Below are 230,686 nucleotides of genomic sequence, written 5' to 3'. Positions count from 1 at the left end.
CACTCGTCCTCTTCCAAAGCAACTTGGCGCAGGCTGACGAGGCAGGGCAACTTACCCCGCCCCAGATCAAAGCCGCGGATCCCGAAACCCCAATTGAAACCGATCCCCAAGCCGGCGCGTGGCTCGTCGAACTGGCCCGGCATCAGGGCCATCTCATCGGCAGGACCGATCCGCGCAGCGCATCGCTTCAGGTTCTCGCGCTCCTGAAGGCGGCCGCTCAAGTCGCGCCCGAATGTGCCGACGCCCAATATTGGCTGTTCGACGTCGAGAGCCGATTGGGGCGCGTGGACAACGCCCGTCGCGCACTCAAGGAATATGTGCGCCTCTCCCCCCAGGACGATGCCGCGAGAATCCGGCTATTTCAAATCGAGCTGGCCGAGCGCCAGACGGCCGAAGCGCGCGTCGCCTTTGTCGAGAGTGAGTTGACGCAGCCGGTACTTTCTCGTGCCTACGAAAGCGAGTTGCATCGCTGGCTCGCGCGGTACTACTTCGAACGGCGCGAAAACGGATCGGCCGCCCGGCAGATCGAACAGGCGCTGCGGCTGAACCCCACCAACATCAATGCCCGTCAGATCGCATTCGAGATGTTCGCCGAGACAGAGCCCTCGCTGCAGCGCGTCGAGATGGCGTTGCAGTTGATCTCGGCCAATCCAAGCCAGACAAATCTGATCTGGGACCTGGGCGAGAGCCTGGATCGGCTTGGCATGCACGATCGGGCTCAGGAATGGTACAATCGCGCGATTCAACTCCACAGGCAGTCCAATGCCGGCCCTGTTCCCGCTGACTACTGGCACAAGCTGGCCGTCTCATATCTAAATGGCGGAGATGCCCAACGATGCCTGAATGCCGCCGACGCGGCATTGAAGGTCGATCCCAATCTGCACATCGCCCGATTGCTGCGATCCACGGCGAAGTCCCGCCTCGGTGACGAAGCCGGCGCCGCCGCCGATGTCGAATTCGTCACGCGCGCCTACGAGGCTCGAATGCAGACCGTCCTTGAGCAGAAGGACTACGCAGCGGCCGCTGAAATCGCGTGGTTTTTCGCATTCCACAAACCCGACGCCGCTCGCGCTCTCAAGTTCGCCGAGTTTGCAATGAAAGAGCCGGAGCCCAGTTCCCTCGCTCGCCTGTCCTACGGCTACGCTCTCAAGATGTCTGGCCGCAAAGATGAGGCAATGGCCGCTCTCAAAGCGCTCGTGTCGATCGACCAGCTTGCCGCCCTCGAAATCGCGCGAATTCAGTTCGAGCAGGACAAAAAAGGCGCGGCCATCACGACCCTCCACAAGGCCGCCACGCTCCAGTACGACGGCATCGCCTTCGACATGATCGCCGACCTTCTTCGAAAACATGGCGAAACACCGCCGATCCCGCCGAAGTACCAGCGTATTGCTGACGCGCTGGATCGATTCAATCGCGATGTGTTCGACTACCTGCGCCGCCCGCAGGACTTTATCGATGCATCAATGACTTTCGCCGATGATCCGCTTCCCGCCGTCGGCCCGATCCGCGTCACATTTCGCATCGAAAACGTCGGCCCCTTCCCCATCACGTTCGGTGAAGGGTATATGGCACGGCCGCTCATCGCCCTGACCGCGAAAATCAATGGCCAGGGCCGTCCCTCATTTGAAAACTACCTGCAAGTCATGTTGAATTCGCGCCCCACGCTCCTGCCCGGCGACGCGATCGAAAAGACCATTGCGATCAACGTCGGGCCCCTCCAGCAGGCTTTGTTGCAGTACTCCGGCTCACCCGCGCAGTTGCGGCTTCTCGCCGTATTCGATCCGATCATTCTGGACGGCCGGCTCTCCGCGGGGCCCGGCTCGCTCGAACTTGCGGAGATCAATGCGACGAGACCCGCGATCGACGCATCCGCCGAAGGCATCAGCACATTGACGACGATGGCGGCCTCCGCGCAGATCGAAGATCGAATCAAGGCCGCTGACCGCATTGGCGCCCTGCTCTCTGCCATCGAGGCGTCCGAGGGCAGCGGCCCGCTCGCAAAAGTGCCGGTGAATACACTGCGGTCGGAGTTGGCGAAGCTCTTGAATGACGAAGCCTGGCAGGTCCGGGCTCATGCCCTGGTCGCGGCAGGCTGGTCCACGCTCGAGCAGCGGATCATCGCCGTGGCCGCGTCACTGCGATTGCGAAACGAAATGCCGATCGTCCGAATGCTTGCCGTCAAGCTCTTTGCCGAACAGCATGGCGAGAAATTTCGTGCCGTTCTCGATCAACTGGCTGAAAATGATCCCAGTGAGCTCGTTCGAATGGTCGCCGCGAGCTATCTTCGCCCCGGCGAATAGGACAACGCCAAGCGCCAAATCCTACGTCCGAAGAAACTCCTCCAGCGCGTCCTGCCACGGCCGCGGTGTGGAGCCGGTCTCGGTGATGAATCGGCTCATATCGAGAACCGAATATTTCGGTCGCCTCGCTGGCCGGCCAAGTTCCTCCGATGTCACGGCCTCGATATTGGCGATGATGCCAGCATGACGCAGCACCTCTCCGGCCAGGTCGTGCCATGTACATGACCCTCGGTTCGTGAAGTGGTAAGTCCCTTTTGCCCGGTACTGGGCAAGTTCCCAGATCGCGTCAGCGAGATCCTTCGCGTAGGTCGGCGAGCCGACCTGGTCATTGACGACGCGCAACGGCAGTCCTTCACGCGCGCGATTCAGAATGGCCTTCGGAAAGGAGGTCCCCTCCCGACCGAACAACCACGCCGTGCGGATCACGACGGCATCAGGATGCGCCTCGCGCACACACTGCTCACCCCGCAGCTTCGACCGCCCATATGCCGAGAGATGTTCAGGCAGTCCCGGCGGCGAGTCCTCTCGGATCGGCGCATTTGCATGGCCGTTGAAGACGTAATCGGTCGAGACATGAATCAGCTCGGCATTGCATGCGCGTGCCGCCCTCGCGACATACCCCGCGCCGTCGCCATTAACGCGATGGGCATAGGCCTCTCCGGTTTCGCAGTCATCAACGCGAGTGTACGCGGCGCAGTTCACGATCAGATCAGGACGAAAGCCGTCGATGAAATCGCGAACCTGCTCTTCATCCGTGATGTCGAGTTCGTGCCGACCGCGACCGATGATCTCGGAGCAGCCCCGCATACGAAACGCCTCGACTACCGCCGAGCCGAGCAGTCCGGTTGCCCCGGTAATGAGCACCTTCTCGCACCGCATGAGATCGACCCTTCATACTCCGATCCCGGATTCTATCAATTCCGTCGATCGACTGCCCGAATAAAATCCGGATCCGGGCGCACGCCCCAAAGGGGCAAACACGAACCGTCGGCGGCCGGGCGCCAAAGGGTGACTTTGACATAAAAGAGACGCCGCCCGATCAAGCAGGTCGCATCGCTGGTGGCCAGATGGTTCGCAGGGCGGTCAGAATCGTCCGCGTCGCTGAAGACTTGTTCAGCGTATAGAAGTGTATGCCCGGTGCGCCGCGCTGGAGCAGATCGAGGCACTGAGCGGCCGCATAAGCGACGCCCTGAGACAACACGGCGTCCGCATTGTCTTTGAAACGCTCCATTTCCTTAATCAACGTCTGCGGCAAACTCGAACCGCACATCTCGGTGAATCGCCGTATCTGCTCGACATTCGTGATCGGCATGATCCCCGGAATGATGGGCACACCGATGCCCGCCTTTCTCGCGCGAGCCACAAAATTGAAATAGGCGTCGTTATCAAAGAAAAGCTGGGAGATAAGAAAGTCGACGCCAGAATCCACCTTGCGGACCAGATTGGCCAGATCGAGTTCCAGGTCGCGATGGCCGTTCTGTCCGACGCACTCGACATGGCCCTCGGGATAGCAGGCCCCGGCCACGCCAAATACGCCCTTTGATCGAACAAAGCGGACCAGTTCATTCGCGTAAGCAAAACCGTCTGACTGAGCGACGAAATGCGACTCGCCCTTCGGTGGATCACCACGAAGCGCCAGGATGTTCTCAATCCCGCCTTCGTGCAACCGCGCGAGGACGGATTCGATCTCGACACGCGAAGCGCCCACGCAGGTCAGATGAGCCATCACGTCAATGCCGTAGTGTCGCTGAATTTCTGTCACCAATCCGATCGTGCGGTCGCGCGTGCTGCCGCCCGCGCCGTAGGTGACTGAGACGAAGGTTGGATTCAGATCGCGAAGCGCGCGCACCGACTCGCGAAGGCTTTCCAGACCGGCATCTGTCTTGGGTGGAAAGAACTCAAATGAAAAACATGGGCGGCCGGCGGACAACCGTTCACGGATTCGCATGTCGGATAGAGACCTCCTCAACGCCGGGGGACGCAACTCAATTCCGATTCAGATAATCGCAGTCATTGTACTCAGGAACAGCTTCGTCGAAAGGTCGAAGCCGAAGCTTCATCGGATTCCGCCGCGCGCAATTCGGACCTTCAACGCCGAAAGGGAAGCGTCCGCCGCTCAGCGACGGGTGGACTCCAGCTCCGGCACAACAGCGGGCACCGGGACCGCCTGGCCAATCGCGGAAGGTTCGCTCGATCGAGACACGGTCGCTCCGCCGAAGAGCACGCGGCTCAGTCGGACGCGCACGCCGATAAACAGAGATAGCATCGCCGGGATGACGAAGAGCGTAAAGACCGTCGAACAAAGCAATCCGCCGAGAACTACTGCCCCAACTCCGCGATACATCTCCGCACCCGAACCGGGACGGATCACGAGCAGCAGCTGTCCCACCAGCGTCGTCAGCACCGTCATGAAGATTGGGCGCATGCGCGTTCGCACGGACTCGGTAATGGCGTCCTTCGATTCCATGCCACCACGAATGAAATTCAATGACTGGTGTACGATCAGGATCCCGTTGTTTACAACGATGCCCAGTAGAATGACAAATCCCAGAATCGTCAGCACATCTAGCTTCTGCACGGCCATGACGGGATTCGAAAGCGTCCAGCTGTGAACCAGCCAGAGACCGAAGAATCCGCCGACGACCGCGAGCGGCACGGTCAAAATGATGACGAAGGGGTACGCAAATGACTCAAACAGCCCCGCCATGATCAGAAAACAGATCAACAGAGACAAGGCCAGCAGCCATTTCAGCGAGTCCCAGGTCTGTGCCAGCTTGTCGGCATTGCCCGCGAAATTGACCACAACGGACGGATCCATGCGCGCCTTCATCGGGCCCAGACCTTCGCCGCGCATCGGCGTGATGATTTCGTCCTGAATCGTGTCAATCACCTGCTGAAGCGACATGCCCTCCGGCGGATTGACTGTCAGCTTCACCGCCGGCTGCGTTTCGATGTGCCGTATCTCCTCCGGCGCAAGCGTGTTCACCACGCCGCACAATGATCCCAGCGGCACGATCCGGCCGGCTGGTGTGAAGATCGGCACGGACTGAATCATGTTCGTCGCGCTACGCCCGCCGGTCGGATCCTCCGTCCCACGCACTTTGATCGACAGATCCAGACTGCGGCCCTGTTCACGATATTGCCCGACAACCCGTCCATCGCCGCAAGCGCGGACGATCGCCCCCAGATCGGCCGTTGTCAAACCGAGGTCACCGGCCTTGACGCGATCCGGTACGAGGCGATCCTCGCGACGACCCTGAGCGAAGTTTCTCGGTCCCGGTTCGACGAATCCAAATCGTTGACGACAGGCGCCCATGACCGTGGTACCAGCCGCGACGACTTTCTCGAGATTCTCTCCGCGAATCTCGATGTCCACTGATTTACTGGAGTTGCCGGAGAAAATCCCGGGTTGAAAGAAAAATGCAAAGGAATCAACGATTCCAAACTGGCTTGACGAAAGCACATTGACCAACGGCTTCACATAATCCGACTGGGTGCTGGAACAGCCCATGAAACAGCCGCCGTTGAACGCGACATAGAAGAAATCCTGGATCAGCGGCGGCGGCAGTCGCCACTCCTCAATCTCTCGCTCCAATTCAGAAATCCGCTCCTTCGCACTGCGGCGCGCCGCCCGATCGGATTTCGGATCGGTGATCGTCGCTTTCAGCCCGGCGATCTGAGCTTCGCGCTGTTTGACGGCGGTGTTCTCAACGATTTGCGACCAGTCGCGAAGCAGCTTCTCGTGCTCGGGCGTTCCGGGTTTGGTTTCCCAGAATTTCCGAATGCCGATCAGTCCTCGCGAGGGATCACCGTCCTCAATGATCTTTCCGATGTTCGCGAACTCCGGCGTGTTGTAGCCCGGCGGCGTGAGGAGAAATCCGAATATCAGATTCTTGTTGCCGGAAGGAAGATAATCAGGCTCGGGAGCCATTGCCCGACTTAGAAAAAACGACAAAAACATCGCGACGCCGACAACGCCGACCTTCGCGACGACGCGATGGTTGATCCACCGAACGATCCCCGCAACGCGGTCCGCCAGAAAGCCGCTCTGCATTTCGCTTGCAATCCTGACGCGCCCAAGCAGTCGTGAACACATCACAGGAATGACCGTCACGGACACAAGCAGCGACAACCCCACCGCACCGCAAATGGCGATCGCGATATCGCGGAACAACTGGCCGGCCTCTTCCTTCACGAAGACGATCGGCAGGAAAACGATCATCGTCGTCAGCGTATTGGCCAGCACGGCGCCCCAGACTTCGCTCCCGCCGTCCGACGCCGCCTGAATCGCGGACTTCCCCATCTCCCGATGGCGATAGATGTTTTCGAGTACAACGATTGCGTTGTCGACAACCATGCCGACCGCGAAGGCCAGTCCCGCGAGCATCACCACATTGATCGAACGCTGCGTGACCGGAATGATCAGAAACGTCCCGATCACGCAGATCGGAATCGAGACGGCCACGATGAAAGTCGCGCTGATGTTCCTCAGGAAGAGCATCAATACGACGATGGCCAGCGCGCCGCCCCAGTAGATGTTCGAGCGAACAAGGTCGATCGAACTGTGGATATAGGTGGTCTCGTCATAAACCTGCGTCATTTCGAGGTTCAGACCGCGCGGCGCGAGAATCGTCTCGTTCGCCTCGGCGATGGCTTTCTTCAATCCATCCATCGCCTCGATGACGTTCGAGCCTGTGCGACGATAGGCCGGAATGGCCATGACATACCGGCCGTTGCTTCGGACGAAGCTGTATTGCTTCTTGAACGAATCGACGACATCCGCGACGTCCCCGACGCGGATCGGGCCGCCGGGTCCGACCTCGATGACGGTTTGTCGAACATCGTCGAGAGATTCGTATCGGCCCATCGTGCGAATGACGATGTCGCGTTTCCCCTGAGCGCTGTTGCCGGCGGCCACGTTCGTATTCTGCGTGACCAGCGCTCTTTCCAATGTCCCGAAAGTCACGCCGGCCTGCGCAAGCTTGTACGGATCGACGACGACCTGGATTTCACGCTCCTTGCCGCCGAGCACCGCGACGGAAGCGATGCCGTCCACGCGCTCCAGCATCGGCTTGACGTCCTCTTCGACCAGGATCTGGTAGTCCGGGACGTAGATATCCTCGTGTTCACTGGAAAGAATGATCCACGCAATGGCTTCTTCACCAAATTCGCGGCCGCTGACAACCGTGGGATTGTCGAACTCGTCCTGCGGGATCTGGTACTTCACGCGGCGCAATGCATCAGACACATCCTGTTTGGCGATGTCCTGATTGGTTCCGACGATGAACTCCAGTTCCACCGAACCCTGGCTCTGCCGAGCGGTTCCGGTCATCTTCCGCAGATTCTGAATGCTCTTGAGCATGTCCTCCTGCTTGTCGAGGATTTCGCGCTCCACCTCCTCGGGACTTGCCCCTTCCCAGATCGTGTTGACGGTGACAATCGGCTGGTCAATCGTCGGTGTCAGTTGCACCGGCGCGCGCAGCGGCGACGGGATGATTGACGGCGGGACGATCGCCAGCAGTCCGAACAGGACCAGCAGCAGAACGCAGACCCACACCTTGACGGGATTATGAATGAAATGATCGACAAGTCTCATTGCTCTGTCTTACCCCGCCCTGTTCGAATGGGTATCGCCCGCGGCAGACTCGCGAGTTGCACCGCCCTCATCGACAACGGGCTGCGTCGCGGGTGTGTCGCTCCGGGCAGGCTGGGAAGCGGTTCTGGACATGATCACCACCGGCCCGGGCGCGTACATCATTTCGTTGCCACGTGTCACGACAATGTCACCTGCCTGCAAGCCGGGGACATCGACGGCGACACGATCGATGACTTCGGAAATGATGGTCACGGGCCGCATGTCGGCAATCGCCCCATCAACCGATTGACGAATGACAAAGATGAAGTTCATGGGACCGCGGCTGACGATGGCGTCCTTGGGGACGACGAGCCGGTTCGCGATCGGCCCGCAAGGCATGTTCCCACGCGCGAACATGCCGGCTTTGATCGCAAAATCCGGGTTCCGGATGTCGACATCCACGGAAAAGGTCCGCGCCTGCGGGTCGGCATCCGGCACCACGCGCGACACCCGGCTCGCAAATTCCCGGCTTAGCGCATCGATCGAAACCGTCACCTCGACGCCGACTTCGTTGAAATCGATATATGCTTCGGGCACATTCAGCCGCACCCGAGCCGTGGAAAGGTCGATCAACTCCACGACCGGGCCGCCCTGCTGAACCCATTCGCCCAACTCGGCACGCCGCGTCACCACAAACCCATCGAACGGCGCTCGGACTTCGGTGCGGGCGAGCGAGTCGGACAGCCGCTGGCGGACGGCATCCGCTGCCGCCGACGACGCTTCGGCCTGGGCCACGCGCGCCTGGGCCGCGTCAAGATCGGCCTTCGCCACGACGCGCTCCTTCTCCGCCGTGTCCCTCAGGTTTCGAATTCGATTTTCCTCGAAGTTCGCCTTGTCCAGTTCGGCCCTGGCGACGGCGAGCACGGCCTGTGCGTCCGCGTACCGCGCTTCGGCCTCCAGATAGGCGAATCGATGCTGTGCATCGCGAAGACGGCAGATCACATCACCTTTTCGGACGTAGTCGCCGCGGCTGACCGGAAACTCAATGGCCCAGCCCGAAACCTCGGCAGCCACGGTGGCACGGCGTTGAGGAACGACCGTGCCGACCAGCCGGGTCGTCGGCGCAATCTTTTCCTCTTTCACGGCCGCGACCTCTACCCGGGTCGGTCCAAATTGGCCGAAAACCGGCTCTCCATTGAAGGCCAACGCGGCCAAAGTGACAGCAAGTAGCCAGTAAGCCTTCGCCGGCCGTCTGAATCTAAAAAGGGAATTGGGGTGAATACTCGATGGAAGGAGAATCATAGCGGTGTATGGTAGGTGTTATGGGTTCATTCCTCAACGCATCCGAAAAAAAACAAGTGATTGAATGTTCATACTCCTATTTATTGCTCAGCGCTTCCGATCGATCGCAGTCGCCGATTGCTTGATGATCCGCCCGGGGATGCCGAGGTATCGGCGCTGGCCGGGACTGGCGTTCGAAAGTTCGACTCACTCTGGACTTATGAAAGTTGGTTTGCCTAGAATAATCGGATGATCGATGGGCTTCTCGCGCCAGTCGATGGTTAAATCCGTCGAATAATCCGCGTGCTTGAGTGCTCATCACCGTCCACGACACCAGCGAAACATCGGTCGCGAAACGCACTTGAGTTAGGCATACCAGCCCGGACCGAACCGAGCGTCATCGACGTGCCACGGCCGGGGAGCGCATCTGATACTGGGAATGATGGGGGCTGGGCGTCTGGCGAAGCCCGGTTACGTTAGTCATGGCAGATATCTGGAACGATAATCCTCCACCCGATTCGTCGGAGTTCCCGAAACCTCCCGCGCCCCTGTCTTCCACCACACCGCAGGGCGCGGAGCGCGCGCTGGTTGCTCGAGGTATTCCTTTCGGCAGCGGGCTGGGCAAGTACAGAATTCTCGATCGAATCCGCAACAGCCATCACGCGATCATCTACAACGCGCGCGACGCGATGCTCGACCGCCTTGTCGTGATCAAACAGCTCAATCCCGGACTCCTCGATGATCCGCTGGCGTGCGGCGACTTCAAGCGCGAAGCGCAGCTTCTGGCGCGCGTGCCGAAGGATGCCCGAAACGTCGTCGGCATCCATGAACTGATCGCGGACGATCAGGGTTTGTTCATCGTTGAGGAGTTCGTCAGCGGCGACTGGCTCGAGTCCCTCATCTCCAAACGAAAGGTCGGCCCGGCCGATGCGCTGCGGCTGCTCAAGTACGGCTGTCTCGGACTGCGTTCGCTTCATTCGCGAAAAATCGTGCACCGGGATATTGTGCCTTCCAACCTGCTGATGTCTCCGAACGGGCAGGTTCGGATCGCGAATTTTTCGTGTGCCGTGCATGAAGGCGATCACACTCCGCCTCCGGTCATTCAATTCAAGTATGCCGCGCCCGAACTGCAAATGGGGATGCCCCACGATGACCGCGTGGACATCTACGGCCTTGGCGTATCGGTGTACGAGGTTTGCGTCGGCCGCCGGGCACTGCACGCACACTTCGCGCACATCACTCGCGATCCGCTGGGCGCAGCCGAACGCTGGAGACAATGGCACTGTGACATGAGTGCGGCACTTCCGAAGGCCAGCGCTCTGAATCGGGCCGTGCCGCCGGCACTTGCCGTGATACTCGCGAAGATGACGGCGAAGGACATCGACGAACGATATGCGACGGCCGAGGAGGTGCTTCAGGACATCATCCGGAAGTTCAACGCGCCTCGCGCGAACGCGTCACCGACGGTGGGCCGGACCGCGTTGTCGCATGTTGTCGAGTCGCGATCGGAATTGCCCGGCACAGCCAATCAGGCAAAAACCGGCGGCCCGCCCTCGTTGCTCCATCTTCTGCCGACGCAGGCCACGACGACAACCCATCGCATTAGTCTCGAATCGGCTCCGGAACCCGCAGCCAAGCAGGTCGCGCCGGTCATTCGTCACGCCAAGTCCGCGCCGGCCGCCGCGGCGAACCGCACTTCGACCGAATCGACCGCGCAAAGCCGCCGCGGCGTAGTGATCGACCGAACCGAGAAGTTGACGCAACGCCCAGCCGTCGGAGCTTCGACTTCAGCAAGTGCCGCGCCGGCGACACGCTCCACGCCCATCGCGACCGAGCGTGCATCGATCCGCTCGCACAAGACCGGGCCGGTCAAACGCCGTGTTTCGGAGCCGCAGCAGATTCCGATTCCGGCGCCGACCGAAGATCCGCCGAAGCGGAAACGTCCGATTCTGATTCCGGTCGCCGCGACGATCATGCTGCTGATCGCGGGGTATATGGGCAGCAGAGCGTGGTGGAACGAACTGGCCCACCGCCCGGCCCTGAGCAGTCTGCAATCGAGGATCGAAGATGGCCTTCGCTTGTACCATCAAGAGCAGTATGAACAGGCCGGCGCGGAATTTCTGGAGGTAATCGTCGCGGCGTCGAGTGACCCGGAACTGGCATCCGCAAAGGATCAGGCTGAGACCATGCAACTGCTGGTCGAGGGCGAAGTGGCATTTCGCAATGACCAACTCGATCGGGTTGAGCGAATGCTGGACGAAGCACGTCTGCGCGGGAGCGATCTGCCGGCGTTCGCGTCGTTGAGCAATAAGCTGAAAGCCAAGCGCCGCGCGATTCGCCTGGCGTCCGAGGGAATCAAGGCGGCGGAGTCCGGCGATTTCGAAGAAGCGGAGGACCGGCTGCCGGCATACGAAGCCAGCGCCAGCGTCGCGGGGCTGGATCCCGCTTCGCTTCGCGAAGCAGTCCAGCGAGAGCGGGAAGATCGCGATTACGGCGAAGCGCTCCAGCGAGCCCGAAAAGCGCTCGCGGAGAACGACTTCGATGCGGCGCAACTTGCCTGCCGTGAAGCAATCCTCATTCGGCAGACCGACGCGACTCGTCAGCTTGCGAAGGACATTGCAGACGGTCGAACTCGATATAGCTGGATGGTTCGCGGCGATAAGGCGATGCAGGAGCGAGACTATTCCGCAGCGGAGTCGGCATACCAGTCGGCGAATGCGATCGATCCGTCTGAACAGGTTGAGGCCAAGCTGAAAATGGCGTCGTCGATGCGACTGTATAACGAAGCTCGCGACGCGATCAAGTCCGGCGATTTGCTTGAGGCAAAGAAGAAGCTGGACAATGCCCTCTGGAAATATCCGAACAAACAGGCCCGCGCGAAGCTGATCGCGCTTTCCAAGGCCTTCGATGCGGCGGCACTCGTGGCCAACGCCGACCAGGAACTGAAAATGGGCAACATCGCCGAGGCGATTCGATTGTACGAGAAGGCGATTCCTGACCTGGTTGCTCCCGCGGACGACATTGCGAAATCAAAGCTGCAGGCCGCCAAACGGCAGGCATTGATTCAGGCAGACAAGAACTGAGTCGGGCAGGCCTGATCGCATGACGGCGAACGCCCGGCGAATCAGCCACTGGCGAGAAACGCGAACACGTCGTACATCGTGTGACATCCCACCGCCAACCCGAATCCGCGAAATGCGAAAATCGCCGCGAGATATGCTCCGGCGAGCGTTCGAAAAGCAAACTCGCCCGCCGTATAAGTCAAATCCGAGCCGATGGGCGGGTAGTGATGCAGCGCGAAAAGCAGCGATGAGACAATGATCGCCACCGCAACGCCGGCCACCTTCTTCATTCCGCAGATGTCAATCAAGAGCAGGTTCAGCAGTCCGATGATGATCAGGCGGAACACCAGTTCCTCGTAAATTCCCGCGCCGACGCTGAGCAGCAATTCAATGACGGCGCGCGGCGGCTCTCCAACCGCGTCGGGGGGCACGGTATGCGCGACGGCCTGAAGCCCTCCGGTAAGCTGATTGTTAAAGAGCAGGAGCGGCATCGCGAGCAAGACGCTTTCACCCGCCATTCCGGCAAGCGGCTGCAACGTGACCTTCCAGGGATTTCGCGTGGCGACATGCCATGCCAGCAGAACAACAACCAGCACCGCACCGGGAAGGTATGCGCCGGTGCCACCGAACAGACTGAAAAACCAGAGGATCAGTTCCTCGGCGGCGAGCGACGGACGCATGTTGACCGGGCGGTCGGCGTAGAACAGCGCCATTCCCACTTCGTAGGCGATTACCAATGGCAGGAGAAAGACAAGACACTGAAGCGGCCGATGCGTGACATCCAGATAAGCACTGGATAGCTCGGAGCGCGTACGCCGGGTTCGGCGTGCCTGAGTCTTCGGGGGTGTGCGCTTCGTCACTCGCTTTCGCATCTTGCTCCATCAAGAGTCGGCATGGGTGTTTGCCGAGGAAGTTCACTGCGTCAGGCATGCCCACGCAGTTCGGCCGAAACACGGTGGACCTGCATTTCAGATTCCGGACGGGGCGGGATTCGGCGAAGCGAATATCCCGGGCAGGTCCGGATTCTCAATTTCGCCCACGTTCGCATCGCACTTCCGTGTGCTCCCGGACAGCCGACGGTAGAATTCTGTGCCATTCAATGGCGCGACGCAACCTTCAATCATCGAGGCATGACAACACCCGCTCGAGGAGGAATGTTCGGACCACCGTCGAACGAATATTCGACGCGCTGTATGAGGCGTACGGACCGCAGCACTGGTGGCCCGGGGAGTCTCCCAATGAGATCGTAATCGGCGCGATCCTCACGCAGAACACAAGCTGGAAGAACGTCGAGAAGGCGATTGTCGCGATGCGCTCCGCCGGGCTGATCGACTGGCGCCGGTTGCACGATATTCCGACGGACGAACTGGCTCCGATCATCCGGTCGGCGGGGTATCACAACCTCAAGGCGCGACGGCTGAAGAATTTCGTGGAGTGGCTCTGGCTGCGTTACGGTGGGCGGCTTGAAGGCCTTCGCGACGTTCCATCGGCCGAGCTTCGTGCGGCTCTGCTCGAGATCAACGGGATCGGGCCGGAAACAGCGGACTCGATTCTGCTTTATGCGCTTGACCGGCCTTCATTCGTGGTTGACGCATATACAGGCCGAATCGCACGGCGTCATGGGCTCATCGGCGAATCGCACGACTACGCTGCGCTCCAGGCACTCTTTGAAAAGAACGTTCGCCCGGATGTGAAGCTTTTCAATGAATATCACGCGCTAATCGTTGCCGTGGGAAAACGGCATTGCGGCCCCACGGCGCGGTGTGACGGATGCCCACTCGCGCGGTTTGCCCATGATGAGACGAAGTAGCCAGCCTGATCGACGCGGTTCAACCGGCGAGGAATCCGCCGAGCAATCGGGACATGTCGAAATGAAACGGAGTAGCCCGCCGATCGAAGCGATCCGACGGAATCAAAGCCTCCACGGCCCCGACCTAAAAGCGAGATCGGGCTACGATCGAATGGTGAAAAAGACGGGATCGTCGCTCAGGACATGGTCTTGTTCTTGTAAATCTTGTAGCCCACCAGGACAACAATAATCCCAACGAGACCAACCCAGCTATACCACTCCATCACGAACATGCCCTGGGCCAACATCAGCGCATCGTTGATCATCGCATCACTCCTCGAATGCGGTCCAAGCTATCTATCTGAATCCACGCCGCGCATAGGCGCGACAGAAAACATCACCCTTGTCGGACGTCGCGGAAGCCGCCTCGGAGCGGCTCCCCAACGCGCCTTATACGTCCGGCGTCGGACGCCTGTCAAGCCGAGGCGACCGCCGACGGAAGCGAGCGATATTCCCTCCGTATGCTCCCCGGAAACGCGGCTTGCGACATGGGATCCACTCATCACCGTCTCCGAAACCGTGGTTCCGCCAAGCGCCGGCGCAAGCATTCGACCGTGCCCGGCCGCACGCCCGATGCTATACTGGCCAACCATGATTCCCAGGTCCGATGTCGCAGCACCGTCGCCCCGGCCGCTCACGATCGGTGACGCTCCGATCTCACTCGATGACCTCGATGCGTGCCTGGGCAGGCCCCTGGTCGTCACAATTTCGAACGCGGCCATGGGACGCCTGAACTCCGCGCGGGAGATTGCCGAACGGTTGATCTCCACGGGACGATCCATCTACGGAATCAATACGGGGTTCGGAAAGTTATGCAATGTCCGCATCAGTTCGGACGATCTCGCACGCCTGCAGCAAAACCTGATCGTTTCGCACGCGGTCGGTGTCGGTCCGCCGGCGCCGCCGGAGATCGTTCGGTGGATGCTGCTTCTGAAGGCGAACGCGCTGCTCGCCGGAGCCAGCGCGATCAGCCCGGATTGCGTGCGATGCCTGGTCGACCTATTGAACCATGACTTACTGCCCGTTGTTCCGACACGCGGCTCTCTCGGTGCAAGCGGCGATCTGGCGCCGCTTGCGCACCTTGTCCTGCCGCTCATCAACCGAGGCGAGGTGATCGAACACGGCGAGGTCGTATCAGCCCAGGCGGCCATGCAACGCAACCGCATCGCCCCGGCTTCACTCGGACCCAAGGACGGACTCGCGCTGATCAACGGCACACAGTTTATGCTGGCGTACGCGGCAGAGGTGATCGTTCGCGCGCGTCGCCTGGCCAGACATGCGGACCTCATCGCGACGCTTTCGCTGGAAGCCTATCAGGGCAGCCTGGCGCCGTTTCGAGCGGAGCTCGTCAGTTTGCGCCCACACCCCGGCATTCTTGAGACGGCGGAAAATGTTCGACGCCTGATGGCTGACAGCGAGATACTCAAATCGCACGCGAACTGCGACAAGGTGCAGGACCCTTATAGTCTTCGGTGCATCCCGCCCGTTCACGGCGCCTGCCGGGATGTGGTTCGACAGGCGGCCGCGACGGTTGAGATTGAGCTCAACAGCGTCACGGACAACCCGGTGCTGGTTGATGAGGAGTTCATCAGCGGCGGGCTGTTTCACGGCGAGCCACTGGCGTTGGCGCTCGATCATCTTGCGATGGCGCTTTCTGAGTGGGCAAACATTTCGGAACGGCGGACTTACATGCTGCTTCATGGGCCGGATGGCCTACCGCCGCTTCTGATGAAGGATACGGGACTTAACAGCGGCTTCATGATCCCGCAGTACACGGCGGCCGCGCTGGTCAACGAATGCAAGGTGCTCTGCACGCCGGCGAGCATTGACTCGATTCCGAGCAGCCTTGGGCAGGAAGATCATGTCAGCATGGGCGCGACGAGCGCGCTGAAGTGTCGGCAGGTTCTGGAAAATGCGGAAACGGTCCTCGCGATTGAGATGCTCTGCTCCGCCCAGGCGCTGGATTTTCGATTGCCGACTCAGCCGGGCATCGGACCGCGAATCGCGCTCGAGACCATTCGCAAGACAATTTCGCACGCGGAGGAGGACCGCGAATTCCGCAGTGACATCGCCGAATCGCTGGCGATCCTTCGCAGGCAGGACGCCCTTTCCGCGGTGGAAGCGGTTGTCGGCCCGCTCAAGTAAATCGGGCCGGGGCTCGACGATCGTAGCGGGTCGGGGAATCGGGGGTGCATCGAAGACCCGAGGAGGATATGCGATTCACAATCGGCGACCTGGCCGGTTATAATCGCCGGTCAAACCGACGACTGTAATCACGGAGACCATCACGATGAACAATGCAGAAGGCGGCATCTGTTTCCTGTTAAATCTCTTCCTGTCGACGCCTCAGCGCGTCTTCGACTTCTTTACCGGGTGGATTTTCGACCTGTTCAATATCGCAAGCCCGAACTTCCTGCGATTGATCGGCGATATCTTCACCTGCGGATTCTGATCGCATCTGAGAGTCCGTGCCGTATGCCGGCACGACCTGCGGGGATTTAGCAAGAACCGTGCGCGATCTCAGATTGACGACGTCAATCCGCCGATTCAGTCATTGACCGCGTGCCTTGGATTCGACCTCCGGGGAGCTTGAGCATGACAATCTTCTGCACGCTTGTGAGTCTTTTCTTCGGGCTGCCGCAGGCGGTGATCGACTTCGTTTACGATCTCATCGGGCTGAATTCGCCCGACCTGACATACGGGATTGGTTCCATTTTCGGCTGCAACCTTTAGCGGTTTCGCGGCCCAGTACATGACCAAGGAGAATTTTAATGAGCTTTCTCTGCACGCTGATCGACCTGTTTTTCCTTCTGCCGCAGTTTCTGGCCAACAACATCTACGGATTTTTCGGTGCGACCATTCCGGATGTGAGCGCTGCCTTCGATGCGATCTTCGGCTGCGCGGCCTGATCGGACGAACTGGTCAGAATGATCGTCTCATACTGAGAGATTGATCGAGGACTCGTCCGAGTCGACCTGATCTGCGACCAGCGCCGAATGCGCCACGGTGCGCATGGCGTTTCATTCTGCGCGGAGGCGCCACAACATGGCCGAACTTGTGCCCGCGCCATTTTCGGAACTTGTCCACCGAGTGGTGCTGGAACTGCGAAGTGACGATGCGGTATTCCTTCTGCCCCGACGCAAATGGTGGACGCCCGATCCAGACGGACCGAACCTGTCGGTGCGATTCCATGAGAACCCGGCAGGCACACCTGTCGGCCCGGCCGCCGGTCCGCACACGCAAATGGCACAGAACCTGGTGCTTAGCTGGCTTGCCGGCTCGCGTATCCTCGAACTGAAGACGGTGCAAATCAATGATCGGTTGAAGATCGGCCGACCGTGCATCGATGCGACCAACATCGGCTACAACATCGAATGGTCGCAGGAATTGAGAATTCAGGAAGCCCTCCGGGAGTATGTCGCCGGCTGGATGCTGATTCAGATGCTCGCTCGCGGCGGCCTCCTTTCGAATTCGCCGATTGCCTCGCACGCGACGGAAACCATATTCGACCTGAGCGTCGGCTACGATCTGGCGGGCATTCGATCCTCCCCGGTTACATCGTTCATTCAGTCAATGCGAGATGCTTCGGCGTGGATCGAGCAACTTCGACGCGAGATCCCGAGGGAGTATTCGGCGCTGCGTGACATGCACTTTCCCGCAAAGATCGCGACGAGCATCACGCTGTCCACGTTTCATGGTTGCCCGGCGGATGAGATCGAGCGGATCTGCGAATATCTTATCGCCGAAATGGACTGTGATGTGGTGATCAAGATGAATCCGCCGATGCTCGGGAAAGACCGGTTGGAGCATCTTCTACACGATGTCATGGGCTATGAGGAAATACGGGTACCCGATCACGCCTACGTTAACGGTCTGCAATTCGACGAATCGCTTCGGATCTGCGAGCGACTGACACGGCTCGCGGCCATGCGCGGCCGGCGGCTCGGCGCGAAGTTTTCCAATACGCTCGAAGTGGAGAATCATCGGACTTTTTTTTCGTCCGACAACAAGACGCAGTATCTGTCCGGCCAGCCGCTACATGTCATCACGTTGACACTTGCTGACGAATTCCGAAAGGCTGTCGGTCCGGAATTTCCGCTGACCTTCAGCGCCGGCGTGGACCGGCAGAATTTCACTTCGCTGGTCGCCGCGGGTTTTCGACCGATCACAACCTGCACCGATTTGCTGCGGCCGGGAGGCTACGGGCGATTGCCGCCCTACCTGTCGGAGCTTTCCGCGGCAATGAGACGTCTGAACGCGTCGTGCATCGAGGAGTTCATTGATTCGTCGGCAAATGCGTCGACCTCCGGCACTGAGCACTTGCACGGCGCGGCCGCCGCCGCAGCCAACCTGTCCGCGGCGGCGGCGGCAGCGCGCGCCGATGCTCGCTACCGAGCGGATGCCAACCGGAAGACACCGAAACGCATCGGCACGCATCTGACAACCTTCGACTGCGTGACGTGCGACAAGTGCATTCCCGTGTGTCCCAATGCCGCGAACTTTGTCTATTCGACGGATGCGGTCGTTGTTGAGTTCACTGACTATCGAATCGTGGGCAACGAGCTGAGGTCCGGCGATTCCAAACGCATCGTGGTCGAGAAGGCGGCGCAGATTGCGAACTTCGCGGATTTCTGCAATGACTGCGGAAACTGCGACACGTTCTGCCCGGAATACGACGGCCCGTTCATCAAGAAACCGAATTTCTTTGGAAGCCATGAGGCATGGCGACGCTTCGATCATCGCGACGGTTTTTTCATCGATCTCGCGAACCGGTGTACACCGCAGGTGTTCGGGCGAATCCAAGGCAACACCTACCTGCTCGCGCGTGAATCAGGCTGGGAAGGTATGCGGTTCGAAGACGGGATCGTCTGCCTCTTTGTTCACGGCCGGTCGCACGAGGTCGAACGGTGGTTTGCGTTTGGACCGGCTGACGCCAGCGGGCACATCGTGAACATGACGGCCTATCATACGATGCGCATCCTGATCGACGCACTCCTCAAAACCGACCGTGTCCATCAAATCAACGCCGGATATATCGCAGAACGGCGGGAAGGCGGTCCGAATGCCACTTAACAATCGCTATGGGCGAATCATTACGAACGGTTAAGATTCCCGCCATGTCAGACCGGACGCCGATCGAGCGCGTTTTTGACACGCTGCTATTCATTTCCGTGCCAACCGTGGTCTATGCGATGGCCGCCGTCAGATGGATCATCGATCCGTTTCACATTCGTAACCGAATTGTCGGACGCCTGCTTCCGGAACTGTCGAGATTCCCGTCAGCGACATCGCGTTTCATCGCTCTTCATTCACCCGGGCGGACCGGCATTCTGGTGCAGGTGATTCTGACCGGCGCGGCGGTCCTGATGTTGTCGGGCGGGATTTTTTCAGCGATCTGGTGGGCGCCGTCGGTCGCGCGGCATATCACGCCCATGACTCCGTCCGTCGTCGCTGTCCTCGCAATTATCACAGCCTGGGTCATGGGCTGGATGGAGATTGCGCGGGTGGCGCTTCTGAAAGAAGAGACGAGAAGATGCCTGCGGCGGCAACTTGTTGCGATCGGGCTTCGAACATGTGTGACCTGCGGCTACAACCTCAAAGGAATCACTTGCGGCCGATGTCCGGAATGTGGCGTCGAGTATGAAAAATAATCGATCGGGATGAAACCGAGCCGCCTCGAAGTTCGCGTCAAAAAAAAGAACGGCCCTGCGAGCAAGTGCAACACAGGGCCGTCGGAAGATTGGATACAGTTATCGGGGATGCGATCTCGGATAACCGGTCGTCATGCCTTCTTGGCGGCCTGATCTTCGTACTCTTTAAGCGCCTTCTTCAATCCTTCCAGCATCCGGGCATCCTTGCAAAGCTCGATGGCGCGCTTCTGTTCGGCGATCGCCTCTTCGACTTTTCCATCCATGAACAACGCGCGGGCGTAGGTGTCGATGACTGCCGGCTCGCTTCCATTGGTTGCGTCATACGCAAGCTTTGCGGCTTTCACGGCAGTCGCAATGTCCCGATGCTTCACATTTTCATCCGTCAGGATGGTCCAGGAGAACTCATTCATTAGCATGGGATTCTTGCCGCCGTCCTTCAGGATCGAAGTCGCCAGTTTCTTCATCTTCTTGGATTTCTTCGGCATCTTCGCCAGCTCGAAATACTCTTCGAGCTTCATCGCCACCGCCATCATTTTTCGCTGCGCGGCCATTTCCTCGTCTTGCTGCTTCTTGAATTCGGCAACATCCCAGTTCCCATCAATGACTTTCTGGATCGTTTCATCCAAGCCAAACATGGGGTGACCGACCCAGACGATCTGCCCCGACTTGTCGACGATGAAGGCCGTCGGGATGCCTTGCTGTCCGAACGCCTTCATGTACGCGTCGGTGGTTTTCCTGCCGTCGTCACAAGCGACGACATACGCCATCTTGTCTCCCATGTTCTCGACGAACGGCCTGACCTTTTCCGCAGGCTCATCGCTGACCCCGATGAAAACGACACCCTTGTCCTTGAATTTCGTCTGCATCTCGGTCAGGTGGGGAATGCTCGTCCGGCACGGCGGGCACCACGTGGCCCAGAACTCGACCACGTAGATTTTCTTTCCCTTGCCGTCGGCCAGATCCACCGGCTTGCCTTTGACCCAGGTCTTGATATTGAGCGGTGCAGCCTGGTCGCCGATTTCGCCAGCCTGAACCACTCCCCCAACCACGACGCCAGCCAGCAGCGCCAAAAATCCGATTCGCATTCGATTCATCTGATGCCCTTTCGTAGGTGAGAAGCCTGCCCACGCGGCCTGTCCCATGCCGCGACCGTCTGGAAGCGTGACCTCCGGGAATCCGAACTGACCTTCTGATGCGGCGGGACGGCCTGCCCGGCGAACCGGCCCGCGCTGACGGCATGATACCGTGCGACCGCCGGGCGCGCCCTGCCCAATTTTCGCCTCTTGGATATAATTCCCACCGAACAAGTTACATCTTCTTGAAACGATCTTCATGCCACGCATTCACGAAGGACTTCCATGACCGCCAAAGCATATCCCGATCCGTACTCGGCGAAAAAGACCCTCCGCACCCTCATGGGGGAAGTCGCCTTTTTCCATCTTGCAAGGTTGGCCGACGCCGGTGTCGGCGACATCTCCCGGCTTCCTTTTTCCATCAAGATTCTGATTGAGAATGCCCTTCGGCATTCGGGAGACGGCATCGTCCACCCGGACGATGTCCGGAAGCTGGCGAACTGGAACGCCGCCAGACCGGCCGAGGATGAAGTGCCCTTCACCCCGGCCCGCGTCGTGCTTCAGGATTTCACCGGCGTTCCGGCCGTCGTGGATCTCGCGGCCATGCGCTCGGCCATGATGCGGCTGGGCGGCGATCCGAATCGCATCAATCCGCTCGTGCCGGTTGACCTCGTCATCGACCATTCGGTGCAGGTGGATGTCTTCGGCAGTTCGCAGTCACTGGCGCTGAATGAAGACATCGAGTTCGCGCGGAACCGCGAACGGTACGAATTCCTTCGCTGGGGGCAGCGCGCGTTCAACGGCTTCCGTGTTGTTCCGCCCGCGACCGGCATTGTCCACCAGGTGAATCTCGAGTATCTCGCAAAGGCCGTCATGACGCGACAGGTCGACGGCACGCTCTACGCGCTGCCTGATACGCTGGTCGGCACCGACAGCCACACGACCATGATCAACGGCCTCGGCGTGCTCGGATGGGGCGTCGGCGGCATCGAGGCCGAGGCGTGCATGCTGGGCCAGCCGATCTACATGCTCGCTCCGGAAGTCATCGGCTTCAAGCTCTCCGGCCGATTGCCCGAAGGCGCCACGGCGACGGACCTGGTCCTCACGGTGACGGACATGCTTCGCCGCAAGGGCGTCGTCAACAAGTTCGTCGAATTTTTCGGAGACGGCCTTGCGGATCTGGGCCTCGCCGACCGGGCGACGATTGCCAACATGGCGCCCGAATATGGCGCGACGATGGGCTTTTTCCCGATCGACGACGAAACACTGTCCTACCTGCGCCGCACCGGCCGCTCGGAGGCGGAGGTCGATCTGGTCGAGCGATACTGCAAGGAGCAGGATCTCTTCCGGGTGAACGGCCGTCCGGATCCGATCTTCACTGACACGCTCCACCTCGAGCTCTCCACCATCGAGCCGAGCCTCGCGGGTCCGAAGCGCCCGCAGGACCGCGTGCGCCTGTCCGAGCTGAAGTCCGAATTTCGCAAGTCGCTCACCGCCCCGATCAAAAACCGGGGCTACGAACTGGCCGCGGAGGATGCCGCGCGTCGCGTGACCTTCAGGGACAACGGACATTCATGCGAGATCGGCCACGGCGCGGTTGTCATCGCCGCGATCACCAGTTGCACGAACACCAGCAATCCCAGCGTCATGCTTGCGGCCGGCCTGCTCGCCCGGAAGGCTGTCGAGAAGGGTCTGACGGTCAAGCCCTACGTCAAGACGAGCCTGGCGCCGGGCTCGCGCGTCGTGACCGATTATCTGGACAAGGCCGGGCTCTCGCCCTATCTGGACAAGCTCGGGTTCTACACGGTCGGCTACGGCTGCACGACCTGCATCGGCAACAGCGGACCGTTGCCGGAGGCGGTGGCCGAGGTGGTGACGAAGAACAATCTCGTCGCGTCGAGTGTGCTGAGCGGCAACCGCAATTTTGAAGGGCGCGTCAGCCCGCAGGTGAAGGCGAACTTCCTGGCGTCTCCGCCGCTGGTCGTGGCCTACGCCATCGCGGGGACGACCGACATCAACCTGACGACCGATCCACTCGGAACCGACAAGGCCGGCAAGCCGGTCTATCTCCGCGATATCTGGCCGACCAACGCCGAGGTGACCGAGACGGTTTCGCGGTGCGTGACGGCCGAGATGTTCAAGCATCGGTACAGCAACGTCTTCGACGGCAACGACAAGTGGAATCGCATCGCGGTCGCCGAGGGCGCGGTGTATGACTGGAATCCCGGCAGCACCTACATTCAGGAGCCGCCGTTCTTCGTCGATCTGAGCCGGGAGCCCGCGCCGATTCAGCCGATCGCGAATGCCCGCGTGCTCGTCATGGTGGGCGACAGCGTGACGACCGACCACATCTCCCCGGCGGGCAACATTGCGAAGGAAAGCCCGGCCGCGAAATTCCTCATGGAACACGGCGTGCAGCCGAAGGACTTCAACAGCTATGGCGCTCGCCGCGGCAATGACAGAGTCATGACACGCGGCACGTTCGCCAATGTGCGGCTGCGCAACCTGCTGGCGCCCGGCACCGAGGGCGGCGTAACGCGGCACCTGCCTTCCGGCGAGGTGATGAGCATTTACGACGCCTCGCTGAAGTACAAGGCGGCCGGCACGCCGCTGGTCGTTCTGGCCGGCGCGGAGTATGGCACCGGTTCGTCGCGGGACTGGGCGGCCAAGGGCCCGTTCCTGCTGGGCATCCGGGCGGTGATCGCGACGAGCTACGAGCGCATCCACCGCAGCAACCTGGTCTTCATGGGTGTGCTGCCGCTGCAGTACCTGGAGGGTCAGTCGCGTGAGTCGCTGGGCTTGTCGGGCGAGGAGGTCTTCTCGATCCAGGGTCTTGATGATTCGCTGCGGCCGCGGCGGAAGCTGACGGTGATCGCGAAATGCCCGAAGCAGTCGAAGCCGGACATTTCCTTCGAGGCCGTCGTGCGAATCGATACGCCGGTGGAGATCGAGTACTACCGCAACGGCGGCATTCTTCAGACGGTGCTGCGCAAGATGATGAAGGCGTGAGCCGGGGCGGTTCGGGTGTGGTGAATCGGCGGCGTTCCCGGGCGCGATGGCTGGGTTCCGGCGCGGGGTTCCGGCATTCCGGCGCGGGGTGCCGCCGGTCCGTCGCGGGGTGCCGCCGGTCCGTCGCGGGGTGCCGCCGGTCCGGCGCGGGGTTCCGGCATTCCGGCGCGCGGTTCCGGCATTCCGGCGCGCGGTTCCGGAAAGGCCGGATCGCTCCGGGCCCGGGCCTTCACCGATAAAATCCCGCGTGCCCATCGCGCGGCAGCCCATCGCGGCCGCGCCGCCCGTTTTTCAGCCCGTCCGGCTGTTTCTGCGCCGCCCGGCCGCAAGTCGCGGTCCGATCGGGCCGACACATCCCATCGAAAGGTGGGTGCCGCCGCGATGCCACACGATTTCATTCCCGACGCCGACGGCCTTTTCAACCGCTGGCAGATCAATTTTGTCACCTATGCCCTGGACCACCATCGCGCCCTGGGTCTGACCAGCGAGCAGATCGACGCCCTCGGCGAGGGGCAGCGTGAATGGATCAAGGCGTATGATGCCCTCGTCGCCGCGCGGGCGGCGTTTGAGAGCGCGGCCGCCGCGAAGGCGGACAGCCGCCGCGCGCTGGTCGGCACGATCCGGGAGATTGCCGGTCAGCTTCGGGTCCGGCCGGAGGTGGATGCGTCGGCCCGTGCGGCCCTGGGTCTGACACTGCCCGACGCCTATGCGGCGCCATCCGGCGATCCGCAGACCTTCCCGCTGCTGCGGATTGACGCGGGGGAGCGGCTGGAGCATGTCATTCATTTTGTCGATTCGGCGACGCCGCAGCGGCGGGCGCGTCCGCGCGGGATTGCCGGTCTGGAGCTGCGCGGGGCGGTGAGGCCGGCGGGCGACGGTCCCCCGGCGGATCCCGGCGACTATGCGTTCATCCGCCTGGCGACGCGGACGCCGTCGCCGGTGATTTTTTCGGGTTCGAGTGCCGGCCAGACGGCATGGTACGCGGCGCGGTGGCTGTCGACGCGCGGGCGTCCCGGCCCGTGGGGGCCGACTTCGTCCGCGACGATCGGGGGCTGAGGCGCGGCGATGTCTCGAGAGTGACAGTTTCTGTCACTGCGGCCATTTCACAGCTTGAAATCGCAGCGGGGCGCCGTCAAGATCCGGGACGGAGGGCCACCGATGATCAACCGCCACGACGAGCCGGACGCAACACGACACGAAGACCCGTCGAATCCCGCGGGCGTGTTCAACCTGCTGGATGAAGCCTGGATCCCGGTGCTGCGAGCGAATGGGCGGTTCGAGCGGCTGGGCATTCGCCGATGCAAGAGCAAAGTGCACCACCATTATGCTGCTGCCTGGCGCAGTCGCCCGAGCAACAGCACAATGATGGAACCTGTCGACGAGCGTTATGCTCCCCCACAGGAGTGGGGATCGAGGTTGCACCTCTGAATAGAACAGACCCGCCCTCGGTTCACCTCCACTGAGGTGGAGATACAATGCTGGGCAATCTCCATCGGGAAACAAACTAACAGTGTCTATCGAAAAATTCAAGCGAATTTAATTGAATAGGGCAGGTATCTTCTATTATTAATCCCGTCATTCGATCGCCGGAGCCGCACTAAATCGGGTACAGGGCAAATCAACTATGGAGGTTCAAAATGATGCTCGACCAAATCAAGATTTACGAAACCATTCAGGATCAAATTAACCGCCCAGGCCCGCAGCGCTGGCTACGCGCAGCGCGGCACGACCCGGACGATGCGGCCAACCAAATTTTTTGCGAGCTGTTCGATCGCCCTACCACGGCGCTGGCACGAATTGTTAATCCAGACGCCTACATTGGCACCGTCGTGCGTCACGCGGTGTCGAAAATGGCGAAGCGCGCTTTCGACGAATCAAAAAAAAATCGACCACTGAACCCGGAGAATTTTGATGCACGGCACGACGAGGATTTTTGACGGCACCATGACATTGGTTAGCGCCAGCGAGACTCCACTGGCAAACGCGATTCGGAATGAGCAAATAGATCGCATTTTGAAATTGCCATCAGAGGAGCGTGATGATTTATTTGCGTACATCGGAGAGCCGGTGGTTCTGGGCAAACCTGTCACATATCTGAAGTATGCGCATTTTCGTGGCGTCGCGCCCTCGACACTCCGGGACCGCACCAAAAAACGGTTAGACGCCTTTGTAGATGCGCTGAATCGGTAGAATATTGGCTCATGCGAAGAGGACCGCCACTCCACTCGGAGGAAAGGAAAAAATGCCTTCATTCAGTCTCGTCTCATCGCCGTGGATTAGCGTCACACTGATTGATGGACAGAGTCGAGTTTGTTCGCTCAAGGAACTTCTTGCCGATGCTCATGCAATCGCGCGAATCGGGGAATCGTCTCCGCTGATCAACGTCGCAATGCTGCGGTTTCTCATCGCGCTTGTTAGCGATGGACTTAGGGATCGCGTTGGCTGTGAAGAAGATTTGATCAGACTTACTGCCCGCACCGAAACAGGGCTTCAGAGCGACGCGGTCGCGGCGATCATCGCGCCGCTGGAGACTGCGACGGCTCGCGACGGTGGTTCTCAGGCATCGTACTTCGACGCAGAGGTAATTAAGAATATTCCCGGCTGGGATGCGCCCAACACGCCACAATCGGCATCCCAACTGCTCGCTGAGATTCCATCCGGCACCAATATCGTCCACTTCAACCACGCCTACGACGCCGATCCGCCGCTGTGTGTCGGTTGCATGCTCAAGGGCAGGCTGGCTGAATCCGCCTTCGCCCGCGGCGGCCTCGGTCCGGCGATTAGCCGCAATCTGCTCTCAACCATCGGCGGAAGCGAGCCGCGCTATGTCATTCCTTATGCCGACACACTGCTCAAAACGCTGCTCCTCAATCTTATTGTCGGCGATCGCGGCCGACCTTCGTGGGTCGCGATCCACGGTCGCGCGGATGGCGTGCCGGGGCCCGTCGCTCGGATGACCTGGCGGCCTCGCCTTGTGACGCCCGTATCGAACAGTCAAAGTGATGAGCCTTGCTGCCATTGCGGCGAAAGCCATTTCGATCGATTCACCAAGGTTGTTGTTGCTGACACTTACAACCATGCAAATAGCCCGTATGGCGCTAAGCAGGACGTCGAACAGTGGAAATCGTCGCCGGACGACCCCCACCTGATTCCCTCGAACAAGGACACGTTCAATCTCGGAGGCGATTTCGAATTCTGGCCCGTCCGTGCGATCACGCGTTGGCTCACGGAGCCCGGACGCGTGGGGTGGAATCGCATGATTAAACGAGCGCACCACTTGAAATCCGACATTTCGGTCGTCGTAACATCGAGCGCCGGCAACCAAGCCAAAATCGACGACGCCCCTATTGCCGAATACGCAATCCCATCCAAGTTGATGGCTCAGCCATCGGTGAAGCTTGACGCGACGGCCGAGGCGTTAGTGAAGTTCTTTGACAAAGAACATGCGGCGAAGCGTCGCCAACTGTCGCTCGCCCAAGTCCTCGATACGTGGGTTGCAATTGCGACTGATGATGATCCGAATGCCTATCTATCGCAATGGGCGAGTGAGACCAAACCGAATGAAGACGACAAATACGGCGTTCGATCAGTTGACACCGCCGAGGTGAATACAATTCTGTATGCCGCCGCGCGAGCACTGGTCAAGCAAATGGAGAGCCTACCTGACCTTCAGCGTCAGGCATGGTCGATGACGAATGTTACCGCCGGTGCGGCGACGATGGAGCGGCAGGCGGCCATGACATTTGTTTGGCAACAATCGCGGATCGAATCGGGGCATCGCCGTCACGCGCTCCGGGAGGCGGTCGCGGCGATCCTACCAATCTACTCCGCACACCATGTGCAGGCGTGGAAGCATGAACCCGTCCCCGGCGCGACGTTCCGCACGCTTGCTAATCAGCAAGTTGCCGAAGATCGTCAAGGCGGCGTTCGCGGCGGCGGCCGATTTCGCAGACTTCTCGCCGAAGTGGTTACTGCCCCGCATGCAGCCCGGCAAGGGGCATTGAGCCGCCTCTTTTCCGCCATCACTGAGACACCAACGACCCCACAGCCGCCTCGAATAGACTTCGCCGATCTGCTTGTAGAACTGTCGAAGTGGCATGATCCGATTGATCCGACTCCCGCGCGCTGGCGAACAATTCTGGCCTAGCGGCGCCAAGGGTTCACAGATTGACTTCCGTTGTTCCGATTTCATTTCGGAGAGAAAGGACCTTATATGTTGATTGAATTTCACGTCATTCAGGAATTCGGACCGTCCAACCTCAATCGCGACCAGGAGGGTCGGCCCAAGAAGGCATTCTACGCCGGATCGGAACGGCTCCGTATCAGCAGCCAGTGCCTCAAGCGGGTTATCCGACAACCGAGACGCCCAGATCAAGACGACCGAACTCTCGGAGTATTCGAACAAACTGTGGGCTCGGCAAACTTCGGAGTTCGAACGCGACTCTTGCCCGAGCGCGTCGCGGCCGCGTGGCAGGCCGAATTCGGAGCGGACGACAAGAACGTTGAAGGCATCAAAGCCGCCGTTTCCATCATTGCTCAGAAGGACAGTAAGCAGGACGAAGTCAGGCCGGACGGCAAGGTGCGAACACCACAGGCGATTTATCTCGATCTTGATCGCGAAGTGGAGCGCATCATCGCGATTCTGAAGGACCTGAAGGCCAAGGATAAGCTTGACGATCTCGCCGATCCTGCGCAGATATTCGCCGACAATCTCGGCGACGCGGCCAAGAAGTTGCAGTGGCCGAAATCGAGCCCGGAGAAAGACATCGCCTGGGCATCTGTTCGTGCGCACTGGCCCATGATTCAATCTGTTGTCGAGGCAATGGATGTCGCCGACCGACCCGACGGCTTCGAGCCGTCGACTGAAGCCGAAAAGCTCACACCGAGTTACGATCTCGCATACTGGCTGCTTCGGGTGATTCTCAAGCTCCGGGAAAACGAAGCGTATGAAGATGAAGCCGCGCTCTCCAAATCGTTAAAACCTGAGCGCGGGGCGAAGAAAGTCAGCGGCGCAAAGGTGACTCTGGCCGATTCGCTCAAATGCACCTCGGACCGCCCGATTTCGGCCGCCGACATCGCGCTTTTTGGACGGATGACCACTTCCGATGCCTTCCGCGACATCGAAGCCGCCTGCCAGGTCGCTGACGCCATCAGCACCCATCCGGCCTATCCCGAATATGATTATTTCACCGCTGTCGACGACTTGGCGACTGATGCCGGCGCTGCGCACTTGGGTGAATCGCAGTTTGCGTCCGCCGTCTTTTACAAATATCTCTCGGTCGATCACACGGCCCTGTGTCGCAACCTCGGCGCTGAAATCCCGGATGACAAGAAGGATGATGAGTTCTTTCATGCAGCGGCCGCCAAGGCGAACGATGTCGCGGCGAAATCAATTGAGGGGCTGCTTCGGGCGCTTATGCTCAATGTTCCGCGAGGCAAAATCAACAGCCACGCTCAAAACCAGCAACCGAGTCTCATCCTTGTCGAAGTGAAGCAGGCGCACGTTGCCACCAGCTACCTTACGGCCTTCCACGATCCCGCACGCGCCGGCGAACGAGAGAATGGGACCACGGAAACCCTTCTCACCGACAGCATCCGAAAACTGCTGGCGTTCGCGCAATATCGCAATCGAAAAATGGCGGTCGATGGCACCCAACGATTTCTCTTCATAAACGATCCTGATTGCGAGCAGGCAGTCGAACGGCTTCGCAACGACCTAAAGAAGGGGAATCAATCGCCTCTGACGGATGATGAGTTCTTCAGCGACTCCACGCTCAAGAGTTGCGACGCCTTCAATGACCTTGTGGCGGCAGTCAACGCGGCCGTCGCGGGAGGCAGGAAATGACGACGACACGCATCGAAAGTGGCGAGACTTCCTCGCTTTACTTGCGTCTGGAGGGCCCGATGCAAAGTTGGGGCAGTCGAGCAATCGGACGCGTCCGGCGCACCGAAGCGTTTCCAACAAAATCTGGCGTCATAGGCTTGCTTGGGGCAGCCTTGGGATTGACTCGCCGGAGCCTGAATTCTCGTTTGGTTGCGTTCAATGCCCTGACAATGGCGGTCCGCATTGATCGCGCGGGTCGCTGCGACGAGGATTACCAGACGGTGGGAGCAGGCATCGGCATCTTGTCGGCGGACGGTAAAATAAAACGTACGGGCAGTACTGGCGAAGTCGAGGCGATCATCTCGCCCCGCGAGTTTCTATTCGACGCCAGTTTTCTAGTAGTGTTGCAGGGCGAACCCCAGCTGATTCGCAATCTGGCGGAAGCCCTGCGCTCTCCGATCTGGCCGCTATATCTGGGTCGCAAGCGCTGCGTGCCCTCCGAACCAATTTACGCGGGAGTGCGTGACGACTTGGACCTGCCAACTGCGATCAAGCAGGACGGGCCCGAGGATAGGGCTTCACTTCCCCTGGATGTCGGTGAGGAAGTGCGCGTAGTCTGCGATCTTCTCGATGTGGACACCTTCAGTAAAATGTTTGGCGATCAAACAACCACATCGCCAAGCGACTTTGCGCGCGCAAAGGTGTACCTATCTGACCGTATCGAGCGAGTCGATCCGCCGGTTCACACGGGTCGAGTCGCCCTCGACTTCATGATTCCCAGACCCGATAGTAAATTGGAGCGGCCTGATCTGACTTGTCCCTACTACGGTGCGCCTCCCACCCCAATCGAAATGTCCGGCATGGTCAAGGCGAAGAAGGCTGCCCGCGACAAAGCGGGGCCCAAGGGGGTCGGACGCTGCATCTTCTGCCACTTCGTTCCAAATCACCCGAAAAATCTGCACGCCCACCACATCACCTATCGGCGACACGGCCGTGAGACCGTAACCGAGGATCACCGCAGCACAGAGAGGGATGATCTGGTCATGCTCTGCAATGAATGCCATGCTGCGGTCACAATGATCGAGTACCAGCGCGGATACGGCATTGATCGTGTCGATCCTCGCAATCCGATGTGGCAACATCGCATTTTCGCGGCCCGCGAACAACTGCGTCGAAACTCTCCGATCAGTGTGCAGCCAGTTGGGGCGCATACGACGGAATGTGAATTGATCGAGTCGACGATTCCATTGTTGGCTGGCGACGCCTATGATGCCGATTCCCCCGGAAACCGATGGATCGCCAATCGGCAACACGTTCATCAGCGGTTGTCGATGGCATTTCCTGAGGTGGGAAACGAGCTTGCCGCAAGGGGCTATGGTGTCGAGCGGGACAAGGGAAGTTTTTCATTCCGCATACAACGAGGAACGGTTGTCAGCTTGTTGGTTCGCAGCCACATTCGACCCGACTGGTTTCGCGCATTTAACAAGTCTGATTGGCTCGTCGCCAACCGCCTTCCACCGCCCCGTCCAATGACGCTCGCCCAATATGTGTCTGGTAGCGAGTGGAACTTTGAACTGGAAGCGAATCCCGTAAAGCGGCTCCGCACGGACGGTCCAGAAGGTCGCAAGGGGCAGCGCGTGGGCCTTCGCGGTACCGAGAATTTGGAAACATGGTTGAAGAATCGCGCTGTCGAATCGGGCTTTGCCCTCATCGACGGCACCCTAACCATCCTTCCAATAGGACGGATTATTGGCAAACCGAAGCGCGGCGGCGTCCGCCAGTGGGATGGCGTCGAATTTGCTGGTCGGTTGCGGGTGACGGAAGCGGAGAGGTTCGTCAGGACACTGGCTGCTGGCATCGGCCCTGCCAAGGCCTTCGGCTTCGGCCTTCTCTCCATCGCCCCCCTCTAGTGCCACGGTGGCGGCGGTGGCGCGTTAATCCTCAAGCCGCCCCGTCAGCAGCCCGATCTTTGGCAAGTGAATAGCCTTTCGCCGCCATGGGAGGCCGCCATGCGGACCAATCTTCACGACATCGGGCGCTTTGACGACCGCCTCTCGTTCCTCTACGTCGATCGCGCCGTCATCAGGCACAGCGAGAACGCCATCGCCATTCACGAGTTCGATGGTGTCACCGATGTACCGGTCTCTTCCCTCGCCCTGCTCATGCTCGGGCCCGGCACCAGCATCACCCATGAGGCGATTAAATCCCTCGCCGACAACAACTGCCTCACCGTCTGGGCCGGTGAGCTCGGTATCCGATACTACGCCGCCGGCTGCGGCGGCGCCCGTCACAGCCGCAACCTGCTGCGCCAGGCGCGGCTTGCGGCCGACGAGCGGACGCGCCTTCAGGTCGTCATTCGCATGTACTGTTCCCGGTTCGCCGACGACGCGATCGATCCCGATATCACCCTGCAACAGCTTCGCGGCAAGGAGGGAATTCGCGTGCGTCAGGCCTACGCCGAGGCCTCGAAGGCGACCGGCATCCCATGGGAAGGCCGCACATACAAGCGTGAGGACTGGTACGCGGGAAATACCGTCAACCGCGCCCTTTCGGCGGCCAACGCCTGCCTGTACGGCCTTGTCCATGCCGCGATCCTGTCAGCGGGATATTCCCCGGCGATCGGCTTCATCCACACCGGCAAGCAGCTTTCGTTCGTCTACGACGTGGCAGACCTGTACAAGGCGGAATTGACGATTCCCCTCGCGTTCGAACTGGCCGCGGCGCAACCGGAGGATCTCGAGCGCGCGGTGCGCGAGGAAGCGCGGCGGCGGTTCCACGGAGCGAAACTGCTTCAGCGGATCCTCCCCGACATTCGAAAATGCCTGAAAGTCGAGGACGACGAATCGGACGAATTCGTCGAGGATCCCGCCCGGCCGGCCGAGCTCTGGACCCCCTTGGCGGGTGGCGACGTGCCGATCAGGCTGATTCTCTCGTCCGGCGACGGGCCATCGGGCGCGGAAGGAGGCGATGCGGCATGATGGTTCTCATTCTGCACAAGGTGCGCCCGGGCTTTCGCGGGCGTTTGACGCGCTGGCTGGTCCAGCCGCGGACCAACGTGTATGTCGGTCATCCGTCGGCGCGAATCCGGGAGCGGCTCTGGAAAAAGGTCGAGGAGGAGATTGACCTGAAGGGCGGCTCGGCGATTCTGATCCACCCGGACGCCTGCGAACAGGGATATCGGATCGTGACGTATGGCAGGACGCCGCGAATCATGCGAGACTTTGACGGCCTGATTCTTCCCAAAACGCCGAAATCAGCGTAATATCCAGTGATGTCCCCACGCACGTGGGGGTGAACCGGCAGGTCGCACCGAATCCGATATCGCAGCAAAGATGTCCCCACGCACGTGGGGGTGAACCGAACGCGAAATGGAAGGGCCTGTCGTGGAAGAAGATGTCCCCACGCACGTGGGGGTGAACCGGCGAAAGCCGGCGCGGCGGGAATGAAGCTCCAGATGTCCCCACGCACGTGGGGGTGAACCGCGGAGGGCTGCGAATTGGAAATGGGAATAATCGATGTCCCCACGCACGTGGGGGTGAACCGGATGTTGGACGGTCTTAGCAACCAACTGGGAAGATGTCCCCACGCACGTGGGGGTGAACCGCGAACGGAGACACAAAATGAATCGCGAGTATGGATGTCCCCACGCACGTGGGGGTGAACCGAAGGTGAGCCTGCCGCCGGAGACGACGAAATTCGATGTCCCCACGCACGTGGGGGTGAACCGCGCTTAGCGTTTTGGACAGCGTATTAACCGAGGATGTCCCCACGCACGTGGGGGTGAACCGAAGAATGCGCCGATGCGATTATTCGCATCATGGATGTCCCCACGCACGTGGGGGTGAACCGTGTGCGAAAAACAAGGGAAGACGAAAAAGCACGATGTCCCCACGCACGTGGGGGTGAACCGTCGGCGGGATCGGCCAGGTCGGTTGAATCCGAGATGTCCCCACGCACGTGGGGGTGAACCGCATCCAGGATTCGAGTACAAACCGTATGCATGGATGTCCCCACGCACGTGGGGGTGAACCGCGAACGGAGACACCAAAATGAATCGCGAGTATGATGTCCCCACGCACGTGGGGGTGAACCGAACAACTTCGGGCAACAATGGCGGGCGCATTCGATGTCCCCACGCACGTGGGGGTGAACCGCGGACCGAAACGCGAGCGGTGCGAGGGCATGGGATGTCCCCACGCACGTGGGGGTGAACCGGCAATCCCGGCGCTCGCGACCGCCGTGCCATGTGATGTCCCCACGCACGTGGGGGTGAACCGGTTGCAATCGCTCGCCATTCGCCTCTGCAACGGATGTCCCCACGCACGTGGGGGTGAACCGGGCCTGGCGGCGTCCACCTTCGCGTCCCGGCTGATGTCCCCACGCACGTGGGGGTGAACCGGGACCGCGACTCATGAAGCCGGAATTCGACGCGATGTCCCCACGCACGTGGGGGTGAACCGGCGTGCATGACTTGGGCAGACGGCGGCATTGAGATGTCCCCACGCACGTGGGGGTGAACCGCCACGATTCCGCGCCATTCGGCTGGCGTCACGATGTCCCCACGCACGTGGGGGTGAACCAGGGCGCCGCGCCGGGCCGTGGGAAAGGTCAGCGATGTCCCCACGCACGTGGGGGTGAACCGCGCTGGCGATGCTCCGCGAAGCCGGCTGGATGGATGTCCCCACGCACGTGGGGGTGAACCGCTCGGCGAATTCGGAGTCATGTTTTTCCGACAGATGTCCCCACGCACGTGGGGGTGAACCGTGAACGATCCGTGACGGCGTCCAGCACCGCGGCGATGTCCCCACGCACGTGGGGGTGAACCGCTTCGAAGCGGCTAATCGACTGCGATGAAGACGATGTCCCCACGCACGTGGGGGTGAACCGTCGACGAGTCCGTTGGCGGCGGCGATGAGTCCGATGTCCCCACGCACGTGGGGGTGAACCGAACATGCGTCTGATCGTGCGTGCCCGTGCCGCGATGTCCCCACGCACGTGGGGGTGAACCGCGATTGTTCAGGGCGCGTTGACGTGTGGGGTGGATGTCCCCACGCACGTGGGGGTGAACCGAGCGGGGCGGCGCTGAAGCAGGCCGGCGGCTCGATGTCCCCACGCACGTGGGGGTGAACCGCACGCCGAATGGTTTTGCGACCAGCATGAGGGGATGTCCCCACGCACGTGGGGGTGAACCGATCACCGGGTCCGCGGATCCCGGTGGCGCGATGATGTCCCCACGCACGTGGGGGTGAACCGTACCGCGAAATGCAGAAGGCCGCGGCCGATGCGATGTCCCCACGCACGTGGGGGTGAACCGTGGAGCTGAACCTATGATGCCGCTCTCGGAACGATGTCCCCACGCACGTGGGGGTGAACCGTCTGTGGGCAGTGCGACCGACGTTGCGCCGGCGATGTCCCCACGCACGTGGGGGTGAACCGATCGGCACGAAGAAATGGATCGGTCCGGCGCTGATGTCCCCACGCACGTGGGGGGTGAACCGTGCAGCGATACCACTGCCACAGGTGTCACTACGATGTCCCCACACACGTGGGGGTGAACCGGATCCGTCCCCCCTCTCCCCCTTCCCCGCCCGCGAAAAATTATCCCGTTTTTCACTCAGGCACTTTCAAGATCAGGCCGATCGGAAATGCCAGAATGCCGTCCCACTGGCATCGGGCCGCGTGGGGGCGTTCATGGGCGACACGTGTCGTGACGATCGGGCCGCGAAACCCGCGCGCCGCCATCGCGGCACCGCCCCGTTTCAAGGATCGCCGGATCCGCCAGACGCGAAGGAGAATCACAGCATGGCCGACTACATCCCAGCCGCCGATGCCGAATTCCAGGCATGGCAGACCAATTTCGTCAACTATGCAAACGCCAATCTCGCGGCACTCGGCCTCACCGCCGCCGACATGGCGCCCATCGACACCGCCCAGACCGAATGGGAATCCGCCTACCCGGCACATGTCACCGCCGTGGCATCCGCCGAAAGCGCCCGAGCGGCCAAGGATGCCGCACGCGCCGGCTATGTCTCCCTCGTTCGCTCCCTCGTCCGCCGGCTCCAGGCCAGCCCACAGGTCAACGATGCCGAACGCGCCGCACTCGGCATCACCATTCCCGACAGCAACCCGTCCCCCATCGGCCCACCCGCCACCGCGCCGCTGGGAAGCATCGAATGCTCCGGCCGCCTCCGCCACAAAATCGACTTCGTCGATGAATCCACCCCCACCCGCAAGGCCAAGCCGCTCGGCGTCCTCGGCGCCGAAATCTGGGGCGCCATCTCCGACACCCCGCCGACCGACCCCTCCCAGTTCATCTTCCGCGGCCTCTCCACCCGGGCCCCGCTCGTCGTGACCTACCCCGGCAGCGACGGCGGCCGCATGGCCTGGTACTGGCTCCGGTGGGTCAACAGCCGCGGCGAAAAAGGACCGTGGAGCAACCCGGTCAACGCCACCATCAACGCCTGACGCGATCGACGCGCTGCACGGTCGCAGACATCCACGCATCCCGGAGGCAGCGCCCGGTACAATGAATGCCGGGCGCTGTCCTCTTCGATGCACCGCCCACCGGATGGCCCATGAAAAAGTACCGCCTCATCCGAAAAGACACCCTCACCCCCGAGCAGCTCGCCGCCGCCCGGGCCGTCGCCCCGCCGATCGAACTGGGCGACTGCGATCTCGACGCCCTGGCCGACTGGCTGCTGCCGGACGGCAGCCGAAAAGCCCGCAAGGCCCTGAAGGAAAAGCTGGAAGATGACATGGCCGCGGCGCTGGAAAGCGCGATGCGCGGCGCCCGGGCGAGCTTCATGGACATTTACGAGTATGTGCCCACCCGGCCCGACATCGGCGGCACCTTTCAGGTCCAGCGCATCCCCGGCCCGCTCCTGCGGGAGATTCAGACGAACTTCATCTACGTCGAAATCCCGCCGTGAGACCCGCCCCGCTCAGCCAACCGGTTCGAAACGTGCCTGGAAGAAGCGAAGATGCTTCGGCTCGTAGGTGATGCGCAGTCCCCTGATCCGCTCGCGAGTTTCATACACCGCGATGACCGACTCGGCGGTGACATCCATGTGCGCCTGCGTGTAGACCCGTCGCGGAATCGTCAGCCGCACCAGTTCCAGCTTCGGATAAATGTTCTTGCCGGTCGCCTTGTCGCGGCCGGCGGAGACCGCTCCGCGCTCCATGGCCCGCACGCCGGAATCGACATAGAGCGCCGCGGCCAGTGACTGCGCCGGAAACTGCTCGCGCGGAATGTGCGGAAGGAACCCGATGGCGTCCAGGAAAATGCCGTGGCCGCCGATCGGATGGACGATCGGCACGCCGGCATCAATCAGGCGGCGTCCCAGATACTCCACCTGCCCGATTCGGGCGTGCATGTGGTCGTATTCGACGGATTCGCGAATGCCGATTGCGATGGCCTCCATGTCTCGTCCGGCCAGGCCGCCATAGGTGTGAAGCCCCTCATAAACAACGCAGAGGTTCCGTGCGGCGTCGGCCAGTTCATCATCGTTCACGCAGAGGAACCCGCCGATATTGACGAGGGCGTCTTTCTTCGCGGACATGGTGCAGCCGTCGGTATGCGAGCAGATTTCCAACAGGATTTCGGCAAGCGTTCTGTCGGCGTATCCCGATTCACGCTGCTTGATGAAATAGCAATTCTCCACGGCGCGCGTGGCGTCATGAATCACCTTGATGCCGTGCTTGTGGCATAGCTCGCAGGTCTCGCGAAGGTTTTTCAGCGAGATGGGCTGGCCGCCGGCCATGTTGACATTGGTTCCCAGCGCGAAGTAGGGAATGCGCCCCGCGCCGTGCTCTTCAATCACGCGAAGAAGCTTGCCCAGGTCCACATTGCCCTTGAAGGGATGTTCATTCTCCGGCTGGTGGGCCTCGTCGATGACGACGTCAACGAAAGTGCCGCCCGCCAGTTCCTGGTGCAGCTTCGTGGTGGTGAAATACATATTGCCGGGAATCACGTCGCCCGGTTTGATCAGCAGCCGGCTGATCAGATTTTCGGCGCCGCGGCCCTGGTGCGTCGGGATGACGTGCTTGTAGCCATAGTAGCGCCGAACGGTTTCTTCCAGATGATAGAAGTTCTTCGATCCGGCGTAGGCTTCGTCGCCGCACATGAGGCCCGCCCATTGCCTGTCACTCATTGCGGACGTGCCGGAATCCGTGAGCAGATCGATGTACACATCGTCGCTCTTGAGCAGGAACGTATTGTAGCCCGCCTCCTGAATCGCTCGTTCGCGTTCTTCGCGCGTCGTGACACGAAGGTGCTCAACCATCTTGATCTTGTAAGGCTCCGCCCACGAACGACTTTGAGTTGCCATCCACGCCAGCTCCTTTGAAATCCCGAAGCGTGCGAGACGCCGCACCGTCTCCGGGGATCACTCCGCAGGATTGCAAGCACCGTTCCAGTCGCGGATCGGTTCCCGGGATGCGATGCGGCCATCTTCGAATCGGTGGAGCGAGCCCACCGGAGGCAATGGAGCGGAAGTTGTCGCAGTGAAAGCGAATTTTGCCGCTGACATCGCGATGACGTGGTGCAAATCAGCGCTATTCCCACTCAGCGTCTCCGCAACTCGTGAAAAACCGCAACTGCCGTTACAATCGGTTTCATGACCCTCACAGCAGCGATTCTTCTTGTTCTGGCCCTTGCGGCGAGCGCGCCGATCCTGCATCGCGTGCTCGGCCGCGCGACGCACTGGCTGCTCGCGGCGGCGGCGGGCTATGTCGCGGCGCGCCTGGGCATGCGATTCAGCGATGCGGCCGCAGGGGTCGAAATTATCGAATCATACACGTGGGTCGAATCGATGGGCCTGACGTTTTCGCTCCGCGCCGATGGGCTGGGTTTGATGCTCGCCGTCCTCGTGTCCGGCATCGGCTCACTGATCCTTATATACGCCGGCGACTACCTCCGAGGACGCGCAGAACTGGGGCTTTTCTACTCGTACTTGTTGCTGTTCATGGCGTCGATGCTTGGGGTGGCGCTGGCGGACAATGCCATCCTGCTGTTCATCTGCTGGGAACTGACGAGCCTGAGTTCCTATCTTCTAATAGGTTTCGATCACGAGCGACCGTCGGCAAGGAGCGCGGCGCTCCAGGCGCTGCTGGTGACGGGAATCGGGGGTCTTGCGCTACTGGTGGGACTGCTCTTTCTCGGGCACGTCTGCGGCAACTACGAGCTCTCCGCGATGGTTGAACGATCCGCAACCGTCCGGGCCCACGGGCTGTATGTGCCGATCCTGGTTCTCGTGGTGATCGGAGCGGCAACCAAGTCGGCCCAGTTTCCATTTCATTTCTGGCTGCCCAGCGCCATGGAAGCGCCGTCACCGGTCAGCGCCTATCTGCACTCCGCGACAATGGTGAAGGCAGGCGTCTTCCTCCTGGCACGCATGACGCCGATTCTCGGTGGCACGGCATCGTGGCAGACAACGCTGACGCTGATCGGCGGTGCGACGATGCTGATCGGTGCGGCATTCTCGCTGTCGAGCGCGGGGCTTAAGCGAATCCTCGCGTACTCCACGGTCAGCACGCTCGGAATTCTGACGATGCTCATTGGAATCGGCACGCCGGCCGCGATCATGGCCGCGGTTGTTTATCTCATCGCGCACGCGTTTTATAAGGGCGCGCTTTTCATGCTGGCCGGCGTGATTTCGCATGCAACCGGTGAATATGACGCGGATCGCCTCGGCGGCCTCGGAAGAGCCATGCCGATGAGTGCCGCAGTTGGGGCACTTGCCGGCCTTTCCATGGCGGGCATTCCGCCGATGTTCGGATTCGTCGGGAAAGAGTTGCTTTACGAAGCGGGCATGGACGCTTCGCCTTGGTGGATTGTCGTGACGGCGGCATTCCTGGCGACGCATATGGTGCTGTTCGTCGTGCCGCTGCGCGTCGGGCTGCGGCCTTTTTTCGGCAATGGTCGGTCTTTCGTGAATCGTCCGCATGAAGGGGCACTCGGGATGTGGCTGGGCCCGCTGATTCTAGCGGTTGGCGGCGCTGCCGGCGGCATCTTCGTGACGGTGATCGGCGAGCGGGTGGTTTACCCGACGGTGGGCGCGATCATCGGCATGGAACAGAGCCGCGCGCTGCCCGCACTCAAGCTGTGGCATGGCCTGACGCCGGCACTGGCACTGAGCGCCGCTACGCTGATCGGCGGCATGATCCTGTTCTCGAGGCGGACTGCAATCGTTCACGCGCTGTCCCGATTGAGCAGGTTCGAACAATTCGGGCCGAGCGCCGCATATGAACGGATGCTTACCGGAATCAACCACATCGCCACGATGCAGACCCGCGTGATTCAAAGCGGGCACCTGCGGCGCTATCTGCTCATCATCCTGACGACGGCAGTCGCACTGATCGGACTGAATCTCGATTCGAGCTTTGACATGTTACAGGCAGTTGACTTCTCCAATGTTCAGCCGCAGTTTGTCGTTGTCTGCGTTTTGATTCTGCTCGGCGCGCTGTCGGCCGTCCGGTCGAGGACGCGGCTGGGCGCGGTGGCATCGCTCGGAGCAGTCGGTTATGGCGTTGCCCTGATCTTTGCCTATTTTGGCGCGCCGGATCTGGCCATGACGCAGTTCCTCATTGAGACGCTGATCGTCATTCTCTTCGTGCTTGTGCTTTATCACCTGCCTGCGTTCTCAATTTACTCCAGTCGCGCCTCGCGCTCCTTTGATGCCACCATCGCGATTGCATTCGGCGGGCTGATGTCATGGCTCACTTTGTCGGCCGCGACGATCGAATCTCATTCGCGAATTTCGGACTACTTCGCCGAACACAGCGTGTCCGACGCACACGGACGGAACGTGGTGAACGTCATCCTTGTTGATTTCCGGGCGATTGACACGCTTGGTGAAATCACGGTGCTTGCCGTGGCGGCGGTCGGCGTGTACGCCCTGCTGCGCATCCGGCGAAGACGAGAGGAAGCCGGCGGATGAAATCAACGATTCTGATTACGGCATCACGAATTCTTCACCCGTTGTTGCTCATGTTTGCGGTGTTTCTGCTGCTTCGCGGGCACAACGAACCGGGGGGCGGATTTGCCGGAGGGCTGGTCGCGGCATCCGCCTACGTCCTGCACGCGATGGCGAATGGTGCGGCCTCGGCACGCCGGGCGCTTCGCGTGTCGCCGCATGTGCTGGTCGGAGCCGGACTGCTCGCGGCACTGGCGGCAGGGCTTTTCAGCCTGTTTGTTGGCGAGCCGTTTCTAACCGGAGCATGGGCGAATCTCCGGATGCCGGGATCGACCGAATGGAGCGTCGGAACGCCGCTGCTGTTCGATGCGGGCGTCTTTCTCGTCGTGGTCGGCATCACCATGCTGATCATTCTTAGCATGGCGGAGAACTGACATGAGTCTCATTCTGGCCATTGTGGTCGGCAGCCTTTATGCAACCGGACTGTATCTGATGGCTCGGCGAAGCATCGTGAAGCTCATCATCGGCTTGTCGCTGCTGGGCCATGCGAGCAACCTGTTGATCTTCACAGCCGGCGGTGTTTCGACCGACGGTCCGCCACTCGTTAAACGTGGCATGGAAACCCTCAATCCGCCCTACGCCGATCCGTTGCCGCAGGCGCTGATTCTGACTGCCATCGTCATCGGATTCGGCGTTCTGGCATTTGCCCTTGTCATGATTCACCGGACTCACGAAGCCGTCGGAACCGACGACCTGGATCTCATGAAATCGACCGACGTATGAATGCACTTCTCGTCATGCCGATTGTGATTCCAATGGCCGGCGCGGCCGTCTCACTCCTGCTGCGCGGCCGAAGAGCGCTGCAATGCCGGATCGGCATCATGACGATGACCATGCTCCTGATCACGTCGATCGCGCTGATTGATCGCGTGTGGCACGAGGGAATTCTCGTAACCCAGATCGGCAAGTGGCCGTCGCCTTTCGGCATCACGATCATCGCCGATATGTTCAGCGCGATCATGGTCGTCCTGGCGTCGATCATCGGCCTTGCGACGGCGATTTATGCCGCATCGTCGGTCGATTCACGACGGCAATCATTCGGATTCTATCCCTTGCTTAGCGTGCTGCTGATGGGAATCTGCGGCGCTTTCCTGACCGGCGATCTATTCAATCTGTATGTCTGGTTCGAGGTGATGCTGATCGCGTCGTTTGTGCTGCTGGTGCTTGGCGGCGAACGCGCGCAGATGGAAGGCTCCATCAAGTACGTCACGCTGAACCTCATGTCATCGGCCGTTTTTCTTGCGGCCGTCGGCATCGTCTACGGCCTGACCGGCACATTGAACATGGCCGATCTGGCGGAAAAGCTGAACTCGCCTCTGGTTGGCGGGGTTCACACCACGGTTGCAATGATGTTCCTGATCGCGTTCGGCATCAAGGCGGGGTTGTTCCCGCTGTTTTTCTGGCTGCCTGCATCGTATCACACGCCGCCGGCCGCGGTCTCGGCGGTCTTTGCAGGATTGCTCACAAAGGTTGGAGTGTACGCGCTGATTCGAGTGTTCACGCTTCTGTTTACTCACGACGTGTCGCACACGCACGGCATCATCACGGTTATCGCCGGATTGACCATGGTCACCGGCGTCCTCGGCGCCGCATCCCAGTATGACTTCCGCCGCATTCTGTCGTTTCACATCATCAGCCAGATCGGCTACATGATCATGGGACTGGGGCTCTACACCCACGCGGCAATTACCGGTTCGATCTTCTATATCATTCATCACATCATCGTGAAGACAAACCTCTTCTTCGTCAGCGGTGTGGCAAATCGGCTCGGAGGCTCTTACGAACTCAAACGTCTCGGCGGGCTCTATCGTCAGTATCCCTGGCTCGCCCTGCTGTTCATGGTCCCGGCCATGTCGCTGGCCGGAATGCCGCCCCTTTCGGGCTTCTTCGCCAAGCTGGCGCTGATCCGGGCCGGTCTCGAGATAGAGCAATACGCTATCGTCACGATTGCACTGGTCGTCGGCGTGTTGACGCTTTTTTCCATGACCAAGATCTGGTCGGAGGCATTCTGGAAACCCGCCCCTGTTCCTTCGCTGGACGCCGCCCGACCCCGGGTTGAGGGCATCGGAATTCTCCCACATGGCACGCAAATTGACGATTCCGCGCCGAACGAAAAGACCGCATCGCATGAGTGCCATAATTACGTCACACCGAAGCCGCTGATGAGCCGTGCGAACTGGAGCATGCTCCTTCCAATAGCTGTCCTTGCATTGGTGACCGTGTCCATCGGAATTGGCGCGGAACTGGTATTGAAGGTGGCTGCTCGCGCGGCGGATGAGCTGTTGAATCCCGCAGGCTATGTCGAAGCGGTATTGGGGGCCCGATCATGATCGCGTTCATCTGGATCATCATGCTTTCACTGATGTGGGCGGCGATGACCGAGGAATTCACGCTATCAAACCTGCTCATCGGCTTTGTCCTGGCGTATGTCATACTTCTGACATCGAGCGCTGTCGTCGGGAGCGGCGGATTCATTACGAAGTTTCCGCGGTTCATCAAATTGATGCTCTACTTCCTGAAGGACCTTGTCATTTCGAATCTTCGCGTCGCGTACGACATTCTCACGCCGACCTACCACATGAGACCCGGCATTATCGCCGTACCGCTCGATGCAAGCACAGATCTGGAGATCACCACCCTTTCCAACCTGATTACTCTCACGCCGGGCACCCTGAGCCTCGATATTTCCAGCGATCGGAAGGTGCTCTACATATACACCATGTTCGTCGAGGATCGCGACGCCATCGTGCGAGAAATCAAGAATGGCATGGAGCGGCGCGTCCTGGAGGTGCTCCGATGAGCGTCATCCTTGCGGCTGCCGATTCCATGCTGCCGATGGTGCTGAACGTCGCGGGCGGCATCCTGTGCGTTGCGCTGGTCCTGACGTTTACGCGGCTCGTGCTGGGGCCCACGCTGCCGGATCGCGTTGTCGCGCTCGACCAGTTCGCCGCACTCGTTGTCGGTCTGATCGTTGTGTCCTCCATCCAGACCGGTCGAGCAGAGATTCTGCGGGCAGCCATCGTGCTCGCATTGATCAGCTTTCTCGGGACTATCGCTTTTGCCCGATACGCCGAAAAGAGAGGACGTCCATGAGCGAGTACATCATGGCCGGATTGCTACTCGCAGGAAGCGCCGTGATGCTCATCGGCGGCGTCGGCATACTGAGAATGCCCGACCTGTTCTCTCGCATGCAGGCGACAACCAAGTCCATGACATTGGGCGTTGCATTCCTGTTGCTCGCGGCGGTCATCCACTTCAACGAAGTAGGCGTGGGAATTCGGGCCGTGCTCGTGATTTTCTTTTATTTTCTGACCTCGCCTGTCGCGGCGCACATGATCGGACGCGCCGCGTACTTCATCGGGGTTCCGCTTTGGAAAGGAACGGAAATTGACGAATTGAAGGGGCGGTATGATCGCGAATCGCATGAACTGGCCAGCAGCCCACGCGAGCCGGTATCCGGTCGATCAAGCCTTGAAAGCACGCTCCGGCATCCGGAAGACACGCCGGCGCCGCAATAGGCTCCGCGAATGCAATAACAGCGGCACAGTAATTGCCCCGGGGAGGATTGGTCGGTAAACTCAGGAAGGCGTCGCGTCTCGCGGACACCTGGCCATTCAGTCGATCGACTGCGGGACACGCTCGGAGGACTTCCAATGCAGAATTTCCGAAAAATCGGCGTGTTTCTGAATCAGGAGCCCGGCGACAACGAGGCGCTGACGATGGCCGGCAAATTGGCCGAATCCTTCGATTCCGAGTCGATTCTCTGCGTTCACGTTCGCGGCGTGGAATCCGACCCATCCGCATCGCCGACCGAATCGGTGGACGAAGTGACCCGCAACGTTCGCGAAAGACTCCCGGCCAAGGTCGCAGGTCGGACGCGCATTGAAATGCACACCAGCCACGGCATAGCGGACATCCTCAAGAGCGCTCGCGACGAATCGCTCGACCTCATCATTGTCGGGCGCAGACAGCCACACGATCAACTGGCGGTCGGCTCGGCCTTCGCTCGCCTGGCGCGCAAGGCGCCGTGCAATGTGCTGGTGGTACCCCACCAGACACATCCCCACCTGAGTCGAATCGCCGTGCCGGTTGACGGTTCACCACACTCGAAGATGGCCGTCCAGACCGCGATCGAAATTGCCCGTCTCTCGGGCGAGTCCGGTCCGCAAATCGTCGTCCAGACTATCTACGAGATTGGTTATGGTTACCAGTACGCCGGCCTCAGCTTCGCGGAAGCCGTTGCTCAGCGAGAGCGCAAGGCCCAGGAAACCCTCAAGGCGTTTCTTGCCGATGTGGACCACTCCGGAGTGAACTTGAGCACGGTCATCACATGCTCTGATCAGGCGACAGCGGCCGTGTATGATCTCGTATCAACAAAGAACCTCGATATGATTGTACTGGGAAGCCGAGGTCTTTCCGCCACATCCGCCGTGCTGCTTGGCAGCTTCACGGAACGCATCATCGTCTATTCACCCGTCCCGGTCCTCGTCGTCAAGAAGAAGGGTGAGACGCTGCGATTCCTTGAGGCGCTGCTGAACCAGTAAGGAATGGCTCCGCTCGGTGAAGTCGCTGCGACGGTCACATCGGCTGGTACCCGGATCGCGACCGACCGACGTCGAACTGCCTGTCATTCCTTCCTGAACCGGAACACCTCTCCGCCGTCGGTGTCGATCGTCACCCGATCGCCGGGACCGAATTCGCCCGACAGAATATGCTGTGCGAGCGGATTCTCGATCTCCTTCTGAATCAGTCGCTTGAGCGGACGAGCCCCGTAGGTGGGGTCGTACCCGTCGCTTGCGAGCTTTGACTTCGATCGGTCGGAAATTGTCAGCGCAATCTCGCGATCTGCCAGACGTCGTCGGAGCTGCTCGGTTTGAATGTCGACAATTTGAACGAGTTCCTTTCGGCCCAATCGATGGAAAATGATGGTCTCGTCGATGCGATTAAGGAACTCAGGTCGGAAGTGCCTCTTCAATTCCTCCCGAACAGCCATCTCGATCTCGATGTCGAGCGGCTCGTCGGATTTCGCACCCGAATCGCCACTGAGGCGGGCAATGTGCTCGCTGCCAATGTTGCTCGTCATGGCCACGATGGTGTTGCGAAAATCCACCGTCCGGCCATGTCCATCCGTCAGTCGGCCATCATCAAGAACTTGAAGCAGCACGTTGAACACGTCGCGATGGGCTTTCTCGATTTCATCCAGCAGGATGACGCAATAGGGCCTGCGGTGTACCGCTTCCGTCAGTCGGCCGCCCTCTTCGTATCCAACGTAGCCGGGCGGCGCACCGATCAATCGAGCGACACTGTGCTGCTCCATGAATTCGCTCATGTCGATGCGCACAAAGGCCGATTCGTCGTCAAAAAGAAATTGCGCCAGCGCCTTGCAAAGCTCCGTCTTGCCGACGCCCGTCGGCCCAAGAAACAGGAACGAGCCGATCGGTCGATTCGGATCCCCCAGTCCCGCACGGCTGCGCCGAACGGCGTCGGACACGGCGCGGACCGCTTCGTCCTGCCCGACGACGCGATCATGCAGTCGATCCTCCATCCTCAGGAGTTTCTCCTTTTCGCCTTCCAACATGCGGCTGACCGGAACTCCGGTCCACCGGCTGACAATCTCCGCGACTTCCTCGGCGGTGACTTCTTCGCGGAGCAGTCCGCCGCCCTGCTTGTGCAGTTCCGCAAGCTTCATCTCCGCGTCGGACAGTTGCCGATTCAGTTCGGGAATCTCCCCCCGCTCGATCTGCGCGGCGGTGCCCCAGTCGTACTTGCGACGGGCTTCCTCAAGTGCAAGGTGTCTTTCTTCAATCCGCTGTTTCACTTGCTTGATTGCAGCAATCGCGTTTTTCTCGTTCTGCCACCGCGCTGTCAGCGTGGCGTCCTCGCTCTTGAGACCAGCCAGTTCCTTCTCAGTGGTCGCGAGTTGCTTGCGGCTGGCATCGTCGCGCTCTTTTTTTAGCGCCTCCCGTTCGATCTCGAGCTGCGCGATGCGACGTCGAAGCACATCCAGTTCAGCAGGAAGCGAGTCATTCTCGATGCGCAGCCGGGAGGCCGCCTCATCAATCAGGTCGATCGCCTTGTCGGGCAGGTGACGGTCGCTGATGTAGCGATGGGATAGCGTCGCGGCTGCGACCAGGGCGCTGTCCTGTATGCGCACGCCGTGGTGGGCGTCGTAGCGCGGCTTCAGTCCGCGAAGGATCGCGAGAGTATCCTCCACGGTCGGCTCACCGACATACACCGTCTGAAACCGGCGTTCGAGCGCCTTATCCTTCTCGATGTGCTTTCGATATTCGTCGAGGGTCGTCGCACCGATGCATCGCAACTCTCCCCGTGCCAAAGCAGGTTTCAGAAGATTGCCGGCATCCACAGCGCCTTCCGCTCTTCCGGCTCCCACTACGGTATGCAGTTCATCAATAAAGAGTATCACCTGCCCTGCTGACTCGATCACCTCACGAATGACCGCCTTGAGACGCTCCTCAAACTCGCCACGATACTTTGCCCCGGCGATCAGAGCGCCCATGTCGAGCGCGACCACGCGCTTGTTCTTGAGCGCTTCCGGCACATCACCGGCGAGGATTCGCTGTGCCAGGCCCTCCACGATCGCCGTCTTGCCGACGCCAGGCTCGCCGATCAACACCGGGTTGTTCTTTGTCCGCCGGGCGAGCACCTGCATCACGCGCCGAACTTCCTCGTCGCGCCCGATCACGGGATCGAGCTTTCCTTGACGCGCGAGCGCGACGAGGTCCTTGCCATAACGCTCCAACGCCTGATAAGTGTCTTCCGGATTCTGCGACGTCACGGCCGCGCCGCCTCGAATCTGCTTCAGTGCCGCGAGGAGCGCGTCCTTCCGGCCGCCGCTGACGGAGAGGATTTCCTTCGCATCACCCGAAACCTCTGCAAGCGCCAGCAACAGGTGCTCGACCGATATGTACTGATCCTTCATCTTCGCCGCGATAGATTCGGCCTCGTGCAAAACCTGTTGCAGGCCGCGCGACATTGTCGGCTGGGTTCCGCTGACCTTCGGCAGTCGCGACAACTCCGCTTCCAGCAGCGAACGAATCTGCTGAACGGACGCGCCAGCCTTTTGCAGAAGTGGAACGGCAATCGTCTCGTCGGCTCCCGCTTCCGCGCCGCCAGCACCGCGCGAGGGATTGACAAGCGTCGACAAGAGGTGAAGCGGCAGTAATTCCGCATGGCCCAAAGATTGCGCCAGGCGTTCGGCCGACTGCATCGCCTCGACCGACTTGACTGTGAAACGTTCGGCGTTCATGCGTCACGACATAGCATTCCGAGTACCGCGCGGTGTGTCGAATTACAACTCGTGCATGGGCCGATAGTTATGGATCACGGATCCGGCGGCGCTGCCAATTTGGCATCATGAAATGGCAGGAAATCAGTGATCAAAAGCACGAAATGCGCACATCATCGGCCGACGTGGACGCTCGATGAGGTCGCGCTGAAAAAGTTGGAGTCAGGACGATTGTGCCGATAGAATGACGACAAATCGGTCGATGGATCGGCCGCACGCCCTTTTCGCAACGGAGGCGAGACTCATGCCCCCCGGTCGCATTCAGTTCACGCACTTGCTGGCGCTTCTCGTCGCACTATGCGGCGTCCGCGTTGATACGGTCGCTCTCGCCAACGACGCCCCGCGTTCGATTCATCGTGCCGTTCGCGACGACGATACGCTCGCGCTGCGGCAATGGCTCTCCCGAGACATCACACTGCTGAACGCCCGCGACAACGACGGACTTACTCCCCTGCATCTCTCGGTCATGATGAACAAAAAGCGGGCCTTCGATTTTCTAATCGCCAGCGGAGCGAATGTCCAACTCGCGTCGGGTCCATCTTTTATGAAGATCGAACGCGACGACGGGACCTTCGCCTTTCGAACATCGAGAGGCCAATGGACCGCGCTGCATATGGCGGCCTTCGCCAACCGACTGGAGATGGCCAAGGTTCTGCTCGCGCGCGGCGCGCGCGTGGGAGTCGGCAACGACTATGGTGAGACCGCGTTGTTCCTTGCAGCACGGGAGGGCCACATCGGCATGATTCGGCTTCTCGTTTCGCATGGCGCGGATATCAATGCAACGCCGAAGTCCGGCGGTTACTCGCCATTGATGGCCGCCGTTTTCAACGGGCATCTTGAGACCGGCCAGACGCTCATCGCCAACGGCGCTTCGATCGATCTGCTTTCTGCGGCGGGATTGGGGCTTGTCGCGGATGTGGAGGCCGCGCTGCGAAAAGCCCCCTCGTTGATCGACGGCGACGGTCCGGCTGCCAGGGCGCCGCTTTACTGGGCGGCAAGCAATGGACAGTTCCGAATTGTCCAAATGCTGCTGGCGCGCGGCGCGAAGACCGAAGTGAAAGACGAGGAACTTCGCACGCCACTCATGATCGCGGCCATCGCCGGGCACAGCGGCATCGTGCGGCTGCTGCTCGATCAGGGCGCCAATATCAAAGAGTGGGACCGCCGCGGGTTTACGGCGCTGCACCATGCGGCCGCGCACAATCAGTCGCGTGTTGTTCGGGCGCTGCTCGCTCGCGGGGCGGATACAAAAGCCAAGGACCTCAAAGGGCGAACCCCGCTTGAGATCGCCCGTGAAAACGGGCATTTCGACATCGTTGAAATCATCACGGAGAATGACGCCATCGCAATCAGTGCGGATCGCGCGGCACTAAAGGACCGGAAATAAAACATGAGGCATCGCCCGGACGCTCCGAGGTCCGCGTGACGGCGGCAGCTACCATTCGACACCGAGAATCACACAATTCAGCCCGCTGCCGATGCCGCAGAATGCGACGCGATGCCCCTTCTCCAGAAATCCGCGTTCGTCCGCGATTGCCGCGGTGATCGGCAGACTAACCGTTCCGATGTTGCCGAGAAATTCATAGGTGACGAAGTCTCGCTCCATCGGCACACCCATCAGCTTCAACACGGTCTCGCGGTGCGGCGCCCCGACCTGATGGCAGATCGTTCGATCAACTTCGTCGCCGCTCCAGCCTGTTTCAGCGAGAAACGCCTCCCAGGTGTTACGACCCAGCGCGACTCCGTGCTCCAGAACCTTCGCCGCGTCGGTCAGCATACGCATCGGCCGCGGTTCCGGGCCGCTCGTTGCCGGCCACCATCGGCATAATTCATGATGGCGCGAATCGCTCAGCATCGCGCCGCCAACGAGTCGGTGGCTGTCCGGCGCGAGGTCACGATCACAAACCACCACCCCGATTGCACCGCTTCCCCCTGTGAGCGTTGCCAGCTTCAGTCGCAACGTCTCCATATCTCGAACACGCAACATCTCCTCGATGGTGAGGTCAACGATTTCCTTCGCGGACTCGCACGAGACGACCAGCCCCGCCCGGACATGCCCCAACTCAATCGCGTTCGCAACTTGAAGGATGCCGTTCATCACCCCTAGGCACGCATTGGAGACGTCGTAGATCTGCGTTCGGCCATTGACACCCAATCCGCTCGCCACGGAACACGCAATCGCAGGCTCCAGCAGATCGCGGCAGACACCCGCGTAGACGACCACGCCGATATCCTCTGCCGCCACGCGCGACGCGGCCAGCGCCCGGCGCCCCGCCCGTGTCGCCCCTTCGGCTACGGACATGCCCGAATTCCAATACCGCCGCTCGCGAACGCCGGTCCACGCCTCGAGCTGGCCCGGCTGAATCCGAAGCTCCCGATAGAGCGGCGCCAGCCGATCTTCCAACGCACGCGAGGTCACCACACAGGGTGGAAGTTCGTACCCGATCGATTCAATATGTACCCTTTCGTACTTCATATGCATCTCAATGGTAGCCCGGAGCGAATTCCGGAGAAAGCACGCCGCCCTGAGTCAGTGCGAATTTGGACGGAGCGGCCCTCGGAGACTACAACCTATGCAGACGGCGGAAATGCCGAGCCGAACACGAACCCCAGCCGGGCATTGTCCGACCAGATTCCTGAACTTGTTTGCCCGGAATCAACGCGAGCAACACCGCAAACGGCATCATGCAAAACGATTCCGAACTCAAGACATCATGACCGATCCACACAAAATGCAATGCATGGAAGTCTGGGGCGGCAACCAGCCTGTCAATTGCGGTGTCGTGATGGCCGGCCTGGATGCATGGGTCTACAGCAGGCCCTATGGCGATGCCGCCGCCGGCGGCGATGTGCATTACGTTTCGTCATGTGCCACCGGCCGCATTACCCGATTGCTACTTGCGGACGTCAGCGGACATGGCGATCCGGTTGCGCGAACAGCAGCAGGCCTTCGGAATCTCATGCGGCAATTCGTCAATTTCATCGATCAGACGCGGTTCGTGCGCAGAATGAACGAACAGTTCACGAATCTCGATCATGCCGGACTTTTCGCAACCGCGGTCGTAACAACCTATTTCGCGCCGACAAGTGAGCTGGCCGTCTGCAACGCGGGACATCCGCCGCCTCTGCGTTACTGCGCAGCATCCGGGCGATGGACTGTGCTCGAAGCCAGGAGCGGGGCAAGCTCCGGAGGCACGCGGTCCGCCAGGCCGGCGGAAATCAGCAACACCCCGCTCGGCATTATTGAGCGAGTGCAGTACGAACAGTTCGCCACGCGGCTGGCCGTCGGCGATCTGGTTCTGTGCTATACCGATGCATTGAGCGAATGCCGCGGCGCGGACGGCCAGATGCTCGGAACGCGCGGACTGCTCGAACTGGTTCAGTCCATCGACCTCTCCGATCCCGCTGAGTTCGTTCCGGCCGTCCTGGCCGCACTTGAGGCGATGAACCCGACCAACCTAAAGGAAGACGATGTGACCGCGCTGCTTTTCCGCGTGAACGGCCTTGCGCCGAAACTGACACTGCGGGACAAAGCCCATTCACTGTATGTCTGGTTCCGGGCGATGCTCGGAGCACTGCGCCCCGGCGGTCCGCCGGCGCCCTGGCCGGAGTTGTCCTTCCGCAGCCTCGGACGCTCAGTCTTCGCAAACCTCCCCCGCCCGTAAGTTGCGCGACGTTCAATCGATCCGCAAACTTAAGGGACCGATTCTCCGCGAACTGTCAGCAGCTCCGGTTTCGGCAGGCCCAGCCCACTTAACTGAGACTCGATCAGCTTGCGATCACCGACCAACACCACGAGGGCGTTCTCCAGTGGAATCGCCTTGTTGGCCAGCGCGTTCAGATCGGATTCCGTGATGCCGAACATGGTTGCAAGGTCCGCCGCCAAAGATTCGAAAGGCCGACCAGCGACTTCCAATGACTCGGCCGTGTTGATCACGCCGGAAAGTCCCTGGAATCCCTGCACAATTTCCATCCGATTCGTTTCCCTCGTCTTTCCAGCCTCCTGGGATTTAATATCCCCCCCGCGAATTGCGCCAAACTCCGCCAAGAACTCCTTCAGTGCCGCGCCGGTGACCTCGGCCTGCACGTCTGCTCCCGCGCTCATGTAGCCGACGCTCCGAGCCATGTTATAAGTGGATCGCGCGCCGTAGGTGTACCCCTTGTCCTCTCGCAGATTCTGATTCAGCCGGCTCGTGAAACTTCCGCCGAGGATGGTATTCAGCAAGTCATACTTCACTCGGTTGGGGTCATTTGCCTTCGGGCCGGGCATGTAGAAGCGAATCACGGTCTGGACCGCGCCTGGCTTGTCCACGAGCACCACACGCATCGGCGCTGCCGCGGGCTGCTCCACCGCCATCGGCGCAGGCTGAGAGGCTCCGCTCGGTGCGGCCCAGCCGCCGAACGCCTTTTCAAGGGTGGATTTCGCTTCGTCCGCCGTCAGATCGCCTGCGACGAAAATGATCGCGCCGGCAGGCACATAGACCATCGCATGACACCGTTTCACATCAGCGAGTTCGATCGAGTTGATCGAATCGGTGGTGCCATTTACCGGAACGCCAAACGGGTGATCCGCGCCAAAAAACGCCATCATACCAACGCGCGACGCGACCACCGTCGCCCGGTCCTCGGCCTGCTTCAACGCCTCGAGATGCAGCCGTTTGACGCGGTCCCATTCCTTCTGATCGAAGCGAGGTCGAAGTATCGCATCGGCGAACAGCCCGATTGCCTTGTCCAGATTTCGTTTCAGGACGGCGATATCGACCGAGGCATATTCACGGTCCGCGCTCGCTTGCAATGTCGCGCCCAGCATGTCAAGCGCGTCACTGAATGCCAGCGCGTCCAAATCTCCCGCGCCTTCATCCAGCATCGACGCAGTCAGGTAGGCAAGTCCGGGCTTGTCCACGTCTGCAAACAGCGCGCCGGCCTTTTGAAAGAGCGAAATCTCGACCAACGGCAACTCACTTCGCTGCCAGTGTCGAACTTCAATCCCGTTCGACAGCTTGAAGATTGTCGGAGCCTGCGGGATAAAGTCGCGCGTCGCCATTTCACCCGGTTGTTCGTCCCGGCCGGCGAGCGTGTCATTCGAACTGGAGCTTGGTTTTCCTGCGTCAGCCTCCGAGAGCACGCGCATAATCAGCCGTGCGTTCGGCGTCAGCGTTTCTTTCGCGACTTTCAAAATGGACGCCGGTGTCTCGCGGCGAAACCGGTCCAGATCGCGTTTGAAGCCGTTCGGCTCGCCGAAGTAGAAATTGTACTTATTCAACGCGTCTGCCTTGCTCAGAAGGCTTTCAAGACCGGACAGCATTTCGTATTCAATTGCGGATTTCTGTCGCTCCAGCTCTGCGTCGGTCGGCCCCTCGGCCAAAAACTCGCCGATCACTTCATCCGTCACCTGCTCGATCTGATCGAGTGACACGCCGGGCCGAGCCATGACTTGAATCTGAAACAGTGATCCCAGCATACCCGACATCTGATAAGCCGAGACGCTCGTGGCGAGCTTGTCGTCATAGACCAGCCGCTTATACAGGCGGCTGCTCTTGCCCTCGCCGAGGATGCGTCCGACGAGCGTCATCTCCGCGTCACCTGCCTGAAACTCGGCGGGACTGTGGTAAACCAGTGAGAGCCGACTGAATTGCACCTGATCCGTCAGGGTCAGCCGCTTCACTTCGGTTAATTTGACCGGATCGGCCTGCGCGTGCCGCGGATCAGCCGATCTGGGCAACGTGCCGAACAGCTTCTCGACAAGCGGCTTGATCTCCGCAGGATCAAAATCGCCGGCGACGACCAGCGACAGATTGTTCGGAACATAAAACGTATTGAAAAACTCTTTCACGTCCTGCACGCTGGCCGCCTGGAGGTCTTCATGGGTGCCGATGACCTCGATGTGATAAGGATGCCCGATGGGGTACATCAGTTCGGAAACCTTCAGATCAGCGCGGCCGTAGGGCTGCATCTCACTGGTTTGTCGACGCTCATTGCGAACGACTTCCCGCTGTTTGTCGAGCTTCTCCTGAGTCATCTCGCGGCCGAGGTCCTCCAACCGGTCCGCATCGAGCCAGAGCAAAGTCGGCAGCAGGCGGCTCGGCCCGAAGGAGTAGTAATTCGTTCGGTCCCAAGACGTGGATGCGTTGTTCCAACCGCCGCCGCCCTCCATCAGGGCATCAAACTTGTTGCCTTCCACTCGGCGGGTTCCCATGAACATGAGATGCTCGAAAAGGTGCGCAAAGCCCGATCGCCCCGGAGACTCGTCCTTGCCTCCGACGTAGTACCAAAGGTTGATTGTTGCGACCGGCAAGGAGTGATCCTGATGCAGAATCACGGTCATTCCGTTCTCTAGCTTGTATTTCTCGTACTTGACGTCCTGAGCGGAAGCCGGGGAGACGGCGGCCGCCAGAAGCGCGAGAATTGCCGATGCGGTCCAGATTCGAAGAGATGCCCAAGCGGCTGGTCGCCCTCTCCTTCGTTCCGCGATTGTCAATTCCGACGGGAACCGGCAGGATGTGGTTATTGTGTCAGCGAATTGCATATGTATAACTCCGAAAAGACGCAGTTTCGGCCGATGTTAACGACAGGGGCGCATTGTAAGCGTCCGGACTAGAAAACGGAAAACAGCCTGCCGGCTTGCCAAAGCCCATCGTCTTTCTGAGCATCGAGGCGACTGGCCTGGAACACCGGCGTCCTTCCATGAAACTCTTCATTCAAATCCCCTGCTTGAACGAAGAAGCCACTCTCCCGGCCACCTTGCGCGACCTTCCCACGCAAATCCCCGGAATCGATGAGATCAACGTGCTCATAATCGACGACGGATGCACCGACCGCACGATCGAGGTTGCACGTCAGCACGGCGTCAAACACATCGTCAGCTTTACGGGAAATCGTGGACTGGGGCATGCATTTGCGGCCGGGTTTGACTATTGCCTGCGCCATGGCGCGGACATCATCGTCAACACCGACGGGGACAACCAGTACTTCGGCGGCGACATCCCCAAGCTGGTACAGCCGATCATCGAAGGACGGGCGGACCTCGTCATCGGCGATCGCGAGCCGGAGAAGGTGCCGCACTTCTCGTTTATCAAGAAGAAGATGCAGACGCTCGGCAGCCATGTTGTGAGTCGCCTGGCGAACCTCAAAGTGCCCGACGTCGCCAGTGGTTTCAAAGCGTACTCCCGTGAAGCCGCCATGCGATTTTCGCTGTCCACGGATTTCGACCATACCGTCGATCATGTCATTCAGGCAGGCCGCAAGCGCATCATCACGGTCTCGGTGCCAATTCGCACGAATGACAAGCTCCGCGAATCACGGTTGTTCTCAAATATCGGCGTCTTCATCACGCATTCGATCAGCATCATGCTTCGGGTTTATTCGTCCTACCGGGCGATGAAAATCTTCAGCACGCTCGGCGCGATCACGTTCGGCGTCGGATTCATCATCGGACTGCGGTTCATCTGGTTATGGCTCGCCGCGGGCAGACTGCCCAACGAACATACCCAATCGCTCATTCTGTCGGCGATTCTTTTGCTGGCAGGCTTTCAAATGGTGCTGACCGGCATCGTCGCCGATCTGATCAACGCCAGCCGGGGCGTGCTGGAGGACGTCTCCTACCGACTCCGCCGAATGGAACTCGAGCAGGACGAGCGCCGCAAGGAATAACCCGGCTATTCGCCCCTGGCTGGACGCATCCGCATCCCGGTCTCACCATAAAAGTCGCTACTGCCCGCCAAAATGGGATTCGCCCGCGTCTCGCATTAAGATGATTCGCAAGTTCCGGTCGGTGAATCGCCTGGTCGTGCATTCAATTGAAAGGGCAACTTCGTGCCTCGGCTCAGCAGATGGGCAATCGCACACCCTCGTGCGACCCTGGTGATCGCACTGGTAATTGTCGCACTGGCCGCGCCGGGGTTGACGCGGCTGCAGCTTCGAACGGACGGCCACGCGCTCTTGCCCTTGCACGATCCCGGCATCCTCATTGACGACCAAGTGCGATCGACCTTCCATCTGCGCGATCAAATCGTCGTGCTCATCACGGCGTCCGACGCCGACGGCATTTTCAATACTCGAACGCTCTCGCTGATTCGCAACGTCACCGACCGCCTGATCGCACTGCCGGACATCGATTCGTCGCATGTGACCAGCCTCTCCACGGAGAAAAACGACCGGGTCATGCCGGGCACTCTGAACTTCCAGACGTTTCTGGCCGAGATCCCCCAAAGTCCGGAGGCAATCGCACGGCTTCGGGACGATTTGCGCAAGCTCGACATCTATCGCGGCACGCTCATATCCCATGACGAGAAAGCCGCCTGCGTACTCGTCGGCGTGCGCGTCGGCCAGAACCGGCAGGCGATGTACCACGCAGTCCGAAAGCTGGCGTCCGAAATGACGCCCGCGCCCGACAGGATCGATGTCGTCGGCGCACCGGTCGCGGAGTCGCTACTGGGCACGCACATTCTGGAAGATCTCGGCGTGCCGTCGGCGTGGATGGGTGGATGGGATCCCACGGAGCCGCCGATGACAGGCCTGCCTCGATCCCTGTTTGACCTTCGCCGCTGGATCGCCGGAAACATCGGCCTCGTCCCGATTGCTGTCGCGACGATGGCACTCGTATTCCTCGCGCGATTTCGGAATCCGATCGCAGCCGCGATTCCCTTGATGGAGGCCGGTTCGTGCCTGGTCTTCACCTTCGGGCTGATGGGCTGGTCCGGGGTGCCGGTCTACCTGACGATCGCCGTGCTGCCGATTATCCTCTGCGCCGCCGGAATCACAGACGAAATCCACATCTTCAGCCGTTATCGCCAACTCGCCGCTGAAATGCCGAACGCGGATGGCCGAGGGCTGATCGCCGCAACCGTCAACGATCTCTGGAGACCGATCGTAAAAACCAGCATGACGACGGCCGTTGCATTCTGCTCGTTCGCACTGTCCGACCTGAAACCGGTTCAGGCATTCGGCGTCTTCTGCGCGATCGGCATTCTCTTCTGTCTTGCCTGGTCGCTGACCGTCGCGCCCGCGATGTTGGCCTTGATTCCACGCGGACGGCTCGTGCGGCCGCGATTGCTGTCGATGGAAGACCGCGTTCCTCCTCCAAACGGCAGCAGGCCGGCCGCGGTCGCCCAATGGATCATCGGTCGGCGATCGATCATCCTCCTGTCCGCCGCCGCGCTACTCGTTGCCACGCCGTGGGGAATTGCAAAATTGAGGGTGCAGGACAGTTGGATCGATGGATTTTCACCCCACAGCGAGTTTCGTCGCGCGACCGAGGCGGTGAACCGTGGGTTCTTCGGCGCGCATGTGCTCGCGCTCGAGATCGCGTCGCCCGATTGGCAGATTCATGGCGATCTTGATCCGGAAGCCGTCGGGATGTTTGATTTCAGCGTGCCAATAGACGCGGTTTGCTCGGAGACCGACATCAGTCCGGGCAATTGGGTGGGCGCATTCGCCCGGATCGAAGTCAGCATCGATCGTGAGGCGTCGTCCGCGCGAGCGACGTCGTCATCCTTGATTTCGCCAAGATCGGCGACGATCAATCTGCCTTCTCGCTTTGTCCGCCTCGTGGAAATTGAATCCGTGGAGCAGCAGGCGGGCCAAGTCCTGGTCAGGACAAAGCGCGAAGGCGGCCCGCTGAATTTCCACCCCGGAGGTTCGGATCCGATTCACATGTCGTACACCATTTCGCCGCGCCGAATGTATCGTCCTGAGACACTTGAACTGATCCGCCAACTCGACGAATCGATCCGAGCGAGGCACGAAGACGCTGTCGGCGGAGTGCTCGGTCCCTACGAGTATCTCGCCGCACTAAACTACTCCGCGTTGGCGCGTCGCGACGACGAACGCCGGATCCCACCGAACGCGCAGCGTCTGACCTGGCTCTGGGAGCAATATGAACGGCTGCGTGGAGCGGAGAAACTCTCGCAAATCGTCACGCGCGATGGTTCACGCTGCCTGGTGACGATCTTCCTCAATGACGCCAATTACCACCGCACGGCTCGGCTCATGGAGCACATTCGTGACTTCGAGCGCGAGCACCTGTCTCCACAGCAACTGAAGATCGAATTCGCCGGCGACGTGGCCGCCAGCCAGACTTTGATCCAATCCATTGTGCGTACGCAGGTACGCTCGGTTATCGGATCACTTGCGGGGATTCTGATTGTCACGATTCTGCTCAATCGATCGATCCGCTGGGGCCTGCTCGCGATCATTCCGTGTTCGCTCGCGGTCGTCGCGAACTTCGCCGTAATGGGCTGGCTGAATATTCCGATCGGAGTGGCAACCTCGATGTTCGCGGCGATGACGCTGGGAATCGGCGTCGATCACGGGATTCATCTCATCGACCGCTTTCGATCTCTGGGCGCTTCCGGATCACGGCCTCGTGAAGCGGCGGTCCAATCGATCTCAACAACAGGCCCGGCCATCGTCACCGACGCGATGGCGATCTGCCTGGGCTTCAGTGTCATGCTGTTGTCTCAGATTCCGTCAAACGCTCGATTGGGGATTCTTCTAATCTGCTGCGATATCGCCTGCGTCGGGTCGGCATTCCTGCTATTGCCCGGTTTAATGACGCTTCAGCGGGATCGTCCGGACGAACGCCCCTTGAAAGTCGAGTCGTAGGCGCCCTCATTGAAGCCGACCAGAAGGGTGCTACCTTTCAAGACCGTCGGCGCACGAAGATTTCCGGTCGGACCGAGCAGCAGCTTCAGCAGGTCAGCATCCGACGGATGGTCTTTCTGAATCTCAATTATGATCGTGCCGCGGCCGCGCGCGGCGACAATGCGCTTGACGCGCCGGGCAAGCGAGAGCACTTCGTCCTTCGTGAATCGACGTTTGCCTGCGTCGGTGATTTCCACGAAATCCGCTTTTTTCCTCGCAAGGTACCCTTGCGACTTTTCGCAGGAGTTTCAGCTCTTGCGGCGATAATACCAATCGATTCGCACAGGCATTGAATAATCCTCATACGTTGCATCCGATTATCTGCCCCACGATACGATCGTTCGCATTTAGAGACAACGGGATAATCGATTTTCAAATGTGATGATTTTCGGTACGCCCGGTGAACCCTCGGTTATTGGGCGACCACTCGAATTGTGATTGAACGCCTCCCACCATTTCCTCCTTATTCGATGGCGTGCCATTTCCGATACGGTATCCGCGCAGCGATCGGTTTTGAATCTGACACGGCACTGCATCAGGTCGATCTCATCAACACTTTCAACCCGAGGAGGTGGAACCATGGACGAAGCGATGATTCAGCGGCTGGAGAAGAGCTTTAAGCTGCTGGCGCCGAGGGGCCCGGAGTTGGTCGATCACTTCTATGCCCACCTTTTCTCAAAGAATCCGACGCTGCGCAAGCTGTTTCCCAAAGACATGCAGTCGCAGAAGCAACAGTTGCTCGCGTCCTTGATTCTCGTGGTCCAGAATCTACGAAAGCCAGACGCCCTCCGACAGCCACTTCTCGATCTCGGACGGCGACATGTCGCCTATCAGGCGGAGCCCGAACACTATCCCGTCGTCCGCGACACGCTCATCGGAGTCATGAAGGATATGGCCGGCAACGCATGGAACGACCAACTGACCCAGGACTGGACGGATGCGATCAACCTCGTCGCGACCGTGATGATCGAAGGTCACAAACTGGCCAACAAATCGCGCACGTCGACCGGAATCCGCTGACGGATGCAATCGGTGGCAGCTTTTGCGCGATTACTTCGCGCGTACTTTGGTCCGATCGGGGCGCCAGGCCCAAGCCGGTCATTCGCTTGTCAGGCATAGGCTCATCTCCCATTCCTCTGGTTTCAAACTGACGCTAAGATTCGGGCGATGATAGTTGAAAACGCCCGCGTGATCCTCGGAAACAACGTGTACATCGCGCCGACTGCGTATGTCGGCGGCGCAGTCACGCTTGGCGACCACTGTACGATCATGCACCATGTCTGCATCCGCGGCGATGTCTCACACATTCGCATCGGTTCGCGCGTCAATGTGCAAGACGGCACGGTCATTCACACCCACGGCGGCGTCGATCTCGACATCGAAGACGACGTGAGCATCGGGCACCGCGCGGTGATACACTGCACGCGAGTCATGTCCGGATCGCTGATCGGCATCGGGTCAATTGTGCTGGACGGGAGCATCATCGGCCGAAACTGCCTGGTCGCGGCGGGCGCACTCGTTCCGCCCAATACAGTGGTCCCGGAAGGCAAGGTCTTGATGGGCGTGCCCGCAAAAATCGTCCGCGACGTGACGGAGCAGGAACGCGAGTACATGCGTTATGTCACCCGGAATTACATGGAGCTGGGTTTGCGCCACGCACGCGGCGACTACCCTTGTGCCCCCTGCTCCGATCGCTGATCCGCCCATGACAGCGCGCGCTCCGCTCCGGTGACCCCGGCGCAACACTTGTCGCAATCCCATACGACCCAACCAGAGCTGCCCATGAACGAGCCTCTATGCACTGGCCGTTGAATCGGACAACCGTCAGCGGCTTTGACACGTCGATTCGGCCGGGGATACAATCCCGCCCGGTTCCCTTGAGAAGCCGCAGTCCTTTCCGACAAGAGGTGCCCCATGGCCATCGGCAACGCATTCAATTTCCGCCAATGGATCGATGAACATCGCCACCTTCTGAAGCCTCCGGTCGGCAACAAGATCGTCTGGGAGGACACGGACATCATGGTCATGGTCGTGGGTGGCCCGAACATTCGGAAAGACTTCCATATCAACCCGACGGAGGAGTTCTATTACCAGTTGGAAGGGAATATGACACTTCGAATTCGCGAAGATGGAACAGTTCGCGATATTCCCATCAACGAGGGCGACATCTTCCTGCTGCCTCCGCATGTGCCGCATTCGCCACAGCGTCCGGCGAATACAGTGGGCCTCGTCATCGAACGGCGACGCCCGGAAGGCGAGCACGACCATGTGCGATGGTACTGTGAAAAGTGCGGTGAGATTCTGCACGACCCGCACTTCTATTTGACGAATCTCGGTACACAACTCAAGCCGGTCATTCAGGAATTCATACAAAACGAAGCCTTGAGAACCTGCAAACACTGCGGCGCGAAGATGGAAATTCCGCCACCGCCCAAAGCAACGTGAGTTAGCCGGAGGCGGTTGTTTGTGGTTTGGAAGGACCATTGGCGATTCACTCGATCTCGATCAGATCGCCTCGCGGATCCGATACTCAATCCACGCCGCGCCTTCGTAAACCATCTGCGGGAAAATCAGAAACCGCCCCTTCCAACTTGTTGCTTCCGGATCTCGCGAGCCTCTTTCCCATCGTGGCTCACGCATGATGAGATGCCGATATCCGGCCCGCTCGAAGCAGGCACGCGAGCGTTTGAGGTGCGTATAGCTCGTCACAATGATGCAGACATCGTTTGCGATGTCGATGTGTGCGGCCTTTCGCGATCCCTCAGGATGATGCCGGGTCGTCGGCGATTCACGATCGACCACCACTCTTGACGGATCGGCGCCCCAATCGACGGCAACCTGTCGCATTTCCTCCGCATATCTGCCGACATTGGTGACAACCAGCGTTTCGGCCCAGCCCTCCTTGAGCAGCCGTACCGATTCAATGATGCGATTACCATTGCCCCCAAGACAAATAATGAACTTCGCCGGTCTCAATTCGTCCGCACAATCCATCGATCGGTAGACGGCATCGGAGATTGGCGAGAGAATAAACACTGCGCACGCCAGCAGCACGATGGCCGATCCACGCTCGATCCAGCGGACGATGCGACGCAAGGGACCGGTCCGTGGTCGGTCCCGATCCAGCATTGCCTCGGTCAGCGAACCGGCCGTGGCGATCGATTCGACGCCGGAGCCGTCTGATGCAGTGCGATTCTCCGAACTTGACATTGCTCTCTGGACTCCCGCCGGAACTGCCCAACGCGCAGTCAACGACCTTACTTCAACGACTGTCGGGACTAAACGAAGCCGCCATTAACCCAGCCGTCGCGAAACTGGCGCCACCTGCGTTACCACCGCAACGCGGGAGGACAGACCGGGATCTTGCCATTACCCGTCGGTCGAAATAGGCTGGGTGTCAGCGGAAACTCCGCCGTTGTCGAAGCCTGACCTCGCCGTGAACCGGCCGAACGTGCGGTTTTCGGACCGATGCGGGCTGAATCAACTTGATCGACGGGTCGGAATCTGACGTAGTATACCAGCATGATCCATGCGTTTACGATCGATGTCGAGGACTATCATAACATCATCGCGCGCGATCATCTGGAGAGGGATGGTCCGCCGACCCGATGCGTCGTAGACAACACCCATCGATTTCTTGGCTGGCTCGCGGATCGATCCGTTCGCGCCACGTTTTTCGTTCTCGGCGAGGTCGCGGAATTCTACCCTGAGCTGATTCGCGAAATCGCAGCGGGCGGACATGAGTTGGGCGTCCACGGTTACTATCATCGGCAGGTCTTCAAACTCGATCGCGACTCCTTTCGCAAGGAGGTTGTCGACGCCAAACGCGTCATTGAGCAAATCACGGGGGTTGCGATTCGCGGTCATCGTGCGCCAGCGTTCTCCATCATGCCGCAAACGGGATGGGGTCTTGAGGTTCTTGCTGAAGCTGGTTTTGACTACGACTCCAGCGTGTTCCCGATCAAGGGCCGGCGATACGGCTGGCCCGATTTTCCGCGGGACATCCACCGGGTCTCGCTCGCGAATGGGCTCTCAATCGTCGAGGCGCCGATGTCGACCGTGACCGTGCTGGGCCGTAGACTTCCGGCATGCGGCGGAGGCTATATTCGGCACTTTCCCGGATTTGTCACAAACTGGGCCATGCGCCGCGTCGCAAAGGAGCGGCCGGCCATCGTGTATCTTCATCCTTATGAAATCGAGCAGGGAGCCGAAATCGATACCGCATCGCTCGAACCATCGAAGTCACGAGGAATCCGGCGTTTCCACGCGCTTCAGTTGCGAAACCGCGCCACCATGGAACCGAAGATTCTCTCCCTGCTGAGCCGATTTCAATTCGCGCCGCTGGCGGATGTGATCGATCAGACAATCAATAGCCGGGCGGGCTGACCCACGACCGCCGCGACGAGGGACCACGGATTGATGAACGACGACCGTCAAGCTGAGCACGTCGATGAACGCAGCGGATCACCCGGGCAGGCGCCGCCAAATTCGAAGGAGCAGAAGCCCCGTATGCCCGGTGTAGGCACTGCGATGATTACCGACCCCGGTCAGGCCGAAGGCGCCGCGATCGGCCGCATGTGGTACACAGCGCCGCTCCCGCCGCCACCCAAAGGCTGGCTCATTTACAATGAGAGTTTCGTTCTTGCCGCACTGCAAGGTTGCATGGCTGATCTGACCAAAGTGCGAATCACGCCGAGTTGGATTATTCTCGCGCGCGTGGTGATGGGTATGATGGCGGTCGTCCAGGCGGTTGTCATGTTGATAGCGACGATCCCGGTGCTCAACTGGGGGCTGGAAACCGTCGCCCGCACCTTCACAAGAAATTCATTTGGATTCTTCCTTCGCGGAGCGTACTGGAAGGCCAAACTGAAGTCCCTCGGTCAGAACACGATGATCGACCAAAACGTGGAAATCTGGGGCCCGGAGAACGTCTCGATCGGCTCGCACTGTCATATCGACACCTTCGTGCGGCTGGGAGCGGGCAATCGCCGTCAAGGACAGCGCGGCTCGATCGAGATCGCCAATCATGTCCATCTCGGCCCGGGCGTTCATATCGCCGGACGCGGCGGCGTCCGGATCGGCGACCTCGTCGGCATCTCGGCCAATGCACATATCTACAGTGCGACCGGAGTCGCCATGATTCCCTCCGACCCCGGCCAGCTTGTCAGCATGTCGCATATGGCGCCGAAGGACCAGCAGCATGTCTATGAAGCGCCGGTGATCATCGAGGAATACAGTTTCGTGGGTATCATGGCGCGGGTGATGCCGGGCGTAACGATTGGACGCGGAGCGATCGTACATGCTTCGTCGGAAGTGACGCGGAGTGTTCCTCCCTTTTCCAACTTCGGCGGAAACCCGCGCGGCAGACAAATCGGTTGGCGTAAACCCCTGCGCCCCAGCCCGAAACTGCAAGCGCGATCAGACATGCAATCATCGCAGGCGCAATCCGCGACCTGATGGAACACCTGATTGAACGCAATCGTTGAACATCTTGGACCGTTTCATCACGTTGGCGTGGCGGTTGCCGATATCGAACAGGCTGCGCGGTTCTACGAGGCGGCATACGGCGCGAAGGCTGAGCCCGACGAATTCGAGGATCCACTGCAACAGGTGAAAATTCGATTCATGCTTGTCGGCGGCCTGAGAATCGAGCTCTTGCAGCCGTTGACCGCCGAAGCCAGCCTCAATGGACTTCTTCGACGTGGAATCGCCCTTTACCATACATGCCACGAAGTGACCGATATGGAAGCGGCGCTCGACCATCTGCGATCCAGTGGTGTCATGATTGTGTCTCCACCAAAGCCCGCGATCGCCTTTGGCGGGCGGCGCGTTGCGTTCACCATGTATCAAGGCATGATGATTGAGCTTCTGGAGTCAGCCGCTGCCGCCACTGAATATGAATGAATAAGAGTCACGGAATGAACCGAAATCCTGGGAGTTCCAGCAAGAACGCGACTGTGGAAGGCTGATTCACCGTGATGCAAGACACTGAAACATCCCGGCCCTCCCCGCTCACGGCTTCCGACGCAGTCGAGCTTCTCGACGCGCTGGCTGCACAGCCGGGGATTGTCAGAATGAATCAGGCCGCTCGTCAGATCGATGCGCTGCGCGCGGTACTCGGACGCGTGCCACTCCGATTGGCCTGTCTGGCTTCATTCACTTTTGATCCGCTTAAGGCTGCGATGGAATTGCAAGGCGTCCGCGCGGGCTTCGCGCTGGAGACCTATGTCAGCCCCTATGGCCGATTCGAGCAGGAATTGATCGATCCGCAATCGGAGCTTTCAGCCTTCGCCCCCCAGGCGATACTGCTCGCGGTGCGCCTCGCCGACACCTGCGCCGCGATCTACGATGAATTCAACAGCCTGCCGCCCGAAGAGTGCGATCGACTCGTTAATGAATGGTTTGCTCGACTCCGAGCCGCTCTCGATTCGTATCGCCAGCGTTCCAAATCGCCAATTCTTATTCAGAACTATGAATCGGTCGTCGCACCCGCCCTTGGGATTGCCGACATGGCCGCATCGCATTCGCAGTCCGCGGTCATTCGCGCAGCAAACCAGCGGCTTCTAACACTGGCGAAGGAGATTGGAAACGCCTACGTACTTGATTATGACGGCCTTGTGGCACGCATCGGGCGCGAGTCGTGGAGTGACGCGCGCACCCGTCTGTTCGCACGGATTCCGGTCGCCAGCCAGCATTACTGGCGATTAGCGGGCTTCTATGTGCAGCACTTGCGTCCTCTTTATGGCCTCTCGAAAAAAGTGCTCGCCCTGGATGCCGATCACACGCTCTGGGGAGGCGTCGTCGGCGATGTGGGCACGCACGGCATTGCGCTGGGTAAGGACTTCCCCGGAAATGCTTACGTCGCGTTTCAGAAGAAAGTGCTCGATCTTCACCAGCGCGGCGTCGTGCTGGTCATCGCGAGCAAGAATGAACCGGGCGCGGTCGAGCAGGTTCTCGATCAGCATCCGGACATGGTGCTCCGCCGAAAGCACTTTGCGAGTCTTCGGGTTAACTGGAACGCAAAGCCGCAGAATCTCCGCGAAATTGCCGACGAGTTGAATCTCGGCATCGACAGCTTTGTCTTTATTGACGACAGCCCCGTCGAATGCGACTTGATGCGAAAATCGCTCCACGAGGTCCTGACAATCCAGCTACCGAAAGATCCCGCAGGCTATCCGGCCGTTATCGATGCGCTCGATTGCTTCGAACAATGGACGATCTCCGACGAGGATCGACAGCGCGGGGAACTGTACCGCGCGGAATCCGAACGAAAGCAACTGCAATCGGTTGCGATGGACATGCCGACGTTCTATCGGCAGCTCGAAATGAAGATGACGCTGCATATTAACCATCCGCCGCATGTCGCGAGAGCAGCACAGATGACCAACCGCACCAATCAATTCAACATGCACACCACCCGATGCACCGAGGACGACATCCGCGCGTTCATGGCAGACGGTTCACACGAGATTGTCACCGTTGCCCTCGCCGATCGATTCGGAGACAATGGCATCATCGGCATGGCGCTCGTCCGGCGAGACGCGGCGGAGTGGACCATCAGGCAGTTTCTCATGAGTTGCCGTGTGCTGGGCCGTACCGTCGAACAATCCCTGCTGCAGTGGATTGCCGACCGTGCGAAGAAATCGGGCATTAAAAGACTGCTCGCCGAGTTTGTGCCAACACCGAAGAACAAACCGTTCGCCGTTTTTTTTCGAAGTTGCGGCCTGACTCTTGCGGGCAAACGAGACGACAAAGTCGAGTTATGGGAACTCGCACTGGAATCGCGGCAGGTCGAGCCGATTCCGGACTGGATTCAATTAACCGCCCACGAAGGCTGAACTACTTTTCAACGACGCACAATGGAACACGCATCAAAATTTCGATCTATCGTCGCCGCGATTCTTCAGGTTCCCGAGAGTGCCATCACCGACGACCTCACCCCCGAACGTGTGGACACGTGGGATTCATTGAACCACATCAACCTGATCGGCGCGCTCGAGCAGGAATTCGGCATCACTTTGGCAACCGAGAATCTCGAACGAACCCAATCGATACCTGTGCTCCGAGCCCTGCTCGCACAACACGGCGTGAATGTCTGACTCACAAAATATCTCCGCGCCCGGCCCGAAGGCACGCACGGCGTCCGCCGCGCCGCATTTTGATTCATCACTTCCACTCACCACGGCCGCTTTCATCGCCGGCGCGATTCTCTACGGTCTGACCTGCGCGCCCGGACTGCTCTGGCAGGACAGCGCGATGTTTCAACACCGCGTCTGGTTTGCCGACCACCTCGGCGACAGCGGCTTGCCGCTTGCCCACCCGCTTTATATCTGGCTCGCGAAGACTTTCACTCTGCTGATACCGTTTGGCGACTTTGCGTGGAGAGTCAATCTTTTCTCAGCATTTGTGGGCGCCGCCTCGCTGGCGGTCATGATGCATCTATTGATCAACCTCACACGATCAATCACCGTCGGCGTGATCGGGACGATCGCATTGGCCGTCAGCCACACATTCTGGACCCATAGCGTCATTGCGGAAGTGTACAACCTGTACGCCCTGGGCCTCTTGCTTGAACTATGGTTCGTGCAACGCTTCCTTGTCACGAATCGCGCGTGCTGGCTCTATTCCGCGATATTCGTCAACGGCCTGAGTGTCTCCAACCATCTGCTCGCGCTGCTCCACGCCCCGGCATATGTCGTCCTGATCGTCTCCGCCCTCCGATCGCGAGAACTGTCGCCCCGCCAGCTCGTGCCGGCTGTCGTGGCTTTTGTGATCGGTTCGCTACCTTATACATTGTTAATCATGGACGATTTGGCGACCGGCCGCGGCGCGCTACTGGTACTGAAGGAATCGCTCGTAGGCCCACCCGATCGTTCGCAGCGAGTTCTCGCCACGACATTTTCCCTGGCGAGGCAGATTGTGCGATCTGTCCAGTATTTTGTAATGAATTTCCCGACTCCGCTTCTCGCACTCGCGCCCATTGGATTCTGGAACCTGTGGCGCCGTGCGGGCAATCGCCGGTTCGGAGTATTCGCCACCCTCATCTTCGTTGTCGATTTTGTCTTCGCGTTCCGATATCTGGTGCCGGACCAGTTCGTTTTCTTCACACCCTGCTACGTCATTACCGCACTGGCGATTGCATCGGGGTCGATTGCCCTCGCCAGAGGTGAAAGACTGAATCGGGACGATCGTGCCGAAGTCACGGCATATTCCGATGTCACATTCAAACCCGCAATTCGTTTCATGTTGACCGCGTTCGCATTGATGCCGGTCGCGATCTACGTGCTGGCACCGTTCGCACTTGATCGGTTCAAGATCGACATTGGTGCGAAGCGCGACATCCCCTACCGCGACACGCTTCGGTATTTCATACAACCCTGGAAGAACGGCGAGACCAGCGCGACTCGTTTTGCCGAAGCCGCGTTCGCGATTGCCCAACCCGACGGCCTGATTTACGCCGACACGACCATCAAGAACGTTCTCGTTTACTACCGGGACATCGTCGGCCGTTACCCGGGCGTGACCCTGACAACAGGTCACGACACGATTCCGCTTCCGCCCGTCATCGACCGGACACCCGAAGCAGTCGAACCGTTCGTCCTTGCCGGCAAAGCCTTTGTCTGCTCCGACCTGCCGGACTACGTTCCGCTCTGGATGCGGGAACGATTCAGACTGATTCCCAGCGGGATCCTCTTCCGAATCGTTCCCCGCGAGCAACCCTGAACACCTCCCATGCTCCGTATGTCCATACGCATTAACGATTTACGGCGAGCATTTCCTTGACTTCGGCATGACGTCCTATATCATTTGATTGGGAAGCATTTTTTGCGAGCAACAGGCTCGGTGCCGCGAGCTATCCGTCCGATTTTAAGAGGCGGTCGACTCACGTCCGGCCGTCGGCGATGTCGTTTCCTGATGGGAGGCAATTGATGATGCCCGGCAAGAATTCGGTTTACGAACTGGTGGATAAGCGACTGGATCCGCAAGGCTTTCGAGAGGAACACTGGGAGGGCACATTCGACGAGTACATCGACATCGTCATGCGGAATCCCAAGGTCGCCCGCAACGCCTTTCAGCGGATTTATGACATGATCAATCACTTCGGCGTCGAACGAAGGACGAAGTTCCGCCGAGAGTTCGTGAAGTACAACTTCTTCAATGATCCGATCGATCACGGCGATGACGGCATCTTCGGCCTCGAGCGGTCTTTGATGCACCTCGTCGACTTCTTCAAGTCCGCGGCGCAAGGGTATGGAACCGAGCGGCGCATTCTGCTGCTGCACGGCCCGGTTGGCTCGGCAAAATCCACGATCTGCCGCCTGCTCAAGAAGGGCATTGAATACTACTCCCGGCTCGACGAAGGCAAGATGTACACCTTCGCATGGAAACTGCCGCGGGGAGATGGCGAATACGATATCGTCCCCTGCCCCATGCACGAGGAGCCGCTCAAGCTGATCCCCATGTCGGCGCGACGCGAAGTGCTCGCCATGCTCAACGAGAATCTACCGCCTGAACAGCAGATCAGCGTCGACGGTGATCTCGATCCGTTCTGCCGCAGGACGTTCGAAGACCTCCTTAAGCGATACGACGGAAACTGGCGCAAGGTGATGGATCATGTCATCGTCAAGCGATTTCTGATCAGCGAAAAGGATCGCCGCGGAATCGGCACCTTCCAGCCCAAAGATGAAAAGAACCAAGACTCGACGGAACTGACCGGCGACATCAACTTCCGAAAAATTGCGGAGTATGGCTCGGATTCAGACCCCCGCGCGTTCAATTTCGACGGCGAGTTGAACATCGCCAATCGAGGCATGATCGAATTCATCGAAGCGCTGAAGCTGGATGTCGCATTTCTCTACGACCTGCTTGGCGCGTCGCAGGAGCACATGATCAAGCCGAAGAAGTTCGCCCAGACCCACATCGACGAAGTCATCATCGGGCACACAAACGAGCCGGAGTACAAGAAGCTCCAGAGCAACGAATTGATGGAGGCTTTTCGCGATCGCACGATCAAGATCGATGTCCCCTACAATGTTGTCCTCGATGATGAAATCAAGATATATGAGAAGGACTTCAACAAGGAGCGCGTCCGCGGCATGCACATCGCTCCTCATACCGTCGAAGTCGCCGCGATGTGGGCAGTGCTGACGCGACTCGAAGAGCCGAAAAAGGCCGGCCTCACTCGCTTGCAGAAACTGAAGCTGTACAACGGCAAGAGCATTCCTGGCTTTACTGAAGACAGCGTTCGAGAACTGATGGAGGAAGCGCCACGCGAAGGGATGCAGGGCATCAGCCCACGATACATCCAGGACAAGATCTCAAACGCACTCGTCAGTGATCAAGGCATCAAGGAGAAGGGTATCAACCCGTTCATGGTGATGAATGAACTCGAAGGCGGACTATCCCATCACTCGCTGATCAGCGACGAGGACCTGAAGAAGGAATACAAGGAACTGCTCAACGTCGTTCGCGAGGAGTATGAGGACATCCTCAAGTCCGAAGTGCAGCGAGCGATCAGCGCCGACGAAGACGCGATCCGCAGGCTTGCGTCGAACTACATCGAAAACGTTCGCGCCTACACCCAGCGAGAAAAGGTTCGCAACAAGTACACCGGTCGCGATGAGGATCCGGATGAACGGCTGATGCGATCAATCGAAGAGAAGATAGACATCCCCGACAGCCGAAAGGACGACTTCCGGCAGGAGATCATGAATTACATCGGGGCCTTGTCTCTCGATGGCAAGAAGTTTGACTACAACACCAACGCCCGGCTGCATAAGGCGCTCGAGTTGAAGCTCTTCGAAGATCAACGCGACACGATCAAGCTGAAGAATGTCGTAAGCGGCGTCGTCGATGACGAAACCCAAGCCAAGATCGACGTGGTGAAGCAGCGGTTGATCAAGTACTTCGGCTACAACGAGCAAAGCGCGACAGACGTGCTGAACTATGTGGCGAGCATCTTCGCCCGAGGCGATGCCAAGAGCGAGGACTAGTCGAAGGCCCCGCCTCACTCAGGTTGCCGTCAAATTCACGAGGTCGGCGCGACATGCGCCGACCTCTGCATTTCCGGACTTTATCGCGGACTACCCAAATCGTGTCCGACCGGTGACAAGTTGCGGAGACACACTCCTTCCGATATCATATCCGCTTCGGGCGCAGACCTATTGCAATCAGAAATTCGATCTCCGTTCTTCCCACGGTGAAGACCGGCCCGTCGTGTTTTTTTTCCTCGCCACGGCGACCGCGCTCGCCGCATGGATGCACGACCATGACCGCGCTGACACACGTCCCCCATCGGGTAACGTTGCTCATCCGAATGACTGCCTCGGCGGCGTTCCTGTGGCTGCCGCATTCGACCTTCGCCGCCAACTTTCCACTTTCGAGCTTTGACCTGCTTCAGGGAGTGATTGTCTACGATATCCACGAAGATTCATCCGGCGAAATCTGGCTCGGTAGCGAGATGGGCGTGTGGCGATGGAGAACCAACGGCTTCGAATTGGTCAGTGCGCCGACGGGTCGTTCACCGTCCAACATCTCGTCAGATTGGGGACGCAGTGCGCACACCATCGCTTCTGACACATCGGGTACGCTCTGGATAGGTACGGGCCACGGACTCCTGGCACTCGACATGGAATCGCTCGAACCAAGGCCCGTTCCGCCGCAACTGGCAACTCTGCCGATCAATCGCCTGAAGCGCATGCCGGACGGAACGGTCTGGGCCGGAACAATTGACGGACTGCATCGATTGGCGGCGAACGGAGACACCCACTCCGTGACTTTGATCGAACGCACCACGGGAATGCGAGTTGAGGACTTTCTGCTTGTCGATCAAACCATCTGGGTTGGGACCGTCGAGGAGCTTATCGAGATTCGGCCGGATGGTGAGCAATTCCACCTCCGGGATGAGATCGAAGGCCGAACACTGCGTCTGCACCATGGCGCAAACGGCGCGATCTGGGTGGGACACCGTGGTAAGCCCGGGCTCTACCGACTGAACGCGGACGGAATCCGCAAATACACCGCGGCTGACGGCCTGCTCAATGATGAAGTCAATTCCATTGCCGAACGAGCAAATGGTGAAATCTGGATCGGCACGGAGCGTGGCGTGTTCCGGTTTCGAAATAACCGGTTCGAGGCCATCGATCGGCACAATGGTCTACTTCAGGATGACGTCCACGCTGTGTTGATAGACTTCGATGATCAAATCTGGATCGGCACTTTTGGCGGCGGAGCATATCTGCTGCGCTCGCCGGAGATCCGAAGTTTCAGCATCGAGGATGGCCTCACAAGCCCGTTCGTCGCCTCTCTGGCCAAGTCCGGCGATGCCGCACTCGTGGTCGGGTCCCTGCGGGGATATTGCATGTTCGACTTGGAATCTGAGCGGGGGCTTCCCAGCGACGAGTTCACGCACGCCAGCGCGATCGCCTCCGATTCGAAAGGAAGAACCTGGATCGCCTGCCGATCCGGAGCCGTATGCCTGGAGACCGGAGCAACCCACGCCGTGCCGGGAACGATTCTGGGGATCGCGATCGATCATTCCGATCGCCCGATCGTCGCGACATCGGATGGCCTCTTCAGAATCGATGGAGATACGATTGTACAGATTCCGCTGAAACCGGAGGCAGATTCGAAAATCAACGCGATTTTCATCGACAAAAGCGGCCGCCTGATCGTTGGGACCCAGCACGGAATCGCCGTCAAGAAGGACGAAGATTGGCAATGGATCGAAACTGATTCGAGTTTCGTGAGCCTCGGAGGCGAGGTCAACGGCGATATCTGGGCGGGCACGAGGCGTTCCGCCATACGTATCAGATTGGATAGCCTGGAAACGGTCGAGCGGATTGACGACCTCAGGCTGGTGCAGTGCATTTCAGCCCTTCCCAACGGCACAGTCTGGTTCGGAACCGATTTCGGAATTGTCTATCTCGCGCAGCAGCACCTCCATCGCATCACACGCGCAGATGGACTTCCCAGCGACGACGTTCGCGCCTTGGTCCCCATCGGCTCCGACCTCATGTTCGCAGGAACGACGCACGGACTGGCTCGAATCAACTACAGCGAAATGGATTGCAAGCGCGAACCGCCGCGCATCACTATGCAGATGTGGAGCCTCGGCGACACGCTAACGCGCAGCGAAGAAGGCCGAATGGAAATTCCGTCCAGCGACCAGGGGCTCGTTGCGGAAGTGATTCCGCTCGGGCAGCGTCAGAAGATCGGCACAAAATACCAGTATCGAATCAGGGGACATTCCGAACATTGGTCGGACTGGAGCACTGAGCAGCGCGTCAGACTGCCGCAACTGCCGGCCGGCGTTTATATCGCCGAATTTCAAGCCAGGGGAATTGAAGGTGCGATCAGCCAGCCCGCCAGCACCGTTTTTACGGTAGTGCCACCACTGTGGCGTCACGGCGGGTTTCTGACTGCGATGGGAACGATATTCATCGGAACGCTAGGTGGTGGCGTCTATCTCGTCAAGAGGCGGACACACTACCGAAAACGGATCGAGAATAGCGAGCGGCGCTTCCGAACGCTCGTGGAATCGCTCAGCGTCATTCCGTATCAAGCTTCGGCGAGCGAATCCAGTTTCAGATATGTCGGTCCCCAGTCGCTGACACTGCTCGGCCACGACTCTTCGGTGTGGACACAAGACGCTGTGTGGCAATCCGTTTTCCCGGCTGAGGACGCCCTCTCGATCCGTTCGCTCTGGGTCAAGGCCCGCGCACGCGGTGAACACTGCGTCGCCGACCATCGCATTCGATGCGCTTCAGGCGAATTACGCTGGGTAAGACACATCGCCGGGGTGGTCGGCGGTGATGAGGCCGGGGGTGAAAACGTCGGCCTGATTTCAGGCTTGATGGTCGACATCACGGCCGAGAAGCGCGCCGCGGCGGACGAGAAGGCATTGCGAGCCGAGTTGGAGTCGGCTGTAGCAGATCGGACCGCGAAGCTGACTGCGGCCAACGAATCACTGAAAGCGGAGATTCAGGTACGCTGCGAGGTCGAAGCAGCGCTGCGAGAGTCGGAACAGCGTTTCTCGACCATCTTCCACCGAAGCCCGATCGCCATGATCGTAAGCAGCCTCACCGACGGCGTCATTCTTAACGTCAACGACGCCCATATCGACCTGTTTGGATACACACGCGACGAACTGGTTGGCCGGCCGGAATTGTCCGTGATTGAATGGCGCAACATCGATGAGCGTGCCAAAATGATCGAAAAGCTCAACAACGGCGAGACCGTGAGCGGCTTCACGACGACGCTGCGAACAAAAACCGGCCAGGATCGGATCTGCCGCATCGCCGCTGAGAGTTTCGCGCAGGCAGGACGCCAATGCCTGCTGACGGTCTCCGAGGATATCACTGAAAACATGCAGTACGAACGCGAGCTCGAACGGCATCGTCGCTTCCTGCATCAACTGATCGACGTCAATCCCCACATCATCTTCGCCAAGGACCTTCTGGGCCGTTTCACGCTGGCCAACCAAGCCGTCGCCGACTTCTACGGCACGACCACAGCCGACCTGCTGGGCAAACTTGATTCAGATTTCAACACCAAACCGGATGAAGTGGCCTACTTCCGAGAGATTGATCAACGGGCGATCGAGAGCCGACAGAAGCAGAAAGTCGAAGAAACCGTCACTGACCGAACAGGGAGTCGCAGACACCTGGAGACCATCAAGCTTCCGCTCTTGAATAACGACGGCGTACCATTCGGCGTGCTAGGTGTGGCGACCGACATCACTGCGCGCAAGCAGGCTGAGGATGCATTGCGTCGAGCGAATGAGGAACTCGAGCAGCGCGTTCGTGAACGAACGGAGTCCTTGCAAACGACGCGGCAATTTCTGGAACGTGTTCTGGAGTACTCGCCGAGTCTGATTTTCATCAAGGATTCAAAAGGACAAACTGTCTTTTCGAATCGAATGGCCGAGTCCGCGCCAGACTCAACCACACCCAAACTGGTCGATGATTTGTTTCCGGCGGAGAGCAACGCAGAGCAATGGTCGCGCATCGCGTACGGAACAAGTTCGGTGACGGACGAATGCACCGTCCATCGAGACGGTCGCACAACCTGGTATCATGTGGCCCGCGTTCCGCTTCCGGGAGCGGACGGCCGACCTCAGGTTCTAGGCATCGCCACCGATTTCACAGAGCAGAAACTGGCGGAGCAACGCATTCGCGAGAGCGAACGATTGCTCCAGAGCACCACCGATGCCGTGCCGGGAGCGGTCTACAAGTACCGAATTCGAAGGGACGGCTCTCAGTCGTTCGATTTCATGAGCCGAGGCGCGTTTGAGCTATATGGTGTGCCGGCCCATGAACTCGTAAAGGACTTTCAACTTACATGGTCGCAGATCGTGCCTGAAGACGTCGCACCGATGGAGAAGAGTATTCGACTGTCAGCCGCGCGAGGCGAACCCTGGAACCATGAATTCCGTATTCGCACGCCCGACGGAGAGTTGAAGTGGCTCCGCGGCCACTCAAGACCGGAACCGGCCGATACAGAAGGCGATATCATCTGGAACGGCATTCTCACCGACATCACCGCACAGAAGACGACCGAGCAATTGCTCCGCGACAGCATTGATCGATTCGAATTGGTTGCAGCCGGTTCGATTGACGGGCTCTGGGATGCAATCGTGATGCCCGGTGTCATGTGGTCGTCTCCACAGACACCGATCTATTATTCATCTCGCTTCAAACAACTGCTCGGATTCGAGGAACACGAATTTCCCGACGTGCTCGGTTCATGGTCTGAGCGTCTGCATCCGGAAGACGTCGATCGCGTGATGTCGGCTCTCGAGGATCACATCGTTCGACGGGTTCCGTATGAAATCGAGTACCGCCTCCGAACTCGATCCGAGGAATACCGTTGGTACCAGGCCCGCGGTCAGGCCCGATGGACCGATGACGGACAGATTCGGCGGATGGCCGGCTCGTTGAATGACATCACGCAACGAAAGCTGGCCGAGGAGCGACTCCGCAGGCAAGCCCTTGTTTTTGACAACATGTACGACGGAGTGCTCTTAACCAACACCGATGGAATCATCATCGACGCCAATCCAGGAGCAGAGCAGATGTTCGGGTATTCGCGCGAATCGATGATCGGCAATTCACCGGAGATGCTGAATCATCCTGACGATGCGCGAAAACTCACTGAGCGAATTCAATCGGAACTACTTGCAGGCCATCCCTGGTCTGGTGAGATTCGCTTCATTCGGCGCGACGGTTCCGAGGGATATTGTGAGGCATTTCTGGTCCCCATGTATGACGAGAACGGCCGACGAAACGGCACGGTCTCTGTCAACCGCAACATCACGGACAGAAAGAAAGCCGAAGCCGAGAAACGGATGATTGAGCAGCAGTTGATTCGCTCCGCGAAAATGCAGGCGGTCGGAACACTTGCCAGCGGAATTGCTCATGAATTCACCGATCTGCTCACGATGATTTCGATCAACACCGAGGCTGCGTTACGCTATCTGTCCGACAGCCACCCTTCACGTCAACCCCTCGATAGCCTCAAAGCCACAGCGAAACATGCGCAGGGCGTGCTTAGTTCCCTCCTGACTTTCAGTCGAAATACACCACTGTCCCAGCAGAAATTCGACCTGACCCAAGTCGCACTCGACACAGTAAAAATACTTGGGCACGGACTCTCCGGCCGAATCGTCTTCAGATCCGAGCTTCCGCTCGACCAGTGCATCTGGATCCTTGGACGACCGACCGAAATCGGCCAGGCGATTTTCCACCTCGCATTCAACGCACAGGATGCGATGCCGGACGGCGGAGATTTATCGATCAGTCTGAAGGTCTGCGGAAACGAATGGCTCACTGGTGCAGACGGTCGAATTGATGCCGGCCTGACAGTCGCAGTCCTCGCGGTCGAAGACACGGGCTGTGGAATCCCACAGGAACACCTCGAACGAATCTTCGAGCCGTTCTTCACCACGAAGGAGCCGGGCAAAGGCACGGGCCTCGGTTTGTCGATCATCCATCGAATGGTCGAAGAAATTGGCGGGACAATTCAGGTGCTTTCGCAGGTCGGCGCAGGAACGACAATCCGAATGATCCTGCCTTGCTGCGAGCCGCCGTCGGAGACCAACCACTCCGCGAATGACTCTCGGGCTTCCAATCGATTCGCGGGCCGGCTGGTCATCGTCGTGGAACGCGATCCCCACAAACGTTCGATCGTGGTCTCGACCCTTCGCACAATCGGCTGTGAAGTCAAATCGTTCGCGGAGCTCGATCAGGCCATCGAATTGGCAGAGAACCGGCCGAACTGGATTCCGGTGATGGTCATCAATTTCGACGCCACCACCGCCGCAGGAGTGCAGCGGGTCGCCACCCTCCGACGAGCGGTGCCGAATCTGCAAATCATTGCAATTGCCCGGACATTGTCGGTAAACTTAAGAAGATCGGGCTTGGATAATTGCCGATTCCTGCGACCTCCTTTCGAAACGGTCGACCTCAGGGAAACGGTTGAAGAGTGTCTCATCGAAACATCGGATCCGAACGACTCCGATTATGACGATTAAGGAAAGGAGAACACAAATGGACAGGCAGATCCGAGTGCTATTGGCAGACGACCATGCGTGCTTCCGTGAGTCGATCGGGGAGATGTTACGGCGCGAGCCGGACATTGCCGTGGTCGGAATGGCCTGTGACGCCACTTCGGCAGTGATCAAGGCTGAACAGACCCAGCCTGACATCATTCTGATGGATATCCAGATGCCGGGACTGTTCAGCTTCGAAGCCGTCAGACAAATTGCAAGCGTGGCGCCTGCGATCAGCGTCATCTTCCTCAGCGCATTCCCTAACGATACATACATCAGCATGGCGATCGACGTCCGCGCCAAAGGATACGTCGTCAAGAAGGAAGGCTGTGAGCAGATCATTCTTGCCCTCCGAGAGGTCGCGTCCGGCGGAGCGTACTTCTCCAAGGAGATCAGCGATCGCATCATCGTCGGCCCCCGCGGTGTCCGGCTGGCCAAGGAGAAGACCTCTCGATTGGCGAAACTCAGCCGCCGACTTATCGAGATGCTCGTCTATATCGCTAAGGGCTATGGAAAGAAGCAGATTGCCGCCATCACTGGCAGAAGCATCAAAACGATCGATCACCACGTCGGCCGGCTTATGAAGCAATTAGACATCCACGATCGCGTGGGGTTGACGAAATTCGCGATTCGCGAGGGATTGGCGGAGCCGGAGTAAACGATTCAGATGGCCCTTGAAGTCGACTCAGCAGCGTCGCGGACATGATCCGTAAGGCTCGACGGGCGTCGGCGCGTCGCCTGCATATAGCGTCCCCGCGTTCGCCTTACGCGCACGCCAGCTCGGCGAAGGACGGGAGTTGCTCGGAATAGCCCGATTTGACCACGCGATGGGCCGATAACAACGAAGGCCGATTCTTCCAATTGTTGCTGTGCGACAATCCACAGTGACCCCTCGCGCCATGAAGACAATTCACAATTCTACCGGCAAGTCACAGGACAGTTCGTCTCGAAAACTCTTCCTAACGCTCGTTCGTTTCGATACAATCCAGTGAAGTTTGGGGACATTGAGGCGGCTGCGAACGCGGCCAGCGTGAGGGCGAAATTGCCCGGGATTGATTCGCGAAACGGGGGTTGAATGCCTAGCCGGCAGGCGAGGCAGATCGCACGCGATTCTTAGCGCAACTTCAATACACGTGCGATACCACGCCAATATTCTCCGGCTATCGTGTGCCCCGAAGGGTGGGAATTGGATAAACACACCAATGCGGCGTCACGTCCGTGGCCCGCGTGCTCGTCAACAAAAATCGTGACGCAATCGAAACGAGTTCTCGGAAATATTGGAGGAGTCGAAAGAATGAACGCAAAGTTTAGAGGATGGATTCTCGGTACCGCGCTGTGTAGCGCGATCATTTCCTGTTGTGCGGTCCAGACCGCAAAGGCAACACAGTATTATTCGGAAACATTTACGTATGCAGATGGAAATCTGACAGCCGTAAGCGGCGGCCTCTGGACAGCACACAGCGGAGCCGGCTCGAGTCCTGTTCCCGTTTCCTCTGGCACGGTAGTTCTCACAAGCGGTGCAGGTTCGCGTGAAGACGTCAACCGAGCGTTCACCACGCTTGCTTCCGGGCAGAGTCGATATGCATCATTCAAGCTGATCGTCCCGAGCACATCGGGCGTCCCTGCCGCTGGCGAGTATTTCGCGCACTTCATTCAGAGCACAAACTTCAGGGCTCGAGTCTGGCTGCTGCCGCCTGTCACCTCCGGCTTTCGACTGGGAATCGGCGACTCAGGCACCGCGCCATCCGGCGCCTCGGTGTGGGCCACGGATCTCAGCTTTGACACCCCTTATCAGGTTGTCACGCGCTATTCGTTCGACGGCACGACGCAGATGTGGATCAACCCGGTCAGCGAAGCAAGCACCCTGGTCTCGGCCACGGGCACAGCCAGCACCGCCATCACCGGCTTCGCGCTTCGGCAAGGCACAAATTCGTGCAGCCAGGTCATTGACGATGTCTGCACCGGTGACACCTTCGCCGATGTGATCAATTGCGGCGGACCGCCGCCCGTGACCGGCGCGTGCTGCAATGGCGGGACCTGCACACCGGGGCTGACGCAGATCGCCTGTCAGAACGGCGGCGGCATCTTCCTCGGCGACGGTTCCGTATGTGCCCAAGATGTCTGCACTGCCGGCGCCTGCTGTGTCGCGAATGATTGCCAGTTGGTCATCGCCGCCCAATGCAGCACGCTGGGCGGAAGTTTCAAAGGCCCGAGCACAAGCTGCACGCCAACGCCTTGCGGCCCCACCGGAGCTTGCTGCTCGCAGGATTTCTCCTGCACGAACAACCTGACGGTTCAACAGTGCTCGGCTCTGGATCCAAACGCGATCTGGTACGAAGCCAGCTTCTGTAACGCGGTCTGCGGCGCGACCGGCGCCTGCTGCGAGCTCGACGGCAGTTGCACCCTCGACGTACTCCAGTCCGCCTGCAACGCCACCAACGGTCGATGGACCGAGGGCGCATCGAGTTGCACCAATTGCACAGCGGTCTCGATTCAGCCCGTCATTATTTCCGAATATTACGAGTCGGCCCCAGGCAATCGAAAGGCGATCGAACTTTACAACACAAGCGCCGCCACGATCAGCCTCGACGGCCATCTTCTCGCGAACTACGCCAATGGTTCGGCCACTCCCACATCCACCTCCAGCCTCAACGGCATCACGATCCCTGCCAATGGCGTCGTCGTCTTCATCAACAACGTGACAGACGATATCCTCAACTTCGACGAAACCGCATCCAACGTGTATGCCCGTCCGGGCGTGATGAATTTCAACGGCAACGATGCCGTCGCGATTCTCTTCATCGACGCGACGACTGTGGTTGACATCTTCGCCGTCCCGACAGACAGCAACGCCGGCCCGCGCGGCACAATGCCGTATCAGGACTCGGCATGGGAGCGCAAGTGCTTTGTCACCGTCGGCAACAACGATTTCGACTCCTGCAATTTTGACGGCGAGAAGGCCTGCGGCGCACCGGGTTGCCCTCGCGGCACCAATCCGCCGCTCGACTGCCTGAATGGCGTGAATTACGACCAGTGGATCTTCGAGGGTCTGAATCCGGAGACCGACAACGGAAACCACTCGCTCGGCATACACGACTGCTCTGGCCCGCTCCCGACCGGAGCATGCTGCCCTGAGTCAGGTCCTGGTCGCGGCGCAGGCTGCTGCCCCGGCGATATGAACGCCGACAACACCGTTGACCTCAGCGACGTTCCGCTCTTCGTCAGCGCACTACTGAATAATGTGTATGACCCCTGCGCCGACATGAACAGCGACAACGCCGACAACGGCGCCGATATTCAAGCCTTCGTGGCTGCTGTCTTCTCCGGCGGCAACTGCGGTGGGCTGGAAGAGTGCACCGTTCTCACGCAGCCGCAGTGCCTGGCGCTCGGCGGCCTTTACCTGGGTGACGGCACGAACTGCATCGACAATCAGTGCCCGGCAGGCGCCAACGGCGCATGCTGCACCCCGACGGGCTGCGAAGACGGCTATCTGGCCAGCGAGTGCCAGACAGCCGGCGGTATCTTCTTCGGGCTCGGCACGACTTGTGCGAATGTCAATTGCAACATCGATACATCGGCTGTTGTGATCAATGAAATTCGAATTGACATGACCGGTACCGACACCGACGAGTACTTCGAACTGGCCGGCCCTCCGGGAACCCTGCTCAACGGGCTTACGCTGATTGTCATCGGCGATGAGTCGTCGAGTGCTGGTTCGGTGCCCGGCGATCAAAGTGGCTACATTGAGCGAGCCTACAACCTCAATGGCCAGATCATCCCGGCCGACGGTCGATTCCTTGCGGCCACTGGTGCATTTACTCTCAACGGCGCGGTCCCCGATTTCATTATGCAGACTGGCATCGATGCCTTTGAGAACAGTGACAACCTCTCTTTCCTGCTTGTGACCGGTTTTAACGGCGCAGTCGGTGATAATATCGACGACAATCGCGACGGCATTCCCAACGCGATTCTCCCGTGGTCCGGCATCAACGACTGGGTTTCCGTGCGTGAAAACGGCAACCCCCCGCCGGCCGCCAACGATGAATGGGTCTATGACTTCTCACCCGCACCGGGTGCCATCGTCGGCCCCGATGGCGCTTTCGCTCCGGGACATGTGTATCGCAACAATCCAATGACCAACACCGACGGCGCAGGGACTCCGTGGCAGATCGGTCCCTTCAACCCGGTCGGCGGTGACGACACACCCGGTCTTCCGAACGTGATCGCCGGCGCCTGCTGCATCAACGGCACTCAATGTAGCGTCCTCTCACGCGCTGCGTGCAACACTGCGGGTGGCGAATACAAGGGGACGGGCACGAACTGCGATGTCAACGTATGCGTCGGCGCCTGCTGCGATGGCACAAACTGCACGGTGGTCACCGCTACGGATTGCAGCACGATCCCGAACGCGCTCTATCTCGGCGATGGCACGACGTGCGCGTCGAATCCGTGCGGTGCGGCCTGCATCACCATTGCGGAAGCCCGCGCTCTGCCGGACGGCACTGGCGTCCGTGTCTGCGGCGTCCTCAGCAGCAACATCGACACCGTCGCGAGCGGTACGCAGGGCAGCTTCCAGATTCAGGACACCAGCGGCGCTGACGGCCAAACCGCGATTACCGTCTTCGGTCTGACCGGGGTCGGCGAGCCGATCACCACCATTTTGAGCCAGGTCAGCGAGGGCCAGCAGATCGAATTGACTGGCACGTTGTCCACATTCAACGGCCTGCTCGAACTGGTCAACGGATCGACCCCGCTGCAACTGGTTTCGACCGGCGCGATCGTCGGCGTTCCGGCTCCGGTGACAATCACCGCGGCCGAATTCCAGGAAGGCTCCGCTACCGCAGAAAACTACGAAAGCGAAATCGTGAGAGTCGATTGCGTCGTCTTTAACGACGGCAACGGCTCCAATTTCTTCGACGGTGGAAGCTTCGGCACCAACTACACAGTGACCGTCGGCGGCCAGGAAATTGTCTGCCGCGTCGGAACGAACAGCACAACGCTTCAGGGCCAGTTCATTCCGGTCGGCCCCGTTAACGTCCTTGGCATCCACAGTCAGTTTGACAGCACCGACCCGCGGACCGGCGGCTACCAGCTCCTGCTCCGCAAGTTTGAAGACGTTGAAACCAACGCACCAAACTGCATTCCCGGTAACGGCGCGTGCTGCAATAATGGTGTCTGCACGATCGGTACGCAGGCGGAGTGCATCCTCGCCGGCGGCATCTATCTTGGAGATGACACCGATTGTTCCGCCGGGTGCCCGGGCGGTGACTGCCTCATTATCAGCGAGGTGGTGGACGGCGACCGAACCAACGGCACGCCGAAGTGGATTGAAATCACCAATACCGGCGCAACCGACTACACGTTTACGGCAGGCGGCGTGTTCATCGCCGTCAACGGCAGCACTTCGAAGACCGTGGTCAACCTCACGGGGACGACGATCCTCGCCGGCCAGTCATACGTGATCTGCGGCACACCCAACGGCGGCGTCGCAACCTTCCTCGACACCTATGGCTTCAATCCGGATGCCTCGTCCAGCGTCATCAACGGAAACGGCGACGACGTCTACGGCATCACCGACGATGCAACCGGAACCAATATCATCGACATCTACGGCGTGCTCGGCGTGGATGGCACGGGTCAACCCTGGGAATACACCGATCGCGTCGCCCAGCGAAATCAGAACGCCAGTTCCAGCAATGGCGGACTGTTCGATGTGTCAGACTGGACGATCACATCGGTCGACAGCGGAACAGGCGGTACCGACGCCGACTCCAAGCTGCTGCTCCAGATCTTCACCAATCCGGGCACACACGTGTTCGATCCATGCTCCGGCAATCAATCCTGCGCCGCCCCGGAAGGCACCCGAGCCATTGAGCGATGCGGTGGCCAGGACGAGCCGGCATGTGCCCAGGGCCAGACCTACTGCTACGTGATTGTCGATGCGTTCCAGGGGAATCCGAATATCCCGGCCAATTGCCCGAGATGCGCGGTGATCGACGGCGGAACAATCTGTGTCCCCTGCACGGGAAGCTGTCCGGACGGTGCGAGTTGGATCTTCCGCTGGAACAACTACGACGGTCAGGGCAGTGACTGCTATTTCGAGGGGTCAGTGCTCTTCAGCGGCGGATGCCTCTCGAGCGGCCCGGGCTGCCCGCAGGGAACATTCAACGAAGTCGCACCGTAGGAATCTGATGCACGGCACAATCCAGCGTCGCTCATTTAGGGACGTCGGACAATCGTAAGGATCAGCCCCCGGTCGAACGGTCGACCGGGGGCTTTTCCGTGATACAATGTAATAATTAGCCTGCCGCAACTTGCCGGCTCATTTCGAGAATGCAGTCGGTCCGCATTCATGGGGTGCGCGCGGCAACGCAATTCGCTGGATATATTTGTCGCCCTCGGCGGAAACCGGCGGCGTCTGGTGATCTGAATCGGATCGCGCGGCTGTATCGTCCGCAGGCGTGGATTCGCGCGAACCGGCTCATCGACTGAGGGGTGAATAGGGATGCCGTCTCGCTTTGATGCAACGTTCACACGCGCAGGCGCACGATCAATCGTAGGCTTGCTGGTCACTCCCACACTCTTGCTTCTGGCCTGGACGGCCGAAACCGGCGCGGACGTTCGAGTCTGCACATACAACCTGCTTCAATACACGACCGGCGCATCGGCGAGTCGCGATCCCAATCTGCGACTCATACTCTCCGCGATCAATCCCGATATCGTCGCCGTTCAGGAGGTCGCAAACCTTTCGGCAATGAACAACATTCGCGACAATGTGCTCAATCATGCCAGCGGCCCAGGCTCATCAAATCCTTATTCACTCGGATCCTTCAGCGACACAAGCAGCAATCTCGACATCGGGTTGTTTTATCGTACCAGCAAGTTTTCTCAGGTCGGCTATGTGCTGATTCCGGCTGCGACCGCGCCACGACCCGCACATCGCTGGCGGCTGCGCCCCGTCACGGACGCCTCGGGCAACAATGACCTTTACGTCTATGCAATGCACCTCGCCGCGACCAATTCTGACCAGCGCGCTGATCAGGCTGCCGAAGTCCGCAATAACGCCAACAGTCTGCCGGTTGGTTCGGCCGTGATCTATTCGGGAGATTTCAATATCGGTTCCACGTCGGAAGGCGCGTACCAACGATTCACCGAATCGCAGGTAATCAACATCGGCCGCGCCTGGGATCCGCTCAATCCGAATTATGCACCGCAGTCATGGTCCTCCAATTCGGCCTTTGCACTGATCCACTCCCAGAGCCCCTATCTCGATAATCCCGGAGCCCCCAGCGGCGCGGTCGGGGGCGGCCTGGATGACAGGTACGATTTTGTGCTGATCAACGGCCCGCTGCATGACGGCGTGGGTCAGGACTACATCCCGGGCTCCTATCGTTCATTCGGCAACGACGGCCTTCACTACAACAAAGACATCAACGATTCACCGGTCATTCCCGAGGGGATCGCCATAGCCAATGCACTGCTCGCGGCATCCGACCATTTGCCGGTCTATCTCGATCTGACCGACCCACTTTCTCAGCCGGTCATCGCCACTACGCCGAACTCAACGCTCGGTTTCCCGCAGGTACTGACCGGGGCAAGCGTCTCCGCCAATCTCACCATCGCCAATACCGCGCCGGCGCCGGGCATTCCGCTCCAGTACAGCTTCAACCAGCCCCAAGACTACGCTGCACCGGTCGGCACGTTTGAGTTGGACCCGGCGACCAACAGCCTTCACACGATCTACCTCACCGGCACGGCAACCAGCGGCCCGAAGTTCACTACGCTCTCGATTACCAGCAATTCGACGCCAAACCCCAAGAACATTACGCTTGCTGGTCTCGTTCTGGATCACGCCGTGCCATCGACCGCCCCCAACGATATCGTTCTCACCGGCATGGTCGACTTCGGCACCCAGGAGATCGGCCAGTTCACCGATCAACCTGCCACCATCCACAACGCGACCGTTCCGCAATTTCCCAACAAGGTGAATCTCTCGATCGAATCAGGCACAATCTCCGACGACGCGACCGGACGGTTCAGCCTGGTCAATTTCTCGCCCCCGATCACGGGAATCGTTGACTCCGTGGCTATCACGGTCCACTTTGACGACAACAATGCCGCGCCCGGCGTCCATTCCGCCACACTGACCTTTACCACGCATGACAGCACGGCGGCCGCGGGCGCTATGCAACTTGACGATATTGTATTCAGTTTACAGGCGATCGTGCCGCAGCCTCAGGGCCCCATTCGCGGCGATTTCAATCTCAATCTCGTCGTCGACCTCGAAGACGTCGATCCGTTTGTCGAAGTTCTCCTCGATCCTGATTCGGCAGCGCCGGATGAACTCTGGATCGCCGACATGAATGAGGACATGGTGGTGGATTCGGCCGACTTGCAGGCATTTGTCGATGCACTGCTCAACTAAGCCTCGTCCGCAACCTCAACGGACATCTTTCGCTACGGGAATTCACATCGACGATCGAGGCACGTCTCGCCGCGATTCGTGCCGCCGCCGGCTGACTCATACGGGCCGCTGACCGCGCCCTGCCGCTTTTTTTGACCACCCGTCCGCGAATTCTTATAATCGTTCCCGGAGAAACACTTTCGCACTTCACGGATGAAACATGATCATCACGATCGACGGTCCGGCCGGCTCGGGAAAAAGCACTGCGGCGCGTAAGCTCGCTGCTAAGCTTGGAGTCGCTTATCTCGATACCGGCGCGATGTACCGGGCCATTGCCCACGCCGCGCTGGAACGGGGCGTCCATTTGAAGGATCAGGACGCACTCATTGCCGTCGCCCGCGACGTGGAAATCAGCCTCGACTGCGGACCGACACATACGCGCGTTACCATCGACGGAGTCGATGTCAGCGAAGCGATCCGAACGATGGCAGTCAACCAGGCCACGAGCTACGTCGCGAGAATCCAGCAGATACGCGATCTGCTCGTCCAGAAGCAGCGCGAGATCGGCCGACGTCTGGGTTCGCTGGTTTCCGAAGGTCGTGATCAGGGAAGCGTCGTCTTTCCCAATGCGGACCTGAAGTTCTTCCTGGATGCCGCAATCGAAAAGCGCGCCTTGCGCCGCTATCAGGAGCTTTCCGCGGATGGCGAAGAAGCGTCATACGAACTGATCCTCGAAAATCTCCAGCAGCGCGACGGCAATGATCAACGCCAATGGGCGCCGCTCCTGGAGCCGGCTTCGGCGGTCCACATCGACACCTCCAACATGTCGAGCCACGAAGTCGTCGAACGGCTGCTCGTCGAAGTCCACCGAAAAATGGATTCGAAGTCCGGAGCCGATTCGATGGATCGCCCTGCCGCATTGACATCGCCGATGCCCAAGTGAGAAGGTGAACGACGCAACAACAGCGCGCCGCTCATGACCGACACATACGCCACTGAATCGACAAAGCCGCTCTACGGCACTTTACGGTTCCTCTGCTGGACCGCGTTCAAGACCTATTTTCGTGGCCGCGCATTTCATGTGAATCGCGTCCCGATGACGGGCCCCGCGCTGCTCGTTGCCAATCACCAGAGCTTCCTGGATCCAATCGTCGGCGCGTTGTCGCTGCCGCGGGAGTGCAGCTATTTGGCGCGAGAGACCCTGTTTCGGAATCGCTTTTTCGGGGGACTGATTCGAAGACTGAACGCTTTTCCCGTCAAACGCGGCGCCGCCGATGTCAATGCGGTCAAGGAGGTGCTCCGCCGTTTGCGAGATGGGAAACTCGTGATGATCTTTCCCGAGGGCACCCGTTCGCGTGACGGCGCCATTTCGCGATTTAACCCCAACTCACTCCTCATTGCCCAGCGTGCGAAAGTTCCGATCGTGCCGGTGCTCATCGACGGCGCCTACCAGGCGTTTCCGCGCGGACGGTTCATTCCCAGGCCGTACCGGATCCATGTCATCTACGCCGAGCCGCTCACTGTCGAAGAGTCGTCGACCTGGCCGATCGATCGCATCGTGGATGTGGTCATGCAACGATTGGAAGCCGGCATGGAAGAATCGCGTCATCTGCGTCAAGGACGACTCGGCCCGAATCGAACTCACGCGAAATGACAGGCCTCAGCCGCGATGGAATCCTCAGGGGCAGCCGGCGGAGAGAATGCAGCCGACAAAATCCACGACATCCTCGCCATCCGCTCGGCCGTCGCGATTGATGTCCGCGGCACAGTGATGGGCTCCGGATGCGGAATCATTCAGCAGGACCGCGACGAATTCGGCGATGTCGCCGAGATTCACCAGGCTGTCCGAATTCAGATCACCACGGATGGTGCCATCGTAGCGGCCCAGCAGATCGATCGCGAAGTTATAGAGCGGGTCGTGGCAATAAGTCTGACAGATCTGTCCCAACTGACCCGAGCCGGGGAGCCAGCCAAAGAGCGCCCGTTCCCACAACCATGTCGACGGATGCCCGCTGGTGTCGTTGAACAACTCCACAAAATACCGCCCGGCAGTCAAATCGACCGGCGTCGAAAGCGTCGCCTGGTACACATACTCGGTTGTCGGAAACGATGCGCTGCCGAAGGTCCTACCCGTCGCAACCCGGCTCGGAACAATGGCGGTTCGTTCCGTGATAAACGTTCCGGGGATTCCACCATTCCATGTATAAATGCGAATCGTGAACGAATCCGGCGCGGGAGCATTCGGCGTGTATCCGCCCCAGAATCGCAGACCTTCAAGCCTTGCTGGACGAAGCAGTTCAAAATCCTCAGCTCGTTTGTTCATGCCGGCGGAAGGATGAGGATCCGCATCGCTGATGAAGCTCGTGGACCGGTTCGGAATCTGACGCAGGAAATACGCTGCATCCAGCGCGAGTTCCGCGTCCATCTCATCCGGCAGGCCGTTGCCGTCGCAGTCGCCGCTGCTACCGCAGGCAAAGATTCGAACATCATCCACAAACCATCCCGTCAGCCCGAAGCAGTCATCCTTCGCAAAATCGAACCTCACGCGAATCGTGTCTCCGGCCGATGCAAATGCGCCGATGTCCACGACCGTCGTACCCCACGATCCGCCATAGCCGCTGAATGCGGGTCTGCCGGCAAGCGGATTGGTATTGTCCTGGACGACTTGAAACAGACTGGTGTTGTGGCGATTGTAGTGATACGCCACGGTGGGAAGATAGACCCAGTCTCCGCCATTCACCTGAATTGCGACCGTCCCGCCGTCAAAGCGAGGCTCCGACTCCATGAAATGATCGAACGTTAGTGTTAGTGTCTCGACACCCTGCGGCACGACAGTCGCCGGGCTGATCAATGAATGGATCGCCGCCTCCGCGACATCCGGCCCGCAGTTCGTCAGATTGGGGTCGTCACAAAACCAGGCCGTCCCGGGTCGATTGAATGGAAGCGACGAACGGAGAACCCAGTCATATACGGTATTGGGGCCGGTATTCGAAACCGTCCATCCCGTCGCCCCGGATTCAAAATCGTCAGCGAAGATGACTATTGGCTCCGCGCACTGGGGCGCCGGCGACGAATCGAGCAATGGAACCGTCTCGCCGCACGCCCCCGGCACGTTCAACTCCACCGCGAGCAGCGCCTTGTTCACTTCGGCCGCATCGGCCGCCGTAATCTCCTGATTCGAAGGCAAGCCCGTGCGCGGATCGAGCGGGAAAGTCCCGACAAGGTCCAATGCGGCCTGGTTGATTGCGTGGTAGGCATCCTCGAAATCAGACGCCACCGTGAGATACGTACTCAACGCTCGATACCAGATCGCCCCGGCCTTGATCGGCCCGATGCCCGAAACCGTCTGACCATTGAATGTCTTGCCGTCGCAAACGATCGCGAAGCAATGATTCAGAATGCCGCTGCCGCTATGAACCCCGCCATTGTCATTCAGCGAGCAGCCTTGCAATGGCGATGTCGATTTGTCCGGATGACTGTAGCAGGTAGGCCGCCACATATCCCGAAGGCCGATCGGGAACGGGGCCGCATCCTCTCCGATCAGCCATCGCACCCCGTCCGGCCAGGCTTCGTTTCGGTAGCTGCACATCGTGCCGCGAAGATTGTTCGGCCAGTCATTGCCGGGGCCCGACTCGTGTTCAACCCACGCAGTGCCATCGGACTGTCCCGCAAAAGCCGACCCGCTGTTGAACAAGTCGACGAGTTCTCCGAAGATATCCGAGAAACTCTCATTAAGTTGTCCCGACTGGTTCTGATAAATCAGGTTCGCCGTGTACTGCGTGACCCCGTGCATGTACTCGTGGGCGACGATGTCATCGACCGTCAATCCGGGACAGTAATACATCCACCGAAATACGAAGCTCCACGACGCGTTCGGATAGATCGGGCAATTGACAGCATCATAATATGTCGTGGCCACCAGCGGCGATCCCTGATCGTCGTAACTGTCGCGACCGAAACCCAGCAGAAAGTAGTTGTACGCATCGCCAAGGTAGTCATACGTCCGATCGATTTCACCATCACCATAGACCGGGTCGCCTTCCGCGCGGATCAGCGTCCCGGGAAGCTCCGTCAGCCCGAAGGCAGTATGCACGCGCCGATCGAGCGCGTCGCAAAGCACAGACCACTGGTCGAGTATAACGCCCTTGTTCGCATCGACAAAAAACGCCTCTTCACGATGCGGGTTCGAGGCGAGAAGAACCACATGATAGGCCAACCTCACGCCGGCGGGCGGGTCGCCATACCATCCGGGATCCACAATCATCAATTCAACGGAATGCGCCGTCGCATCCATGCTCTCAATCGAACGTCGCGCCGAATCGACGGCTGCATCCGGCGAGATGGGCGGAACCGTCGAAAATTCTGACGGCACGGCATAGTATCTACCGTTGACCGCGGTCAACTCCCCGCCTTCTCGGAAATGTGCGAGCAGGATGCCGGAAAAAACCGGAACCCCGCAGTGCACCTGCTGAAAACGACGTCGTAACCGGCCCTGCGCGTCAATCGCCTCGTCCACGAATTGCAGGTCATCTTCGAGTGACTGTACGCCGAAAATCGCAGCCGAGTCTTCAAAACTCGGCGCAGACGCACCACCGCCTTCGGCGATGACCCAGGTCACCCGACCGGCCTGTGTCGAGCGAATAACTCTCACTTGAACGGACGACGGCGGCCCCGGCACCGCGTCGACAATTGCCACCGCGCTCCCGTCAATCTCTGAGTTTGCGACGCCGATTTCGCTTTCAGACGACCGCGCCGCGCCAAGTCCCCCAGACGACCCGATCGCGATTGCAAAAATCAAAATCACCCTGTCGGAAAGTCGGCGGCGAGATCGAAATGAGCGCGCAATTGAAACTGGGGCATGACTGTTCATGTCGCGCGAACTCCAATCTCCATCCACCGGTAAATCCAGACTATCGAATACCATGCCGAAATACAATTCACTGCCGGTTTTCGGCGAATTTTAGCGATGAAGTGAACGGAACTTCTCCGGCAAAACCACTCCATATAAGGATATGCGATGTAGGATACTGAGGGAGAAGACGTCGATGTGTACCTGCACACTCAAGGCTCTGGCGAGCCGTCATCCGGCGTGGGCGGCTGCATCAACCCACCAGATTGCGACAACAGTTGCTCAGTGAAGCTGGGAATGTCGGCGAGATTGACATGCCCATCACGATTGGCATCCGCAGCCCAGCAAATTCGCAGCGGCCACTGTGATGCGCCGTTATCGAGGATCATCTCCATGAATTTGGCGATGTCCCGGGCATCCACTCGATGGTCCTGATTGAGGTCGCATGTTCCACGGAGCGGATCAGGCGAGTCAGTGCCAAATACAAGCGGTCCGAGCATGAGGAAGGCGTCGTCGTCATCTATGATTCCGTCCCCGCTCATGTCCGCGGCCGCAATCATCATTGGATCATTTACGAGGCCCAGCAACAGCGGAGAGAGCAACGCGAGATCGACGCCATCCACCATGCCGTCGTTATTGATGTCGCCGTTGCCGCGCGAATTCGGCGGTACGACATCGAACCAGTTCGGTACATGCAAAAAGGGATCACCGAAAAAAGTCCACATCCAGTCATTCAGCGGATTCGCGAGAAAGAACGATTCACCGGCCGTCCAACCCTCTTGCATGCAAGCGACAAAGATCTTCGGAAACGGCGCCAGGAACTGCGGCTCCCCGGTGGAGCCGAGTGCGGATGCATAGCCGCCGGCGATCGCATTCGGAACGAACCGAGCCCCGTCCGCGCTGGTGCTGCGAACAGTGGTCGCTCCCCAGCTATTGAAGTTGTAGGCGAAGATGCGTGAGCCAGGAATTTTCGACATCAGCCGCCCATCGTTCCAGTCATCCACGTCGTGCGTGTCGATTCGAAAGGCATCAAAGAATGTCCCCTCGACATCGGAATCAAACTCACGCCACGGAACCGACGCCAATTGGGGCGAAATCACCGCGTCGCGCAGCCAGGGCCAGATTCCTCCAGAACTGGCGAATTGCGAATCGCGGTAATCGAACCAGCCATACTCTCCATGAATATAATGGTCCGGAGCCTCGATCGCTTTCGCGCGAAGTGTCATGGCCTTGGCCAACGCAAGCGTCGGCGCATCGATTCGAGCGACCATGAAAATTGTCGGCGGCATCTGAGCCTTCGTAAGTCGGCCGTTGGGCGGCAGCGCGGCACCAGCGAATTGCGGGCACATGAGGTTGTACCCCTGCTGTGCGGCAGGAGAAAGTAGGTCGTCGTACATGTCTTGCAGCGCGTCGGCGACTGAGAATCCCCCCGGGCCACCCTGCGGCGGCGTCGCGTACGAACCCGGCAGTCGAAACCCGAGCAGTATCCCCATGATCCGGCTGCGGAGATCGGCGTCCGCATCGAGCAGATCGCGCACCGGCCCGACAATCTGCTCCTGTACTTCTTCCATGGACTCGAGATGCTCGTCCGTCGAAGCAAGAAGCCCGATCATGTTTTCATCAGGAATGTGACGCTGCTCCTGATACCAGGCGGCCCACGAAATACTTTCCGCGTCGTTCAGGTTATATAAAACGAGCCAGCTGTCAGGCATGGATGCCGTCCGCTGATCGCTTGGCACGTCTTCGCCCATGCCGAAAGCCGCGCGCGGAAAAAGCGCAGCGGACAAAGCAACAATTAGTACAAACCAGCGGGCGCCCATCGCGAACCTATTCCAAACCCCGCCGTCCGATTGACCGCGATTAGAGGTGCAATCTGGGACAGCCATCCCTCTCGTCTCGTCCGAATAGGTCTTCGGACTGACAATCTTGGTGCAAGTTACCAAGTCGCCGCAGAGATCGGGCACCGCCGCTCGGACACTGTGCCGAAGTACACTGTTTATGCTTCGGCAAGAACTGCCGACCGGCATAAACAGTCAGAAACCGCCCGCGGAACTCACATGAAGCTCAGCCTGCCACCAGCCTCTGAAGTTTCGTAGGGAATGCCCGTTCAGCCCTTTGCGGGCGACGGTCCATACAAAGAGAAACCGGTGCCTCACACAATCGGTGGACACCGGTCTCAAAAATTTCATTAAACCATTCGAATTGTACCCAATTGGGCGCTAATAGTCGCCCGACGCCTTCATTCGAATGTCAGGTCATTTAGCGTCGGCGCCGAACAAGCGCCAAGGCACCAAACGCCAACAGCGAAAGAGTCGCCGGCTCGGGCACGAATCCAACTTCAATTCGGTGAGTCTGAAGCTGGTGATTGATGGAAGCCGTTCCGAACGCTCCCGCGACGGCTTCAAGAATGCTCCCGAAGCTAACGCGAAGACTGCTGAACGGAGCAGGAAACTCCCAGGTGATATCCAGCGTGGAAATCGCCGAGTAGGAACCTTGGCCGGTGGTAATCGGCGAAGCGTTCGGACTGGCGATGACCAACGGCTCGTTCCATGAGCGGTTCAAGCCACCGAGCTCCTCAAGTCCAACGCCTCCGCCAAGAGAGACGTAAGAACCATCACCCTGGACACCGTACGATCCGAAAACCCGGATCTCCATGCGAGTGATCTGGAATCCCGGCATCATGGTGATGTTCCACCGAGCCTCTTCCGCAAGCGAGCTCGAACCGCCGTTCGACGCACTCACCCCGAAGCCGCCCAAGCCACCGAACACGAACGTGTCGACGCCCGCGTTGGAAACGACCGACGGGTTCTTGAAGATGTTCAGATCGCTCTCGCCACCCGACCAGGTGAACTTGCCCGAAGGCGCAGCGCCAGCCGCGTTAGTCGTCCACGGAACTGCTGCCAGTGCAGCAGGCGTGCTAACGGCCAAGCCCACAATCGCGGCCACAGCCCCAACGGTCCTCTTTGCAAACGATGTCATCTTTTCCTCTCCTCAACTTTTGCCTGATGAACCTCAGGCCTTGCTTTATAAGTCCGAGACAGCCACTGGCCGTCAATTTCCTTATCGTATTCGAGCGAAATTAGCGCCGGCGGCGAATCAGTGCGACACCGCCCAGGACCGCCAGAAGTCCAATCGTACCAGGCTCGGGGAAAATCACCGACGAATACGTCTTCTGAACAAACGTGTCCGGGTTCGAACCGCTAACATGCAGGATATTCGTAATCTGAATCTGGGCGTTCTCAAAGCCGAAGATCGGCGCGAAGAACTGATTCAACGCCGTCGCACCTGCGGGAGTGAGGATGTATTCCGCTTCCCATGTCCCGTCCATATTGAAATCCGCGAAAATCGATTCGGGTGCAATCAACAGCAGCTGGCTCGCTGAAAACATGCTGAAGTCATACTGAATCTGGATGTCCGCCAGGTTCCCGCCCCATGTTCCACGCTCTCGGAAAATGATCTGCGAAATCGGACCGGCTCCTCCCGGATTCGATCCAGCGATATCGAATTCAAAATCGACCGAGCCGTGCACCGTATTCGGGCCACCCTGCTCAGCACGGAAGTACATGTCGCCATAGTCATTGCGGAAGAAAAATCCAAGTTCATCAACCGCCGGCGATCCAAATGCAGTCGAGTCGGGAACGAAATCCAGATGCTCACCCGAGGTCCAGCCGAACGCCGTGTTGGTCCCGGACGCATTCACCGGCCATGCCGAAGCGAACACAGACGAACTGGACGCAACGACCGCAGCAAATGCAACAATCGCGAGAATTGCTTTCCGCTTGAACATTGAAGCTTCCTTCTCCTCTGCGAGCCACGATAGGACCCGCATGACTTCCGACCCCCCGCAGATGCACTCCCTCTCCGAGCACACTCCGGGGCTTCTTCCACCTACTAGGTAAATTATCGAACCCGGCCCCTTCGTGTCAATCTTTTTCGGAGTTGCGGCAACATTTTTTTCGGTCCTTGGCCCCAGACTGTCCGCCAGGAATTCACAGGCACAGAAACTTCAATGGACGCTCTTGAGTCGCTGTAAACGCATAAATGAAAAGTACTTAACGCACTATATCGCACCGACGATTCCATGCACAGCCCACTGCGGCTATCCCAAGGGGAATCACGAGCCGCGAAAATCAGTGTCTTTACCTGTTATTAATAACGCTGACGACGCGATTCCCACCTGATTCGCGCGTGATTCGCCGATCGCGATGTCGCATAACCCTCGGATTTGAATGGGACCGCGGTTGGTCGCAACCGACGGGGTCGACGCGACAGGAGGATCTTAAAAAATGGCGAAGCGAAGTGCGGTACTTACCTACGGAATCGTTTGCTACACGGCATTTCTATTGACTTTCCTCGCATTGATTGGATTCGTGACCGACATCGGCCTTCCAAAGACAATTGACAACGGGCCGATTGCGGAATCGGGACTTTTCATCCTCCTTAATGCAATATGGCCGCTGCTCTTCGGCTTACAACATGCGGTCATGGCAAGGCCACGATTCAAGTCGTGGTGGACACGAGTCATTCCGCCAGCCGCGGAGCGAAGTACCTTCGTCCTGATCGCATCCGCAATCCTCGCGATGATGATGTGGCAGTGGCGAACCATGCCCACCGTCATCTGGGCCGTCGATTCGGGCTGGGGCCGGGTTCTCCTGCTGAGCATTTCCTTCTCCGGATGGGGCACCGCGCTATACTCGTCGTTTCTCATCAATCACTTTGACTTGTTCGGGCTTCGGCAGGTGTTCATGTATTTTCGTGGCGTCGAATATAGACCGGTGCCTTTTTCAAAGAAGTCGCTCTACCGGTACGTCCGACACCCGCTGATGCTCGGATTCTTGATCGCTTTCTGGGCCATCCCGACGATGACTCTGGGGCATCTCATGTTTGCCTCCATCTTCACGGCCTACATCCTCCTCGGTACCCGAATCGAAGAAAGAGATCTGTTGACGCAAATCGGCGACGACTATCGGCGATATCGAGCACAGACACCAATGCTCATTCCGCAGCCTTTCCGGAAACCAGTGGAGGTCGGCGAGCCCCGTGCCGAAACAGCCTGACGTGGCGCGGGACTTCCCCCGGGCCCGAACATTCGACGACAGCCTAACCAGTGTCGCGCTATCATTGGGTCGCTTCACTTGAAATGGAGACGACCCATGACTCGCGGAAAATGGCTGTTTCAGATAAGCGCCGGTGCCGTGATCCTGGCCTTCCTCGCGATGTTCCTGTGGGCCGGAAGAAGTGAAAATGTTCTGACGGCGCTTGAGCGGATGCTGGGAGATCCGTGGGGCATCACGACGCTTTTTGATTTGGGAATCGGACTGGCATTCGCCGGCATGGCCATCTACCTGATCGAAGGAAGCCTCATTCGGGCCCTGCCTTGGTTGATTCTCCTGATTCTCCTCGGAAATCTTGCGACCGCGGCCTATCTACTGAGACGATCGCTCAGAGCCGGCAGCGTCCGCGGGATATTCTCAATCCAGAGCGTTCAGCCCCGCGAGTATTGATGGATGCCGCTGACCCGGCGCTTCAGGGAGTTTCATCAGTCCGCCCGGTTTCCTCTGTGCCGCCGGCACGTTTCAGCCAGCCGTCGAAATCCACGCCGGACATCGGCTTCGCGGATTTTCGATCGTATTCAGCCAACCGCGCCTGAAAAACAATATTTCCCGGAGAGAGTTTGGCGGCGTTCCGAAGACTTTCCAGGGCGGAATCGCGATCGGACTCCTCAGCCTCCCCGGATTCCGAACGCGCAAGAAGACCGACCCCCAGCCGGAAGAACGCAACCGAATCCTTCGGGTTCTTTTGCAGGATTCGCGAATAGGTGCGCAGCCCTTCATCCAGTTCGACCGAACTGCCAGCGATGACCAGCGCATCTCCCAATTGTCGTTCGATCGATTCATCCCGACTTTCGGCGGCCATTCGCTTCAACGCCCGATGGTTTGGGGGTTCCAATTCGGGCGCACGTGCCTCGTATTTTCCAGCCTTGAACTTCTTCTTCACAAATTCCCGCTCAATCGTCTCAGGAACAGGATTGATCAGCCGAACAAAACCCATCTCATCGACCGCAACGACTGTCGGAAGGCTGTCCACGCTCGAAAAATTGTACGGATCGTGCAAAAGCGGAATCCCGTACTTCTTCCACCGAGCAAAGATCGCGGCGCGCTCCGCACGCTGTTCGTGCATGATCGCCACCAGCGCAATTTTCTTCGACGCCCGCAGCTTCTTCGTCGCGGAAATCCATGTCTCCAGCGTCTCTACGCTCTGCGCGTGCCAGGGCGCGAAATGAACGATCAGGAGTTTCCGTTCACGAAATGAATCGACCGAGAGCGGATCCCCCCCCTCGGCCGGTCGCAGGTGCAGCGCAATAATCGGATGTCCGACCTCCAACCCCTCGACAACCGTTCCGGCCGCCGATTTCTCGGCAGCGCATGCCGTAATCACCGACGCGATCAGAACGACAATCGAGCGATTCAGCATATTGTTTCACCTGACTTCGTCACGAACAGCGGGCAATCCCGCTCGCAAAACACATTGCCGCTTTGGCGCAGCCAAACGCCGCGACGCTTCCCGCCGCCAACGCAAACGCATAGTCTACGGTTTCGTGTCGGTCCTCCGCAAACGGATTCGACATGTGCGATCGATCTGCCCCCCATTTTAGACGACCTTTCGGCTCCAAAGCTCACGGCCCTGCGGGTGGTGCAATGTTCCACAGGCCGCTATACTCCCGGATATATTGGAATGCATCACCTCGCCGCAAACGAAAGCCCTCTGGCGTGCACACAGGGCGCGGTGTCGGTGCTCTGCCAAGTGCCCGAGAGGCAATTGCTTATGGCGACAGCCCGAGAGTATTTTCGCAACATCTTCGACACCGTCCGGACCATCGCAATTGGGATGAAAATCACCCTGAAGTATTGCTTTGCGAAGACGGTGACGGTCCAGTATCCGGACGTTGCGCCGGTCGTGAAATCGCGCTTTCGCGGTTTCCATTGGTTCGAAGCCGAAAAGTGCATCGCATGCGACCAATGCGCGAAAGCGTGCCCTGTCGACTGTATTTACATAGAGAAAAGCGGTCCTCGGAAAATCGACAAGGCCAGCGGCGTGGCCGTTGGCGGTGCGTTGGAACGATATGCGATCGACTATTCCAAATGCATGTTTTGCGCACTTTGCACGGATCCATGTCCGACGGACTGCATCCACATGGGTGAGAATCACGATCTGAGCGCCTACACCCGCGAAGACATGATTGTCGAATTTACCGAATTAGCAAAGCAAGGGAAACAAACGCCGGAACCCTACTGGATGCAGAAGCCGAATATGCCGGCCTGGGCAGGTGACATGAAACAGCGCTGGGAGGAACGCGCCAGGCCCGTTCGCGAAGAAATGCTTAAAGCGCTCCAGCCGTCCAAGGGAAGCTGAACCGCCGCCAGACGAGGCGGAAAAATCTGCGCCGGATCCGAGCCAGCGCAAAGTCGTGCAGGTTGACTGACTGTGAAAACTGACAAACCGGTCCATGGATAAAGCAAAATGGGTCACGATCTCGTTTTCGGAGTTCTTCTCTTCGCCCTCGCCGGCTTTCTGATGGCCTTCGTCGCTTTGTTGGCCGGAAAGTTTCTGAGGACATCCCTGCCGCATCCCGACAAGGATTCGGCCTACGAGTGCGGCGAGCCGACCATCGGTTCGAGCTGGGTTCAGTTCGATCTTCGATTTTATGTGGTCGCGCTGGTGTTTCTGATTTTCGACATCGAAATCGCCCTCTTTTACCCGTGGGCGGTCGTCTATAAGTCGGCGGGCGTGGCCGGCCTGTGGGACATGCTCTTCTTCTTCGCGGTGCTGGTGCTCGGATTTCTCTACCTGTGGCGATTCGGCTACCTTGACTGGGTCCGGGCCACGGAAGGACAACGCCAGCCAGTCGAAGCTCGGCCGGACGATCGGATGGGTAAAGCCGCGCGGCAGTGGGCCTGAAACAAGAGGCCCGGCTCCACGCGGCACCCAAGCGCCGGCTGAGACGGGCGAGCCGCATCGGACGAAGACTTGTCGGAACGAAAGCAATTTGCGGATTGGTGAGATATGAGCTGGATCGAGAATCGCTTTGAAGAAGGCATGATCATCACATCGCTCGATTGGGCGATCAACTGGGGTCGAACGTGCAGCATCTGGCCGATGACCTTCGGCCTGGCATGCTGCGCCATCGAGATGATGGCCATTGGCGCCAGCCGATTCGACGTGGACCGTTTCGGTGCGGGCGCCTTTCGCGCCAGCCCACGTCAGGCCGATCTGATGATCGTCGCCGGCACCGTGACATACAAGATGGCCAGTCGTGTCAAGCGACTCTACAACCAGATGCCCGAACCGAAGTACGTCATGGCGATGGGCGCCTGCACGATCGGCGGCGGTCCATACTTCAAGAACGGCTACCATGTCGTCAAAGGCGTGGACCTCGTCGTACCCGTGGACATCTACGTCCCCGGGTGTCCCCCTCGACCTGAGGCGCTGATCGAAGGACTGATGCGCCTGCAGGACAAAATCAAGCACCAGTCGCTGGCCCGGGATCGCTGGCTGGCCGTCAAGGACGCTGCATTTTCACCGGCGACCACCGCAACAAACTAACCCTTATCTTCGCAGAATGTGACAAGACTATGGCACCAGAAGAACTGGCGGATTTGTTGAAAAAGCAGTTCGGCGAGAAGATCGCCGGTTTCAAATTCGAAACCGCGCATCCTCGGATCGAAGTTCGGCCGGATGCCTGGCCTGAAGTCGCCCGATTTCTGAAGAGCGATTCGCGCCTCCAGCTCAATTTCCTTCGCTGCATTACGGCCGTTGACTTGCTTGAGGACGAACAATTTGCAGCCATATACGACCTGCTTTCAGTTCGATCCGCTGCCAGGCCCGGCGCGGCATGGACCATGGCCAACGAAATTGCGTTCGAGATCAGAGTGCCGCGATCCGCGCCGCGCATACCCACGGTCGCCGATGTATGGCGAGCGGCCGATTGGCACGAGCGAGAGGCCTATGACCTGATGGGAATCGTCTTTGACGGCCATCCCGACTCCGTGACCGATGAGGACGGCACCCACCCGCGCCGAATCCTCTGCCCCGACGACTGGGCCGGGCACCCCCTTCAGAAGGACTACAAATTCCCGATGGAGTATCATGGCATCCCCGCCGTGACTGAATACGAACAGACGCGACCCATTCATTGACCGATTCGACCGAGCTTCCCTTCGTAAGCGAAATTCAAATTGAGGAACGCACAGACCATGGCTGACATCACCCTCGAAGCCCAGCCGGACATCAACCTCGATCTTTCAGTTGATCGCATTCAGCAGGAAGACCTACCCACCGAGGAAATGCTCGTCAACATGGGGCCGCAGCATCCCGCGACCCACGGCGTGCTCCGAGTCGTCCTTCGCACCGACGGCGAGATGGTGCTCGAGTCCGTGCCGCATATCGGCTATCTCCATCGCTGCGCCGAGAAGATTGGTGAGACCGTCCAACCTTACCAGTACGTACCCTACACGGACCGAATGGACTACCTCGCGGGTATGAACAACAACCTGGCGTTCGCGTTGGCTGTCGAAAAGCTCTCCGGGCTTGAAGCCGAGATCACCGCACGAAGCCGATATATCCGGGTCATCTTCGCGGAACTGAACCGCATCGCTTCGCATCTCGTCGCAATCGGCACATACGGCCTCGATCTCGGCGCGTTCACGCCATTCCTCTACTGCTTCCGCGAGCGAGAGTACATCCTCGATCTTTTCGAGAATACCTGCGGAGCCAGGCTGACCTACAGCTACATCACCATTGGCGGCGTGACGGACGACGTGCCGGAAAACTTCATCGACGTCTGTACGGAGTTCCTCGATTACTTCGAGCCGAAGATCGACGAATACAACAACCTGCTCTCATACAATCACATCTTCGTCAAACGAACCGGAAACGTTGGCGTCATCACGGCAGCGGACGCGATTGAGTACGGCCTGTCAGGTCCGGTCCTGCGTGGATCGGGAGTCAATTTCGACCTTCGCAAGGCCAAGCCCTATTCCGGCTACGAAGAATTCGATTTTGATATTCCCGTCGGCGATGGACGCAAAGGCACCGTCGGCGACTGCTGGGACCGCTACTTCGTACGCATGTGCGAGATGGAGCAATCCGTGAAGATCATCCGCCAGGCCCTCGAAAAGCTTCGCGGCACCGAAGGCCAGGAAACGCTCCACAAGAAGGGCAAAACTCTGAAACTGCCCGATGATGAAGTGTACTTCGAAATCGAGAATCCTCGCGGACAGCTTGGTTTTTTTGTTAAAGGCGACGGCGGCGCGATTCCCGCTCGCGTAAAGGCCCGCGGCCCCAGCTTCTGCAATCTCTGCATCACGGAAAAAGTCGGAAGAAACGTCCTGCTCGGCGACATGGCTGCCATCATCGGCAGCATCGATGTCGTAATGGGTGAGGTCGATCGTTAATCGACCTGACCTCGCACGTCTTTTTTCCGCAGGCTTGCGGCATTTCCCACTTCAGTTGGGGAAATGAGACCGCCCTCCCGAATTCTTGACCGCATCTCCCGCCTCAAGTCGTGACGCGACCCGCATCATCGGCTGTTTTCGAATCACCAAATGCGCCGCCTCCACAGTCCGGCATCGAAGTTGCTTAGTTCTTCCGGGGCACCCGGACAACGTGCTTGGAAATTTCAATTATTGATGCTCGGCTTTGCTGTAGCCGTTCGGAATTTTCGCCAATCACGAATCTTGATGCCGAGCGGAGGTTTTCGTCATGTGTATGACTCGCCGCTCCGTGCATGCCGTCTTCGTTGCCTTCTCCACTACCGTCACCCTGGTATCAACGGCCGATGCCCGACCAAACATCCGACAATCTTTCTTCGCCCAGTATCCGAATGCCGTGAATACGGTACTGGACTCGGTGCCGAGTCGCCCGGCCCACTGCGGACAATGCCACTTGAACTTTCTCGGCGCAGGCACACGAAATGGATATGGCGACCGCCTTGCCCAGGTGCTTGGAAGCTATCCAAACACCGATGCCGGTCGCCGCAGCGCGATGGTCTTCATTCAGAACGAGGACAACGACGGTGACGGCTACTCAAATCTGACGGAGATCACCGACTCCGTCGCCTACGGAAACACGCCGACCTTCGCCGGATTAACTCCCGCCAATGTCGGAAGTGTCTCCAATGTGGCACTTTCGGATATTCAGAATCACCTCGTCCCGGCCACCGCCGCCGACACCACTCCGCCGGCTGTCACCGTTCTCTATCCGAATGGTGGCGAAACACTCATGGCGAATAGTGCAATCAATGTGCAATGGACAGCCGTTGACGCAAGCGGCATCGCCCGTATCGACATCCTGATTTCCGAGGACGATGGCGGAAAATTCAGAATCCTTGCCCAGAAGCTGACGCAAACAGGGACGGCAGGCCAGGCCACAGTCTTCATTCCAAACCGCCCGACGCCGCTCGGTCGGATCCGAATCGAGGCAACCGACAATGCAAGTAATCTCGGCGAGGATCAAAGCGACTCGGCATTCGTCATTCAGTCTCCACCCGGTGGCATCGTGCCGACCACACTTCGCGACTTTGATCTGCCGGGAACTCAGCCATTCAATGCAGCGCCGCTCAATAATCCCGAGAACTGCTCCGCTTGCCACGGCGGCTATGATGCGGCCGTTGAACCGCTCTTCAACTGGCAAGGCAGCATGATGGCGCACGCATCGCGCGATCTACTCTTCGAAGCGTGCATGACCATTGCAAACCAGGATGCGCCGGATAGCGGTGATTTGTGCGTGCGCTGCCACACGTCGAGCGCCTGGCTCGACGGACGATCCGTGCCGACAAACGGCTCGGCCGTGTTGCCGACAGACAAGTTCGGCGTCTCCTGCGACTTATGCCACCGCATGGTGGATCCCGTCGCCGATCCATCCAACCCGCCGGAAGACACGGCCATACTGGCGGCGTTGCGGGATATACCACTGGAGTTCGCAAACGGCATGGTTGTGGTCGACCCGCAAGAAAGCCGCCGGCGCGGGCCGGTTATCGACGCCGTTAGCCCTCATGAGGTGGTTGTTTCGCCGTTCCACCGAGAGGCTGCCTTGTGCGGCTCTTGTCACGATGTCAGCAATCCGGCATTCGAAAAGGACGCAAACGGCAACTACGTCCCGAACGCATTTGATACACCACCGACAAGTACGGCGTCCAATCGGCTCATGCCGATTGAGCGAACATACAGCGAATGGCTTCATAGTGCCTTTAACTCACCAACGGGCGTATACGCGCCACAATTCGGCGGCAACCGCGAGTTCGTCGCTACCTGTCAGGACTGCCACATGCGCGACGTCACAGGCAAGGGCTGCAACGACCCCACCGCGCCGATACGCAACGACCTGCCCCTGCATGATATGACCGGCGGCAGCACCTGGCTGCTGAGCCTGATGCCGACGCTATTCCAGGATGTCAACCCGGCGGCCGTGGCGGCCGGCGTCACGCGCGGTCGATACATGCTGCAAAATGCCGCAACGCTGACACTCGCTCAGGACGGAAGCACGCTCTCGGTCAGAGTCACCAACGAGTCCGGGCACAAACTGCCCACCGGCTACCCCGAGGGCCGCCGAATCTGGATAAATGTCCGCTTCTTCGATGCGGACGAAGTGCTGATGAAGGAATCAGCGGCGTACGATCCGGCCACCGGAATTCTCTATCATGACGAGGAGGCAAAAATCTACGAAGCCAAGCCGGGACTGGACGAACTAACCGCTGGAATCGTCGGTGTCGAACCCGGTCCATCATTTCACTTCGTCCTGAATAACCGGATCTTCAAGGACAATCGCATCCCGCCGCGAGGCTTCACCAATGGCGAATTCGCGAATTTCGGGGGCGCGCCGGTCGGGGCGGCCTACGTCGATGGCCAGCATTGGGACGACACAATCTACATAATTCCCGATCAGACTGCGCGCGTGGAGGTTCGACTGTACTATCAGAGCACGAGCAGGGAGTATGTCGAGTTCCTGCGGGACGAAAACACCACTAACAGCAAGGGACAGGAACTATATGAACTCTGGGCTGGAAACGGCCGGTGTCCACCTGAGTTGATGGTGTTGGACTCGCTGGTTATCGCTCCCGTCATTCGGCCGGGCGACATAGACGGCGACGGCGATGTAGACGCCGAAGATGTGGTCCTGTTCACCGGGGTCCTGGTCGGACAGGAGACAACGCCGATTTTTGTGGAGCGATCGGACTTGGATCAGAACAACCTCGCCGATGGCCGGGACATCGACGAGTTCATCGCGGCTTATCTCGGAGGATAAGAATCAGGTCGCCTTTGGATGTTACAGCGACGGCGGCAGGATTACCCCGCGTCCTTGCCCACCCCCAGATCAAGAGCCAGGATCTTCTCCCGATCGCGCAGATACAGCGTGCGACCGACAAGCGTTGGAACCGTCCATGCTGTTTTCTTGCATAGGCCCTTGGTTTTAGCCAGAAGGCGATACTTTTCCGGATCTGCCTTGATCAGCACAAGTTGACCGTCCTCATCGAAGACGATCAGTTTGCCGTCGGCCGAAAGCACGTTTGCCTTGGAGATGCCGCGCTGCCGCCAGCCCATCTTTCCGTTCCTGGCATTTACGCACGCGAAGAACGCCGGCCCGAAATCGCCGCTGCTGCCATAAACCCAGTCTCCGACTCGAACCGCGTCACCGTGCTGAATCTTGAGCTTTGGATTGAACCAGATTTCCTTGGCGGCCGGCTGACTGCCGGCCATCTCAAGTTCAATGCCGCGGCTGCCCATTCCGTAAGCCGACGAGACGAAAAGCAAATTGTCCGCCCCGCACCAGACCGGCGTCGATATGTTCGCGCCCCACTGAGTGGGATGATCCACGGACCACAACTTCCTGCCGTCCTTCGGGTCAAGTCCCATGACGGCGCTGCCGCTGAATGCGATCAGTTGTTTGACGCCATGCGACGTGATGGCCAGCAGCGATGCATACCCCGGACTGAAGTCGCCTCCATGCCATGCCACGGATCCGTCCGACTGATTGAATGCCATCAGCGCGTTGTCGCCTTCCTTGCTGACCGGAAGGATGATCTTGTCTTCAAAGGCAAGCGGGCTCGAGCCATAACCGCGCATTTGCAGCGACGCCTTGTACTTCTCATGGAGGTCATGCGACCAGATCACCTTGCCGGTCTTCTTGTCGAGGCAGTGCAGCTTCGCCGTCGATCCGATTGCGAACAGCCGATCGCCCACCAGGAGCGGCGTGCTGTGAGGCCCGGGACCGAACTCCATCTGCAAGTCCTTTGGCCAGGGCGCGGCATATCGATGCTCCCATCGGGTTTCCCCGGTCTTTGCATCGAGCGCGACAACGACTTCATCACCTTTGAATGCGTCATCTTTGTCCCGGATCGAATACTGCGTGTACAGCGTATCGATGTCGCTCACGATCGCTGAAAATCCGTCGCCCAGCGGGCGCTCCCACAGCTTCGGCGGACCGTCTTTGGGCCACCGATTGGCCAGGCCCGTGGCACTGCTGCAGAAATTGCGATCCGGACCGCCCCACTGCAACCAGGGTGTCGGGGCATTGGCCGCGGTTACCGGGTCAGCCGGCTCCGCCAGCGCAGCCGCTTCCTCCGCCTCTCGCGCGGCTTCGGCCGCCGCGATGCGCTGTCGGTTTTCGCTCTTGGCTTTGATGCGATCCCCGACCGGCGCGATGGAATAGACCTGCTTCGTCTCAATCTCAAGCTTCATCATGGGGGCGTCCGGATCCTGGCTCCACCACGGCGGCACCTCGATCTTCGAATTGATCTCGCGTCGAACCTCGACGAACGCGCCGCGCTGCACATCGAACCGGCCGATGCCGGTGATGGATCCGTCGATCTTGCTGGGACGCTTATTTTCCGCCGGCTTCTCATCGGGGTCCTTTGCGACAGTTCCGGAGAAAGTGACGATAGCGATCTCACCGTTGTCAGACTTTTCGATGCGATCCAGTTTGCATTCGTAAGTGAGAATCGCGCGGCCGGCCTGACCAAATGCCTCGTGCCGCGTCTGCTTCCACGTGTCCCCCGGCTTTACATCGCGATTCGCAAACAACGCGAATGGGAGTTCACCGAAAATCGCCTTGAGCTGCGCGTCCGACATATCCTCGTCCGACAGGCTTTTCGCCACGAAATTCTGCGGACCGAGGTCCGTGAGTTCCTTGCGAATCGCCTCTCCACCCTCGATTGACCGAGCAAGTCCATCCGCGCCGATAACGATCTTCATGGGCTTGTCCAGGATGGGGGTGAAGGCGGCCTTGTAATCCGGAGAAGCATCCTCGGAATCCGGCGCGTCAGTGTCATAGACCGAGGCAATCGCAGGACTGAACGACATGTAGCCGGTCAACCGATCGAGCGTGGCCCTGATTTCAATCGCATCACCCTTCGAGGCCACGTCCTCGATCAGTCCGTAGAAGGATCGAGTCTTGATGTCCATCGGCTTACCGTCCGGACCGGTCGTCTTCTGAACCGATTCGGTGTCGAACGAGGCATAGACCGTGGTGGGCCCGGCGTACTTCGGCTTGAGCGGAATCGAATCGGCAGCCAACGTCGGCAAACCCGCAATTCCGAAATAGGCACAAGCCAATATCCCTGCGAATGCATGGATTGAGATCCGACCCCCAAGCTCGTTACGAATGCGGTGCATCATCATGCTCCTCAATTGGAAAACCCACTTTCGCAAATAGGTGCGGCCTTTTCCTACGGCTGTCGCTGACGGCACAATCCTCGCGCCGTTCACCAACTACGCTTCATTCAAACCGTCTTAATTCCGTAAACCGGCGTGTCCGAACGGTATCAGACTACCAGCGCCCGGCGAATACGGGAAGCGGCCTTCACCGCCGTGAAGGTGCGCGGCGTCATTCTCCCCTCATTTCGGTTCCATGGCGCCTCGCGGCATTCCTAACGATCCGTCTCGGGAAGCCCCATGCCCCGGCGATCCGGTGAATCCGGGCGCTTCGGCGGGGCGTAAGGATGACGCTTGATTTCTTCGAGCATCAGACTGATCGCACGATCAAGCTGCGGATCGGCGCCGTCCTGCATTTGAGCGGGATCATCCACGACCAGAATGTCAGGATCAACGCCGTGGCCCTCGACACCCCAGGTCCCATCCGTCTCGTAAAACCCGAACGTCGGAACATTGGTGTTTCCACCATCTATGAAAGATGGATTGCCGCTGATGCCGACCAGGCCACCCCAGGTTCGCGTGCCGATCAACTGGCCCAGTTTGTTGTGCCGGAACAACCACGGGAACATGTCGCCGCCGCTGCCTGCGAGGCCGTTGATCAGCATGCACTTCGGCCCCTGCTGCGAATCCGGCGGCCACATCCAGTCGCGACCGTCGCGCCGCGCCCAGTAATTCGTCACCGGACGATTGAGCAGCTCGATGAACCGCGTCGGAATTTGCCCCCCGCCATTCCAGCGTTCGTCGATAATAAGCGCAGCCTTGTCCTTTTGTCCGTGGAACTGCCGCACGAGATCGTTCTGGCCATCAACGCCGGTATTGGGAACGTAAATGTAGCCCACGCGGCCGTCCGAACGGTCCGCGACGTATTTTCGATTACGCTCGATCCACGCGCGATATCGCTGTGAACCCTCTCCGGGAAGTGTCGTGACCAGGACCTCGCGCGCCTTGTCGTCCATCGCCGGCTTCTCGCTCACCGTCAGCGTCACCGTTGCGCCCGCCAGTCCCTGAAATGCCGCCCAAGGATCACGCGTCACATCCACCGGCACGCCGTTGACCGCCAGCAGATACTCCCCCTCGTTGACCAGGTTCCCGGGCGCACGAAGCGGACTGCGCGCGTCCGTGTCCCAGGGTCCGCCTTCGTGGATCTTCCCGATGCGATAGGCTCCGTTCTCCAGCGAGAAATCACACGAGAGCATCCCGACCGCCACACTCGGCTCCTTGTCGGTATCACCAAGCCCCCTCACGTACGCATGCCCCACGTTCAATTCAGAGATCATCTCGCCGATCACATAAGTCACGTCCTCACGCGACGTGCAATCCGCCAGCATCGGCTCATACTGCCTGCGAACGGCCTGCCAGTCCATCCCATGCATGTTTGAAACGTAGAAGTAATCTCGGTGCAGTCGCCAGGCTTCCATGAAAATCTGGCACCATTCTGCACGCGGGTCCACGTCAATTCGCATCCCGGACAACGGAACCGACTTCTCCAGCTTCTGATCGACCGCCGCATCCACCACAAAGTAGGACTTGGCGTCCTTGCGAATGAGCAGTTTCTTGCCATCATCGCTCATCACGAACTCGGCCACGTCGGCCGCAACGGTCTTTTCCTCTTTCTTGTCCGCCTTCTCATCCTTCAAATCGAGCAGCCTGATCGACGGCTTGTCGCCGGAACCCCGGGCGGCGCGGGTGTAAATCAACTGCCCCTTGTCGTTCACGCAAAGCCCGTAGAACTGCCCTCGATCAACCGGCAGTTCAAGCGCCCGCGCCTCAAAACCCTCAAGGTCGATCTCGACCGGCTTCACTTCCTTCTTCTTCTCGTCCTTGTCTTTTGACTCGCCCGACTCCGGCTTGTCGCCGTCGCCTTTTTCGGCGCCGGCCTTGTCACCCTCTTTGGATTCCTTCTTGTCACCATCCTTCTTGTCCGCATCGCCACTCGGCTTCTCTTCATCATTCTGCGGAGCAAGCGGCGATTTGACGTCGCGCCGCAGCGGAACAGCGACCAGTTTTGACGTATTCGAATAGACCCAGGTCGTGCCAAGATCTTCATACACCGGCGACGAGAAATCGCGATGACTGGCGAAATAAATAAAGTCGCCGTCACGGTCGAAACAGGGCGACACATCGTCGAACATGCCGCTCGTCACCTGATGGCGCTCGCCCTTCGCCACATCGTAAAGCCAGATCGCGGCATTGCGATTCTCGCCATTCATCGAATACACCAGCCAACGCGAATCGCGCGACCAGTTCGGCCGCACCTGATCGCTCCACGGATCCTTCTCGATCTGCTTCACCTCGCCGGTCTCCAGCGTGCAAATATAGATCGCTCCGGTTTTGTCCGTGAACAGCAGTTGCTTTGAATTCGGAGACCACGAAGCCATGAAACGAAAGCACGCGCCGTCCTTCGTGACGCGGCGGGCAGCCGACTTCCCGTCCGACTGAACAACGTAAAGCTCGTACTCGCCGGAATCGTCTGACAGGTAAGCAATCCACTGGCCGTCGGGGCTCCATGTCCCGTCGCGGTCAAATGCCCCGTCGCTTCGCGTGAGCCGGCGCGGCGCCCCCTTTCTTGACGGCACGGTCCAGATGTCGCCGCGAGCGCTGAACACCGCGCGCGCCCCCGTCGGCGAAATGTCCCACGAGGAAATCCACTCATCCGCATCGATCTGACGACGCCGCAACTTCGGCCGATCCCCCGGAATCTCAACCTCAACCGGCGTGGACTGTTCGGTCTTCAGATCCAGCAGATACAGCTTCGGCCCATACTGGAATACGATCTCACCTCCACCATCGGCACCCGGCCCGATTGAAGGCCATTTCACATCATACTCGGCGAAGTCCGTGATCTGCCGGCGCTGTGCCGAGGCTGTGTCATACGCCCAGATATTGAGTCGATGGTTCTTGCCCGTGTCGCATAGGTAGTACACGGTCTTGCCATGCCACATCGGGAGCGTGTCCATTCCCTCCCAATCCGTAATCTGCCGGGACTGCTTCGACTTCAGATTCAGCAGCCAGATATCCGTCTGCATGCCGCCGCGATAGCGCTTCCACGTACGAAAATCGATCGCGTGCGGCGTATACGCAAGCCATTCTCCATCCGCGCTCACCGCGCCGTTCGCACCATACGGCACTGGCAGCGCCGACGGCATCACGCCGCTCGTCGGGACCATGTAAAGCTGCTGCTGACGAGCGAGTCCCGCGAAACCGTTGGTCATGTAGAGCAATTGCCCGTCCGGCGTCCAATCGCAGAGTTGCTCCGCGGCCGGATGATAGGTCACGCGACGAGAAATGCCGCCCTCGGTCGGAATGACGTACAGATCGCGATTGCCCTCGTAGTTGCCGACAAATGCGATCTGCGAACCGTCCGGGCTGAACTTCGGCAGCAGTTCCGCGCCGGGCGGAGATGCCAGAGGAGTGGCAACGCCCCCCGTCCGCGGCACCAGCCAAAGATCATTGGCATATACGAATACAATCTTCGTCGCGCTCACATCCGGAAATCGGAGCATCCCACCGTGTGGCTGATGTCCGTCCGAGGCAATGCCGGTCGCCGGTACGATTCCCGAAATCACCGCAATAAGCAGTCCGCGCCACTGCAACGAAGATGACACCGAAAATGCAGATCGAACCACGTTCATCGACTCTCCCCGAACGAACCGCGAAAATCGGGCCGTTTTGAAAAATGGCTGTCTAAGACGGGACCGGCGCCGCACCGGTCGATGGGCAACAACATACTCGCGATATCCGAATTCCGCGACACAAGCCCGGACCGTCGAAATGAATGCGAGCTTTCATGCTCAGAAACGATGACGGAGACTGACACTCACGCTTCATCACCGGCCGAACACGCCGACCGGTTCCGATCGGGGCAATGCGAAGCGATCAGAGCAGAAGCCCCAGATGGCGAAATCGAGCCGATCAACGCAAAACACCCGCCGACAGTGTCGATTCAACATCCTGACGCACTTTTTGACCCTGCAATCGACCGAAGCGCGGAATTGGATGAGTCGGCGCAGAAAGGTAGCATCGCACCCTCATCAGTGCCCGGCGTGTTGATTATTCGGAAACGGCGAAGGGTTCAACGGGCGAATTTCGACGGATCGAGCGAGCCCAGACCCTGGCCCCAATCGATGGTCAGTCCGCCGCGACGAGGCTTGTTGCGGCGCTTCTCCGCTGCCGCCTGCTCCGCCTTCTCGCGGGCAATCTCTTCCGGCGACGGCTCTGGCGGCGGCTCCTTCAAAGAAAGGCCGATCTTCTTCGCTTCGCGGTCAAGCTTGAGCACGCGCGCTTCGATTTCCTGCCCAACCTTGACCACATCAGTCACTGCCTTCACATGGCGATCCGACAGCTCGGAGATGTGAATCAACGCGTCCACACCCTCTTCCAGGTTGACGAACGCGCCGAAATCGGTCGTGCGGACAACTTTGCCGGTGACTTTCGAACCGGCCGGATACCGTTCCGCGACAGCCTCCCACGGATCGCCCTTCAGTGCCTTGAGGCTCAACGACACGCGTTCCTTCTCAGGCTCGCAGCTCAGCACCACGGCCTCAATCACGTCGCCTTCCTTCACAACATCCGATGCCTGACGAACGCGCTGAGTCCAGCTCATTTCACTCACCGGCAACAGCGCATCCAGCCCCGGCTCCAGTTCCACAAATGCGCCGAAGCTCTGCAGGCGCACAACGCGCCCGCTTACCTTCGACCCGGCGGAGTATTTCTCGGCCGCCGACGTCCAGGGATTGGGCGTGACCTGCTTCAGGCTCAGCGAGATTTTCTTCTTCTCTTTGTTGATCTTGGTGATCTTGACTTCAATCTCGTCGCCGACCTTGACGACGTCTTCAGGCTTATTGACGCGGCCCCAGCTCATGTCGCTGATGTGCAGCAGTCCGTCCACGCCGCCCAGATCAACGAACGCGCCATACTCGGCGAGATTCTTGACCTTGCCGCGTCTGGTCTCTCCCACTTTCAGCAGGTCAAACTGTTTCTCGCGATTCGCCTCCGATTCACGCTGCAGAACTTTGCGGCGCGACAGAACGACGCTCTTCTCCTCAAGGTCGAACTTGGTCACTTCGACGTGAACCGCCTGGCCGATCAGATCGGATATATCCTTCACGAAGTGTACGTCAACCTGGCTCGCGGGAATGAACCCGCGAATGCCCTCGATATCCACCTCCAGGCCGCCCTTGTTCATGCCCGTGACCTTGCCTTCAACAACCAGGCCGACGTGCATGTTCTTCATGATAGAAGCCTGCTTGGCCTGCTTTCGCGAAACCTTCAACAGGCCGCCGACATCATCAGTGCCTAGGACCAGCACCTCGATCGCATCACCGACCGCGTAGGACTCGTGCTTGTCGATTTCCATTTTCGGAACCACACCAAGCATCTTGGTGCCGAAGTCGATCAGCACATCTTCAGATCCGATGTTCGCCACGCGTCCACGCAGAAGGTCTCCCGCCTTCGGTTCACCGGCCGATGGCATGGACGGAGCGGTCTCCGCCGCGCCGGACGACTTCAGTTCAGCCATGGCGGCTTCCAGCTCGCGATCGATCGATTCGTCCTGATCGCTGGCAATGGAGGCCGCGAGATCAGCCGCCGAAAACTTGTCTGGCGTCCCTGCCGCAGTGCGAGGCGCGCCTTCCACCAGTCGCGCGGAACCTTGCCGTTGTGCCGAGCCCGACGCGGAAGCCAGTTCATCATGTGGCGATTCCGGCGGGCGCGCTTCGGTGGAGAGATCAGGCTTGTCAGAACTAAACGCGGATGGGTTTGACGTGGGATCCATGACCAAAGACTTTCCTGAGTCACTGACGCGCGACGGAACAAACTGCCGCGCAGGCGATGCCGCGTTTGCGACTCCTGTCGCTCGGCGGCAACTAACGGGGGCAAGCCGACCGGGCACAGACGGCATCAAAAAGCCGACGCAAAGCGAGCGGCTCGGTCCTGCCTCCGAGATCGGCTGAAGTCTTCATTCTTTCGGTGTATCTGATTGCGCCAGACTGTGTCCGAACCATTCTCCAATTCTGAGACCCTAGAAGATACCCGAATCCCAGTGCCAAGTCGAGTCCATTGCACCAGGTTCATCAGATCCTGAAAAAACTGCAACAAATGCGGGCCTTCAATGGAAAAGGCCCCGGCGTGTCCACGCACACCGAGGCCTTTGATGCATCCGATTTGTGCAGTTCAGCGCCGCTCCGGCGGCAATTCAATCCGCCGAATCAAGGCGGCCGGACTCAAAAGTCCTCCGGCTGCTTCAGATTGCCGTCCCGGTCCAGAAAGCCTTCCAGCTTTCGGCAGCGGACCGGATGCTGGAGCTTCCGAATCGCCTTCGCTTCGACCTGACGCACGCGCTCTCGCGTGACCTTGAAGATCTTGCCGACCTCTTCGAGCGTGTAGGTGTAGCCGTCACCAATCCCGTATCGCAGCTTGATGATCTCGCGCTCGCGGTAGGTCAGGCTCTTCAGTACCTGCTCGATGCGATCCTTCAACATCTCGTTGCTGGCCGTGCTCACCGGGCTCTCAGCCGAACCGTCCTCGATGAAGTCACCGAAGTACGAATCCTCGCCCTCGCCGACCGGACGATCGAGCGAGATGGGATGCCGGCTGATCTTCATGACGCGGCGGACTTCGCCGATCGGCATTTTCGCGCGCTTGGCGATTTCGTCCATCGTCGGTTCGCGGCCGAGTTCCTGGAGCAGTTCACGGGAGATATTCCGCAGACGGCTCATCGTTTCGATCATGTGAACCGGAATGCGAATGGTGCGGGCATGATCCGCAATCGCGCGGGTGATCGCCTGGCGAATCCACCACGTCGCGTACGTGCTGAATTTGTAGCCGCGCTTGTACTCGTACTTGTCGACCGCTCGCATCAATCCCGTGTTGCCTTCCTGAATGATGTCGAGGAACGGCAATCCGCGGTTGCGGTACTTCTTCGCGATCGACACGACAAGACGCAGATTGCCGCCGGACAGCTTCCGCTTCGCGTCTTCATATTCCGCGTAGATTCGCCGGATATTGATCACGCGCCGGCGCAGCATCTCAGGCGTCTCAAGCACGAGGTCCTGAAGTCCCGCCAATTCGTCGCGCATCGCCTCGATTTCCTCCGCCGGAGCGGAATCAACGGTGCGAGGATCGTTAAGCCGGCGATCGAGGTCCATCATCTTGTCTGACAACGCGAACAGTTTGCGCATCATCGGCGTCACTTTGCTCGTGCGCAGCGCGAGTTCCTCGAACAGGCGCACGCACTTTCGCCGACTCCGGTTGATCGACCGCCAGATATCGTCCACCGCCTTCGCGGAAAGACTCGAATCTTCGAGCTTGACCCAGTTCTCCTGATTCTGCTCCATCAAGCGCCGTGCGGTCTTCAGGTTCCCCGGCAATCGCTGCAGAACCGTCTGCTTCGCCTGATTCTCCCCCGTCGAAATCTTCATCGTCCGGTCGAATGGCAACGTCCCGTCATGCACCGCCTGGAGCAGTTCAGCCGCCGTATTCAGGCTGCAATCGGATTCCAGCACCATTCGACGAAAAGCCATCCGGGTCAGTTCGATCTTCTTGGCCAGAGAAATTTCTTCCGTGCGCGTCAACAGCGGAATCTCGCCCATCTGGGTGAGATACATCCGGACCGGATCGTCGATACGCCGGCTCGGCGTCTCAACCGTGGCCTCATCATCCGCTGTCACCACGGCCGCACCCACCGCGACCGACTTCTTGGCGGACGGATCGGCAGAGACGATTTTCGAAACATCCGCCTCGTCCACCATGTCGATGCCGCTCTCCTCCAGGCGCAGCAGTATCGACTCCAGGCGATCCGGCATTACGGCCTCGTCCGGAAGCGCCTCGTTCAGTTCCTCCCACGTCAGGAAGCCGCGTCCCCGACCCGTGTTGATCAACTCCGTAATCGCGGAATCAATCGAGTCGGCGGGCGGGGCACTGATGACGGCCGTCGCATTCGCGTTTTTCTTGCTCATTAATCGAGACACTCCGTGCAGCTCCAAATGCGGACCCGAACCAAACAACCGAATGGAGCCGCATCCGGGCCTGCCTCCTACAGCAGTCACCGCATGGTGCTCCGACACGCAGGACCAGGTCAAACTGCGCGTCGTTCGTTTGTCTGGCGATCGTTCGTGAAGTTCATACGCAATTCACGAAAAATCGAAAACGGTGTCCTGTCTCCTTTACTCTCGTTTCAGTCCCTTACTGCGCCGACTCCCGGCGTCTTGCGATCCGCTTCAGTCGGCGCCCTTGATCGGCGGGCCGGCCAGATACTTCCGCGGTGCAAAATGACTCACTCGGCGGGATACATCCGTTATCGCGACGGCCATCGCACGTTGTGCGTCCTGCGTCGCCGAACTGCACCCGTTCAAGCTAGCCTCCTCCATGAGGGCTTTCGAACTTTCCTTGGATTTCAACTCGGCCAGCAGACGCTCGCGATACTCCGCGTCGCGAATCTCGGCCAGACGTTCCATGCAATGAGCCAGCGACGCCTCGTGGTTGCCGCAGCGATCGCCTTCGGCGTACATCCGGGCGATTAACCGCGCGGCTTCAGTCGATTCAAATCGGCCGATCAGCCGAGAGACATCGAACGCATGAGCCTCGTCGGCAAGCATCTCTTTTAGTGCCACGATGATGTCCCTTAACACGGGATCGTCAACGTCCGCCGCGTCGAAATCCGCCGCGATCGATTCATGAAGTTCCGGGGCGTTCAGCAGCACCGAAACAATCTCACGAACTACCGTCGTCCGCTCCCCGCGTGTCCGGACGGTCCGCGAAGGCATCGCCGCCGGGCCCGCGACGGGCGCGTTCCGGCGAGAAACGATACGCATCTGTCGATTAACTTCATCGATCGACAGGCCCAGCAGTTTCCCCACCTGATTGAGAATTAACCCCCGTTGAATCGGCACGATGGCGCCAAAATCAGCCGAACTGGCGACCAGAGACAGGTACTCTTCCATCGCCTGCATTCGGTCCACACCAGACTCAGCACCGCGGTAGCGATGTCTGACCTGATTCCATTTGAATTCTAGCGCGTCAACCGCTGAGGTCAAAACAGCCTCGAAGGACTTCGCCCCCTCTGAAACGAGCAAATCAGCCGGGTCTTTCCCTTTTGGGACGTGCGAAAGCCGGACATCCAGCCGCTCACTGATGAAAACGCCCAGTGATCGATCCGCCGCCTTCCGCCCCGCATCGTCTGAATCGAAAACGAGAGTGACCCGATCGACATACCGCCGAAGCAAACGGGCGTGCTCCGCTGTCAACGCAGTGCCCAGGGTCGCGACCGTGTGTCCGAAGCCGTGCTGCTGCGCCAGCAGACAGTCAATGTAGCCCTCAACCACGACGGCCACGCGCGTCCGCGCGAATGGGTCCTTCGCGTTTTGAATTCCGAAGAGACAGCGACTCTTGTCGAACAATAGATTCTGCGGCGAATTCACATACTTCGCCGGATCATCCCCCAGCGCCCGGCCGCCAAAGCCGACGACCCGATTCATTGAATCGAAGATTGGAAAAATGAGCCGATTGCGGAACGCATCGTAGGTCGTCCCATCTTCGCGTCGACGCAGCAGGCCCGCGACGGCGAGCCACTCCGTCGGAATCTCCGCGGCCGCCGCTGAATTGCGAAGCGCGTCCCAGCTTTCCGGCGCGAAGCCGATGGCGAAGGACCGGGCAAACTCCGTGTTGATTCCGCGTGTTTCGACGTAGTGCCTCGCGCCCTGCCCGGCCGTCGATTCCCACAACTGCTTCTGGAACCAGCGCAAGGCCCATCGATTGACCCGCTCCAGATCCGATTTACCCGGCTCATCCGAACGACGCGAGTCGTCTCGCGGCTTGGGCCTCTCAATCTCGATGCCGGCGCGCTGAGCAAGATACTCTATGGACTCCGAGAAACTGATGCCTTCCTTGGCCTGGATGAACTTGAAAACATCGCCCCCCTGCCCGCATCCGAAACAGTGGAAAATCTGCTTTTCCGGCTGCACGCTGAAAGACGGCGTCTTCTCATTGTGAAATGGACAGAGGCCCTTAAAATTACTACCGGATCGCTTCAACGATACAAAGGAGGAAATGACGTCGACAATGTCGCTCGCCTGACGAATTCGCTCTGTCAGATCAGAAAATTTCTGACTGGCCACTCAAAGGGTCCCCATCGTGACGAGCTCTCAGAGGCCCGACGCCGATTAGCTGCATAACATCCTGTCTCGCAAGGTATTGCGCGTCATGCGCCGCTTGTCACCCCCCGAATGGGGTATGTAGAGACACACAAATATAACACCAACATTGGGAATGGGCAAATTATCGGCGATTTTTTGTGTATCGGACAAAACCCTAAGTACAATCCCGTACAATACTTGGCACAGTCTGATAACGGTGTTTCACTCTCGAGATTGCCGGTCGGCCGGCCACGTCTGCCGACATCCACAAATCAAGGAATTTGATGGTACAAAACATGTCCGATCATGAGCAGAGCGACGCCGAACCTTCCCCTCCGGACGAGTTGGGCAGGCTTCGCAGGAAAAATCGGACCGCCTTTTTACGCCGGTTGCTGATTGTCGGACTGGCATTGGCGGTGGCGGCAGCCATCGAGTGGCGCCGGGAAATGGCCATCGCGGTGATTGGCAGATGGTACGAAATCAAAGCCGGTGCCCCGGCGATGGGCGTATCCGGCGCACTCGGACTTATCTACGATGAAAACGCCGTTATCGTGGATGTGCGCTCCGCGAACGAGTTCGCTGTCAGTCACCTTCCTGGAGCGCTGTCTTTGGATTGGGACGAACTGCGACAGCGGGGATGGCCCCCCAACTGGCCGGTCACGCGGCCGGTCGTGGTTTATTGCACCCGGAGCGACCGAAGCGCTCCCGCCACAGCATTTCTGCGCGAGCGCGGAATCGCGGCAAGCAGTTTGACCGGCGGGATCCTCGCATTGGCGATTCATGATGAGCAGTTGGTGGGCGATCACGGCCAGACCTGGAGGGTGAGCCTGCGGGCTTCCGACCATCCGTGGCTGCTGCCAAAGAAGTACACGGCGATACAGGCCGATATCGGGCAATAGACCTGAACCTTCCGCCGGGATCGATCGGCAAAGTCCGCGTAAACGGGCGTTCGATGCGCCCGGAAAATGCTTGCATTGAGCCTCGAACCGGCGTAAAGTCTAGTGAACACGGGGGGTTGAACGGACCGAACCAGCTGGGTTGACCTGAGCCGCACGCCTGCGTTCCCACCGAAGAACTACCACAACCCGATTGGGATCGGTTAGATTGCCGAAGTAACCCTGCCGAGCCTCTGCTGTATTGAGGTATTCAGACAATAAACTCCTGTTCGTGCCCCCTTTGTTTCCGCTGCGTGGAACGCAGCAAGTCATAAGGAGACATCCATGATTCGTGATCGACATCTTCTCGCCGCGGCGGCGCTCGCGCTACTGCTCTGCGGCGGCTTTGTTCGAGCGGACGATGAACCGACAGATTCGGCACCGCCCGCGGCACAGCCCGAGGAGAACCAAAGGGCGATCGAACAGTCGAAATTGGTCGATCAACTGGCCGCCGAGCATGAATTGCTCTGGCAGAAGGCCGTGGCAACTTTCCGAGCAACCGAGCGCGAGATACGCACGGCTGTCATCAACGAGAACTTCGCAGAGGCCAATCGACTCCTTGCCTACGCGAAGTCCACGATTGAGACGAATCGCCGATACGCCACCCCTGCCTCTGATTACGAGTTGTATCGCCAGCAGGGCCGAGACCTTGAAGGCTACATTCAGGATGCTGAACGACAGTATCAGGAACAGATGATCGAGCGGCAATACCGCGAGATTCAGGCCCGCGAAGCTGAAACCGCGAAGCTCGTATCGGAAACCAAGGCTCGCCAGATCGAGCAGTTAATGAATCGCGCGACGGAGCTGAACAAAGAGCGCCGCCTGGCTGAATCGATTCAAACCCTTGATCAACTACTCGCGATCGATCCTTCAAACGGCCAGGCACTCTGGATGAAGGAAGTGATCGGCGACATCATTCAGAATCGCCGCGACCGGAAGGCCGTCCTTGATCGATGGTCGGAGTCGCAGGACGTGTTCATCGAAACTGATGAAGCCGGCATCCCCATCAATGATCTCGTGACCTATCCGGGCGACTGGCTCGAGAAGTCTGCTCGCCGACGCGACACCGAAGCGGAAGGCGAATCGGAAGCCACGATTCAGACGCGCGAGCGCCTGCGCAAGATCGCTCCGGAATTGAAGTTCGACGGGAAGACCTTCGAGCAGGTCATTGAAGAGCTGCGGGCCCTGACGGGTCTGAACATCGTCCCCAACTGGACGGCGCTCGAAGCCCAGGCCATCGAAAAGGAACACGAAGTCAATATCAAACTGAACAACGTTCGCTTCGAGCAGGCGCTCGAGCTGATTCTCAACGAAGTCGGCGGCGGCGACGTTGAACTGGCCTACGAGATCGATGAGGGCATCGTCCGGATTTCCACGAAGGACGACCTGAGTCGCCGGCGCCTCACTAAAGTCTACAACATTCAGGACCTGCTGATCACGGTCCCGACTTTCCGCGGCCGGCAGATCAACCTTTCCCAGATCGGTCAGAACCAGCAGCAAGGCGGCTTGGGCGGCGGTCGATTCCTTCAGGGTCTGGGCGGCGGTGGCCAGGGCGGCGGAAACCAGGGTGGTCTGTTCGGCGGTAATGAAGGCAACGAGGAAGAACCCGACACGGGCGAAGATCCGATGCAGCCGATCATCCGGCTCATCCAGGAGACGATCGATCCCGAGAGCTGGCGCGAGGCGGGCGGAAACGTCGGCTCAATCTCGTCGTTGCAGCAGCAGTTGATCGTCACTCAAACTTCGACCGCTCATGCCCAGCTTCGTGACCTCCTGAAGGACCTGCGCAAGGCGCGGGCGCTTCAGATTGCCGTTGAAGCGCGCTATATCACGGTGACAAGAAACTGGCTTGAGCAGATCGGCGTCGACCTCGACGTGATTCTCAATAACGGAAACGCGGGTTTCGATCGCACGACGATCCTCGACCCGGCGACGAACAACCCCGTGCTGGTTCCCCGACAATTCGTCCGAAACGGCTTCACCCCGGGCGCGCCGGGCGGCGTCGGAATTAACCTGCCGACCCAGCCATTCGGGCAGCCCTACGGCCAGCCGGGCCTTGTTCCGGCAGCCGGGGACATCGGCCCACACAGCAGCCGATTCACGCCGATTCCGATCGCGAACAATACGCTCGACCTGGCGGGACCGGCCAATACCAACATCAACGGATCACTCGGCAGCATCGCCAATACGACGCCGGCGTTCCAGATCTTCGGAAGCTTCCTGGACAACATCCAGGTCGACTTCCTGCTACGAGCGACGCAGATCGATCGCCGCGCGAGCGACCTCGATGCCCCGCGACTCGTTCTTTTCAACGGCCAGCGTGCAACATTCGAGGCATTCATCGAGCAGGACTATATCGCGGCATTGACACCGGTCATCGGCGACAACGCCGGCGCCTTCCTGCCGCAGGTCGACACGGCTTTGACCGGTCGATCCCTTGACGTGCAAGCCACCGTCTCGGCGGACCGGCGCTATGTGACGATGACCGTGCGAACGTTCACCCGCGTGACGGGCGACTTCCGCACGGTGTTCTTCGGTGGTTCGCAAACGGTGGGTTCGGGATTCATCGAGCTTGCCACGCAGACGACCCAGCAGATCCGGACGACCGTTTCGGTTCCGGACGGCGGTACCCTGCTCATCGGCGGTCTGAAGCTCTCCGGCGAGCGAGATGTGGACGCCGGCGTCCCAATCCTTTCCCGAATTCCGATTCTGAAGCGGGCATTCTCAAATACGTCAAACGTAAAGGACGATCAGGTGCTCCTGATCCTTATCAAACCGACGATCATCATCCAAAAGGAAACCGAGGCGGATGCATTCCCGTCGTTGTCATCGTTCACCGGCGAGTGATGCCGGGCGACCCGACGCTTCGTTAAGCATCCAAACAACTGATACACCACGCGGAGGCCGGTTCTCTCTTGAGAGCCGGCCTCTTTTTTTGCGAACAGCCCAATTTCGAATTCGATCGCACTTTTTCTCCACTTCGGTGGGTGAACCGGGGAGACGAGGCGATTACACTCCGCGACTGCAATGGGTATTCAAGCCAGAGCTCTGCATCGTCAATCTGAGACGGCGCAACCCGGACCGTCTGCGGACTCGCGGCAGGTCGATTGGGGCGGACTCGCGGCCTGCATCTGCGGAGGCTTGCTCGTGCTGGCGCTCGGCTGGTTCAAGCTGAGCAGCCTCGACATCGGTTATCACCTTGCTTACGGCCGACATTTCCTCGATCAAGGCGAGATCGTCGGCTTTCGACCCGATCCATTCCTGCTGCCCGAGACCGCGGTTCCGTTCGTCAATGCGAACTGGGGAAGCCAGGTCGTGATGGCGCTCGCGGATCGTGTCGCAGGCACAACCGGCCTGACCGCCCTGCGGATCGGTTTGATCGTCGTAATGATGACGGCGATTGCCGTGACGGTTCGCGCCTACACGGCGAGCCTGACCGCGGTGGCATTTGCGTGGGTGATCGCCGCGGTCGGCGCGTACGAACGATTCAGCATGCGACCGGAATTATTCAGCTACGTCATCATGCTGATTCAACTGGCAATCATGGTGCAAACGCGCCGCGTGTGCGGCACGCGCCTTTCGTTCCGCGTGTTGACCGCGATGGTGATTCTGCAAATCGCATGGGTCAACCTGCACAGCTACTTTCTGGTCGGAGTCTTGACGGCCTGTGCATTCTGGAGCGATGCCGCGTGGCAGGCGTTTCGGTCGCGACGAGTCCCCGCCGAACGCATTTTCGCCATCGAGCGATTCAGACGCATGTGCCTTCTGACGGCGTTAACCGTCGTTGCGTGCTTCGTTCATCCGTGGGGCTATCGGGCAGCCGTATTTCCGCTGCGAACGCTCGCGTACCTGCAAAGCCATGAGGTCATGGGGGGCGTGCCGGGCGAGGCCGAAAAAAGCGCCTGGGCGGAGATTTCGGAGTTTCAGTCGCCGTTCGAATTCCGGAGCCTGCCGATCAACCGCTGGACCATTCGCGCGTATGCCGTAGTCATGGCACTTTCGGCGGCGGGCGTGGTGCTGCTCGCCCGGCGCGGCGAGATCGGGCCGGCGTTGGTCGTGTTGATGCTGTTCATCATGTCAACGCAAATGCGGCGCAATATCGCACAATTCTCGCTCGCGGCCGCTCCACTCTCGCTTGCGGCCCTGAACGCCGTATCGACAGGCCGGCGACTGAAGATGGTTCGCAGGGTAATGATCGGCGGACTGTGCCTGGCCAGCCTGGCGGGCGCGACGGCTGTCGCATCGGGCGACTGGTACTTCAGTGAACGCCGAATCAGCCGGGAGTTCGGCTTCGGGTACAGTACGTCGGCATTTGCCCGGCAGGCGGCAGCGTGGCTGACCGAGCAGCCGGAGTTGAAGCCGAATCTGTTCGTGGACTACTTCGCATCGAGCAATACGCTCCCGTGGCTGGACAAGCGATTCAAGCTGTTCGTCGATACCAACACGTTTGCCTATCGCGAGGAGACGCTTCGATTGGCATACGATGTAGGCCTTGGCAAAGTTCCGCATGGACCATTTTTTGATCGGTACGGCATCAACGTCGTGCTTCTGCACGGTGGTCCGGACACGCAAACGCTCATCGGGGCGATGACCCGCGATTCCGGTGAGTGGGCGCTCGTCCATGTTGATTCAACGGCGGTCATTTTCGTGCGGCGCATTCCGGAGCATGTGCCGGTGATCGTGAAGCACGCCGTGCAGGAGCGCGATGCGGACATGCGTGCGTGGATCGCGGCGCGTTCCGGACCTTCGGCGGCCCGGGCCATGGCGATCGGATCGGCCGCCAGCATTCCGATCTCGCTGGGTTGGTGGCAGAGCGCCGCGGTGCTCTGCGACGAAGCGGTCAGACTGCGTTCAGACTATGTCGAAGCATGGATCAATCTGGGCATCTGCCACGGAAATCTGGCAAACGCCGCAGCCCGAGCTGGCCGTGGCGACGAAACCCTGCGGCTGGCGCGCGAGGCGATTCGCAACTTCGAGCGGGCGACGGCTATCGAGCCGGACAACGCCCTGGCGAAAGAGAACCTGCGACGCGCGCGAGCGAGCATTGGAGAAGAGTGATGTCCCTGCGACCTGCACGACAGTTGCTGGTGATCGGACTGTCTGTTCTCACGGGAATAGCAGCGGCATGTTCTCCGCGGCGAGAGACACCTGTCCGCGACGACCATCGGCCCGCGTCCGCCCCGTCCGACGCGACGGTCTCGACGAATCCACAGACCCAGCCCGCCGAGGCCTCGTCAGAGACGCACCGGACGACTTCAGACGCCGACGCAAACGTTGTTGAGTTTCGACCGGGGATTCGCATTGACTACCGCGTACCGCAGGTGGAGCTGTCATGCGAGGTGATCTTGCGTACCGGCGAGCTCGAGCTGTTTGCGTATGCCAAATCCCCGACACCGAAGGAGCATGAGACCATACTGCTCATGCACATTCTGCCGGAGCATGTGTACCATGCACTCGGCTTGATCGGACTGACGCCGGGAAATCCGATCATGTACGACTGGGAGACGGAAAAAATCACCGAGGCATCGGGCGACCCCGTCGACGTGCTCGTGCGCTACGAACGGGACGGCGCCTCGGTGGAGGAACCGGCGACGCAATGGATGCTCGACCTCGCAAGACAGGCGACCATGCGGCCGACGCACTGGATATTCACCGGATCGCGAAAAGACGAGCGCGGCCGGTTCGCGGCCAACGTTGAAGGCACGGTGGTGACGGTAGTGAACTTTGATACGGCATTGCTGTCGCTGCCGGAATCCCACAGCGATTCGGACGATTCACTGTGGCTGGCGGCGAGGACCGAAGCGATTCCGCCGGTGGGCACGAGCGTGACACTCATTCTACGCCCCGCCGACGCCGGAAGGCTCCAGCGTCGTTGAGAGTATCACCTGCGACACCGCTGATTCAAACCGGCGGCGATGCGACGGCGACGCTTCAACCCGCGAGCGTGAATCAAAGTCGACGGCCGCAAGCCACTGGGCTACGCCTTCCCCGCAAGCCGCGGAGAAGGCAAGCGCCACCACATGGGGCGCATCAAAATGAGGAGTGTGGGCAAATCGCACCTCGACGCGACATGGCGGCGGCGATCGTCCCGCGGCGGCGATCAGCGCATCGTAGTCGGCTCGGGCCTGGAGGGTGGTTTCGCACAGCAGCAGGATGCCATCGACATCGCTAAATGTCACGGGGGCCACGCCGACCAGATCGAGCCTGCCATCCGGATAGGCACGATGCACGCGGAATATCTCCTGAACGGCCTGAGCATCCTGATCGAGCAGTTCGAGAACCTCGTGGGCCGCGAGATACTGCTGCGTCGCGCCGCGAAACCGGACCACGAATCGACCGGGCTGAGGCATCGAGCCGGAATGTTTGGATTCCTGATTCAATCTTGAGATTCCCGGGGCGGGACGCAACGGGGCGCCATGATCACGATTCAGCCTCGACGAGCCTGACGCGCGCGACCCGCCGCTTGCCGATCTGGACGATCATTTCGTCCTCGACCGCGATTTTGGCATTGGGATCGTCGATCTTCGACTGATTCACGTAGACGCCCCCGCCCTGCACGAGGCGGCGGCCTTCGCTGGTCGAGGGAGTCATATCCAGCAGCTTCAGCAGCTTCGGAAGCCAGATCGAGCCATCGGCCTCGATGTGTTGGCGGGAAATGGATGCCATTGGTATGTCATCTCGAAGCCCGCCCTCGACCATCACACGCTGCCACATCTGCTCCTCGCGGTCGGCGGCCGAAGCGCCGTGATACTGGGAAACGAGCAAACGGGCCAGTCGAATCTTCGCTTCCCGCGGGTGCGTCCTGCCCGGATCCACCATGGCGTCAATCTCCGGAGCCGGCAGTTCCGTCAAAAGCGTATACCACTCCCGCATCATCTCATCGGCGACGCTCATCGTCTTTCCGAACATCTCCTTGGGCGATTCGGTCACACCGACGTAGTTGCCCAGTGACTTGCTCATCTTCTCGACACCGTCCAGGCCGCGGAGAATCGGCATGATGACGACCATCTGAGGCGGCTTGCCGTAGGCGCTCATCAGGTCGCGTCCGACAAGATTGTTGAACGTCTGATCGGTTCCGCCCAGCTCGACATCGGCGTCAATCATGACGGAGTCGTATCCCTGCATGAGTGGGTAGAGCATTTCGGTCATGACGATGGGCGTTTCGGTCTGGAGGCGCAGTTTAAAATTCTCTCGCTGCAACATCTGCTGAACCGTCATGTGACTCGTCAGTCGCAGGAGATCGACGAGCGTGAGTCCGGCGAGCCACTCGCTGTTGTAACGGATTTCCAGCTTGGCGGGGTTCGTATCGAGTACCTTGCCCGCCTGCTCGAAGTAAGTTTCCGCATTCTGCCTGATCGTGGATTCGTCGAGCATCGGCCGCGCTTTGGTCTTCCCGGTCGGGTCGCCGATCCGGGCGGTGTAGTCGCCGATGATGAGGACGGCCTTGTGGCCCAGGTCCTGAAACTGCCGCATTTTCCGAAGAACAACAGTATGCCCCAGGTGGATATCCGGCGCGGTCGGATCCATGCCAAGCTTCACACGCAACGGTTTGCGGGCCGTGCGGCACCGCTCGAGACGCTTACGCAGTTCATCCGTCGTGTAGATCGCTTCGCTTCCCCGGGCGAGTAGCGAGAGTTGCTCGTCAATCGATGGCTGTGACATGCGTGCTCCGTGTGCAGGTCCGATTCAGTTCACGTCGCGAAACACGACGCGGACGCGCGATTGAGCGCTGCATCGAGTCGTCATTTCGATTTCGACGATTTCGACCTGCCTTCTTCATATCCGAATTTCACTTTGCCTGCGACAGGGACGACGACGCGGACGGAAGGCAGGCGATCGAAGTCCCAGCCACGGGCGGCCTCTCGCAACATCACGCGCAAGTCCCGCTCAACCTTCCCGGAGAACAGCTCCTTCTTGCCGCGATTGATGCGGATCGGCTTATCGAGGTCGAGCAGTTCGTCGCTCAACAGCAGGTTTACATGACCGACGTTCCGCGTGCGCAGGTCGATCGACTGCGCTTTGCAGGTCGCTTCGATCAGGCCGAGCCTGGAGACGAGGAAACGGCGTGTTGCGAGCTTCGGATCCTCGCCGGGCTTGAATTGCACGTTGATTGTCTCGCCGGACAACGGCTCACATTGCAGGGCATCGGCCGAGACCCAATAGGCATCGCTTTGCTGCGGCAGTCGAAATGCCTGATGAATCGTCTTCGGATAGTGCCTGCGTGCCCGGTTGAGAAGCCAGTCAAACTCGGCTGGCGGTGGAACTACGTCCTGATGCCCCGCGCCGGCCATTTCGACGCCACGAAAGTCATCCAGGCCGAGCGCCTGCATCACGGCGGCCATCATTCTCGAAATTCCGGCGTTGCCGCCACTGGGATCGGGATTCCCCTTGGCATCGAGGGTGTCCTTCTCTCCCCATGAAAAGACGATCGGCAGATTTCGGAGATTGGCGAGGAGTTCTTCGTAGAGCGCGTCCCCACCGACGACCTGCATCGGCGTGGCGAGCGGCATGATTCCGGCGAAGCAATCACTGTGCATGACGCCCGCCATCCATGTATTGTGACCGCCGAGGGAGAACCCCATGAGATAGACCCGGTCGCTGTCAATGTGGTATTTGCGCCGAAGCGCTTCGAGCAGCAGACGCGGCTGCGCGACGACTCCATATGGGAATGTAAAGGAAATCGCGCCGTTGTAGGTTCGCTCGTCGCCGGAGTCGGAAATCATCGCGCCAAGCCGGTCCGGCGCGACGACGATGTACTCATCGCGATGGTCGCCCAGTGTCAGGACTGTTCCGCGAAGCATCGATTCGGGTTTCGCACCGCGGCCGTGAAGTGCAATAATGAGAGGCCATTTCTTTCCGGGATCGTAACCGTCGGGGATTCGGACAATCAGTCGCTTTTCGGATGATTTGCCCTTCCGAAGCCGCACGGTGAGTTCAAACTCGCCTGATTTCTGAGGCTCCCAGAGTTGGAGCGCACGAATCGCCTTGGCGAGTTTCTTATGATTCAGGGATTTCTCGGCGAGAATCCGCTTCTCGATGGATGTTCGTTCTTCAATTGTCGGGGCTGTAAAAAATTCGCGGAGAAGCGCCGGCAGCGAATCTTCGGCCGAGGCAGTCCGATCGGCCGTTGCCAACGCCAGAACGAAAACTGTAAGGCACATCGGCTTGCGCGTGATTCGTGGCATAAAAGCCCCTCGCATGATGGTTAGGTTAATACCCCACCATGTCAAACAGCAAGCAGGCGTGAGGATTCACGATGGCGGCAGAACGCGGCCGAAGCGTCGCTCGCGGCCAGCGAACGACTTCAATGCGCCGTCCAGATCGGCGGCATGGAAATCGGGCCAGAGCGTATCGGTCACGTAAAGTTCGGCGTAGCTGATCTGCCAGAGCAGGAAATTACTGATGCGCATTTCGCCGGCCGTGCGGATCAGAAGGTCCGGGTCGGGCACGCCTGCGGTATATAGCGAATTGCTGACAAGCTGCTCGTCGATCTGGTCGGGCGAGATCGCGCCGGTGGCAACGCGATCGGCGATCCTGCGAATCGCGTCCACGATCTCAACGCGGCTGCTGTAATTCAGCGCAAGGCACAGCGCCATGCCGCGATTGTCTTTCGACAGCTCCGCCGTCTCGTCCAACTCCCGGAGCACTTCCGGCGGCAGTCCGTCGCGGCGTCCGACTTGAACCAGCCGGACATTGTTATCCATGATCTCGCCGCGTTCCTTGATGAGATAATGAACATACAGCCGCATGAGATGTTCAATCTCCGCGATCGGGCGATTCCAGTTTTCCGTGCTGAAGCTGTAGAGCGTGAGGGCTTCGATCCCAAGACGGGCGCAGCGCGTGACGATCTCCCGCACATTCTCCGCGCCGGCCTCATGGCCCTTCACCCGCTCAAGTCCGCGACGCTGAGCCCACCGCCCGTTGCCGTCCATGATGATGGCAACATGGCGTGGCATTCGTTCGCGCGGAATGCCGAGAGCGGCCAGCGAATCGAGTTTCTGCATCGTCGGCATGGCAGCGGCCGCCATTGGGATTCCTTTTCCAGACGCCAGCGAAAACGAGCATGGCGTTCCTATCAACCCGCCTTTTTACTGATTCGAGGCCGTGTGAGGCACATTGACTGTGGCCATTCTATCCGCGCCGATGCTCACCAGCGTGACCGGAGCGCCGAGCAATACTTCCAGACGTTTGATATAGCCCTGGGCGGCTGCCGGCAACTGGTCGAAGGTCGCGACACCTGACAGATCGCCGATCCATCCAGGCAACGTTTCATAGATCGGTTCGCAATGTTGAATGACGTCCAGTTCCGGCGTGAAATTTGTCAGCGGCGCGCCACGATGACGGTAGCCAGTGCAGATTTTCACTTCATCGAAGGAACCAAGCGTGTCCAGATGCATGACGGCGATTTGAGTGATGCCGGACAACTCAACGGCATATCGAACGGCAAAAGCATCAAACCAACCGCAACGGCGAGGGCGGCCCGTGGTCGTGCCATATTCGTGTCCGCGCTCGCGGATCCTGTCGCCGATCGGGTCGGTCAATTCTGTCGGAAAAGGTCCGCTCCCGACACGTGTCGAGTAGGCCTTGATGACGCCAATGTAGCTGCGAATGCAGCTCGGGCTGACTCCCGCGCCTGCCGCGACACCGGCGGATGTGCATGTGCTGCTGGTCACATACGGGAAGGTGCCATGATTCAGATCGAGCAAGCTGCCCTGCGCCCCTTCGAACAAGGCGCGCTGGTTGGCGGCGAGTGCGTCACGAATGATTACAGTCGTGTCGGCGACATGCGGTTTGATCTGATCCGCCCAATTAAGGTAGTCTTCGGCGATACGGTTCGCATCGAGCGGCTCGGCATCGCCATAGACCGCGGAAAAAAACTTGTTTCGATCGGCAACAATTTCCGTCAAGCGCCGCCGGAATTCGTCCGGTCGAAAAAGATCCGCGAGCCGGAACGCGGAGCTTCGGAGCATCTTGTCGGCGTAGCAGGGTCCGATGCCTTTTGCCGTCGTGCCGATCCGCCGATCCTTTCCCAACCGCGCCTCCGCCAGACGATCCTGCTTCTTGTGGTAAGGCATGACGAGATGCGCGCGCCCGGCGATTCGGAGATTCTGGTGATCGACTGCGATTCCGCGAGCGCGGAGTCCTTCGATCTCACCGATGACAATTTCAAGATCGAGCGCGACGCCGGGAGCGATGATATTCAGGACCCCGGGGCGAAGGATGCCGCTGGGGATCAGGTGAAGTGCAAATTTCTCGGCCCCGATTCGCACGGTATGACCGGCGTTGGCCCCGCCGGCATATCGGACGACCAGGTCGAAATGCTCGGTGAGGAGATCGACGATCTTTCCCTTGCCTTCGTCACCCCATTGCAGGCCGATGACGCTCGTGTTTCCGAGCTGTTGGAAGTCCATGGCTGGCGTCGCGTTGAACGCGGTCGACCGCCCGTCTTACCGTCGGGACCGCGGGCTTTCGTTGAACTCAATTGGCTCTTATAACGCTGATTCGCAGTCGTGGAAAGCCGCCGAAAGTTGGATCGACGTCCGGAACGGGCGGGGCATATAATCACCGCCCGACTGTCCCGCCTGAAATGCGGCCCCGCGTCCGCAAACGACCGATGGACTATCAAGTGCTTAGCCGCGTAACGGAATGCAGCAACCCTCCCTCAGGTCCGATTTGGAGCGACTGCATGCCAACAAGGGAATACGAATCAACGAAGCAAAGTCAGTCTGAATGACGGGCACGATCGCCCGATTGTTTAATCAAAGTGCCCGTGCCGATTCGGCCGCGGCAGCGTTGCCAAGGAGATGAATTTCGCATGATCGGCGAATTCGACATGGATGACCGGATCCAGGGTCTGGTCGATCGCATCGTGGACAGTTATGTGGCCGAACCCGCCACGCGTCACATCAGCCGTGGCTATCTTCCGAGCCGGGTCGAGATAGAGAAGATCATCGAGATGCTCTTCGAAATCTCGTTTCCGGGGTATTTCGAGAGGCAGAATCTTTCGTTCAAGAACGTAAAGTACCACGTGGGGGAATTGCTGCCGCGCATTGGCCAGTCGGTGTACATGCAGGTTTTTCTCGCGCTGTGCCATCTCAATGAGGTCGCCGGCAACTACGATCCGAACGGCCCTTCAACCCAGGCCGAACCATTCGATGCAAGGGCGCGCGAAATCACGCACGCGTTTCTTGAGCAGATTCCTGAAATGCGGAAGACTTTGGCGATGGACGTGCTAGCCGCCTATGACGGCGATCCGGCCTCGGTGAACACCGACGAAGTGATCTTCACTTACCCGGGTTTGATCGCGATCACCGTGCACCGGTACGCCCATCTGCTGTATCAAATGGAGGTTCCGCTGATCCCACGGGCGATGGCGGAATGGGCACACATGCGAACCGGCATCGATATCCACCCCGGCGCGCGTATCGGTCGACGATTCTTCATCGATCACGGCACGGGCGTCGTCATCGGCGAGACGACGGACATCGGCGAAAATGTGAAGGTCTATCAAAGCGTGACGCTCGGCGCGCTGTCGTTCCTCAAGGATGAGCGAGGACGAATGGTTCGCGGTTACAAGCGACATCCGACCGTCAAGGACCGCGTAACCGTATATGCGAACGCCACGATTCTCGGCGGCGACACGGTGCTCGGCGAAGGAAGCACCGTGGGCGGTTCAACTTTCCTGACAACCAGCGTGCCGCCCGGCAGCACGGTGACCTGCACGCCACCCGAGCTCAAGGTCCGGCCGCCGAAACAAACGAGCAGCCCGACGAACGATTTCAGCATTTAGATGTGTTCCACGGCCGGATTTCCCGGGACGTTCCGAAGCACGGAGGAACGAGCATGATGTCGCGATCAAAGACACACAATTTCGCATGCAAGGCCGCTTTGTTCGGCGGACTGCTGATCGTCGGCTGCACGACGAAGCAGGAATGGGACGAATTCTTCAAAGTCAATCAGGACAAGGGCAGCCAGCCGACAGCCGCGGCCCGTCCGGTTTCCGAAGACCCGTCGATTCGGGACACGATCGCTCCATTGGTCACGATTGAAGGCATGCGTCTGAACCAGGTTCGCGGATTCGGACTCGTGGTCGGTCTCGTGGACACCGGAGGCAGCGACGGCCCGGAAGTGGTGAAGGATTACCTTTTCAAAGAAATTCAGCGGCAGCAGGATCCGAGTCGCCCGGGTCCGATGCCGAGCCAGTTTTTGAGCGGCCGGGATGCGTGCATGGTGGAAATCACCGGCTTCATTCCCGCCGGCGCTCAACGCGGCGATCGATTTGACGTGGCGGTGCGAGCGTTGGGCAGCGAAGCGACCTCGCTGGTCAGTGGTCGCCTGTATTTGGGCGAGTTGAAAGTCTGGGCCGAAACGCCCAGCGGCGTGCTCTCCGGGATGACGCTTGCAACGGCGTCCGGCCCGGTGTTTGTCAGTCCTTTCAAACGCGATGGCAAGCCGTCCGACCGAGTCGAACTGACGTCCGGCCTTGTGCTGGGCGGCGGCGTGGTCAAGGAGGATCGCAAGATCCGGCTGGTGCTGAATGATCCCAGCCCGAGCATGGCCAAGCGCATCGAGCGCGAACTGAACAGCCGATTCGGCGGACTGCAAAAGGTGGCGAAAGGCGAACGAGCCAGCCATGTGGCACTCGAAATTCCGCGTGATTTTCTTGATCGCAAGTGGCACTTTCTAAATCGGGTGCTTCATACGCCGCTGATCTCGAATGAGACATTCATTCTGAAGCGTATCAAAGACCTGATTCAGGCCTATGAATCCGCCGACCCCGACTATGAGGGTATCTCGGTCGCCCTGGAGGCGATCGGCAAGGACGTGCTCCCTCAGTTGGAGCGATTGTACGGCAGCGAATCTCCTTCGATCAGCTTTTATTCCGCGCGCACAGCGCTTCGGCTGGGTGATCGCAAGGGTCTGGACGTGATTTCCCGGCATGCGCACGATCGCAACAGTACGTTTAGGGATCAAGCGATCGCCGAACTGGGCTGGGCACGCGGCTTCTACACGGCGGGCGAGGATCTGGTGAAGCTGCTCAATGACCCGGACAAGGAGATTCGCATTCGAGCCTATCAGGCGCTTCTTAAACGACCGCATCCGGCGATCGAATCAAAAGTGCTCGGGCTGGATCGGGTGATTCTGGACATCGTCGAGACGGAAGGCCCCTTCATGATCTATGCGCGGCGATCGAACCAGCAGCGCATCACCGTGTTCGGGCGATCGATGGCCGTGACGCCGCCGCTTATTTTCCCGGGCGAACGCAACGACGGCCGCGTCCTGACGGTGCAGTTATCAGCGGAACCGGGCGACAAGACGATGACTTACATCTATCGGAATCGCGAAACCAAGCGCATTTCCCCCGCGCTTCAGGCGCCGTTCAACATCGGCGAACTGGTTGAGTATCTCTGTGATGTCCCTCGGCGACAGGACGATGGCAGTATTCGCGGCTTCGGCATCAGCTACTCGGAAATGCTGGATGTGCTGTCGAATTTCTGTGAGATGAAGAGCCTCGCGGCCGAATTCGTGCTCGAAGGTCTTGAATCAAAGGATGCATCGGAATCCAATGAGCGAGATGAAAGCGAGTACTGATCGCAGCGTAACGTGATCCGATTTCGAGATGGACCCGCACGACAATCGTCAAGGGGGATTTACGGTCCATTCCGGGCCGCTTGAACGCCGGGTTTGACATCCCGCCCGAGAATTGCATAACATTTCGATCCCGCCCGGATGATGCGGGGTTCGGCCTGGCGGTTGCGGCCCAAACAGAATCAGGCCGCCCCACTTCCGCCGACAGGGTGGAAGTCCGCACTGTTACAGAAGCGAATGGGAAACACGCTCAAAGAAATCTGCTCATACCTCTGCGGCGTCGGGATGAGTTCGACCGTCGTCGGCGACGACACTCGCGAGATCGTCGGCGTCGCAACGCTCGAAGATGCCGGGCCCGGCCAGATCAGCTTCCTTTCAAACCCGAAGTACGAAGCCATGCTGGCCACGACCAAGGCCGACTGCGTCGTCGTGGCGAACGAGCAGTCGGTTCCCGACGGCATGACGGTGATTCGCACCAAGGATTCCTACGCCGCAATCATGGCGATCATGGTGCGGGTGCATGGGTACCGGAAACACAAGCCAATTGGCATCAGCAGCGCGGCCGTTATCGATCCGAGCGCGAAAATCGGCGAGAACGCAACGATACATCATGGAGTGACAATCGATGAAGGCGTGACGATCGGGCGCAACGCCGTGCTGTATCCGGGCGTGTACCTTGCTCGAAACTGTCGAATCGGCGATGACTGCATTCTGTATCCGAACGTCGTGGTTTATGACGATTGTATCGTCGGCAATCGCGTGACTCTTCACGCGGGCACGGTGATCGGCGAGGACGGCCTGGGGTATGCGCCGGTCGGCGACAAATGGTACAAGATACCGCAGATCGGGATCGCCGAAGTCGAGGACGATGTTGAACTCGGCGCGAATTGCGCCGTGGATCGCGCGACGCTTGGCAAAACCGTCATCGGCGCGGGAACCAAATTCAGCAATCTTGTCGCAATCGGTCACGGCGCGCGAATCGGCCAGGACTGCATGTTTGTGGCGCAGGTCGGTATCGCCGGTTCGGTCACAGTGGGTCGCCGCGTGAAGATCGCGGGCAAGGCCGGCGTGGCAGGACACCTTTCGATCGGCGATAACGCGGAGATTGCAGCGATGGCGGGCGTCATGCGGGATGTGCCTGCAAACACGCGCGTCGGCGGCGCGCCCGCGATGCCGATCAAGGACTTCATGCGATCGGCCTCCATGCTTGAACGGCTGCCCCAATTGTACAAGCAGCTTCAGCAATTGCAGGAGCGCGTCGAACAGCTTCAGAAGCAACTCGACGGTCGGCCGTAGGACCGCGCGGTTTCACGGAGCCGGGGGAGTCCCCTTTTTATAGATTCGCGTGGAGAGCGTTTTGCTCCACTCGGTCCAGTCGCTGTCGGCCTTGCGTGCCTCGTCAATCGCCGAGAACGCCATGAACAGCTTTGCATCGATGTTGTCGATGTAATGCACGAGGATCGCCTCGGGGCACGCCGGCAATCGCGGGCTGCCAAACTCGTACGACCCGTGATGCGACAGCACGATGTGCAGTAGCACATTGCGGATCTGCTCGTCGAAAACCTCTCCGGACCGCCGCTGCCATTCCACGATTTTCCGATCGATCAGAATCGCCGCCTGCGTGATATGGCCGATTAACTGGCCTTCAGTGGAATAGACGAAATTGGTGTCGTATGTCAGTTCGTGAATTTTGCCGATGTCGTGAAAGAAAAGTCCGGCCAGAACAAGATCGCGATTGACCCGCGGATAATGGCTGCTCGACGTATCGCCCGAGCCGAGAATCCGCACCGCCAGCTCAAGCAGGCTGCATGTGTGTTCAAGCAGACCTCCGACATACGCATGGTGGTTCTGGACCGCAGCCGGCGCCTTCTTGAAACGGGAGATCAACTCCTCGTCGGTGATGAACTCCTTGATGAGCGCGAGCAACTGCTTGTGCTTGATGCTCCGAAGGACTTTCAGGCAACGTTCCCACAAGTCATCAATCGGACAGGGCGTGTGCGGCATGAAGTGTGCCACGTCGACCTGATCCGCCGACGCCGGGCGCAATCCATCCACGATGATCTGCTTGTTGCCCTGGTAGCTTTCGACGCGGCCGCGAATGCGAATGAATCCGCCATCCGGCACGAGGTCGAACTGCTCCTGGGTGGCCTGCCACATTCGGGCAAGCACCTGCCCGGTGCGGTCGGAGAAGACGAAATGAATATAAAGCCCGCCGTTTTTCTGCGTGCGCAGGTCGCGCTGGGACACGAGAAAAACCTGGTCGGTGATTGTGTCGCCGGGTTGCAGGTCTTCAATCGAACGGTATGCAGTGTCGACGGCGCCTGGTGACGATGACATGCAATCCCCTTGAGTGCCCGCGGAGCAACGGCATCCAGACCTGCCACGTCGATACATCTCGCGTGACGGCCGTCGCCGAGTATATACAACCGGCCCCACGGAGCAAACCGACTCGTCGCGCATCGACCCAACAAATCGGGTAGGAGGGCGCCTCGCGGCGCCCGTCGTCCCACACCACCGGACGTACTCACCGTATCCGGCGGTTTCCTTCAATGTGGTAACGCCGCATGCCTGTCGGCGAGGCAGACCAGACCCAGTTTCTTGAACCACGCAGGCGGCATGGCCTCGTGCGCCGCCGGGCTGGCGGTCGTCCGCCACCAGCCTTTCCCGCACGCGGCCGTCGTCCACGAACGATTCTTCGGGACGCCCAGACTGTGCAGGAATTCCGCGATTGACTTCGCACGTTTCCGCTGCTTGAGCCGCACGCATCTCAGCTTCCGCCTGATCCACTGGTCGAGGTCCTGCAAATGACCCCGACAGGCGGCGTGGCGGAAGTAGGTCACCCATCCCGTCAGGAACGAGTTGAGTTCCGAGATCATCCGTTCGAGGCTTACGCCCTGGTTTCTCCGGGTGATCTGCCGGATGCGCTCTTTCGCCCGTTGAAGACTCACCGGAGCAATGCCCAACCTGCCGCCCGCGAGTAGGCGATGACCCAGGAACTTCCGTTCCGATACATGGGCCACCGCGCTCTTCTCCAGGTCGAGGTCCACGACGATGGCGCGTCCGTCGGCCACGTACTTCCGCGCCGCCGACAGCGCATTGTGCGCGCTGCGCTTCGGGCGAAATCCGTAGCTCGATGCCGAAAAGGTCGGGGCCAACAGAGGTTCGAGCACTTGAAGGATCGCCTGCTGAACCAGCCGGTCCACGACCGTCGGGATGCCCAATTGTCGCACCCCGCCGCCCGGCTTGCGGATTTCAACCCCGCGCACCGGCCGCGGTTGATAGGAACCGTCCAGCAGCGAAGCGATTAGATTCTCCTTGTGCTCTTTCAACCACGCCCTCAGTTCATGGACGGTCATCCCGTCCACGCCCGCAGCGCCTTTGTTGGTCTTGACGCGTCGATACGCCTGGTTCAGGTTGTCACGTTGGCAGACCTCCTCCATCAGGTGCTCGGTCAAGGCTCGTGCTGGGTCCAACGCCGTGGGAGTTTGCGGCTCCTCGCACGCAGCAGGTCCGGTTCCGCCTTCGCTGCTTGCGCCGTGGCGCGAAAGTGCCGCCCTGTCGTCATCGAACAATGACAACTGCCGGTCGCCCTCGCCTTGCTGTCGCTTCACACCCATCAAGTCGTTCCCGACTGGCTCCTTGCATCAAAGAATTCGGCCCTTCAATGAATCGTTCCCGGATCGGCGAGTCCCACGGTTTCTCCCCTTTCGGGCGAGTGCCTCAATCGAGTGATCCGACTGCACCCATCTACTATGGCCTCTGCTGACTCCTCGCCGCGCTTCCCGGTGTGTTGCCACTTCGGTAGTCCGCCGAGGCGGACACGCGGAGAGGCCTCCCAGGTTAAATGATGCGTCCTTCTCTCGGGCCTCGCCGGATCTACCGGACCGCGATTCCGAATGACCATCGGGCCTCCCCGTCCATTGCCGGGTTACCCATCGCGGACGGCCTTGTATCCGGTTCCTGTTCGTCGAGTCCGAGTCTTGGGCGACAGCTCCCTTCAGATTCCACCTCACGATGGACACCCTGGCCTGCCCTGCCGGTTCCGGTCATCACGGCCCGCAGAGGACTTACACCTCCAACACGCATCACATGCCTGGCAAACAAAAGCGGCGCCGACCCATTCAGAGCCGGCGCCGCAGAAGGTCACTCATCATCAATGCCGCCGACGCAGCCGTCGATCAGCGTCGACGGCGTCTCGAGCGGAACGCCATGAGGCCGCAAATCGTGCCGGCAATCATCAGCGGACAGCCGCCGCCGCAAACCGGGGAGTGGAAGAGGAGGCTGAACAGGATGTTCAGGCCACCCTCCCCATTGGGACAAGGCTGCGGACCGGGTTCGTCGCAGGCATCGCCGATGCCGTCGCCGTCCGCATCCGCCTGATCGGCATTTGGCACTTCGGGACAGTTGTCGCACGCGTCGATGATGCCGTCGCCGTCGGTGTCGGTCTGGCACTCGTCCGGCACGCCATTTCCGTCGCAGTCGGGACTCACGGCATTATTGCCGTCCGGGTCGGCTGTGCTGACATCGCACTCGTCGGGAATCTTGTTGCCATTGCAGTCCTTGCTGACCTGGCCGTTACCATCCGGATCAGACGGGTCCACATCGCACTCGTCGGGAATTCCGTTCTTGTTGCAGTCGCCACTGACCTTGCCGTTGCCGTCCGGATCGGTCGGGTCGATGTCGCAATCGTCCGGAATGCCGTTGTTATTGCAATCGGCTTCACAGTCATCAGGAATTCCATTGCCGTTGCAGTCATTGTTGACGAGTTGACACTCGTCCGGAATTCCATCCTTGTTGCAATCCTTGCTGACCTTTCCGTTTCCATCGGGATCGGTCGGGTCGATGTCGCAATCGTCCGGAATGCCGTTGTTATTGCAATCCGGCTCGCAGGCATCGGGGATGCCGTTTCCGTTGCAGTCAGGCGGAACCTGACATTCATCGGGGATTCCGTCGGTGTTGCAATCCTTGCTGACCTGCCCGTTGCCGTCCGGGTCGGTCGGATCGATATCGCACTCGTCGGGTGTCTGATTGCCGTTGCAATCCTTGCTGACCTGTCCGTTGCCGTCCGGGTCGGTCGGATCGATATCGCACTCGTCGGGTGTCTGATTGCCGTTGCAATCCTTGCTGACCTGCCCGTTGCCGTCCGGATCGGTCGGATCGATATCGCACTCGTCGGGTGTCTGATTGCCGTTGCAATCCTTGCTGACCTGCCCGTTGCCGTCCGGATCGGTCGGATCGATATCGCAATCATCCGGAATGCCGTTGTTATTGCAATCCGGCTCGCAGTCGTCAGGGATTCCGTTTCCGTTGCAGTCGTTGCCGATCAATTCGCAGGCATCCGGAATCCCGTTGCTATTGCAGTCGGGCAGCGGCGGCTGGGGCACGCACGCGAGCAGGAGCGTCGCGCAGGTTGTCGCTTCGCCGCGGAAAATGCCATTTACCGCTGCGCATTCACCCAGCGTAAGATTGTCCTGGCAGGTGCCGTCGCAAAGACAGCAAGCGCCTTCATCGGTCAGCGGGATCGGCTGTTCCGTGATGATGACGATCTCGCAGCGACCCGTGTTCGGGTTGCAGACCTCGTTCGGATCCGAACAGCCGTTTGCGACGCAGTCGCCGCCGATTGCAGACCTTGCGAAGGTGTCTTCGCAAGGCTGTTCTTCAATGATCCGCTCAGTGAGGCGGAGCAGATAGTTGCCCGGGCATACCGCGAGTCCCGGACAATTGGGGTCTTCGTTAGCAAAGCGGAATGTGATCGTGACTTGCACCTCGCGCGGCTCGGCGTTCGGGTCCCCCTGAACAGGAATCGGCTGAAAGCTGAAGCACACGCCTGGCGCGGGACTGACCTGCACATTGCCGGGCAGAATCTGAACCGCTTCCCATTCGCGAATTACATTGATGCAGCCGGTGCATGTCCGGTAGGTGCGCGTCAAGGCCTCGGCGATGAAAGTCGTTGAGACCTGGGTGTCAAACGGCGTGCATCCAACGGCTGGCGGCACAGAGAAGCCGGTATTAATCACTTCGCAACCGTTGAGATCGACGGTGTGATTCAGGGAATCGACAGTAATGTTGATCGGACCGTTGAGACAGTTTTCACATTCGGTACAGTCCAGGACGGTGTCGAGGTCGAGGTCGCAGAAGGTGTTCGCACAGGTCGTGAAGTTACCCTGATAAACGCCACCGTCGGATATGCAGTCCGACTCCAGCAGTTCGGCGCAACAGGTGTTGGGATCTGTTACACCCTGAACGATCTCGGAGAAGCAGCAAGCACCCGTCGGGGGCGGGCAACTCACGCCGTTGCAGGTTGTTCCCGCGCCCTGGAAGGTGCCATTCGCGCCGGAGCACTGTGCCGCCGTCTGATTCGCCGAGCAGGTTCCGTTCGGCAGGCAGCAGGCGCCGGTGGGCTGAGAGCAACTCACGCCGTTGCAGGTTGTTCCCGCGCCCTGGAAGGTGCCATTCGCGCCGGAGCACTGTGCCGCCGTCTGATTCGCCGAGCAGGTTCCGTTCGGCAGGCAGCAGGCGCCGGTGGGCTGAGGGCAACTGACGCCGTTGCAGGTTGTTCCAGCGCCCTGGAAGGTGCCATTCGCGCCGGTGCACTGCGCCGCCGTCTGATCGGCAGTGCAGGTTCCGTTCGGCAGGCAGCAGGCGCCGGTGGGCTGAGGGCAGCTCACCTGCGAGCAGAGCGAGTCCGCACCCTTGAACGTTCCAAGCTTGTTGGAGCAGTCCGAAGGAGTCTCGTTGTCGATGCATGTGCCATTGGGAAGGCAGCACGCACCCCGAACCGGCTGGGTGGTGGGAGCGGTCAGGAAGACGATGTCGTCCACGGCACCGGAGCCCTTGAGGGCCACAACCATTCGGCCCACGTTGGCGGTGGGTCCGAGCGAGAGGACGACTTTTCCATTGTCACCCGTATTGGGGATGGAGATCTGATTCAGCAGCGCATTACTTGGCGAATAGAGATAAACCTTGGCGTTCGGATTCTGGTCGATGTCGAGAATGGTGATGCTCTGAAGTGTGACGGGGCCGATGGCGCTGAAATTGAAGTGCAGCATCGGGTTTCCGCCGGCTGAGTCGTTCGGAACGTCAACAAGTCCGTCCGCGGGATTTGCGTCAGTGAGGTTTTCCGCAACAATCAGTATTTTTCCGAGTGCCGTGCAGTTGGCATACATCGACGCGGGAATTCCCCCCTGCCCGATTCCTGGTCCGGCCGGATTGCATTGGCCGTTGGGCGAACCCAGATCGAGATCCAGTGCGGATGGATTGGACGAATCGAAGATCACCGCCGCATTGCCGTTGATCTGGTTCACCGACCCACTGACTGCCACAGGACCGACACCACCCTGACTGAAGACCTGCGACACGATGGAACCCGTCTGCAGGGATTCAAATGTGATTGTTTCCTGGGCCTGGACATTCGGTGCAAGGCAACACAATAACGCCAGAGCGATGAGACACTTTCCGCACGTAGATGACATCGTTCCGCCTCCTAAAGCGCACGATCAGCCAAGATGCCCCCGCAAGACGACGGGAATTTAACAGTGCCGATTATACTTCTGCGGCAACATCGAGTCTATTAACCTTCGGTCCCATAAGAGGCTACGAGCATCCTTGCGTCCGAAACCATTCGCGTTGTCGGACCTTTGACACGCGAAGCAAAGCAGGGAATCACTACCGAAATGGATGATGCCACGCGCCGGCCGCGCGAACCTCGACTGATGATACAACAGGCCGCGATGATGCGCTTGTCGGACGTTTTCCGAACCCTTACTCTTCCCTACCATGCTCGTTCGGGTCCAAAGTCAGACGCTATTCGGAATTGAGGCCGTGCCATGCGAAGTTGAGGTGAATACCTCATCGCACGGATTCGCCACCGCGATCATCGTCGGGATGCCTGATGCCGCCGTCAAAGAAAGCCTCGAACGCATACGTACCGCCATGTCTAATGCGGGCTATGCCCCGCCCGAACACCGCACCGTCATAAACCTCGCGCCGGCGGACGTGCGAAAGGAGGGGCCGTCCCTCGATCTGCCGATCGCCCTCGGGATGTGCTTCGCGGCCGACGGTATCGCACCGGAATTGCTCAGCGCGTTCATGGTCGCGGGAGAACTTGCCCTCGACGGCCGGACACGCCCGATCAAAGGCGCGCTGTCGATGGCGATGCTCGCGCGCGAACGGGGTTTGCGCGGTGTGATCGTTCCTCGAGACAACGCGGCCGAAGCGGCAGTGGTTAGAGAGATCGAGGTGATTCCCGTCTCCAACATGACCGAAGCAGTTGGCTACCTGACCGAACAGTTGGAGATTGAGCCGGCTTCGCTCGATCTGAGTTCGGTGTTTGCCGAGCAATCGAAATACGACGTGGATTTCGGAGACGTGCGCGGGCAGGAGTTCGCGAAACGTGCGGTCACGATCGCCGCGGCCGGTCACCACAACCTGCTGCTCATCGGTCCGCCGGGTGTCGGCAAGACGCTCATGGTCAAATGCCTTCCGACGATTCTCCCCGCACTGTCCATGAATGAATCACTCGAAACGACTCGAATCTGGTCGGCGGCGGGAAAGTTGCCGCCCGGATCACCGTTGATCGGTACACGTCCGATTCGCTCGCCGCATCACTCGGCCAGCGCGGCGGCGCTCGTCGGAGGCGGCTCAGTTCCCCAGGCAGGCGAGGTATCCCTGGCTCATCATGGGGTGCTTTTCCTGGACGAGTTCCCTGAGTTTCAGCGGGGCATTCTGGAGACGCTCCGACAGCCGATGGAGGACGGCTGCGTGACGATCGCGCGGTCGCACAGCGCGGTTCGGTTTCCGGCCCAGTTCATGCTTGTCGCGGCGATGAATCCGTGTCCGTGCGGATACCACGATGACCCGAAGCGGCCTTGCAAGTGTACGCTGCCGCAAATCGACAAGTATCGGTCTCGAGTCAGCGGTCCATTGCTCGACCGCATCGACATCCACTTCAAGGTCCGAGCCGTATCGTATGAGTCGCTTCGCGACAGGAAGCCGGATGGCGGCGCGATCGCGGCCAGACCCGGGACGACATCGGCAGAGATTCGCGAGCGTGTGGTGGCCACTCGCGAAATCCAGCGCAGGCGCTTCGGACGCGATAACAACATCATGAACAGCCGAATGAGTCCGAAGCTTGTGCGGGAGCACTGCCCTCTCACCGACGACTGCGAGCACATTCTCAAGGCGGCGATGACGGAACTGGGACTTTCAGCCCGAGCCCACGACAAGGTGCTGCGCGTCGCCCGGACCATTGCGGATCTCGATGGGTCCGAGCAAATCAGAGCGCCTCACCTGAACGAAGCGGTAAACTACAGGCAACTGGATCGTCAGATGTGAGCGCCGCGCGGTTTCACGGTGAGTATCGAAGAATCGCGACATTTGACAGACGACTCGTTCGGCCGGATGAATCGACCGTCACGGCGGAGATGTGATTCAAGCCGGCCAACTCGCTGTCGCGAGTGAGTGTCACCGGCACGTCCACAAACCCGCCAACGCCGATCGTCGCGGAATATTCGCGAACATCGACGAGGCGATTGGCCTCATACGGATCAAGATCGAATCCGCCGTTCGGCACATCCGTGAGATACAATCCGCCCTCCGCGACGGTCAGCCGAACGCTTGAGCCGGCGACTCCGGTGACACGAACCGTCTGACTCGCTCCGGAAACGGTTGCAGGTGTCACACACGCGGCACGAATCTGAATTGCCGGAGCCGGGACAGTCGAAGCTCCAATTCGCACTTCAGCGCCGGTCCGGCTGCCGGGAATCTGGGACAATTCGCCACTTCGCACGGAACCGTCGCTGAAGGTGACCCAGATCCGCGCGCCCGCCAATTCCAGGCCCGATACCGCTCCGACATCAACCGAACCTCCCGGAGGAGCACCCTGTATGCTGGTCGGATCCACATCAATTGAGAATGTGAAAGTCTCACCCGGATTAAACTGATCGAAATAAATCAGCAGTTCGTCATAGCCATTATCGCGTGGCTCACCGTATGAATGATGAACCGGACCCGTGCCGCCCTGCTGATTTACGGAAAGGGGCTTGGACGCCGTGTCGCCGGCCGTTCCGTTCGGGTCAAAAACCATGTCTCTCAACACGGCGGTCGTCAGGTCGAGCCTCACCTGGGTGATGCGGAGTTCACCGGTCGAGTTGTTGTGGATTTCGAACGCGCCGGCATTATAGGTGCTGCTATTGCTGATGTTGCCGCCGGAATCGACGACCACATGCACAGACGCACCTGGCGCGGCGCCGGTCTCCCTCATCAGATATTTGAACGCCTTCTGCAGCACGGCAGCCTGGCCACCCGACTGCACGGCGACATCGAGCAGCGTGGCCGGCGGTCCGGAAACGGAGGGAATCACGCCGCGGATTCGAGTGGACGTGACACTGGTGATCTGGGCCGGCACGCCGCCGACTGTCACACTCGTGTCGCTGATCGTGCCGAATCCGTTGCCGCTGATGACGAAATTCTGCCCGCCGGTCTGAAGCGCCCGCCAAGGGAAGATGTCATACACCGCGATCCCGGCGGTTTCTGCGGGCCGGGCGATGACAAGCTGATTTCCGGTGTAGTCCGCGCCGATCACTACACCGCCCGGGGCCGTGGTAAGGTCGAGACTGTTCAGACTGACTGGAAGGTTCTGCTTGGTCACGACGCCGCGACCGTCCGGAATGAGCTTCAGTCGATAGGTCTGACCATTCCATTTCTGGGCAAGCAGTTCGCCGCGCAGCGCGCCGTTGAAGGTATTGGCGCGGTATTCAACGATGCCATTGGTTGACGCGGCAAAGTTGGTCAGCATCTGGTTGAACACGCCCGGGATCGTAGCGGCCGCTGCACCACGGTATACATTCTGTCGCTCGTCGTAGCGACCTCGATTGCGGTTGGGATGACCGAGGTAGTGCGCATTTTCAAGCAGAATCAACTCGTCACCAGCCGTGGGATCATTCGATTGGGTATTCGCTGAGGTACTGGCCGCGCCAAACCCCCCATTGGGGCCGTTGTCCGTGGCGTACAACATGCCGGAAGTGGTAAAGACGAGGTCGTAGGCATTTCGGAGTCCGGAGGCAAAGACGGACACATCGACCCCCGCGACGACATCGACTACGCCGCCTGCAACCTGGTCGGAGCTGAGTTGCCCGGTCGCGCTCAGAGCGTAGGCCACCTGACCGTTGAAATTCGGCTTGCTGATCGCGGCCTTGAGAACAGCCGCGGTCAGGGGCGACTCCGGTAGCGCGCCCAGGTTGCAATGTTCCACGCCGGCGTTGGTGTTACCGCCGCTGCATATATACAAATCGCCGTGGTTGTCGAACACCATCCCGTTGATCGCGTGATCGTGATTCGATACCGGCAGACCGGTGATCAACGGCTGTACGGTCGCGAAGCCCGGTCCGGTCAACACGGATACCTGACCGGAGTACGGCGATGTCCCGGAGAAGCACGCGCCGCCGTTCGCGTAAATCAAACTGTGCGAAACATAGAGCGCCACGGCCCCGCCCGGTTGCATTGGATTAAAAGCAATGCCGAGAATGTTCTTGTTGGTCAAACCCGCGATGGCCGTGATGTCCTGCGTGCCGGTGACGTTGTAGTTGTCATCGAATGAGTAGGCTCGGATCAGTCCGTTGATCGTCCCGACATACAATCGGCCGTCAGGCCCCCACTCCGCCGTGGTCGGACCTGCGATGCCTGTCGCCAGACTGGACAGGGTGAATACCACGGGCGCCGGTCCCGTGGCGACATAGCTGTACGACCGACTATTGCTTTGCCCAACGGGTGTGATGACGCGAACGCTTACCGCACCGGTTCCGGGCGGTGCGGTCAATCGGATCGTCGTCGGCGTGACCTGCAGCGCACTGCCGGAGATCGTTTGTGCTCCCCACTTGACCATGACCTGTTGTGAGGGAAAGAAGCCCAGACCCGTGATTTCAATCGACTCCCCGCCAGTCGTATTTCCACTGATCGGCATGAAGTTGATAACGGGATCGACAGCCGCCAGATCGTGAGTCAGCAGGCCGGAAGGTACGTCGCCCTGGGCAGCGCCGCTGCGGGCATACGTAACCGCCGCCGGCAGTTGCGACGCCGATTCGACTGCAAAGCGCGCTTCAATCTGGTGCCGACCCGCCGTCAGCGAAATCGGCCCCGCCACCGGCGCACCATCGATGAAAAGCCGCCTCGAACCGCCCCCGGAGCTATTGAAAATGTATGTATCGGTGACCAGTACATCGACCTGGGCGATCAACCGGACCATTACGGGCGGCGAGCAGGAGGATCCGCCCACGCCGGAGTCGCCATTTAGCACTCTGAGGCCCGGGATCGCTTCAGCGTAGGAAGGGTTTGCAGGAAGAGCATCAAGCAGTGAATCCGCCGCACCGCTCGCAGCCGGATAGTAGAGTGCAAGAACGCCCGGCACCTGATTCGGCCCCACCACTCTGAACGTCGCCGAATCCGTCAGGGACTGTGGCGGCAAATTGTCGTCCCGAATGGTCAGGCTGACGGTGTGCTCGCCGACCGAAAATGGAAGCAGCGGATTTATCGCGGTGGATCGCAGTTGTCCTGCCTCGCGCCACTCGAATGCGGACAGCACGCGCCCCAATTCATGCGTGTGCGAGTCCGCGCCGGTCAGTTGCACGAGTTCCGTGCCGTCCTGATCGTAGTCCACCGTCACGGGTGGCACATCGATGACCACATGCAGAAACGGGTGACCCGGATTTGCGCCGCCGATGCCCAGGAGGCGAACGGTTCGCGTGGGGAAATTGCCGACGAAATCGAGATTCACGTCGTGTTGTCCGTTCTCGGAGGGGACAAAATCGACCGGCACGACCAACGATTGACCCGCACCAATTGCCACGCTGAGCGGAAAAATCACGTCGTGATGATCGCCAACGTATTCGGTCCCGCCGATGGTCGCACGAAATTCATGCCCCGCGCCGGAATTGATGCGCAAGCTGACCGCGTTGATAACAAGAGTCTGACTGCCGGAGTTCACCAACTGAACATTTCGCACGCCGCCACTCTGACCAATTGCCACGTGGCCCCATTCAACTACGTTCGGCGAGACCAGTAGACCCGAGGAACCGGAGAGTTCCAAGATTTCTATCGCGCTGACCTTGGGATTTTCAATATTGTGAATGAACTCGATGTCGAGTTGGTTGTCTGTCACGCTGACGTCAAAAGTCTCGACGAGCGCGGTGTTTCCACCGACTCGGGCATAGACGTCCATGTCGTCCAGAACCGTGACACCCTCGGCGCGAACATCGAAAACTCGACGCCCCACAGCAAAAAGCGGCGGATAGATTTCCGCGAAATGGAGCCGAACCCGGTACGCGCCGTTCGCCACCGGGAAGGAATACACCATTTCCGGGGCCGACGGTGTGTCGTAACGTTCGACGCGATACAGAGGGGCGAGATCGGTGCCCGCGATTGCATTGCTGGTTGAATAGACTTTGCCGACATTAAAAAACCCGGTATCCGGCGACCAGATATTGCCTTGTGGATCCGTGTACGACGTACCGCCGCAATTCAGCCGGTACAGAGCCGAACCACCGACCGACGGTACAAAGCCCTCGCCAACGACGGCAATCCCGATCGGCTGCGCGGGCGGGGCCGGGCTAATCCGGAGTGTCGCCGTCCTGACCCCCGCAGCGGACGGCGTGAACGCGATTTGAGTTTCAACAGTCGCCCCCTGTTCAATAACAAACGGCATGGGAGGCGACACCAGGGAGAACACCGCTGAGTCCATGCCGAGAAGCTCCAACGATTCGATCACCAGACCGACCGAGCCCTCGTTTCGCAACGTGACCGACTGCGAAGGTGAGACCGCGCCGACTGACACGAGGCCGAATTGAATGCTCCCCGGCGACGCGGCCAGAACCGGGTGCTGCGACTGGATGGTAAATTCAACGAAAGCAGTCGCCTCAGGATTCTGGAACGAGGAATGATCGGCCGCCGCCAGACTCGCGGTTACTCGATGACTTCCCGGCGGCACTCCCATGAAGGTATGAGTGCCGACAAGCCGTGCCGACGAAATCGATGGACCATCGTCCAACCGGATGTGAACATGATCGACGGCCGACGTTTCGCCGGATGCCGCCCACTGTACAAACACGTCGTTGCCCACGATCGATGCGCCGGTTTGCGGGGCGAGTAGCATGATGGCCGGCACCGAAGGCGGCGCCGACTGCGAGGTGAATCCCACATGAGCCGATGCAGATGCCGGAAGAACGACCGCGCCGCCAGTGTCGAGCAGTTCGACCGTCGTGTTATGCTGACCCGGCGCGACCCCGGTGAAAGTGTGCTGACCGTTCAACAGCGCCGACTCAACCGGTGTCTGCGAATCCAGTCGGATTCGAACTCGAGCGACGCTCGCCGTGCTCCCATCTGTTGTCCATGCGACAGTGACGGAATCGCCGACAACGACCGCGCCCTCAGCGGGCTGATGAATCCTTGCCGACGGAAGTGACCCGGTAATATTTACGGTAATCAAGATCGAATCGCTGCCGCCGTTGTCATCCTCGACGCGAACGGTGAAGGCATCGGCCGATGTCTGCCATGAATCGGGTTGATAGCAGACGGTGACGGACCCGCCGACGGACGCGCCGAGGATCGTCGCGACGCCATGCGCTGACGGCTGTGCAACAGTCCATGTCAGCAGTGCCGCGGCCGTGTCGGGATCGCTGGCGGAGAGTGTCAGTTGATTGAGTATTCCGGGGCACAGACTATTCAACTCGGCGGAAATGAAGGCAGACGCTCCCTGTTCTATCTGCGGCGGCGCATGGGCATCAAGCGTGATCACTTCGATCGCGGCTATTTTCGGATTCTCCAGAACGTGAACGAAATCGAGTGTCACCGCGCCGTCATTGACGAGCACGTCGAACGACTCCACCACGGCTGTCCTCGCGCCGGCTCGGGCGAAGATGTCGTAATCGTCGAGTATCATCGCTCCTTCAAGCAGCACGTCGAACACTCGTCTGCCGACGCCCAGGAGAGGTGAATAATTTTCGGAGAAATGCAATCGGACCCGATACTCACCCGTCGGCACGGGGATCGAGTATCGCATCTCCGGCGCCGCGGGCTTGTCAAAGCGCTCGGTCTGATAGAGCGGATCCGCGCTGGTTCCGACGATCGACTGACTGACGGAATACACTTTCCCCGTGTTATAAAAGCCCGCGTCGCTGACCCAGAGATTGCCGTCGGGGTCGGTATAGTCCGGTCCGCCGCAATTGATGCGATGGTGAACCGGATTAATGGAGAGATAGTAGGCAAGCGGCTTAGGCAACCCGGGAATCGCTTCGTCACCGTCCGTGTTGGACACGGGCTGGCTTGTGGGAGTCTGACCGGCCGGCGGATTCGACGGGTCGAGGTCCGGGTCCGGAAGCAATTCCGTCCCACACGACGCAACTGCCGCGCCACCGACACTGAGCAGGAACGCGACCGCCCAACGTCTCGACCTGCCATGGCGCATAGGTGTCATCAACATTCCCCCGGATGACGCCGCGAAAACGAATCACAAGGAGTTGACGATTATACCTCGCGCGATTACATCAAACTAATCATTGGAGTACGCCAGACCGGTTCGTCCGAGAACGTATAGGATTGCCGCAAATCCCTTAATTGCCGTCAACTTCCCGGCCCGCGACATCGCCCAATATCGCCATCGCCGCGGACGTCCCCGCGACGAATCCGCTGCTCCACGCCCACTGAAAGTTGTAACCGCCGATGCGGCCGTCGACGTCGCAGATCTCACCGCACAGGTGAAGGCCCGACGACATGCGAGACTCCATCGTTTCGAGTCGGACCTGTTTCAGCGGAATGCCGCCCGCAGTGACTTCGGCAACGGCAAAACCTCGGTCGCCTGTCACCGGCAGCTTCAAATTTGTGGCCGCCGTGACGAGAGATCGGCGTTGCTCGCGAGAGACGCTATGGGCGGCGAGCGAGGGATCGACGCCAGCCGCCTTGCAAAGCGCTTTCGCGAGACGCTGCGGCAGCCGATCAGCGAAGAACCGCACGACGCCGGCCGAACCCTGTCGTCGTGCAAACTCGATAAGCGCCTGATCAAGCGACTGTGGCGATTCGCCGGGCAGCCAGTTTATGAAGAGTGCCACATCATCGGCACGTAGCCGAGCGGAGAGATAATGTCGGCTGATGTCGAGTACGCCGGGACCGGAAAGCCCGAAGTGAGTGCAGAGCGTCGAATCGGTGAATGCGATGAGCCGCTTGCCGGATGCCAATCGCAGTTCCAGCGTCGCGGGAATCGTCAATCCGCTGAGCTCGCGAATAAAACACGACGAATCAAGCACCAGCGGCACGAGTGCCGGAAAGATGTGCGATGTCGTCGAATGGCCCAGCGATCGGGTAATCGCATAGCCTGCGCCGTCCGACCCGGTCTTGGGCAGACTCCTGCCGCCGGTCGCGAGTATGACGCGGCGCGCCGAAACGGTTCCGAACGTGCCGGAGAGCAGATACGCCGGATGAGGCTGATGCTCCAGCGATTCCATTCGTTGAACATGTTCAACCCGCGCGGGATGCTGAAGCACCACGCCAGCCTCGCGCGCCGCCTGAAGCAGCGCGTCAAGCACCGTGCGGGCACGATCCGAAACGGGAAAGAGTTTTCCCGTTTCCTCGCGCTTCAGCCGGACGCCCATTTCTTCGAAGAACTCAATCGTTTGCGGCACGTCGAATCGGCGTAGCACGTTTCGAATCGCCGGCGGCGTCGAACCACTGTACGCGGTTTCGCTAACCCGCTCGTGAGTGACATTGCATCGTCCGCCACCGGATACAAGGATCTTCGCACCCAGTTTCACGGCGCCGTCGAGCACCCGAATTCGTAACGGTCGCGCAACTTTCTGGGCGGTTCGACCAGCCCAGATCGCGGCCATGAGACCGGCCGCCCCGCCTCCGACGATGGCGATGTCGCAAGAAGGTGTCACAATTGGAAGCTTTTAGCGGCCTCGTCCCCGCGTCAAGCAACAGAATGCAGCGGCCGAACTTCCGGTCGCCTGGTGCATTCGACGCCGATGACGCCTGAAGTCAGTTGGGGGTAAGATAAAATGACACGGCACAAATGATTTTTCGGAGTGATGGACATGCGACGAGTTCGATTGAACCTCCATCGCCGCGCGGTGTGCGGCTTCATGATTTTTTCCGCGGCGATCAGTTCCATTCCCTGGTCGACGGTAACTGCGGTTGCGGCGCATCCGCCAACCGCGCACGACGCCGATCATGAAGAGGAGCATAAGCCATCGAAACCGGCGTCGCCTTTCGCTCGCGTCAGCACCACGCTGCACGATTTCGGGGTGGTTCGACCGGGAGCGGAATTGCTGGCGGAATTCCCTATTTCCAACATCGGGACTTTCGAACTCGAAATACTCAAGATCGAACCGACCTACGGATGCTCGCTGGTCGGCACGCCGCCAAAGATCATCCAGACCGGCGAGACCCAGCCCCTCCGGGTGAAGGTGGATGCCCAGACACTGCAAGGGCACTTCGAAAAACAGGTCGTGCTGCGAACCAGTGACATTGAACATGCGACGATCTTCCTGACGCTGCGCGGCGAGATGCGACGCGCCATCGACGTCACGCCGGCCGCTGCCGGTTTCGGCAAGATTGCGCCGACCGACATGCGTGAACGCATCCTGACCTTGACGAACAACGATGTCGAGCCGATCTCCGTCGTGCTGGAGCCCCCCTCGGCCGATTCCCCGTTCGTCTTTCAGCTCGTGGAGACCGTCGCGGGTTTTGAGTACAAGCTCTACGTCAACACCCGCCCGCCGTACTCCACCGGCAGCCTTCGAAGCGAAGCCGTGCTCCGAACGAGCGTTCCATCGCAATCGGAGATCCACATCAACGCCTATGCGATTGTTCCGGCCATGTACGAGGTGGTCCCGGCGTTCATTCCGATCGTACCAATCTCGGCTCATCCCGAATCCACGTCGAGATCCACGGTGCATGTGCTTCAATTCAACAACTTTGGCGAGCAACCCATACGAGTCACCGGCGCGACATCGAATGACCCGGCGGTGCTTAGTGACGTATTCGAAGTCAATCCGGGCAAGCGATACCGAATCGCCGTTTCGCTTCCACCGCGGTACCGTCCCGCTCAGAGCGGGGCCTATGTCACTCTCGCTACGGACAACCCCGAAGTGCCCACGCTGGACATCCCGATCGGGTCGAGTCCGACAGCCAATCGTGTGAATCCGCAGCCACCACACCCGTCGCCGCAGGCCCCGTCAACGGCCACGAAGCCGCAGCCGCCCGCGCCCGCGAATCAAACGGCATCGAAGCCGTCACCCATACTCGAATTGATTGGCAAACCGGCGCCACAATTGTCATTGGTCACTCTCGACGGCGCGCCGGTTAGCAACGTTGAATATGAGTTCCACCCGGCGACTGTTCTTAATTTCTTCGCGCCGAACTGCGGCTTCTCGAAGAAGCAGATTCCCAAGGTCGAAATGCTTCGTGCCCGCTATGAGCCGCTCGGCGTTCGATTCGTGAATATTTGCGAAACAATGCGGCAACCTTTCACACCGGACCAGGTTGCACAAGTCATGGCAGAGGTCGGATCCAATCTCGAACTGGCGATGGACTCCGGAAATCGATACGGCCGCGCCTACAAGGTGTCGGGTTTCCCCTCGCTCTTCGTGATTCGACCGGACGGGAAAGTTGACCATGTCGTCTCGGGCAACAAGTCAAATCTGGAAGAAACGGTGTCCGCCAAACTCGATGCGATACTAGGCGGACTCCATGATTCCGGAGAGAACAAGGCCGCCGGGGACGGGCGGTAGTCCGCGACGTGGCGCTGCATTTTTGTTAAATCTTCAAGAAGCGTGAACGGCACTTTCTGCTGATTATTCCATTCGTTGACATCGCGGCGTCGCAACCTAGAATTACACGGCTGGCGACCAGACTTCGCCGTTCTGATCACCAAAGGGCAACTCAATACCATGGACCAGCTCCGGAAGGTGACGAGGAAGTCGTCTTTCCAGACGGAGTGGGCGGTGATTATTTTACTTTGCCGTCCTGAACTGCGGCCCGTTCAGAAAAAACGGTCGCGTCGAGGGATATGCGGCGCGGCAGACAGAGCATCGACACGATGAGAATCTTCATGCTCGGGTGGGAATTTCCGCCCTTCATTTCTGGCGGACTTGGCACCGCCTGCTACGGCCTGACGAAGGCGCTCGATCAACTCGGACACGAAGTGATCTTCGTGCTGCCGCAGGTTGTAGACCAATCGCAGGCCACGCATGTCCAACTCAAGACGCCTTCGGCTGCGCAGATTTCCTCCGCCGCCCGAGCCACCACCGAGCAGCTCGGCTACCAATCGTACCTGTCCACTGAATTTGACCACGTCGAATTGCGCGCCGTTCAGTCAGCCCTGATGCCGTACGGCCGTCCGGAGGATTTTCGACAGGTCACCAACGCCGACGGCACTCGTCAACTCGTCAACGTTGTAACCGGCCAAATCGTTGAGACGCGGAACGAAGGGACGGTCAGCGCGGCCGATACACCGACCACGGTGTTATCAAGCCCGCCGCCCGGCGGACCAGCGATGGTAAATCATTACGGCGGCGACATGTTCAGCGAGGTCCACCGCTACGCTCGAATCGCCATGCAGATGGCCATGAACGAGCGATTCGATGTCATTCACGCTCACGACTGGATGACTTACCCCGCCGGACTGGCCGTCGCAGCCATCAGTGGCAAGCCGCTCGTTGTGCATGTTCACTCGACGGAATTCGACCGCAGCGGCGAACACGTCAATCAGCGAATTTATGAAATAGAACGACAGGGAATGCACGGCGCGACGCGAATCATCCCTGTGAGCTACCTCACTCGCAACCTGGTGATCCGACATTACGGAATATCCGCTGATAAGCTGGAGGTCGTTTACAACGCGATCGACTTTAGCGAGGACGCCACTCCGCAGCTCACGCCGGTCGGCCGAGACGAGAAAATCGTCCTTTTTCTGGGCCGGATCACGATGCAAAAAGGCCCGGAGTACTTCCTTGCCGCCGCGAAGAAGGTACTCGAGTACGAGCCCAATACCCGCTTTATCATGGCGGGAAGCGGCGACCTCATTCGCAAATCGATCGAAATGGCGGCTGCATTGGGCATTGGACACAAGGTGCTCTTCACAGGCTTCCTGCGGGGAGATGATGTGTCCCGCGTCTTCAGAATGGCGCACCTCTATGTCATGCCCAGCGTCAGCGAACCCTTCGGAATAGCTCCACTCGAAGCGCTGGCCAACGACACACCCGTCTTGATCTCCAAGCAATCCGGCGTGTCGGAAATACTCACACACGCGCTCAAGGTCGATTTCTGGGACATCGACGAAATGGCGAACAAGATCATTGCGGTCCTGCGACATCCGCCGCTACAGGCCACGCTGCGCGAGCACGGGAACTTCGAGGTGCGCCAGCTCACCTGGCGGGAATCTGCCCAGGGTTGCGTCGATTGCTATCATCGGGCCATAAACGGCTCGCGGTAAGCGCTTCAGCGATTCCCTCGTTTCACGCGCGCCCTGCCTTTCTTCGGGGTCAGGGTTTTCACCCACACCGACGCGTTTTCAACCGATTTCGGTTGTGAATTCGACGAATTGTCGTACAATGGGGTACACCTTTCGGGAACACGAACATCATGGCTTCCGTCTGCTTTTACTTTCAGGTTCACCAGCCTTTCCGCCTTCGCCGGTATTCGGTGTTTGATACCACGCGAAATTACTTTGATGAGCAGAAAAACGCCGACATCTGCCGAAAGGTTGCGAACAAATGCTACCTTCCGACCAACCAATGCATCTACGACTTGATCAAACTGCACGAAGGCCGGTTCAAAGTGTCCTACTCGCTTTCCGGCGTGGTGCTTGATCAATTTGAATTATATTGCCCTGATGTGCTGGAGAGCTTCAAACGGCTTGCCGGCACGGGATGCGTCGAATTCATCGCCGAAACCTATTATCACAGCCTCGCTTTCCTCTATTCGCGGCAGGAATTCGTCGAGCAGGTCAACATGCAGCGGGCCAAGGTTCGCGACTTTTTTGGCTATGAAAGCACCACATTCCGCAATACGGAACTCATTTACAACAATGAGGTGGCGAAGGCCGCACACGAAATGGGATTCAAGGCGATTATCGCCGAAGGCGCCGATCACATCCTCGGCTACCGCTCGCCGAATTTCGTCTATCGCCCGCCCAATTGCCCCATTCACGTGCTTTTGAAGAACTTCCGGCTGTCCGACGATATCGCCTTTCGTTTCGGCAACCGCGGCTGGGCGGAATGGCCGTTGTCGGCGGAAAAATTTGCCGGCTGGGTACATCAGGTGAACGGCAATGGCTACACCGTGAACCTTTTCATGGACTACGAGACCTTTGGTGAGCACCAATGGGCGGACACGGGGATTTTTGATTTTCTATATCATTTGCCCCGCGCGATCCTGAGCCACCCGGATAACGACTTCAAGACCCCATGCGAGGTGGCGGCGGCGTTTGCGCCTGTCGGCGAATATGACGCGCACCACCTCATCAGTTGGGCCGACACCGAGCGCGACTTGTCCGCGTGGCTCGGAAACGCGATGCAATCCAACGCCCTTCAGGAGGTCTATGCCTTCGAGAAAAGGGTCAAGGAAACCGGTGATCCGCAATTGATCTCGGATTGGCGCCGACTGCTCACGTCGGATCACTTTTATTACATGTGCACCAAGTACTTCGCGGATGGCGACGTTCACAAGTACTTCAATCCGTACGAATCGCCTTACGACAGCTACATCAACTTTATGAACGTCCTGGATAACCTCTCGGCGCGAGTCAAGGCAAATTCTGCCGCCCAGCCGATCTCAACAGCCCGGGCAGCGCCAGCTGCCAAGCCCGCCCGACCGCAGGTGACCGGGTAGATCACATGGAACCTGAACAAGGACATCGGATATCCGCGTTCGGTGGAATATCTAGTTAGTTATACATCCAGCCGATACCAGCAACGTCCGAATCTGGGGCGGCGGCTTTCTTCGTGCGACGCCCGAGGGGCTTTGCAGGGGCGAACGCCCGAAATAGAATACAGCCAGAGTAAAGCGTTTTACCTGTGTCATCGAGAACCTCCACACCATGAACATTCGTCGAAAGCTCGCGATCATCGTCGGGGGTGGACCTGCACCCGGAATCAACGCCGTGATCGGCGCGGCCACCATCGAAGCGATCAATCAGGGCATGTCGGTCGTCGGCATCTACGACGGCTTCAAGTGGATCGCCAGCGAAAAGTTTGTGCAGGAGCGGCATTCGATCCCCCTCGAAATCAAGGATGTCGGCCGCATTCACTTCAGCGGCGGATCCCTCCTTCGCACGGCTCGGGAGACGCTTCTGGATGAATCGCGTCTTCAGAAATCGACCGTTGTCACTTCGAACTCGGAGAAGGTCGCACTCGTTCTGAAGAACTTCGCTGAGATGGGCGTGACACACCTGATGACCATCGGCGGAGACGATACGGCGCTTTCGGCCCGATTCGTGGCGGAGAAGACCAACGGCCGCATCCGCGTTGTTCATGTCCCCAAAACCATTGATAACGATCTGCCGCTCCCGGGTGACATGCCGACTTTCGGCTTCAACACCGCGCGCGATCTCGGATCGCAACTGGTTGCCAACCTCATGGAAGACGCCCGGACGACCGGCCGGTGGTATGCCGTCGTCGTCATGGGTCGTCACGCGGGGTTTCTTGCTCTGGGCATCGGCAAGGCAACCGGCGCGACGCTCACCCTGATTCCCGAAGCCTTTCCCGAAACGATCAGCTTTCAGCACCTGGCGGATGTGGTCGAAGGCTCCATTATCAAGCGCCGGTCGATGAACAGGCCTTACGGCGTGGTCATCCTCGCGGAGGGTCTCGCCTACCGGCTCGGAAATCGAGACGAGCTTGAGCGCCTGCTTGGTCGCAAAGTGCCGCTGGATGCGGCCGGGCACCTTCGCCTGGCGGAGGTACCGCTCGCCCGCATGGTCACGGATGAGATCACGAGGCGATTCAGCGAGCGCAATGATAGTGTCACCATCATTCCGCAGACTCTCGGCTATGTGCTGCGGTGCGCCCCGCCGGTCCCGCTGGACATGGAGTATTGCCGCGACCTGGGCAACGGCGCCGTTCGGCTGCTGCTCGACGAGACGCTGGACCTGCGTGGCGGCGTCATGGTGACGCTTCAGGGCAGTAACATTCGACCGATGGCATTCAGTGAGATGATCGACGAAAAGACCAACCGAACGCGCATTCGCGTGGTCGATGTGTCATCGGACATCTATCGCGTCGCCCGACGGTATATGATCTGCCTGGAGAAATCGGACTTCGACAACCCGGTGACCCTCGCGAGACTGGCCAGCACGACGAAATTGAACGAAGAAGAATTCCGAGAGCGGTTCAAGGGCGCCATCGATCCGCTGATTTACGAGTCGAAGCCGCTGTCGCAGTCGCCGGTCGCGCCGAAGACCGAGCCCGTGCCTGGATAGTCCGCTCGCTCATTCACTTCTGCTAATCCGCGTGAATTGACAGCGTAAGAGGCCGTTGTTAGAAACAGCCTGCGCGCGAAGATTGTCACTCCGGAGAACTGAAAGTGGCCGTCACGATCGGACAACTGTTCCGATTCAAAGAGGGAATCCGAAGCATCGTCGATTCGTTCGGCGATTTCTGGATTTTCACGGGCCGGGCCCTGGGCTGGAGCGCCCGCGATCTGTTTCGCCGGAAATTCTGGCGACTTTTGTTGCCGGAGCTTTACGAAGTCGGATTCCGCTCACTTCCCGTGATCCTCATCACCGGCGCCTTCGTGGGCATGGTTATCGCCGTGCAGTCGCTCGAGCAGTTCCGGGCGGTGGGGCTTGAGGATCGGCTTGGCTCGATCGTGAATCTCTCCGTCGTGCGCGAATTGGGGCCGGTCCTTGCCGGGATGATGCTGGCGGGGCGCATCGGCGGAGCGCTGACGGCGGAGCTGGGGACGATGAAAGTCACGGAGCAGATCGACGCGCTTCGAGCGATGGGCGTTGATCCGATCCGCCATCTGGTGGCTCCCCGTGTCTTTGCGTGCCTGCTTCTGACTCCCTTATTGACAATTTATGCGGATTTCATGGGTGCGGTCGGCGGGTTCTTCGTATGCGTCGTGCAAGGAGGCATCGACCCCGGCCCCTACTTTGATTACACGCGCGATGCCGTCGACACCTTCGACCTTTTCATTGGCATCCTGAAGAGCGTTTTCTTCGGAGGCGCGCTTGGCGCCATCAGCTGTTTCAAGGGATTTAACTGCCTACCGGGCGCGGAAGGTGTCGGCCGCGCCTGCACTTCGGCTTTCGTGTCCTCCTTCATCAGCATCCTCGTTCTGGACTATATTCTTGCCGTCATCATGCAATCGATCAGTATCTACATCTGGGGATTTCGTTCCCTGCTGTAGCGCGGGCTCCCGAATCATCGACCGGAGAGGCGGACCGACGTGAGCGACTCTGACGCGACTCCCATTATTGAATTTCGCGGTGTGTCGAAGCGATTTGGCTCGCTGGTGGTGCTTGACAGTCTGGACCTGACTTTCGAGTCCGGCAAGACGACCGTGGTCATTGGCGAATCCGGCACGGGCAAGAGCGTGCTTCTTAAGCACATCGTCGGCATCCTCAAGCCTGATTCCGGTGAGGTCCGATTCCGCGGCGAACAAATCAACCACTTGGACGAGGAGCAGCTTGTCCCGATCCGAAAGCGAATGGGTTTTCTGTTCCAACTCGGCGCGCTTTTCGATTCCATGACGGTTGCCGAAAACGTCGCTTTTCCGATTTCCGAACACCAGAACAAAACCAGGGCGCAGATCGTCGAAATCGTCAAAGAGAAGCTGCGAATGGTCGGACTCGATGGTTTGCAGGAGCGGTACCCCGCAGACGTGTCCGGCGGACAGAAAAAGCGCGTCGCACTGGCCCGAGCGATCGCTCTCGATCCGGAGGTCGTGCTTTACGACGAGCCGACGACCGGGCTGGATCCTGTTCGAGCCGATGTGATCAACGAACTAATCATCAAGATGAACAGCGAATTGGGCGCGACGGGAATTGTCGTCACGCACGACATGGCGAGCGCTTACAAAGTCGGCCACCGCATCGTCATGCTTCAGCAGGGGAAGATCATTGCCGACGGACCGCCCGACTTCTTCCGAACCAGCAAAGATCCGATGGTGCGGCGATTCGTCGATGGGCACGCCTCAGCGGCGGACCTGAAGGCACTGGACGATATCACGAACAACGCGTAGAGGAATCGACATGAAAGAGTCTCATTACAAGACCTTGGTCGGGCTGTTCGGGCTCGCGAGCATCGTGGTGCTCGGCATCCTCCTGCTGCTGTTCGGCGGAGATCAGTCGCTATTCTCTACGACGTATAACCTCAACGTGCTCTTCGCCGGCGGAATCACCGGCGTGCAGGCCGGCCAGAGCGTGACGGTCAACGGCGTTCGCGTGGGGCAGACCAGGAAGGTCGAATTCTGGGATGCCGGCCACGTTGAATCGGGAGTCCGCGTGATCATCGGCGTCGATTCGGGATTCGACATTCCGGAAGGCGCGACGGTGAGTGTCGCGTCGAGCATCATGGGATTCGGCAAGCCTGCCATCATGATCAATGTAGCCGGCTTGAGCGAGGCCAGACCTCTGCCGCGCGACGGTTCGGCGGTGATTCACGGCGCGATGGTCAAGCTGGTGGATCAGGTTCTGCCGCCCGACATGCAGGAGACCCTGGTCGGATCGTTTGCCGGGATCAAGTCGTTGGCAGACTCGCTGAAGCCGGTTGCGTCGAGCCTTGATGCGATGCTCCAACAGCGAGACATTCAATCCGTGGACGCCGAGCAGGCCATCGCCAACATCTCCACGCTCGTGCAGCGTTTCGACCGCGTGTTGAAAAACCTGAACGGCATCGTTGGCGAGCCGAAGAACGCTGAGAACCTGAGCGCCACGCTCGCCAATGCCCGCGTCATGTCGGAGCGGGGTATCCAGATGATGGAGAAGCTGGATCGCCTGGGCGAGGCGGGCATCGCGGTGACGGGCGACGCGACCGGACTGATTCGTGATCTTCGTGGAAGTGTCGATACCCTGTCATCCGTTCTGACGGAACTCAACAAGACCGCCGCAGCCATGAATGACACAAAAGGAAGCGTCGGCCTGATGCTTAACGACAATCGCCTCTACGAGGAACTGATCCTGACGACGCGTCGAATGAGCGCGGTGCTGGAGGAAATGCGGGCGGCGATCGAGATCTTCAATCGGGACGGCATCAAAGTGAAGCTGTGACGGCAAGGCCGGAACACCCAACCGCCGTTCCGGCGGATCCACCGGTCCGATCGACCGTGTCTGTCCGCGGTTTCACGATCGTGCTCGGGTGACCAGCGGTGGCGCTCGGGCGTTTGCAGTCAGTGCGAACTAGGGATGCCATTCGACATCGGGTACGCCTGCGGCGTGGTTCGCGAGCCGCGACCATGCGAAGAACAAGTCGCTCAGCCGATTCAGATAAATCAGAATGCCCGGATTGACGGCGTCCACCCGAGCCAGTGATACGATCGCTCGCTCGGACCTGCGACAGACCGTACGGCATACGTGCAGATTCGCGGCGAGGCTGTCTCCGCCCGGCAGGATGAATGTCCGCAATTCCGGGACCGGCGCGCAGGCTTCGTCGATCCAGCCTTCGAGCAGCTTGGACCCGGATTCTCCCATTTTCTTGATCCGGTCATTCTGCGGCGCGTTCGAGGGTGTCGCCAGTTCGGCTCCGATGTCAAAAAGCGCATGCTGGATCAACGTCATCCGATCGATCAATGTGGTCAATGTATGCCGCAAGCCGTCCGGCGTCTGAGCAGCGCTCGTGCGATCGCGCATGCCGGAAACAGCGACCCCGATCACTGCATTGAGTTCATCGACCTCGCCATAGGCGGCCACCCGCGCGTCACATTTCCAGACGCGCGTGCCATCGAAAAGTACCGTGCCGCCATCATCGCCGACCTTGGTGTACAACTTCATCACAATACATCCCAAAGAAAAGGGGCCGCGCTCCCCACGGAAGCAACGGCCCCTATATTAAACCATCATCGCTCGGATTCTCAGGGCTATTTCCGACGCCAGTATTCCGGCATCGCAAGCCCCATGACCCGTGCATTACTCATCGTCGTCTGAATCGTCACCTGAATCGTCATCATGGTCGGAATCCGAGTCGCTGTCCGACTCCTCGTCGTCCTCGTCGAATTCGACCATGGCGGCCGCCTTCATGGAGTCGTCGATCATTTTCTTGACCGCGACGATCAGCTTCGTCGGGAGGAACATGTCACCCCGCTGGATGCCCTTGTCCTGCGTCTGGCTGAACGCCAGCGGTGCATCGAGCGTCGGGGCGTCGAACGGGATCTGATCCTCCTCGCCCATTACTTTCGAGATCGATTTGACGACTTGCAGAATGTTATCGACCGCAATATAGACCTCGGCACTTCTCGGAGTTGGCAGGAACGGCGAGACCGCCATGATTCCCTTGTCCTCGCAAAGCGAACCGGCCTTGCCGGCCTTGACGGCCTTGCACACCGAGTCGTGTCGAGCCTTGCCGCCGCCAAAGGTCATGACGACATACTTTGAATCCATGGCACCAAATCGAAGAACAACTTCCTTGCCCAGAATGGATTCAAAGGTCTTCATTTCGTCTTCGTCCATCTCACTCTTGTCAGCCATCTTCTTGATATCGAGTGAGAGTGTGTCCACTTTGGCATCCCCGATGGTCTCGGCATCCGCCTTGTGAACGAAGAATTCCTTTGCCTCCAGAAGTTCCTCATCCGTCGAGATCCGCCAGGCATTGTCCCAGATTGTCCGGATGCTGCCGATGAATCCCGGGGCGTCCTTCGTTTCAATCACGACTGAGAGGCCGAACATGCCCTGGGAGCCGCCATCGGGAAGAGCACTGACCGCCAAAGCCATTGCTCCGAGGTTCTTCAACATCTTCTGAACCTCGGTATCAATCGTCTTGACCGCCTTCTCATCGACGCCTTCGGCATGGGCGCTCGCGAGCATGCTGGCAAACATGTTCGGATTGCCGAACTTCTCCGCGTGCTCGCTGTAGCCGGTGGATGAACCGACGGCGATCAGGTACTTTTCCTTCGGCAGACGGGTCAGCAGTGAATCCGCCGAGACTTTTGTGTCGTTGAGCAGCTTTTCGAGATCGGTGTCCTTTTTCGCCTCGATCAGATAGCGCAGTGCGAAGCCGTCCTTGTTCAGGTTGGCAGCGAGATCGATGAGCTTCACCTGCTCCAGCATTTTGTGCAGGTTCTTTACGTCCTCGGCCGAGGGACCCATGGCCGGCGCCATGCCCTGGAGAAATCCCGTGATCACGTCGCGATACGCGGTCATGACTGCGCCCGCGGCAAAACTGACGTAGACGTCACTGTCAGACATGACAGCCATGCGGGCCGGCGCAACGCCGTCGCCGACGCCCTTCGTTGATTTCAAAACGCGCGTGACGCAATCCTTGTTTTTGCCGAGGATGACATAACTGTCCTTCTTCGCCGCAAAGACGGCATTGCCCGCAACCATGCACTTCGAGATGCCTTCCTTGGCCTCCTCGGCATTGAGTTTCGTCATGAGGCCGTCGGCATCAGAAACCGGAGCGAGCACGACCGCGGCGTTTCCGGGATCAGGGAAGGGCATGCCTTCCGTGGCGCCAAACTTCTGCACGTCCATGATGACGATGCAGAGCGGGCTCTTCATATCAATCGGACTTGCTTCACCCGGCATGATGTTGAGCATCATCATGGCCATCGGCGTTACTTGGGGCGGAATCGGAAGGTTCAGCAGCTGCTGAAGGTATCCGGCACGCTCATCGATCGTTCCGATCGAGCGGAGGGTGATGTAACCCCACGCGTCTTCAGGGACGAGCTTCAGAACATCCTTCGTATCGGCGGCGCGGACCGGGGCCGCAGCCAGTCCGCAGACTCCGACTGTCAGGGTCAATATCCATCGCAATGAACGACTACGCATCAACATGTGGCTCACTCCTCTGTGATTTCTTTCGCCTGCGTCATCCTGCCGGGCCCCTTCAGTGAGACCGCCGGAGCCGGACAACTATTTTCTCTGAGATTATTAGACCAATCGACCCGCTACCCAGCGCCCCCGCGCCGGTGCAAGCCGGCCAGTAAGGGCGTATCTGAAGCTCGCCAAACGATGCACCGTCCCGAGCGACTTCGAAACCATGCATGATCGGCCCGCGCCAACGCAGCGTCAAGCGCCAAGGCGATCCCGGACTCCATCGCCACGACATGCATTGCAGCCACCGGAAATGGCAATCCCTACGCCTTACGCCAAGCGAATTCGCCAGGCGCGCGGACGCGCCACGCGACGATCGTCCGAACATTCCTCTGGAAAAGAGAATTTCTCGGATCCGTTCCGCGAAATCATCCACCGCAAGACTAACGGGAATAACAGAATTTGCTCACGGAGTCCGCAGTTCGCTACGAATAATTCAGGATTCGGGCGGCACCGGCGACACTTCACCTTTCAGAGATGTGCCTTTCTGAGCGGAATTGAGCAATCCAGGCCCCGGCTGCATGCGGACGGTCGACGGCACCGTCGCTCCTCCCGACAAGACGATTGAAAGGGCCTCCTCCATCGACCAGTCCGTCTGGGTGATCTGATCGATTGGCACGATCTCCATGTATCCTCCGGTCGGATTCGGCGTCGTCGGCACATAGACGGTGGCGTAGCGGCGGCCCGTTTCAGTGTCGGTGAGCGTATTGGTCATGAATGCGATGGTCTTCATGTTCTCATGCGGAAAATTGACGAGCACAACCCGTTTTTGCTTTTCCTCCTTGCCGACACCGGAAAGCGCCTGCACCATTCGCTTCATCGAACCGTAGATCGTGTCCACGAGCGGAATCCGGACGAGCAGGCTCTCAAAGGCCTCAATAATCCGGCGGCCGACAACGTTCGAGCCGAGCCAGCCGAGCACATAAAGCAGCAGGATCGTTAGGCTGACCGCGACTGCCGTTTGCGGAAAAGTCGGGTCTTCGAGATTGATCTTCGCGGATTCCTTCGACTCAACACCGCTGACCCAAGCCGTGAGCTGTGCGATCCAATTGAGCATGGTCGCACCGAAAGACAGGGCCAGTTGATAGACGTAACGAAGCAGGATCGCCGTGACCGCGAGGGGAATGATCAGCACGACGCCTGTCGCAATTCGGCCCCTAAACGAGCGCGGACCGACAGATGCCTTGGGTCTTGAGGAGTCCTTGGCTCGTTTTTCAGCGACGGTCGGCTTCATCGATATTTCAAATGATCCCGCCTGCAACACGCCGGGACAAAACAATCCGGCAAACACCCGAACTCCGGGCGAATTCCGCCCGACCCGATCCGGCGAGTGCGACAGAGTATATCGGCATCGCTCGCCCACGGCTGCACCGAATCGCTATCTAAGCAGGATCTGATTGAATGGGACAGCGAGCAAAACTAGAATGATGGCGGCGTTTTTCGAGTCGTGCCGGACCGAAATTGCCGGGCCGGCGCACCACACACGGGGCCGAATCGCCGGGCTGATCGTTCATGCGCGCCCATCGCTGGAGGCAGGAGATGTCCATCATTGAGGAAAGAGTTCGCCTGGCTCAGCGACGACTTTGGCTCAATCGATGGCTTCGGGCCTTTGGCTGGTCACTGGCCGGCGCATGTACGATCTGGCTCATGGGTTGGATCCTGAATCGCCTGTTCATCGCTTTTCCCTTTCCGCCGCTTTGGACACTGCTCGGAGCAGCCGGCGCGGGCGTGGCCGCCTCAGTCATCTGGCTGTGTACGACGCGCGATCCAAGGCTTGTGGCGGCCGGAGCGCTTGACGAAGCAGCCGGCCTTCGAGAGCGTCTATCGACAAGCCTCACAATCAAGCACGATTCACTCGATCCCTTCGAAGCAGCCGTTGTACGGGACGCGGAGCAGCACGTCGCGGCGCTGTCACCGCGGGCATTCCTTCCGATTCGCTGGCCGGGATCACTCTCGCTGGGGAGCCTGATCCTCGTCGTCGCGGCATTGTCATTGCTGCTACCGGAGTTTGATCTGCTGAATCGCAAGTCCGCCGCCGATCAGCGTCAGGCACAAGCGGAAGTGAACAGCCGAACGCAGGCGGTGCTGGCGCGTGCGGACTCGACGATGAACCGGATCGCGGAGAAGAACCATCTTGAATTCGATGCCGTTCAGAATCAGCCGCGGGGCAGCGTGAAAATGCCATTGCGGGCCGATCCGGAGTTTCGCCGGCGTGATGCGCTCAAAAAGCTCGACCGGATGCAGTCGGCCATCAAGGACAAGATGGGTGACGAGAAATTTGACGCGCTGAAGGAGACTAAAAAGCGTTTGCGTCAACTCCAGCAAAAGTCCGAGGATGTCAATGAATTGAGCGAACTGATTTCCTCCATGGCCGAAAGTCGATTCGATGAGTCCCGCAAAGCTCTGAAGCAGGTGCGGGAGAAACTGGCGAAGATGAAGTCCGACGCCGGCGCAAAGCCTGAGGAAATCCGGGATATGGAGAAGCGGCTCGGCGACTTGGCCAGGGAACTCCAGCAGTCCGGGGAAAAGGCGGCCCCAAAACAGGCCGAACAGCGGATCCGCGATCTACAGAACGCCGGCATGACCCGCGACGAAGCCCAGCGCGTTCTCGATGAACTCTCCAAAAAAGACCCGGAGCAACTAAAAAAACTGGCCAGGGAACTCGCCGAACGTTTGAAGAAAGAAGGCGTCACAGAGGAGCAGATGAAAAAGAAGCTCGAGGCGCTCCGGAAGCAGATGCAGACATGCGAACAGTCCAAGGGCCAATGCGACAAGCTAGGCGACAAAATGTCGAAAGCCGCCAGTCAGATGAAAAGCGGGGATCTTGATGGCGTGGATCAGTCGCTGGAAGAACTGGGTGACGAACTCAGTCAACTCGAACAGATGGAACAGCAGTTGAACGACCTCGATTCCCAGTTGGCCGAACTGGAACAACTCGAGAACGACATCAGCAATGAGCAGGAAGACGAGCAGAACCAGATCGGGGAATGCAAGTCCTGCCAAGGCACCGGCTTTCGGCAGGACGGAGCCGTCTGCCCGAGTTGCCACGGGTCAGGCCGGTGCAGTCAAGGCAGCGGATCTTCGGGGACCGGCGGATCGCGTGCGGGCGTCGGAACCGGCTCCGCGGCCCACACGGCCGATCTCGATGCAGAGACCGTCAGTCGAAAAGCGAAGACCCGCTTCAGCCGCGGTGGTGGTATTTCAGGCCAGCGATTGATTCGCGACAGGCAATCGGTTGTTCCGTCGACCGCTGCGGCCAGCGATGCCGACTCGGCTGAGGAGATTGAGGATTCGGACGCCGTCGAGCGCGAACGGATTCCACGTGTGTACCGACAAAGTGTGAAGCGATTCTTCGACCGACAAGATGAAACCCCGGCGGAAGCCCCCTCCCATGACGATCAGGAGCGGCCCGCGGATACGAAGCCGTAGCGGCTGAATTGCACGAATCACGGCCGGTACGGCGGAGCGCGCTGAAGGCCGCGCAGCTCAATCCGCTGATGCCGTAGGCGCGGCATCCACTTCACCTTCGAATCGCGAGATCACCGCACACGCCGACATATCACCCCAGACATTCACCGAGGTCCGAAGCATGTCCAACGGTCGATCGACCGCGAGGATCAGACCCACGCCCTCCAAGGGCAGATTCACCGCCGAAAGCACCACAACCATCATCACCGTTCCGGCGTGAGGAATGCCTGCCGCTCCAACGCTTGCGAGGAGTGCCGTGAACGCGACGATGGCCTGCTGGGCCAGGGTCAATTCGTGTCCAGTCACCTGTCCAATGAAGAGTACCGCGGCCGCTTCGTAGAGCGCCGTTCCGTCCATGTTGATCGTCGCGCCGAGCGGCAGCACGAATGAGCTGATTCGGTTGCTTATGCCCGCGCGCTGCTCGACACATGTCATCGTGAGGGGCAGCGTTCCGTTGCTGCTGGCCGTCGAGAAGGCGGTCAGAAGCGCCGGGGACATCTGCTGGGCATAACGATACGGAGACCGTCGCGCGAGGAAAAAGAGGAGGATCGGCATGGTGACGAGGCTATGGATTGAGAGTCCTGTTGCCACGGTCACGACATACCATCCGAGCGAAAGAAAGACATCGAGTCCCTTGCCGGCCGCTGCGTAGAGCATGAAGCCGAGCACGCCAACCGGGGCGAGGCGAATGATGAACATTGTCATGCTCATCATGACTTCGAATCCCGCGTTGAAGATATTTGTAAGAGTTCTGCCGTGTTCTCCGCCGACGACCGTGATGAAAATGCCGAGCAGGAGCGCGAAAAAGATGACTCCGAGAATCGACGTGTTAGCCGGATCGGAGAGCGCGGCGAAGGGGTTGGACGGAATCAGATTGAACAACTGGTTCCAGATAATCTCTCCCAGACCCTGCCCCTGGGCGATGAAACTGGCTGGCGCCTCCGCCGCCTCCTCGATCAGATCCAGTCGGGCATGCCGACCGGGGTTAAAAAGATTGAACAGCAGAATTCCCGTCATGACGGCCAGCCCGCTGGTCAAAAAATAGAAGCCAAGCGTTCGTCCACCCATGCGTCCGAGTCCCTGCAGGCTGCCGCTGCTCGTGACGCCGGACACGAGAGAACAGAGGATGAGTGGCGCGACGATCATCGAAAGAAGGCGAAGGAAAACATCGCCGACCCGCTTACCGTAATGAGCAACCGTGCGCGGCCATTCTCCGCCCGATTGGACGAGAAACTGATCGCCCAGACGCCGAAGGACATAAGCGCGATCGGCTCCATCGATTCGCCAACGTCGGCCGGCACGCTCCTCGACCACTGTTGCGTTATCCGTCAAATGAGCCTTCGCCAGTTCGGGGCGAGCAAAGAGCGCACGAATCTGGACAGTTGCAGGGCCGGTCTCGAGAGCTGGGGACGCGTCAGCCGGGAGTTTCAGGAGTGTCGTCGGCCCGGCCCAGATATTGAGTGGCAGACCGACACCCGCGCCAAGAATCATTGCGATCAGTATTTGATGATGAAGTTTGAGTTTCATCGCGGCGATTGTACGCAGATCGATCGAGATTTCACCCGAAATCGCTTCCGAGTCCGGGATGCCGGGCCAGCCGGCCGCCTGCGCTAACGAACCCGAATCACAACAAGCGTGATGTCGTCCGTCAGTTTGGCGAGACCGACGTAACGGCGCACATCCCAGAGCAGTTGCTTGGCGACAAGTTCCAGCGGCATATCGGGCGCCATGCTGCCATGCAGGCGAATCGAGGAAAACAGCCGTTCCCGGCCGTAGGCCTCACCGTCGTAGCTCATGGCCTCGACGAGGCCGTCGGTCACCAGCACGAGCAAGTCTTCAGGAAGCAGTGATTCCTCGGCAAATTCGTACTCCGCGTCAGGATCAAGTCCGAGTACAAGTCCACCTTTCTCAAGCGGGATGACATCACCATGTCGCAAAAGCAGCAACGGCTCATGACCTGCGTTGCAATAGCGAATGCTACGGCCATCCGCACTGAGCAATCCGAAGAATGCCGTGACAAACTCGCTGAGCACCGAATCCTCCCACAGTCGGAGATTGACCTCTCGCACCGCCTCACTGGGAGTTGCAACACGCTTGGCAGCACTGCGAAGCGTCGCCCGCGCGCTGGCCATCATCAGCGAGGCGGGTACGCCCTTTCCGACCACATCGGCGATGACCACGCCGACCTCTCCATGCGGAAATTCGATGAAATCGTAGAAGTCGCCGCCCAGGTCGAAGTTCGGCTGATAGATACATGCGAATTCATAGTGCGGGTGATCCGGATTATGCTTCGGAAACATGCGCCGCTGAATATCGGCCGCCAACTTCACCTGCCGATCAAGGCGCTCGGCCTCTTCCGCCTCTTCGCGCAGACGGTGGTTGACGATTGCGGACGCCACCTGTGACGCAATGGCTTCCATGAGCGCGACATCGAACGACGAAAACTCGTATACATAGTCCATGTATGCCCGAATCACGCCAATCGGCTTTCCGCCCGACTTGAGTGGCGCGACCAACACGCTGGCGAGGCCCTCGTTGCGAGCCTTTTCGGGGAACTGATTTCTCGGATCGGTGCGAAGATCGCGAATGTACACGGTCTTTCCGCTCAACACTTCGCGGTCGATCTCGCTTTCGTCCGCCAGAATGGACTTCTTGTCGAGATAATCCTCGGAAAGGTTGCAGGAGGATGCGATCTGCAGCACCCCGGTCTCTTCGCTCAATAGTCGAATTCCTGCCGCCCTCAGGATCATCGTTTCGACGAGTGTCTTGGTGGCCGTGTCGAGAATTTCCTGCAGGGCGACGCGTCCAGCGAGCTTCGATGCGATTTCATGAACCGCCTTCAGATCATCAACGCGGCAACGGAGCTGGTATGCGTTGTAGGCCAGACGAGCGATCAGCCCCGCGAGGTGGCTGACGAATTCCATGGCCGACGCCATCGCCTCGTCGGCCCAGATCGGGAGTTCCGAAGCGGCTCGGGACAATTCGGACGCAGGCAGGCCATGCAGCGCGGCCAGGTGTGTCAGGGCTTCGCGGGCGAGGGGAATTCGCGGTCGATCGCCGACGATGATGGTGCCGATGTGGCGGCCTTGAAGCAGAATCGGCGCGGAGTACTGCGACAGTCCCGCGTGGCAGCTAGTCTGGCAGGGGCGATCCGCGGCTTTTGCGGCATCGGACGCGGCGACATGGCTTGAGCGACAGGCGGCATCTCCGGATGCGGATGATCGCATCAGCCGGCAGAAGGCGGGTTTTTCCGACGGCTCGGTAATCGAGGCCCCGGATGCGTCGCGAAAGCTCGTCGAGATGCCGGTGAGTCGCGCGAAACCATCCTGCAGCGCCTGAAGGCTCTGTGCATCGATGAAGTCCGTGAGAATGAACTCGGTGGCAGTGGTCTGAAGCATTCTGTGGAGCGCCGCGGTGTTCTTCGACGCAGCCGATTCCGCAGGCGAGACGCGCGTTTGACGCGAATGGCCTCGATGCAGATCCATTCAGCTGGACAGCGACGGGCAGGACCTCAGGGGACGGCGATTCCGTCGCAAGCCTTGCCCGACACTACACGTCGATTCTGCTAGTATACTGGCGATGGACCTGGTTCGCTATTCGAAGTATCGCGGCAAGCTGCCTCGCGAGGTGCTGCTGCTCCGGGGGCTTCCGTGCATCTGGAGTCGCTGCACGTTCTGTGATTACATTGATGACAACACGACGGACGAACACCTGATCGAGCGTGTCGCCTCCGAGAACCTCGCGAAGGTGACCGGCGAATTCGGCCGACTGATGGTGATTAACAGCGGTTCTGTTCAGGAACTGCCGCTGTCTGTGCGCGAACGCATCCGCGATCTGCTCCCGCAGCGAGGCATCACCGAGTTCTGGACTGAATCCTACTGGGCATATCGCAAGGATTATGAAGCGACACGCCGTTTCTTTGGCGTGGAAACGCACCTTTTTCTCGGGGTCGAAACCTTCGACGACGGGCTGCGAAACGGTGTGCTGAACAAGTCGATGCACTGGGCCTCGCCTGACGAGGTTGCCGCCGCGACCGACTCGATCTGCCTGCTGATCGGCTTCAAAGGGCAGACACGAGAAATTATACGCCGCGACATCGATTTGGCACTAACCCGGTTCAAGTACTGCATTGTGAACCTCTTCACGCACAATCGGGTTAGCGACGGGTTGATCGATGAGGAGATCAAGGCGTGGTTCAAGGACGAGTTTGCCTGGCTCGACCGCGAGCCCCATTTGAATGTGTTGTGGTCAAACACTGATTTCGGCGTGGGTTAGCCCCGAATCCGGCGGAAGGCCGGCGCCTGCGTTTCCGGCCGTGCGAAACGTGATCCATGAATATTCTCTCGCGTCTGCGACAACGTCTGATCGGATTCACGATTCCCATGGTCATGGCGGCGATTCTATTTCCCATTGCAGGCCGTATCGACCTGCCCTTCTTCTGGATCGCCGTGCTGGCGCCGACGCCGCTGTCTTTTTTCATCGGGCCGCGCGTTGATCCGGAACTGCTGCACGAACGCCTGCGGCCGGCTGCCGGCGGCATCGACCGGCACCTGCGCACCCTGGGCACGCCTTTTTTCCTTGGGCAACTGGTCGTTGCGGCCCTCGATGTGGGTCGTTATCACTGGTCGCCTGCCATGCATCCGGCACTCCAATTCGCGGGTGCGGCCGGCTTCGTGGGGGGACTGGGTTTTGCAGCATGGGCGATGCTCGTCAACCGATTTTTCTCGCCGGTGGTGCGCATCCAATCCGAGCGCGGCCACCATCTCATCGCGACCGGCCCGTACGCAATCATTCGCCATCCGGGATACTGCGGAACCCTGCTCGCGTGGCCCAGCCTGTCGTTCGCGCTCGGGTCTTGGTGGTCGCTGGCCGCGTTGTCGCCGTTGGTGCTGCTGGTGTTTCGCAGGGTCGTGCTGGAAGATCGATTCCTGTTTGAGAGTCTCGAAGGATATCGCGAGTATGCCGCGCGGGTGCGTTTCCGCCTCATTCCGGGCATTTGGTGAGGGGATTGGAGGCCAATGGCGGGATCGATATGATCCTCAACCTGGTCAAAGGACGAAGTCCATAACGTTACCGCGATCGAAAAGGAGCTTGCGTGACGCAAACAGACTGGAGGCAGGAGTGCCATCGCGCCGCCGCGTTGTTCGACCAGAATGATCCCGCGGCCGCGGCAGCGATTTTCGAGGATATATGTGCCAGACCAGAACTGGGTCAGTCAGATCGAGCCTTGATGTTCGTCAACCTCGCCACCATCTACGCGGCCATGAACCGTTTTGACGACACGATGGCTGCCTTTGACAATGCCCGGCGCAACGCGCTCCAGGTCTACCTGTTCGTCGAACAGTCGAAGGCGGTCACGTTGATCCGGCAGGGACGTTCGAAGGACGCCATTCCGATTATCGAGCAACTCCTGGCCAACGACGCACTCACGGGGGATTATCGCACTGCCTGCGAAGAAAACCTCAAGCTCGCACGGCAACACGCAGCCGGCGGCGGCCGACCCCCGGGCGACGGAGCCCGATACTCCGAAGCACCCCGACAATCGCTCTAAGTTTCGCCCTTGACGCATGCTATTGCCGGGCAGGCCGCCGGCCACGCGTTTCAAGCTGATGTACAGAGAAGGAGCGATAATCCGATCGAACTGATCCGCACACCTTGGAATGAATCGTAAGTTTGACAAGGGGGAATATCGGCTCCGCGCGTCGGCTTCGTGCCGGCCAGCGGGGCTGGTTTTTTATTGATCGGTCGACCGATCGATCCGATGTCTTTCGGTATGGACGCACTCACCTCATCCATTGTCGCAATGAACCTTGCGGAGACCACCGCATCGATTCAGTATGCCGTCGCAGCGAAATTGCTTCGGAGTGAGCAGGCGGTCGGCGACACCGCGTTGAAACTGATTGAAGCGGCCTCCCGGAATTTCGACGCAAAGATCGCGCAAGTCTCCGCAGCGATCGACTCCACGCTCGACACTTACGCCTGATTCTTTTCACGAGAATCGTTGCAATTCCTTCTGTGCCCTCGGCCTTCGATGGATGCGCAGCGGATCGCCTGCTCGCATCTGACGACTCCACTGCGTGCCGGACGATTCCGGAAGCCGATGTCCCATGGTTGCGTATTCCTCCCCCGTCATGCTAAAACCGCCGCGATGAGTCAAACCAAACCCCTTGAAAGCACGGCGCGCGGCCGAGCAGTTCGCGTGCTCATCGATTCCTACGACGGCGACGAAATGTGCCACGATCTGCTCGCTGAGCTTCAAGCTCAGATGCCACTTTCCGATGCGGACGCGGCACTCGCGGCCGAGCTCGCGATCGGGGTCTCGCGCAATCGAATCACGTGTGAACACCTCGCGGCGAAGTACTATCGCGGGCGATGGATCGGCCTTCCCGTCGGGTTGCGGATGATCGTGGCGGTCGGAATTTATCAAATCTGCTGGCTCGACCGAATTCCGGAGTATGCGGCCGTTGATGAAAGCGTGAAGATGTCCCGGCGCTATGGCAAGGGGGCCGCGGCTGTCGCGAATGCGGTGCTTCGGCACGTGGCGGAAGTTCGCGGTGCCGTGATCCCTCGAGCAGACGAACTGTCCGCTCGGCGTTTCCTGCCGCTCGACGTCGATCATGGACGCCTGTTCACCGATGATGTTTTTCCGGATCCATCCAGGCGACCGCTGGATCATCTGATCGCGGTATATGCCCATCCGCCCTGGCTGGTCGAGCGATGGCACCGGCGATTCAAGCCCGCACTTTGCCGCGCGATACTTGCCGCCGGCCAGCGACGCCCGGTTCTCGCGCTACGTGCCAACCGGCTTCGGACGAATCCGAAGGCGCTGAGCGAGGCGCTCAATGGGGCGGGAATACGCGCTGAAATCGCATCCGACGGCGAGGGTGTCCTGATTCGAGAAGCCGCAGCCGCATCAAAACTTGAAGCGATGCGGGCCGGACTGTGCCAACCGCAGGACGCCACTGCGCGAGTGGCGATACGACTTGCAAATCCAAAACCCGGCGAGTTTGTGCTGGACCTCTGTGCGGGAGTCGGCACAAAGAGTACACAAGCGGCCGAAAGAATGGACAACTCGGGGGTCGTTCTTGCGACCGACATCAACACCGCGAAGCTGAAATCGATCGAATCAGCGGCGGATCGATTGGGTATTTCAATCATCGGGACATCGCCGCTCGACGAATTGGACTCGGCGATCGCTAATCTGGGAAAACGCCCCGATGTGATCGTGGTCGATGCCCCGTGTTCGAATACGGGCGTCCTGGCTCGCCGTCCAGAGGCTCGATACCGCGCCGGAAGGCGATCGCTCGATGAGGTTGCCGAGATTCAAGCCGGAATTCTGGATCGCGCCGGCGAACTGGCCGGCCCAAACACACGGATTGTCTATTCAACCTGCTCGCTGGAACGCGAGGAGAACGAGGACCAGGTCACGCGCTTCCTCGCCGGGCACCCCGAGTGGACCGCTGCCGAAACACTGTTCACGCTGCCCTCGGCGGATTTCGACGGAGGCTTCGCCGCATTGCTGAGGCGAACTGATATGAACGAATGACCGGTATCGAGATCGCGCGGCCATTCGGGCAGCGTCTCATTCGCGTTTCCCCGCGGAATCAACAGCGGCGGCTTCCACTTGCAGACCGGGAAAAAGCCTGTAAGAATACGGAGCTTCCGTAGCACGGCTGATCCGCCAAAGGAACGATCAGCCGTGGGCGGACCAGCCGTCGAAATACGGCGGGCGGATAGCTCAGTTGGTAGAGCAACGGACTGAAAATCCGTGTGTCGCCGGTTCAATTCCGGCTCCGCCCATTCCCATCTCTCCGTGAAGATCGCCGTGAGTTTCGTCCCAGCAGGTGTGGCAGACGGCGAGTTTCGTCTCGCCATCATGGGCCTTCAAGCTCCGGACCGCTCGCCGCCGCGCTCCAATTCCTCAACTGTCCTAGGCCAGTCCTTCCGCAGCAGTCGGGAGAGAGATCGATCGGCGAGGATGCGGCCCTGAGTCTGGCAGGCAGGACAGTAATTCGTTTCGTTGTCGGCATATCGAATCCGCTGAATGGCTGTTTCGCAGACCCGGCAGGGTTGATTAAACCTCCCATGCACGGCGAAGCCATCGCGGAATGCCGTCACGTCACCCGCGCCGGGGAATTTCGCGATGAATGAGGCTGTGAGAGCGTTCGTCCAATGCGCGAGCGTATCCCGGGTGGCATTGAACAGGCGGATTATCTCGTCGTCGCTCATCGCCCCCGTGAGCCTCAAGGGCGAAAGCCTCGCCGCATGAATTATCTCATCAGAATAGGCATTTCCGATTCCCGCGAAAATCCTTGGATCGGTGAGAGTCCGTTTCAGGGTATGGTGCTCTCGACGAACGGCCGCCATGAATTGATCCAGAGTGGCGGACATCGGCTCGATGCCGCCAGGATCATGCTGCCGCAGTGCAGCCTCACCAACGACAACATAAAGCGACGCGCGATGTTTGCTGCCGGCCTCGGTCACATGAAGCGTGCCTGTCGGGAAATCGAACGCGGCGAGGCCGACCCGCGGAATCAACACCGAGCCCGCACCGCCCCACCGAAAGCGTCCGGCAATCATGAGATGAATCACGAGGTGGTGATCGCCATTCAACGAAATCACCACCCGCTTTCCAATGCGACAAACCCGCGCCACCTCTCGGTCGCAGACGGCCTCTATCGGCGGCTCCGCAGTGCGCAGAAAGAAAGGCTGGGCGATTCGAGCCCGCTTCAGGGTTTGGCCCACGATTCGACGACCGATCGCCGCGAGGTAAGCTTCGATGTCGGGCAATTCCGGCATGGCATGTATGTTACCTGCGAAAAGTCGAGTTGAACCGTCAAGTGTAATCCCGGCACGAATCGCCGAGTGTACTTTCTTGCGAGCGTATACGCACAGACCGTGAATTTCGGACCCTGAATCGCGAAATCGTGAAGATGTTACGCTAGAACATCCATTCGTTGATTTAGGGGACGTCGGCGCGATATGATTGTCGGAAGCGCTGATTGAAAACTCTTGTAGCTTTGCCCGGCGTGGCCGGCCGACCGTCGATTGGCCAATGGACCGCCTCTGGCGTTGACCCGATATCGCCGCGCTTCGAGATGTTTGGGAGCATTTCGGCGGTGTATCGGTCGATTATCAGCCGAAAATACCAAGGTCAGAAGATCGCATTGGCAACCCGCTTCTTGACCGGGCGCTTCACAGGTGGGCTTTGAGCCGCTTACTTCAGCGTGCCGCCGTGGCCGTTCCGGAGCCGAAGTGCTTCGCCAATGACACCAGGGCATTGCGGCTCAGGAAGTCCGGAGCAGCAAAAATCGCTGCCGATTGCAGGGTACGGGGTGAGGAGTCTACATGATGCGGCTTGGCGTTTCATTTTTCATCGGACTGTCGTCATGGATCGGCATCGGCAACTGGGCGGCGGCGCAAGAAGCTGAGGACCCGCGCGTCTCCATTGAAGTCGCCGCTGAAACACAAGGTCCGGCCGTCCTGCGAACTCACGATGCGGCGCCGAGTGGCGAGTGGAAAGGCGGCCGATTTTACACGGCGGAAGAGTTGCAGTTGAAACTCTCCGGAGCGGCGAATCCACCGGATCCAGCCGAAACGGACGGCGCCCCGCGCGGCGGACCGGCGAACGATTTGTGCGCCAATGCGATTCTAGTCGCGGAAGGCAGCCATCCCTTCAGTACGGTCGGCGCGACTTCAACGCCGGGCCTCAGTGATACCTTCTGTAACTTCGGATTTGCCGACGGCGGAACTGTTCAGGCGGACATCTGGTTCCTCTACCAGGCGCCTTACAACGGTCGAGTCACAATCAGCCTTTGCGGGGCGAATTACGACACGAAGATGGCGATCTATGCCCGGCTGGAATGCCCGTCCGAAACCGAAGCGGCAATTGCCTGCGACGACGACTATTGCGGCGTCGCCCTGGCATCCCGTGTCGCGTTCGATATGACAGTCGGCGAGTACTATTACATTCGAATCGGCGGATACAACGGGGCCCAAGGCAGCGGCACGATGGTCATCACGAGCGGTGAAGCCCCGGAAAACGACACCTGCATTAACGCCATCGAACTTCCCTGCGATGATATCATCACTTTTGACAACTCCTTCGCGACCACATCAGCCGAAGACCCGATCTTCCCGTGCTTCTACAACGGCGGAAAACAAGGCTACGGGACCATGTGGTTCAAGTTTGTCTCGCCCCATGGTTCGATTCAGATCCGAACCTGCAGCAGCACGGGCGCCCAAAATACACTTGTCGCGTTGTACGATGGAGAAAATGGCTGTCCGACCGCGGTGGAGGAGTTGGGCTGCGGCGAAGATGAGTGCGGTGCACAGGCATCCATCTGCATCGGCAGTCTTGTTCCCGAACGAACCTACTACATTCAGGTGGCGTCCTGCGAAGAACCGTCGTTCGCCCATTCGACGGCTTATTGCGACATCACGAACAATCCTTCACGCGGCAGTGTGACGCTTGAGTTGATTTGCCCGTGCCCGGTCGGCCCCGACGTGATCGTCGGCGGACTCTTCGGCACCGGAGGCAGCCCCGCTCACCCGGACTGGAACAAGCTGCGTCTCTGGGGCCGAAATGCGAGCCTGGGCATCTCGGCTTACAGTGTCGGCACCATCTCCTGCAATCCCGGCGACGTCGAAGTGCAGTGGAATGCATTGAACAACAAGCACCCCGTCATTGGACAACAGCTTTACCGCCTGAAGGACGGTCGATTCGAACAGATCGGCATGTCATGGGTCAAACACGGCTTCCTGGCTTTGACTGAGAATTTCTGCAATCTCGGTTGCATCCCGCCCGATCCCTTCACGGGCGAGACACTCGGCGTCGGCTGTTCCGATCCGTATAATTATGATCTCAACGGAACGACATCGCGACTTGGACCGCGCGGTCACATCAACGCCTTCACCGGATCGTTTCCCTATCCGTTCACGACCGCGGTCCAGTTCCCGCCTCCGGGCGCGCAGGCGACGATCGGTCGCAGATTGCAGGTGAAGGACGCCGACCTGATTCCCGCTCAGAATGTCGGTGCGAAGTACTTCATCGAAGGACACTACATCACCTCGGACGATGCGACACACAGCAACGGGCTAAACAACGCATCATCCCGTGAAGTGACCGTCGCGAATCCTTCCGGATCCGTCTTCAACCTCACGATGACCGGGCCGGATTACCGAACCATTCCATCAATCAGCCTGTGGAAGCTCCAGGACCCTGATGTGGTCGAAACGATGATTGACGTGCCCAACGAGGGTCGATTCATCCTGGCGGCAAAGTCGACCGACCTGGGCGGCGGCATCTGGAATTATGAGTACGCGCTCTACAACTATAATTCTGACCGTTCGGGCCAATCCGTGACCGTGGGTGTGCCCGAGGGCGTTGCCATCACCAATGTCGGATTCCACGATGTCGATCACCACAGCGGCGACGGCATCGGGACCATCGCCGGTTCCATTCAGAGCACGGACTGGACATCGACGGTCGGAACGAACTATGTCCGATGGGAAACGACGACCTTCGCGACGAGCCAGTTGTCCAACGCGCTGCGCTGGGCCAATCTTTACAACTATCGATTTGACGCGGCTGCCCCGCCCACAACCGGCACGTTGACGATCGGCCTCTTCAAGCCCGGTGTTCCGACCGAAGTTTCGGGCATGACGCTGGTTCCGCAGGCGCCGGCCGCGCCATCCTGTGACTGCCTCGGCGATGTCGATGCGAATAACGAGCTGGACGCGCGCGATATTGAGATGTTCGTCGCGATGTACCTGGAGCAGATGCCGTTGACGGACTGCGCCGATACCGCCATGCCGTTCGGCGGGGCGATGGACGATTCCGACGTACAGGAGTTCGTCAACTATCTGCTTGAGGGTGTGTGCGTACCGATGCCCTAGGAGGCGTCCGAGGTCCGTCAACCGAAGACGATTCCGGCGTAACCGACGGTGTCGCGGACCGATGCGAGTGATAAGTCCCGGCTGACCTCGTGACTCGCGGTGTGGGCCAGGAGCCGGGCGGATGTCGCTCCGTAGGCCTGACAGGCGGCCAGAGTCGCGCCAATGGCACCCCCACCGCATGCGTTTCGATGGATCACGGACTCTTCGACGGCATCCTCCGATCGCATTTCGAGAATCAAGTCGATCATTCGCCGATCGCTCACGTCCTTAGACCATTGCAATGCCGCCGGGCCGCTGCCCTGAGGCGTGAACGAAAAGCCGGGCCCGTAATGCGTCAGGTCCGTTGAGCACAGAAACGCCGCCCTGACGCCGTAGGTCCGGCAGGCCCTGCCGACCGCGCGACCAAGTGCCACGGCTTTGTCATTCACCGGCACCATGATCGGCACCACAAGAGCGGCAGGGAGCAGATGCTGCAGGAATGGAACCTCGACTTCGATGCTGTGCTCGAACTCATGTGAGTGCGGACTGCTTTCCAGCAGGCCGGTCTGACCCAGAAGACGATCCGACAATCGCTCGTCCACCCCCGCCAGACCCAGAGGCGTTTCCCAGGCTCCGGAGGGGAAGATCGAAGCGATGTGCCCGTGCAGCACGTGAATCGCGCCGAAAATCACCACGGCCTGCGGATGGGGCCTGCGGGCCAGTTCCTGTATCACTTTTGCCGTGACCGGTCCGCTGTATATCCAGCCGGCGTGCGGCACAACTCCCCCGACAATTCGATCCAAGTCGTCCGTGGCATCGGATGCAGGCATCGCATTTCCGCGATCGAGGCATGCGTTGATTGAAGCCAGACACGCATCAGGCCGGTCGTCGTAGAAACGACCGGCGAATGCAGCCTCACGAATCATCATGAGGTCGCCCTCCCGATCAGCAGCCGACGTCCACCGGGACAAGGCGATCTCCCGGTTGAACGTGGCGACCGTTGACATAGTCCTGCCACGACATGAGCTTGCCGCCAGCAGGCTTGATCTCCAGTACGGCCAGCTCCCCATCGATCGTCTGAACGCTCATCATCGAAGTGATGACGCCGCAATCCGACGGAGCGGCGGCCGGCGAAGTCCGGCCCTCGTACGGCACCGCCCGAGCCAAGGTCACAAGCTCATCACGCTTACCATCTGCGGACACGAATCGGCACTGGGCTCCCGGCCACGACCAAAGCCCGCAGATCGCATGAGAAAGCTTGATCGTCGGCGTGTCGAAGCGGATGAAGCCATCGCTCTTGCGCAGCTTGCGCGCGATGGTTGCCCTGGCCGCATCCTGCTCCTCGCCGCGATGCGCGGGATTGGATTCAAGCAGCTTGAGCGTTTCCCGAACCGCATCGCATCCGATTCGCGCGAGGCGGTCATGGAGTTCGTCAGCCGTTTCGTCCGGGCCGATGCCCGTCCGCCGCTGCATCAGAATCGGACCGGCATCCATTTTCTCGACCAGACGGAAAACGGTTACACCGGTGAATTCGTCGCCATGAATTACAGCCCATTGTACGGGCGCGGCCCCTCGATACGCCGGCAGCAGCGATCCATGAAGATTGACGATGCCAACCGGAAAGGCGGTCAGGAGTTCCGGACCGATCTTCTGACCGAAGGCCGCGACATAGGCCAGATCCGCCTTATGCGACTTGATTTCATGAACAATCTCCGGTGTGTTAACATCCTCGGGGCAAATCACCGGCAGGCCCTCTGACGTCGCCACCTCCTTCAGCGGCGTCGGCTTCGGTTCCTTCCCGCGACCGCGGGCGCGATCCGGCTGGGACACGACAGTCACGATTTCGTGTCCGTCAAATCGGATCGAGTCAAACGTGGGGATGGCAAATTCGCCGGAACCGAAGAACACAATTCGCATAATCCGGTGGGTCCTTTCATCACGGCAGCGCCGTACGCCCTGGGATTGTCCGATCCTTGCCGCGAAAGCACTGCATGATCTAGACTCGCCCGACGAACGACCGCGCACCGCCAAATTGTCTGTTTCAGCGACTTGCCGAACTAGCGCTTCCGGTCAGCCTCCTCAAGCTTCCGAATGGCCTTGCGATTGGCGATTTTGTCCGCCTCGGACATGTGATCGATGATGAGCTTCCCGTCGAGATGATCGCACTCGTGCTGCCAGCATCGCGCCGCGAGATCGACGCCGTTCAGGCGTATCGGCTTGCCCTCGAGATCATGACCCGTCAGCGTGCATCGCTCGGCGCGAGACATCGTCACGGTGACGTCCGGTATTGAGAGGCAGCCTTCCTCCGCCGCGGATTCGCCTTCGAGGTCCGTTAACCGCGGGTTGACCACTGCCGTGTCATCGCCTGGTTCACCCGTCACATTGAACACGAAGAGGCGCAAGTTCAAGCCGACTTGCGGCGCGGCCAGGCCGACACCCTTGTTTTCGTGCATGAGCTGAAACATGCGATGCGCCAACCGCGTCAGTTCATCGCCGAATTTTTCGACCGGCGCGCTGCGTTTCCTCAGTCGTGGGTCCGGATGCTTGATGATCTGAAGTGATGAGATTCGGATACCGTGCAAAATCGGACTCCCATGAACAATTCGTCTCTGCTAGAATGATTTTAGCTGCCTCGGTCGGTTCTGAACACCTCGCCAGGTTTGGACGGTGTGGGCCGAAATCAACGCGGGACAGCAGTGGCGACACCGGGCAGCGGTCGCGCAGCTTTTTCCAGTCAACCGCGGCCGAGAAGAGTCATCCAGCAATGGACGATAAGTCAGATGGCAAGACGACGCCGACCGCGGGCGATGCTCGACCCGTCGACCGTCTGGTCGGCTTTCGAGAGGGGCAGGCGACCGCACGAAAACTCTTTGCGCACGCGCTGAAGGCCGAGACCGCGAGGAACTATGACTACGCGATCGAGCTTTACGTTCAAGGCCTTTCATATTGGCCGGATGCCCTTGAGGAGGGCCTGAAGAAGCTCTGGCTTGTTGCCACCAATCGCGTTCGGATGGGTGGCAAACCTCCCGGCTTTCTCACCTCGCGAAAATACCCGACAGGCGGCAAGGACCACCCCAAGGCGCTCAACAACGCGCTTCACCTGTTCGGGTTGAATCCAAACGATGTCTCTTACATGGAGCAACTGCTCCAACTCGCCGCCAAAGCGCATTGCGACGTCGTCGCACAATGGATCGCCCCGATCCTCGCAGCCACCTACAAGACCGGCAAGAAGATGGCAGCCTCGCATTATCAAACCGCCTGCGAAGCCATGCAATTCTGCGCCGATCTTGCCATTGAATATGACAATGATGCCGGCGCGATGGAAATCCTCCGTTCCTGCTCAGCGATCGCTCAACTCTGGGCTCAGCAGTACCCGGACTCATCTGAGCCGGCCAAGGCAATGAGCGATGCGGCCAGCAAGCTGACGATCGTCAAGGGAAAATTCGCCAAGGGCGATGGATTCTCCGATTCTCTGAAGGACGGTGAAGCCCAGCAGGACCTTCAGGATCGAGAGAAAAAAGTCCACACGATCGATCGGCATCGGCAGTTGGTGGAAGCGTCGCGACTTGAATGGGAGGCGAATCGCCATGTCCCCAACAAGTTGCTGAACCTCATTAATCTCATGACGCGCGAGGAAACCGACGACGCGGAGAATGAAGCCATCAAGCTACTGACAGACGAGCACAAATCATCCGGCAACTACATTTTCAAGCACAAGGCGGATGAAATCCGGATGAAGCAGTTTCATCGGCACCTGGCCGAGATTCTGAATCGTATCAAGGCCGACCCGGCCAATCAGGACCACCGACAAGCGTATCACGAGCACATGGTTCGCCAGTCCCAAATCGAGACGGAGATCTTCGAGGACCGTGTTCACCACTATCCGACCGACCTGAAAGTGAAATTCGAACTCGGCCTGCGATATTTTCAGGCCAAGCGATACGACGAGGCGATTCCAATCTTCCAGCAATCGCGAAACGATGCGAAACTCCGCTCTCAAAGTCGCCTCTACATTGGCCGTTGTTTCTTCGGCAAACAGTTCTACGATCAGGCGGTCGAGGTGCTCCAGCGAGCCGTCGACGAGATGGAGATCCGCTCCGGTGCAATTGCGAACGATCTTAACTACTGGCTGGGACGGGCCTTAGAGGCGTCCGGCCAGGCCGAAGCCGCAAAAAAGGTTTTTGGCACACTCATCCAGCAGGACTACAACTACCGTGACGCGAGGGTCCGTCTAGAGAAGCTTGTCGGCGAGACTAAAACATAGTCTAATAGCCGGTCTTTCGCCGTTCGGTCGAACAGCCCCGGACGGCAAGGACAATGCGTGATGCGCGCACGGCGCGATTGACATGACCAAAGGAGTTGTTGGTGGCACGTTCACTCTCATCCCAGAAGAGACTTCGACAGAACAAGCGACGAGCGGATCGAAACAAGGCTCGAAAGACAGTCGTCAAGAATGCAATTAAGAAGGTGCGTGACGCCATCGTCGCAAAGGATTCGGGCGCAGCCGAGAAGGCGCTCCAATCGGCAACCGCGATCCTGGATCGGAGCGGCAATCGACGGACGATTCACCCGAAGACGGCTGCCCGCTATAAGAGTCGGCTCGCGTCACAGGTCAACCTCCTGAAGGCCGCCAAGTAACTTCGCACGGCGACGCGCGCGTGCCCATCGACCGCGCAGCGCGCAGGAACCCGCGTTTCAGGAAGCCTCGTCGCCCCGGCGCCGGGGCTTCTTTCATTGTCGCGCGAGCCGTCGCCGCCGCCCCGGCGGCCGGGTGTCGATATGGCGGCATCGGGAATTGCATGACGACGGATTCCACACGCCGTGAATACGTCTCCCGGGCCGGGCTGAAACTGGCCCACGCGCTCGGCGAGTTTCGTGTCACGGTATCGGCACTCGTCTGCGCCGATCTCGGCAGCAACGCCGGAGGCTTTGTCGATTGTCTTCTGCAGGCCGGAGCCGCGAGAGTCTACGCAATCGAGCGAGGCTACGGCATCGTCGATTATCGCATTCGCACCGATCCACGTGTCGTCGTGATGGAGCGGACCGACGCCCTGCACGCGCGCCTGCCCGAACCGGTTGATCTCGTGACCATCGACGCCGGCTGGACGCGGCAGGCGCGGATTCTTCCCGCGGCCGTGCGGCTGCTTAAGCCCGGTGGAGCAGTCATTTCGCTCGTGAAACCGCATTATGAAGCGGCCCCGGAAATGCTTGATCGGGGTGTTCTGATGGCGGAACATCTGCCGATCGTGCTCGACGCCGTGCGCCGCGATGTGGCGGATTGCGGGCTGATGATCCTCGGCGAGGCCGTCAGCCCGATTCTCGGCCACGGCGGCAACCGGGAGATTCTGTGGCACCTGCGCGGGGCTTTGTCCTGATTCCGCCGCCGGCCCCCGGGGGCCGGGACGGTTCAATCGGGCCCACGGCCGGCAAGCCAGCGCAACTCTTGCGCGTCGGCGCGGGGACGCCGCCGCGAATTGCATCCACGAAATTCGGAATTTCATGGATGCGCGGCGGAGATTCCGGGACGAAACCGGCGATTTGATCCAATCCAATCGGATTTCCATGGATGCGCGGCGCGGATTCATGAACGAAACCGGGAATCTGAGCCACGCGACCTGGAATCACACGGATGCGGCGACGCATGGGGTCCTCGCGCCGCCCCGCCGCGTGACCCGCTCGCCCCGCCACGTGACCCGCTCGCCCCGCCGCGTGACCCGCTCGCCCCGCCACGTGACCCGCTCGCCCCGCCGCGTGACCCGCTCGCCTCGCCACGTGACCCGCTCGCCCCGCCGCGTGACCCGCTCGCCTCGCCACGTGACCCGCTCGCCTCGCCGCGCGGCGATGCCGGATGATGCCATCCGCCCGGCACGCCCTACGGATAGAACCGCCCCATCATCCGCGGGAACGGGATCGTCTCGCGGATGTGCTTCAGACCGCAGAGCCACGCCACGGTTCGCTCGACGCCCAGGCCGAAGCCCCCGTGAGGAACCGTCCCGTATTTTCGCAGGTCGAGATACCAGGCGTAGTCGTCCGGATTCAGGCCTTCCTCATGAATGCGGTGGAGCAGTGCGTCATAACCGTCTTCGCGCTGGCTGCCGCCGATGATTTCGCCGAAGCCCTCGGGCGCCAGCAGGTCCACATTGTTCACACGCGACGGATCCGCCGCATTCTGCTTCATGTAAAAGGCCTTGCACGCCTTCGGATAGTGAGTCACAAACGTCGGTTTCTCCGACAGGCGGCTGATGATCGTCTCGTCGCTGCCGCCGAGGTCGCCGCCGGGATCAAACTCGGCCGCGAGCCGGATGTGCTGCGGGATGTTCTGCACCTCCACCTCGAGATCGCCCAGCTCGTCCTTGAGGTCCGCGATCTCTCCGACCAGTTTGTCCTTTTCCCATTGCTTGACACCCTGACCGGCGGCTTTCGCTTCTTTCTCCGCGAGCAGTTTCCTGATTTCCTCGATGCGAGCGGTCTTGGTCGCAAGATCCCGCTCCAGCAGCTCCTTCGCCCGAGGGCCGCGCAGGATGTCGGCCGCCTCCTTGTGGGTCATGCGGTTGAACGGCTTGGTGATTTTCTCCAGTGACGCGATGTTTCGGCCGAGGAACTCCAGGTCGCTGCGGTGGTCCTTCAGCACGCGTGCGACAATCGCACAGATGAAGTCCTCCGCCAGGGCAATGACATCATCCAACTCGGCAAACGCAATCTCCGGCTCGACCATCCAGAACTCGGTCAGGTGGCGACGGGTCTTGCTCTTTTCCGCGCGGAATGTCGGGCCGAAGCAGTAGACTTTGCCGAACGCCATGCAAGCCGCCTCGACATAGAGCTGGCCGGTCTGGGCCATGTAGACCGGTTCGCCGAAATAGTCGACCTGAAAGAGCGTTTGCGCACCTTCACCCGCGGCCGGAGCGAAAATGGGCGTATCAATCAGCGTGAATCCGTTTCGGTTGAAATAAGATCGGATCTCGTCGATGACGGCATGCCGCACGCGAAGGATGTGCCACTGTCGCCGCGAGCGAAAATGCAGATGGCGGTTCTTGAAGAGAAAGTCGATACCGTGGGGCTTCGGCGTGATCGGGAAATCAACTGATTCGCCGACCAGTTCGAGTCCGGTCACCTCCAGTTCGTGGCCGCCGATCTGCTTTTCGTTGGCCTTGACGAGACCAGTGATTCGGACGGCCGCCTCCTGGGTAAGCTTGCGAGCGATGTCGAAGAAGGCCTCTGTGGCCGGCGACTTGGCGACGACGCACTGGCATAGACCGGTTCCATCTCGCAAGACGAGAAAGGCGATCTTCCCGGAGTCCCGGCTGTTGTAGATCCAGCCCTGGAGGGTGACGGTTTCGCCGACATGGAGATGTAAGCTCTTGATAGTGGTAAACATACGAACCCCTGCCTCTTGATGGAGCGCGCCGGGCGGACACGCACATTCGACCGAGCTTGTGCCTCCCAGGCTGTGAAGCACGAATCCGGGCACATCCAAATCGAACATAGGATATCGAAGGCTTCGCCAATGTCGACTTGGTAGCGCGTCGGTTTTTTCAGCAAATCTTCGATTCGATCGCGCACGCGATCACCAAGATTTCGGCTTGTATGTTAGTGACAGTATTTCCGCATCGGCGGTGCGGTGCTGCATCATTCGTAAAATCAAAAGGGGCTGTTCCACTCACTGAAGCATGCGGTCATCGAGGCACTGAAAGCGAGCGCGGATCAGATCAAAGAGGAGATGGACCATGGACTGGAATGACACGTTCAATCGCAACTACGTTCGTCGCATCTGCTCAATTGTCGTCATCATGATCCTAATCGGCTGCACCCAAGGTGATCGCGTCGGAGTGTATCTCGAAACGGCGGGAAAAATACTCGACGATTATGGCAGCGTTTCAGTGTCCAGTCCACTGTTTGCCGATCGGAAATTGGTCGAGAACGGGCAATTCGCATTCGATCTCCAACGAACAGCCCAACAGTACTACGACGAAGCGCGTAAGGACATTCATGGTGCCGTCGCGTCCATGTATGAACACATTAACGAAACAGACATCGGTTTCCGCGGCACGGTCAATTTGCAGGACCTGCTAACGAACCGCATGCTCTATGATGGCTACCAGGCAGACCTCGATGCATACAAACGCAAGACCGCACTACTCGATTCCGCTTCAATGCTGGGCCTGCTCATCCCGATTCTCGATCCATCCCTCGCGTTGAACGAAGCGGCGAAGGCCGAAGCGGCAGCTACGACACAGCCTGCGAATTTGTCGCCGGAGGAGGAGCGAATCAATCGACTGCGGGCATTGGTCACCGCCATGACCGTATCTTCGACCGGCCTTTCCGGGCCAACGACGCGACCCGCGCCGCCGGAGTTTCAGCACAACCCGCCGAGTTTTGACGAGAGCGTCCTGCCAAATGCAGACAAGGTCCGCGCCCTGCTCTCGGAAGAGAAGTTTCACAAATTTCAGGCGTTGTTGAAGCTGAGTAGACCGACGGGGGAAGTGGTCATCCCAAATAGCTCCGCGATAAATAATGCCGCCGGAACAAAGACCTTTCAGAACGTGTTCAATTTTCTTGGCAAGCCCGAACTGGCGAGTCAGTTCAAAGACAAGATTGTGCTCGTGGGCGTGTCGATGGTGTCGGTCACGCCAGGAACGCAGACCGAGAAGGGATACATGGCTGATGTATCGGTATCAGTGAGTTACGACTATCAGCCTGTGAGGTTTGACCTGCTGGCGAAACTAGCAGCCCGTGGCAAAAGTCCTCTTGACTCGCTAGGGGAATCAGATGATCTGAATTACGTCAATGCCACTCTATCTACCTATGCCAGATTGAATCGTGACGAAACACTCGTCAACCTCCAGAACCAACTAAGTAATCCGAGTCCAAGTTCCCAAGGGCTCGATTGGCCGGAGGAAAAGAAAAAGGAGTTGGAAACGCAAATTCACGAGCACCTAGTAAAAAAAGCTGCGGAAGCGGCTAATGTTGCCAAGGATCGACGAAAAATCGACACCACACGGACCTACTATGCAGGATATGAGGCCGGTAGTTACAGGCCAGGACTGATGGAACTGACACCGGCAGGCGAACTTGTTTCGTCAGTTCAGGTCTCTTCGGCTCCACTCGTTGCCGCAGTCACTCCGATGACCGACATGCAAACACTCGATCTGTCAAGCAGCATTCGAGATCAGCAGGCGTTGGCACTGAAGATCGCACTGGTGGTATCGGGGTTTGGGGCTGAGGCTCAGGCCGCTGGATTGATTCAGGATATTCAGCAATTTCAGCAGGATGTCGCGACGCGTTCCACGCTCAATACTGTTGCCGGCTACAGTAACTCCGGGGGGGTATTCGGTTATCAAATCGGCCCCAGTCTTTTTGGGGTTCGAAACACGGGCGTATTTAATAATAGGAGATCGGCGGGTGCCGAGAAAGTGCTACAGCGCCAGAGTTTTCCGGTTCTTGTTTTTGTCGGCATCGATCGGAACGACCTGAGAATCCGGTTGAGTTACGACCCGAATTCAAACCCCAAATGGCAGATTGTGGAACCGCGGCTCCAATTTCGCCAAACCACACGATGGATTCCAATCAAGAAGACCGATGACCCCGCCTTGTTTGACGCCCGACCGCGCCTAACTGAAAAGGATCGCCTGCATGCGGCCAACCATCTTCGCCTGGCAGCCAATATAATCGAGCGGGAAAATCCCAGTGAGAATGACAGTTGGAATGGACCATACCCAAGCAGGTCGAACAACTTGCAAGGTTCCCAGAACTCCATGACTTCGGCCGACCTCGCGTTTGAAGACTACGTTCGCAATCGAATCGCCATACTCCGCTCTCACGTCGTGGAAGCATTCCATTTTCAGGCGGTTCCGATTGATGCCTTTCTTCCGAAAGAGGCCAGTAAACCAAGCCCCTCACCGGTTGTGGAAGCTATTACACCCTCAGAGGTATTTTTCAAAGTTGAAAACGGAAAAGGCACATTGTCAGAGACGCACATCGCGATCACCGGCCGACACCTCGATCAAATCGAATCGGTAGCGAAAAAACCTATTGGCGGAACAAGCCTGACAGTGAATATCAAACTAAAAACCGAACATGCCATACTTGTAGCACTCTCCGGGAATACTGGTAATCAAAACACACACTCGGTTCAGTTCCAATTCAACTACAAGGATGCCCAAAAGCAAGATGCTTTCATCCTGACGCCCTTGCTCCAATTGAAGCCATTTCCAAACCAGGAGCCCAGGTCGCAAACAGCCGCAAGTGAAGATGTCATAACACTGCGCCGGACCTTTTCCACAACCACCCAACCCGCCGTCAGCGATATTGTAACAATTCCGAAGTCCGTTGATCCCTCTATCACAAATACGTTCATTCAAAATAGCGGGCATCATCCTACTCAAGACCCTTGTGGCAATTTCGAAGTAAGAGTCAAGTCCGGACAATAAACTCACATTCAATGCGCCATCAACGTGACAAGTCGCTGTCGGGATCAATCAATGAAAGGACGATCGCATGACACCGCCAATCGAAATTACTCATGAAGGAATCGAACTCCATGGCACGGTCAGCGCTGCCAGCGGAATTTCCCGGCATCCGATTCGAATTCCGAACGGAACCCAGGCTCAAATCAAACTCCATTCGACCTTCCTGATCGAATGGCAGATCAGTCCAGACGACAACACTTGGAATATTAATTCGGCAAAAACTCCACGAGTTGTTCCATCAGGTAATCACGAGATACGGGTTCGAACTCCGATCGGGGTGCCTGTGATTGCAGACATCCCTTACCAACTTTCGGTGCGTCTAGTTTGAGTTAGAGCCGATCGAGAACTCAAGTTGGAACGGCTAGACCAAACAGAGCAAAGCGCGGTCAGATTTTCGTCCGGATCGAGTCTCCGTCGAACGAAGGTCTCTCTCATGAGAACAGCGTTGGCGATTCCTTCAGCTTCTTGATGCGATCGCGTATCTGCGCCGCCTTTTCGAAATCCAGCGCTTCGGCCGCGGCGAACATTTCCTTTTCCAAATCCGCGATGGATTCGGTCAGGTCGAACGTCTCCTCGCTGGCCTTGATGGCTTCGCGAGCGGTCTTGCGCGCCGCGATCTGATCTTCCAGACCCTTGCGGATGGCCTTTTTGATGGTCACGGGCGTAATGCCGTGCCGGGAGTTGTATTCCTCCTGAAGCTTTCGGCGACGGGTGGTTTCGTCGATCGCGTGCTGCATGGCCTCGGTCATCTTGTCGGCATACATATACACTTCGGCATTGATGTGCCGGGCGCATCTCCCGATTGTCTGAATCAGGCTGGTCGCACTGCGGAGAAATCCCTGTTTGTCGGCGTCGAGAATCGCGACGAGCGACACCTCCGGCAGGTCCAGCCCCTCGCGGAGCAGATTCACGCCGATCAGCACATCGTACTTACCATCGCGCAAATCCCGAAGTATCGTCACACGTTCAACAGTGTCGATCTCGCTGTGAAGATACGCACCCTTGATGCCCGACTGCTGTATGTAATCGGACAAATCCTCCGCGAGCCGCTTGGTCAAGGTCGTGACCAGCGTGCGCTCGCCCTTCGCCACGCGAACCTGAATTTCGTGCAGCAGGTCCGGAACCTGACCACGCGCGGACTTGACCGTGATGACCGGATCAAGCAATCCGGTCGGCCGAATCACCTGCTCAACCACCTCGCCCGCGGACTTCTTCAATTCGTACGGACCCGGCGTCGCGCTGACGAAAAGCACGTGATCCCACATCGCCTCGAACTCTTCAAACCGCATCGGCCGATTGTCGAGCGCGCTAGGCAGGCGGAAGCCATGCTCAACCAATACTTCCTTTCGCGCCCGGTCGCCGTTGTACATTGCGCCGATTTGCGGAATGGTCACATGGGACTCGTCCACAACCAGCAGAAAATCCTTCGGGAAATAATCAGCCAGCGTGTAGGGCTTGGCCCCGGGCGGACTGCCCGCCAGATGACGTGAATAATTCTCAATCCCGGAGCAGTAGCCGACTTCCAGCATCATCTCCAGGTCGTACTTCGTCCGCGCGGCCAGCCTTTGTGCCTCAAGCAATTTTCCCTGCTGCCGGAAATAGTTAAGCCGCTGTTCGAGTTCATCGCGAATCGACTGTGCGGCCGCTTCGATGCGCTCCTGCGGCATGACATAATGAACAGCCGGATAAACATAAAGTTGATCGTGCCGCTCGAGCGACGCCCCGGTCAGGGGATTAATCGTCTGCAATTTCTCAATCTCATCGCCGAACATCTCGATGCGATATGCGATCTCGTCGTATGCCGGGAAAAGTTCGATCACGTCACCGCGCACCCGAAACGTCGCCCGATCGAGATTGAAGTCGTTTCGGTTGTATTGAAGGTTTACGAATTTCCGCAGAAGCTCATCCCGCTCAATTCCCATCCCGACGCGCAGATCGATCACGCTTGCCTTGTATTCGTCCGGCGAACCGAGCCCGAAGATGCACGAAACGCTGGCAACCACGATCACGTCACGCCGCGATACGACCGCACTGGTGGCCGAGAGTCGCAGCCGGTCGAGATCATCGTTGCGCGACGAGTCTTTCTCGATATAGATATCACGTGCGGGGATGTACGCCTCAGGCTGGTAATAATCGTAATAGCTTACAAAAAACTCGACCGCGTTCCGCGGGAAGAGCTCCTTGAACTCCTCATACAGCTGAGCAGCCAGCGTCTTGTTGTGCGAGATCACCAGCGTCGGTCGCTTCAGCCCAGCGATCACGTTCGCCATTGAAAATGTCTTGCCCGAGCCCGTCACGCCCATCAGCGTCTGAAGACGACGGCCGCTCTCGAATCCCCTCACCAGGCGATCAATCGCCGCCGGCTGATCACCCGCCGGCTTCATTTCAGAAATCACTTCAAAATCCGTCATCGCAATTCACCGGGGAGATTCTGTTCAGTTCAACATTCGCTCGACTGAGATTCACAGAATATACTCTCTCATGATACGCGATCCGGCGTTGCGTGGCGCAATCGCGATCAATCGGTCGCATGTCGCACCGAACCAGACCCGATACCGAACTCCGAATGTCCAGACCTGCGAAAGTCTCCGGTGCCTCTCAACCCACAGCGTCGACGAACGGATCCGAGGCAATGACTGATCTCGGGCGACCGCGACGCACGGCATCGCGCTGGCGAATCTGGGCCTTCCGCCTTGCGGCGATGCTGCTCATTCCGGCCATGCTGTTCGGATCAATTGAAGTCGGACTTCGATTAGGCGGCGCAGGCTATGATCCGTCGTTCTTTGTTCCGCTGGGTGGCGGTAAATCGGTCTATGGAAACCCGCGTGTCGGCTGGCGTTACTTCCCGAGGTCTGTCGCTCGGCTGCCGACGCCTTTCGTCATGGATGCGAGAAAACAGCGCGGCGCGTATCGCATTTTTGTACTCGGGTCGTCGGCCGCCCAGGGTTTTCCGGATTCGACATTCAGCTTCGCGAGAATTTTGGACGCGATGCTTTGTGATGCCTTTCCAACCGCCCGGTTCGAAGTGATCAATACGGCGATGGTCGCAGTGAATTCACATGTTGTGCTCCAAATAGCGCGAGACTGCGCCGAGTTTGAGCCGGACACGTTCATTATTTATGAGGGCAATAATGAGGTCGTCGGCCCCTTCGGTCCCGGCACAGTCTTTCGCGACTTTTCGGATCGCCTTTGGGCGATTCGCACGAATCTCGCATTGGCGCGGCTGCGGCTTGTTCAGGTCGCGGGACACGGAATGAGCCTTCTCCGGGCTTCGGACGAAACAGGAATGGAATGGAAGGGAATGGAATTCTTCCTCGATCGTCCCGTTGCCGCCACCGATTCACGGCTCGATGCCGTGTACCACCATTTCGAGCGCAATCTGAAGGATATCTGCCGCACCGGGCGCGACGCCGGCGCGCGGGTGCTTCTGTGCACTGTCGGCGTGAATCTGCGTGACTGCGCTCCATTCGCTTCGCAACATCGCGAAGACCTCACGCCGGATGATCTTGCCGAATGGAATGCAACATACGCCGATGGAGTCCGGCTCGCCGAACGTGGCGATTTCGCCGCCGCGATCGACCGCTATCAGGCCGCGGCAAAAATCGATGACCAGCACGCGGAGTTGCACTACCGCATTGCCCGCTGCCAATCGGCGTTGAACCTGCGGCAACCTGCCAACCAGCACTATGCCATTGCTCGTAACCTGGATGTTCTCCGATTCCGCACGGATCAAAACGAAAATGAGACGATACGCCGGGTTGTGTCGTCGCAGGACGGTGGCGTTCGGCTCGTCGATGTCGAACGATACATGGCTCTGAACGATCCGGCCGGTCTCGGTGCTCCGGGAAAAGAGCTGTTCCACGAACATTGCCACATGACATTCCTCGGCAACTACGAGATAGCCCGGCTTCTCTTCGATGCGTTGCTGCCGGGACTTCCTGAATCCATCCGGAAACTGTCCACGGGCGAAGCCAAACCCTGCTCCATCGATCGCGTGATGGAACGACTCGCGTTTACGCCCTACGCGGAAGAGACGAGCCTGAAAGCCATTTCAGGATTGCTGAATAAGCCGCCCTTCTCAGCCGCCATGGATGTCGAGGAGCACCGCGAACGTGTCGAGCGCCGGCTTAACGAATTGGCATCGCTCCAGACACCTGAGAGTTTCAAGACTTATTGCGACACCTTTGATCGGGCCCTCGCAATCGATCCGAATGATCCGCTCGTTCGCGCCAATTATGCCGAGCTGCTGATGGCCGGCGACCGCTTCGCGGAAGCGGAACAGAACCTTCGCGAAGCATTGAAGGCTTTCCCATTCGACGCAGCGATCGCCGCGAATCTCGGTCGAGCTGTTGCCCGGCAAGGACGCAACGCGGATGCCGAATCCCTGCTGAGGGCCGCGGCCGGCCTCGATTACTGTGACGATGCGTGCCAGGCCAACACGCTTTTTAATCTCGGAATTCTCGCCCATCAGTCCGGGCGGCTTGACGAGGCTCGTGCACTCTACCTTTCCGCGCTGAAGTTTCGCCCGGCCCGCTCCGATGTTCGTACGAATCTCGGACAGATTCTCCTCAGCCAGGGCGATTCCGATGCAGCCATCCGCGAATTCACGGCGGCGGCTGCGCGCGAGCCGCGGAACCCGACCTATCGGCTGAATCTTGCCAGTGCGCTGGCGTACCTGCTGCGAACCGACGACGCGATCGCCGCGCTGACGCAGGCGTCGCGAGACTTCCCGACCGACGTCAATGTCAATGCGGCGTTGATCGATTATCTGCTCCGGACCGACAAGAACGAGCAGGCTCGGATACATGCGGAACTCGCGATCGCAAAGTTGCCCGACTCCGCGGAGATTCGATACAAGGCAGCGCTGGTAATGCAGAAGTTGGGCCGTCGGCAGGAGGCAATCGATCAGCTTGGCGAAGCCCTTCGACTAAGTCCCGGCCATCAGCGGGCCCAGGCCATGCTGGAAACTCTCGAAAAACAATCAGGATGAGACGAAAGTGACTCGACCGATTCAGACCCGCGTTGTACCCGCTTCGGCAGGAAGGCCCCGCTCGACCCATTGCCGCGCCGCGGCACTGACTCGAACGGCGTGGATCTCTTCAATCATATTGATCGCGGCCGCCGGCGCCGGGATTGCGGCGTGGTTGTACGCAAGCGCCGGCCCGAATGAACTTGGGATGCCGCCGCCCGGCGCGGCGCGCGGACAAAACGTGCTTCTGGTCACCTTTGATACGACTCGGCCGGACCACCTGGGTCTGTACGGCTATTCGCATGCCCGGACCCCTTCCATCGACGGCCTCGGCAAACGCGGCATCACCTTCCTGAATGCCACGACAACCGTCCCTCTTACGCTCCCATCCCATACAACCATCTTGACCGGACAATATCCCTATCGGCACGGTGTCCGCACCAACACCGGATATGAGCTGCCACAGTCGGCGGAGACGCTCGCCGAACGTTTCAAGCAGGCGGGCTATTCGACCGCCGCTTTCGTCAGCTGTTTTGTGCTGGATGAGCGATTCGGCCTGAGCCAGGGATTTGACACCTACGATTTCGCCGTCACATCAAAGGGCCGTGCCGGCCCGGAATCGATTCTGAATCAACGTGATGCCGCGGCCGTCACGGATGCCGCACTCAACTGGCTGAGCAAGGACCGCAAAGTCGATGGTGCGCCGCCCTTCTTTCTATGGGTTCATTATTACGATCCGCACAATCCATACGTTTCTCCACTTGCGAATCAGCCTGAGTTCGCTGATCGCCCGTACGATGCCGAAATTGCATATGCGGATGCGGAACTGGGTCGGCTTCTTTCACAGTTGGATCGTCAGGGGCTGCGAGACAGCACGTTGATCGTCTTCACCACCGATCATGGTGAATCCCTGAACGAACACGGAGAATCAGGCCACGGCATCTTCATCTACGAAGCAACGATGCGCGCCGCACTGGTTTTTTCGTCACCGAGTCTCTTCGAATCCGAGTTGCGGATCGAGAATCATCTTGCGGCCACCACCGATATTGCCCCGACGCTGCTGAGCCTGCTCGGATTGCCGGCGCTGCCCGATATGGACGGAATCGCACTGAACCATCAGCGAATCCCCGCGGATCGCATGGTGTTCATCGAATCGATGTACCCGAAGGAGGGCCGCGGCTGCGCGCCTTATTTCGGCGTGCGTTCGCTCAAGGCAAAATTCATCGACGCACCGGAACCCGAATTCTACGATCTCGTTGCAGACCGAAACGAGCTCACAAACCTCTACGTCAACGCACCCGTCGAAATGGTTCCCTGCGAACGCGAACTCCGCGAGTTGTACGCGGCGTTTCCGCAGATCAGGAGCGGTCGCGGTGGTGTGCGATCCATGACCAGCGCCGAAATCGCGCAGCTCGAGTCGCTCGGCTATGCCGGCGGCGTCACTGTATCCGACGAGGCGGTCCTGCCCGATGCCAAGCACCGCATCGCGCTGTTCGAAAAAAATGAGAAAGCGATCGAACTGGTCAAGAGTGGCCGCGTCGACGAAGGACTGGCCATGGCTGAGGAACTGATGCGGCAGACCGACGGATTCGAAACACCGGTGCACACCGTCGCCCACATCTACGAGGGCCTCGGACGACATGCCGAGGCGGTTGCACTGCTCGACGAGTATGTAAAACGCCATCCGAGCACCAATCTGTTTCTGCATCTTGCGAAGAATCTTGCGGTTTTGAACCGCTGGGACGAGTTCGAGCGCGCGCTCAGGGCGGCGGAGGTCATGGAACCGAAGCGCGGTTCGATACCGTTGCTTCGCGGCGACACCTACATGCAGGTCGGCAGGTATTCTGACGCTGTTCGAGAGTATGAGCGGGCGATTGAGATCGATCCGCATCGGATCGGATCGAAAGAGCGCGCGAAACTGGAACGCGCGAAGAAGCTTGCGGGGCAATAACGCACCTGCGTCCAGCCTCACATCCGAAGGGGCAGGCCCTCCGCAGGGAGCCGGGACGATGGCATCCCCCACAGACCCGACCCGGGCAGGCTGAAATCCATAACATCTTTCCCTGAATCAGGTTACGGCACAAATCCCGGTCGCCGGCCAATCAAGCCCATCGAAACGAGTGCTCCGCGCAGCAACAAAAAAACTTCGGCGGATTTCAAAAACACTTGATTCGGCTGTTCACGCTCGGTTAAACTCGCACTTTGGAGAGGTAAAGATTCGGAGGTGAGGGAAGCGTCGGCGCGTTCGCGTTCGGCTTCTCTTCGGATCCTGAGCTTATCTCTAATCGCTGGATAATTTGAATCCTGCAATCGAGTGGGTGAAGCGGCGTGTGCCCGCCCGCCCAGACAGCAGTTTCAGGGTGTCCCGGGGGCCTCTTCAAACATCCTCGGGGAAGAAGAAAGAGGAGGAAACGAACATGAGATTGGTAAGAGGAATGACGATGACCGCCGCGCTGGTCGCCATCAGCGCCGGCAGCGCCATCGCCGGCTTCACGACGCCCGTCCAGAACGGCGTTCCGTCGAATTCGGCGCGCGGCGTGGGCGCGGGTGTCGTCGGCACGGGTAACGGCAGCTTCACTTACAACCATGCCGGTCCGGATTTTGTCCCGGGCATCGTCAACATCACCGGCACGCTCGTGTCGGTCGACCCCGGCACCTGGTCGAACGAGGCCCGCGTTGAAATCTGCAATCCCAGCGTGTGCGTCTTCACCGGCGCCCTCCCGGGAACAGCCGGCACCACTTTCACGTCGCTCAACATCAATGCCAACATCAACAGCAACGGCCTGTTGACCGGCACCTCGGTCGGCGTCTGGACCTTCGAGTTCTTCGAGAGCTACAACGATCCCGGAAATCCGGACTCCCTCTGGAACGACCTGACCATCACCATCAACGACGCGACTCCGCCGGACGTCGGCGAGAACATCAATCTCGGCGCCCTGAACAATGACGGCAGCACGCTGAAGGTCAACGGCGACCTTCTTTCCAACGGCATCACCGATCGCTACACCTTCACCCTGCCGTACGGCGTGTCGAACCTCGCTGACTACCTCAACATCCGCACGACCGGCATGGACACCGAGCTCGGTCTCTATGACGGCGGCGGCAACTACATCGCCGATGATGACGACGGCAACGGCGGCTTCCCTCCCGGACACAGCATGCTGTCCTTCGGCGCGGCGGACCCCTGGGCCGGCGGCGTGAACCAGGTCGCTCCTGGTTTCCACGGTCTGGCCCTTCCGGCCGGCACCTACACGGTGGTTGTTGGTGGCTGGAACACCGTTTTCGGTGCGACGCTCAACGACATCACGGGTGGCACCACTCAGGGCAACTACAGCCTGAGCCTGAACTACGTTCCCGAGCCGGCGACCCTCACGTTGCTGGCCCTCGGCGCCATCGGCTTCATCCGCCGACGACGCTAAGCAGCCTTCGGCTATGTGCCGTCGTGCGACAGCGCGGCGGGCGGTGCCGACTGCAATGAATTGAGCAAGGGGCGGTCAGCCGATGGGCTGGCCGCCCCTTTTCTTTTGGCCCCTGGCCGATCCGCTGCGGATGCGACCTGCCGGTTGCGGCCCCGGCGGGTGGCGATCCGGCATGGAATCGTCGTAAACCACGGTCGCAACATGGGTTTACATCCATAAGTTCCGGATTCTTGTGGAGCAGACCGGGGGTTTGATCCATGAAATCCGGAATTTGATGGATGCGCGGGGCCATTTTATGGCCGTGAAGCGGCATTTGAGGGATGCGGGAGGGATTGGGATGGACGCGCGGGGGCGTTTCGGGCCTTTGGAACGGCGTCTGGGCGCTGCGGGACGGGGTTTCGCGGCCGCCGGACCGCGATTCGGGGCGGCGATCCGCCGCCGGCCTAACGGCCCGATCCGGCCTCGTAGGTCTTCAACCGCGCCCGCATCCCGTCCAGCTCCGCCTCGGTCGCCCCGGATTCCCGCGCCCGATCAATCGCCTTCCCGAGCGTCGATGCCGCATTCACGAAATCACCCGCGGCCGCGTAGGCCGACGCGAGGGTATCGAGATAGTTGGCGTTGCCGTTCAACGTCGACGCACACGCGCGACGGCCCAGCTCGATCGCACGCTCCGGATTCCGAAGCGACTTGTCCGCGCAGGTCGCCAGCGAATAGGACAGGTCATTCGCAATCACCGCCGACTCCGGCGCCGCCTTGAAGCCCGCCTCCAGAAAGCCGACGGATGCCGCCTCATTCCCCTGGCCCCGCGCCGTCTCGGCCGCAAGAACGTAGGCGTCCGCCGATGCCGGGCGAAGCTCAATAACCTTTCGATAGTCGGCGAGGGCCTCCTCCGGCCTGCCAAGCTGCGCCAGCAATCGCCCGCGGAACAGCAGGATGTCCGCATTGGCGGCATCCAGCCGGGCCGCCTTCTCGATCTCCGACATCGACTCGTCCAGCCGGCCCTGCGCGGCCAGGCACTGCGCGAGCGAGAAATAATGAATGGCGTCGCCGGGGCTCAGCGCGGCGGCCTTGCGGAACTTTTCCTCAGCCTCCTTCGACCGGCCCCGGATCATGTCGATGACGCCGAGCCGATTGATGGTGATGGCATCCTCCGTCTTCTCGTGCGCCGCCGCCTCATGCAGGTAGGTCTCGGCCTGATCGTATTCCCGCAGCTGGATGAGCGAATCGGCGATCAGCAGGCGCAAGGCGCTGGAATCGGGCTGAATCTTCAGCGCGTCCTGATATTTCAGGATGGCTTCATCGTGGCGGCCCGCCATTGCGAGCACCTCGCCAAACGCCTGAAGAATCTCGACGCTGCGAATGCCCCGCCGCGTCGTGGCTCGAAGAAACTTGATGGCCTCGTCGACTCGGCCGCTCTTCGCGGTGTCCAGGGCCTCCTTCGCGATGTCGGCCTCGGTGCGCGAGTAGGCCGCGAGCTCAAAGCGAATCGGATCGTTTCTGACCAGCCCCTTGCGACCGTCCCGCTCCGCCTGGGACGTGTGGAGCGCCGCAGCGTCGTTGTTTCCCTGGGATCGCTCAAGCTCAGCCAGCTCCAGCAGCGCGTCCCGGTAGGTCGGCTGCAACTCGATCGCCCGCTTCAACCAGGTGATTGCCCGTTCCACGTTGCCCGACCGGCGCTCGCAGCGGGCCAGGCCATACACGGCGATCACATCCGTCGGATCCAGTTCCACGGCCTTTTCAAAGGCGGAATGGGCTTCGATCGGGTCGCTGTCGATGATGAGATTCCCGAGATTGCTGAACGCGGCCGGATATTTGCCCTCGAGCTCGATGGACCGTCGAAACGAGTCGATCGCCTTCGATGTCTGTCCCGCGGACTCATAGGCGATCGCGGCGAGGTACCGGTATCGCATGACCTTCGGCAGCAGCGAAGACGCACGCTCGAAGCAGACCGCCGCCTGCTCATAGAAGCCCCGCACGCAAAGGTGCAGACCGAAATCGGCGATTCGATCGGCGCTGGTCGGCGCATCGATCGCGCGCTCCCGCGAGCGGAGCACCAGTTGACGCTCATCCGCGGAGAATCTTGACAGGTCCACCTCCGGAGGCACGAAGCCCTCGGTGGACGACATCGACTGCGCCGGCTCGCTCACTCGGCCGGCGGATGAATCGGCGGCTGTCGGCCGGGAGTCTCCCGGGGGGATCGAGCGAGACGATGCCGGTGGGCGCGAATCCTCGGAGGAGCCGGCTGAAATGGAACCGGGCGACGATGCGTCGATTGGGGGTGATTCGGCGTCGGTCGCGCGTGCCGGCGCATTGTCTTTCGGAGCACTTGTCGGCGTCGTCGCCGTGCGGTCGCATCCCGCCTGCATTCCGAGGACCGGCGCGGCCGCGATGCAGGTCTTCACGATTCTCTTTCGGGTTTGTTTTTTCATGGTTTGCCGCTCCGCGCTCTGGGGCCGCTCGCCGAATGCTCGTTTCTCAATCCCCACATCCTATCATCCGCGACCGCGGCCGGATAGATTCCGCTCCGCGGAGAATCCGACCCGGACCGCGCGGACTTTCGCCTCGCTCCAACGAACGGTCGATCGTCGGGTGATTCGCCGGTTATGATGTCCGCTGGGAATCCACTGGCCATGGAACATCGCATGCGACAGTACAGCCGGACATCGCGTCCATCCGATACCGCGCGACCTTGCCGTCACGTCCGACTGCGGTCAGCGTCCGTTCTGTTCGGACTTCTTCTGATCGTTTCCTGCGATCGAAAGCCTGCTCCGCCCGCCTCGCAGCCCACAACCGCAGCAGGCCAACCGTCCAGCGAACGGCAACCGCCCCAATCGGGACCTCCGATTGAGTTCCCGATCGAGCGTCTCGGGTCGTTCTATCAAGCGAACGCCGACCTCGAAATGGATCGCAACGAACAGGCGGCAGCGATCTACGTCGAGCTGATCGCACACGGAATCCGCGACCCAGCCGTTCTCGCCAATCTGGCGTTGGCCCGCCTCCATCAACAGAATCTGCCCGAAGCCGAGGAGTGGTCCCGTCAGGCCGAAGCCGGCGCTCCCGAGAACACTGGCATTCGATTGATCCGCTCAGGCATCCTCGCCGCGACTGGGCGCGACTCCGAAGCACGTCAAATCCTTGAAGGCGTGCTGGAAGCACAACCCGACCACGTACCCGCACTCTGGATGATGATCGCGCTTGTCGGCAACCAATCGGACTCCGACGCGAAGACCCGACACAGACTCCATGAGAACCTCGTCAAGGCCGTGCCACGAAACCTTGCCGCGCTGCTCTCCGCTGCCCAGGCTGCGGCCGACAGCGAGCGCCTCGACTTGGCGCGTAACTATATGGATCGTGTATTCGCGATCTGCTCGGCACTCACTCCCACGCTGACCGAGCAGCGCGATACATTGCGACAAGCTGTATCGAAGCGCGATCAGGCCGGCGTGAAACGTGCCATTTCGATTGTTCGCAATCTGATGCGACAGAGCGACCGCTATCGAGCTGATATCCTGGCGCTCGGTCCATCCGCCACGGCCGCCCCGGCGTACATTCGGCATCCGGTCGGCGTCCTGACCGGCAAGCCTCCAGCCGCCGTCCGTGCCGACATCCAATTCACGGCGGATTCGTCGCTCCAAACGCTCATTGGAGATCCTGCTTCGGGTCGGCGAACGTGCCTTGCACTCGGCACCGTGACCGACGATCGCTCCCCGGCAGTGTATTTCTACTCCGAAGACGGTCCCGGCTCGCTCGTGGTTTTCCAGGGTGAGAAACCCGTCAATGTCACGGCCACCTTCGGCTTAGCCGACGCGCCTCCCTGCCGATTCGCTCTTTTTGCAGACTTGAACAACGACCGTCGGATGGACCTGATTCTCTGCACCAAAAGCGCGGACCGCATTTTCCGTCTTGGTGACGACGGCCGATTTGTGGACGCAGCAGTCGAGAGCGGCCTTTCCGATGCGGATGGCGGTTCGGCTGGCGTGGCCGTATACGACTTCGACAACGACGGCGATCTTGACCTCATCCAGTGGAATGCCTCCCAGCTTCGGATCCTCCGCAACGATGGCGAAGGGACACTCTCGGCGATCGCGACGCCGCCGGGCTGGCCGGCGGACCTGGCTGGCGTTCGCTCTGTTCAGCCGATCGACCTCGACGACGACGGTGACGTAGACCTGTTTATCACACTTGGAGATGGACCGTTTGGCTGGCGGGTCATTTCCAATGAACGGCTTGCCACTTTCAAGGATGTGACTCCCGAACTGACAGGCATCCCCAAACATCTCGACGCCGAACCGCTTATCACCGACATCGACAACAACGGTCGCATGGAGATCGTTGATCCCGCAGCCTGTAATGCATACGAGATTGGCGACAATTTCGCCGTGACGACGCGGCGGCTTCGTGACATCGCGGAGTTGCCCGGGCGTCGCTCGGTTGCAGCGGTCGCCGCCGACTTCGATTGCAACGGATCAATCGAGCTCCTGAGGATGCAGGCCGACGGCGGCACCGATCGCAATGACGTGACCACGGCCACGGGAGATCGACTCACCGCCGTCGATCTGAATCGCGACGGTCTGCCCGACCTGTTGTCAAATGGCGGCCGCGTGTTTTTCAACCGCACAAGCGGCAGCGGAAATTGGCTCGCCGTCGGATTACACGCACTCATCGCCGGCGACTCGCGATTTAACTCATTCGGCCTCTACTCGACGATCGAGATTCGCGCCGGATTGCACTATCAGAAGCAGACCGTAACGGGGCCGATCACGCACTTTGGGCTGGGTCCCTACAACCACGCGGACGTCATGCGCGTCGTCTGGCCCAATGGAAGCTATCAGAATCTCGAACATCGCCCGTCCGATCGGTTACGACTCAGCGCGAATCAGGTCGTAATCGAGGAGCAGACCTTGAAGGGATCGTGTCCTTATTTGTATGCGTGGAACGGCAGCCGATTCGAGTTCGTCACCGATGTCCTCTGGCGCAGCGCGCTGGGCATGTCCATCATGTCCGGCGTGTATGGTCACATCGGTTCGGCCGACGACTATTTCAAGATCGACGGGAATCAACTTGTCGAACTGAACGGCCGATTTGTTCTGCAATTCACCGAGGAACTCTGGGAAACCGCCTACTTCGACTACTGCCGGCTGTTTGTTGTCGATCATCCAATCGGTACGAATTTTTTTGTTGACGAGAAGTGCCTGACGCCGCCCTATCCACCCTTTGAGCTATTCAAAGTTCGCCAGAGCCAGCCGATCCTTCGCGCAATCACCGGCCACGGCACCGATGTGACCGATCTGCTCAGCGAACCCGACGGCAGATTTGTGGATGAGTTTGGGCCGACGCGATATCAAGGCATCATGGAGGAGCACGACCTCATTCTGGATTGTGGCGAGTTCGCTTCGGACGAGCAGGTTCGACTCTTCCTGCGCGGGTGGATCCGGCCGACTGACGCCAGCACCAATGTTGCCGTGTCGCAGAATCCGACGATTCCGGTGCGGCCGCCGGTCTTCAGCGTTCAAGACTCGCAAGGAAACTGGCAGACGCTTGACATCACGGTCGGATTCCCTTCCGGAAAAAACAAGACCCTTGTCTACGATCTGACGGGGAAGTTTCCCACGAACGATCACCAACTCCGCATTTCAACAAATTTCGCTATCTACTGGGATCATGCCTTCCTGACGCGCGGTCCGCAGGATGTGGAACTCCGTGTCACCGAATTGCCGATCTCGTCGGGTCATCTTCACGATCGGGGATTTTCGATCGAATACCCCCGCGTGCCGGGCGGACCGATGATTCCGGATTACGACGCCCTTGACCATGACCGAATCTGGCGGGACCTGATCGGTGAGTACACGCCATTCGGAGATGTCACCGGCCTATTGAAGGCCATCGACGATCAATACGTCGTCGTCGGCGCAGGCGACGAAATCACAATCCAGTTCGATGCCGGATCCACCCCGCCACTGCCGACCGGCTGGACGCGGAGCTTCGTCATTCACACCGATGGCTGGCTCAAAGACGGCGATCTGAACTCGGCAACCGGCAAGACCGTCGAGCCGCTGCCGTTTCGGTCCATGACCGAGTTTCCGCCGCGATCAATCAAAGGCGCAGCCGGAGACACGCATGGATCGAACGGGGCGACGACTCCGCAAGCGCGACGATGGCGTGATCAATCCGTTTTTCGAAACCGAATTCGGATGTTGGACTGTGAACGGCCCGATCCGAACGCCCCCGCCGGCGCCGCGCTCGAAAATCCTTGAACTGCAATTCGGAAATGGCTAAGCTGAATCCGTTCGTGAGAAATCCCGTTCACACCGTCACGTTCGTCCGGCGATGGGATTTCTCGGGCTATCAAGATTCTTGAGAGTGATCTTGCAGCGACCGATCCGCACGAAAACCCAGCGTTAGCCTTGTACGGAGAAGCGCTGAGTGTCAACTCGGCCGATTGATGTGCGTCATGGTTCAGTACGATCCGCTCGCTCGCTTGCGCGCCGGACGAAACTGAACCGGTGACTTCAGGTGATTCCGCCCCGACCCGGCGATCACCAGAGGCAGGCGAGCCATGTCAAATCAGCGGGCCAGACAGGCAGGCAGGCCCGCGCGCAGTGCGCGCGCGCCCGGCAAACCACATAACCAACGGCCGATTGGGCTGATCGCTGTCTCGCTGGTGCTGGTCGCTGCCGGTGGCATTGTCATTCTTCACTTCTACCGCTCATCACCCTCAGTCCCGGACGTCGTTACCATCGCCAATCGCAAGGACATCGACCCCGTCGTGTTGCGGCTGATCGAACGCGAAATAGAGCGGGCCAAAGCCGACCGCAATTCGGCGGAAGCCCATGGTCGGCTGGGCGTCGCATTTCAGTCCAATGCCATGATCCGCGAGGCTGAACAATGTTTTGCAAATGCAGCGGCGCTGAACCCCTCCGAGTCGGTCTGGCTGTATCGCCAGGCGGTTTGTCAAATGGAGTTGGGTGACAATGTCCGGTCATTTGAGTTACTGAAACTGATCGCTCAACGCCACCGGAGTTTTGCGCCGGGCCAGCACCGCTTGGGGCATGCCGCAATCCTGCTCGACGACCTCGAGTCCGCCGAGACGGCTTTCCGTCGAACCATTGAGCTGCTGCCGATGAGTGAACTGGGATACATCGGCTTGGCGGATGTGCGCGTTCGCCAGAGGCGTTACGCCGAAGCTCGTGATCTTGCCGCGAAAGCGATAGCAATCGAGCCGCGAAACACCGTCGCAAACTACTTGCTGGGCTTGTCCTACCGCGGACTCGGAGATCGCGACCGCGCCAAGCCCGAACTTGCAACGGGATCCTCCGCCAAGCCCCGATTCCTCCCTGATCGGATGAACCGGATCGAGGCCGAGTTCCGCGTTGGCGTAACGGCCGTCGTCGCGCGAGCCATGGAATTTCGCCGCGCGGGTCGACTCGATTTGGCTGCGCAGACACTGGAACGGGCGTATCAATCGCACTCCGACGACATCTCGATCATCAACAATCTCGCGGCCATCTACATCGATACGAGCCGGATGGCGGAAGCCGGTCGCCTGCTCGATCTGGCGAAGCGCAACGATCCGGCGAATTTCAGCATCTATATCAATCTCGCAACACTCGATATCCGATCAAACAATCTCGATTCCGCGCTTCGCAACGCCAAACTCGCCACGGCTCATGGTCCATCAATCGGCGCGGCTCACATGATCAAGGCCGATGTACTTACGCTGCTTCATCGCTTCGACGAGGCCCTCGATTCACTGAGTCAGGCGGCGAAACTCGACGCCCGCAATCCGGATGTGCTTATGAAGCAGGGCGATATCTACCTGAAAACCCAACGATGGAATGAAGCAAGGCGGATGTATGCGCTCGCCGCTCAAATTGCTCCGCAGAATCTCGTCGCGCATCTGAACGGCGGCGTCTGCGCACTGAAGGCAGGTGACATGATGGAGGCACGAAGCTTTCTTGCAGCGGCGGAGCGTATTGACCCCGAAAATGAAAAAGTAAAGCGCCTGCGTGAGCAGGTCGCGCAAACGAACGAATCACCGTGAGAATCGAGCGATGTCAAGCTCCGGAGATGCTGCGCAACCCAGTCCCCGCCAGTCACGCACCCGAAGTACGCCATTCATATCCTCGCTCGCAGTCATAACTGTGGCACTGAGCGCCGGATTCACCTGGGTCTACATGACCAGGCCGCACATGCTCGCCCGCAGGTCAGGCGATGCGAATCCCAGCGGCCGCGTGTCCGTCGGCGCTCCGTGGTTCATCGACGGCACGGCCGATGCGGGAATCCGGTTCAGACATGTTCGCGGCGAAAATCAGCGATTCTGGTTTCCGGAAATCATCGCCGGGGGATGCGGACTGTTCGACTACGACAACGACGGCCGGCTCGATGCGTTCTTCGTGCAAGGCGGAGAGCTTGACCCCAATCTACCCGACTCGAGTCGATCAACACTCTACCGAAATCTAGGCGATGGAAAATTCATGAACGTGACCGAAGCGGCCGGTATTCGACACTTGAATTATGGGATGGGATGCGCCATCGGGGACATCGACAACGATGGCGATCTTGATCTCTACGTCACCGCGATCGGCGGCAATACTCTCTACCAAAACCGGGGAGACGGCACATTTGAGGATATTACCGAGCGCGCGGGCGTGCGATGCGGTCGCTGGAGCACCAGCGCCGTCTTCGCCGATTACGATGGCGACGGACTGCTCGACCTCTATGTCGTCAACTATGTTTCGTGGTCACCCCGCAATGAACTGCATTGTCGGGACTCTGCGGGGCGTCGGGAATACTGCAATCCGTCCAACTACAACGCCCCGGCCGTGGACGCGCTTTACCATAATCTGGGCGGCGGACGCTTTGAGGACGTCACGCAACACTCGGGAATCATGCTTGCATTCGGAAACGGGCTCGGCGTCTGTCACGGAGATTTCAATCGGGACGGCAGACCCGATTTCTATGTCGCGAACGATGGAATGCCGAATCAGCTATGGATCAATCTCGGCGACGGTCGCTTTGAAGACCAGGCGCTGCTGGCCGGTTGCGCGCTCGACTCGCGCGGATCCGCCGAGGCCGGCATGGGCGTTCAAGCCGTCGACATTGACGATAACGGGGATCTCGACATCTTCCTGACTCACCTTCGCGGCGAGACAAACCGGCTCTATCTCAATGTCGGCGGCATTTTCGAGGATTGGACTTCCGCGAGCGGGCTTGGCGCATCAAGTCTGAAATACACCGGATGGGGAGTCGGGTTTCACGACTTCGATCACGATGGTCAGCTGGATCTCTTCATCGGAAACGGCGCCGTCACGCGCCCCGAGCAATGCGACGACGAGCAGGATATGTATGCCGAGCCGAAATCACTCTACCGCGGTATCGGAGGCGGCCGGTTCGAGCTGGCATCTCCGCCCGGCGGAACCAGTTCCCCGCTGCTGGGTTCCAGTCGCGCTGTCGCGTTTGGTGATGTCGACAACGACGGCGACATCGACATCCTGATCTTGGAGTCAGATCGATCGCCGCGCCTGCTGTTGAACGTCGCCGGCGAACGGGGCAACTGGGTTATGTTCCGGATTCTCGAAAAGTACGGAAGGGATGCCGTCGGTGCGACACTCGCGGTTGAGGCCGCCGGGGTGGTGCGGCGAAGGCAGGTGCAGTCAGGCTACAGTTTCGCAGCGGCGAACGATCTCCGCGTGCATGTCGGTCTGGGCGAAGCCGAAAGAGTGGACCGCGTCGAGATAAGCTGGCCCGACGGCTCGAAAAGCACGCACGGTCCTTTTTCAGCAGGACGGCAGCACATGATTCGACAATCCGATCATGCGATTTCCGCGCACGGATCACACGCGCCATCGCTGAACTGACGCTCGCGGGCGCATCCATCATCAACGGCGATCGTCGTGTCCGTCGAGTTACGATACGGGTTTGACTTGGGTGGCCTTCGGCCCTTTCGCATCCTGAACAATCTCGAATTCGACATCCTGCCCTTCCGTGAGCGTCTTGTGGCCCTCCGCGACGATTTCGCTGTAATGGACGAATACATCGCGGCCTTCCGCCGACGAGATGAATCCGAATCCCTTCTTATCATCGAACCACTTGACCTTGCCCGTTTGCATGGAAGGGAACCTCATGTCGCCGCGCGCGTGAGACCCGAGGAAACAACCGTTGTTTCTAGATGTGCGTATGCCGCGAAGCCCACAATCACTCGGCATTGACGACTGCAATATGCACCGCGCGGGCCACAGAGTCAATAAATAACTGAAAAATGTTCCACTTTTCCGCTCCGACTGGGAGAGGGCTGAGCAAGTCAGTCCTAGGGTCCACTCGGTGCGTCGTATTCACCGTAATGCGCGTGGAACTTGTCCTGGGACACTTTGTCCGCCGCATTCAATAGCGGCCCCAGCCGCACGATCTGGTCGTTGAACTGCTCGAGATGCTTGCGCGTAACCCGCTGCGGTGGAATCGGAAGCAGCAGTGACCACCGCGTCGGCGGAACCACCGCAATGGAGGTTCGAAGGGTCGCGATCTGTCCACCATTGCCCGAACGATAGCCGTCCCAGGACCGACCGATCAGCTCCCGTTTCCAGTAATAGACCACTTCGGATCGCCGACCCTCGCAGTATGCCGGATTCCACGTCTGCGGCCCCGCAATGACAGTTGGCAGCACCTCCTGCGAAACACCAGCGTGCCCCAGCTCATGCCCGACGCGAAAGGCGGTCTGCCGCTCTCGCTCGTCCTTTTGGGGCGTCGTTTCGTTATCCACTCGCACAACAATCGACTGATCCAGATGCCAGATCACGGGTGCCAATAACGTGGCCTCTATGCGCGTTCCGGATTTGCCGTCATGGTCTGTATCAGCAGAGCTTCCGTCGGGGCTGTCGGGAGGCACTTTATGAATCGTAAAGAGTATCCGCGCGACGTCGTTTGAAACATACTCATGGAAATGCACCCCGACGACGTCCTGGAGGTCCGCGCCCATTCTTTGCCGCCACACGGTTTGTGGCATCTCAATGACGGGGATATCCTTCTCATTGCGAATCTCTCCTGCGCCGACCCGAGCGGCCTGCAGCGCGACAATCGGCTGATGTGCGCCGCCCACCTGCCATTTCATGGCCTCGGCGCCGGCCGGTGTCACGATCAAGCGCCAGGGCACCCCATCTCGGGGGTTCGCCGATCGCTCTGACCGATAGCTCCATTGACCGATCACGAGGCCGCCTCTTGCCGAATCCGCGCCCACTGCGCGCTTCTCAGGCAGAGGCCATAACTGGACGGGTTTCTGACCAGGCCGCCAGGGAAGCCCGGCGCTGTTGTCGTCCGAACGTCTCAACGCTCGTGACTTCGCCGCCGGTCGTGACGTCGCCCCGGCCTTTCCGGGTTTTGCAGGTTGAGTCGTGGACCTCGTGGAGCGCTTCACCCTGCCCTCTGAGTCCTTGCCGGCCTCGTCACCCGCCATCGGCGGGGCGCTCGTCACAAGTCGCAGTGCAGCCGGCGAATGTGTCTCATCGGCTGGAAATGCGCCGCCCGGCGCAGTTGAGGCCGAGGCCGCCCCCCCGAGCCAAAGCAAAGCGGCCAGAATGGCGCGCCGCGCCCATTGCCGGGGTATCGGGAAGCGATCGGAGTGAGGCTCAGAATGGCGGCCTAAGAGCATGTCGCCTCCGGGCATCGGCCTTCAAGGCGCACGGGCAAGCGCCGCCTCGCCGGCAGCGTTCTCTTAATCATCATATTCAATCGGTGATGCTGAAACTACCCGGAATCATACCCGCAGCGGACAACGGACCGGCGATCTCCCATCGATCACCATCGCGAATCACCCGCCGATAGAGGGTGTCTCGCTCGACTGGAATTCGCCCGGCCTCGCGAATCAGCCGCTGCAGTTGATCAAGCGTCAATTCCTGGTGCCGGTTGCCGTAGCCGGCTTCGCGCTTGGTGATGTCGTACTGAACCACCGTTCCGTCGATGTCATCCACACCCCAGTTCAACGAAACCTGAGCAAGCTTTGCACTCTGCATGATCCAGAATGCCTTGATATGCGGAAAGTTGTCCAGCATCAATCGGCTGATTGCAAGCGTCTTCAGATCGTCCAGGCCGGTCGGTCCCGGAAGGTGTGCCATCTCGCTGTCATCCGGGATAAATGATAGCGGAATGAAGCAGTTGAATGCAGCGCGCCCGGTCCGCAGCGACCGGTCCTGATGATCCCGCAACTTGATCATGTGGCGAATGCGCTCTTCAACCGTCTCGACGTGACCGTAGAGCATTGTGGCATTGCTGAACATGCCGATCTCGTGGGCCGTTCGATGCACGTCAAACCATCCGGCTTCCCCCACTTTGTTTCGGTAGGCTTCGCCGTGCACACGATCGTCAAAGATCTCCGCTCCCCCACCCGGCAGGCTGCCCAGCCCCGCATCCCGAAGCTGTTCCAGCACTTCCCGGATCGACAATCGCGGCTTGGATATACGCGTAAAATGAATGATCTCAATCGCCGTGAACGCCTTGATGTGAATCCTCGGGCATGACGCACGAATGGACCGACAAAGTTCGATGTAATAGGAGAACGGCAGTCTCGGGTGCAGGCCGCCGACGATGTGCACTTCCGTCGCACCGCGTCGATCCGCTTCCACGGCCGCAGCCACAATGTCATCGACGCCCAGTTCGTATGCGTCCGGCCGCTCGCCCGCGCCATTCAAGAGCGAAAGCCGGAGCGGCCCTCGCGCCGCGACATCGGCATCGACAAGGTCCGATTTCGGCGACGCTTCCGCGGAGCCGTTGCTACCATAAGGCCGATAGAACGAACAGAACTTGCATCGCAGAACGCAGTAGTTGGTGTAGTTGATGTGCCGGTTGATGTTGAAGTAGGCGAAGTCCCCGTGGAGGCGATTGCGCACCAGGTCGGCCAATCTCCCAATCTCGTGAATCTCGCGGGAACGATAGAGTGCCAAGCCGTCGTCCAACGATAGCCGCTCGCCCGACTCCACTTTGCGGGCAATCGCCGTTAATCTCGTGTTTGAAATAGTGGTCAGCATCGTCGCGAGATCATAGCCGATCCGAACGACTGGGCGGACGGCACATCGCGTTCAGAAGAATTGAAACCAGCTGGATCGACGCCCCCACCCCTGGGTGCTGCCGGCTCAGAAATACCGGTGCAATGGAGAAACGACCCCGAGACGATTCGAACGTCCGACCTCGGCCTTCGCAGGGCCGCGCTCTGTCCAGCTGAGCTACGGGGTCATGAACTTTGGCTGCGGCGGTCAAGCCGAGCGCTCGCGGAGTCGAGGTCCGGCCGGCAAATTCCGCCCCCGTCGCCTCATCCGCCGGGGGCACAGGGCCTTATCACACCTTCACCACGCTGCCGGGAGGCACAAGCAAGACCCTGCGACCAATAACTGTTTGCAGTGTAAGGCTTTGGTGGCCACTGTCAACGCCGATCCGTCTCCCATTACGGGGGATCTTCCGTGGAGTCGGATGCTCCGAGAACCGCTGGGTCCAATAACAAACCGTGCGACTGCAATGCTCCGCGAATTTTCGACGAAGTAATCTATGAGCGCCGCCTACTATTATTGGGCCGATTCGACCCGGCTCATCGGCTGCAGCGAATGGCGGAATGGGTAGATTGTCCCGGTTATGCGGACTAGATAATTTGGACGATCTAAGTGGATTGAGTGAATTTCAGCGCCTACAATATCGGCGAAAGAACGGATGCAATCATTACGGAGGAGCGCGGGGTTAACTTCGCTGTCACACATACTTAGATTCGGCTTCTTTCCCCTCCGGAAAGCACCGGGATAGCCCTTGTGGCGCTCGGTGCTTTCTTTTTTATTGCGCACCAGAACCCGGGGGCCGCGAGCTGCGCAATATGCAGCACGCCGCGCGAGCCCGCACCCGTCACGACATGTCACCTCGATGCGGGAATTTCCGGCGTGGACTCCTTGCCGGTCAGTAGATTGTAAAAAGTCGGAATAGCGGAACCATTTGGCGCCATCCGGGCAGCCCGCTCGATATCGCGCAGTCCGCGCTCATCAAGTCCAGAGTACAGTTCGAGATAGCCGAGGAGGAACCGGAATCGATAGTCATCCGCGCCTTCCAGGCGTTTCTCCAGATCGGCCCGGCGAATGTCATATGCATCGGGACGCCCGGTGATAGAGGGCAAATCGATGCGAAATGCTGCGATTTGCGGGAACCGCTCGATGCCCCGCTCGATTGAGCCGACGGCCGAAATATAGTCGCCCGCCGCGGCGAGCGCGTGACCGCGCCCCAGCAATGGGAGGGGATTGTCACCGTCAATCGCATTTGCCAGTTCGTAGTAGCGCGCTGCGTCGTAATACTTCCCCAGCTTCAGCGCGGACTCCGCCGCCGCCATATACTCGTTAAACTGCCCGCGAAACGCGCTCGTGAATGTCCTGATCGGCTGATCCAGTTCTGCACGCGACCATCTGGCGGCCGATGCCAGTTCAGCAATGGCCCTTCGCGAATCCGATGGCGTCGGCGGCGACGGCGGTTGCGTCGCCGCACCATCCGTTTCATTCGGCGACTGCGCCATACCCGTGGCACTGCGATCTGAGGCGTTCGTGACATTTGATTCAGTCGTCCGCGCAAAGAGCCCGATGTGACGAATGCCCGACTGTTGCGCAGCCGTCACGGCCGCCAGCATCTGCGAATATTGATCGCCCCCCACCGGTCCCGAGTTCGAACTACCGGGCGCGAGCGGTTCTCCATTCGGACCGACCGGACCTCGTGGAAGATCTCCACTCGCCGGCGTGGAGCCGAATTGAAGATCCTGCGGCTTTGGAATTTCGCCGGGCCCCAGCGGAGGGCGGGGAATCCCCGTCCCTCCAAGCGGTTCATCTGATGCAATCCGCTGATCATTCGGACCGCCCCGCATCCGAGCCGACAGCAGTGAATTCGGCTGTCCCGACAGTGGATTGAAAGGCAGCGTCGGCGATGGACGATTTCGATCGCCGCCAATCGGTGGTATGCCGAATAAAGACGATTGGGCCGCCAGGTCATAACGCGGCAGTGAAATCGGCGGAATCGTCGTATCGGTATTCGTTTCCGGCGCGATCGGTCGCTGACGGATGGACGGCGTGAATGTGGTGTTGTTCTGAAGCCTCCGATCGGTCGAATCAGGCAACACGAACTGCTGAGACATGTTCTGCTCGAACGGCAGCGGCGGTCGACGATAAGGAGAACTGAGATTGGAGCCACCTACTGAGTTCATCCCGCGGCTGATCACGCCTGCGTCCGAGATGATTTGCTGTGGGTCATAGTATGAGCCCGGGCCGAAATCGAGTCGGCCGCTTTGAATTTCGGGCAGTCCGACCGTCGTCGAACGAAATCGGGCCAGTTCGGCTGACGGCAATCCGATGCGAAATGCGTTGTTCGCGCCAATCGGCGAAAAACCCTGAAACGCGCCAAGCCCGGACACGTTGCCGGTGATGATCTCGTTCGCGCGAAGCCCGTAGTCAAATCGATATTGACCGGAAACCGGCTGATTAAAACCCCCAGAACCCACTTGTTGATTGGCGTCAAGCGCTCGACCGGCCGTCTGCTCATTGCTTCGCTGAATTCGATAATCGATCTGGGCGTGCAGCCTGGCTGCGCCGGAAACAAAGAACGCTGCCCCCGCGATGAGTACCTGGAAAGTCCGTTGGGAAATCATGGCTGCCATACTCCCATTAACGGCGAACGCAGTGCACTTCATTCAGCATTATAGGGACGAAAGCGAACGGCTGCATTTTCCGGCAAGTTCACGCCGAGGTGGAAGGTCCGCGCGACTTGCGCTCTTCCCGGAGCCCTTCCACCACGCGCCCGAATGCCGCCTGGTTTCGAGAATCGCCTTCGATCAGCTTTTCATGAGCCTCCAGGACCGTGTCGGCCAAAGTGGGCTCATTCCCGGTCGGCGACTTGAGCGGGTTCCAGTTCGGTCGGGCGACCGGCATCGCATCGCAGATTTTGAAGAATCGGGTCAGATGCATGCCGTTGATCGAAGCGAGCACGCGCTCATTTGGCGAGACGATGAACAACTCGGGGAGCGATGGGTCGGACTTCCGCATCGCCAATGAGAGCAGTAAACCTGCGAACGTGCTGTCGATCGATTCGGCCTCGGACAGATCAAAATAAAGATGCGATCGGTCGGGCTTCTTGTGGCATTGGATGAATGTGTGCAGTGCCGGGCACACGCCCATCCGACACGGGCCGATCGCCTTGATCAGAACCGCGTCACCGCCATCAGGCAATGCCGTCAAGATGGTCGCACGATCGGCCGACATGATCGCCTCCTCGAATTAGACGGACTGGCCGAATCAGCAGGGCGCGGCACACCAGGGAAGTGTGAACCGGCGCGCGGACCGCACAATGCGATTCAACGAAAGAACACTGCAATATCCTTCGATATCACAGGAGCGATCTGCGCTGCGATACGGTCGGAACCCTCAGGATTGAAATGGCATGAATCCGTGAAGCACTTCCGTGACTCCGCATCCTTGAAGCCATCAGCCAGATCAATGATCGGCGTATCGGTCGCCGCCGCCACATTGCGCAGCGCCGCCTTGTATGATTCCAGGAGCTTCAGATACTTCGGCAGGCTCTTGCCCATGCCGCGTGGAAAGTGAATCCGGGCCTTTTCATCCGGCGTCGGATCGGGCACGACGATCCCGGCATAACTGCAAACGTACACCCTGCGACCGCGCGATTTGGCGAGCGTGATGACCTCGGTAAGGTTTTTCTCGAAGTGCGTCGGGTGGAACTCGTCGTACTTCTTTGCATCCTCGCCGGTCGGCGGATCCATCAACACGTCGCCGCGGCTCTCGAGCAGACCGGTCACGAAATATACAGAACGCAAAAGATAGCTGCTGAGCAGCGCCCGTTCGATGAGCGTGGGATTCTTGAGGTATCCACTCGCGTCACGCTTGTATACAAGGCCGTCCGGATTGTACTGCCCCATGTCGTTCCAACCGACATAGATCACGACCATGTCGTGTTCGTATCCGTCGATCTCCTCGACGTACCATGTTCTGACCTGGAAAGAGTCATACCCCGGACAGCCCGCGTTGATGACTTCGATGTGACGATCGGGCATCGCCGCATTCAGCGCTTTCTGTAAAGCCACCGGGTAGTTGTACGACGACGGCGCAACAGTGCAGGAATCACCCAGACAAAAGATGCGATAGGTATTCGGCGGCTTCTTTGCATCGAAATCGTCGCCGGGAAAACCGCGCGCGTTGGTATGAAACGTGGGGCTTCGATAGTTCTTCTGCCAACGAACCCGCCGATGGGGGTCCCACTCGAACGATCCACCGATACCCATGTTGAAGCGGCTGTTGCGGTCGGCAAGCACCCGCGCACCGATTTCGCCGCCGATCAGCAGCAGGAACATCCCGAGCGCGACATACCGCAGGCGAATACGACGCTTTCGTTTGCCGTCGGTTCGTGCGGGCGACCCGGAATCCTTCACATCAGTGAGCAAATTCTCCGGACCGTCGTCCCTGGGCTCGGACATGACAGGCTCCTCAAAGCCCCGCCAATGAGGGCGGCGCCATTCTACGTCCGCACCGTAAATGCCACAACGGACCCTCAGACCAGCATCGCTCCCAAACACTGCGGCGCCTTGCGATGGAATCAGTCTCGACCAGTGATTAATGGTCTTGGACTTCCAAACCGCGCTCGATCAGCGATGCGGTTCCTGCCCAAAGATCAGATAGCGTATGGCGAAGACGAACCTACGACACGTCCGTCGCGGGGATTAGCCGCTCGCGCACCTCGATCGCCAGCCGCCGGCCGACCTGGTCTTCTTCATCCACCACGACCTGCGCGCCGGCCAGAGCCAATTCCCATCGAAAGATGTGATACCTGGCGCGAACGACCAGCGTGGCGTCCGGACATGTCGCACGAAGCTGCGCAATAATCCCGCGCGTCGTTCGCGGATCAGGCACGGTCACCACGATGAAATTAAATTCGTGCGCGCGGATCGAGTCCAGAAATTCGGGCTTGCATGCATCGCCAATTGTCGTGCGCAGTCCATAGCCGCGAGCGAGTTCAGCGGTCCGGCTGTTCAATTCCACCACGAGAATGCGTTCCTTGTGGGTACTGATCAACCCCTCCGCGACACGTTGGCCGGCGGGACCAAAGCCGATGATCAGAATCCGCTCGCCCTCGAACTTCGGTTGCTTCTGCGAAATCTCTAATTCTGGCGCGGGCCCAAGCGTCTTGCGAGAAAGGCGCCCTGCCAGACGAATGACATGCGGTCCGAGTGCGACAAGAAACGGCGATAGAAACAGGGTGCCAATGGTGGCGGACACGATGAGCCGAAAAATGTTCTCATCCAGCGTGCCGTTGTGCACTGCAATCGTCGAGAGCACAAACGCGAATTCTCCAACCTGGGCCAGATAAAATGCCGCCGCGAGGGCATGTCCCAGCGGCATGCCGAAGAGAAAATTGGTCACGCCCGAGATCAGGGATTTTCCGCCCACAATCAAGGCGATGACGCCGAAGACATTGAGCCAGTTGTCATAAATCCAGACTGGATCAGCCTGGGTTCCTATGGAACTGAAAAACAGCGTCACGAACAACGTGCGCAATGAAGCAATATCGCCTCGAATCTGATCGGAAAACGGGGTTTCGGCAAGGATCATTCCCGCAACGAACGCCCCCAATGCCGATGAAAGCCCCACGCTGCTCGCGGACCACGCGGCACCGAGCGCCATCACGACGGCCAGCAGAATCGGCACGTCTCGATTGGGCATCGTTCCGGCCCGCACCATCACGATCGGAGCCAGTCGATTCAAAACAAAGTAAAGCCCGGCCGCAAGCAGTGAGCCGTACAGGATTGTCTTGCCCAGTTGCCATACCATCTCCGATTCGGTCCCACGGCCGCCGAAGAACTCGACAAGAAGCACGAGCGGGATCACCGCCATGTCATGCAACAGCGTCACGCCCAGTGCAGTCCGGCCGAAATTCGCGTCGATCTCCGCACGGCGCACCAGCAGCCGAACGATCAGCGCCGTACTGCTCATCGTTAGCATTGCCCCGATCGCGACTGCGGCACCGGGCGTGCGCTGAAAGAGCAGGCATACCAGGGTGGTTGTCAGGAATGTCGCCACGGTCTGAATCGAACCGCCGCCCAACACGACGATTCCGAGTGACCGAACGCGACGAAATGAAAAGTCCAGACCGATCGTGAACAGCAATAGTGCGACGCCGATTTCGGCGATGGATGACACCACCGCCTGCACCTTCAGAACGCCGAACGCATTCGGGCCGAGCAGCGTTCCGGCCAGCAGGTATCCGAGGAGCGCGCTCTGCCGAAACCGCTCACAGATGGCGCCGAGCACCATCGCCGCGGACAGCAGGACCAGCACATCAAATACCGTCGTCCAGACGCTCATGGAACCCTCGTCGACATGGGCGAGAGTCTAGCCACAATGCCTCCAAAATTCTCATGGACCATGGATAGAGAATTCGGATCGCAGGCGTCAGGTTCCCGTGGATTCTCGCACAGTCCGGCGGCGCCCCGGAAGGCCTGAACCCTCCGCGTCAATGGTCCCGAAATCAAGTCGGACCGGCGCCGACCCGGCTTTGGGTCGCGCTCCCTCGCAAATCGAGCCGGATTATTCCGGAAACCACTCATCCCATAATGATAAATCGCCGATAAATCTGACATTCGGCCGTGTAGGCAGACGGATCTGCAAGCCGATCGCTCTCCGATGTTGAGCAGCCTCGCGGGTCACGGCGGACCCACGATTCTGGACAGGACCGATTTCGATCCCGGCCCTGCTATTGGATGACCGATCGGCTGGCGGCCAGAATTTCTGCAATCAATCTCCTCCAGCTCGAGGCCGCACGCACTTCGTGCGGTCTCGTTTTTTTTAACTGGATTCCTGGAGTCTCGCCCGGCGGTCGCACGCCGTCCATTCTTGACGGAAGGCATGCCGGCAAGACAATGCAAACTGCGTGTCTTGAATACTCAACCCGTCGCCGACCTGCGGTCGACCGCTGACTTTGGCGCGCGCCTGAGAGCCGATTCATGCAAGCAATTACTGTTCGGAATCAGAGAGCCTCGCTCCAGGAGCTCGCCGCGCCAGTCCCGCCCGACGGCGAAGTTCTCATCCAGATTCTGCTGGCCGGCATCTGCTCGACCGATCTCGAGATCATCCAGGGCTATGCCGGCTTCGAAGGAGTCATTGGGCATGAATTTGTCGGCAGAGTCGTGTCCGACTCATCGAAACTTGCTGGCAAACGCGTCGTCGGCGAGATCAACTGCGTCTGCGGCCGCTGCGACATGTGCGCAAGCGGACTGTCGTCTCATTGCCGCAGACGAACCGTACTGGGCATTCAAGGCCGCCCGGGCTGCTTCGCTGAGTTTATCTCGCTCCCGGAGAAGAACTGCCTCCACGTACCCGATACCGTGACAGACGACGAGGCCGTATTTGCAGAACCATTGGCCGCTGCGATTCAGGTGCTCCGTCATACCAGGATTGAGAAGCGAACAAATGCAGCCGTTGTCGGGACAGGCCGACTTGGCATCCTGGTCGCTCACATCCTCGCATCCACCGGATGCAGACTCGTCGCCATCGGTCGCAACGAACAGACTCTGGGACTGCTCGACCGTCGCGGAATCCGCGCATTGAAGCTCTCCGAGGTTCAGCGCATGCAGGATTACGATGTCGTCGTGGACTGCACTGGCAATCCGGAAGGTCTGTCCATTGCGATGAATCTCGTCCGGCCGCGAGGCACGATCGTCATGAAAACGACCTGTCGCGCAGACCACGGCATCGATTTGACGCCTCTGGTCGTTAACGAAATCTCCGTCGTCGGCAGCCGTTGCGGCCCGTTCGCAGACGCGCTCAACACATTGGCACGGCGAAGCATCGATGTGACCGAACTGATCACTCGCCGGATGCCGCTGACGGGGGGCGTCGACGCCCTGCGCCTCGCGAGCGAACCGGATCAGATCAAAGTATTGCTCAAGGTGTCGGCATGATGCAGGCCGCCCCCACCGTCAATTTGATAGAAACCGCGTTGGAAGACACGACGATCTTCCTATTCCCGGCTCTGGCCCGCCTCGACGGATTCTCCCATGCTGTCACATCGCGCCCTTGGAACATGGCGACACACTGCGGCCCGGACGCCGACCGCGCTGTCGAGCGCCGTCGAAAGGTGTGCGACTTCATCGGCCTGCCCTTCAATCATCTCACCGCCGCCGACCAGATTCACAGTCCACACGTCATTCGTGTCAATCCATCGGATTGCGGTGCCGGGCGCGACGGTCGACACACCGCGCTGAGATTCGTCGATGGTCTCGTATGCGATCTCCCTGATGTTCCGCTCATGCAGTTCTCAGCCGATTGTCCGCTCATCCTTCTCGTGGAGCCGCACCGACGAATCATCGGAATGTGCCACGCGAGCTGGCGCGGAACGGTCGCGGAAATATGCGTTGAATTGGTGAGGCAGCTTCGGCGCGAATTCGGCGTGAATCCGGAACAATTGATCGGCGGAATCTGTCCCTGCGCCGGGCCGCTGGAGTACGAAGTCGGAGACGATGTCCGCCGTATCGCGCTTGCCAGATTGCCGGACGCCGAGCAATACTTCCCGAAAGTCGGTGAAAGATGGCGTTTCGATATGCGGGCTGCAAATGTCGATCAGTTGGCCCGATCGGGAGTTGATTCATCGAATATCGCCCTCGCCTCAATCTGCACGATGACCGATGACCGATTCTATTCATTCCGCTGCGAGGGCGAGAAATCCGGTCGATTCGCCCTCGTCGCCGGTTTTCGATCAAGCTGACGTTTCTGCGATCGCCTCAGCTCCGGATTATCAGACCACCGCACGCGCAGCGAATCAACCTCCGCTCATGCGCCGATAAGAGTGTCGGAGGTTCAGACTCATGGCCAAGCCGAAGGCGGTCGTACTCTGTTCGGGCGGATTGAACAGTGCCGTTTTATCCATGATGGCGCGACAGGAACACATCATCGCGCTCTTGCACGCCCGGTTCAAACATCGAAGCGACGAAAAAGAGGCCGCGCTCTTCGAAAAGCAGGTTGAGTTCCTCGAACCCCAGCAGCATCTCACCATTGAAATGCCCCACTACGTGACCATCGGCGGAAATGCCCGTGTCAGCCGGAAGTACAATATGGAGGATGCCCGCGCAATTGGCGAAGGCCGTTCCACCTGCCACGTGCCGGGCCTCATCAGCGGACTGTTAAGCGCGGCTTTCACATGGGCGAACGTCATCGGCGCAGGCAAAATCATGATTGGCGTCAGCGAAGATCTCGGCCCGCCCGCGCCCCGAACCGCGAGCATTTACCCCGACTACTCCCGTGAGCATCTCGAAATGTGCCGACATGCGATCACCGCCGCGTCCATGCAGAAGACAATCGCCGTCGAGATGCCGCTTATTGACCTGCGCCGTGCGGAGATCATCAGCCTGGGCCACCGACTTGGCGCCCCATTCAACCTGACCTGGTCTTGCCTCGCCTCCAACGATGCCCCCTGCGGAGCATGCATCGGCTGCGCTACCCGCGCGCGAGGCTTCGTCGACGCCGGAATTCCCGATCCGATCCTGACAAAAGAACCCGCCATGGCCAGGTGAGCCGAGAGACGCCGGGGCTACATTCGCTCGAGCGTGCGAATCCCCAACAGGCTCAGGCCCAGTCTTAACGCCCGGGCCGTCAGATCGCACAATCGCAAACGCGATGCCCTCGTCGCGGCATCCTCCGCCTTAAGAACCGGACAATTCTCATAAAACGTCATGAATCGGCCCGACAAATCAAATAAATACTCGCATAGGTAGTTGGGCATCAAAATCTCAGCCACGCTATCGACCACATCCGGAAAGCGGGCAATGGCCAGCGCCAGGCCACGCTCCGCCGGCAACGTCAATTCAATCGGCGAAGCGCACGAAACCTCCGCCACCCCGGCCTCCTCCGCGCCTTTCCGATAGATCGATCGAATGCGCGCATAGGCGTACAGCAGGTAAGGCGCCGTATTACCCTGCATGGCCATCATCTTTTCCCATGAGAAGACATAATCCGTGTTTCGATTCTGGCAGAGATCCGCATACTTCACGGCGGAAATGCCGACCACTTCGGCGATGTTCCGAATCTCCGAATCATCAAAGCCGCGACGTTTGTCGGAGTCAGCCTCCGATTCTCGCAACAGCGCTTCGGCGCGTTCCACTGCCTCCTCAAGCAGGTCTCTTAGTTTCACAGACTCCCCGGAACGCGTGCGCAGCATCTTGCGATCCGACCCGAGGACGGACCCGAAACTGACGTGCTCCAGGAGTGTTCGCGTCCCATCCGCTTTGCGCGACCAGCCGAGGGCGTGCACCGTCGGAAACAGCATTTCGAAATGGAGCTTCTGCGGCGCGCCAACGTGGTAGATCACGCGATCAGCGCCAAGTCCGCCGCCAAGCTTCGCGAGTTCGGTCGCAAGTGCCGCCGTCTTCAATGAAACAGGATGACGCTGCCGGTGAGCGCATCGATAAAGCGCCGCGGCCAGATCCGTCGTCGCATAGAGCGACGCGCCGTCAGACTTGCGAATGATCATCGGCAGCGGATCGCCGCCCGGACCCTTGAACGCAGGCGACCCGTCAGTCTTATCGATGAACACGCAGACCGCCCCCTTGTCATCCCGGCAGACTACGCGGTATTCGCCGGACTGACCTTCAGCGGACCGAAGCGAGGCGCGAACCTCTTCCACGACATACGGCAAAAGCGGCTCGTAAAAGCTCTCACCGCAGACATCAGAGTCCTGCAGCAGAACGCCGAGCCTCCGATAGATTGCGTTGCACTCGCGAAGCGTCGCTTCCTTCGCGCGACGCCATGCTTCAAGCTCCTGCGCGTTGTCCCCGCCGGCCTTCCCCTGCAGCATCGCCGCGACATAACGCGAAAGCTCCGCCAGCGGAGTCGTGGCGCCATCCGACGAGCGGATCACAATCCCCGATCCGGCGGCGGCCGCCTCAATCGCGTTGACATAGCGATAAGCGGGCAGAAGGAGCTCAAAGCTGGGATCGAGCGTCCGAATGAACTCCATAAACAGCGAGCCATCCGGATCATGATCGAGATGGCGCTGATGAATGGCCGCGCGCTGCCGCAGAATCTCCGCCTTCAGTGCGGGATTCTCCTTCTCCGCGACTGTCAGTTCGGTCGCAATCCGGTCAAAATCCTCCGCTGTCTCGCCGGCCGACTGCGCCATGCACAAATGCCATAGCGCCAAAATGACCTTGCCAAATTGCGTTCCCCAGTCGCCAAGATGATTCTGACGAATGACCTCATGCCCCTGAAACGCAAGCGAGCGGGCGATCGTATCGCCGATGATCGTCCCGCGCAGATGACCGACATGCATCTCCTTTGCCACGTTTGGCGAAGAGTAGTCAATCACCACGGTCTGCCGCGACGACGCCGGAACCTGCTCAATGCCCAGCCGATCCGCAAGAACCGCGCCGGCCGTTGTCACCGTCGTGTCACTGGCAGGCTGCGGAGGAATCGCGTTCAGCGTATACACGAGGAACGAATCCGCGATTCGGAGATTGATGAAACCCGGACCCGCCACGCAATCATCCGCCAGGTCCAGAAAATCACCGGCAATCGGGCGAAGCGATTCGACTATCCGACTAGCGACCTCGCGCGGGCTCAGCCCCAGCTTCTTGCCAAGCCCCATCGCGGCATTCGATTGATAATCCCCGAATCGGGCGTCCGCCGACAACTTCACGAGCGGATCCTCCCCGCGCACCGATTCGCCGAACGCGGCGACCATCGCGGAGCAGACGCACTCTCGAATCTTTTTCAACAAGGAATTCATACTGGCCAAGCTCGAACAATGCCGTCACCAGGGCGCGAAGGCGACAGCCAGGACATCAACCCCGGGCAAGCGCGATCAAACAACAAGGCGCCAGTGGTTCGCTCTCCCGGAACGTGGGGTCGCGAAATGGAATGCCGGATGCTCACCGGACCGAAAGGACCGATCATTCCCAATCCACGCGCTCGCTGTCGCCCCAGAGCGAATCGAGATCGTAATACGCTCGATGTTCACCGTCGAAGAGATGCACCACGACATCCACGAAGTCCACCACAATCCAGGTGCTTTCGTCATAGCCGCTCGTGCCGTAGGGCTTCTCGCCCCGTTCCTTGCCAAGCGCCTTGATGTGGTCCGCCACCGACTGCATCTGACGATCGCTCGTTCCATTGCCGATCACGAAATAATCGCAGATCGGGCTGACGCCGCGAAGATCAAGAACGACGATCTCCTCACACTTGTCATCACGCATCAATCGAGCCACGTCGATCGCGAATCGGCACGCGGCCTCTGCGCCGCGCGCGGGCTTGGCGCGCTGTCGCTCCGAGGTGTCGGACGCCTGCGCCGTCGTTCGCGTTCGTGTGATGCTTCGCAAGATCTCTTCTTTCCCTGCCATAATCGTCATTCGTCGCCGGCCGAAGCCAACGATGAAATCCTCCGCTTGTTCCGACGGCACATCTGAAAACACGACCGGCCCGCAGCGGGTACGCGCCACAGGCCGGTCGAATTCTAATCGAAACGACGCAGTCCGACAGACGCCTCCGGGCGCAGCGGACAAATTTCGAAGAGCGTCAGTTGCCCAGACCGAGCAGCGAGCCGATCTTCGGACCGTAGGCCACGACAAGGCCGGCGAACACGACGCTCACCATGCTCATCAGCTTGATAAGAATGTTCAGCGACGGTCCCGACGTGTCCTTGAACGGATCGCCGACCGTGTCGCCAACCACGCCCGCCTTGTGATCAAGTGAGCCTTTTCCGTAAACGATCTCGTCGTCGGACTCGGCCTGCTCGGCACGAGACGCAATCGCGTTCCGAATGGACTCAGGAACCTGCTGGCGGACCGCCGCATCTGACTTGAACGCCTTCGCCGTGATCTTGCCGAAAGTCTCAATGTACTTCTTGGCATTGTCCCAGGCGCCGCCCGAGTTGGCCATGAAGACCGCCACCGCGAAACCCGTCACCAGGCCGCCGGCGAGCAGTCCCATCACACCCGCCACGCCGAAGACCAGGCCGACAATAATCGGCGCTGCGATCGCAAGGAGCGACGGGAAGATCATTTCCTTCTGAGCGCCTGCCGTCGAAATCGCGACGCAGTTGGCGTAGTCGGGAATCATGCCGCCTTCATAGGCGACCGGCGTTCTTGGCCAATTATCCGGATTACGAATATAAGCGTCGTTGTGACCTTGTGACTTCAAATAGGCACGCATCTGGGCGAACTGCCGTCGGCACTCGAGCATCATCTGGTTGGCCGCGCGACCCACCGCCTTCATTGTCAAAGCGCAGAAAAGGAACGTCAGTAGCGCGCCTGCAAACAGCCCGCACAATACCCGCGGGTTCATCAGCGACACGTTGTAAAACTGCATGAACTGTTCCATCGATGCGCGCCGCGCGGGAACAACCGCAACCTGCTCGCCCGCGATCTTCAGGGAACCGACATACTCTTCCTGTCGGGAACCCGGCTTAAAATCCGATTCGGCAAATCGCTGGCCCTTCTTGATCTTGCCATCGGACTCGAGCTTGCTCAATTCCTTGGCGCCCAGGCAAATCAGCGCCTTGTAATTCTGAACCTTCTTCGAATCGCCGGCATCCTTCATTGCAAATTTACCGTAACCGATGTAGATCGGACCAACCGCCCCATCCAGTTCAGCGCCGGTCACCACCTGGCGCACAACCGTCTCGGACTCATGCAGCATGCCCAGACGCACTTCGTCGATGTATGCCGCAAGCAGCGCCAGCGCAGTCAGCGCCGCCGAACCGATCGCGAAGCCCTTCCCGGTTGCGGCGGTCGTGTTGCCAAGCGAGTCAAGCGCATCGGTCCGCTGCCGAACTTCGGGCTTCTGGTGCGTCATTTCCGCATTTCCGCCGGCGTTGTCCGCGATGGGACCGTAGGCGTCCGTCGCAAGCGTGATGCCGAGCGTGGCGAGCATGCCGACCGCTGCGATACCGACGCCATACAGGCCGAGCATGTACTCGCTCGCGCCGCCCGCGGACACGAATGCAACGAGAATCGCAACGATTACAACGAACAAGCTGGCCCACGTGCTCTTCATGCCCTCAGCGATGCCGCCGATGATGATCGTCGCGGGGCCCGTGACGGCCTGCTGGCTCAGCTCGCGCGTCGGAGCAAAATCGTAGCTGGTGTAAATTTCGGTGGCCTTGCCGATGATTACGCCTGCGACGAGGCCCGCCACGATGCTGCCCCAGATTCCAAGCCAGCTTGGAGCGGTTCCGCTATCTGGAGTCGGAAAGCCCTGACCGATCAGCAGATAGCACAGGATCAAAGCCGCAATCACGATGAAGGCACTGCTGCCCCAGATGCCGCGATTGAGCGCCGCCATGAGTTGCCCCAGATTCGCGCCCTCGTGCGTCTTGACGAGATAAATACCCGCGATGGACAACAGGATTCCCACGCCGGCGAGCACCATCGGAAGCGACAAAAGCCGCATCGCCGCGGTGAAGCCGGAAATCGATGTATCGTCGCCGAACATCGAAACCGCTGCGGCCACGCCAAGTGCGGCCGTCGCGAGAATTGATCCGGCGTACGATTCATAGAGGTCCGCACCCATGCCGGCGACATCGCCGACGTTGTCTCCCACGTTATCCGCGATGGTGGCCGGATTGCGGGAGTCGTCTTCAGGAATTCCAGCTTCGACCTTGCCGACAAGGTCCGCTCCGACGTCCGCGGCCTTCGTGTAAATACCGCCGCCGACACGAGCGAAGAGCGCCTGCGTCGAAGCGCCCATGCCGAAGGTCAGCATGATGACCGTAATGCTCGTAAGCGACATGCCTCCGCCAAGAAGGTAAAGCGCGAGAAACCAGACTGTTATGTCCAGCATCGCGAAACCAACGACGACAAGTCCCATGACCGATCCGGCTCTGAAGGCAACGACCAGGCCCTGGTTGAGGCTCTCGCGTGCGCCGGCGGTCGTTCGGTGTGCCGCGTTGGTCGCGGTCTTCATGCCGATGAACCCGCACAGACCTGAGAAGAACCCACCGGTCAGGAACGCGAACGGAACAAGTCCGTGCTGCACGCCAAGACCGAACGCCATCCAACTCAGCAATGCGCACAAACCGACGAACACCATTGCGACAACCTTGTATTGCCGCCATAGGTAGGCATACGCGCCGTCGCGAACGAAGCCGGCGATCAGCTTCATGCTGTCATCGCCCTCGTTCTTGCTCATGATCTCTTTATAAAACTTGAAGGCGAAGAACAGGCCGACCCCCGAGCCCACCAATCCCAGCCACCAGAGCGCCGGAATATTTCCCAAAGTATGTTCCGCCGCCGCGCCGTCGTCGGCGAACGCCTTTGCAGCCGCCAACGACATCACGCCGAAGGCAAGCAACAACATTCGCGCAACACCCATCCAACCCACAGAACGTTTCAATCGATTCACAACCCGGTCTCCTGCGTAGTCCGTCCCGCACGCAATTTCACAACACATTTTGTCGATTCTGTCGGCGTTCACGATTCAATGCCGAAGCGATCCACGCCGAATTTCACCGCCGGCCGCACGGCCGACGGCTTACCTGTTTGTGACAAATTTCACGAACCTCGAACGAATGAGGGCAGCCGCTTTCGCCGGGCAATCATCCCCGGATGCGCCTGCATGAGCCGACCGTCGTGCGAAACTCGACCGCCGACAATTCAACACTCGTTTCGTGATTCCCGGGATTCACCCGGCCTGACCGTCGGAAGCCCGACAGGAACAACCGACAAATGGACGATCACCCAACCATTGACCGCGCCATTTCGGTTCAGTCGTGCGCCGCCCAATCCTCAGGGCCGCACACTATACCGGCGTCATCCCGAATCGATCAAGCACGGCTGACGTAAAGATCGACCCCATCGGCAGTTCAGTCGCCGGCTCGCCGTCGGGGAATCTCCGGTTCCGATTCCGTCGATTGACTCTCACGGCCCGAAATGAATCGCCGATTCATAACAATTTATCAATTCATATGTTAGAAAACACACCATCTCGGAGTTACCTGGCCGGGCATGTCGGCTTTCCCATCTGGCGATCACAAACTAATATGAAACCCAGGCCGCCCGACTGCGCGCAAGGGGGCAATCCCTCGTGGGGCCACTCGCGGGCAGCCAAAACGATCCACGACATTCGTATTAACCGAGTCCAGAACTCAGCTTGGCCGGAGTCGAAAACATGACCGATTCATCCAGACGCGTTGGAATCCTGGCGTTGATCTTCATCACCGCGCTCAGCCTGTTGGATATGACCGCTGCCGCCGCCCAAGTGAAGCCCGGCACGGAGAAGACCGTGGTGGTCACGGGGGAGGCCGCCGGTACGGACCTCAACGCCATGGAGCAAGCCAGGCAGGATGCGCTCCGAAAGGCCGTCGAACAGGCTTGTGGATCATTCGTCACCGGCCAGACAAAGGTAAAAAACTACGCGGTTGTTCATGACAAAATCATGTCGCTGGCGGCGGGTTTCATCACCGAATCTAAGGTACTCGAACGGCGCACGGAGGGAGAAATCAGCTACTGCAAGGTGCGCGCCAAGGTCTCGACAGCCAGTTTTGAAGCCAAGTGGGCGCAACTTTTGCACACGATTGATGCGGAGGGCAATCCGCGCTGCGTCGTCGTCATCGTTGAGGACAACAACGCGGATGACGAGATTCCGCCGAAAACCGACGCTGTCGCCCAGAGCATCATCGAACGGTTTTTCATCGACAAAGGCGTGCAATTGATGGATCAATCGGCGTCTGCGGACTCGCGGGATCGTGACATGAACCTCGCCGCAATGAACGATGACGTCAAGAAAATGGCGGCCATGGCGGCATCCTTCAAGGCGGATGTGCTGATTCGAGGTGTCATTGAGGCCCGCATGGTCGGCACCACGGAGCTGAGCGGCAGAACACTTCACAAGTGGAATGCGACCCTTTCGATTCGAGCTTATCACACCGACAGCGCGCAATTGCTCATGTCAGGCACCTATTCGGAGATGAAACCGACCATCAATGAGAACCAGGGCGGTGATGAAGCGATCCGCGCATGCGCGGAAAAAAACGCCGGGCGAATTTTGCAGGAAATCGGCGACGCCTGGCGAAAGCGGCAGAACGTGCGCCGAACCATCCAGGTGACGATCGAAAACTGCTCTCGCAAGGACTTCAAAGCCTTTGAATCGGCGATGATGAACGAGCGCGGCGTGCAGGCCGTCCGAATGCGTGAACTCGTCAATCGGATCTGCCAAGTGGAGGTGGATTGGGAATACGATCTTGAAAGTCTTGCGACCCGAATAGAACAACTCAAGGTCGATGGCGCGTCGTACGAAATCATCGAGCAATCGCATGATCGGATCACGGTCAAGGTGGATTCCGCCGCCCGCACGTCCCGATCGTCCGAAGACTGATCGATTCTCGGCCGTCGGTCCGCGACGCGTGCAATCGAGCGTGCGATTCACAATAATAATGAAATCGACCGCAAGTTGGTGGCGACCCGCCGACGAACCCGACAAGACAGGATGGTGCCGATGGCCGTCGAGCCTGCCCGCGAATCGCTAACACTGATGGTCAACGGCCAGCCCGCCCGGATCGAAGCTGTCTCAGGGCTGTCGCTGCTCGATGCATTGCGGGACCACCTCGACATCATTTCGCCGAAGGACGGCTGCCAACCGCTGGGCCAATGCGGATGCTGCACCGTCCTGATCGACGGCAAACCGCGTCTTTCCTGCACCATCAAGGCCGCAAGCGTCGCCGGCAAGCAGGTCACCACACTGGAGGGCCTGCCGGATGAGTCTCGTCGCGAGATCGCGGAGAGTTTCGTATCGTGCGGCGGCGTGCAATGCGGGTTCTGTATTCCCGGCATTGCAATTCGCGCGCACGCGCTTTGCGAACGAGACCCCCATCCCACGCGCGAAGTCATCGCCGCTGACCTTCGGGCCCATCTGTGCCGATGCACCGGATACACGAAAATCCTCGATGCGATCGAAGACCTCGCGGCGAAGCGAAGTGGGCGAGCGGGCATTTCCCGCAACGTTCGAAATGGACAACCCACCCACAACAAAACCGCTACCGACGCAGTCGGGGACCGACTCGATCGTTTCACCGGCGCTGAAGCGGTGCTGGGAGACCGGCGCTTTATTGACGACATCACGATCCCCGGAATGGCATTCGCCGCGATGCGATTCAGCGACCATCCACGGGCGGTTGTGAAGCAAATCGACGTTTCCGCCGCGGCGGCGGTGGAAGGCGTGATTCGGATCGCCACGGCTCGGGACGTTCCATCGAACCGGTTCGTCGGTCTGATCATTCCGGACTGGCCGATTTTCATCGCCGAGGGCGAGGAAACCCGCTGCGTCGGTGACATCCTCGCGGCAGTACTTGCGTCGGACGAGCGAACGGCGCGCCGCGCGGCGGACCTGATCGAGATCAAATACGACGTGCTCGAACCGGTCACCACGCCGGATGACGGGCTGAAGCCGGACGCGCCGAAAATTCATCCGAAAGGCAACCTGCTCTCTCGCTCATCCCTGGTTCGAGGCGATGTCGACGCCGCGATGAAAACCAGCAAGCATGTCGTGGAAGGCACGTGGCAGACCCAGGCCATTGAACACATGTTTCTCGAACCCGAGGCCTGCATCGCAATTCCGGTCAGGCTCAGCGACGGCCATGCCGAAAGCTGGCGCGAATATTCGGACGGCCGGCGCGCCCCCGCCCGGCGCGACACGCCTGAAGCCGACCTTGGACTTCACCTGCTATCGCAAGGTCAGGGCATCTTCGATGACCGTCGGCAGTGTTGCAGTGTGCTGGGTTGGCCGCACGAGCGGATTCGCGTCGAACTCGTATCAAACGGCGGCGCATTCGGCGGCAAGGAAGACATGTCCATTCAGGCACAGACTGCCCTGCTGGCGTCTCTCGCCCGCGTGCCGGTCAAGACAACACTGACGCGCAAGGAGAGCATCCGGTTACATCCGAAACGGCATCCGGTGCGGATCAAATTGCAGGTCGGGGCGGATGCCGAAGGCCGAATCACCGCCCTACGCGCCCGGATCGTCGGTGACAAAGGAGCATATGCCAGCGTCGGCATGAAGGTGCTCGAACGGGCCGCAGGCCATGCCGCAGGCCCTTATCGAATTCCATCCGTCGACATTGAAGCGCTCGCCGTATACACCAACAACCCCCCCTGCGGCGCGATGCGCGGATTCGGAGCGAACCAGGCAGCGTTCGCGGTCGAAGGCGCGCTCGATCAGATCGCGGAAAAAGTCGGTATCGATGGCTGGGAAATACGAAGCCGCAACATCCTCGAACCGGGCGACCGATTCTGCACCGGACAACTGCTAACCAAACCGTTCGGTCTTCGAAAGACGCTCGAGTCCGTAAAGGAAATCTACCGCGAGGCAAGGTTCGCAGGCATCGCGTGTGGGATAAAAAACGTCGGTATCGGTAACGGACTCCCCGAGGCCGGCCGCGCGACGCTAACGATCGAACCGACAGGCCGCATCACAATTCGCACCGGTTTCACAGAAATGGGACAGGGGCTGTTCACGGTGCTCATACAAACTGCCGCACAAGAGACCGGCCTGCCGGCCGCCACGTTCATCGCAACCACCGACACGCGCGACGCGATTGACTGCGGACAGACCACCGGCAGCCGCGGTACAGTTCTGGGGGCACACGGCGTGATCGATGCCGCTCGCAAGCTTCGCGCCGATCTTGACGCGGGGCGTTCGCTTTCGGATTTGAGCGGAAAAATTTACCACGGCGAATGGGTCTGCTTTAAGACCGACAAGTTTGGAGCGCCGGTGGAAAATCCCATCACCCATCTGACCTACGGATTCGCCACGCAGGTCGTGATTCTCGATGACGAAGGCCGAGTCAGTCAGGTCGTCGCCGCTCACGATGTCGGCCGCGCAATGAATCCAACGCTCCTGGAAGGCCAGATCGAGGGCAGCATCCACATGGGATTGGGCTATGCCCTAACCGAAGCGTTCGTCGTCAAAGATGGCCGCATCGTGACAGACGACGTCAAGAGCAACGGGGTGCTGCGGGCCCATCAGATGCCGGACGTCCGATGCATTTTCATCGAAGCCGCTGACCCGGACACCCCTTACGGCGCTCGGGGCGTCGGCGAAATCGGGCTGGTTCCCACGGCGCCGGCGGTCGCCGCAGCTTTGTATTCGTATGACCGAATCCGCCGATTCAGCCTTCCGATGAAGGACAGCCCCGCAGCGAGAGCGATGAACGGACGCTGACTGGGTTCGCCGCGGGAACTCAAACGGTTGGGTTTCGGCACTCCGGACAGGCTGGAATTGAAGACCGGCAAATGCCTATGATAGACTCGGATCACCAAGTTGCTGCTGTATAAGCAGTTTTCCGAAATTGGCACGCACATGATGATGGTCCGAAGCTGGAAGCTGCTCACGCTCGCGCTGTTCTGCGCCGTCTCCACAGGGTGCAGCAGCCCGATTCGCACTCCCCCGCCGGCAGTCGTCCTATCGAACGCCGAGAGAATTCTCGCCGGTTTCGACCCGCTCACGCCCGACGCACCTTTTTCGCGCGACACGGAATGCCTCTTTAAGTTCGAGATTCTTCGGGATGGCACTGCGGAGACGAGCTTTCTGACCATCCGCCTCGTTGAAGACAATCTCGACGGCATCGAGACGATTCGCGTGAATCCGTCGTCCGCTGCCGCGGTGAAGGCCGGGGAACTTGCGATCATGGACACTGATCAGCCCTCGTATGTCCTCAAAGTCCGCGAATGGACTTTGGCGATGGACCTGCGCAAGCGAGGGCGGCCAACCCGTGCTGATGGGTCCACTGAGCGCCCCCGTCCGTCTGCGGAAGTCGACTCCACTTCCAATCAAGATGCGACGGCCACTGGCACGGAGAATGACGATTCCGAAAATCCGCCCGCCGAACCCTACATATTCCGCTCGAAGCCGATTCTGACCTACGTCGCGCTCCACGACGTACACGGCAAGCTGTTGAAAGCCCGCTTCCTGCTGCTTCCCGAGAAGTGCATGCGGGAGGGATTCTACAAGCCGGACTTATGCGGGATGGACTCGGTGGGCTTCGAATCAACGGAAGCGCTCGCCTCCAGCAAGGTTTTCCCTGTCGTACTGGATACCTATGCCGCGATGCAGTCTCTTACTTACGTCATTCTGGCGACGCCCGTCCTGTGGCCGCTAGTGCATGAGTTCATCCCGTTGTCCGTCAAGCTCGCCGCTGTATTCGGTGGCCTGAAGCTGAACATGTTGATCGAAAACGTTCGTCTATCGTCGACACCGCTGGATGGATTACCGGCGGACTATTCGAACGATGCCTGCGGCATGACATTTGTATTGCAGGCCAACGGCAAGCCCATCATCCAAACCCGGGTGACCGGCGCGAAGCCGATTTCGCCGCTTGACTCCTGCGCCGGCGTGCTTCTGGTTGAAGGCGAGAGCCTTACGGACGCCACTCGAAAGTTTCGCATCACACTACTGTCGGCGCGGCGAGGCAATCCGGCTTCGCAACGCTCACCGAACTTCGCCATGCGAGCCAATCCGGTCCGTACCAATCCGGCGGCTTCTGGATCCATTGACACACGCGTAGGTGTGCGGGAATGACCTGCTGTCGTTTCGCCCACGGGCGTACCGGGGATGGAGCGCCTCAACACGACCGCGGGCGCAAAGATTCGGGCTGCATTCCTGTTCGCGACTCCAACAGCAGATCGCGATCGACTCGCCGAAATATGAATGCAGCCGCCAGATAATCATGCCGACAGGCGATCGAATCGCCGAAACTCGTCCACGCGGGATCCCAGACGACTGCGACCGCACGATCCAGACAGGCTCGAAAATGAATCCATTCTCGCTGCTATTCCGTTCAGTCGCACGACAGGTGAATCAAGGCCGACGGGTCGCGTTGTGCACGGTGGTCGGATCATACGGTTCAACGCCGCAGGCGGCCGGCGCATCGATGCTGCTGCACGAAAACATGACGACCGAAGGCACGCTGGGCGGAGGCTGCGTCGAGGCCGAAGTTCGCAAACGCGCCTTCGACATTCTGCAACGCGGGGATTCGAGCCTGCTGAAATTCCAACTCGATCACGATTACGGCTGGGACGACGGTCTGATTTGCGGTGGCACAATGAAGGTGGCGGTGGTCACACTGTGCACCGACGACGAGGTGCGGCCCTATGTCGAAGCAGCCGATCGATTGGATGCCGCCTGTAGTGCGAGCATTCCGATTGTCGTAAATCATGAGGGGCGGTTGGAAGCGTACCGCCTTCATATCGAACCTCCCGCGAAGCTGGTCATTGCCGGCGCCGGGCACGTCGGCACGGAACTGGCGCGCATTGCGATCGGTCTTGATTTTGAGATCAGCGTGATCGACGATCGCGCCGACATGATGGGACCGCACCGCCTCCCACCGCCGATTCGAGCCATTGTCGGCAACATTGAGCAAACATTGAAGGCTCATCCGATCGACGGCAACACCTATGTGGTGATTGTCACGCGCGGACACAGCAACGACGAGAAAGCACTGCACGCCGTGATTGACAGGCCCGCGAGGTATGTCGGAATGATCGGCAGCCGTCGAAAGGTGAAGCTGATCTTCGACGACCTTACGTCAATGGGTGTCAACACAGAGGCACTTGACAGGGTGCATGCCCCGATCGGACTTCCGATCGGCTCGGTCACCGTGCCCGAGATCGCCGTAAGCATCCTTGCCCAGCTCATACAGGTGCGCCGCACCGAAAAGCCGACGCGCGTAGAAGGACCACTTGAGACGCCCTCGGGAGAATAACGAAGCATATGCCACGACATATT

General features: G+C 59.5%; 152 protein-coding genes, 2 tRNA genes and 1 CRISPR repeat array (2 of these 155 only partly in view). Of the genes, 99 read left to right on the top strand and 55 right to left on the bottom strand.

What is annotated here, in order from left to right; all coding sequences use genetic code 11:
• Positions 1 to 2,300 carry the 3' portion of a tetratricopeptide repeat protein gene (locus KF841_08615; protein MBX3395418.1) on the top strand. The gene continues 31 nt to the left of window position 1, outside the view, so 2,300 of the gene's 2,331 nt are visible here — the last part of the coding sequence; its start codon lies off the left edge, out of view; the stop codon is at positions 2,298 to 2,300.
• Between the two features lie 21 nt (positions 2,301 to 2,321).
• On the opposite strand, the gene rfbD is transcribed toward KF841_08615, so the two are convergent.
• The 4 genes from rfbD to KF841_08595 all read right to left on the bottom strand — a co-directional run bounded on the left by rfbD (position 2,322) and on the right by KF841_08595 (position 9,018).
• Positions 2,322 to 3,179: a dTDP-4-dehydrorhamnose reductase gene (gene rfbD, locus KF841_08610; GenBank protein ID MBX3395417.1), complete on the bottom strand. Its 858-nt coding sequence runs from the start codon at positions 3,177 to 3,179 to the stop codon at positions 2,322 to 2,324.
• A 160-nt stretch (positions 3,180 to 3,339) separates the two neighbouring features.
• Entirely contained in the window at positions 3,340 to 4,248 is a 909-nt protein-coding gene (gene metF / locus KF841_08605; protein MBX3395416.1) for a methylenetetrahydrofolate reductase [NAD(P)H], read from the bottom strand.
• Between the two features lie 168 nt (positions 4,249 to 4,416).
• Positions 4,417 to 7,896, bottom strand: a complete 3,480-nt coding sequence (locus tag KF841_08600) for an efflux RND transporter permease subunit (GenBank protein MBX3395415.1) — start codon at positions 7,894 to 7,896, stop codon at positions 4,417 to 4,419.
• Positions 7,897 to 7,905: 9 nt separating this feature from the next.
• Complete coding sequence (locus KF841_08595) at positions 7,906 to 9,018, bottom strand: efflux RND transporter periplasmic adaptor subunit (GenBank protein ID MBX3395414.1); 1,113 nt, start codon at positions 9,016 to 9,018, stop codon at positions 7,906 to 7,908.
• A 620-nt stretch (positions 9,019 to 9,638) separates the two neighbouring features.
• Between KF841_08595 and KF841_08590 the strand changes: the two genes are divergently transcribed.
• Positions 9,639 to 12,239 (top strand): protein kinase, encoded by a 2,601-nt coding sequence (locus tag KF841_08590; protein ID MBX3395413.1) that lies wholly within the window; start codon positions 9,639 to 9,641, stop codon positions 12,237 to 12,239.
• A 41-nt stretch (positions 12,240 to 12,280) separates the two neighbouring features.
• Here the strand turns inward: KF841_08590 and KF841_08585 are convergent, their stop codons facing one another.
• A complete protein-coding gene (locus KF841_08585) occupies positions 12,281 to 13,090 on the bottom strand; it encodes a CPBP family intramembrane metalloprotease (GenBank protein MBX3395412.1) in 810 nt (269 codons plus the stop codon).
• Positions 13,091 to 13,317: 227 nt separating this feature from the next.
• On the opposite strand from KF841_08585, the gene KF841_08580 reads away from it, so the two are divergent.
• The 7 genes from KF841_08580 (at position 13,318) to KF841_08550 (ending at position 19,718) form a co-directional block, all read left to right on the top strand.
• A complete protein-coding gene (locus KF841_08580; GenBank protein MBX3395411.1) occupies positions 13,318 to 14,028 on the top strand; it encodes an endonuclease III domain-containing protein in 711 nt (236 codons plus the stop codon).
• 630 nt (positions 14,029 to 14,658) lie between these two features.
• Complete coding sequence (gene hutH, locus KF841_08575) at positions 14,659 to 16,212, top strand: histidine ammonia-lyase (GenBank protein MBX3395410.1); 1,554 nt, start codon at positions 14,659 to 14,661, stop codon at positions 16,210 to 16,212.
• A gap of 145 nt (positions 16,213 to 16,357) precedes the next feature.
• Positions 16,358 to 16,519: a hypothetical protein gene (locus KF841_08570; protein ID MBX3395409.1), complete on the top strand. Its 162-nt coding sequence runs from the start codon at positions 16,358 to 16,360 to the stop codon at positions 16,517 to 16,519.
• Between the two features lie 143 nt (positions 16,520 to 16,662).
• Entirely contained in the window at positions 16,663 to 16,800 is a 138-nt protein-coding gene (locus KF841_08565; GenBank protein ID MBX3395408.1) for a hypothetical protein, read from the top strand.
• A gap of 38 nt (positions 16,801 to 16,838) precedes the next feature.
• Positions 16,839 to 16,976 (top strand): hypothetical protein, encoded by a 138-nt coding sequence (locus KF841_08560; protein MBX3395407.1) that lies wholly within the window; start codon positions 16,839 to 16,841, stop codon positions 16,974 to 16,976.
• Between the two features lie 136 nt (positions 16,977 to 17,112).
• Entirely contained in the window at positions 17,113 to 19,140 is a 2,028-nt protein-coding gene (locus KF841_08555; protein MBX3395406.1) for a glutamate synthase, read from the top strand.
• 44 nt (positions 19,141 to 19,184) lie between these two features.
• Positions 19,185 to 19,718: a hypothetical protein gene (locus KF841_08550; GenBank protein ID MBX3395405.1), complete on the top strand. Its 534-nt coding sequence runs from the start codon at positions 19,185 to 19,187 to the stop codon at positions 19,716 to 19,718.
• Positions 19,719 to 19,849: 131 nt separating this feature from the next.
• Here the strand turns inward: KF841_08550 and KF841_08545 are convergent, their stop codons facing one another.
• Positions 19,850 to 20,812 (bottom strand): TlpA family protein disulfide reductase, encoded by a 963-nt coding sequence (locus KF841_08545; GenBank protein ID MBX3395404.1) that lies wholly within the window; start codon positions 20,810 to 20,812, stop codon positions 19,850 to 19,852.
• A 264-nt stretch (positions 20,813 to 21,076) separates the two neighbouring features.
• Between KF841_08545 and acnA the strand changes: the two genes are divergently transcribed.
• The 12 genes from acnA (at position 21,077) to KF841_08485 (ending at position 36,553) form a co-directional block, all read left to right on the top strand.
• Entirely contained in the window at positions 21,077 to 23,800 is a 2,724-nt protein-coding gene (gene acnA / locus KF841_08540) for an aconitate hydratase AcnA (protein MBX3395403.1), read from the top strand.
• Positions 23,801 to 24,181: 381 nt separating this feature from the next.
• Complete coding sequence (locus KF841_08535) at positions 24,182 to 24,856, top strand: hypothetical protein (GenBank protein MBX3395402.1); 675 nt, start codon at positions 24,182 to 24,184, stop codon at positions 24,854 to 24,856.
• A gap of 102 nt (positions 24,857 to 24,958) precedes the next feature.
• Positions 24,959 to 25,228 (top strand): hypothetical protein, encoded by a 270-nt coding sequence (locus KF841_08530; GenBank protein ID MBX3395401.1) that lies wholly within the window; start codon positions 24,959 to 24,961, stop codon positions 25,226 to 25,228.
• Between the two features lie 209 nt (positions 25,229 to 25,437).
• Positions 25,438 to 25,737: a hypothetical protein gene (locus tag KF841_08525; GenBank protein MBX3395400.1), complete on the top strand. Its 300-nt coding sequence runs from the start codon at positions 25,438 to 25,440 to the stop codon at positions 25,735 to 25,737.
• Positions 25,712 to 25,990 carry a hypothetical protein gene (locus KF841_08520; protein ID MBX3395399.1) on the top strand — a complete coding sequence of 93 codons (279 nt, stop codon included), beginning with the start codon at positions 25,712 to 25,714 and terminating at the stop codon, positions 25,988 to 25,990. The genes KF841_08525 and KF841_08520 overlap by 26 nt, the downstream gene beginning before the upstream one ends.
• 52 nt (positions 25,991 to 26,042) lie before the next feature.
• The gene (locus tag KF841_08515; GenBank protein MBX3395398.1) at positions 26,043 to 27,947 is read left to right on the top strand and encodes a type I-E CRISPR-associated protein Cse1/CasA; all 1,905 of its coding nucleotides are present in this window, start codon (positions 26,043 to 26,045) and stop codon (positions 27,945 to 27,947) included.
• 66 nt (positions 27,948 to 28,013) lie between these two features.
• Positions 28,014 to 29,645, top strand: a complete 1,632-nt coding sequence (locus KF841_08510) for a type I-E CRISPR-associated protein Cas7/Cse4/CasC (protein ID MBX3395397.1) — start codon at positions 28,014 to 28,016, stop codon at positions 29,643 to 29,645.
• The gene (cas5e, locus tag KF841_08505) at positions 29,642 to 31,534 is read left to right on the top strand and encodes a type I-E CRISPR-associated protein Cas5/CasD (GenBank protein MBX3395396.1); all 1,893 of its coding nucleotides are present in this window, start codon (positions 29,642 to 29,644) and stop codon (positions 31,532 to 31,534) included. Before KF841_08510 ends, cas5e begins: the two co-directional genes overlap by 4 nt.
• A 99-nt stretch (positions 31,535 to 31,633) precedes the next feature.
• Positions 31,634 to 32,602 (top strand): type I-E CRISPR-associated endonuclease Cas1, encoded by a 969-nt coding sequence (gene cas1e / locus KF841_08500; GenBank protein MBX3395395.1) that lies wholly within the window; start codon positions 31,634 to 31,636, stop codon positions 32,600 to 32,602.
• The gene (gene cas2e, locus KF841_08495; GenBank protein ID MBX3395394.1) at positions 32,599 to 32,886 is read left to right on the top strand and encodes a type I-E CRISPR-associated endoribonuclease Cas2; all 288 of its coding nucleotides are present in this window, start codon (positions 32,599 to 32,601) and stop codon (positions 32,884 to 32,886) included. The genes cas1e and cas2e overlap by 4 nt, the downstream gene beginning before the upstream one ends.
• Positions 32,887 to 32,894: 8 nt before the next feature.
• A CRISPR array of direct repeats spans positions 32,895 to 35,183; the repeat unit is 29 nt; unit sequence GATGTCCCCACGCACGTGGGGGTGAACCG.
• 243 nt (positions 35,184 to 35,426) lie between these two features.
• The gene (locus KF841_08490) at positions 35,427 to 36,089 is read left to right on the top strand and encodes a hypothetical protein (protein ID MBX3395393.1); all 663 of its coding nucleotides are present in this window, start codon (positions 35,427 to 35,429) and stop codon (positions 36,087 to 36,089) included.
• A 110-nt stretch (positions 36,090 to 36,199) separates the two neighbouring features.
• Positions 36,200 to 36,553, top strand: a complete 354-nt coding sequence (locus KF841_08485; GenBank protein ID MBX3395392.1) for a hypothetical protein — start codon at positions 36,200 to 36,202, stop codon at positions 36,551 to 36,553.
• A 12-nt stretch (positions 36,554 to 36,565) separates the two neighbouring features.
• On the opposite strand, the gene KF841_08480 is transcribed toward KF841_08485, so the two are convergent.
• The gene (locus tag KF841_08480) at positions 36,566 to 37,951 is read right to left on the bottom strand and encodes a tyrosine phenol-lyase (protein ID MBX3395391.1); all 1,386 of its coding nucleotides are present in this window, start codon (positions 37,949 to 37,951) and stop codon (positions 36,566 to 36,568) included.
• A 288-nt stretch (positions 37,952 to 38,239) separates the two neighbouring features.
• Between KF841_08480 and KF841_08475 the strand changes: the two genes are divergently transcribed.
• The 8 genes from KF841_08475 to KF841_08440 all read left to right on the top strand — a co-directional run bounded on the left by KF841_08475 (position 38,240) and on the right by KF841_08440 (position 45,141).
• Positions 38,240 to 40,561, top strand: a complete 2,322-nt coding sequence (locus KF841_08475; protein ID MBX3395390.1) for a putative monovalent cation/H+ antiporter subunit A — start codon at positions 38,240 to 38,242, stop codon at positions 40,559 to 40,561.
• Positions 40,558 to 40,971, top strand: a complete 414-nt coding sequence (locus KF841_08470; GenBank protein ID MBX3395389.1) for a Na+/H+ antiporter subunit B — start codon at positions 40,558 to 40,560, stop codon at positions 40,969 to 40,971. Before KF841_08475 ends, KF841_08470 begins: the two co-directional genes overlap by 4 nt.
• A 1-nt stretch (position 40,972) precedes the next feature.
• A complete protein-coding gene (locus tag KF841_08465; GenBank protein ID MBX3395388.1) occupies positions 40,973 to 41,320 on the top strand; it encodes a Na+/H+ antiporter subunit C in 348 nt (115 codons plus the stop codon).
• Positions 41,317 to 42,927 (top strand): Na+/H+ antiporter subunit D, encoded by a 1,611-nt coding sequence (locus KF841_08460; protein ID MBX3395387.1) that lies wholly within the window; start codon positions 41,317 to 41,319, stop codon positions 42,925 to 42,927. The genes KF841_08465 and KF841_08460 overlap by 4 nt, the downstream gene beginning before the upstream one ends.
• Complete coding sequence (locus tag KF841_08455) at positions 42,924 to 43,397, top strand: Na+/H+ antiporter subunit E (GenBank protein ID MBX3395386.1); 474 nt, start codon at positions 42,924 to 42,926, stop codon at positions 43,395 to 43,397. Before KF841_08460 ends, KF841_08455 begins: the two co-directional genes overlap by 4 nt.
• 26 nt (positions 43,398 to 43,423) lie before the next feature.
• On the top strand, positions 43,424 to 43,690 hold the full coding sequence (locus tag KF841_08450; GenBank protein ID MBX3395385.1) for a cation:proton antiporter: 267 nt from the start codon (positions 43,424 to 43,426) through the stop codon (positions 43,688 to 43,690).
• Entirely contained in the window at positions 43,687 to 44,115 is a 429-nt protein-coding gene (gene mnhG, locus KF841_08445; protein MBX3395384.1) for a monovalent cation/H(+) antiporter subunit G, read from the top strand. Before KF841_08450 ends, mnhG begins: the two co-directional genes overlap by 4 nt.
• A gap of 135 nt (positions 44,116 to 44,250) precedes the next feature.
• On the top strand, positions 44,251 to 45,141 hold the full coding sequence (locus KF841_08440) for a universal stress protein (protein MBX3395383.1): 891 nt from the start codon (positions 44,251 to 44,253) through the stop codon (positions 45,139 to 45,141).
• An 83-nt stretch (positions 45,142 to 45,224) separates the two neighbouring features.
• Here KF841_08440 and clpB read toward each other — a convergent pair whose 3' ends face one another.
• Positions 45,225 to 47,864, bottom strand: a complete 2,640-nt coding sequence (gene clpB, locus KF841_08435) for an ATP-dependent chaperone ClpB (protein MBX3395382.1) — start codon at positions 47,862 to 47,864, stop codon at positions 45,225 to 45,227.
• 283 nt (positions 47,865 to 48,147) lie between these two features.
• Here clpB and KF841_08430 point away from each other — a divergent pair, with 283 nt between their 5' ends.
• Positions 48,148 to 49,290 carry an ankyrin repeat domain-containing protein gene (locus tag KF841_08430; GenBank protein MBX3395381.1) on the top strand — a complete coding sequence of 381 codons (1,143 nt, stop codon included), beginning with the start codon at positions 48,148 to 48,150 and terminating at the stop codon, positions 49,288 to 49,290.
• Between the two features lie 48 nt (positions 49,291 to 49,338).
• Here the strand turns inward: KF841_08430 and KF841_08425 are convergent, their stop codons facing one another.
• Positions 49,339 to 50,379 carry a 3-oxoacyl-ACP synthase III gene (locus KF841_08425; GenBank protein MBX3395380.1) on the bottom strand — a complete coding sequence of 347 codons (1,041 nt, stop codon included), beginning with the start codon at positions 50,377 to 50,379 and terminating at the stop codon, positions 49,339 to 49,341.
• 256 nt (positions 50,380 to 50,635) lie between these two features.
• Between KF841_08425 and KF841_08420 the strand changes: the two genes are divergently transcribed.
• Entirely contained in the window at positions 50,636 to 51,568 is a 933-nt protein-coding gene (locus KF841_08420; GenBank protein ID MBX3395379.1) for a serine/threonine-protein phosphatase, read from the top strand.
• Between the two features lie 29 nt (positions 51,569 to 51,597).
• Here the strand turns inward: KF841_08420 and KF841_08415 are convergent, their stop codons facing one another.
• The gene (locus tag KF841_08415) at positions 51,598 to 54,429 is read right to left on the bottom strand and encodes an insulinase family protein (protein MBX3395378.1); all 2,832 of its coding nucleotides are present in this window, start codon (positions 54,427 to 54,429) and stop codon (positions 51,598 to 51,600) included.
• Between the two features lie 158 nt (positions 54,430 to 54,587).
• On the opposite strand from KF841_08415, the gene KF841_08410 reads away from it, so the two are divergent.
• Together KF841_08410 and KF841_08405 are read left to right on the top strand one after the other, a co-directional pair.
• A complete protein-coding gene (locus tag KF841_08410) occupies positions 54,588 to 55,553 on the top strand; it encodes a glycosyltransferase family 2 protein (protein ID MBX3395377.1) in 966 nt (321 codons plus the stop codon).
• A gap of 210 nt (positions 55,554 to 55,763) precedes the next feature.
• Positions 55,764 to 58,505, top strand: coding sequence for an MMPL family transporter (locus tag KF841_08405; GenBank protein ID MBX3395376.1), 2,742 nt, complete (start codon positions 55,764 to 55,766; stop codon positions 58,503 to 58,505).
• On the opposite strand, the gene KF841_08400 is transcribed toward KF841_08405, so the two are convergent.
• Positions 58,460 to 58,741 carry a hypothetical protein gene (locus KF841_08400; protein MBX3395375.1) on the bottom strand — a complete coding sequence of 94 codons (282 nt, stop codon included), beginning with the start codon at positions 58,739 to 58,741 and terminating at the stop codon, positions 58,460 to 58,462. The genes KF841_08405 and KF841_08400 overlap by 46 nt on opposite strands.
• Before the next feature lie 382 nt (positions 58,742 to 59,123).
• Here KF841_08400 and KF841_08395 point away from each other — a divergent pair, with 382 nt between their 5' ends.
• From KF841_08395 to nbaC, 3 genes are all read left to right on the top strand, one after another.
• Positions 59,124 to 59,564 (top strand): hypothetical protein, encoded by a 441-nt coding sequence (locus KF841_08395; protein MBX3395374.1) that lies wholly within the window; start codon positions 59,124 to 59,126, stop codon positions 59,562 to 59,564.
• Positions 59,565 to 59,711: 147 nt separating this feature from the next.
• Positions 59,712 to 60,242 carry a gamma carbonic anhydrase family protein gene (locus KF841_08390; protein MBX3395373.1) on the top strand — a complete coding sequence of 177 codons (531 nt, stop codon included), beginning with the start codon at positions 59,712 to 59,714 and terminating at the stop codon, positions 60,240 to 60,242.
• Positions 60,243 to 60,458: 216 nt separating this feature from the next.
• Positions 60,459 to 60,989 carry a 3-hydroxyanthranilate 3,4-dioxygenase gene (gene nbaC / locus KF841_08385; GenBank protein ID MBX3395372.1) on the top strand — a complete coding sequence of 177 codons (531 nt, stop codon included), beginning with the start codon at positions 60,459 to 60,461 and terminating at the stop codon, positions 60,987 to 60,989.
• A 60-nt stretch (positions 60,990 to 61,049) separates the two neighbouring features.
• Here the strand turns inward: nbaC and KF841_08380 are convergent, their stop codons facing one another.
• Complete coding sequence (locus tag KF841_08380) at positions 61,050 to 61,754, bottom strand: YdcF family protein (protein ID MBX3395371.1); 705 nt, start codon at positions 61,752 to 61,754, stop codon at positions 61,050 to 61,052.
• 312 nt (positions 61,755 to 62,066) lie between these two features.
• On the opposite strand from KF841_08380, the gene KF841_08375 reads away from it, so the two are divergent.
• The 13 genes from KF841_08375 (at position 62,067) to KF841_08315 (ending at position 87,152) form a co-directional block, all read left to right on the top strand.
• Positions 62,067 to 62,930 carry a DUF3473 domain-containing protein gene (locus tag KF841_08375; GenBank protein MBX3395370.1) on the top strand — a complete coding sequence of 288 codons (864 nt, stop codon included), beginning with the start codon at positions 62,067 to 62,069 and terminating at the stop codon, positions 62,928 to 62,930.
• 33 nt (positions 62,931 to 62,963) lie between these two features.
• Positions 62,964 to 64,001 carry a hypothetical protein gene (locus KF841_08370; protein MBX3395369.1) on the top strand — a complete coding sequence of 346 codons (1,038 nt, stop codon included), beginning with the start codon at positions 62,964 to 62,966 and terminating at the stop codon, positions 63,999 to 64,001.
• 12 nt (positions 64,002 to 64,013) lie between these two features.
• Positions 64,014 to 64,448: a VOC family protein gene (locus KF841_08365; GenBank protein MBX3395368.1), complete on the top strand. Its 435-nt coding sequence runs from the start codon at positions 64,014 to 64,016 to the stop codon at positions 64,446 to 64,448.
• Between the two features lie 74 nt (positions 64,449 to 64,522).
• A complete protein-coding gene (locus KF841_08360) occupies positions 64,523 to 66,382 on the top strand; it encodes an HAD family hydrolase (protein ID MBX3395367.1) in 1,860 nt (619 codons plus the stop codon).
• Between the two features lie 21 nt (positions 66,383 to 66,403).
• The gene (locus tag KF841_08355; GenBank protein ID MBX3395366.1) at positions 66,404 to 66,643 is read left to right on the top strand and encodes an acyl carrier protein; all 240 of its coding nucleotides are present in this window, start codon (positions 66,404 to 66,406) and stop codon (positions 66,641 to 66,643) included.
• Positions 66,636 to 68,267: a DUF2723 domain-containing protein gene (locus tag KF841_08350; GenBank protein MBX3395365.1), complete on the top strand. Its 1,632-nt coding sequence runs from the start codon at positions 66,636 to 66,638 to the stop codon at positions 68,265 to 68,267. The genes KF841_08355 and KF841_08350 overlap by 8 nt, the downstream gene beginning before the upstream one ends.
• A gap of 209 nt (positions 68,268 to 68,476) precedes the next feature.
• Positions 68,477 to 70,537, top strand: coding sequence for a serine protein kinase (locus KF841_08345; GenBank protein ID MBX3395364.1), 2,061 nt, complete (start codon positions 68,477 to 68,479; stop codon positions 70,535 to 70,537).
• Positions 70,538 to 70,812: 275 nt separating this feature from the next.
• Positions 70,813 to 77,076 carry a PAS domain S-box protein gene (locus tag KF841_08340; protein MBX3395363.1) on the top strand — a complete coding sequence of 2,088 codons (6,264 nt, stop codon included), beginning with the start codon at positions 70,813 to 70,815 and terminating at the stop codon, positions 77,074 to 77,076.
• 16 nt (positions 77,077 to 77,092) lie between these two features.
• Positions 77,093 to 77,752 carry a response regulator transcription factor gene (locus KF841_08335; GenBank protein MBX3395362.1) on the top strand — a complete coding sequence of 220 codons (660 nt, stop codon included), beginning with the start codon at positions 77,093 to 77,095 and terminating at the stop codon, positions 77,750 to 77,752.
• Positions 77,753 to 78,388: 636 nt separating this feature from the next.
• The gene (locus tag KF841_08330) at positions 78,389 to 83,278 is read left to right on the top strand and encodes a lamin tail domain-containing protein (GenBank protein MBX3395361.1); all 4,890 of its coding nucleotides are present in this window, start codon (positions 78,389 to 78,391) and stop codon (positions 83,276 to 83,278) included.
• A 321-nt stretch (positions 83,279 to 83,599) separates the two neighbouring features.
• Positions 83,600 to 85,519: a hypothetical protein gene (locus tag KF841_08325; GenBank protein MBX3395360.1), complete on the top strand. Its 1,920-nt coding sequence runs from the start codon at positions 83,600 to 83,602 to the stop codon at positions 85,517 to 85,519.
• A 199-nt stretch (positions 85,520 to 85,718) separates the two neighbouring features.
• A complete protein-coding gene (gene cmk, locus KF841_08320) occupies positions 85,719 to 86,441 on the top strand; it encodes a (d)CMP kinase (protein ID MBX3395359.1) in 723 nt (240 codons plus the stop codon).
• A gap of 33 nt (positions 86,442 to 86,474) precedes the next feature.
• Entirely contained in the window at positions 86,475 to 87,152 is a 678-nt protein-coding gene (locus KF841_08315; GenBank protein MBX3395358.1) for a 1-acyl-sn-glycerol-3-phosphate acyltransferase, read from the top strand.
• Between the two features lie 24 nt (positions 87,153 to 87,176).
• On the opposite strand, the gene KF841_08310 is transcribed toward KF841_08315, so the two are convergent.
• The 4 genes from KF841_08310 to KF841_08295 form a co-directional block, all read right to left on the bottom strand.
• Complete coding sequence (locus KF841_08310) at positions 87,177 to 90,194, bottom strand: M4 family metallopeptidase (protein MBX3395357.1); 3,018 nt, start codon at positions 90,192 to 90,194, stop codon at positions 87,177 to 87,179.
• Between the two features lie 365 nt (positions 90,195 to 90,559).
• A complete protein-coding gene (locus KF841_08305) occupies positions 90,560 to 92,059 on the bottom strand; it encodes a hypothetical protein (GenBank protein ID MBX3395356.1) in 1,500 nt (499 codons plus the stop codon).
• Positions 92,060 to 92,606: 547 nt separating this feature from the next.
• Positions 92,607 to 93,326 carry a PEP-CTERM sorting domain-containing protein gene (locus KF841_08300; GenBank protein MBX3395355.1) on the bottom strand — a complete coding sequence of 240 codons (720 nt, stop codon included), beginning with the start codon at positions 93,324 to 93,326 and terminating at the stop codon, positions 92,607 to 92,609.
• A gap of 100 nt (positions 93,327 to 93,426) precedes the next feature.
• On the bottom strand, positions 93,427 to 94,134 hold the full coding sequence (locus KF841_08295; GenBank protein ID MBX3395354.1) for a PEP-CTERM sorting domain-containing protein: 708 nt from the start codon (positions 94,132 to 94,134) through the stop codon (positions 93,427 to 93,429).
• A gap of 499 nt (positions 94,135 to 94,633) precedes the next feature.
• Here KF841_08295 and KF841_08290 point away from each other — a divergent pair, with 499 nt between their 5' ends.
• Together KF841_08290 and KF841_08285 are read left to right on the top strand one after the other, a co-directional pair.
• Positions 94,634 to 95,404 (top strand): isoprenylcysteine carboxylmethyltransferase family protein, encoded by a 771-nt coding sequence (locus tag KF841_08290; GenBank protein ID MBX3395353.1) that lies wholly within the window; start codon positions 94,634 to 94,636, stop codon positions 95,402 to 95,404.
• A gap of 96 nt (positions 95,405 to 95,500) precedes the next feature.
• Positions 95,501 to 95,851 (top strand): hypothetical protein, encoded by a 351-nt coding sequence (locus tag KF841_08285; GenBank protein ID MBX3395352.1) that lies wholly within the window; start codon positions 95,501 to 95,503, stop codon positions 95,849 to 95,851.
• A gap of 22 nt (positions 95,852 to 95,873) precedes the next feature.
• Here KF841_08285 and KF841_08280 read toward each other — a convergent pair whose 3' ends face one another.
• Positions 95,874 to 96,821, bottom strand: a complete 948-nt coding sequence (locus KF841_08280) for a hypothetical protein (protein MBX3395351.1) — start codon at positions 96,819 to 96,821, stop codon at positions 95,874 to 95,876.
• A gap of 261 nt (positions 96,822 to 97,082) precedes the next feature.
• Between KF841_08280 and KF841_08275 the strand changes: the two genes are divergently transcribed.
• From KF841_08275 to KF841_08250, 6 genes are all read left to right on the top strand, one after another.
• Entirely contained in the window at positions 97,083 to 97,760 is a 678-nt protein-coding gene (locus tag KF841_08275; protein ID MBX3395350.1) for an NADH-quinone oxidoreductase subunit I, read from the top strand.
• Positions 97,761 to 97,868: 108 nt separating this feature from the next.
• Entirely contained in the window at positions 97,869 to 98,306 is a 438-nt protein-coding gene (locus tag KF841_08270; protein MBX3395349.1) for an NADH-quinone oxidoreductase subunit A, read from the top strand.
• 105 nt (positions 98,307 to 98,411) lie between these two features.
• Positions 98,412 to 98,951: an NADH-quinone oxidoreductase subunit NuoB gene (gene nuoB / locus KF841_08265; GenBank protein ID MBX3395348.1), complete on the top strand. Its 540-nt coding sequence runs from the start codon at positions 98,412 to 98,414 to the stop codon at positions 98,949 to 98,951.
• Between the two features lie 29 nt (positions 98,952 to 98,980).
• The gene (locus tag KF841_08260; protein MBX3395347.1) at positions 98,981 to 99,544 is read left to right on the top strand and encodes an NADH-quinone oxidoreductase subunit C; all 564 of its coding nucleotides are present in this window, start codon (positions 98,981 to 98,983) and stop codon (positions 99,542 to 99,544) included.
• 57 nt (positions 99,545 to 99,601) lie between these two features.
• Positions 99,602 to 100,801, top strand: a complete 1,200-nt coding sequence (locus KF841_08255; GenBank protein MBX3395346.1) for an NADH-quinone oxidoreductase subunit D — start codon at positions 99,602 to 99,604, stop codon at positions 100,799 to 100,801.
• A gap of 307 nt (positions 100,802 to 101,108) precedes the next feature.
• A complete protein-coding gene (locus tag KF841_08250) occupies positions 101,109 to 103,649 on the top strand; it encodes a hypothetical protein (protein MBX3395345.1) in 2,541 nt (846 codons plus the stop codon).
• 41 nt (positions 103,650 to 103,690) lie between these two features.
• Here KF841_08250 and KF841_08245 read toward each other — a convergent pair whose 3' ends face one another.
• The 5 genes from KF841_08245 to dnaG form a co-directional block, all read right to left on the bottom strand.
• Positions 103,691 to 105,925 (bottom strand): PQQ-like beta-propeller repeat protein, encoded by a 2,235-nt coding sequence (locus KF841_08245; protein ID MBX3395344.1) that lies wholly within the window; start codon positions 105,923 to 105,925, stop codon positions 103,691 to 103,693.
• Positions 105,926 to 106,269: 344 nt separating this feature from the next.
• Positions 106,270 to 109,686, bottom strand: coding sequence for a PD40 domain-containing protein (locus KF841_08240; GenBank protein ID MBX3395343.1), 3,417 nt, complete (start codon positions 109,684 to 109,686; stop codon positions 106,270 to 106,272).
• 440 nt (positions 109,687 to 110,126) lie between these two features.
• Positions 110,127 to 111,827, bottom strand: a complete 1,701-nt coding sequence (locus tag KF841_08235) for a S1 RNA-binding domain-containing protein (protein MBX3395342.1) — start codon at positions 111,825 to 111,827, stop codon at positions 110,127 to 110,129.
• 448 nt (positions 111,828 to 112,275) lie between these two features.
• On the bottom strand, positions 112,276 to 114,009 hold the full coding sequence (gene rpoD, locus KF841_08230) for an RNA polymerase sigma factor RpoD (protein ID MBX3395341.1): 1,734 nt from the start codon (positions 114,007 to 114,009) through the stop codon (positions 112,276 to 112,278).
• A 261-nt stretch (positions 114,010 to 114,270) separates the two neighbouring features.
• Complete coding sequence (dnaG, locus tag KF841_08225; protein MBX3395340.1) at positions 114,271 to 116,166, bottom strand: DNA primase; 1,896 nt, start codon at positions 116,164 to 116,166, stop codon at positions 114,271 to 114,273.
• A 302-nt stretch (positions 116,167 to 116,468) separates the two neighbouring features.
• On the opposite strand from dnaG, the gene KF841_08220 reads away from it, so the two are divergent.
• The 4 genes from KF841_08220 (at position 116,469) to KF841_08205 (ending at position 122,995) form a co-directional block, all read left to right on the top strand.
• Positions 116,469 to 117,083: a rhodanese-like domain-containing protein gene (locus KF841_08220; protein MBX3395339.1), complete on the top strand. Its 615-nt coding sequence runs from the start codon at positions 116,469 to 116,471 to the stop codon at positions 117,081 to 117,083.
• Between the two features lie 321 nt (positions 117,084 to 117,404).
• Positions 117,405 to 119,966 (top strand): hypothetical protein, encoded by a 2,562-nt coding sequence (locus KF841_08215; GenBank protein MBX3395338.1) that lies wholly within the window; start codon positions 117,405 to 117,407, stop codon positions 119,964 to 119,966.
• Between the two features lie 180 nt (positions 119,967 to 120,146).
• Entirely contained in the window at positions 120,147 to 122,177 is a 2,031-nt protein-coding gene (locus KF841_08210) for a hypothetical protein (protein MBX3395337.1), read from the top strand.
• Complete coding sequence (locus KF841_08205; protein ID MBX3395336.1) at positions 122,177 to 122,995, top strand: hypothetical protein; 819 nt, start codon at positions 122,177 to 122,179, stop codon at positions 122,993 to 122,995. Before KF841_08210 ends, KF841_08205 begins: the two co-directional genes overlap by 1 nt.
• Here KF841_08205 and KF841_08200 read toward each other — a convergent pair.
• From KF841_08200 to KF841_08180, 5 genes are all read right to left on the bottom strand, one after another.
• Entirely contained in the window at positions 122,957 to 123,499 is a 543-nt protein-coding gene (locus KF841_08200) for a hypothetical protein (GenBank protein MBX3395335.1), read from the bottom strand. The two genes, KF841_08205 and KF841_08200, sit on opposite strands and share 39 nt — an antisense overlap.
• A gap of 40 nt (positions 123,500 to 123,539) precedes the next feature.
• Complete coding sequence (locus KF841_08195) at positions 123,540 to 124,781, bottom strand: tyrosine--tRNA ligase (protein ID MBX3395334.1); 1,242 nt, start codon at positions 124,779 to 124,781, stop codon at positions 123,540 to 123,542.
• An 80-nt stretch (positions 124,782 to 124,861) separates the two neighbouring features.
• Positions 124,862 to 126,304 (bottom strand): hypothetical protein, encoded by a 1,443-nt coding sequence (locus tag KF841_08190; GenBank protein ID MBX3395333.1) that lies wholly within the window; start codon positions 126,302 to 126,304, stop codon positions 124,862 to 124,864.
• Between the two features lie 66 nt (positions 126,305 to 126,370).
• The gene (locus KF841_08185) at positions 126,371 to 127,132 is read right to left on the bottom strand and encodes an isoprenyl transferase (GenBank protein ID MBX3395332.1); all 762 of its coding nucleotides are present in this window, start codon (positions 127,130 to 127,132) and stop codon (positions 126,371 to 126,373) included.
• A gap of 75 nt (positions 127,133 to 127,207) precedes the next feature.
• Positions 127,208 to 128,530 (bottom strand): adenylosuccinate synthase, encoded by a 1,323-nt coding sequence (locus tag KF841_08180; GenBank protein ID MBX3395331.1) that lies wholly within the window; start codon positions 128,528 to 128,530, stop codon positions 127,208 to 127,210.
• 404 nt (positions 128,531 to 128,934) lie between these two features.
• Between KF841_08180 and KF841_08175 the strand changes: the two genes are divergently transcribed.
• From KF841_08175 to lpxD, 3 genes are all read left to right on the top strand, one after another.
• Positions 128,935 to 129,909 carry a serine acetyltransferase gene (locus KF841_08175; GenBank protein MBX3395330.1) on the top strand — a complete coding sequence of 325 codons (975 nt, stop codon included), beginning with the start codon at positions 128,935 to 128,937 and terminating at the stop codon, positions 129,907 to 129,909.
• A gap of 53 nt (positions 129,910 to 129,962) precedes the next feature.
• Positions 129,963 to 131,711, top strand: coding sequence for a flagellar basal body P-ring protein FlgI (locus KF841_08170; protein MBX3395329.1), 1,749 nt, complete (start codon positions 129,963 to 129,965; stop codon positions 131,709 to 131,711).
• Between the two features lie 234 nt (positions 131,712 to 131,945).
• Positions 131,946 to 133,004 carry a UDP-3-O-(3-hydroxymyristoyl)glucosamine N-acyltransferase gene (lpxD, locus tag KF841_08165; protein MBX3395328.1) on the top strand — a complete coding sequence of 353 codons (1,059 nt, stop codon included), beginning with the start codon at positions 131,946 to 131,948 and terminating at the stop codon, positions 133,002 to 133,004.
• Positions 133,005 to 133,016: 12 nt separating this feature from the next.
• Here the strand turns inward: lpxD and KF841_08160 are convergent, their stop codons facing one another.
• From KF841_08160 to KF841_08150, 3 genes are all read right to left on the bottom strand, one after another.
• A complete protein-coding gene (locus KF841_08160) occupies positions 133,017 to 134,045 on the bottom strand; it encodes an HD domain-containing protein (GenBank protein MBX3395327.1) in 1,029 nt (342 codons plus the stop codon).
• Between the two features lie 209 nt (positions 134,046 to 134,254).
• A complete protein-coding gene (locus KF841_08155; GenBank protein MBX3395326.1) occupies positions 134,255 to 135,325 on the bottom strand; it encodes a group II intron reverse transcriptase/maturase in 1,071 nt (356 codons plus the stop codon).
• A 561-nt stretch (positions 135,326 to 135,886) separates the two neighbouring features.
• Positions 135,887 to 139,180, bottom strand: a complete 3,294-nt coding sequence (locus tag KF841_08150; GenBank protein ID MBX3395325.1) for a thrombospondin type 3 repeat-containing protein — start codon at positions 139,178 to 139,180, stop codon at positions 135,887 to 135,889.
• Between the two features lie 304 nt (positions 139,181 to 139,484).
• Between KF841_08150 and KF841_08145 the strand changes: the two genes are divergently transcribed.
• Complete coding sequence (locus KF841_08145) at positions 139,485 to 141,041, top strand: YifB family Mg chelatase-like AAA ATPase (protein MBX3395324.1); 1,557 nt, start codon at positions 139,485 to 139,487, stop codon at positions 141,039 to 141,041.
• A 13-nt stretch (positions 141,042 to 141,054) separates the two neighbouring features.
• Here KF841_08145 and KF841_08140 read toward each other — a convergent pair whose 3' ends face one another.
• Together KF841_08140 and KF841_08135 are read right to left on the bottom strand one after the other, a co-directional pair.
• Positions 141,055 to 147,171, bottom strand: coding sequence for a choice-of-anchor D domain-containing protein (locus KF841_08140; protein MBX3395323.1), 6,117 nt, complete (start codon positions 147,169 to 147,171; stop codon positions 141,055 to 141,057).
• A 136-nt stretch (positions 147,172 to 147,307) separates the two neighbouring features.
• Positions 147,308 to 148,576, bottom strand: a complete 1,269-nt coding sequence (locus KF841_08135; GenBank protein MBX3395322.1) for an aminoacetone oxidase family FAD-binding enzyme — start codon at positions 148,574 to 148,576, stop codon at positions 147,308 to 147,310.
• 207 nt (positions 148,577 to 148,783) lie between these two features.
• Between KF841_08135 and KF841_08130 the strand changes: the two genes are divergently transcribed.
• The 7 genes from KF841_08130 (at position 148,784) to KF841_08100 (ending at position 157,962) form a co-directional block, all read left to right on the top strand.
• Positions 148,784 to 150,481, top strand: a complete 1,698-nt coding sequence (locus tag KF841_08130; protein ID MBX3395321.1) for a DUF1573 domain-containing protein — start codon at positions 148,784 to 148,786, stop codon at positions 150,479 to 150,481.
• A gap of 308 nt (positions 150,482 to 150,789) precedes the next feature.
• Positions 150,790 to 152,184: a glycosyltransferase gene (locus KF841_08125; GenBank protein MBX3395320.1), complete on the top strand. Its 1,395-nt coding sequence runs from the start codon at positions 150,790 to 150,792 to the stop codon at positions 152,182 to 152,184.
• Positions 152,185 to 152,333: 149 nt separating this feature from the next.
• Positions 152,334 to 153,581, top strand: a complete 1,248-nt coding sequence (locus KF841_08120; protein ID MBX3395319.1) for a glycoside hydrolase family 57 protein — start codon at positions 152,334 to 152,336, stop codon at positions 153,579 to 153,581.
• A gap of 214 nt (positions 153,582 to 153,795) precedes the next feature.
• Positions 153,796 to 155,169, top strand: coding sequence for a 6-phosphofructokinase (locus KF841_08115; protein MBX3395318.1), 1,374 nt, complete (start codon positions 153,796 to 153,798; stop codon positions 155,167 to 155,169).
• Between the two features lie 98 nt (positions 155,170 to 155,267).
• Entirely contained in the window at positions 155,268 to 156,101 is an 834-nt protein-coding gene (locus KF841_08110; protein MBX3395317.1) for an ABC transporter permease, read from the top strand.
• 63 nt (positions 156,102 to 156,164) lie between these two features.
• The gene (locus KF841_08105; GenBank protein ID MBX3395316.1) at positions 156,165 to 156,935 is read left to right on the top strand and encodes an ABC transporter ATP-binding protein; all 771 of its coding nucleotides are present in this window, start codon (positions 156,165 to 156,167) and stop codon (positions 156,933 to 156,935) included.
• A gap of 10 nt (positions 156,936 to 156,945) precedes the next feature.
• Entirely contained in the window at positions 156,946 to 157,962 is a 1,017-nt protein-coding gene (locus KF841_08100) for a hypothetical protein (GenBank protein MBX3395315.1), read from the top strand.
• Between the two features lie 129 nt (positions 157,963 to 158,091).
• Here the strand turns inward: KF841_08100 and KF841_08095 are convergent, their stop codons facing one another.
• From KF841_08095 to KF841_08085, 3 genes are all read right to left on the bottom strand, one after another.
• Positions 158,092 to 158,682, bottom strand: a complete 591-nt coding sequence (locus tag KF841_08095; protein MBX3395314.1) for a cob(I)yrinic acid a,c-diamide adenosyltransferase — start codon at positions 158,680 to 158,682, stop codon at positions 158,092 to 158,094.
• A gap of 135 nt (positions 158,683 to 158,817) precedes the next feature.
• Entirely contained in the window at positions 158,818 to 160,680 is a 1,863-nt protein-coding gene (locus tag KF841_08090; protein ID MBX3395313.1) for a hypothetical protein, read from the bottom strand.
• Positions 160,681 to 161,155: 475 nt separating this feature from the next.
• Positions 161,156 to 161,953 (bottom strand): DUF502 domain-containing protein, encoded by a 798-nt coding sequence (locus KF841_08085; protein ID MBX3395312.1) that lies wholly within the window; start codon positions 161,951 to 161,953, stop codon positions 161,156 to 161,158.
• A gap of 305 nt (positions 161,954 to 162,258) precedes the next feature.
• On the opposite strand from KF841_08085, the gene KF841_08080 reads away from it, so the two are divergent.
• Positions 162,259 to 164,148, top strand: coding sequence for a hypothetical protein (locus tag KF841_08080; protein MBX3395311.1), 1,890 nt, complete (start codon positions 162,259 to 162,261; stop codon positions 164,146 to 164,148).
• A gap of 57 nt (positions 164,149 to 164,205) precedes the next feature.
• Here KF841_08080 and KF841_08075 read toward each other — a convergent pair whose 3' ends face one another.
• The gene (locus KF841_08075) at positions 164,206 to 165,714 is read right to left on the bottom strand and encodes a dicarboxylate/amino acid:cation symporter (GenBank protein ID MBX3395310.1); all 1,509 of its coding nucleotides are present in this window, start codon (positions 165,712 to 165,714) and stop codon (positions 164,206 to 164,208) included.
• Positions 165,715 to 165,797: 83 nt separating this feature from the next.
• Positions 165,798 to 167,585 (bottom strand): SpoIIE family protein phosphatase, encoded by a 1,788-nt coding sequence (locus KF841_08070; protein ID MBX3395309.1) that lies wholly within the window; start codon positions 167,583 to 167,585, stop codon positions 165,798 to 165,800.
• A gap of 181 nt (positions 167,586 to 167,766) precedes the next feature.
• Between KF841_08070 and KF841_08065 the strand changes: the two genes are divergently transcribed.
• The 6 genes from KF841_08065 to KF841_08040 all read left to right on the top strand — a co-directional run bounded on the left by KF841_08065 (position 167,767) and on the right by KF841_08040 (position 171,987).
• Positions 167,767 to 168,462 carry a radical SAM protein gene (locus KF841_08065; GenBank protein ID MBX3395308.1) on the top strand — a complete coding sequence of 232 codons (696 nt, stop codon included), beginning with the start codon at positions 167,767 to 167,769 and terminating at the stop codon, positions 168,460 to 168,462.
• Positions 168,463 to 168,518: 56 nt separating this feature from the next.
• Positions 168,519 to 169,190, top strand: a complete 672-nt coding sequence (locus KF841_08060) for an isoprenylcysteine carboxylmethyltransferase family protein (protein MBX3395307.1) — start codon at positions 168,519 to 168,521, stop codon at positions 169,188 to 169,190.
• A 92-nt stretch (positions 169,191 to 169,282) separates the two neighbouring features.
• Positions 169,283 to 169,738 (top strand): hypothetical protein, encoded by a 456-nt coding sequence (locus KF841_08055; protein ID MBX3395306.1) that lies wholly within the window; start codon positions 169,283 to 169,285, stop codon positions 169,736 to 169,738.
• Between the two features lie 210 nt (positions 169,739 to 169,948).
• Positions 169,949 to 170,170 carry a hypothetical protein gene (locus KF841_08050; protein MBX3395305.1) on the top strand — a complete coding sequence of 74 codons (222 nt, stop codon included), beginning with the start codon at positions 169,949 to 169,951 and terminating at the stop codon, positions 170,168 to 170,170.
• 216 nt (positions 170,171 to 170,386) lie between these two features.
• Positions 170,387 to 171,733, top strand: coding sequence for a hypothetical protein (locus KF841_08045; GenBank protein MBX3395304.1), 1,347 nt, complete (start codon positions 170,387 to 170,389; stop codon positions 171,731 to 171,733).
• A gap of 181 nt (positions 171,734 to 171,914) precedes the next feature.
• A tRNA-Phe gene (locus KF841_08040) sits at positions 171,915 to 171,987 on the top strand.
• Positions 171,988 to 172,071: 84 nt separating this feature from the next.
• On the opposite strand, the gene KF841_08035 is transcribed toward KF841_08040, so the two are convergent.
• Positions 172,072 to 172,986, bottom strand: a complete 915-nt coding sequence (locus KF841_08035; GenBank protein MBX3395303.1) for a formamidopyrimidine-DNA glycosylase — start codon at positions 172,984 to 172,986, stop codon at positions 172,072 to 172,074.
• Between the two features lie 549 nt (positions 172,987 to 173,535).
• Between KF841_08035 and KF841_08030 the strand changes: the two genes are divergently transcribed.
• Positions 173,536 to 176,085, top strand: coding sequence for a hypothetical protein (locus KF841_08030; GenBank protein MBX3395302.1), 2,550 nt, complete (start codon positions 173,536 to 173,538; stop codon positions 176,083 to 176,085).
• A gap of 17 nt (positions 176,086 to 176,102) precedes the next feature.
• On the opposite strand, the gene amrB is transcribed toward KF841_08030, so the two are convergent.
• The 3 genes from amrB to def all read right to left on the bottom strand — a co-directional run bounded on the left by amrB (position 176,103) and on the right by def (position 178,646).
• Positions 176,103 to 176,993 carry an AmmeMemoRadiSam system protein B gene (amrB, locus tag KF841_08025; GenBank protein MBX3395301.1) on the bottom strand — a complete coding sequence of 297 codons (891 nt, stop codon included), beginning with the start codon at positions 176,991 to 176,993 and terminating at the stop codon, positions 176,103 to 176,105.
• A 16-nt stretch (positions 176,994 to 177,009) separates the two neighbouring features.
• Positions 177,010 to 177,981 carry a methionyl-tRNA formyltransferase gene (gene fmt / locus KF841_08020; GenBank protein ID MBX3395300.1) on the bottom strand — a complete coding sequence of 324 codons (972 nt, stop codon included), beginning with the start codon at positions 177,979 to 177,981 and terminating at the stop codon, positions 177,010 to 177,012.
• A gap of 140 nt (positions 177,982 to 178,121) precedes the next feature.
• The gene (gene def / locus KF841_08015) at positions 178,122 to 178,646 is read right to left on the bottom strand and encodes a peptide deformylase (GenBank protein MBX3395299.1); all 525 of its coding nucleotides are present in this window, start codon (positions 178,644 to 178,646) and stop codon (positions 178,122 to 178,124) included.
• 182 nt (positions 178,647 to 178,828) lie between these two features.
• Here def and KF841_08010 point away from each other — a divergent pair, with 182 nt between their 5' ends.
• From KF841_08010 to KF841_08000, 3 genes are all read left to right on the top strand, one after another.
• Positions 178,829 to 180,328, top strand: coding sequence for a tetratricopeptide repeat protein (locus KF841_08010; GenBank protein ID MBX3395298.1), 1,500 nt, complete (start codon positions 178,829 to 178,831; stop codon positions 180,326 to 180,328).
• Positions 180,329 to 180,429: 101 nt separating this feature from the next.
• The gene (gene rpsT / locus KF841_08005; protein MBX3395297.1) at positions 180,430 to 180,702 is read left to right on the top strand and encodes a 30S ribosomal protein S20; all 273 of its coding nucleotides are present in this window, start codon (positions 180,430 to 180,432) and stop codon (positions 180,700 to 180,702) included.
• A 161-nt stretch (positions 180,703 to 180,863) separates the two neighbouring features.
• Entirely contained in the window at positions 180,864 to 181,439 is a 576-nt protein-coding gene (locus KF841_08000; GenBank protein MBX3395296.1) for a TlyA family RNA methyltransferase, read from the top strand.
• A 497-nt stretch (positions 181,440 to 181,936) separates the two neighbouring features.
• Here the strand turns inward: KF841_08000 and KF841_07995 are convergent, their stop codons facing one another.
• A complete protein-coding gene (locus tag KF841_07995; GenBank protein MBX3395295.1) occupies positions 181,937 to 183,439 on the bottom strand; it encodes an asparagine--tRNA ligase in 1,503 nt (500 codons plus the stop codon).
• Between the two features lie 349 nt (positions 183,440 to 183,788).
• Between KF841_07995 and KF841_07990 the strand changes: the two genes are divergently transcribed.
• Positions 183,789 to 186,491 (top strand): hypothetical protein, encoded by a 2,703-nt coding sequence (locus KF841_07990; protein ID MBX3395294.1) that lies wholly within the window; start codon positions 183,789 to 183,791, stop codon positions 186,489 to 186,491.
• 67 nt (positions 186,492 to 186,558) lie between these two features.
• Positions 186,559 to 186,858 (top strand): hypothetical protein, encoded by a 300-nt coding sequence (locus KF841_07985; protein MBX3395293.1) that lies wholly within the window; start codon positions 186,559 to 186,561, stop codon positions 186,856 to 186,858.
• A 103-nt stretch (positions 186,859 to 186,961) separates the two neighbouring features.
• Here KF841_07985 and uvrB read toward each other — a convergent pair whose 3' ends face one another.
• Positions 186,962 to 188,941: an excinuclease ABC subunit UvrB gene (gene uvrB / locus KF841_07980; protein MBX3395292.1), complete on the bottom strand. Its 1,980-nt coding sequence runs from the start codon at positions 188,939 to 188,941 to the stop codon at positions 186,962 to 186,964.
• 221 nt (positions 188,942 to 189,162) lie between these two features.
• Between uvrB and KF841_07975 the strand changes: the two genes are divergently transcribed.
• From KF841_07975 to KF841_07965, 3 genes are all read left to right on the top strand, one after another.
• A complete protein-coding gene (locus tag KF841_07975) occupies positions 189,163 to 191,520 on the top strand; it encodes a tetratricopeptide repeat protein (protein ID MBX3395291.1) in 2,358 nt (785 codons plus the stop codon).
• A gap of 7 nt (positions 191,521 to 191,527) precedes the next feature.
• Complete coding sequence (locus KF841_07970) at positions 191,528 to 193,450, top strand: sulfatase-like hydrolase/transferase (protein ID MBX3395290.1); 1,923 nt, start codon at positions 191,528 to 191,530, stop codon at positions 193,448 to 193,450.
• A gap of 490 nt (positions 193,451 to 193,940) precedes the next feature.
• Positions 193,941 to 194,918, top strand: a complete 978-nt coding sequence (locus KF841_07965) for a PEP-CTERM sorting domain-containing protein (protein MBX3395289.1) — start codon at positions 193,941 to 193,943, stop codon at positions 194,916 to 194,918.
• Between the two features lie 443 nt (positions 194,919 to 195,361).
• Here KF841_07965 and KF841_07960 read toward each other — a convergent pair whose 3' ends face one another.
• Positions 195,362 to 197,347, bottom strand: a complete 1,986-nt coding sequence (locus tag KF841_07960) for a tetratricopeptide repeat protein (GenBank protein ID MBX3395288.1) — start codon at positions 197,345 to 197,347, stop codon at positions 195,362 to 195,364.
• Between the two features lie 213 nt (positions 197,348 to 197,560).
• Between KF841_07960 and KF841_07955 the strand changes: the two genes are divergently transcribed.
• From KF841_07955 to KF841_07945, 3 genes are all read left to right on the top strand, one after another.
• Positions 197,561 to 201,172 (top strand): VCBS repeat-containing protein, encoded by a 3,612-nt coding sequence (locus tag KF841_07955; GenBank protein ID MBX3395287.1) that lies wholly within the window; start codon positions 197,561 to 197,563, stop codon positions 201,170 to 201,172.
• Between the two features lie 302 nt (positions 201,173 to 201,474).
• Positions 201,475 to 202,959 carry a tetratricopeptide repeat protein gene (locus tag KF841_07950; protein ID MBX3395286.1) on the top strand — a complete coding sequence of 495 codons (1,485 nt, stop codon included), beginning with the start codon at positions 201,475 to 201,477 and terminating at the stop codon, positions 202,957 to 202,959.
• 100 nt (positions 202,960 to 203,059) lie between these two features.
• Positions 203,060 to 204,775, top strand: coding sequence for a CRTAC1 family protein (locus KF841_07945; GenBank protein ID MBX3395285.1), 1,716 nt, complete (start codon positions 203,060 to 203,062; stop codon positions 204,773 to 204,775).
• A 48-nt stretch (positions 204,776 to 204,823) separates the two neighbouring features.
• On the opposite strand, the gene KF841_07940 is transcribed toward KF841_07945, so the two are convergent.
• From KF841_07940 to KF841_07905, 8 genes are all read right to left on the bottom strand, one after another.
• Positions 204,824 to 205,027, bottom strand: a complete 204-nt coding sequence (locus KF841_07940; GenBank protein ID MBX3395284.1) for a cold-shock protein — start codon at positions 205,025 to 205,027, stop codon at positions 204,824 to 204,826.
• A 197-nt stretch (positions 205,028 to 205,224) separates the two neighbouring features.
• Positions 205,225 to 206,238, bottom strand: coding sequence for a hypothetical protein (locus KF841_07935; protein ID MBX3395283.1), 1,014 nt, complete (start codon positions 206,236 to 206,238; stop codon positions 205,225 to 205,227).
• Positions 206,239 to 206,635: 397 nt separating this feature from the next.
• Complete coding sequence (locus KF841_07930) at positions 206,636 to 207,931, bottom strand: CofH family radical SAM protein (GenBank protein ID MBX3395282.1); 1,296 nt, start codon at positions 207,929 to 207,931, stop codon at positions 206,636 to 206,638.
• A 131-nt stretch (positions 207,932 to 208,062) separates the two neighbouring features.
• Positions 208,063 to 208,136 (bottom strand) — tRNA-Arg (locus tag KF841_07925).
• A 664-nt stretch (positions 208,137 to 208,800) separates the two neighbouring features.
• Complete coding sequence (locus KF841_07920) at positions 208,801 to 210,564, bottom strand: tetratricopeptide repeat protein (protein MBX3395281.1); 1,764 nt, start codon at positions 210,562 to 210,564, stop codon at positions 208,801 to 208,803.
• 88 nt (positions 210,565 to 210,652) lie between these two features.
• Positions 210,653 to 211,174 carry a hypothetical protein gene (locus KF841_07915; GenBank protein MBX3395280.1) on the bottom strand — a complete coding sequence of 174 codons (522 nt, stop codon included), beginning with the start codon at positions 211,172 to 211,174 and terminating at the stop codon, positions 210,653 to 210,655.
• A 92-nt stretch (positions 211,175 to 211,266) separates the two neighbouring features.
• Positions 211,267 to 212,403, bottom strand: a complete 1,137-nt coding sequence (locus KF841_07910; GenBank protein ID MBX3395279.1) for a hypothetical protein — start codon at positions 212,401 to 212,403, stop codon at positions 211,267 to 211,269.
• A 220-nt stretch (positions 212,404 to 212,623) separates the two neighbouring features.
• Complete coding sequence (locus KF841_07905) at positions 212,624 to 214,288, bottom strand: cation:proton antiporter (protein ID MBX3395278.1); 1,665 nt, start codon at positions 214,286 to 214,288, stop codon at positions 212,624 to 212,626.
• Positions 214,289 to 214,926: 638 nt separating this feature from the next.
• Here KF841_07905 and KF841_07900 point away from each other — a divergent pair.
• From KF841_07900 to KF841_07890, 3 genes are all read left to right on the top strand, one after another.
• Positions 214,927 to 215,883, top strand: coding sequence for an alcohol dehydrogenase catalytic domain-containing protein (locus KF841_07900; protein ID MBX3395277.1), 957 nt, complete (start codon positions 214,927 to 214,929; stop codon positions 215,881 to 215,883).
• Positions 215,880 to 216,686, top strand: coding sequence for a laccase domain-containing protein (locus KF841_07895; GenBank protein ID MBX3395276.1), 807 nt, complete (start codon positions 215,880 to 215,882; stop codon positions 216,684 to 216,686). Before KF841_07900 ends, KF841_07895 begins: the two co-directional genes overlap by 4 nt.
• 100 nt (positions 216,687 to 216,786) lie before the next feature.
• Positions 216,787 to 217,491: a 7-cyano-7-deazaguanine synthase gene (locus KF841_07890; protein MBX3395275.1), complete on the top strand. Its 705-nt coding sequence runs from the start codon at positions 216,787 to 216,789 to the stop codon at positions 217,489 to 217,491.
• A 17-nt stretch (positions 217,492 to 217,508) separates the two neighbouring features.
• On the opposite strand, the gene argS is transcribed toward KF841_07890, so the two are convergent.
• The 3 genes from argS to KF841_07875 form a co-directional block, all read right to left on the bottom strand.
• Entirely contained in the window at positions 217,509 to 219,689 is a 2,181-nt protein-coding gene (gene argS, locus KF841_07885; protein MBX3395274.1) for an arginine--tRNA ligase, read from the bottom strand.
• 175 nt (positions 219,690 to 219,864) lie between these two features.
• The gene (gene rsfS / locus KF841_07880; GenBank protein MBX3395273.1) at positions 219,865 to 220,311 is read right to left on the bottom strand and encodes a ribosome silencing factor; all 447 of its coding nucleotides are present in this window, start codon (positions 220,309 to 220,311) and stop codon (positions 219,865 to 219,867) included.
• Between the two features lie 175 nt (positions 220,312 to 220,486).
• A complete protein-coding gene (locus tag KF841_07875; protein MBX3395272.1) occupies positions 220,487 to 223,360 on the bottom strand; it encodes a sodium/proton-translocating pyrophosphatase in 2,874 nt (957 codons plus the stop codon).
• A gap of 717 nt (positions 223,361 to 224,077) precedes the next feature.
• Between KF841_07875 and KF841_07870 the strand changes: the two genes are divergently transcribed.
• From KF841_07870 to KF841_07850, 5 genes are all read left to right on the top strand, one after another.
• Positions 224,078 to 225,283 carry a hypothetical protein gene (locus tag KF841_07870; GenBank protein MBX3395271.1) on the top strand — a complete coding sequence of 402 codons (1,206 nt, stop codon included), beginning with the start codon at positions 224,078 to 224,080 and terminating at the stop codon, positions 225,281 to 225,283.
• 120 nt (positions 225,284 to 225,403) lie between these two features.
• Positions 225,404 to 228,124, top strand: coding sequence for a molybdopterin-dependent oxidoreductase (locus KF841_07865; GenBank protein ID MBX3395270.1), 2,721 nt, complete (start codon positions 225,404 to 225,406; stop codon positions 228,122 to 228,124).
• Positions 228,125 to 228,223: 99 nt separating this feature from the next.
• Positions 228,224 to 229,480, top strand: coding sequence for a hypothetical protein (locus KF841_07860; protein MBX3395269.1), 1,257 nt, complete (start codon positions 228,224 to 228,226; stop codon positions 229,478 to 229,480).
• Positions 229,481 to 229,712: 232 nt separating this feature from the next.
• The gene (locus KF841_07855) at positions 229,713 to 230,663 is read left to right on the top strand and encodes an XdhC family protein (protein MBX3395268.1); all 951 of its coding nucleotides are present in this window, start codon (positions 229,713 to 229,715) and stop codon (positions 230,661 to 230,663) included.
• 8 nt (positions 230,664 to 230,671) lie between these two features.
• A protein-coding gene (locus KF841_07850; protein MBX3395267.1) for a nucleotidyltransferase family protein crosses the window boundary here: on the top strand, positions 230,672 to 230,686 show its beginning. The gene runs 597 nt beyond the window's last position; only the first 15 of its 612 coding nucleotides appear in the window; the start codon lies at positions 230,672 to 230,674; its stop codon lies off the right edge, out of view.

The organism is Phycisphaerae bacterium (assembly GCA_019636475.1).
Lineage (GTDB): Bacteria > Planctomycetota > Phycisphaerae > UBA1845 > UTPLA1 > JADJRI01.
The sequence above is the reverse complement of the archived record's forward strand: the minus strand, read 5'-3'. Positions and strand labels throughout refer to the sequence as shown.

Bases quoted from the DNA above. Each gene is read 5' to 3' on its own strand.
- KF841_08085 (MBX3395312.1), bottom strand. From the start codon at position 161,953: ATGAAGCCGACCGTCGCTGAAAAACGAGCCAAGGACTCCTCAAGACCC.
- lpxD (MBX3395328.1), top strand. From the start codon at position 131,946: ATGGGAAACACGCTCAAAGAAATCTGCTCATACCTCTGCGGCGTCGGG.
- KF841_08260 (MBX3395347.1), top strand. From the start codon at position 98,981: ATGGCACCAGAAGAACTGGCGGATTTGTTGAAAAAGCAGTTCGGCGAG.
- KF841_08410 (MBX3395377.1), top strand. From the start codon at position 54,588: ATGAAACTCTTCATTCAAATCCCCTGCTTGAACGAAGAAGCCACTCTC.
- KF841_07985 (MBX3395293.1), top strand. From the start codon at position 186,559: ATGACACCGCCAATCGAAATTACTCATGAAGGAATCGAACTCCATGGC.
- metF (MBX3395416.1), bottom strand. From the start codon at position 4,248: ATGCGAATCCGTGAACGGTTGTCCGCCGGCCGCCCATGTTTTTCATTT.
- KF841_07890 (MBX3395275.1), top strand. From the start codon at position 216,787: ATGGCCAAGCCGAAGGCGGTCGTACTCTGTTCGGGCGGATTGAACAGT.
- KF841_08425 (MBX3395380.1), bottom strand. From the start codon at position 50,379: ATGAAGTACGAAAGGGTACATATTGAATCGATCGGGTACGAACTTCCA.
- KF841_08060 (MBX3395307.1), top strand. From the start codon at position 168,519: ATGAATATTCTCTCGCGTCTGCGACAACGTCTGATCGGATTCACGATT.
- KF841_08535 (MBX3395402.1), top strand. From the start codon at position 24,182: ATGCCACACGATTTCATTCCCGACGCCGACGGCCTTTTCAACCGCTGG.
- KF841_08580 (MBX3395411.1), top strand. From the start codon at position 13,318: ATGGCGCGACGCAACCTTCAATCATCGAGGCATGACAACACCCGCTCG.
- KF841_08490 (MBX3395393.1), top strand. From the start codon at position 35,427: ATGGCCGACTACATCCCAGCCGCCGATGCCGAATTCCAGGCATGGCAG.
- KF841_08555 (MBX3395406.1), top strand. From the start codon at position 17,113: ATGGCCGAACTTGTGCCCGCGCCATTTTCGGAACTTGTCCACCGAGTG.
- KF841_08525 (MBX3395400.1), top strand. From the start codon at position 25,438: ATGATGCTCGACCAAATCAAGATTTACGAAACCATTCAGGATCAAATT.
- KF841_08430 (MBX3395381.1), top strand. From the start codon at position 48,148: ATGCCCCCCGGTCGCATTCAGTTCACGCACTTGCTGGCGCTTCTCGTC.
- KF841_08370 (MBX3395369.1), top strand. From the start codon at position 62,964: ATGAACGACGACCGTCAAGCTGAGCACGTCGATGAACGCAGCGGATCA.
- KF841_07930 (MBX3395282.1), bottom strand. From the start codon at position 207,931: ATGCTGACCACTATTTCAAACACGAGATTAACGGCGATTGCCCGCAAA.
- KF841_08090 (MBX3395313.1), bottom strand. From the start codon at position 160,680: ATGTTGATGCGTAGTCGTTCATTGCGATGGATATTGACCCTGACAGTC.
- KF841_08000 (MBX3395296.1), top strand. From the start codon at position 180,864: ATGACGACGGATTCCACACGCCGTGAATACGTCTCCCGGGCCGGGCTG.
- KF841_07965 (MBX3395289.1), top strand. From the start codon at position 193,941: ATGACCGCCGCGCTGGTCGCCATCAGCGCCGGCAGCGCCATCGCCGGC.
- rfbD (MBX3395417.1), bottom strand. From the start codon at position 3,179: ATGCGGTGCGAGAAGGTGCTCATTACCGGGGCAACCGGACTGCTCGGC.
- KF841_08475 (MBX3395390.1), top strand. From the start codon at position 38,240: ATGACCCTCACAGCAGCGATTCTTCTTGTTCTGGCCCTTGCGGCGAGC.
- KF841_08590 (MBX3395413.1), top strand. From the start codon at position 9,639: ATGGCAGATATCTGGAACGATAATCCTCCACCCGATTCGTCGGAGTTC.
- KF841_08570 (MBX3395409.1), top strand. From the start codon at position 16,358: ATGAACAATGCAGAAGGCGGCATCTGTTTCCTGTTAAATCTCTTCCTG.
- KF841_08345 (MBX3395364.1), top strand. From the start codon at position 68,477: ATGCCCGGCAAGAATTCGGTTTACGAACTGGTGGATAAGCGACTGGAT.
- KF841_08305 (MBX3395356.1), bottom strand. From the start codon at position 92,059: ATGCCTGACAGCTGGCTCGTTTTATATAACCTGAACGACGCGGAAAGT.
- KF841_08235 (MBX3395342.1), bottom strand. From the start codon at position 111,827: ATGGATCCCACGTCAAACCCATCCGCGTTTAGTTCTGACAAGCCTGAT.
- KF841_08135 (MBX3395322.1), bottom strand. From the start codon at position 148,576: ATGGCCGCGATCTGGGCTGGTCGAACCGCCCAGAAAGTTGCGCGACCG.
- KF841_08275 (MBX3395350.1), top strand. From the start codon at position 97,083: ATGCATCACCTCGCCGCAAACGAAAGCCCTCTGGCGTGCACACAGGGC.
- cas2e (MBX3395394.1), top strand. From the start codon at position 32,599: ATGATGGTTCTCATTCTGCACAAGGTGCGCCCGGGCTTTCGCGGGCGT.
- KF841_08325 (MBX3395360.1), top strand. From the start codon at position 83,600: ATGCCGTCTCGCTTTGATGCAACGTTCACACGCGCAGGCGCACGATCA.
- KF841_08550 (MBX3395405.1), top strand. From the start codon at position 19,185: ATGTCAGACCGGACGCCGATCGAGCGCGTTTTTGACACGCTGCTATTC.
- KF841_08360 (MBX3395367.1), top strand. From the start codon at position 64,523: ATGCAAGACACTGAAACATCCCGGCCCTCCCCGCTCACGGCTTCCGAC.
- KF841_08520 (MBX3395399.1), top strand. From the start codon at position 25,712: ATGCACGGCACGACGAGGATTTTTGACGGCACCATGACATTGGTTAGC.
- KF841_08180 (MBX3395331.1), bottom strand. From the start codon at position 128,530: ATGGACTTCCAACAGCTCGGAAACACGAGCGTCATCGGCCTGCAATGG.
- KF841_08585 (MBX3395412.1), bottom strand. From the start codon at position 13,090: ATGCGAAAGCGAGTGACGAAGCGCACACCCCCGAAGACTCAGGCACGC.
- KF841_08095 (MBX3395314.1), bottom strand. From the start codon at position 158,682: ATGAAGTTGTACACCAAGGTCGGCGATGATGGCGGCACGGTACTTTTC.
- KF841_07905 (MBX3395278.1), bottom strand. From the start codon at position 214,288: ATGAGCGTCTGGACGACGGTATTTGATGTGCTGGTCCTGCTGTCCGCG.
- hutH (MBX3395410.1), top strand. From the start codon at position 14,659: ATGATTCCCAGGTCCGATGTCGCAGCACCGTCGCCCCGGCCGCTCACG.
- KF841_07910 (MBX3395279.1), bottom strand. From the start codon at position 212,403: ATGTCCGAGCCCAGGGACGACGGTCCGGAGAATTTGCTCACTGATGTG.
- KF841_08290 (MBX3395353.1), top strand. From the start codon at position 94,634: ATGGCGAAGCGAAGTGCGGTACTTACCTACGGAATCGTTTGCTACACG.
- KF841_08335 (MBX3395362.1), top strand. From the start codon at position 77,093: ATGGACAGGCAGATCCGAGTGCTATTGGCAGACGACCATGCGTGCTTC.
- KF841_08155 (MBX3395326.1), bottom strand. From the start codon at position 135,325: ATGGGTGTGAAGCGACAGCAAGGCGAGGGCGACCGGCAGTTGTCATTG.
- KF841_07920 (MBX3395281.1), bottom strand. From the start codon at position 210,564: ATGATTTCCCAACGGACTTTCCAGGTACTCATCGCGGGGGCAGCGTTC.
- amrB (MBX3395301.1), bottom strand. From the start codon at position 176,993: ATGATGATTCGTGAGGCTGCATTCGCCGGTCGTTTCTACGACGACCGG.
- KF841_08250 (MBX3395345.1), top strand. From the start codon at position 101,109: ATGTGTATGACTCGCCGCTCCGTGCATGCCGTCTTCGTTGCCTTCTCC.
- KF841_08380 (MBX3395371.1), bottom strand. From the start codon at position 61,754: ATGTCAAGTTCGGAGAATCGCACTGCATCAGACGGCTCCGGCGTCGAA.
- KF841_08455 (MBX3395386.1), top strand. From the start codon at position 42,924: ATGATCGCGTTCATCTGGATCATCATGCTTTCACTGATGTGGGCGGCG.
- KF841_07960 (MBX3395288.1), bottom strand. From the start codon at position 197,347: ATGAAAAAACAAACCCGAAAGAGAATCGTGAAGACCTGCATCGCGGCC.
- KF841_08240 (MBX3395343.1), bottom strand. From the start codon at position 109,686: ATGAACGTGGTTCGATCTGCATTTTCGGTGTCATCTTCGTTGCAGTGG.
- KF841_08205 (MBX3395336.1), top strand. From the start codon at position 122,177: ATGTCCCTGCGACCTGCACGACAGTTGCTGGTGATCGGACTGTCTGTT.
- KF841_07915 (MBX3395280.1), bottom strand. From the start codon at position 211,174: ATGTCGGCCGATCGTGCGACCATCTTGACGGCATTGCCTGATGGCGGT.
- KF841_08185 (MBX3395332.1), bottom strand. From the start codon at position 127,132: ATGCCGACGATGCAGAAACTCGATTCGCTGGCCGCTCTCGGCATTCCG.
- KF841_07990 (MBX3395294.1), top strand. From the start codon at position 183,789: ATGGACTGGAATGACACGTTCAATCGCAACTACGTTCGTCGCATCTGC.
- KF841_08545 (MBX3395404.1), bottom strand. From the start codon at position 20,812: ATGAATCGAATGCGAATCGGATTTTTGGCGCTGCTGGCTGGCGTCGTG.
- KF841_08485 (MBX3395392.1), top strand. From the start codon at position 36,200: ATGAAAAAGTACCGCCTCATCCGAAAAGACACCCTCACCCCCGAGCAG.
- KF841_08390 (MBX3395373.1), top strand. From the start codon at position 59,712: ATGATAGTTGAAAACGCCCGCGTGATCCTCGGAAACAACGTGTACATC.
- KF841_08295 (MBX3395354.1), bottom strand. From the start codon at position 94,134: ATGTTCAAGCGGAAAGCAATTCTCGCGATTGTTGCATTTGCTGCGGTC.
- KF841_08470 (MBX3395389.1), top strand. From the start codon at position 40,558: ATGAAATCAACGATTCTGATTACGGCATCACGAATTCTTCACCCGTTG.
- KF841_08480 (MBX3395391.1), bottom strand. From the start codon at position 37,951: ATGGCAACTCAAAGTCGTTCGTGGGCGGAGCCTTACAAGATCAAGATG.
- KF841_08220 (MBX3395339.1), top strand. From the start codon at position 116,469: ATGGTACAAAACATGTCCGATCATGAGCAGAGCGACGCCGAACCTTCC.
- KF841_08255 (MBX3395346.1), top strand. From the start codon at position 99,602: ATGGCTGACATCACCCTCGAAGCCCAGCCGGACATCAACCTCGATCTT.
- fmt (MBX3395300.1), bottom strand. From the start codon at position 177,981: ATGCGAATTGTGTTCTTCGGTTCCGGCGAATTTGCCATCCCCACGTTT.
- KF841_08565 (MBX3395408.1), top strand. From the start codon at position 16,663: ATGACAATCTTCTGCACGCTTGTGAGTCTTTTCTTCGGGCTGCCGCAG.
- KF841_08280 (MBX3395351.1), bottom strand. From the start codon at position 96,821: ATGCTGAATCGCTCGATTGTCGTTCTGATCGCGTCGGTGATTACGGCA.
- KF841_07875 (MBX3395272.1), bottom strand. From the start codon at position 223,360: ATGTGTTGTGAAATTGCGTGCGGGACGGACTACGCAGGAGACCGGGTT.
- KF841_08395 (MBX3395374.1), top strand. From the start codon at position 59,124: ATGGACGAAGCGATGATTCAGCGGCTGGAGAAGAGCTTTAAGCTGCTG.
- KF841_08050 (MBX3395305.1), top strand. From the start codon at position 169,949: ATGTCTTTCGGTATGGACGCACTCACCTCATCCATTGTCGCAATGAAC.
- KF841_08145 (MBX3395324.1), top strand. From the start codon at position 139,485: ATGCTCGTTCGGGTCCAAAGTCAGACGCTATTCGGAATTGAGGCCGTG.
- KF841_08150 (MBX3395325.1), bottom strand. From the start codon at position 139,180: ATGTCATCTACGTGCGGAAAGTGTCTCATCGCTCTGGCGTTATTGTGT.
- KF841_08195 (MBX3395334.1), bottom strand. From the start codon at position 124,781: ATGTCACAGCCATCGATTGACGAGCAACTCTCGCTACTCGCCCGGGGA.
- KF841_08465 (MBX3395388.1), top strand. From the start codon at position 40,973: ATGAGTCTCATTCTGGCCATTGTGGTCGGCAGCCTTTATGCAACCGGA.
- KF841_08515 (MBX3395398.1), top strand. From the start codon at position 26,043: ATGCCTTCATTCAGTCTCGTCTCATCGCCGTGGATTAGCGTCACACTG.
- KF841_08340 (MBX3395363.1), top strand. From the start codon at position 70,813: ATGACCGCGCTGACACACGTCCCCCATCGGGTAACGTTGCTCATCCGA.
- KF841_08350 (MBX3395365.1), top strand. From the start codon at position 66,636: ATGTCTGACTCACAAAATATCTCCGCGCCCGGCCCGAAGGCACGCACG.
- KF841_08070 (MBX3395309.1), bottom strand. From the start codon at position 167,585: ATGCTTCAGACCACTGCCACCGAGTTCATTCTCACGGACTTCATCGAT.
- KF841_08270 (MBX3395349.1), top strand. From the start codon at position 97,869: ATGGGTCACGATCTCGTTTTCGGAGTTCTTCTCTTCGCCCTCGCCGGC.
- KF841_08075 (MBX3395310.1), bottom strand. From the start codon at position 165,714: ATGAAACTCAAACTTCATCATCAAATACTGATCGCAATGATTCTTGGC.
- KF841_08190 (MBX3395333.1), bottom strand. From the start codon at position 126,304: ATGCCACGAATCACGCGCAAGCCGATGTGCCTTACAGTTTTCGTTCTG.
- KF841_08160 (MBX3395327.1), bottom strand. From the start codon at position 134,045: ATGTCATCGTCACCAGGCGCCGTCGACACTGCATACCGTTCGATTGAA.
- rpoD (MBX3395341.1), bottom strand. From the start codon at position 114,009: ATGAGCAAGAAAAACGCGAATGCGACGGCCGTCATCAGTGCCCCGCCC.
- cas1e (MBX3395395.1), top strand. From the start codon at position 31,634: ATGCGGACCAATCTTCACGACATCGGGCGCTTTGACGACCGCCTCTCG.
- KF841_08450 (MBX3395385.1), top strand. From the start codon at position 43,424: ATGCTGCCGATGGTGCTGAACGTCGCGGGCGGCATCCTGTGCGTTGCG.
- KF841_08375 (MBX3395370.1), top strand. From the start codon at position 62,067: ATGATCCATGCGTTTACGATCGATGTCGAGGACTATCATAACATCATC.
- uvrB (MBX3395292.1), bottom strand. From the start codon at position 188,941: ATGACGGATTTTGAAGTGATTTCTGAAATGAAGCCGGCGGGTGATCAG.
- KF841_08120 (MBX3395319.1), top strand. From the start codon at position 152,334: ATGGCTTCCGTCTGCTTTTACTTTCAGGTTCACCAGCCTTTCCGCCTT.
- KF841_07865 (MBX3395270.1), top strand. From the start codon at position 225,404: ATGGCCGTCGAGCCTGCCCGCGAATCGCTAACACTGATGGTCAACGGC.
- KF841_07975 (MBX3395291.1), top strand. From the start codon at position 189,163: ATGACTGATCTCGGGCGACCGCGACGCACGGCATCGCGCTGGCGAATC.
- KF841_08215 (MBX3395338.1), top strand. From the start codon at position 117,405: ATGATTCGTGATCGACATCTTCTCGCCGCGGCGGCGCTCGCGCTACTG.
- KF841_07950 (MBX3395286.1), top strand. From the start codon at position 201,475: ATGTCAAATCAGCGGGCCAGACAGGCAGGCAGGCCCGCGCGCAGTGCG.
- KF841_07900 (MBX3395277.1), top strand. From the start codon at position 214,927: ATGCAAGCAATTACTGTTCGGAATCAGAGAGCCTCGCTCCAGGAGCTC.
- acnA (MBX3395403.1), top strand. From the start codon at position 21,077: ATGACCGCCAAAGCATATCCCGATCCGTACTCGGCGAAAAAGACCCTC.
- KF841_08170 (MBX3395329.1), top strand. From the start codon at position 129,963: ATGATGTCGCGATCAAAGACACACAATTTCGCATGCAAGGCCGCTTTG.
- KF841_08210 (MBX3395337.1), top strand. From the start codon at position 120,147: ATGGGTATTCAAGCCAGAGCTCTGCATCGTCAATCTGAGACGGCGCAA.
- cmk (MBX3395359.1), top strand. From the start codon at position 85,719: ATGATCATCACGATCGACGGTCCGGCCGGCTCGGGAAAAAGCACTGCG.
- KF841_08315 (MBX3395358.1), top strand. From the start codon at position 86,475: ATGACCGACACATACGCCACTGAATCGACAAAGCCGCTCTACGGCACT.
- KF841_08080 (MBX3395311.1), top strand. From the start codon at position 162,259: ATGTCCATCATTGAGGAAAGAGTTCGCCTGGCTCAGCGACGACTTTGG.
- nuoB (MBX3395348.1), top strand. From the start codon at position 98,412: ATGAGCTGGATCGAGAATCGCTTTGAAGAAGGCATGATCATCACATCG.
- KF841_08415 (MBX3395378.1), bottom strand. From the start codon at position 54,429: ATGCAATTCGCTGACACAATAACCACATCCTGCCGGTTCCCGTCGGAA.
- KF841_07870 (MBX3395271.1), top strand. From the start codon at position 224,078: ATGACCGATTCATCCAGACGCGTTGGAATCCTGGCGTTGATCTTCATC.
- KF841_07940 (MBX3395284.1), bottom strand. From the start codon at position 205,027: ATGCAAACGGGCAAGGTCAAGTGGTTCGATGATAAGAAGGGATTCGGA.
- KF841_08065 (MBX3395308.1), top strand. From the start codon at position 167,767: ATGGACCTGGTTCGCTATTCGAAGTATCGCGGCAAGCTGCCTCGCGAG.
- KF841_07995 (MBX3395295.1), bottom strand. From the start codon at position 183,439: ATGTTTACCACTATCAAGAGCTTACATCTCCATGTCGGCGAAACCGTC.
- rsfS (MBX3395273.1), bottom strand. From the start codon at position 220,311: ATGGCAGGGAAAGAAGAGATCTTGCGAAGCATCACACGAACGCGAACG.
- KF841_08530 (MBX3395401.1), top strand. From the start codon at position 24,959: ATGATCAACCGCCACGACGAGCCGGACGCAACACGACACGAAGACCCG.
- KF841_08030 (MBX3395302.1), top strand. From the start codon at position 173,536: ATGATGCGGCTTGGCGTTTCATTTTTCATCGGACTGTCGTCATGGATC.
- KF841_08355 (MBX3395366.1), top strand. From the start codon at position 66,404: ATGGAACACGCATCAAAATTTCGATCTATCGTCGCCGCGATTCTTCAG.
- mnhG (MBX3395384.1), top strand. From the start codon at position 43,687: ATGAGCGAGTACATCATGGCCGGATTGCTACTCGCAGGAAGCGCCGTG.
- KF841_08100 (MBX3395315.1), top strand. From the start codon at position 156,946: ATGAAAGAGTCTCATTACAAGACCTTGGTCGGGCTGTTCGGGCTCGCG.
- KF841_08560 (MBX3395407.1), top strand. From the start codon at position 16,839: ATGAGCTTTCTCTGCACGCTGATCGACCTGTTTTTCCTTCTGCCGCAG.
- KF841_08010 (MBX3395298.1), top strand. From the start codon at position 178,829: ATGGACGATAAGTCAGATGGCAAGACGACGCCGACCGCGGGCGATGCT.
- KF841_07955 (MBX3395287.1), top strand. From the start codon at position 197,561: ATGCGACAGTACAGCCGGACATCGCGTCCATCCGATACCGCGCGACCT.
- KF841_08175 (MBX3395330.1), top strand. From the start codon at position 128,935: ATGATCGGCGAATTCGACATGGATGACCGGATCCAGGGTCTGGTCGAT.
- KF841_08510 (MBX3395397.1), top strand. From the start codon at position 28,014: ATGTTGATTGAATTTCACGTCATTCAGGAATTCGGACCGTCCAACCTC.
- nbaC (MBX3395372.1), top strand. From the start codon at position 60,459: ATGGCCATCGGCAACGCATTCAATTTCCGCCAATGGATCGATGAACAT.
- KF841_08440 (MBX3395383.1), top strand. From the start codon at position 44,251: ATGCAGAATTTCCGAAAAATCGGCGTGTTTCTGAATCAGGAGCCCGGC.
- clpB (MBX3395382.1), bottom strand. From the start codon at position 47,864: ATGAACGCCGAACGTTTCACAGTCAAGTCGGTCGAGGCGATGCAGTCG.
- KF841_08035 (MBX3395303.1), bottom strand. From the start codon at position 172,986: ATGCCGGAATTGCCCGACATCGAAGCTTACCTCGCGGCGATCGGTCGT.
- KF841_08130 (MBX3395321.1), top strand. From the start codon at position 148,784: ATGCGACGAGTTCGATTGAACCTCCATCGCCGCGCGGTGTGCGGCTTC.
- KF841_08285 (MBX3395352.1), top strand. From the start codon at position 95,501: ATGACTCGCGGAAAATGGCTGTTTCAGATAAGCGCCGGTGCCGTGATC.
- KF841_08330 (MBX3395361.1), top strand. From the start codon at position 78,389: ATGAACGCAAAGTTTAGAGGATGGATTCTCGGTACCGCGCTGTGTAGC.
- KF841_07895 (MBX3395276.1), top strand. From the start codon at position 215,880: ATGATGCAGGCCGCCCCCACCGTCAATTTGATAGAAACCGCGTTGGAA.
- KF841_07855 (MBX3395268.1), top strand. From the start codon at position 229,713: ATGAATCCATTCTCGCTGCTATTCCGTTCAGTCGCACGACAGGTGAAT.
- KF841_08140 (MBX3395323.1), bottom strand. From the start codon at position 147,171: ATGACACCTATGCGCCATGGCAGGTCGAGACGTTGGGCGGTCGCGTTC.
- KF841_08600 (MBX3395415.1), bottom strand. From the start codon at position 7,896: ATGAGACTTGTCGATCATTTCATTCATAATCCCGTCAAGGTGTGGGTC.
- KF841_08420 (MBX3395379.1), top strand. From the start codon at position 50,636: ATGCAATGCATGGAAGTCTGGGGCGGCAACCAGCCTGTCAATTGCGGT.
- KF841_08460 (MBX3395387.1), top strand. From the start codon at position 41,317: ATGAATGCACTTCTCGTCATGCCGATTGTGATTCCAATGGCCGGCGCG.
- KF841_08125 (MBX3395320.1), top strand. From the start codon at position 150,790: ATGAGAATCTTCATGCTCGGGTGGGAATTTCCGCCCTTCATTTCTGGC.
- cas5e (MBX3395396.1), top strand. From the start codon at position 29,642: ATGACGACGACACGCATCGAAAGTGGCGAGACTTCCTCGCTTTACTTG.
- KF841_08300 (MBX3395355.1), bottom strand. From the start codon at position 93,326: ATGACATCGTTTGCAAAGAGGACCGTTGGGGCTGTGGCCGCGATTGTG.